This window comes from Kribbella jiaozuonensis (assembly GCF_005233875.1).
Lineage (GTDB): Bacteria > Actinomycetota > Actinomycetes > Propionibacteriales > Kribbellaceae > Kribbella > Kribbella jiaozuonensis.
Genome location: NZ_SZPZ01000002.1, coordinates 565,597 through 792,413 on the forward strand (window position 1 = coordinate 565,597; position 226,817 = coordinate 792,413).

Here is a 226,817-nt window from a genome sequence, read left to right on the forward strand (position 1 = left end):
CAACCTGGACTACGTCCTCCACGACCCGAGCCAGGTCGTCAACGTGGTCGAGACTGCCGGTCTCACCGACGTCGAGTGGTACCTCCGCGGGCCGATCGCCGCTCGTGCTGAAACCACCCGCCGCCTCTACGTCGTTGCGCGCAAACCGTCCTGACGACCCGGTCCGTGACCCGGGCACGGGCCCACGGGTTGGGGTGGAAGTAGGGTGTGGCGCGGCGGTGCTGATGGGGGACTGGCTGGAGGTTTGATGGTGGATCGGCGACGGCGGAGCGTGCGTACGGCGTTGGTGGGCGAGGCCTTGCGCGTTGCGTTGGCAGGCCGCAGCCGGACCGATCCGGGCGGCGGGCTGGACATCGTCGACCTCGGCGGCGGCACTGGCGGGTTCGCGGTTCCGCTGGCGGTCGAGGGGCATCGCGTGACGGTCGTCGACCCGAGCCCGGACGCGTTGGCGTCGCTGGAGCGACGGGCCAGTGACGAAGGCGTGAGCAAGCTGGTCCGTGGCGTCCAGGGCGACGCGGCGGAGCTCCCCGGGCTGGCGGGGGAGTCGAGCGCGGACGCCGTCCTGTGCCATGGCGTCCTCGAGGTCGTCGACGACCCGGTGCAGGCGCTGCAGGCGATGGCGTCGGTGCTGCGGGAGGGCGGCGTACTGAGTCTGCTCGTTGCCCAGCGCAACGCGGTCGTACTGGCTCGAGCGCTCGCGGGTCATCTGGCCGAGGCGCGGATCGCGCTGCAGGACCCGGACGGACGCTGGGGTGCGACCGATCCGATGCCGCGACGGTTCGACGAGGCCGGGATCACGGCGCAGCTCGCCGATGCCGGGTTCATGGTGCACACGGTGCACGGCGTACGGACGTTCGCCGACCTCGTACCGGCCGCGTTCGTCGACTCCGAGCCGGGTGCCGCGGACTCGCTGGCCGAGCTCGAGCGCGCCGCGAGTCAGCACCCGGCGTTCCGCGCGCTGGCTACCCAGCTGCACATTCTCGCGACCCGCTGAGTCCCGTTCGGCGGCCTCCGCCATACCGCCGACTGCGACGGAGGGTGACGGGCGGGCTACCTGAGTCACGGTCACGGGGTGATCGCTGTGAACCGGCTGTGAGCGACACGCCGGAATACACGGGTTTGGGACCTGTTCTGCCGGGGCAGTTGCCGGACCGTGACGCGCTGGACAGCCGGTCAGGGTTTCGTGTCAGCCACGCGCGGCCTAGACTGAAGGCGGCCTATCGAGATCGCGCTCATCATGGAGGGATCGACGGTGCCCCTCTCGGAAGAAGAGCAGCGCCAGTTCGAGCAGCTCGAACGCGCCCTCGCTGCGGAAGACCCGAAGTTCGTTTCCGCCATGCGGGGAACCAATGTGCGCTTGTACTACAAGCGGCGGGCAGTGCTTGCCGGCGTTGGATTTGTGCTGGGCATCGCAGTACTGATGACCGGTGCGATCATCCCCAACACCATCATCGGCGTCATCGGCTTCGTGATGATGGTCGCGTGCCTGTATATCGCCGCGCTGAGCATGAAGCGGATCAGCAACGCGGGGGAGTCCGACGACATCCCACCGCCGCCGCCGACCAAACGCCACCGGACCAAGCACGACTCGTCCGGCAGCTTCATGGAGCGCATGGAAGACCGCTGGCGCCGGCGCCGCGACGAGGACCTCTAACCCACACACTTCCCTCCACACCCGTGCCCTAGGCGGCACGGGTGTGGTGGTTTGTCTGGGGTCGCGTCGGGTGGGGATGCGTTTGCCGGGGGCGGGTGCGTAGGCGCGCGCACAGCTTGTGAAGCGGTACCTGCGGGGCCACGGCGGGCCGGCTGAGGTGCGCTCGCCTTCACCCGCGCCGAGCTGATGCGGCGGCTGGCCCCCGAGCCCGCGCCGAGCCGATGCGGCGGCTGGCCGGCCGAGGCCGCGCCGAGCTGATGTGGCGGCTGGCCGCCGAGCCCGCGCCGAGCAAGCTGAGGCGGCCAGGCCACCTTCGGCCCGGCCCAACCGCCCCCAGCTAGTTGGTGTGGGGGCGTTTGGGGAGGACCAGCGAGCGTAGGCGGGCCAGTAGCAGGTCGAACTCGTCGAGGAGGTCGGAGGCCTCTGTGCTGCCTCGGCTCAGGTACCAGCGCCAGGACGGCGGCAGCATGCGCGCCCGCCAGCGGCGACGGCGTGGGGCTTGGGCCCACAGCGCCTTGCGTACGGCGGACGCCTCCGGGCGCAGGTCCAGCTCGGGATCCGCGTCCCCGGCGTACCGGAGCGCCTCGATCCCACGTGCCAGCTTGCGCGCCGCCGGATGCGTTTCGTCAGGGAGCTTCGTGACCAGCCACTGACCGGTCTGCCTCGGCGTGGAGATGTCGGACCAGTCCAGCCCCAGATCTCGAGCCGTGTCGCGGATCTCCGCCCACAACCCCTCGGCGCCGGCCCGTCCCGGCGGTCGCAGGAAGCGCCGCCGTCGGGTCGCCGCGCGGATCATCCAGGGGATGCACAGCAGCAGACCGACGCCGAGGATCCCGGCGATCACCTGAGCGCCGCCGTTGGTGAACCAGTTGCCGGAGTCAACGATCCCGACCGAGCTCTGGTCCGGCAGGTTCGGGTCGTGCCGCGGCTTGTCGATCCCCGGGGTCTCGCCGGCGCCGGGAGTGCTCGGCAGGCTGGTCGGCGCGGTCGTCGGGCTGGTCGGGTCCCCGGTCGCGGGGACGGTCCAGTTCGGCGTACTCGAGACGCGGGCGGACGGCGTCGGCTCGAACCGGACCCAGCCGATGCCCTGGAAGTACAGCTCCGGCCAGGCGTGCATGTCGTGCATCCGGACGGTGAACTCGCCGTCCTTGCCGGCCTGTCCGGGCAGGAAGCCGATGCCGACCCGGGACGGGATCCCGATGATCCGGGCCATCAGCGCCATCCCGGTCGCGAACTGCTCGCAGTACCCGGTCTTGTTCTTCAGCAGGAAGTCCTCGAGCGCGGCCATCCCGCTGCCCTTGGCGTTCGCGGTGCTGTAGGTGAAGTCGCCGCTGCGGAACCAGTTCTGGATCAGCACCGCGGCCTCGAACTTGTTGTCACCGGCCGGCGCGACGACCTCGAACGTCTTCTGCCTGATGTCGTTCGGCGTCTTCTGCGGCACCGCCGACGTGTACTGGTCCGGGGCACTCGTGGTGATCGAGTCGTGCAGCTGCTGCGGCGTCGGCTGCAGGTCGTACGACGACAGCTTGTACTTCTTGCCGGCGACGATCGACCCGTTCGACGAGACCACGTCCAGCGCTTCCGCGTCGTACTGCCAGTCGCGCTTCAGCGAGATCGAGTGCAACGGGTACGGGACCGGGGCGAACTGCGAGCGGAACGTCCGGGTGACGTCGATCTCCATGTTGGTCTGCGGGAGCTTGGAGAGATCACCGGTGTAGCCGGGCGGCGCGGTCAGGTCACCGCTGATCTTGTGCGGCGAGTCGCGCTGCGAGATCCGCCAGGTGTTGCCGTCGAAGAGATCGAGCGCGGTCAGCCGCAGGTACGTGCCGCCGGACGGACCGCCCTTGTAGGTGAGCGCGACGACGTTGTCGCCACGCTTCAGGTTCTTGCCCATGTCGAGCATCGGGTCGGTCGACGAGATCGACGCCCCGAGCCCGTTGCCGGTGCCGCCGCCGGCCAGACCGTTGCCGATGACACCTTCCGGGAGGGCAGGCAGCAACGCGGGCAGCAGCGCGGCGATCGCGACCACGGTCAGCCCGATCCGGCGACCGGCCTGGCCGAGCGCCGACGCCTCGACGGGCTCGGCCGCGTCGAGATGCGAGACGCCCGAGATCCGGCGGCCCCAGCGGCTGAGCCGGCTGCGGCCTTCCGCGGACAGCAGGACGATGTAGCCGATCGCCGGCGGGATGAACAGCAACGCCGGCAGACCGCCGTGCACGGTCGCGGCCGGCACCGTGTACATGATCAGCAGCAGCAAGCCCGACCACGCGGCCTGCCGCAGCTGTACGGCGATGATGTGGATCAGCAGCCCGGTCGCCGTGATCACCGAAACCGCGAACAAGGTCAGATGCGAGTCCTGCGGCAGCGGCGCACTGAATCGGTTGATCGAGTCCATCGCGTCGACCATCTGCGAGTTGAACTCGAGCGCGGTCGCCTTCCACGGGATCAGCCCGAACTTCATCGTCCCGTGCAGGAAGAACAGCGACAGCAGCTCCACCAGCGCGAACAGCTGAACGATCGGTACGACGATCCGCGGAGTCCGCAGGTTCTGCAACAGAACCCCGATCCCCGTCACCACCGCGCACAGGAACGCGCTGATGAACAGGAACGGCCCGGAGAACACCGGCGTCAGCACGAGCGACCCGAGAACAGTCGCTCCCCAAGCAGCAATCGAAATCCTCGCGTGACCGGTCATGCGATCCTTCCGCTCCGTAGTCCGAGGCCGGACCACACGGTGGGGAGGTGGTCGCCGCGGCGGACTCTGGCTACTCGCCAGCCGTTGCGGCGTAGTTCGTTCTCGGTGGCGTCTGTGGCGGCGGTCAACCGGGTCGCCTTCTCGGTCGCCTCGGCGCCGACCGCCCAGCTCGCGGCGTCCAGCAGCAGGACGACTCCGGTCGCCTGGCTGGTCCGCCAGCGGTTCAGGGCGATGACGTCATCGGTGCTGCAGGCGCCGAGGATCGCGATCACCAGGCTCGGCTCCTGCGCGTGCCGGTCGACGGTCAGCAGCGGACCGATCTCGGCGTACTTGTGCTCCTCGACAGTCGCGCACTCGGTCAGCAGCTGCTGCTGGTTGAGTGGTTGGTGCACCGACGCGGAGGTCCGGTGGGTGATGGCGTTCAGCGTGGTCGGCCCGCCGAGCATCGTGGTGACGTACCCGCGCCTGATCCGGTCGATCCCGGCCGACGCGGCCGCGCTGACCGCCCACTCCAGGCTGGACGACGGGCCGTGCCCGTGGTGAGAGATCGTCCGCGCGTCCAAGAACAATGCGCACCGGCTCTGCCACGGCTGCTCCTCGCGGCGCACCATCAGCTCACCGCGCCGAGCGGTCGACCGCCAGTGCACCCGGCGCAGGTCGTCGCCGTCGCGGTACTCGCGGACCGTCGCATCCTCTTCACCAGCAGAGGCGATCGCCCGCGGCCGGTTCTCGCCCGAGCCGGCCCGGTCCGCACCGAGACGGATCTCGGGCAGCCGATAGACCCGCGGCGTGACCAGCAGATGCTGGCTGCGGGTGAACGTCCGGCTGGTCTCCACCAGCCCGAACGGGTCGGCCACCGTCAGCATCAACGGCCCGACCTGGAACAACCCGCGTACGTCGGACTTCACCGGATACGTGACCGTACGACGCCAGTTCGGGCTGACCCGGTCGACGACGAACCGCGGCCGGTGCCCCAGTACGTAAGGAATACGGTCCTCGAGCAGCAGCAGGCCCGCGGGCATCCGGCCCTGGTTGCTCAGGGTCAGCTCCACGGTCGCCTGCGTCCCCACGGGGACCTGGTCCGGCGCAAGGCTGCGCCGTACCTGCAGCCGCAGCCGCGTCCGGCCGACGACCAGGGCTGCCACGACCGGCAACGCCGCCAGCAGGATGCCGACGCGCAGCAGGTCCTTCTGGCCGAGCAGCAGCGCGCACAGCGATGCGGTGATACCGGCCGCGACGAACGCCCGCCCTCTGGTGGTCAGTCCGCGCAGTGCCTGCCGCATGTCTCAGTCCCGGCGGGTGCGGGGGAGGGCCACGCTGGACACCAACCCGGAGATGATGTCGGCTGCACCGCGCCCACCGAGATGCGCCTCAGCCGCTGGAAGCACCCGGTGCGCGAGGACCGGCACCGCGAGCTCCTGGATGTCGTCCGGCAGTACGAACTCACGTGCGTCGAGCGCTGCCGCCGCACGCGCCGCCCGGATCAGGTGCAGCGTCGACCGCGGGCTGGCGCCGAGCCGGAGCTCCTGCGACCGCCGGGTCGCGCCGACCAGGGCGACGGCGTACTCCTTCACGCCTTCGGACACGTGCACGGACTGCACCGTCTTCACCAGCCGCAGGATCTGCTGGCCGTCGGTGACGGGTTGCAGGCTCAGCAGCGGGTCGTCGGCCGCGTGCCCGTCGAGCATCCGCAGCTCGGCGGCCGGCTCCGGGTAGCCCATCGAGACGCGGGCCATGAACCGGTCGCGCTGCGCCTCGGGGAGCGGGTAGGTGCCTTCCATCTCGATCGGGTTCTGCGTCGCGATGACCATGAACGGCGCGTCCAGGTGGTACGTCGTGGTGTCGACGGTGACCTGGCGCTCCTCCATCGACTCCAGCAGCGCGGCCTGGGTCTTCGGCGAGGCACGGTTGATCTCGTCGCCGACGACGATGTTCGCGAACACCGCGCCGGGCTTGAACTCGAAGTCGCGGATCTCCTGGTTGAAGACGGAGACGCCGGTGATGTCCGACGGCAGCAGGTCCGGCGTGAACTGGATCCGGCGCACGGTGCAGTCGATCGACTTCGCCAGCGCCTTCGCCAGCATCGTCTTGCCGACGCCCGGCACGTCCTCGATCAGTAGATGTCCCTCGGCCAGCAGCACGGTGATGGCGACCTCGACCACGTCGGGTTTGCCCTCGATCACCTGCTCCATGGCCCGGCGGACGCGGCCCGCCACCTCGGACAGCTCGTCGAAGTCCCCGGCTCCTGCCAGCGGCGAGCTGGTCGCGGTGGTGCTCACTCTGTGTCCTCCCCATTCGTTGACTGCCGACACATTCTCACCCGCTGTAGGGGTCGGGCCTAGAGCGGCGGGGGTTTCGTTACCTGGCGTTTCGGTGTTCATCGGCGCACGCCCTCACGGCGGGTCGGTCTGTCTTGTGCAGAGCTGACGTCCCTCCAAGCGTACGGGCGGCAAAAGCAGTGCGTGCGGCGTACGACGTTCCGATCGCCCGGAAGGTTCACGCAGATCGGGTCCGAATGGTTCATCGCGGACCCGGTGGAGCGACGTGTGGAGCGGGGTGGAGGAACCCGGTGGAGCGAAGTGGAGGAAGCAAGTGGAGCGATGGGGAGGGCGAAACGGTTGAGCCGGCAGCGACACGCGGGAATCGAGGCGCGGATTCACGCGGCGCCGGGGCGGAATGGGGCGGAAGTTGGTTGACGGTGGTGGAAAGTGGAGTAAGGTGGAGCGCAGTGGAACTGAAGTGGTGGAAACACTCGCCTGAGTCGGAGAGTCCGCAACGGGGAGGTGGAGCGTGTTCCTCGGAACTCACTTCCCCAAGCTCGACGACAAGGGCCGGCTGTTCCTGCCGGCGAAGTTCCGCGACGAGCTGGCCGACGGTCTGGTGATCACACGTGGGCAGGAGCGATCGCTGTCCGTGTGGCCGGAGCGTGAGTTCGTCCAGCTGACCGAGCAGTTGAAGCAGGCTCCGATCACCAACAAGGGTGCGCGGGACTACCTACGGATGTTGTTCGCCGGCGCTTCGAACGAGATGCCGGACAAGCAGGGCCGGGTCACCATCCCACCGATGCTGCGCGATTACGCGTCACTGGATCGCGACTGCGTCGTCATCGGGGCGATGAACCGGGTGGAGATCTGGAACACGGAGAACTGGAACCGGTACTCCGCGGAGCAGGAGCAGGCGTTCGCCGACCTCTCCGAGGAAGTGCTGCCAGGCATCTTCTAGAGGCACAGCTGAACAGAGTGCGAGGACACACCGACCGTCCGGTGAGATCACGGGTCCGACTTCCGACCTGCAGTGTTGGCGCCACTTCCCCGGCGCCAAGACCAGCAGGTACTTCCCCGGGAGGCGTACCCGCGATCTGACCGGACGGTGCTGTCTACGTACCACACAAGACCTGCGGGGGCAGGGTCGCTCCCACAGTGCACGGGTGTGACGGGAAGGGTCGAGGATGAACGCTGCGGAGCGGCATGTGCCGGTGATGCTGGAGCGCGTGGTCGCGCTGCTGGCGCCGGCACTCGCGCATCCCGGCGCTGTCTTCGTCGACGCCACTCTCGGCCTCGGTGGGCATTCCGAGGCGTTCCTGCGGCAGTTCCCCGACGTACGGCTGATCGGCTTCGACCGGGACCCGGCTGCGTTGGAGCTGGCCGGTGAGCGGCTCGCGCCGTACGAGGACCGGATCACGCTCGTCCACGCCGTGTACGACGAGCTGCCGCGGGCGCTCGCGGATCTCGGCGTGCCGGCGATCGACGGGATCCTGTTCGACCTCGGTGTCTCGTCGATGCAGCTGGACGAGGCCGACCGCGGGTTCGCGTACGCGCAGGACGCGCCGCTGGACATGCGGATGGACTCGACCGGCCCGACCACGGCGGCCGACATCGTCAACACGTACAGCGCGGCCGACCTGGCCCGGATCCTGTTCCAGTACGGCGAGGAGAAGTTCGCCCGCCGGATCGCGGACCGGATCGTGCGGGAGCGGGAGACCGAGCCGTTCACGAACAGCGCCCGGCTGTCCGAGCTGGTGCGGAATGCGATCCCGCAGGCGGCCCGGCGTACAGGGGGACACCCCGCGAAGCGGACGTTCCAGGCGCTGCGGATCGAGGTCAACGGCGAGCTCGACGTACTGCGTCGTGCGTTGCCCGCTGCGCTCCAGGCGCTGGCGTTGCACGGGCGGATCGTGGTGATGAGCTACCACTCGCTCGAGGACCGGATCACCAAGCAGGCGTTCGCGGCCGGCACGAAGACCGACGTACCTGACGACCTGCCGGTGATCCCGGCCGGGCATGAGCCGTATCTGAAACTGCTGACCCGCGGCGCCGAGCGCCCGACCGAGGAAGAGGTCGCGGCGAACCCGCGCGCGGCGTCCGCCCGGGTGCGGGCGGCGACACGAATCCGGGAGAAGGGACTGGTGGCCTGATGAGTACTGTCTTCAGCCCGCAGAAGGCGCGGGTGACGCCGGTCCCTGCGAAGAAGCGGTCCGAGCCGCGGCTGCGAGTGGTGTACGGCGCGCCGTTCCGGCCGCCGCGGATGCCGTTCGTCATCTTCGTGGTGTCGCTGCTGGCTGCCGGACTGGTCGGGCTGTTGCTGCTGAACACGCAGCTGCAGAGCGGGACGTTCGAGGTGACCAAGCTGAGCAGCCAGGCGGATCAGCTGCGCGACCAACAGGAGCTGCTGGAGAAGCAGGTCCGCACGCTGGAGTCGCCGCAGAACCTGTCCGACCGGGCGCTGCGGATGGGCATGGTGCCGAACCCGAACCCGGTGTTCCTGCGGCTGTCCGATGGCCGGGTGCTGGGTGTGCCGGCGGAGGGCAAGGCCGGGACCGGTACGGCGATGTTCGGGCCGGGCACTCCGACCGGCACTGCTACCAAGCCGCCCGTGGTGAAGCCGACCACGAAGACGCCGGTGAAGCCGACCACGCCGGTGAAGCCGCCGACGGGCACCACCAAGCCGCCGACCGGGACCACCAAGCCTCCGACGGGTACGACGAAGCCGCCGACCGGGACGACCAAGCCGCCGGTCACGACGAAGAAGCCTGCTACGACCACACGGGGATGATCGGATGACGGATCGACGGGGAAACGAGCCGCCACGCAAACGCGGCGCAACACCGGGCCGGACCAACAACCCGCCCCGCAAGGCTCAACCCCGTCGTCCCTCCACTACAGACAGTGCCCGAACCAGCCCACCCCGCCCCGAATCCACCCGCGAAAGACTCCTCCGTCAAGCCCAGGAGGAGAGCGGCGCTGTGCGTCGGCCTTCGAGTGAGGGGCGACGCCGCCCAGCTCCCGAGGGCGCGGCCCCGCGCAAGAAGGCGGCCGCCGGTCGCCCGGTGCCGCGCCGTCGACCGGACGGGGCGGAGCGGAAGGCCCCGGCGAAGAAAGCAGCGGCCAAGAAGGCGACCGCTAAGAAGGCGCCAGCCAGGAAGCGGCCTCCGCAGAATCGGCCTCAGCCGAGGCCTAGGAAGCGGAAGGTGCGGAAGGCGCCTCGGATGTTGCGGTTGGGGCGGCCGGCGGTGCGGTTGCGGGTTACGTTCGGGGTGATGGCGTTTGTGTTGTCGCTGTTCGCCGGGCGGCTGGTGCTGCTGCAAGGGGTGGACCCGGACAGCTACGCCCAGGCCGCGACCCGGGAGAACACCAAGCCGTTCATCCTGCACGCGACCCGTGGCGCCATCACCGATCGCAACGGCGTCGAGCTCGCGGTCTCCGAGGACGCAGTAGCGATCACCGCCGACCCGACCCAGACCAAGCCCGTCGCGCAGCAGCTCGCCTCGATCCTCGCCCCGAAGGTCACGGGTACGACGTACGGCAAGCTGGTCGCCGCGATGACCGGCAAGGGCCGGTTCGCGTACCTCGCGCACCAGGTCCCGCCGACGACGTGGAGCGCGATCCAGGCCGAGATCAAGACGGCCAACGCGACCATCGCCCAACAGAACAAGGGCAAACCACAGGACCAGGCTGCCCCGCTCCTCGCCGGCCTGTACACCGAGGACGACCCGATCCGCAGCCACCCGAACGGCAGCATCGCCGCGACCGTGGTCGGCGTGACCGGTGCCGACGGCAAGGGACTGTCCGGGCTCGAGTACGGCCTGAACGACAAGCTCTCCGGCCACGACGGCCGCGCGATGTACGAGGTCGACACCAAGGGCAACAAGATCCCGAACGCGAACCACACGGTCGAGGAGCCGAAGCCCGGCGTCGGCGTACAGCTGACCCTGGACACCGATCTGCAGTTCTTCGCGGAGAAGCGGATCGAGCAGGCGGTCAAGCAGTACAAGGCCAGCTCCGGCACTGTGATCGTGATGGACGTGAAGTCCGGCGAGGTCATGGCGATGGCGAACTATCCGACCTTCGACCCGAACAAGCCGTACAAGCCCAGCGACCTGAACAACCCCGCGCTGGAGCGCACCTACGAGCCCGGCAGCGTGCAGAAGGTGGCGACGATGGCCGCCCTCGCCGACGCCGGCCTGATCGACCTGAACACCAAGCTCCGGGTGCCCGGCAGCATCGAAGTCCAGCGCCGCACGATCAAGGACCACTGGGACCACGGCCCGATGAACCTGACCATCGCCGGCGTGGTCGCGAAGTCGTCGAACGTCGGCACGATCATGGCCGCGCAGCAGATGCGGATCCCGCAGTTCGTGAAGTACCTGCACGACTTCGGGTTCGGCCAGCCGACCGGCCTGGACTTCCCGGGCGAGAGCAACGGCAAGCTGATGGACGGCGACGAGTGGCCGGAGATCACCCGGTCGAACGTCGCGTTCGGCCAGGGCCTGTCGGTGAACGCGGTGCAGATGACGGCCGCGGTGAACACGGTCGCCAACGGCGGCGTCTACGTGCCGCCGAAGCTGGTCCGCAACTACGTCGACGCGAACGGCACCGTGGTCCCGAACCAGACCGCGGCGCCGCACCGGGTGGTGAGCGAGAAGGCCGCCAAGGAGGTCGCCACGATGATGGAGGCGGTGACCGCGAAGAAGGGCACCGCACCGCAGGCGGCGATCGACGGTTACCTGGTCGCAGGCAAGACCGGTACCGCGCAGGAGGTCGACTCGGCCTGTAGTTGCTACCGCAAGTGGGCGACTTCTTTTGCCGGATTTGCTCCGGCCGACAACCCGCGCTTCGTTACTTACGTCGTACTGCACGACCCGAGTGACGGTGTTCGGGGTGGTGGCCTGCAAGGAGGACCGGTGTTCCGAGACGTGATGAGCTACGCGCTGCAGAAGTACGTTGTCCCGCCGACCGGAGCAAAGCAGCCCAACGTCCCGATCACTTGGTGATGGTGACGCAGGGTCAGGTAGGAGTCACAGGGTCCGGAGCGGTAGCCTCAGGGCCCGTGTCCACCCCTACCGCCGCAGGCGGCGCGGTCGCAGCGATCAGGCCACGGCACGTCGTGCCGGTCAGCCTCGCCGACCTCGCGAGCGTCGCCCACACACAGCTTCCGGCAGAGTCGCCGGTAGCCGTTACCGGCGTCACTCTCGACTCGCGCTCCGTCCTCCCCGGCGACCTGTACGCCGCTCTGCCCGGTGCGGTCACGCACGGCGCCGAGTACGTCGCGAAAGCCCAGCAATCCGGCGCCGTCGCGGTACTGACCGACCCCGCCGGCGCCGACCGTGCCGCTGCGACCGCCCTGCCGGTGCTGGTCGTCGACAACCCGCGCAGCGTCCTCGGCGCGGTCGCGTCCCGGGTCTACGGCGATCCGACCAGTGAGCTGCGGTTGCTCGGGGTCACGGGGACCAACGGCAAGACGACAACCAGCTTCCTACTGGACGCAGTACTGCGGGGGCTCGGTCCAGCAGCGTTGATCGGCACGATTCAAACGCGTGTTGGCGATGAGGTCGTGAAGAGCGTCCGGACCACTCCGGAGGCCACCGACCTGCAGGCGTTGTTCGCGGTGATGCGGGAGCGGGCGGTCGCGTGGTGCGCGATGGAGGTGTCCAGCCACGCGCTGGCGCTGGGACGCGTCGACGGCGCTCGATTCGCGGTCGCGGGGTTCACCAACCTCACACAGGACCATCTGGACTTCCACAAGACGTTCGAGGACTACTTCCAGGCGAAGGCCTCGTTGTTCACCCCGGAGCGGTGTGATGTAGCCGTGGTGACCATCGACGACGAGTACGGGCGCAGGCTGGCGGCACAGACCGTCGTACCGCTCGTGACTGTGTCGACCAAGAGCGACGCCGACTGGACCGTGGCCAACCGGCATCAGTCCGAGCACGGGACCACGGTGTTCGACGTTCAAGGGCCGGACGAGACGCTGACGCTGGAGATCGCGCTGCCGGGCGAGTTCAACATCGCCAACGCGCTGCTGGCGACCGTGATGCTGCGACAGGCCGGCGTACCCGCCGACGCGATCGCGGCCGGTCTGCGTACGGCGACCGTGCCCGGGCGGATGGAGCTGTTCACCCGCGAGGACGGCCTGGCCGTGATCGTCGACTACGCGCACACCCCGGACGCGGTCGAGCTGGCGCTGAAGGCGGCGCGTGGCGCGACCAAGGGCCGGTTGTTCGCCGTCGTCGGCTGCGGCGGTGACCGCGACCCGTGGAAGCGCCCGGCGATGGGCGCGGCCGCTGCCCGTACTGCGGACGTGGTGATCGTGACCGACGACAACCCGCGCAGCGAGGACCCGGCGTCGATCCGGGCCGCCGCCGTGCAGGGTGCGCGGGAGGCGGTTCCGGCAGTCGACCTGCACGAGATCGGCGACCGCCGACAGGCCATCGCCGCCGCGATCGAGCTGGCCGGCCCGGGCGACACCGTCGTCGTACTCGGGAAGGGCCATGAGACCGGCCAGGACGTCGGCGGTGTGATCCACCCGTTCGACGACCGTGAAACCGTGCGTGACCTGTTGGAGGCAGACCGGTGATCCCTGTCAGTTGCGGCGAGATCGCCGACGCCGTCCGCGGCGAGCTCGTGGGTGTCGAGCCCACGGCCGTCGTCGACGGCGCGGTGGTGATCGATTCGCGAGCCGCCGAGCCGGGCGGGCTGTTCGTCGCCCTGCCCGGTGAGCGCGTCGACGGGCACGACTACGTCGGTACGGCGACCGCGGCAGGCGTCACGGCCGCGCTGACCACCCGGCCGATCGAGGGGAGCCCGTGCATCGTCGTCGACGACTCGCAGCGGGCGCTCGGCGATCTGGCCCGGCTCGTGGTCGGCAAACTGCCGGACCTGAAGGTCATCGCCCTCACCGGTTCCTCCGGCAAGACCAGCACCAAGGACCTGATCGCCCAGGTCATCCGGCCGTACGGCGAGACCGTGTCGCCGGAGGGCTCGTTCAACAACGAGATCGGGCATCCGCTCACCGCGCTGCAGGCGACCACGACGACGAAGTACCTGATCGCCGAGATGGGCACGCGGCACCAGGGTGATATCGCCTACCTGACCGGGATCACCGCGCCGGACATCGGCCTGGTGCTGAACGTCGGCACCTCGCACATCGGCGAGTTCGGATCGCAGGACAACATCGCGATCGCGAAGGGCGAGCTGATCGAGGCGGTGCCGGCGGACGGCATCGCGATCCTGAACGCCGACGACCACCGGGTCGCCGCGATGCGGAGCCGGACCCAGGCACGCGTGCTGACCTTCGGCGAGGCGGCCGAGGCCGACATCCGCGCGGAGGGCGTGAAGCTCGACGCGGAGGGACGGCCCGCGTTCGCCCTGCACCTCGGGAACTTCAGCGGCGACGTGCAGCTGCAGTTCATCGGTGAGCACTACGTGTCGAACGCGCTGGCTGCTGCGGCGGTCGGTCACGCGATCGGTCTGACGCCGGACCAGATCACCCACGGCCTGAACGCGGCCACCCGGGTGTCCGCGGCGCGGATGGAGCTGACCGAGCGGGCGGACGGCGTGACGATCATCAACGACGCGTTCAACGCCAATCCGGACTCGACCCGCGCGGCGCTGAAGTCGCTGGTGGCCATCGGCCGGTCGCGCGGCGCGCGGACCTGGGCGGTGCTCGGCGAGATGCTCGAGCTCGGCGACACCTCCGCCGACGAGCACGACGCGATCGGTCGGCTCGTCGTCCGCCTGGATGTGAACCGGCTGGTCGTGGTCGGCGAGGGTGCGAAACCGATCCATCTCGGCGCCTCGCTGGAAGGCTCGTGGGGCAACGAGTCCGTGTTCGTCGACACGATCCCGGAAGCGCTCGACCTGCTCAGGTCCGAGCTGCGCGCGGGGGACGTCGTACTGGTGAAGTCTTCTAAGGGCTCGAAACTGCGCAGCCTCGCTGACGCATTGCTGGAGGACCTGCAGTGATCTCGATCCTGTTCGGTGGCGCCGTCGCGATGGTGCTGACGCTGATCGGTACCCGCTGGGCGATCGCCCTGTTGTCCAAGCGCGGTTACGGTCAGGAGATCCGCGACGACGGCCCGACCTCGCACCACACCAAGCGCGGTACGCCGACGATGGGCGGCACCGTCTTCATCCTGGCCACGATCGTCGGGTACTTCGCGGCGAAGGTCTTCACGATGACCGCTCCGACCGCGTCGGCGCTGCTCGTCCTGTTCCTGATGGCCGGGATGGGCGCGGTCGGCTTCCTGGACGACTTCATCAAGATCTTCCGGCAGCGCAGCCTCGGCCTGCGCAGCAAGGCGAAACTCGCCGGCCAGACGATGGTCGCGGTGATCTTCGCGGTGCTCGCGCTGCAGTTCCCCGACGACCGCGGACAGAAGCCGGCCTCGCCGTTCATCTCGTTCATCCGCGACATCGGCTGGCTGGAGCTGCCGGCCATCCTGGTGATCATCTGGATCCTGCTGCTGATCGCCGGTATGTCGAACGGCGTCAACCTCGCCGACGGCCTGGACGGTCTCGCCACCGGCGCGTCGATGATGGTGTTCGGCGCCTACACGCTGATCTGCATCTGGCAGTTCAACCAGAGCTGTGCGACTGCGCAGGGCGTCGGCGCCAAGTGCTACGAGGTTCGAGATCCGCACGACCTGGCTGTGGTCGCAGCCTGTTTGACCGGTGCGCTGTTCGGCTTCCTGTGGTGGAACGCGTCGCCGGCCAAGATCTTCATGGGTGACACGGGTTCGCTGTCACTCGGTGGTGCGCTGGCCGGTCTCGCGGTGATGACCCGGACCGAGCTGCTCGTGCTGCTGCTCGGCGGGCTGTTCGTCATCATCACCGCCTCGGTGATCCTGCAGGTCGGCTACTTCAAGGTGACAAAACGTACGGCGGGAGTCGGGAAACGGCTCTTCCGGATGGCGCCGCTGCAGCATCACTTCGAGATGCTCGGCTGGGAACAGGTCAACGTCGTGATCCGGTTCTGGATCATCCAGGGCCTGTGTGTGGTGATCGGTCTCGGGGTCTTCTACGCGGAATGGGTGACCGGATGAGTCTCGAGACAAGGACCGACGACGGCTGGGCGACGACGCGGTTCGTCGTACTCGGCTTCGGTACGGCGGGCTACGCCTGCGCCGACTCGCTGATCCAGGCCGGCGCCGAGCACCTCGTCGTACTCGATGATCGCGACAACGAGGCGTTGCGCGAGAAGGCCGTGATCCTGGAGACGCTCGGCGCCACGATCACGCTCGGCCCGGGCAGTACGACGGAGCTGCCGAAGGACGTCGACGTCGTCGTCACGTCTCCCGGCGTACCGCCGCACACGCCGTTGCTGGCGCAGGCCGCCGAGCGCGACGTACCGATCTGGAGCGAGATCGAGCTCGCCTGGCGTCTGCGCGACCCGGCCAACGCCGCGCCGTGGCTGTGCATCACCGGCACCAACGGCAAGACCACGACGGTGCAGATGCTGACCGCGATGCTGCAGGCCGCCGGTCTCCGGACCGTTGCCGCGGGCAACGTCGGGCTGCCGCTGCTCGAGGCCGTGATGGACCCCGAGCCGTACGACGTGATCGCGGTCGAGCTGTCCAGCTACCAGTTGCACTACACGCACTCGATGTCGGCGCACTCGGCCGCCGTACTGAACATCGCACCCGATCACGTCGACTGGCACGGCTCGCTCGAGGCGTACGCCAAGGACAAGGGCCGCATCTACGAGAACTGCCAGATCGCGTGCGTCTACAACGTCGCCGACGAGGCGACCGAGCAGCTGGTGATGGACGCGGACGTGATCGAGGGCTGCCGCGCGATCGGCTTCACCCTCGGTACGCCGGGACTGTCGATGCTCGGGATCGTCGACGACCTGCTGGTGGACCGGGCGTTCGTCGAGCAGCGGGCATCTTCCGCGCTCGAGCTGGCGATGATCTCCGACGTCACACCGGCCGCGCCGCACAACATCGCGAACGCGCTGGCCGCAGCCGCGTTGGCACGGGCGTTCGGCGTACCGGCGACCGCGATCCGCGACGGGCTGCGCGGGTTCCGGCCGGACAAGCACCGGATCGCGCACGTCGCGGAGGTTGCCGGGGTCAACTATGTCGACGACTCGAAGGCAACCAACCCGCACGCGGCGCAGGCCTCGTTGCTCGCGTACGAGCACGTGGTGTGGATCGCCGGCGGTCAGGCCAAGGGCGCGACGTTCGACGAGCTGGTGATCGCGGCCCGCGAGCGGTTGCGTGCCGTCGTCCTGATGGGCCAGGACAAGCAGGTGATCGTCGAAGCACTCCAGCGACACGCACCAGATGTCCCGAGGATCGTCGTCGAGGCAACAGACACTGGAGCTATGCAGATCGTGGTGGGGGAGGCGGCGAAGCTCGCACAGGTGGGTGACACCGTGCTGCTCGCGCCTGGCTGCGCATCCTGGGACATGTTCGCCAACTACGGAGCCCGTGGGGACGCCTTCACCGAAGCCGTACGCGCGCTCGACGTCTGACCCGGAGGTGATCGCGTGACCTCGATCGCGGATCAGCCCGAGGGCAGGAAGAACAGCGAGCGGGCCTGGGTCGCGGCGATCCGGGACGTGCTCGACCGGCCGCTGACGTCGTACCACATCGTCCTTGGCGCGACCGGTCTGCTGCTCGTGCTCGGGCTGATGATGGTGCTGTCGGCATCGAGTGTGCTGTCGCTGCGCGTCAACGGGAACAGCTACACGATCTTCGTCCGTCAGCTGATCTGGGTCGTGGTCGGCCTGCCGATGGCGTACGTCGCCTCGCGGATGACGCCACGGCACTTCCGGATGCTCGCGTACGTCGCCCTGCTCGGCTCGATCTTCCTGCTCGTGCTGACCTACATCCCCGGCCTCGGCGTCGGCGTGAACGGCAACACCAACTGGCTGAACCTCGGCGGTCCGCTGCAGATCCAGCCGAGTGAGTTCGCCAAGCTGGCGATGGTGATGTGGTGCGCGGATCTGTATGCCCGCAAGGAGAAACTGCTCACCCAGTGGAAGCATCTGCTGGTCCCGATGGTGCCGGTCTGCGGTCTGGTGATCGCGCTGGTGGTCGGGCAGCACGACCTCGGTACGGCGCTGGTGCTGATGGCCGTCATGATCGGCATGATCTGGATCGTCGGCGCACCGACCCGGTTGTTCGTCGCGACGATCGTCGTGGTCGGTGCGGTGGCGACGTACTTCGTCAACGCGGAGAAGTACCGGATGCAGCGGGTCACGTCGTTCCTGGACCCGTTCTCGGACCCGATGGGTGTCGGCTGGCAGGCGTACCACTCGTTCTACGCACTCTCGACCGGCGGCTGGTGGGGCGTCGGAATCGGCAACAGCCGGCAGAAGTGGAGCAACCTGCCGGAGGCGCACACCGACTTCATCTTCTCGGTGATCGGCGAGGAGCTCGGCCTGGTCGGGTCGCTCACCGTACTTGCTCTGTTCCTCACCCTGGCGTACGCCGGGGTGCGGATCGCGACCCGGAACACCGAGCCGTTCGTCCGCTATGCGGCAGCCGGGATCACCATCTGGATCATGGCCCAGACCCTCGTCAACCTGGGCGCCGTGATCGGACTGCTACCCATCGTGGGTATCCCGCTCCCGCTTTTGTCGTACGGTGGTTCCGCACTGCTGCCGACGCTGATCGCGATCGGCATGCTGCTGTCCTTCGCGAAGGCCGAGCCCGGCGCGCAGGCCGCCCTGAAAGAGACCAGGCGGCCCCGGTTCGGGTGGCTGCCTTCGCGGCGTACGCCGCAACACAAGTGAACCCGCGGGAGCGTTGAAAGCTGTGCCCAGCATCGTTCTGGCCGGCGGCGGTAGCGCCGGCCACACCTCACCCCTGATCGCCACCGCCGACGCGCTGCGCCGGATCGACCCGACCGTCGAGATCCTCGCCCTCGGGACCGAGCGCGGCCTCGAGACCCGGGTCGTGCCGGAGGCCGGCTACCGGCTGGAGCTGATCCCGCCGGTGCCGCTGCCCCGCAGGCCCACGCCGGCGCTGCTCGCCGTACCGGGGAAGATGCTGGCCTCGGTCAGCGCGGCCCGGCGGGCGCTCGACGAGGCCAAGGCCGACGTCCTGGTCGGGTTCGGCGGCTACGTCTCCACCCCGGCGTACGTCGCCGCCTGGCGGCGGAAGACGCCGATCGTCGTGCACGAGGGCAACGCGGTGCCGGGGATCGCCAACAAGTTCGCCGCCCGCTACTGCACGCAGCACGTGAAAACGTCGTTCCCCGGCAGCGAGCTGCCGCACGCCGAGTACGTCGGGCTGCCGATCCGGCGCGCGATCTCGACGCTGGACCGGGCCGCGCTGCGGGCCGAGGCGCGGCAGTTCTTCGGGCTGGACCCGGACGCGCCGACGCTGTTCGTGACCGGCGGTTCGCAGGGTGCGCGACAGATCAACGAGGCCGTCTCCGGCGCCGCCGCCGACCTGCAGGCGGCCGGTATCCAGGTCCTGCACGCGATCGGCCCCAAGAACAGCCTCGAAGTACCGCAGACCGGCCGCTATCCGTACGTCGTCCTGAACTACGTCGACCGGATGGACCTCGCGTACGCCGCGGCCGACCTGGTCGTCTGCCGGTCCGGGGCGAACACCGTGACCGAGGTGTCCGGGGTCGGGCTGCCCGCGATCTACGTTCCGCTGCCGATCGGTAACGGTGAGCAGCGGTTGAACGCCAAGCCCGTGGTGGACGTGGGTGGCGGTGTGCTGATCGACAACGCCGAGATGACCGCGGACTGGGTCCGGGCGAACGTGCCGCAACTTCTGCACGACCGCGAGCGTCTGACAGCCATGTCCACAGCTGCGACCGGTGTGATCCGGACGGATGCCGACGAGCGATTGGCGCGGATCATCCTCGATGTGGTGAGGTCTGCTTCGTGATCGTCACCGCACCTGACACGCTGCTGCCTGCCGAAAAGCTGGGCAGAGTGCACTTCGTAGGGATCGGCGGAGCCGGAATGTCCGGTATCGCCCGGATCATGGCCTCGCGCGGGATCGAGGTGTCCGGGTCCGACGCCAAGGACGGCAAGGTGCTCGCCGCGCTCCGGGCGCTCGGCGCGACATGCTGGGTCGGTCACGCCGCCGAGCACGTCAAGGATGTCGACACCGTGGTGGTGTCGACCGCGATCCGTGAGACCAACCCCGAGGTGGTCGCCGCCCGCGAGGCCGGGATCCCGATCCTGCCCCGGGCCGCCGCGCTCGCCTCGGTGATGGTCGGCCGCCGTACGCTCGCGGTCGCCGGCACGCACGGCAAGACGACCACGACGTCGATGCTCACGGTCGCGCTGCAGCACTGCGGCGCCGACCCGTCGTATGCGATCGGCGGCAACCTGAACGAGTCCGGGTCGAACGCCCACGACGGCACCGGCGACCTGTTCGTCGCCGAGGCTGACGAGTCGGACAAGTCGTTCCTGACCTACTCGCCCGAGGTGTCGATCGTCACGTCGGTCGAGCCGGACCACCTGGACAACTACGGCGACGAGGCCAGCTACCGCAAGGCGTTCGAGGAGTTCTGCGACCGCGTGCTGCCCGAGGGCTTCATGGTGATCTGCCAGGACGACGCCGGCGCGCGACGGCTGGCGGAGTACGCGCGGGACCGCGGCATCGACGTACGGACGTACGGCGAGTCCGAGGACGCGGATCTGCATGTCACCGAGATCACCGCGAACGGCGCGACGCAGTCGTTCGTGCCGGTGTACCGCGGGCGGAAGCTGCCGATGGTCCAGCTGCAGCAGGCAGGTAAGCACAACGCGCTGAACGCCTCGGCCGCGCTGACGGTCGGGCTCGGGCTCGGGTTCTCCGCGGCCGACCTGGCCGAAGGGCTGGCGGCGTTCACCGGCACCGGCCGGCGGTTCGAGTTCAAGGGGCTCGAGGACGGCGTGCGGGTGTTCGACTCGTACGCGCATCACCCGACCGAGCTGGCCGTGGACCTGACCGCGGCGCGCACGGTGGCGGGGGAGGGGCGCGTGATCGCGTGCTTCCAGCCGCACCTGTTCAGCCGGACGCGGATCTTCGCCAAGGAGTTCTCCGAGTCGCTGGCGCTGGCCGACGAGGTCGTCGTGATGGACGTGTTCGCGGCCCGCGAGGACCCGGAGCCGGGGATCACCGGGGCGCTGATCGCCAACCACGTGCCGCTGAAGCCGGACCAGGTCCGGTTCGAGCCGTCGTGGTCCGCCGTACCGCAGCTGGTCGCGGACCTGGCCGAGCCGGGTGACCTGGTGGTGACGCTGGGCGCGGGCGACGTGACGCTGATCGGCCCGGAAGTCGTTGGGCTGCTGGCCGAACGCGCCGCTGTGCGCGAATCGGCCCGCGAGCCTGCGGCCGACGCGCTCACACCTGTGGTGGAGTAATTGGGTGGGGTTTGTTGAATGAGCCAGAGCGTTGATCTGGCTCGGGCACAGCAGCGGTTCGCGCGCCGGCAACGGCTGGTGCGCTGGCGGAGTTGGCTGCCCTGGGCGATCGGCGGCGGACTGCTCGTCGTGGCCGGGCTGATCGTCTGGTTGTTCTACTTCTCTTCGGTGCTTGCGGTCTCGGGCGTCCGGATCAGCGGTGCCGACACGGTGCCGCTGGCAACGATCGAGCAGACCGCGGCGGCGCCGATCGGCACCCCGCTGGCGAAGGTGGATCTGCGGTCGATCGCGGACCGGGTGCGGGAGATCCCGGCGGTCGCGGACGCGCAGGTGACCCGCGCCTGGCCGAACAAGATCGTGATCGTCGTCACCGAACGGGTTCCGGTCGTGGTCGTCACCGACGGCTCGCGGTACGAGCTGGTCGACGCGACCGGTACGTCGTACCGGACCGTGCCGGATCGGCCGGCCGGACTGCCGGAGGCGAAGGTGACCGGGGTACGGCGCGACGTCACCGTGCACTCGGTGGTGACGGTTTCGGCGGCCCTTCCGGAGACCCTGCGGGCACAGGTGGGCACGATCTCGGCGGCGTCGCCGGACTCGATCACGCTCAACCTCAGCTCGGGTGTGAAGGTCGTTTGGGGTAGTTCCGATGACAGTGAGCGCAAGGCCGGGGTACTGAGCGTGCTGATGAAGCGGCAGGCGAAGGTGTACGACGTCTCGGCGCCCGATCTCCCTGTCACCAAAGGGGAAAAGCGGTGACGAGTCACATCCGGCGCATGCGCGGCGAGGCGCGTGGACTTTGCCCGGAGGCGTCCCGTACCGTGCGTCGTAATCTAAAGTTGACATAACTCTAAGCATTCACTTGAGGTTCAGTCTTTTCGCTGGACAACGGGAAACGAACGAGGCGAGAGGCGCGGACGTGGCGGCACCGCAGAACTACCTGGCACTCATCAAGGTCGTTGGTATCGGCGGGGGCGGCGTGAACGCCGTCAACCGGATGATCGAGCACGGTCTGAAGGGCGTTGAGTTCATCGCGATCAACACCGACGCGCAAGCGCTGTTGATGAGCGACGCGGACGTCAAGCTCGACATCGGCCGCGAGGAGACCCGTGGTCTGGGCGCCGGTGCGAACCCGGCGATCGGGCAGAAGGCCGCCGAGGACCACGCCGAGGAGATCGAGGAGGCGCTGAAGGGCGCCGACATGGTCTTCGTCACCGCCGGCGAGGGTGGTGGCACCGGGACCGGCGGCGCGCCGGTCGTGGCCCGGATCGCCCGCTCGCTGGGAGCGTTGACGATAGGTGTCGTCACGCGGCCGTTCTCCTTCGAGGGAAAGCGGCGCGCGACCCAGGCGGAGGACGGCATTGCCACCCTCCGCGAAGAAGTCGACACGCTGATAGTGATTCCGAACGACCGCCTGCTGACGATCTCCGACCGCGCCGTGTCCGTGCTGGACGCGTTCAAGCAGGCCGACCAGGTGCTGCTGCAGGGTGTTTCCGGCATCACCGACCTGATCACCACGCCCGGCCTGATCAACGTGGACTTCGCCGACGTCAAGGCAGTCATGTCGAACGCCGGCTCCGCGCTGATGGGTATCGGCTCGTCCCGCGGCGAGGACCGTGCGGTCGCGGCCGCGGAGGCGGCCATCTCGTCTCCGTTGCTTGAGGCAAGTATCGAGGGTGCGCACGGCGTCCTGCTCTCGATCGCGGGCGGGTCCGACCTGGGCCTGTTCGAGATCAACGAGGCGGCCCAGCTGGTGTCGGAGTCCGCGCACACGGACGCGAACATCATCTTCGGCGCGGTCATCGACGACGCCCTCGGCGACGAGGTGCGCGTCACGGTGATCGCGGCCGGCTTCGACGGCGGCATGCCCAAGCGCCGCGAGCAGGCGATGAACCAGGCCCGCCCGCAGTCCTCGCGACCGGCCTCCCAGAGCTACTCGGCCCCGATGTCAGGCGGCTCGACGTCACAGTCCGGCCAGCAAGGCAACCAGCCGGGCGGTCAGGCTCCCGGCCAGCAGTCGGGCCAGCCCGGGACCGGCGGTCAGTTCACCGGCGGGCAGCAGGGTGCGGGCCAGGCTCCTGGCGCGACAGGGCAATCGGTTCCTGCGCAGCCCACGTCCAACGGTCAGCAGTCTGTGCCCACGCATTCGGTGCCGGGCCAGCAGCCGGCTTCGAACCAGGCAGCGCAGTCGTCCGCCCCGCAGCCGACTCCGACCGACGACACGGTCCCGGTGCCCGCGCCGACCGAGCCGCGCAACGGCGTCGGTACGACGAACTCCGCCCGCCCGCAGCCCGGCGACCCGGTCCGCACGGTCCAGCCAGGTCAGTCCGCGCCGCACACTCCGGCGTCGCCGACCGCACCGTCGACCCAGCACTCCTGGCCGACGCACGGACCGAGCACCTCGGCAGGCAGCCAGTCCAGCCAGCCGACGCAGTCCAGCGCGCCGAAGCCGAAGAAGCCGGAGCCCGAGGAAGACCTCGACATCCCGGACTTCCTGAAGTAGCCGGAGGCCTCAGCCGTCGGTCGGCGGCTGAGCCTGGCGCGGGCGGTAGACCGACACGACGACGCCGTACCGCGCCTCCTCGGGGCCGGCGTTGGTCAGCCCGTCGACCAGCCCGCTCAGGGTTTCGGCGAGTTCTTCCGCCTGAGCTGCGGTCAGCCGGAGGTTCCGGACCGTGAACATCGGGTCGGGATCGGCCGTTTCCAGGTCCGCCGCGATCGCCTGCAGCGCGACGGTGTTGTTCGCCCGCGCGCCTTCACCGGTGAAGCCGAACCGCCGGACGGACCGGCGGTAGTACTGCTCGGTCCCACCACGGACCTGCCGCGTCTCTGCGACGTGGACCATGCCGGCGTCACGAAGTACGCCGAGGTGATGGGCGACGTTGCCCTTCGCCGTACCGAGTGCTGCGGAGAGCTGGCTGATCGTCGCCGCCTCCTGCCCCAGCGCGAACAGCAGACGGTGCCGCAGCGGGTGCCCGAGCGCCTTGAACTGGGCGGCGCTCGACACCTCGAGGTGATCCACGATCTCGGCCATGAATAAAGCGTCGAGAATTCTTGACGCTTTGTCAATCCGGATGCTCTACTCCTGCCATGGACATCGAAGAGATCAGAGCCGTTCTCGGCCGGCTGGGCGCGTTGGTCGGCGAGCACTACGTCTTCCCCGAGGTCGGCGCCGAGGTCAGGGACCGGCTGGCGACGGCGGTCGCCGACGGCCGGTACGACGAACTCCGGACCCCGGAGGAACTGGCCGAACGGGTCACGGCCGACCTGCAGCTCGGCAACCGGGACAAGCACCTGCGGCTGATCTTCCGCCGCGACGGGCTGCCGGACGAGACGGACCCGGCGGCGGAGGAGGCGCACTGGCGCCGGCGGGCCGAGCTCGACGCCGGCGGGATGGCACGCGTCGAACGGCTCGACGGCAACATCGGCCTGCTGGAGATCCGCCCGTTGCTGTATCCGCTCGAACTCGCCGCCTCGGCGGTCACGGCCGCGCTGTCACTGCTCGCATCGACCGACGCATTGCTCCTCGACCTACGCCGTTGCCTGGGCGGGTCACCTGATCAGGTCGCGTTCATCTGCACCTACCTGCTCGACTCAGACGAGCCGGTTCACCTGCAGGACCTGGTGAACCCGGGCGACGGGACCACGCGGCAGTTCTGGACATCGGCGTACGTTCCGGGTCCGAGGTTCGCCAAGGACAAGCCGATCTGGGTGCTGACCAGCCCGGCGACGTTCTCGGGCGGTGAGGAACTGGCGTACAACCTGCAGCAGTTCAAGCGGGCGACGATCGTGGGCGAACAGACGGGCGGCGGCGCGCACCCGCGTCGCGGTTTCAAGCTGCACGAGCAGCTCGAGGCCTCGGTGCCGGTGGCGCGATCGGTCAACCAGGTCTCCGGGACCAACTGGGAGGGCACCGGCGTCACTCCCGATCTCGCAGTCCCTGCCGAGCAGGCGTTCGCAGAGGCGTATCGCCGGGCGGCCGAGCACGTGATCGGGCTGCCGGCAGAGCCGGAGCGCAACAGTGTGACCGACGAGGCGCGGACAGTACTGGGTCCGGTCGCTGTGGCTGGATAACCTTCAGACGTGTTCGGCTACGACGAGGTTCGCATCCCCGCCCGGGTCGTCTTCACGGATCGGTACGGCGGCGCCAGCAAACCGCCGTACGGCGAATTCAATCTCGGCGGGTACGGCGAGGACGCCGAGCGGATCGCCGAGAACTTCCGCCGGGTCGCGACCGCTTTCGACGTGGAGCCGGACGCGGTCGTCCGGGTCAGCCAGGTCCACGGCCGCGACGTCCATGTCGTCGGCCCGGACGACAACCTGCCGCTCGAGCAGAACCCGAAGGCGGACGGGCTCGTCACGACGCGCACCGATGTTGTGCTCGCCGTACGCGCCGCGGATTGCCTTCCGGTGCTGCTGGTCGGCGACGGCGTGATCGGCGCAGCGCATTCCGGACGCAAGGGCATGTACGTCGGCATCGTGCCGGCGACCGTCGACGCGATGCGGGACCTCGGCGCCTCGCGCATCACCGCCGTACTCGGGCCGTATGCGTGCGGGAAGTGCTACGAGGTTCCTGAGGAGATGCGCGCCGAGGTCGCGGAGCGCGTGCCGGCGGCGTACTCCGAGACGAGCTGGGGGACGCCGGCTCTCGACGTCGCGGCCGGGGTGAAGGCGCAACTGGCCGAGCTCGACGTCGAGGTGGTCGACGCGACCGCGTGCACGATCGAGTCCGAGAACCTGTACTCGTACCGTCGCGAAGGTCCGACCAGCGGCCGGATGGCGGGGCTGATCAAACTGGTGACGCCATGACGGATCGCGCCGACGAGCTGCGCAGCAACTTGCTGCAGGTTCAGGAGCGGATCGAGAAGGCCTGTCAGGCGGCCGGGAGATCCCCGGACGAGGTCACCCTTGTCGCGATCACCAAAACCTTCCCAGTCAGCGATGTACGGGCGCTGGCGGCCCTCGGAGTCCGGGACGTCGGCGAGAACCGCGAGCAGGAGCTCAAGGTGAAGGCGCCGGAGTGTCCGGACCTCACGTGGCACTTCGTCGGCCAGTTGCAGTCGAAGAAGGCCAGGTCCGTTGTGCGGAACGCGTCGGTCGTGCACTCCGTCGATCGGTCGTCACTCGTCGAAGCGTTGTCCAAGGCCGCGGTCGCCGAGGAGAAGACGCTGCGCTGCCTGATCCAGGTGAGCCTTGCGGCGTACGGATCGGCCGAGGCGGCGACCGGCGCCGGGCGGGGTGGTGTCGAGCCTTCCGACGTACCCGATCTGGCCGCGGAGATCGCGGCCGCGGACGGGCTGGAGCTCGGCGGGGTGATGGCGGTCGCACCGCTGGGATCGGACCCTGGCGAAGCCTTCGCCGGACTGCGGGAAGTAGCGTCGCGGCTACGCTCCGAACACCCCGGCGCCGACTGGATCTCGGCCGGGATGACCGGCGATCTGGAAGCCGCGATCAAGCACGGTGCGACACACGTCCGGCTCGGGCGCGCCTTACTCGGTACGCGTCCTCCACTCGGTTAGTGTCGACATCGAGCAGGTTTTGCTTCCTGCTCACCGTTGTTGTCGTTTCACCGTCGAACCGGATCGAGGTGCTGGAGGGCCATGAGCGGCGCACTGCGCAAGATGGGTGTGTACCTCGGCTTGGTCGAGGACGGGGAGCGCTACAACGCGCGGTACGACGACTACGAGTACGACGAGTACGACGACGACGCAGTCGACGATGTTGACGGGGACTCCCACGAGACCGAGCCGGTACCTGCCGGCCGGGAGAGCCGCGAATCTCGCGAGGACCGCGAGACCACCAGCGGCGCGACGGTCAGCAAGTTCCCAGACCGGCGCGGGGTCGCGCCGTCCCCGGAGGTTACCGAGTTGGCCCGCATCACCACCGTGCACCCGCGCAGCTACAACGAGGCGCGCGTCATCGGTGAGCATTTCCGCGACGGCACTCCCGTCATCATGAACCTGACCGAGATGGATCACGCCGACGCCAAGCGACTCGTCGACTTCGCCGCCGGGCTGATCTTCTGCTGCCGTGGATCGATCGAGCGGATCACCACCAAGGTCTTCCTGGTCTGCCCGCCGAACGTCACGGTCGCCGCCGAGGAGAAGGAGAAGATCGCCGCGGACGGGTTCTACAACCAGAGCTGACGCTCTGGTTGGTTCCTGGCCTTCCGCCGTCTTCTACACTCATTGACGACATGAATGCTCTAGCGCTCGTCCTCAGTGTCCTCAGCTGGGTGCTGCTCGCCTTCTTCCTGGTACTGGTGGCGAGGTTCGTGCTCAGCCTGATCGTCATGTTCGCGCCCCAGTGGCACCCCAAGGGCCCACTGCTCCTGTTCTTCGAGCTGATCTACTCGATCACCGATCCGCTGCTGCGGCCGCTCCGGCGGATCCTGCCCCCGATCGGGGCCGGCGGGGTGCGGATCGACCTGTCCATGCTGATGCTGTTCGTCATCGTTTCGGTGGCGATGTCCATCAACTCAACGGCTCTACGGTCGTTGTGAGGGTGAGAACGGCGAGGACTGGGTAGGTAGAGTCTCGGGAAAAACGGGGCCGTATCTACGGGGCCGCTCCGCTGGGCAGGACCGTTGTCGACCGCCCGGATTCCGTCATAAGACAACGAAGCGATAACGTGATCTACTGAGTCGCCGGGGTGCAACACTACGGGGACTCCGCCAAGACACAGACAAACGAGGTGAAAGATGCCGCTGACGCCGGATGACGTCCGCTCGAAGCAATTCACGCCCGTCCGACTACGGGAGGGCTACGACGTCACAGAGGTCGACTCCTTCCTCGACGAGGTCGAGGCAGAGCTCGAGCGACTTCTCGCCGAGAACGAGGAGCTGCGGGCCAAGCTCGCGGCGGCGCAGCGCGCGGGTGCGGACCAGCAGCGGCCGGTCGTCGACCAGACCGCCGCCCTGCCGCCTGTCGTGCAGCAGCCGAAGCCCCCGGTCGTGGTCGAGAAGCCGGAGGAGAAGCCCCCGGTGATGCCCGCGGTCGCGGCGGCTGGTGCAGCTGCGGCGGCCGGCTCGGTCGGCGACGCCTCCAGCTCGGCCGTCCGGCTGCTGGAGATGGCCACCAAGCACTCCGACGACCTGGTCCAGGAGGCGAAGGACACCGCCGACAAGATCATCGGCGAGGCCCGCGCCAAGGCGGAGCGCCTGGAGAACGAGGCGCGTGGCAAGGCCGACCGGATGACCGGTGAGGCCCGCGCCCGCGCCGAGAAGCTCGACGGCGAGATCGCGGAGCGTCGTGCGCAGATGCTCGGCACCCTGGAGAAGCAGAAGGGTCAGCTCGAGCGCACGATCGACGACCTGCACGCGTACGAGCGTGAGTACCGCAGCCGCCTGAAGACGTACTTCACCGAGCAGCTGAAGGCGCTCGGCAACGGCGACGACACGCTCAGCCCGCGCAACGGCTTCCGCCCGGAGGCCCGCGCCCAGGCTCACGGTCACGGCGTGTAAATAACACCTCGTTGAGGAGGCGGTGCTTTCCGGCGGCACCGCCTCTTCGTCATGTCTGGACACTTCTGACACACGGTCCCACCGTGGTGACAGGGCGTCAGGGCAGGCGAGAGATGTACGTCTGAGAAGTGCGGGTGATTCCCCGGCCGGTCCATCGGGGAACACACCACGGAACAGCTCGGCGCGAGCCCGGAAGTGCGGGCCCGCGCCGTACGGCTTTTACGCCTTGGTCAGCCAGTAGCTCAGCTGCAGGTCCTCTTCGGTGCCGCTGGCAACGTCTGCCTCCGAGGGGGCGGACTGGTTCAGCTCGACGGCGAGCACCTCGCGGGCGATCTCGTCGGCGTGCTTGCCCAGGGCATCGGACAGCTCGGCGTCGGTCGAGGTCAGCCAGACCTTGATCCGGTCCGAGACCTCGAGGCCGGCGTTCTTCCGGGCCTCCTGCAACGTCCGGACCACCTCGCGGGCCAGGCCGGCCTGCCGCAGCTCCGGCGTCACCTCGAGGTCGAGGGCAACGGTCTCGCCCTGCTCGTTGACCACCGACCAGCCTTCCTTCGGCCGCTCGGACAGCAGTACCTCGGACTCGCTCACCCGGACGTCCGCGCCGTCGACCACGACGCTCGCCGACCCGGTCTCCTTGAGCTCGACCGCGAGCGCACCGGCATCCGCGGCGGCGATCGCGGCCGCGACCACCGGCGTCTGCTTGGCGAACCGCTTGCCCAGCTCGCGGAAGTTGCCCTTGGCAGAGAACTCGACCAGATCCGCACCCGCTGCGGACAATGGCTCGACCGTGCCCACGTTGAGCTCGTCGGCGATCTCCTGCAACAGCTCGGGCGACAGGTCCGCGATCGCGGCCGATCCGACCAGCGCACGGGCCAGCGGCTGGCGTGTCTTCACCTTCGCCTCGGCGCGGGCCGACCGGCCGAGCTCGACGACCCGGCGGGCCATCGACACGTGCTGCGCGAGGACGTCGTCGATCAGCGTCTCGTCGTACGTCGGGAAGCTCGACAGGTGGACCGATTCGGGCAGCTCCGGCGCGACCGGGCGGAACACGTCCTGCCAGACCCGCTCGGTGACGAACGGCGTCAGCGGCGCCATCACCCGGGTCAGCACCTCGAGCGTCTCGTGCAGCGTGGCCAGCGCGCCGGCGTCACCGGCCCAGAACCGGCGGCGCGAACGGCGGACGTACCAGTTCGACAGCACGTCGACGAACGAGTTGATCAGCAGACCGAGCCGCTGCGTGTCGAACGCGGCGTACGCCTCGTCGGTGTCGCGGACCAGCCGGTGCGTCTCGCTCACCAGCCACCGATCCAGCACCGAGCGATCTGATACGGCAGGAGCGGCTGTGCCTTTTTTCTCGGCGGGCGACCAGCCGGCCAGCCGGGCGTACAGCGCGTGGAACGCGACCGTGTTCCAGTAGGTCAGCAGCACCTTGCGGACGATCTCGTTCAGCACGTTCGGCCCGATGCCGCGTGCCTTCCACGGCGAACCGGACGCGGCCATGAACCAGCGCACCGCGTCCGCGCTGTGGTCGTCCATCAGCGGGATCGGCTCGAGGATGTTGCCGAGGTGCTTGGACATCTTCCGGCCGTCCTCGGCCAGGATGTGCCCGAGGCAGACGACATTGCGGTACGACGACTCGTCGAAGACCAGCGTGCCGATCGCCATCAGCGTGTAGAACCAGCCGCGGGTCTGGTCGATCGCCTCGGAGATGAAGTCGGCCGGGTAGCTCTGCGCGAACTTCTCCTTCGATCCTTCCGCCCACGGGTAGCCCCACTGCGCGAACGGCATCGAGCCCGAGTCGTACCAGGCGTCGATCACCTCGGGCACGCGACGTGCCTCCTGACCGCACTGCGGGCAGTCGAAGGTGATGTCGTCGACGTACGGCCGGTGCGGGTCGGTGGCGCTCAGGTCGCGACCGGCGAGCTCGCCGAGCTCGGCCAGCGAGCCGACGCAGACCTGGTGGTCGTCGGCGCAGCGCCAGATCGGCAGCGGCGTACCCCAGAAGCGGGAGCGGGAGACGGCCCAGTCGATGTTGTTGCGCAGCCAGTCGCCGTACCGGCCCCACTTGACCGAGTCCGGGTACCAGTTGGTCTGCTCGTTCTCGCGGAGCAGGGCGTCCTTCACCTGGGTGGTGCGGATGTACCAGGACGGGAGCGCGTAGTACATGACCGGGGTGTGGCAGCGCCAGCAGTGCGGGTACGGGTGCTCGTACGGCACGTGCTTGAACAGCACACCGCGCGCGTCGAGGTCCTTGACCAGGTCCTCGTCGGCCTTCTTGAAGAACTGCCCGCCGACCAGCGGTACGTCGGCGTTGAAGTGACCGCTGGAGTCCACCGGGTTCACGACCGGCAGGTTGTACGCGCGGCCCACCGCGAGGTCGTCCGCACCGAACGCGGGGGACTGGTGCACCAGACCGGTGCCGTCCTCGGTGGTGACGTAGTCCGCGAGTACGACGTAGTGCGCCGGCTCGTCGAACGGGACGAGCTCGAACGGCCGCTGGTAGTTCCACAGCTCCATCTCGCGGCCGACGTACTCGTTGGTCACCGTCCAGCCTTCACCGAGCCGGTCGAGCAGCGGCTTGGCGACGACCAGCGACTCCACGCCGTCCGTGGCCACGACGTACTCGACGTCGGGGTGTACGGCGACGGCCGTGTTCGACACGAGGGTCCACGGCGTCGTCGTCCAGACCAGCAGCGACGCCTTGCCCGCGAGCGGACCGGACGTCAGCGGGAACCGGACGTACACCGACGGGTCGACGACGGTCTCGTACCCCTGGGCGAGCTCGTGGTCGGACAGACCGGTGCCGCACCGCGGGCAGTACGGCGTGATGCGGTAGTCCTCGACCAGCAGGCCCTTGTCGTGGATCTGCTTGAGCGACCACCAGACCGACTGGACGTACTCCGGGTCCATTGTCTTGTACGGGTGCTCGAGATCGACCCAGTAGCCCATCCGGACGGTCAGCTCGTTGAACGCGTCCACATGCCGCAGCACCGACTCGCGGCACTTGGCGTTGAACTCGGCGATGCCGTACGCCTCGATGTCGTTCTTGCCGCTGAAGCCGAGCTCCTTCTCCACCGCGACCTCGACCGGGAGGCCGTGGCAGTCCCAGCCGGCCTTGCGCTCGACCCAGAACCCCTTCATGGTCCGGTAGCGCGGGAACACGTCCTTGAAGACGCGGGCCTCGATGTGGTGCGTGCCGGGCATCCCGTTCGCGGTCGGCGGGCCTTCGTAGAACGTCCACGGCTGACCGCCGGCGGACTGCTCGAGGCTCTTGGCGAAGGTGTCGTGCTCGTCCCAGAGGGTGAGCACCTCGCGCTCGAGCGCGGGGAAGTCGACCTGGGCGGGAACCTGCCGCCAAGGGGTGTGAGGGGTTTCTGCCGCCATCTGTCCGTCGTCCTTCGTCGCCAGTGCTGCTGCTGAGCTGCTGTGGCGAGGGACGAAGCACCCGGACCAGCCGGGAGCCGCGCGGTACCACCCTCCTTGGTATCCCTCCGCGAGATACCCACTTCCTTTTGCTGCCGCTGCCGGTTCTAATAGGTCCCTTACAGACCGTTCTTCCGGCGGCTCCGGGGTGATGGCCCCATCAATGCCTTGCGGATCGCGGTTGTCAGTGTACGGCGTCGTACCAGCTGACTACGAATCGTTAATCGTTCTTGGGGGAGTGGCCGATGAGCCGACTGAAACGTTCGGTGACATAGCGTAGTCGCTGAGACGAGGCTGTGACGCGCGGAACATCGAGCGGACTTGAAGAACCGACTACCGTATGTCCACGGTCTGCGCGTCGGGCTGGCACGTGGTGATCACGTGGCCTACTGTCTTGCGACCAGTCCGCTTCAGTCTCCGACGAAGGCAGGGGGTAGCTGATCAGCATGGCTACATCGGCACAGAAGAAGTCCGCCCCCCAACGTTCTGCCGCGGCCAAGAAGAGCGCCGCGAAGAAGTCCGAGCCGGTCCAGAAAACAACGGCCCGGAAAGCCCCGGCGAAAACTGCGCCGGCCAAGAAGACTCCCGCGAAGAAGTCGGCGTCGACTTCCACCGCGGCCAAGAAGGCTCCGGCCAAGAAGATCCCTGCCAAGGAAGCCCAGACGAAGAGGGTGGCCATGAAGACGAACGAGAACAGGACCCCGGCCACGGCGCCGGCGAAGTCCGCTGCACATACGGCCGAAACCTTCAAGGTGAAGCCGGGCGAGGATCCGTGGACCGCTGCCGAGCTCGCCGAGCTCCGCACGGAACTCGAGGGTGAGGTCGAGCACCTCAAGGAAGAGATTCGCGACGCCGAGCAGGAGATCGCGGGCCTGTTCCGCGACGGCAGCGACGGCGCCGGGAACGACCAGGCCGACGTCGGGTCGACCACCCTGGAGCGGTACCACGAGCTGTCGCTGGCCAACAACGCCCGCGACATGCTGAACCAGATCGAATTCGCGCTGACCCGGATCGACGACGGCACGTACGGCGTCTGCGAGAACTGCGGCAACGCGATCGGCAAGGGTCGGCTGCAGGCGTTCCCGCGTGCGACACTGTGCGTGTCATGCAAAGAACGCCAGGAACGCCGCTGAACGACCCCACCTCGTCTCACCAGGTGGGAGACGCAGAACCAACGGAACCGGCCGACGAATCGTCGGCCGGTTCTCCGCCGTCTCCTCCGTCGACCCGGTCGTGGAAATGGATCGGGTTGTTCGGCGGGGTCGGGCTGTTGATCCTGCTTCTCGACCAGATCACCAAAGCGCTTGCTTTGACTCATCTCACGCCCGGTGAGCCGGTGAACGTGATCGGGAGCTTGCTCAAGTTCAACCTGATCCGGAATCCGGGCGCCGCGTTCAGCCTCGGGACCGGTTACACGCCGTACATCTCGGCGGTGCAGATCACCGTCGCGATCGGCGTGGTCTACCTGTCCCGGCGGCTCGGGTCGGCGGGCTGGGCGGTCGCCTTCGGGCTGCTGTTCGGCGGCGCGGTCGGGAACATCATCGACCGGATCTTCCGCGAGCCGTCGGCGTTCCACGGGCACGTGGTCGACTTCCTGCAGACGCCGCACTGGGCGATCTTCAACGTCGCGGACATGGCGGTGACGTCGGCCGCCATCCTGCTGGTGATCCAGACGCTGCGCGGGGTCAAGCTCGACGGGACCCGGGAGCAGCGGCGGTGACATCTGGAACCTCAGGGACGTCCCGGACCGTGATGGTGCCGGACGGTCTCGCAGGGGAGCGGCTCGACGCGGCGCTGTCCCGGCTGTTCGGCGTGTCCCGGACCAAGGCGGCGGAGCTGATCGAGTCCGGCCTGGTCCAGGTCGACGGCGTCGCCGCGCTCAAGTCCGCCCGCGTGACCGCCGGTGTGATGCTCGACGTCGAACTGCCGGCGCCGCCGTCCGAGGTGACCGTCGTACCGGAGACCGTGGACAACCTGCGGATCGTGTACGACGACGACGAGATCGTCGTCGTCGACAAGCCGGTCGGGGTCGCCGCGCATCCGTCGCCCGGGTGGACCGGCCCGACCGTGATCGGGCACCTGGCCGGCGCGGGGTTCAACATCTCCACGAGCGGCGCGGCCGAGCGCAAGGGCATCGTGCACCGGCTCGACGTCGGCACGTCCGGGCTGATGGTGGTCGCGAAGACGGAGTACGCGTACACCGCCCTCAAGCGCGCCTTCAAGGAGCGGACGGTCAAGAAGATCTACCACGCGCTGGTGCAGGGTCACCCCGACCCGTTCACCGGCACCGTGGACGCGCCGATCGATCGACACCCGCACCACGACTACAAGTTCGGCGTGGTGGCCGGCGGCAAGCCGAGCGTGACCCACTACGAGACCCTCGAGGCGTTCCGGTACGCGACGCTCCTCGAGATCACCCTCGAGACCGGTCGCACGCACCAGATCCGCGTCCACATGTCCGCGATCGGCCACCCGTGCTGCGGCGACCTGACGTACGGCGCCGACCCGGTCCTCGCCGAACGCCTCGGCCTCACCCGCCAATGGCTGCACGCGATGCGCCTCGGCTTCACCCACCCCGGCACCGGCGAGTATGTCGAGTTCACCTCGGAGTACCCGGCCGACCTGGACCAAGCCCTGGACCTGCTCGTCGACACATGAGGGCCCGCCGGGCGCTGACGATCGCCACCATCGTCGCGCAGGGAGTCTTCATCGTCGGCACGCTCGTCGGCGGCGCGATCGAGGGCCACGGCTACAACGCCGCCCGCCACGACATCAGCGACCTGGCGGCGCTCACCGCCCACCACGCGACCCTGGCCCGCCTCAGCCTCGGCATCGCCGGTGTCCTCACGATCGCGTTCGCGCTTCTCGTACTGCGCCCTGCCCTGCGCACCGCCGACGGCCGCGAGTCCGCCGGCGCCTGGCTGGTCGCCTTGTCGCTGGCCGGCTGGGACAACCTCAGCGACGCCTTCTTCCGCCTCGACTGCCGCGACGCGGACGCCGCGTGCGTGTCGACGGCCTCGTTCGACTCCTGGCACGCCAAGGTGCACCTCGCGTCGTACGTCGTTGCCGGCGTCGCGACGGTGATCGCGCCGTTCCTGCTCTCCCGCCGGATGCGCACGCTCGACGGCTGGCGCGACCTGGCCGGCCCGACCCGGATCGCCGGCTTCGTCATCGTCGCCGCGCTGGCCGTGACGGTGTTCACCGGCGGCACCGCGGTCCAGGGTCTGGCCCAGCGGTTCGCGCTCTTCCTGGTGTCGTTGTGCGTCGTGCCGCTCGCCGTACGAGTGCTGAGACTGACCGGATAGCGGGCGGGTTGGGGACTCGTCGGAGAGCCCGTTCGGAAACTGTCTGAGGGGCGAACTAGGCTGCTTCAGTCACGCTCACTTACGCCCTGGGAGGTCCGCGCCGATATGGGGTCCAGCGACAGTTTCGTGCATCTTCATGTGCACACCGAGTACTCGATGCTGGACGGCGCCGCACGGATCGACGAGTTGTTCAAAACCGCCCAGGAGATGGGGCAGCCGGCCATCGCGACGACCGACCACGGCTACGTGTTCGGGGCGTACGAGTTCTGGAAGACCGCGAAGAAGTACGACGTCAAGCCGATCATCGGCGTCGAGGCGTACCTGACGCCGCACACCCACCGCTCCGAGCGGAAGCGGGTCAAGTGGGGCGACGCGAACTCCGGCCGTGACGACGTCTCCGGCTCGGGTGCGTACACGCACATGACGCTGCTGGCGAAGAACACCTCCGGCATGCACAACCTGTTCAAGATGAGCTCGCTGGCCAGCCTCGAGGGCTACTACTTCAAGCCCCGGATGGACCGCGACCTGCTGAACACCTACGGCCAGGGCCTGATCGCGACCACCGGCTGCCCGTCCGGCGAGGTGCAGACCCGGCTCCGCCTGGGCCAGTACAAGGAGGCCGTCGAGGCCGCGTCGGAGTTCCGCGACATCTTCGGCAAGGAGAACTTCTACTGCGAGCTGATGGACCACGGCCTCGGCATCGAGCGGGACATCCAGAAGGACCTGCTCAAGCTGGCCAAGGAGCTCGGCCTGCCACTGGTCGCGACCAACGACCTGCACTACACCAAGCCCGAGGACTCCCAGGCGCATGCCGCGCTGCTGTGCGTGCAGTCCGGCTCGACGATGACGGATCCGAACCGGTTCAAGTTCGACGCGAACGAGTTCTACGTCAAGACCGCCGCCGAGATGCGCGAGGTCTGGAAGGACTTCCCGGAGGCCTGTGACAACACGCTGCTGATCGCCGAGCAGTGCGACGTCAGCTTCACCGAGGGCGAGGGCCGGTTCATGCCGCGCTTCCCCTGCCCGGAGGGTCACAACGAGGAGTCCTGGTTCGTCGCCGAGGTCGAGACCGGCCTGCACCGGCGCTACCCGGCCGGTATCCCGGACCAGGTCCGCAAGCAGGCGGAGTACGAGATCGAGGTCATCACCTCGAAGGGGTACGCCGGGTACTTCCTCGTCGTCGCCGACTTCATCAACTGGGCCAAGGAGCACGGCATCCGGGTCGGTCCGGGCCGTGGTTCCGGCGCCGGCTCGATGTGCGCGTACTCGATGAAGATCACCGACCTGGACCCGCTCCAGCACGGTCTGATCTTCGAGCGCTTCCTGAACCCGGAGCGGATGTCGATGCCCGACTTCGACATCGACTTCGACGACCGTCGCCGCCCCGAGGTGATCCGCTACGTCACCGAGAAGTACGGCGACGACCGGGTCGCGATGATCGTCACCTACGGCACGATCAAGGCCAAGCAGGCGATCAAGGACGCCGGCCGGGTGCTGGACTACCCGTTCGCGATGGGCGACCGGATCACCAAGGCGATGCCGCCGTCGGTGATGGGCAAGGACATCCCGCTGTCCGGCATCTTCGACTCCGGCCACAAGCGGTACTCCGAGGCCACCGAGTTCCGCTCGTTGTACGAGTCCGACCAGGACGTCCGCAAGATCGTCGACACCGCCCGCGGCCTGGAGAACCTGAAGCGCCAGTGGGGTGTGCACGCGGCCGGCGTGATCATGTCCAGCGAGCCGCTGATCGAGCTGATCCCGATCATGCGCCGCGAGCAGGACGGCCAGATCATCACCCAGTTCGACTACCCGAGCTGCGAGACGCTCGGCCTGGTCAAGATGGACTTCCTGGGTCTGCGCAACCTGACGATCATGGACGACGCGGTCAAGAACGTCGAGGCGAGCCGCGGCATCACACTGGACCTGGACCAGCTGGCCAAGTCGCTCGACGACCAACCGACGTACGACCTGCTGGCCCGCGGTGACACGCTCGGCGTGTTCCAGTTCGACGGCGGCCCGATGCGGGCTCTGCTGCGACTGATGCGGCCGGACAACTTCGAGGACATCTCCGCGGTCGGCGCGCTCTACCGGCCCGGTCCGATGGGTGCGAACAGCCACACCAACTACGCACTCCGCAAGAACAAGCAGCAGGAGATCAGCTACCCGCACGACGAGCTCGCCGTCGCGCTCGAGCCGATCCTGGGGACGACGTACGGCCTGATCGTCTACCAGGAGCAGGTCATGGCGATCGCCCAGCAGCTCGCCGGGTACACGCTCGGTAAAGCCGACCTGCTCCGCCGGGCGATGGGTAAGAAGAAGCGCGAGGTCCTGGACGCCGAGTACGTCGGCTTCTCCGAGGGCATGAAGGCGAACGGCTTCTCCGAGCAGTCGATCAAGGCGCTCTGGGACGTGCTGGTCCCGTTCTCCGACTACGCGTTCAACAAGGCGCACTCCGCGGCGTACGGGCTGGTGTCCTACTGGACGGCGTACCTGAAGGCGAACTTCCCGGCGGAGTACATGGCCGCTGTTCTGACGTCCGTGAAGGACGACAAGGACAAGATGGCCATCTACCTGAACGAGTGCCGCCGGATGGGTATCAAGGTGCTGCCGCCGGACGTCAACGAGTCCGACTCGAACTTCACCCCGGTCGGCACCGACATCCGCTTCGGCCTGTCCGCGATCCGCAACGTCGGCGTGAACGTGGTCGCCGAGATCGTCGCGGCCCGCGAGGAGAAGGGCCGGTTCACCGACTTCGTCGACTTCATCGACAAGGTGTCGCTGCCGGTCTGCAACAAGCGCGTGATCGAGTCGCTGGCCAAGGCCGGTTCGTTCGACTCGATGAACCACGCGCGCCGGGCCGTGGTCGCGGTGCACGAGCAGGCCGTGGACGAAGCCATCGACCTCAAGCGGAACGAGGCGCACGGCCAGTTCGACCTGTTCTCGATGGGTGACGACGATGCGGATGAGGGCGAGGGCAACAGCCGCCTGACCGTCACCGTCCCCGAGATCGAGGAGTGGGACAAGGCGACCAAGCTCGCGCACGAGCGCGACATGCTGGGGCTGTACGTGTCCGACCACCCGCTGTTCGGCGTCGAGCACGTGCTCACCAACGGCAGCGACTGCACGATCGGGCAGCTGCTCGCCGACGAGGACCGTCCGGACGGCAGCCGGGTCACGATCGGCGGCCTGGTGACCGCGGTCCAGCGGAAGGTGAACAAGCGCGGCGACATCTACGCGATCGTCACGATCGAGGACCTCGAAGGTTCGATCGAGGTGATGATGTTCTCCTCGGCGTACCAGCTGCATGCGCACCTGCTCACCAACGACGCGATCATCCTGATGAAGGGCCGGGTACGCCGCCGCGAGGACCGGCTCGAGCTGAGCGGCGACGAGGTTGTCGTACCGGACCTGACCGAGGGCCCGAGCGGACCGGTCGTGATCACGATGGCGGCCAACCGGTGTACGCCGCCGGTGGTTACGCAGCTGCGGGACGTGCTGAAGTCGCACCCGGGGATGACCGAGGTGCAGCTCAAGCTGCAGGCGCGGCAGAAGACCGAGATCTGGCGGATCGCGGATCAGTACCGGGTCACGCCGACGGCCTCGCTGATGGCCGACCTGAAGGCGCTCCTCGGTCCGTCCTGCCTGGCCAGCTGATCGGCGCTGGAACCGATGCGGCACACTGTCGACGTGAGTCAAGAGTCGTCTCAGCCTTCGCCGTACGTGGCGCCGGCGTCGAGTAATCCGTTCGGTGCGCCGCCGGTGGTTGAGCGTCCGCTGCCGTGGGCGAAGGCCGTGCTGGTGACGGTCGCGGTGTTCCTCGTGGCCGGCGTGGTGGCCGGGTGGGCGTGGCAGGAGTTCTCCCCGCTCGCGCAGTACACCGTGGACGAGCAGGGCGGTGCGCTCGGCGAGGAGCAGATGACCCGGATCTTCGGGCCGGACGGGACGTTCACCGCGATCGGGTTCCTCGCCGCGCTGGTGCTCGGTGGAGCGCTGTTCTGGTGGCTGCGGAACTACGGTCCGTGGTCGGTGGCGATTGTTGCCCTCGGCGCCTGCTTGGGTGGGGGCGTCTGCTGGGGCGTCGGCATGCTGCTCGGGCACGACGCGATCGAGCCGCGGCTGCGGGCCGCCCGGCCGGGTGACCTGGTGGCGGCGCCGCTCGAGCTGCATACCTGGACACCGGTGGCCGCATGGCTCGTCGGCGCTGCGCTCGCGTGCGCGGTGATCGCGGCCACGACGTGGCGCGCGGATCCTGTTGCTCCGGTTGCAACCACTTCGCAACCTCCTGCGTCAGACCCTGCGCCACCGGTCCACTAGCCTTTGCAGGTCCGGCGGGTGAGGCCACCGGAGCCAGCGAGGGAGCTTATGTCCGACCAGAACCAACCCCCCAACCCGCAGTACCCAGGCGCCGGCGGTCCGCAGTACGGTCCGCCGCCCGGCCAGCACCCGGGCCAGAACCCGTGGCCGCAGCAGGGCCGGCCGCCGGTTCCGCCGCAGCAGGGTCAGCCGCCGCGGGGGCCGCAGGGACAGCCCCAGGGTCAGCCACAGTACGGACAGCAGCCCGGGTATCCGCCGCAGCAGCCGATGCACCCGCAGCAGGGTCAGCCGCAGTACGGCGGGCCGCAGCAGGGGCAGCAGTACGGCCAGCAGTACGGCCAGGGCGGTCCGCAGTACGGTCAGCCGGGGCAGGCGTCGTACGAGCAGATGCACATCGGTGGTCAGCCGCAGTGGCAGCCAGAGCCGAAGAAGAAGCGCGGCAAGGTGATCCCGATCATCGCCGCCCTCGCGATGGTCCTGGTCGTGGCCGGCGGCGGAATCTTTGCCTACGGCAAGCTTGCCGGCGGCAAGCAGCCCGCCGACGTGCTGCCGGGTACGGCGGTTGCGTACGCCAGGGTGGACCTGAACCCGTCCGCCGGCCAGAAGGTCGCCGCGATCCGGTTCATGATGAAGTTCCCGTCGGTGAAGGACAAGCTCAGGCTGACCGGCGACAAGGACGATCTGCGGCAGAAGCTGTTCGAGCAGATCAAGAAGTCCTCCGGCGACGACCTCGCCGACGTCGACTACGACAAGGACATCAAGCCGTGGCTCGGCGACCGCGCCGGCGTCGCCGCGCTCCCGCCGGCCGACGGCAAGCGCGAGCCGGACGTGGTGGTCGCGGTCCAGGTGAAGAACCAGGACGCCGCGAACAAGGGCATGGACAAGCTCCTCGCGAACGAGGACAAGAAGCCCGGCCGCGCGTTCAGCGACGGGTACATGCTGCTGTCCGACGACCAGGCGACGGTCGACTCGGCCGTCGAGACCGCCAAGGACAACCCGCTGACCAAGAACGCGAAGTACAGCGCGGACATGGACAAGCTGGGCGAGCAGGGCTTCCTGTCGGGCTGGGCGGACGTGAAGGGGATCGCCTCGATCACCGGCAAGGTCGACTCCGGTCAGATCGCCGGCCTCGGCGACGCCACGACGGCTGTCGCGCTGCGGTTCGACGCGTCGTACGTCGAGCTCAAGGGCATCGGCCAGGGCGACAAGAGCATCAAGGTGAACTCGGGCGCCGACGCCGCCGACCTGATCACGAAGCTGCCGGACAGCACGGCCGGTGCGATCGCGATCTCCGGTGGCGACAACCTGATCGACACCGCGTGGCAGCAGGTGCAGAAGGCGGGCGGTGAGAACCTCAAGCCGATGCTCGACCGGATCAGCGAGGAGACCGGCCTGACGCTGCCGGACGACCTGAAGAGCCTGGCCGGTAAGAACCTCGCGGTCGCGATGGACAAGGACACCGCGAACGGTCCGAAGATCGCTGCCCGGATGGAGACCGACCCGGCGAAGGCCGAGCCGGTGGTACAGAAGCTGACCTCGCTGTTGCGGCAGCGTTCGTCGGCCAACATCCCGATCGAGACCGCGAAGGACGACGACACGCTGGTGGTCTCGACCAGCAAGGAGTACGCCGACCAGGTGCTGCAGGGCGGCAACCTCGGCGGGACCGACAACTTCAAGCAGGCGCTGCCGGACACCAAGGGCGCGTTGATGATCGGGTACGTCGACTTCGCGTCGATCGGCTCGCTCAGCCAGCGGTTCGCCGACGACAAGGACCTGGCGGCGCTCCGCTCGGCCGGCATCGTCACCCGCTCGACCGGCGACGGCCAGGCCGAGTTCAGCCTGCGGGTCGTCGCGAAGTAGCCACTCGCTGAAAGCCCCGGGCGTCCGCACGTGGACGGCCCGGGGCTTCTTCGTGATCGTCTACAGTGCGGATATGGACGGGGACCTGGTAGCACGGTTGCGGTCGACCTACGAGGATCTGCACGCTCACCCGGAGCTGTCCGGGGATGAATACCGTACGGCGGGGATCGCCGCGAGCTGGTTGCGTGAACAGGGCTTCGACGTACTCGAGGGCGTCGGTGGAGCCGGTGTCGTCGGCGTGCTGAGTCAGGGCGACGGGCCGACGGTGTTGCTGCGTGCCGACATGGACGCCTTGCCGGTCGCCGAAGAGACCGGACTTCCGTACGCGAGCACGGTCGACGGCGTCATGCACGCCTGCGGTCATGACATGCACGTCACCTGCCTCCTCGGCGCTGCGGTCGAGCTGGCCGCCGACCGCGACGGGTGGCGCGGGACGCTGGTGGTCGTGTTCCAGCCTGCCGAGGAGCTCGGCGCCGGCGCTCGGGACATGGTCGACGACGGCCTGTACCAGAAGGTGCCGAAACCCGACATCGTTCTCGGCCAGCACGTGGCCCCGATCCCGGCGGGCACGCTGGGGTTGCGACCCGGACCCTCGTTCGCGTCCGCCGACACCCTGCGCGTCACGCTGTTCGGTGTGGGCGGTCACGGGTCCCGCCCGGAGGCGACGGTCGATCCGGTCCTGCTCGCGGCGACGACCACCGTCCGCCTGCACACCGTGGTCTCCCGGGAGGTCGCCGGCAACGACACCGCCGTACTCACTGTCGGTGCGATCAACGCCGGCACGAAGGCCAACATCATCCCCGACAAGGCCGAGTTGCTGGTGAATGTCCGCAGCTACTCCGAGCAGGTGCGCGGCCGGGTGCTCGGAGCGATCGAGCGCATCGTCGCCGCGGAGGCTCAGGCCGCCGGGGCCCCGCGACCGCCGACCGTCGAGCGACTGGAGGCCGTGCCCGCCCTGATCAACGATGCTGCCGCCACCGAACGGACGCAGCAGGTGCTGGAGTCCGTCGTCGGTGCCGGACGGGTGGTCGACCCGGGCCTGATCACGGGCAGCGAGGACGTCGGCATTCTCGCCGAGTCCGCCGACGCGCCGATCGTCTACTGGCTGCTCGGCGGGGCCGACCCGGCCGAGTTCGCCGGCGCCGAGTCGATGGAGCAGATTGTCCAGGTCGTGGCCGGTCTGCCGTCCAATCACTCGCCGCACTACCACCCGGTCCCGAGCCCGACGATCGAGATCGGTGTCAACGCACTGGTCACCGCGGCCCGCCACTGGCTCGATTCTTTGCCGGGTGATGTCGAAAAGCCGGGACCGGGTTCTACCTCCTGAGTGAAAGCACCTCTTCACGAGAAGGAGAACCACCATGAACCACATCAGCGAGATCCGGACCGTCGGCGTACCGGTGACCGACCAGGACCGTGCGGTCGCGTTCTACACCGAGACGCTGGGCTTCGAGGTGTTGATGGACGCCCCGCTGCCGCAGTTCGGCGGTCGCTGGATCGTCGTCGCGCCGGCCGGATCGTCCGCGAGCATCGCGCTCGTACCAGCGTCGGAAGGCAACCCGGCCGGTGTCGACACCGGCATCCGGATGGGCAGCCAGGACGCGAAGGCCGCCCATCAGCATTTCCTCGACAGCGGCGTGGACACCGACGAGCTGCTCGAGTGGCCTGGAGTCCCGCCGATGTTCAGCCTGCGGGACCAGGACGGAAATCGTCTCTACGTCTCGCAGTTCTGACTACAGCCGTACTCCGGTGAGCGAGGCGCAGGCTTCCAGGAACCCCTCCTGCGCCTCGCGATCCGAAGCCAGTGGATGAGTCCGATGCGGCCGCTCGTGGTAGTAATACCCACCGCTGCCGGTGTCCGTCGCGGTCGCCAGCCACGCCTGCGTCAGGTGTCCCTGACTGAGGTCGCCCGGCGCACCGCGACCGCCCATCTTGGTCGGCACCCAGCCGGGGTCGACCGCGTTCGACTGCACCTCCGGCCACAGCCGGGCGACGGCGAAGGTCAGCAGTACGTCGTGCAGCTTGGAGTCCGAATACGCCTGCGCTCCACGCCACCGCCGCCGTACCCACTGGAGATCGTCCAGCTCCAGGTCGCCGCCGAGGTGCATGCCCGAGCTGAGGTAGATCAGCCGGTCCGGCCTCTCGATGAGGACAGTCAGCAGGTACGGCGCGAGCGCGTTGATCGCGAACACGTGCTCCAACCCGTCGACCGTCTTTCTTCGCGGCTCTTGGTACCCGACCGCCGCGTTGTGTACGACGACATCGAACCGGCCGGACTCGTTCGCCTGCCGCGCCACGTCCCGCGTCTCGTCGAGACTTGAGAGGTCGCCGACGACGGCCGTGGCCGCGCCCGGGACAGCCGCGAGAGCCTCGCGCGCACGTCGCTCGCTGCGAGCGTGGAGCACGACCTCATGCCCCTGTGCGACCAGCTCCCGCGCGAGCATCCGCCCGAGGCCGTCCGCCGAACCAGTGATCAGAGTGCGTGTCACAGCACCCACTCTGCCTCACACCAGCACATGGCCGCCGTCGACCGACACGATCGAGCCGGTCGCGTACCCCTGGTTCATCAGGTAGACGTACGCCGACGCGATGTCCGTAACCTCACCGACCCGGCCGACCGGGATCAGTCGCGACGTCTCGTCGTACAGCGTCTGCTGGTCCTCGACGGACATGTTCGACCACAGCGGCGAGCGGACCACGCCGGGCTTGACCGCGTTGACGCGCAGCGGGGCCAGCTCCACAGCGAGTGCGCGGACCAGTGAGTCGACCGCTCCGCAGATGCTGGCCGCCACCGACCAGCCCGGACCGGGACGGTCGCCGGCGGCGCCGGTCGTGAGTACGACGGAGCCGCCAGGGCGGATCTTGGACGCGGCGGCGCTGACCGCACCGAGGGCGCCGAAGTAGCGAAGCTCGAACGCCTTGCGAGCCCGGGCGAGGTCCATCGACACGACCTCGAGCAGGGCAAGCGACTCACCGGCCGTGTAGACGAGGTGGTCGAACGGGTCGAGGCCCGCGAAGAACTCCGTCACCGCCGCGGAGTCGGTGAGGTCGACTGCCTCACCCGAAGCCGAGTCGGGCAGGGACTCCAGGGCACGCTTCACCGATTCAGGGTTGCTGGAGGCAACGATCACGGTCGCGCCTTGCGCCGCGGCCAGTTGAGCGGTGGCCAGGCCGATTCCCGACGTACCGCCGAGGATGACGACGCGTTGGTTCTGCAAGGACATGGGAAGACCTTTCGTGGTGGGGGATTCCCTTCCACGATGCGGTCGGCGGGCAGCCGCCGTCCAAGACCTGTTCCGGTCGCTGTAATACTCTGAAGGTATTATGGATCTCGATCTCCGCAAGCTCCGGTACTTCGTGGCCGTCGCCGAGGAACTGCATTTCGGCCGGGCGGCGGAGCGGTTGCACATCGCGCAGCCGGTGCTGTCCCGGCAGATCCGGGCGCTCGAGGACGAGCTCAGGGCGCAACTCTTCGTCCGCACCAAGCGCGCCACCGAGCTGACCCCGGCCGGGCGGCAACTCCTCGACGACGCACGCCCGCTTCTCTCCGCGGCGGATGCGACACGTCGACGAGTGGCCCAAGCGGCACGCGGCTCGAAGACGTTCACGATCGGCTTCATGCCGGGTCTCACCGTGACCGAAGCAGTCCGCGCGTTCGGCGCGAGCCACCCCGACATCGACGTCGAGCTGATCCGGACCACCTGGAACGACCAGGTCGACGTACTGCACGACGGCCGGGTCGACGTCAGCATCGTCCGGTTGCCGATCGACCAGGCCGGGCTGACCGTTCGCCCGCTGTTCGAGGAGCCACGCGTCGCGATGCTCCCCTCCGACCACCGCCTCGCAGGCAAGCCCGTCATCGACATCACCGACCTCGCCGACGAGCACCTGCTCCAGGACCCGGACGCCGTACCCGAATGGCGCGACATCGCCCTCGAACTCCGCACCCGCACCGCCAAGCCGATCCCCGCAATGCGCAGCGTCGAAGAAAAACTCGAACACGTCGCCACCGGCCGCGGCATCTCGATCATCCCGCTGTCCGTGGCGACGTTCTACCGTCGCCCCGATGTTGTCGCCGTCCCCGTCACCGACCTTGCCCACAACAGCGTCTGTCTCGCGTGGGTCTCCACCCGGCGTTCGCGGCTGATCCAGGAGTTCGCCGCGCTGGCCGGGACCGTCGACTGGAACGCTGCCCGATAGGGCAGTGCCACCGGATCGAATCGGTGGCACGATCGAAGGATGCGGTGGAGCGCAGCCGCCCTCCTGGTGCTTGCGCTGATGGGATGTTCTGGTGGGGGAGACAGGCCAACAGCTCAGCCGGGCGCGCCCGCGACGCTGCCGGCGCCCGGCACGGCAACCCTCGAACCGGCGAAGGCCAGGTCCTTGCAGGACGTCCTCGCGAAGGTCGTCGCCGTCCCGGACAGCCCGTCCGGCTCGCGAGGTGTGACCGCGGCCGTGGTCACCGACAACTGGGTGTGGTCGGGCGCGGCCGGAGCGGACATCCGCGGTACGCCGTTGCGGCCGAACACCAGCATCCCGGTCGAGAGCATCACGAAGACCTTCGTCGCCGCCGAGATACTGCTACTCGCCCAAGCGAAGAAGCTCGATCTCGAGGCGCCGCTGTCGACCTACGTGCAGCACAAGCTGACCGCGAACAATGCGACCGTTCGTCAGCACCTGTCGATGACGGCAGGTGTGCAGGACTTCCAGTCGGCCGACTACGGCGAGCTGGCCGACGCGGTCGCCGCCGCACCGAGCAGGCACTGGACGATCGACGAGTCGCTGAACTACTTCACGACGGCGGTCAAGTCGCCGGGCGGTTCGCCCAGCTTCAGCAATCCGAGCTACGCGCTGCTCGCGATGCTGATCGAGAAGGTGACCGGCGGTCCGTTCGCTGCTGCGCTGCGGCGCGATCTGGTCGCGCCCGCCGGTCTGCAGCACGCGGCCTTCCAGGACGGGGAGAAGCCGCAGCCACCGGTGGTCGGTGACGACAACGACTCGTGCGGTGAACCCGACGGCTACGTCCCGTGCCGTGCCTTCGCGAGCGCCACCGCGCCGTACGGCGGGCTGGCCGCCGATGCGCCGACCGTCGCTCGTTGGGGTTACCAACTGTACGGCGGACGCGTGCTGCCGCCCGGCCCGACCGGCGAGCTGACCAAGGGCACCGACTACGGCCTCGGCACGATGCTGATGGCGCGACAGTTCGGCCTCGGTACGGCGTACGGGCACGTTGGCGACGGACCTGACCACTCCAGCCTGCTGGTCGTGATCCCGGAGAAGCGGGTGTCGGTCGCGCTGATCCTCGCCGACGGCGGCCGGAACATCGGTGTGCCGATGGCCGAGCTGACGAAGGCGCTCGAGCCGTTGCTCAGCTGATCGTCAGCGACGCACCCGGTAGCGGATGTGGGTTGCCTGCGGGGTGTCGATCACGCGCGCGATCTCCAGCTCGATCCGCTCAGGCAGTACGTCGAAGAGCCGCATCCCGCCGCCGAAGAGCACCGGGACCTGGTCGATCTGCAGCTCGTCGAGTACGCCGGCCGCCAGCGCCTTCTGCGCGGTGACCGCGCCGTGAACCAGCACATCCTTGTCACCGGCTGCTGCCTTCGCCTGCGCGATCGCAGTCTCGACGTCGCTCACGAACGTCACCTTCTCGTACGGCGAAGTCGCGGTCAGGTCGCTGGTGACGACGAAGATCGGTACGCCGTGGTGGTCGCCGCCGTAGAAGTCGACCTGCTCGCCCGTACGGCGGCCGACCACGACCGCGCCGGTCGCCTGCAGTTCGTCCCAGATCACTGCGGCCTCACCCGCGGGCCGGCCGACGTCGCCGTCCTCGTTCAGGTACCACTGGTGCAGCCGCATGAACTCGTCGCCGCCCGGGTTACCGATCCCGTCGTTCGGACCCGCGATGTAGCCGTCGGCGGACATCGACATCAACAACACAGCTGAAGACATGAGCGCTCTCCCTCGGCTCGATGGCGCGGCTGATCCGCACCATCCTCTGCCTTCGCGTCGAAGAACCCCGGCCGGTTTCGACATCAATCCGCGGCCAGTGCCTCCAGTACGCCGTCGCCGTACTTGGCCAGCTTGTTCTCGCCGACGCCGCTGATCCTGCCCAGCTCGGCCAGCGACGTCGGCAGGTCGGTCGCGATCTGCCGCAGCGTCGCGTCGTGAAAGATGACGTACGCCGGAACGCCCTGCTCCTTCGCCACCGCGCCCCGCCACGCGCGCAACCGCTCGAAGACCGGCGCCGCCTCCGGTGGCAGGTCGACCGCCGCCTTCTTCCCGCCCGACGACCTGCTCGAGGACCGGACCCGCTCGGGCTCCCGCCGCATCATCACCTCACGCCGCCGACCGAGCACCTCAGCGCTTTCTTCGGTCAGGACGAGCGTGCCGTAGTCACCTTCGACCGCCAGCAACCGCAGCGCCAGCAACTGCCGGACCACGCCACGCCACTCGGTGTCCTTCAACTCGGTGCCGATCCCGAACACGGTCAGCTCGTGATGCCGGAACTGCTTGACCTTGTCGGTCTCCTTGCCGAGCAGGATGTCGACCAGCTGCCCGGCGCCGAACTTCTGCCCGCGCTCGTGCTGCAGCCGGTACACCGTCGACAACAGCTTCTGCGCCGCGATCGTCCCGTCCCACGACTCGGGCGGCGTCAGGCACGTGTCGCAGTTCCCGCACGAGTCGCCGTGCTGTCCGAAGTACGCAAGCAGTTGCGACCGCCGGCACTGCACGGTCTCGCACAATGCGAGCATCGCGTCGAGGTGCGAACCGAGCCGGCGGCGATGCGCGAGATCACCCTCGGACGTGTCGATCATCTTCCGCTGCTGGACGACGTCCTGCAGACCGTAGGCGAGCCAGGCTGTCGACGGCAGACCGTCCCGCCCGGCGCGACCGGTCTCCTGGTAGTAGCCCTCGACCGACTTCGGCAGATCGAGATGCGCGACGAACCGGACGTCCGGCTTGTCGATCCCCATCCCGAACGCGATCGTCGCGACCACGACCAGCCCGTCCTCCCGGAGGAACCGCGACTGGTTGTCCGCGCGCGTCCGGCTGTCGAGGCCGGCGTGGTACGGCACGGCCTCGATCCCGTTCTGCGTCAGGAAGGCCGCGGTCTTCTCGACGCTGTTGCGGGACAGGCAGTACACGATGCCCGCGTCGCCGGCGTGCTCGGTGCGGAGCAGGTCGAGCAACTGCCGCTGTGGGTTGTCCTTCGGAACGATCCGGTACTGGATGTTCGGCCGGTCGAAGCTCGCGACGAAATGCTTGGCCTCGGACAGGTTCAGCCGGGTCGCGATCTCCTTGTGCGTCGCCTCGGTCGCAGTCGCTGTCAACGCGATCCGAGGTACGTCGGGCCAGCGCTCGTGCAACTCGGACAGCATCAGGTAGTCGGGCCGGAAGTCGTGCCCCCACTGGGACACACAGTGCGCCTCGTCGATCGCGAACAGCGAGATCTTGCCCTGGTCGAGCAGTCGCACGGTCGACTCGACTCGCAACCGCTCGGGCGCGAGATACAGCAGGTCGAGCTCGCCGGCCAGGAACGCCTGCTCGACCTCGCGCCGCTGGTCGAAATCCTGCGTGGAGTTGAGGAATCCGGCCCGGACGCCGAGCGCGGTGAGCGCGTCGACCTGGTCCTGCATCAGCGCGATCAGCGGCGAGATCACCACGCCGACGCCGGACCGGACCAGCGCAGGGATCTGGTAGCACAGCGACTTGCCGCCACCGGTCGGCATCAGCACCAGCGCGTCGCCGCCCGCGACCACGGTGTCGATGATCTCGGCCTGCTGACCGCGAAAGGCGTCGTACCCGAAGACCCGGCGGAGGGTCTGCAGGGCTTCGGAGTCAGGCAGTGCGGTTGTCTCGCTCACCTCGGCGAGTCTAATGAGATCGACCGACAGATGCCGACTCGATCGCCGCAGCCTGTGGATTACTTCGGGATCTCACCCGCATACGTGCCGACGCTCCACAGATTGCCCTCGAAATCGCGCACGGTGAACCCGCGCGATCCGTAATCCGTGTCCTCGAGACCGCGGACGACGACCGCGCCCGCGCCGATCGCACGGCCGATCAGGCTGTCGGGATCGTCGTGCACGAGATAGACCGACTGGCGCTGGTCCGTCAGCGCGGTGAACTCGTCCGGCTCGGCCTTCGCGTCGGCCGAGCCCAGCATGATTCCGCCGCCGGTCGGCCAGGACAGCTCCGCGTGGGCGATCGAACCTTCGACGGCGCCTTGGTACGACGCGACCACGGTGAAGCCGAGGCCTTCGGTGAGGAACTTCAGCGCTGCTTGCCCGTCCCGGTAGTGCAGCCCGGGCCAGACGCCGATCACATTCTTCTCAGTCACAGTGTTCATACCTTCGAGACTCGCGCCCCGGCAGGGGTGAAGTCTTGAAGGTTTGGGAGTTCCTCGGTCATCCATTGCCGTGGCGAGCAACCCGCGATCGCCTGGAACTCACGGGTCAGATGCGCTTGATCGGCATACCCGGCCGCGGCGGACAAGTCAGCCAGTCGCGTCGTCGGGTGCTGACGCAGGTGCCCGGTGACGCGCTCGAAACGCAGTACGCGAGCGGCGACCTTGGGCGCCAGGCCGAGCTCCCGCGTGAAGCGGTCGGTGAGATGGCGTCGGCTCCAGCCGACCTCGGTCGCCAGGTCCTGGATGCCGAGCGATCCGCGGGACGCGCAGAGTCGCTGCCAGGCCCAGCTGACCTCAGGCTGGGCTGTGCCCGCGTTGCTCTGGCCGAGTTGCTGCAGCAGCAAGCTCTCGATCAGGTCGAACCGCTTGTCCCAGCTCGGCTCTTCGCGCAGCTGCTCGGTCAGCTCGCGAGCCGACCGACCGAGCACCTCGTCGAGGCCGACCACGATCGAGGCGAGCTGGCCCGGCGGCAGTCCGAGGAGCTCGCGGGCCGCCGGGGGAGTGAGCGAGATCTGTACGCCGGCCCGGCTGTCGGTCTGGCCGATATGCACCGCGGTGGAATGCAGCCCACCGGCGAGGGCGTCGTACTTGTCGACCGGGTGGCCCGGCCACGCGACGCCGAGCGCCTCGTCCAGCGTGATGACCAGCGTCATGAACCGTGACGGCAGGCCGCGGTGCAGCTCCATCGGATACCCGTACGACGCGTAGCCGACGAGGTCGCCGACATACGGGCGCAGGGCAGCGTGCACCGGCCGCGTGTGGTGCTCCATCCCTGCCATGACCACAGGCTAGATCCAGCCTCGGACAGAATCAGCCCCTCCAGAATCCGGGACCCGCGTACCGCCATCCGGACGGGCGTGGCACCATCGGATAGTCGTCCGGACGTAGAGGAGAACCTGTCGTGCCCGCTTTGAGGTCCCGTACCGTCACCCACGGCCGCAACATGGCGGGCGCCCGCGCGCTCATGCAGGCCTCCGGGGTAGCCCGCGAGGACTTCGGCAAGCCGATCATCGCGGTCGCGAACAGCTTCACCGAGTTCGTCCCCGGCCACACCCACCTCGCCCCGGTCGGCCGGATCGTCTCCGAGGCGATCCACGCGGCCGGCGGCATCGCCCGCGAGTTCAACACGATCGCCGTCGACGACGGGATCGCGATGGGCCACGGCGGCATGCTCTACAGCCTGCCCTCCCGGGACCTGATCGCCGACTCGGTCGAGTACATGGTCGAGGCGCACTGCGCGGACGCGCTGGTCTGCATCTCGAACTGCGACAAGATCACCCCCGGCATGCTGAACGCCGCGCTCCGGCTGAACATCCCGACCGTGTTCGTCTCCGGCGGCCCGATGGAGGCCGGCCGGGCCACGCTGGTCGACGGGACGGTCCGCAAGCTCGACCTGATCGACGCGATGTCCGAGGCCGTCAACGAGAACGTCTCCGACGCCGACATCCTGCGGATCGAGGAGAACGCCTGCCCGACCTGCGGTTCGTGTTCGGGCATGTTCACCGCGAACTCGATGAACTGCCTGACCGAGGCGATCGGCCTCTCGCTGCCGGGCAACGGTTCGGTGCTCGCGACCCACACCGCCCGCCGCGCGCTGTACGAGAAGGCCGGCGAAACCGTCGTACAGATCACCAAGCGGTACTACGACAACGACGACGCGACCGTGCTGCCGCGGAACATCGCGACCAAGGAAGCCTTCGGGAACGCGATGGCGCTGGACATCGCGATGGGCGGGTCGACGAACACGATCCTGCACCTGCTCGCGGCCGCGCAGGAGGCCGAGGTCGGCTTCGACCTGGACGACATCAACGCGGTCTCGCGCCGGGTCCCGTGCCTGGCCAAGGTCGCACCGAACGTGGCGCCTCAAGGCACGTACTACATGGAGGACGTCCATCGCGCCGGCGGCATCCCCGCCATCCTGGGCGAGCTCCACCGGGCCGGCCTGCTGAACGAGAACATCCACACCGTGCACAGCGACTCGATCGACGAGTGGCTGAAGACGTGGGACCTGCGCGGCGGTTCGCCGTCGCCGGAGGCCGTCGAGCTGTGGCACGCGGCGCCGGGCTGCAAGCGTTCGGCGACGGCGTTCTCGCAGTCCGAGCGGTGGGAGACGCTCGACACCGACGCGGCCGGCGGATGCATCCGCGACTTCGAGCACGCGTACTCGAAGGACGGCGGTCTCGCCGTACTGAAGGGCAACCTGGCCGTCGACGGTTGCGTCGTGAAGACGGCCGGTGTGGACGAGTCGATCTGGACGTTCCAGGGACCTGCGGTGGTGTGCGAGTCGCAGGAAGAGGCCGTCGAGAAGATCCTGGCCAAGCAGGTGCAGCCGGGTGACGTCGTCGTGATCCGGTACGAAGGTCCGAAGGGCGGGCCGGGTATGCAGGAGATGCTGTACCCGACGTCGTTCCTCAAGGGCCGCGGTCTGGGCAAGGTCTGCGCACTGGTCACCGACGGCCGCTTCTCCGGCGGTACGTCGGGACTCTCGATCGGGCACGCTTCACCCGAAGCGGCATCCGGCGGCACGATCGCCCTGGTCCAGGACGGCGACCAGATCCGCATCGACATCCCCGGCCGCTCGATCGAACTGCTGGTCGACGAGGCCGAACTGACCGCGCGCCGGGAAGCGCTCGGCGGGGTCTACGCGCCGAAGAACCGCGAGCGCAAGGTCTCCGCCGCGCTCCGGGCGTACGCCGCGATGGCCACCAGCGCGGACAAGGGCGCCGTACGGGACGTCTCCAAGCTCGGCTGATCCCACGCATTGTCACCGTGCCGCGTCCAGGCGTAGCTTGGCGGCAGGGGATGCCTGACCTGGGGAGGGGTCATGGGGGACGAGCGGGAGGAACGATTCCGTGCTGCGCTCGACGAGGGGCGTAAGCCGGCGGTGTTCATGTTCCAGCCGACGAACTTCGAGCAGGTGACGCCGGAGCGACTGTCGGAGTGGGAACGCAGTGTCCAGGAGGGCTTCGGCCTGAACACGTACGGGTTCGAACGCGAAGTGCTGCTGCGCTCCGCGTCGTGGTCGAACTGCGGCAACGGCCAGATCTGCGCCGACGACTCCGACTGGCACGAGTGAGGGCGGCGACCATGGCTGAAGCAGGGAACAGCAAAGCGCCGGTGGTCTTCATGTACCAGCCGACGCGGTTCGACCTGGTGCCGACGGACAAGCTGCAGGAGTGGGAGCAGCGTGTCCGCGACGACGTCGGGCTCCCGGTGGAGTTCGCGCGCAACGGCGGTGGATCGGAGTGCCTGTCCGCGACGCTGCCGAACGACTGTATGGACGACTGCGACTACCTGGCCGAATAGATGCCCCGGCCGTCGATCGCGGTACTGACGTTCACCGATGACCTGCACGCCCTGGTGATCCAGGCACATCTCCGTCGCAACCGCGGCGCGCTGTGCGAGGTCGTCGAGGTGGACACGATGGCGGATCGTCCTGGCGGGCTGAGCTGGTCGACCGACCCCGGCTTCGGTACGTCGGTGCCGACGCGGGACGGCGGCCGGCTCGATCTGGCCGGCTGCGACGCGATCTGGTTCCGGCGCTGGAACCACCCGCAACGGGCCGGCCGCGAGCTGTCCGAGCCCGCGCACCGCGAGGTCGTCGACGCGAGCTGTGCGAGCACGCTGATGGGTGCCCTGCGCAACGAGTTCGACGGGCGATGGGTCAGCCACCCGGACGCGACCCGGCGGGCCGAGAACAAGCTGATCCAGTTGCGCGCGGCAACGGATGCCGGGTTCGTCGTACCGCGGACGTGGTCAGCCAGGATCCGGACGAGATCCGCCGGTTCTGCTCGATGCTCGACGGTCAGGTCATTCTGAAGGCGGTGCGTGGCACGCCGAGCAGTCAGCTCTACACGCTGCCGGTGGCGCCCGAGCATCTGGCCGACGACGATGCGCTGCGGCTCTGCCCGACGATCTTCCAGGAGTTCGTGCCCGGGACCCGGCACCTGCGGGTGTTGTGCTGCGGTACGACGTCGTACGCCGTCGCGATCGATTCGCCGGATCTCGACTGGCGGCGGAATCTCGACGTACCGATCGAACCGGTCGCGCTGGATCCGCTCGTGCAGGGGGCGTTGACGCGCGTGCTGGAGTTGCTGGAGCTGCGGATGGGCGTGGTCGACCTCAAACTCGACCCCGACGGCCGGCCGGTCTGGCTCGAGCTGAATCCCCAGGGCCAGTTCCTCTTCGTCCAAGGTCTGACCGGGCTGGACCTGACGGCCGGCTTCGCGGACTTCCTCTGCGAGGAGGCCGCGGTCAGAGCTCCAGATCGAACGCCAGGTTGATCGCCTCGGCCAGGAGCGGCTCCTGGTCGGGGTGCAGATGGCCGATCAGGCGGCCGAGCTGGGCCTTCGGGATCGTCTGGATGTTGTCGCAGGAGATCGCGCTCGGGTGATCGAGACCGTTGTCCGGGCCGACCAGTACTTCGGTCGACAGGCCGCGGATCGTGCTCGTGATCGGCGCGACCGTCACGTTGGTGAGGCGCGGGCGGATCAGCTCGCGGGTCAGCACCACCACCGGCCGCGGTTTGTCGAGCCGGGCGATGTGGAGGGCACGCATCAGTCGAGGTCGCTGAGGACGGTGCCGGAGGCCGCGGTGGCGAGGCCGTCGAGGTCGTCGTACCCGCCGTGCTCGCTCAGGATGGCAAGGTCGCGGGCTGCCAGCTCGCGGCGGCGCTCACGTTCCATCGCCCGGGCGACCACGGACGCCCGGCTCGTCGCCTTGTCGGTGGCGACGAGCTCGTCCATGAAATCGACCAGATCGTCCGGCAGCCTGACCGTGATCTGTTTGCTCATACCACGACCATACCGCTATGGGATTCATTTCGGTAGCGTCGTCTGCCGCTCCAGCGTCTCCCACAGTCGCGCGGCGGCCGCGGTGTCCTGGGCGGCGGCGGACGGGTCGGTACGGCGTTCGCGGGAGTAGTACAGGCCAGTCTCGTCGGCCACGTCCGGCGAGATGGCTAGCCAGACGAGCGTCTCGGCGCCCTGCTCCGGGGTACGGGCGAACGGTTTGGTCATCGCCATCATCAGCTTCATCAGGCGCCCGTTGTTCAGGTTGAACCCGGTCGCGACCAGCCCGGGCTCGAACGTGTAGGTGCGGATCATCGGCACCCGCTTCGCCAGTTCCGAGCTGAGCAGGATCAGCGCGAGCTTGGTCTCGCCGTACCGCCGCATCGAGCCGCCGGTGAGTTTGGCGGACGACGAGAAGTACCGCTCGCCGTTGAGGTCGTCGAAGTCGATCTGCTTCGCCCGCTCGTGCTCGTCCGAGGCGGTCCCGATCACCCGCGCCCAGGGAGAGAGGTGACCAACGAGCAGAGTGGTGATCAGGTACGGCGCGACCACGTTCAACGCCCACGTCAGCTCGATCCCGTCGGCCGACACCTGGTGGCTGGTGAACATCGCGCCGGCGTTGTTCACCAGTACGTCGATCGCCGGCGCCCGCCCCCGGACGTCCCGCACCATCTCCCGGATCGACGCCTGCGACGTCAGATCCGCCTCGAACACATCCGCCCCGCCGAGTTCCCCCGCAACCCGCTCGGCCTTCCCCCGATCCCTGGCCACCAACCCGACCCGGGCCCCCTGCGCCGCCAGCCCCCGAGCGCCGGCCAACCCGATCCCGTTGGTCCCACCCGTGATCAACACGTACATCGCCCGACTCCTCCCCTAGGCATACCTCGACCGGAGTCTAGGGACGCACGGGGCCCGTCGCCCTCAGTTGGACGACGTTCGAAATGTCAGTTGGGGGAGAGCGTGGACCAGCTGATCAGGTCGAAGGCGGGGAGGGAGGGCAGCGCGGTGATGGCGGCCAGTTCGTTGTCGATGAGGCCGACGAGTTGGGCCAGGCGGGTGGTGACGTCGGTGGCCTCGAGGAGTTTCTGGCGGTCGGGGGTCATGAGTTTCATCGCCGCCGACATCAGATAGGACAGCGTGCTCGGGTCGTCGGGCAGTTCGCCCAGGTGCAGGCCGGGGCGGCTGATCTCGCTGACGGCCTCGGCGTACTTCCGGAAACGCTTGACCGCGACCATCGCCGTACCCAGCGGGTCGTCGCCGAGGTCGTCGTCGAGCCACTCGACGTCCGCGACCAGGTAGTCACCGGTGCCGTCGAGCTCCGAGACCTTGAACCGCCGGTTGCCGGTCAGCGTCACCTCGACCGGGCCGTCGTCGTCCGCGTCGAGCGTGATCTCGGAGATCGTCGCCGCGCAGCCCGTCCCGTACAGCGACCTGAAGACCCGCTCTCCCAGCTCGTAGCCGTCCCGTACGGCGAGTGCCCCGCACACCAGCTCGCCGCCGTTCTCGACCAGGTCGCGGACCACCGCGCGGCCCTGGACGTCGGTCACCGGAATCGGGAGCACCAGCCCGGGAAAGATCACCGTGTCGACAGTGAGCAACGGCAGGCGGGAGTCCATACCAACGAGCCTAGTGGACGAACGCCGCGACCACGCCCGGTGACAGCGCCGGTACGGCGAGGATTCGGATGACGTGAACCTACAGCGATCCGCACGCTCGGGCGTCCTCCAGGTTGACGAAAGTCACGACCTGGGAGGAACGAATGCGCAACCGACGACCATCGATGGTCCGCGTCGGCTGAGGGTAGGTGCCGGTGCTCCTGGCTCGGCCGGGTTGTGGATACCGGTCGGGCGGGGAGGTGGTGCCCAACTAGACTGACGGCATGATTCGCCGCGTCGACCTGCGGGGCCGAGTGGCGGCCGGAGAGGTTACCGACCTCCAAGCCGAAGTGAATGCCCTCGTCCCCCGAGCCGTGTTCGACGTCGAGAAGGCTCTCGACGTCGTCCGACCCATCTGCCTGGACGTCCGCCATCGCGGCCTCGAGGCGATCAGGGAGTTCGGCGAGAAGTTCGACCATGTGCGAGTCGAGGACATCCGGGTCCCGGCCGAGGCGCTGAAGACCGCGCTCGAGGAGCTCGACCCTGAGGTGCGCAGCGCCTTCGAGGAGTCGATCCGGCGCGTCCGTGAGGTCAGCCAGGACGAGCTCACCGCCGACATCGCCTCCGAGCCCGCGCCCGGCGGCCGGGTGACGCAGCGGTTCGTCCCGGTCCAGCGGGTGGGTCTCTACGTGCCGGGCGGCCGAGCGCCGCTGGCGTCTTCAGTGGTCATGAACGTCGTCCCGGCGCAGGTGGCCGGCGTACCGTCGCTTGCCGTTGCATCCCCGCCACAGAAGGAGTTCGGCGGCCTGCCGCACCCGACGGTGCTGGCGGTTTGCGCGTTGCTGGGGATCGACGAGGTGTACGCGATCGGCGGCGCGCAGGCGATCGCCGGGTTCGCGTACGGGTTCGACGGGTGCCGCAAGGTCAACCTGATCACGGGACCGGGCAACATCTACGTCGTTGCCGCCAAGCGGTTCCTGCTCGGTGAGGTCGGCATCGACTCCGAGGCCGGTCCGACCGAGATCGCGATCCTGGCCGACGACACCGCCGATCCCAAGCATGTCGCCGCCGACCTGATCAGCCAGGCCGAGCACGACCCGATGGCCGCCAGCGTCCTGGTGACCCCGTCCGAATCCTTGGCCGCTGCCGTTGAGGCAGAGCTGCCACAGCAGGTGGCGCAGACCAAGCACCACGAGCGCGTGACCGAGGCGCTGACCGGTCAGCAGTCGGCCGTCGTCCTGGTCGACGACCTCGACCAGGGCACCGCGGTCGTCGATGCGTACGCCGCTGAGCACCTCGAGATCCAGACCGTGGACGCTGAGGAGCGGGCCGGGCTGATCTCCAACGCCGGCGCGATCTTCGTCGGCGGCTGGTCGCCGGTGTCGCTCGGCGACTACTGCGCCGGGTCCAACCACGTCCTCCCGACGGCCGGTTGTGCCTGCCATTCGTCAGGCCTGTCCGTGCGTAGCTTCCTGAAGGCGGTCCACGTCGTCAACTACTCCCGCGACGCGTTGCACGAGGTCGCCGGCCACGTGCTCGCGCTTGCCCACGCCGAGGACCTTCCGGCCCACGGCGCCGCCGTTTCCGCCCGATTCCCCGGAGAGCACTGATGGGCCGCTTCGACGGGTTGCCGATCCGCGACGAGCTGAAGAGCTTCGAGCCGTACGGCGCCCCGCAGCTAGACGTACCCGTGCTGCTCAACGTCAACGAGAACCCGTATCCGGCGAGCGAGGAGACGGTCGCGGACATCGCCGCCGCCGTCTCGGTCGCCGCCCGCGGGATGAACCGCTACCCGGACCGCGAGTTCATGGACCTGCGCGCGGACCTCGCGGCGTACCTGGCCCGCGAGTCCGGTGCACAGCTCGAGCCCGAGCAGATCTGGGCGGCGAACGGGTCCAACGAGGTCATGCTGCACATCCTGCAGGCCTTCGGCGGTCCCGGACGTACGGCGCTGTCGTTCGCGCCGACGTACTCGATGTATCCGGAGTACGCCCGGGACACGAACACGGCCTGGGTCGCCGGCCGCCGGGCCGAGGACTTCACCCTCGACCAGAGCAAGGCGCTGGCCGCGATCTCCAGGCACCACCCGTCGGTCGTGCTGCTTGCCTCACCCAACAACCCGACCGGGACGGCGCTGCCGATCGAGGTCGTCGAGGCGATCGCGGCCCGGACCGCGGCGCTGGGCTCGGTGCTCGTGGTCGACGAGGCGTACGCCGAGTTCCGCCGCGCCGGGACGCCGAGCGCGGTGTCGCTGCTGCCGTCGTACCCGAATCTCGCCGTTGCGCGGACGATGTCGAAGGCGTTCGCGATGGCCGGCGGCCGGGTCGGATACCTTGCCGCGAGCAAGCAGTTCGTCGACGCGCTGCGGATCGTCCGCCTGCCGTACCACCTGTCCGCGGTGACGCAGGCCGTCGCGCGGGCCGCGTTGCGGCACTCCGACGAACTGCTCGGCCGGGTCGAGCAGCTTCGGGTCGAGCGTGACGAGACCGTCGACTGGCTGCGCGCGCAGGGCCTGCGCGCGGTCGACTCGGACGCGAACTTCGTGCTGTTCGGGACGTTCGCCGACCGGCACGCGGTGTGGCAGTCGTTGCTCGACGACGGCGTACTGATCCGCGAGACCGGACCGGACGGCTGGCTGCGGGTCTCGATCGGCACCGGCGAGGAGATGGCCGCGTTCCGCGCTTCACTGGAGCGCATCCTCAAGACAGACACTGGAAGGCTGACATGACGCGCACTGCCCGGATCGATCGGGAGACCAGCGAGTCCAAGGTCCTGGTCGAGCTCGACCTGGACGGCACCGGTCGCGCCGATATCTCAACCGGCGTTGGGTTCTACGACCACATGCTCAACGCGCTGGCCAAGCACGCCCTGCTCGATCTGCACGTCAACACGGTCGGCGACCTGGAGATCGACGCGCACCACACGGTCGAGGACACCGCGATCGGCATCGGCCAGGCGCTTCGCGAGGCTCTGGGGGACAAGAGCGGCATCCGGCGCTTCGGCGACGCGACCGTCCCGCTGGACGAGGCGCTCGTGCACTGCACGGTCGACCTGTCCGGCCGGCCGTACTGCGTGCACACCGGCGAGCCCGAGGGCCAGGTCTACGCGATCATCGGCGGCGACTACGCCGGTTCGCTGACCCAGCACGTGTTCGAGACGCTCGCGTTCAACGCGGCGATCTGCATCCACGTCCGGGTGCTGTCCGGTCGCGACCCGCACCACATCGTCGAGGCGCAGTTCAAGGCGTTCGCCCGCGCGCTGCGGGCCGCGGCCGAGCTCGACCCGCGGCAACCGGGGATCCCGTCGACCAAGGGTGCTCTGTGAGCAAGAAGGTCGTCCTGCTCGACTACGGCTCGGGGAACATCCGGTCGGGGGAGCGGGCGCTGCAACGCGTCGGCGCCGACGTGACGGTGACCTCGGACTTCGAGCAGGCCTGCAACGCCGACGGCCTGCTGGTGCCGGGTGTCGGCGCGTTCGAGGCCTGCATGACCGGCCTGAAGGCGGTCCGGGGCGACGTCGTGGTGGACCGCCGGCTGGCCGGCGGCCGGCCGGTGCTCGGCATCTGCGTCGGTATGCAGATCCTGTTCGCCCGCGGCATCGAGCACGGCGTCGAGACCGACGGCTGCGACCAGTGGCCCGGCACGGTCGAGCGCCTCCAGCCCGAGGAGGCCCAGCCGGTCCCGCACATGGGTTGGAACACCGTCGACGTACCGTCCGGCAGCACGCTGTTCGACGGCATCGAGAAGGACCGCTTCTACTTCGTCCACTCGTACGGCGTCCGCCGCTGGGACCTCGTCGACACCCGCGAGTCGGTGTCCCCGCTGGTCACCTGGACGACGTACGGCGGTGACCGTTTCGTCGCCGCCGTGGAGAACGGTCCACTCAGCGCGACCCAGTTCCACCCGGAGAAGTCCGGCGATGCCGGTGCAGCCCTCCTCGAGAACTGGGTCCGTTCGCTCTAGGCGCCCGGGAAGGCGATGGGCGCGCCGCCCCAGGTGAGTTGGCTGGTCGCCGTGCCGAGCAGGCTCTCGATCGCCCACGCCCGCACGGCAGGTTGTTCGGCGGCCTCGACCAGGTCGCCGTACACCGCCGCGATCCGGCGCTCGATCACCAGGACCAGCGCGGTCGCCGTGGCGGCGTTCGTGACCGCCTGGGGGAGGTCGTACGCCGGTTCGGCTGCGACCGGGGTCTCGCCGGCGGCGACCAGCAGCGCGCTCAGGTGATCGCGGTTGTCGCGGTGCCGCGCGAACGTCTCGGTCGCCTCCTGGAACCGCGCGCCGTTGAGCTTGCCGCCGGCCACGCCCACGCCGTACATCGCGGCATGCTCACCCGCGAGAGCTGCCTGCAGGGCCTCGACCTGATTCACGACTTGTCCTTCTTCTTCGGCGGGGTCAGCGTGGAGCTCAGCTGGGTCTGGGCTGCGGCGATCTCGGCGAGCAGGCGGGCGGGCGCGCCGGACAGCTTGGACGCGGCGGCAGCGTTCGTGGCTGCTGCGATCGCCTCCTGCTTCGCGACCGTCGTCAGCGCGGCCACGGACGAGGCAGGCACTGCGACGGCCTTCGCGGCCTTGGCGGCCACGCCGTCGGTCTCCTTGAGCTTCACGAGGTGACTGGCGTGGTACTTCGCCCCGGCGGCGAGCTGGGCCCGCAGCGCGGGGAACTTGCGGCTCACGTTTGCGTAGAGCTGGGACAATTGGGTCACCTGGGTCGCTGCCACACTGAGCGCCGCGACGATCGCCGGGTCCACGGTCGGAGTCTCCCCGCCCGGGCTCTGCGAGGACGACGGTCCACCGTTCACGGCACCCGGCGTACCGGACCCGGCGGCGGCGTCGTCCTTGCAGCCGGTCAGCGCGAGCGCGCCGGGAACAAGGGCGGCGGTCACGACAGCAGCGCGTCGGGTCAGGCGGCGTTCGAGCACGCCGGAACGATACCCGGTGACGCGCCGACACCTGCCTGGGACGAGCCGGTGACCCGGATCGCGGGACCGTCCGGCTAAGGTGGGCTACTGCCCTTGGCGCGACCGCCAGGGGTGGAACGGGTGCACAACTGGAGAGAGAGGCAGGTCAACCTGTGAGCCGAAAGCCAGACCACACGGACACCACGAGCCTCGAGAACTTCCTGCGGCCGATCGTCGAGCAGTTCGGCTGCGACCTGGAGGCCGCCGATGTGACACCGGCCGGCCGCCGCCGGCTGCTGCGCGTCCTCGTCGACCGCGACGGCGGGATCAGCCTTGACGACGTCGCCGACGTCACCCGGGCCATCTCCAAGGCGCTCGACGCCGACGACATCATGGGCGACGGCGCGTACACGCTGGAGGTATCCAGCCCCGGCGTGGACCGGCCGCTGACCCTGCCCCGGCACTGGCGCCGCAACGTCAAGCGCCTGGTCGCCGTCACGCTGAACTCCGGCGGCAAGGTGACCGGCCGGATCAAGTCCGCCTCCGAGGAGGCGGCCGAACTGGACGTGAACGGCAAGGCGCGGACGATCGCGTACGCCGACGTGGCCAAGGCCAAGGTCCAGATCGAATTCAACCGGGCTGCCGGCAACGACACTGAGCCATCTATTTCTGGTGGAGAAACACCTGCCGACGGCACGGTGGAGGAGAACTGACATGGACATCGACATGGCCGTCCTGCGGTCGCTCGAACGGGAGAAGGACATCGCCCTCGAGGTCGTCGTCGAGGCGATCGAGGCGGCGCTGCTGGTCGCGTACCACCGCACCGAGGGCGCCCAGCAGCACGCCCGGGTCGAGCTGGACCGCAAGACCGGGCACGTGACCGTGTACGCACGGGAGCTGGCCGAGGACGGCACACTGGCCCGCGAGTACGACGACACCCCGGCCGACTTCGGCCGGATCGCGGCCACCACGGCCAAGCAGATCATCCTGCAGCGGCTGCGCGACGCCGAGGACGAGGTCCGGTACGGCGAGTTCTCCGGCAAGGAGGGCGACATCGTCTCCGGTGTCGTCCAGCAGGGCCGCGACCCGCGCTCGGTGATGGTCGACCTCGGCAAGATCGAGGCCGTGCTGCCCGCGCCGGAGCAGGTCCCGGGGGAGAAGTACGAGCACGGCTCCCGCCTGCGGGTGTACGTCGTCGGCGTCCGCAAGGGCTTCAAGGGCCCGCAGATCACGGTCAGCCGGACCCACCCGAACCTGGTCAAGAAGCTGTTCGCGCTCGAGGTCCCGGAGATCGCCGACGGAACGGTCGAGATCACCGCGATCGCGCGTGAGGCAGGTCACCGGACCAAGATCGCCGTCCGGACCCTGAACCCGTCGGTGAACGGGAAGGGCGCCTGCATCGGGCCGATGGGTCAGCGGGTGCGCAACATCATGCACGAGCTGCACGGCGAGAAGATCGACATCATCGACCACAGCGACGACCCGGCGACCTTCGTCGGGAATGCGCTGTCCCCGGCGCAGGTTACGTCTGTAGAGGTTGTAGACGCCGCAGCCCGTGCTGCCCGCGTCGTCGTACCCGACTATCAGCTGTCGCTGGCGATCGGCAAGGAGGGGCAGAACGCCCGTCTCGCCGCCCGGCTCACCGGCTGGCGGATCGACATCCGGCCGGATACCGATGTGACGCCTGAGCCGGAGAAGGTAGACTGATCTCTCGGTCGGTCGACTGAGTCGCAACCACACCCTGAGGAAGAAGTGACGGACGCGCGCCCTGGCAGGTCCCGGGAGCGCACCTGTATCGGGTGCCGGAAGCGGTCCAGTCCGGCTGATCTGCTGCGGATGACGGTTTCTGGAGGACTTGTCCTCCCGGATGCCGATCGTCGGGCACCCGGCCGTGGAGCGCACCTGCACCCCACGACGGAGTGCTTCGAGCTGGCTGTCCGGCGCAAGGCGTTCCCACGGGCCTTCAAGGTCCCGGGGCCGCTCGACGTCACCGGGCTGCGCGACTACCTCGCACAGCGTGATAATCAACAAGATGTACACGCGGTCTGACCGGACCGTGTGACCGACATGAAGGCGGGTCATCGACTCATGACCACTCGATGAGTGTCGAACGATGAGTGCAATGCGATGAGCATGTACGTCAACTAACGGTCCGCGCCCCAGGCTCGGACCAGAGGGAGAGTAGTGGCAAAGGTCCGGGTCTACGAGCTCGCGAAAGAGCTCGGAGTTACCAGCAAGGTCGTTCTGACCAGGCTGAACGACATGGGAGAGTTCGTCCGATCGGCGTCCTCGACGATCGAGGCACCCGTCGTACGACGGTTGGCGGAGGAGTTCGAGAAGAACCCGCCGAAGAAGCGCGCGGCCAAGAAGGCCGCCGCAAGCACGTCTGCCGCGCCGCAGGCGACCGCACCGGTCGCACCTGCCGCTCCGGCACAGAAGCCGGCCCAGCCGGCCACCCCGAAGGCTCCGGCCGAGCGCCCCGCGCCCGTCGCCGAGTCGGCTCCTGCTCCTGCCGCCGAAGCTCCGGCGGCTCCGGTGAGCAGGACCGAGTCCGCCCCGGTGGCCGAGTCCGCGCCGGCAGTCGAGTCTGCCCCGGCGAAGTCCGCCCCGGCTCCGGGCGCCCGCCCGGGTCCGCGTCCGGGCCCGAAGCCGGGTCCGCGCCAGTCCGCGCCGGCTGAGACCGCACCGGCTCAAGCGCCGGCGGCCGAGGCCGCTCCGGCTGCCAGGGCCGAGGCTCCGGCAGCTCCGTCGTTCGAGGCACCGGCCGCCGCGCCGGCAGCGGAGGCATCGACCCCGTCGACGGCTCCCGCCGCTCGGCGTTCGGACGGCGACACCGCGGGCCGTCCCGCTCCGCGTCCGGCCACGCCGGGCTCCCCGCGACCGGGTGGCTCCGGCCCGCGTCCGTCCGGCCCGGGTGGCCAGGGCGGCAGCCCGCGTCCGGGTGGTCAGGGTTCGGCTCCACGTCCGGGTGCGCCCCGTCCGGGTGCCCCGCGTCCCGGTGCGCCCCGTCAGGGCGGCCAGGGTGGCGGTCCGCGTCCGGGTGCTCCGCGTCCGGGTAACAACCCGTTCAGCTCGACCCAGGGCATGCAGCGCGGTGGCGCGCGTCCGGGGCAGGGCGGTGGCGGTGGCGACCGGCAAGGGGCTCCGAGCCCGGCCGGTATGGCGCCGCGTCCGCCGCAGGGTCGTGGCGGTAACGACCGCGACCGCGGTGGTAACAACGACCGGCCGCGCCCGAGTGGTGTGCCCGGTGCTCCGCGCCCCAACCCGGCGATGATGCCGAAGTCCTCTGCCGGCACGTTCACCGGCCGCCCGAGCGGTCCTGGTGGCGGCGGCGGTGGCGGTGGCCGCGGTGGAGGCGGCGGCGGTCGTCCCGGCGGCGGTCCCGGTGCAGGTCCGCGCGGTGGCGGCGGTGGCGCCGGCGGTGGCTTCCGTCCGGGTGGCGGCGGCCCCAGCGGCCCGCCAGGTGGCGGCGGTGGCCGTCCGGGTCCGGGCAACCGGGGTCGTGGCGGGACACAGGGCGCCTTCGGTCGTCCGGGTGGTCCGGCGCGTCGTGGCCGCAAGTCGAAGCGCGCGAAGCGCCAGGAATTCGACAACATGCAGGCCCCGGCGGTCGGCGGCGTCCGCGTCAAGCACGGTGACGGCGAGGTCGTGAGGCTTCCCCGTGGCGCGTCGCTGACGGACTTCGCCGAGAAGGTCGGAGTCGACCCGGCGTCGCTCGTCCAGGTGCTGTTCCACCTCGGTGAGATGGTGACCGCGACCCAGTCGGTCAACGAGGAGACGCTGGAACTGCTCGGCACCGAGCTGAACTACGACGTCCAGCTGGTCTCGCCCGAGGACGAGGACCGCGAGCTGCTGCAGTCGTTCGACATCGACTTCGGTTCCGACGAAGGCGATGAGGGCGACCTGGCACCGCGGCCGCCGGTGGTGACCGTGATGGGTCACGTCGACCACGGTAAGACCAAGCTGCTGGACGCGATCCGGATGGCGAACGTCGTTGCCAAGGAAGCCGGCGGTATCACCCAGCACATCGGTGCGTACCAGGTGACGACCGAGGTCGACGGCGAGCAGCGGGCCATCACCTTCGTCGACACCCCGGGTCACGAGGCGTTCACCGCCATGCGTGCCCGTGGTGCGCAGGCCACCGACATCGTCATCCTGGTGGTCGCGGCCGACGACGGCGTGATGCCGCAGACGATCGAGGCACTGAACCACGCCCGGGCGGCGAACGTCCCGATCGTGGTCGCGGTGAACAAGATCGACGTCCCGAGTGCCGACCCGGCCAAGGTGCGCGGTCAGCTGACCGAGTACGGCCTGGTGCCCGAGGAGTACGGCGGCGACACGATGTTCGTCGACGTCTCGGCGAAGTCCCGGATCAACATCGACGGGCTGCTCGAAGGTGTCGTGCTGACCGCGGACGCGGCGCTCGACCTGCGGGCCAACCCGAAGATGCACGCCGAGGGCATCGCGATCGAGGCGAACCTCGACAAGGGCCGTGGTCCGGTGGCGACCGTGCTGGTGCAGCGTGGCACGCTCCGGGTCGGCGACTCGATGGTGGTCGGTCCGGCGTACGGCCGGGTCCGGGCCATGCTCGACGAGCACGGCAACAACGTCGAGGAGGCGACCCCGTCGCGTCCGGTCCTGGTGCTCGGTCTGACCGCGGTACCGGGTGCGGGCGACAAGTTCCTGGTCGTCGACGACGACCGCAGGGCCCGGCAGATCGCCGAGAAGCGGGAAGCCCGTGCTCGTGCGGCCGCCAACGCCAAGCGTCGCGCCCGTCGTACCCTCGAGGACTTCATGGCCTCGATGGAGAAGGGCGAGGCCCAGGAGCTGCTGCTGATCCTCAAGGGCGACGTGTCCGGTTCGGTCGAGGCGCTGGAAGACGCGCTGGTCCGGATCGAGGTCGGCGACGAGGTCAGCCTGCGGATCATCGACCGCGGTGTCGGTGCGATCAACGAGAACGACGTCAACCTGGCCATCGCGTCGAACGCCGTCATCATCGGCTTCAACGTGCGGCCGGCGGGCAAGGCCGGGGACCTGGCCGAGCGCGAGGGCGTGGATGTCCGGTACTACTCGGTCATCTACTCGGCGATCGACGACATCGAGGCCGCCCTGAAGGGCATGCTCAAGCCGATCTACGAGGAGGTCACCCTCGGCCAGGCCGAGATCCGGGAGATCTTCCGCTCCTCGAAGGTGGGCAACATCGCCGGTTGCTGGGTGACCAGCGGCCTGATCCGCCGCAACGCCAAGGTCCGGTTGATCCGGGACGGCGCGGTGGTCGTCGACAACACCGAGTTGTCGTCGCTGAAGAGGTTCAAGGACGACGCGTCCGAGGTCCGCGAGGGCTTCGAGTGCGGTCTGACCATCAACAACTTCAACGACATCAAGATCGGTGACGTCGTCGAGGCGTTCGAGCTCCGCGAGAAGCCGCGCAGCTGAGGTTCGGTGACGGCCCGCGCCGGAAGGTCCGGGTCGTCGGAGTAACGTCCGGGGAGACGGTGTTCTCCCCGGACGTACTCATGAATGAGGGAGTGAGCCCTGATGGGTGAAGCAAGGGCGAAGCAGCTGGCCGACCGGATCCAGGTGCTCGTCGCGGAACTGCTCGAGCGCCGGGTCAAGGACCCCCGGCTGGGCTTCGTCACGGTGACGGACGCCCGGCTGACCGGCGACCTGCGCGAGGCCAGCGTCTTCTACACGGTGTACGGCGACGAGCAGGCCCGCGCGTCCACCGCGGCCGCGCTGGAGTCTGCCCGCGGCCTGATCCGCAGCGAGGTCGGCAAGGCGCTCGGTCTGCGTCATGCTCCGAGCGTCGCGTTCTTCCTGGACGCCGTACCGGAGAACGCCGGTCAGATCGAGGAGCTGCTGGAGAAGGCGCGGATGGCCGACGCCGAGGTGGCCAAGGCCGCCGCCGGCGCCAAGCCGGCCGGCGAGGCGGATCCGTACAAGCGCAAGGACGATGACGACGACGAGGACGACGAGGACTGAGTGGCTGACTTCACCCCGGCATCCGACGGGATCGTCGTCGTCGACAAGCCGGGTGGGATGACCTCGCACACTGTCGTCTCCCGGGTCCGCCGGATCGCCGGGACCAGGAAGGTCGGCCATGCCGGCACCCTGGACCCGATGGCGACCGGCGTACTCGTCGTCGGCCTCAACCGCGCGACCCGGCTGCTCGGCCATCTGCAGTTGGCGGACAAGTCGTACGACGCGACGATGCGGCTCGGCGCGACTACGACGACCGACGACGCCGAGGGCGAGATCGTGTCGACGTACCCGGTCGACGGCGTGACGGCGGAGGCGATCTCCGCGGCTGTGGACGGCTTCAAGGGCGAGATCTCGCAGGTGCCGTCGAAGGTGTCCGCGATCAAGGTCGACGGCAAGCGCGCGTACGAACGCGTCCGGGCCGGCGAGGAGGTCGCGCTCAAGGCGCGTGCTGTCACGGTCTCGCGGTACGACATCCTCGACGTCCGGGTCGGCGCCGACGCGATCGACGTGGACGTGTCGGTCGACTGCTCCAGCGGCACGTACATCCGGGCGCTGGCTCGCGACCTGGGTGCCGAGCTCGGCGTCGGCGGTCATCTGACCGCACTGCGTCGGACCCGGGTGGGTGCGTTCGATCTCAAAGCGGCCCACAGCCTGGAGTCGCTGGCCGAGTCTTTCGACTGGCTCCCGATCGCGGACGTTGCCGCCGGCACCTTCCCGCGGTACGACGCGGACGACGTCCAGGCCGCCGCGATCCGGACCGGCCGCCCTCTGCCCGGCCTCAACCTCGAGCCGGGGCAGACCGCGATGTTCGACCCGACCGGCACGTTCCTGGCGCTCTACGAACCCCACGGCCCGGTCGCCAAACCCACGGCGGTCTTCGTCAGCTGATGCCCGTGGGTACTGGAACCCATGGGCGAGGAGGAGCTGGCAGTCGAGTTCGGGACCGTCGCCGAGTGGACGGCTGATGCCGTCGACGAGCTGGGTCCCGAGTACGCGATCGTCGCCGGCTGCCGGGGGAGCGGCGACCCGGCGTTACTCGATTGGCTGGCCAAGGCGTGTGGCATCGGCCCCGGGACGTCGTTGGTCGACGTAGGCGCGGGTGTTGGCGGAGCGTCCGCCTGGGCGGCGCAGACGTACGGCGTACGCCCGGTGCTGGTCGATCCGATGAACGAGGCCTGTCGGTCGGTGCGGCGGATGTTCGAGCTGTCCGCGGTGTGCGCGGCGGGTGAGCGGCTGCCCTTCGTGGATGACCAGTTCGACGTTGTCTGGTGCGTCGGCGTGCTGTGCACGGTGCACGAGAAGTCGGTGCTGCTTCGGGAGCTGCGGCGAGTGCTGAGACCGGGTGGATCGCTCGGGATGATGGTGCTGGTGGCCGAGCCGTCGCTGCACAGCGACGTACCGCATGGGAACGAGTTCCCGCGTGAGGACGAGCTGGTCGGGCTGATCGACGACGCGGGCTTCGTGCTTCGCGAGTTGGTCGAGGCGCCGATCGACAACGTGCCGACCGAGTGGACGCAGCAGGCCGAGCATGTCGACGAGTTGCTGGAGAAGTTGCACGGGAGCGACGAGCGGTGGCTGGCGGCTCAGGAGCAGGCGAAGAAGATGTCGCACCTGCTGTCGACGCGCCAGGTGACTCGCCGGCTGGTGCACGCGGTGAAATCTGTCGGTGCCGTCTCGTAGCGTTCGACCCATGAAATACGGGTTCGTGATGGCGTACGGCGGCGCGCGGGACGCGGCTGAGCTCGCGCCGATCGCCGAGGAGCACGGGTGGGACGGGTTCTTCGTGTGGGAGTCGATCTGGGGGATCGACGCCTGGGTGATGCTCGGGGCGGCTGCGATGACCACGCAGCGGATCCGGCTGGGGACGATGCTGACACCGCTGCCGCGGCGGAAACCGTGGGATGTCGCGGGTCAGGTCTCGACCGTGGACAACCTGAGCGGCGGACGGGTGATCCTGTCGGTCGGTCTGGGAGTGACCGGCGATGACCGGTTCTGGCTGTTCGAGGACGATCCGGGGCGGAAGACCCGTGCGGAGCTGATGGACGAGTCGTTGGAGATGCTGCAGCACCTGTGGCGCGACGAGCCGTTCGAGTACTCCGGGAAGCATTACCGGTCCAGGAAGATCGCCGAGCTGAACCCGCCGGCGCCACCGCCTCCGGTGCAGCAGCCGCGGGTGCCGACCTGGGTGGTCGGCGGCTGGCCACGGCCGAAGTCGATGCGCCGGGCGGCGCTGCAGGACGGCTGGCTGCCGAACTACGTCGCCCCGGCCGGCGGTGAGCCGGGTGAGCTGACGCCGGAGCTCCTCGCCGACGGCATCGACTGGATCCGCCGGGAGCGTGCCGCCCACGACCTGAGCATGGACGGGTACGACATCGTCGCCGAGGGCAACACCCGCGCCGACGACCCGAACGCCGCCGACACGGTCCGTCCGTGGGCCGAGGCGGGCGCCACCTGGTGGATCGATGCCGACTGGTCCTCGATGGATCGCGACGTCGTCCGCCAAGCCGCGGAACGCCGCCTCAAAGCCGGACCACCCCGTATCGACTGAGCACGTACGCTGGAGTGGTGCGTTCTCGTCCGACCTTGGCATGGGCCCCCGGGCCTGAGGTGCTGGCGTTGGAGCCCGGGTCGACCGACATCGGCCCGGTCGCGCAGACCGTGGCCGCCGGCGGAGTCGTCGTACTGAGCGGCGCCGGCATCTCCACCGAGTCCGGCATCCCCGACTACCGCGGTGAGTCCGGCAGCCTGCGGACGCACACCCCGATGACGTACGGCGACTTCGTGGCCAGCGAAGCGGGCCGCCAGCGGTACTGGGCGCGCAGCCACCTCGGCTGGCGCACGATCGCCCGCGCCGCCCCGAACGACGGTCACCGTGCCGTCGCAGCGCTCCAGGCCCGCGGCTACCTCAGCGGCGTGATCACCCAGAACGTCGACGGCCTCCACCAGGCCGCCGGCGCGCGCGACGTGATCGAATTGCACGGCAACCTCGACCGCGTCATCTGCCTCAGTTGCGGTACGACGTCCGCCCGCGAGGCCCTCGACCGCCGCCTGAAGGCCGCGAACCAGGACTTCGAGGCCGAGGTCACCCGGATCAATCCCGACGGCGACGCCGAACTCCCGGCCGAGGCCGTCGGCACGTTTCGCCTGGTCGACTGCACCAACTGCGGCGGCATCCTCAAACCCGACGTCGTCTTCTTCGGCGAGAACGTGCCGCGGACCCGCGTCGAGCGCTGCTACAAGCTCATCGACGACGCGAACGCCGTACTCGTCCTCGGCTCGTCCCTCACGGTGATGTCCGGCTTCCGCTTCGTCCGGCACGCGGCGAAGTCCGGGACCCCGGTCCTGATCATCAACCAGGGCCTGACCCGCGGCGACCCGTACGCGACCCAGCGGATCAACCTCCCGCTGGGCCAGGCCCTGACGGAACTGCTCGCAGAAACCACCGGGCCGAGCCCTGCGTGAGGTGGCTCGGCCCGGGGTCCGCAGTACGGATTGGAAAGGGTCAGCGTTGCGCGCTGGTCCGTACGCGGTTCAGGGAGGCCTGCACGGCCTGGGGTGATGCAGCAGCCTGCTTCGCGAGCGTCCGCGCCCTGGCAGCCCAGGCGGACTGCTCCGCCGCGGTCACCGTGGCCGGCGCACCGGTCAGCGTCTTGTAGGTGAGGGCGGCCATCCCGGCCTCACCCTCGTAGCGCGGGTGGTAGTTGAAGGCCCGGAGCAGGTTGATGTCCTTGCCCTGGATCCACGCCTGCCCGTCCGGCGCACAGGCGTCGTGCCCGGTCGACGGCCCGAACGTGTCGACGTACGTCGCTCCGCCCGCCGCGGCCGCGTTCGACACGGCCGCGTTCAGCGCCTGCTCGATCGAGTACAGGTAGGTGTAGTCGCCGTCGGCGAACGGCAGCACCGATGGGCAGGTGCCGTGCTCCGGCGCGATCTTCGGGTACCCGATCAGCAGGATCTTCGCCTTCGGTGACCGGGCTTTGATGCCCTGGACAACAACTGCGATCCGGGTCTGGGTCTGCGCGATCTTGGCCCGCAGCGTGTCCACCCCGTCGACCGTGAAGTGGGCCTTGCACGGTGCGCCGGTCGGGTCGGAGGCCCGCAGCCCGGGGCAGGTGTCGATGATGCTGCCGAACACGCCGAAGTCGTTCCCGCCGATCCCCAGCGTCACGAGATCCGTGTCCGGCGTCAGCGCGTTGAACTGCGGCGCCGCCGTACCGAGCACTGTGCTCTGCGGCTGGGTCATGTTGGTCGTATCGGCGCCGCCGCAGCTCACGTCGGTCAGACGCACGTGCAGCGCGGCCGCCAGCAGCTTCGGATAGTTGTTGTACGACCGGACGCAGCCGAGCGACAGTAGATCCGGCAGCGGGACGAACGGCGCCGACGTGTACGAGTCGCCGAGCGCGACGTAATGGAAGAACCGCGGAGCGGCCGAGGCGTTGGCAACCGGAATGCTGCCGAGCAGAACGAGTGCCGTGCAGGCAGCAAGCAGACGACGTAGCTTCACGAGACCTCCCCAGGGCTCACCCAGTGCGCGGCCCACCCTAAGTTGAGTCACGGCACGATTACAAGGGGTGATCGTGGACCTGCTGCACAGAATCTGCGGACGGCATGGAATCCTGCTGTCATGCGTGTCTGGCACGGATTGGACCAGGTGAGCCCGGATTTCGGGCCGACGGTCGTCACGATCGGCAACTTCGACGGTGTGCACCGCGGTCATCAGGAGGTGCTCGCGCACGCCAAGGCGCGGGCGGCCGAGCTGGGCGGGCTGCCGGTGGTCGCGCTCACCTTCGACCCGCACCCGATGCGGGTACTGCGGCCCGACCACGCGCCGCTGATGCTGAGCGAACCCGAACAGCGGGCCGAGCTGCTCGGTCGGCACGGCGCCGACGCGGTGCTGATCCTCCCGTTCACCAAGGAGGTGTCGGGCTGGCCGCCGGAGGAGTTCATCGACCGGGTGCTGGTCACCGCGCTGCACGCGAAGGCTGTCGTGGTCGGCGAGAACTTCCGCTTCGGCCACAAGGCGGCCGGGCACGTCGACACGCTCGTCCAGGCGGGTACGCAGTACGGCTTCCAGGTCGAAGGGCTGAGCCTGGCGGGGGAGCAGCAGCCCTGGTCGTCGACGTACGTTCGTCAACAGCTCGCTGACGGTGACGTCGAGGCGGCCGCGGAGGCGCTCGGCCGGCCGTTCCGGGTCACCGGCGTGGTCGTCGAGGGCGACAAGCGCGGCCGTGAGCTCGGCTACCCGACCGCCAACATCCCCGCCGACCCCGGCGCCGCCGTACCGCAGGACGGTGTGTACGCCGGTTGGCTGACCGTACTGACCCCGGCTCCCGGCGCCCCGGCGTACCCGGACCCGCTGCCCGCGGCGATCAGCGTCGGCAGCAACCCGACCTTCGACGGCGTCGACCGCCGGGTCGAGTCGTACGTGCTGGACCGCGACGATCTCGAGCTGTACGGCGCGAAGGTCGCGATCGACTTCGTGGCCCGGCTGCGCGGTACGCAGATCCGTTTCGACACCATCGACGACCTGCTCGTGCAGATGAAGGCCGACGTCGACGGCGCCCGTGGCCTGCTGGCGGGGGATTAGGGTGACGCGTCCACGGACTGATACGCTGGCTGCTGCCGTCTGAACGGCCGCGGACAGAGAGTGCTCGGGTGAAGAATGCCCCGGTGCGCCGCGCAACGGAAATCGAGAGGAAACCTGTGTCATCGATTGATGCCGCAACGAAGAAGACGATCATGGGTGAGTACGCCCTGACCGAGGGTGACACCGGGTCCCCCGAGGTCCAGGTCGCGCTGCTGACGCACCGCATCGCACACCTCACCGAGCACCTCAAAGAGCACAAGCACGACCACCACAGCCGTCGTGGCCTGCTGCTGCTCGTCGGCCAGCGCCGCCGGCTGCTGAACTACCTGGCGAAGAAGGACATCAACCGCTACCGGTCCTTGATCGAGCGGCTCGGCCTTCGCCGATGACGTCGCGAGGAGCGGCCCCCGAAACCTGGGTGGCCGCTCCTGGCGTATCCGCGCCCGGGTGACCTCCCGGTCGCGGCACAACTGAATACAGACGCAAGACGTACGAGGCGACGCGAAGCGCGTGGCGGGAGGACGACCGGTCCTCGGTAGTGGCTTTCGGAACAACAGTTTCCGCGGGCCTCGATCGAAGACCGGCACCCCGGCAGCTCGCGCCTCGCAGTCGTCACACTGTGAGAGAGGGGTATCCCGTGTCGGGATCCACAAGTGCGCCCATGGAGGGCGCCGAATTCGCTGAGGCCGTCATCGACAACGGCAGCTTCGGCACCCGCACCATCCGCTTCGAGACGGGCCGTCTGGCCCAGCAGGCCGCGGGCTCCGCGGCTGCCTACCTCGACGGCGACACGATGGTGCTGTCGGCCACCACGGCCAGCAAGAAGCCCAAGGACCAGTTCGACTTCTTCCCCTTGACGGTCGACGTCGAGGAGCGGATGTACGCCGCGGGCCGCATCCCGGGCTCGTTCTTCCGCCGCGAGGGTCGCCCGTCCGAAGAGGCGATCCTGACCTGCCGGCTGATCGACCGCCCGCTGCGGCCGTCGTTCGTGTCCGGCCTGCGGAACGAGATCCAGGTCGTCATCACGGTCCTGGCGCTGAACCCGGACAAGCTGTACGACGTGCTCGCGATCAACGCGGCCTCGATGTCGACGCAGCTGGCCGGCCTGCCGTTCTCCGGCCCGATCGGCGGCGTCCGCGTCGCGCTGATCGAGGGCCAGTGGGTGGCGTTCCCGACCCACACCGAGCTGGAGGACGCGGTCTTCGACATGGTGGTCGCGGGCCGGGTCACCGAGACCGGTGACGTCGCGATCATGATGGTCGAGGCCGAGTCGACCCCGGGCACCTTCGAGAAGGTCGCCGCCGGTGTCCAGGCGCCGACCGAGGAGATCGTGGCCGAGGGCCTCGAGGCATCCAAGGCGTTCATCAAGACGCTGGTCGAGGCGCAGGCCGATCTGGCCCGCCGGGCCGCGAAGCCGACCGGTGAGTTCCCGGTCTTCCCGGACTACCAGGACGACGCGTTCGCCGCGGTCGAGGCCTCGGCGAGCGAGGAGCTCGCCCAGGCGCTGACGATCGCCGGCAAGCACGAGCGTGACGACGCCACCGACGCGGTCAAGGCCGCCACCGTGGACAAGCTGGCCGCCGACTTCGAGGGCCGCGAGAAGGAGCTGTCCGCAGCCTTCCGCTCGCTGACCAAGAAGCTGGTCCGGCAGCGGGTGCTCAAGGAGAAGGTCCGCATCGACGGTCGCGGTCTGACCGACATCCGTCCGCTCAAGGCACAGGTGCGGGTGCTGCCGCGGGTTCACGGTTCGGCGCTGTTCGAGCGCGGCGAGACCCAGATCCTGGGTGTCACCACGCTGAACATGCTCCGGATGGAGCAGCAGCTGGACACGCTGTCCCCGGAGACCCGCAAGCGCTACATGCACAACTACAACTTCCCGCCGTACTCGACCGGTGAGACCGGCCGGGTGGGTTCGCCGAAGCGTCGCGAGATCGGTCACGGCGCGCTGGCGGAGCGGGCCCTGGTGCCGGTGCTGCCGTCGCGCGAAGACTTCCCGTACGCGCTGCGTCAGGTGTCCGAGGCGCTCGGCTCGAACGGCTCGACCTCGATGGGTTCGGTCTGCGCCTCGACGCTGTCGCTGCTGTCGGCCGGTGTGCCGCTGAAGGCGCCGGTCGCCGGTATCGCGATGGGCCTGATCTCGGGCGAGATCGACGGCGAGACGCAGTACGTCGCGCTGACCGACATCCTGGGCGCGGAGGACGCGTTCGGCGACATGGACTTCAAGGTCGCCGGTACGAAGGACTTCGTCACCGCCCTGCAGCTGGACACCAAGCTGGACGGCATCCCGGCCAGCGTGCTGGCCGGTGCGCTGACCCAGGCCAAGGACGCCCGCCTGACGATCCTTGACGTGATGGCCAAGGCCATCGACGCGCCGGGTGAGATGAGCGAGTTCGCCCCGCGGGTCATCTCGGTGAAGGTCCCGGTCGACAAGATCGGCGAGGTCATCGGCCCGAAGGGCAAGATGATCAACCAGATCACCGAGGACACCGGCGCCGACATCTCGATCGAGGACGACGGCACCGTGTACATCGGCGCGACCGACGGCCCGTCGGCCGAGGCGGCCCGGGCCGCGATCAACGCGATCGCGAACCCGACCATGCCGGAGAAGGGTGAGCGCTACCTGGGCACGGTCGTGAAGACGACCAACTTCGGTGCGTTCATCAGCCTGCTGCCGGGCAAGGACGGCCTGCTGCACATCAGCAAGCTGCGTCCGCTGGCCGGTGGCAAGCGGGTCGAGGCCGTCGAGGACGTGCTCTCGGTCGGCCAGAAGCTGCAGGTCGAGATCGCCGAGATCGACGACCGGGGCAAGCTGTCGCTGATCCCGGTGATCGAGGGCGAAGAGAAGTCCGAAGAGAAGGCTGAGTCTTCCGCCGAGTGACTCGTGCAATCACCAGCACACTGCTGAGCCCGGAGGCGGGCGGTCCGGTGAAACGGACCGTCCTGCCCTCCGGGCTTCGTGTGCTCTCCCAATCCGTCCCAGGCTTCCGCTCGGTCACGTTCGGACTCTGGGTCGGCGTCGGCTCCCGGGACGAACCGGAGCAGCTGGCCGGCGCCACACACTTCCTCGAACACCTGCTGTTCAAGGGCACCGAGCGTCGCGACGCGCTGGAGATCTCCGCCGCGATCGATGCGGTCGGCGGTGAGATGAACGCGTTCACCGGCAAGGAGTACACCTGCTACTACGCGCGGGTGCTCGACTCCGACCTGCCGCTCGCGGTCGACGTCATCTGCGACATGATCACCTCCGCGACGCTGACCGACGCGGATGTCGAGAGTGAGCGCGACGTCATCGACGAAGAGATCGCGATGCACGCCGACGAGACGTCGGACCACATCCACGACCTGTTCGCCGAGCAGCTGTGGGGCAAGTCCCCGCTCGGCCGTTCGATCACCGGTACGCCGGAATCAGTCGCCGGACTGTCCCGCCAGCAGGTCGTCGGCTGGTACCGGCGGCGCTACAAGCCGTCGAACATCGTCGTCTCGGTGGCCGGCAACGTCGACCACGCCGAGGTCGTTCGCCTGGTACGCAAGGCGTTCGAGCGCCACTGGGTCACCGCCGAGGCCGAGCCGGTCGCGGTACGACGTGACCCGGGCAAGCGTATCCCGACGTACGGCGGGGTGCAGGTGCATCACCGCGACGTCGAGCAGGCGCATCTGGTGCTCGGGATGCCCGGCCTGGTCCGGAGCGACGAACGGCGGTACATCGCCGGCGTACTGCACGGGATCGTCGGCGGCGGGATGTCGTCGCGGCTCTTCCAGGAGGTGCGGGAGAAGCGCGGCCTGGCGTACTCCGTGTTCACGTTCGGTTCGGCGTACGCCGACTCCGGCATGGTCGGCGTGTACGCCGGATGCCTGCCGAAGAAGGCCCCCGAGGTACTCGACGTGATTCGCGGCGAGCTCGAGGCGATTGCCAATGGCAACATCACGCCGGACGAACTGCTGCGTGGCAAGGGCCAGATGCGCGGCTCGGTCGTGATGGGCCTGGAGGACACCGGCGCCAAGATGACCCGCATCGCCAAGGCGGAGCTGGTCTACGGCGAGCTCCCCACGGTCGACGAGATCCTGCACCGGATCGACTCCGTCACCCTGGACGAGGTCACCGCCCTGGCCGCCGACCTCTACGCCGGCACCCCGGCCCTGACCGTCATGGGCCCGTTCGACGAGGACACCACCGCCTTCACCGTGTAGCTCCCGGGTGGCAGACTGAAGTATGGCCTGGGGGAGGCTTGGGGGCAGGTCGTGGGCACACTCGAGGACTTCCGGGGTGAGCTGATTCATCCGGGCGATCCGTCGTACGACGAGTATCGCCAGGTGTGGAACGGGTCGATCGATCGTCGGCCCGGGGTGATCGCACGATGTACCGGCGTCGCCGATGTGCGAAGTGCGCTCGCGTATGCGCGTCGTACCGGCGGGCCGGTCGCGGTGCGGGGTGGCGGGCACAGCTTCCCGGGCCACTCGACGTGTGACGGCGGGATCGTGCTGGACCTGAGTCCGTTGAAGGGGATCCGGGTCGATCCGGTACGGCGTACCGCTCGCGCGCAGGCCGGCGTACTGCTGGGGGAGCTCGACCGCGAGACACAGGAGTTCGGCCTGGCGACACCGGCCGGAATCGTCACGCACACAGGGCTTGCCGGGCTGACGCTCGGTGGCGGGATCGGCTGGCTGATGCGCAAGCACGGGCTGACGATCGACAACCTGCTCTCGGTCGATGTCGTCACGGCCGAGGGCGAGCTGCTGACGGCAGACGAGGAACACAACGCGGAGCTTTTCTGGGGGATCCGCGGCGGTGGCGGGAACTTCGGCGTCGTCACGGAGTTCGAGTTCCAGCTGCATCCGGTCGGCCCGACCGTGTACGCCGGAATCATCGCGTGGCCGATGGAGCAATCTCCTGAGGTGATGCGCTTCTACCGTGACTGGATCAAGGACGTCCCGGATGAGCTGACCACGGCGATCGTCCACCGGTGTCTTCCTTCGCTGCCGACGATCCCGTCCGAGCTGCACGCCCGGCCGGCGGTGGTCGTGGTGGTGAGCTACTCCGGTGCCGTCGAGGACGGCGAGCGAGTGGTCGCGCCGTTGAAGGCCTTCGCGCCACCGATGCTGGACCTCTGCACCGCGCGGCCGTTCCTGAGCCTGCAGTCGATGCTCGACCCGACCTTCCCGCACGGGCGCTGGTACTACACCCGAGCGTGCGACGTCGACGAGCTGACCGACGAGGTGATCGACATCGCCGTCGAACGTGGTCAGGCGATCGATTCACCGTTCTCGCTGTTCCCGATCTTCCAGCTCGGCGGCGCGATCTCACGCGTGGACCCGGACAGCACGGCGTACGGCGGCCGCTCGCACGGGCACGCGTTCAACTTCGTTGGCGCCACCCTCGGTCCGGACGGGTTCGACGCGCAGCGCGAGTGGGTCCGCGAGTCCTCGAAGGCCCTCGAACCCCACCAGGCCGGCGTCTACATCAACTTCCTCACCGACGAGGGCAGCGACCGGATCCGCTCGGCGTACGGCGCGACGACGTACGACCGACTGCAGGCACTCAAGCAGAAGTACGACCCCGGGAACCTCTTCCACCTGAATCAGAACATCCCGCCGAGCTGAGCCGGACGGGCAGTGTCCGGTAGCCACGGAGGACGAGGCGGTCGCGGCGGGTGGCCTGGCCGGCCGGCGTGATCGTCGGGAAGCGGTCGACCAGGCGAGCGAACGCCACCTTCGCCTCCAAGCGAGCCAGGCTGTTGCCCAGGCAGATGTGCGCGCCGGCGCCGAAGCTCAGCGGTTTGTTGTCGGCGCGCGCCGGATCGAAGCGATCGGGCTCCGGAAACCGTGCCGGATCACGGTTCGCGGCGCCGAGCAGCAGGATGAGATCGCTGCCTGCAGGCATCGAGACGCCGGCCGCCGACAGCCCGTCTGTACGAGCGACGCGGGTCGTGACCTGCACGGGGGAGTCGTAGCGCAGGACCTCCTCGACGAAGGCCGCCGGATCTGAGGCGAGGTGTGATTGGCCGAGCAGGATCGCGAGGCCGTTGCCGAGCAGATCCGTCGTGGTCTCGAACCCGGCGACGAGGAGCAGGATCAGGTTCGCGAGCAGCTCCTCGTCGGACAGCCGTCCGTCGCCCGCGTCCCGCGCGGCGACCAGCGCACTGACGAGGCTGCCGGGCGCCGGATCGCGGATCAGTCGGACGAAGTACTCGCCCAGCTCACGCGCCGCCGCGTCCGCGGATTCGTCGGACGTATCGGTGAGTTCGAGCGCTGCGGTCAGATCGGAGGCGAGCGGCCGGAAGCGATCTCGCTCCGATGCTGGTACGCCGAGCAGTTCGCAGATGACCGTGACCGGCAGCTGGAAGGCGAACCGGTCCATGAAATCCACCTCAGCCGGAAGACCGTCGAGCAGGTCGTCGACCGCTTTCTCGATGGCCGGCTGCAGAGCGGCGACGCGGCGTGGCGTGAAGACCTGTGAGATCAGCGACCGCATCCGCCCGTGCTCCGGCGGGTTGGCCCGGAGGATCGATCGCTGCATCAACTCCAGCGCCGGTTGGCTCGACGGATCGGTCCGGATCCGAAGCCCGGATTCCGCAGTACTTCGTTGACCGCCGCGTAGCCGACGATCACGAAGACGGTGTCGGTGATCGGCAGGACCGGCCCGAGACGATGCGCCTCGGCGTACAGCGGGAACGGATCGGTCCGGCCCGCGGGGGAGAGCAGCGACTCGATGAGGTTCATACCCGCCGCCCGAGGAGGAGGTAGCCGACGGCGTACAGGGTCGCGCCGGCGACCTCGAAGATCTGGATCAGGCCGAACTTCGGGCCTGACGTGAAGATGAACAGGCCGCCGATCGTGTAGGCAAGGGCGCCGACACCGAGCAGTACGCCGGTCAGCCGTTGCCGAAGCGTCCATCCCAGCCAGAGATAGCTCAGCGGGAAGACGAGCAACGCCGGGAACACGATCAGAGCGGCGGGTGTGTCGAGGTCCGCGGGTTCGTGCACCATGCTTGGCGCGTACTCAGCCCGCACCGGGTTGTGCGAGCCGTCGAAGATGATCAACGCGAACCAGAGCAAGGTGCCGACCAGCGCGGCGTACCAGGCGGCGAGGTCGCGGCGCCGGGAGACTTGGTTGCCCAGCGCAATCATGCTGGCCAGGCAGACGATCTGGAGTGCCAGGCCGGCTGCCTGGATGTCATGCGTGAGCCCGTAGCGCTCGCCGACGTCCGCGATGCTCCAGCCGTCGCGGGCGGGATGCAGCAGGGTCCCGAGCCAGAACACCGGCCCGCCGATGAACGCGGTCAGTCGTGCGGTGGTGCGCAGTTGCCGGCGCAGGCCGGTCGGCGCGGGCAGGGTCTCGGTCATCGCAGCTCCGATTCACTAGAGTGTCACACTAGCGAATCACTAGTGACTCGCTCTAGTCAACTGGTAGTCTGCCGGTCATGAGCACGCGAGCGGAGAAGGCGCAGGCCAACCGGCAACGGATGCGGACCGCGGCGCAGACCCTGTTCATCAGCCGGGGGTACTCCGCGACGTCGATGCAGGCGATCGCCGACGAGGCCGGGATGGCGGTGCAGACGCTGTACTTCACCTTCCGGACCAAGCGCGCGCTGCTCAGTGAGTTGCTCGACGTCGCGGTCGCTGGGGACGACGAACCGGTGCCGACACTGGAACGGCCGCGGGTGGTGGCCGCTATCGACAATCCGGATCCGGTAGCGCAGCTGCATGAGCTGGCGGGGATCGCCCGGGAGATCTACGAGCGGGTCGCGCCGGTCCTCCAGGTGGTCGCGCATGCAGCGCCGGGTGATCCTGAGATCCACGAGCTGTGGATGACCAACAACGCCCAGCGGGCCGTCGCGATGGAGCGGTTCATCACCGCGCTCGCCGGCAAGACCGCGCTACGCGACGGGCTCGATGTCGCGATGGCGACCGATATCGCACTCGCTCTGCAGAGCCCGGAGATGTACCAGTTCTTCACCACGCGCCGGGGCTGGTCGCCGGCGCGCTGGGAGAAGTGGACCGCGGACGCGCTCGTGACACAGCTCCTTCCACCCCGGTAAAGTCCTGCGTCACAACGTGATCTGCCACTGGATCCCATCTGGACGGGCGGGGCCCGATTCAGGGATGACACGCATTTGACGGCTGAGATGAGCTGCGCTGAAAGGCGCGGCTCCGGCCTGCTCTGCGTGGAAGAGGATCCTTGTGCTGGATGCGTTTCGTACTGCCCGCACGTCGTTGGTCGATGCCGTCCGGGTTGCTCCGGGGTGGCTGGCGGCGTACTCGATGTTGCAACTGGTCCTGGCGTTCCTGCCGGGTGCGCAGGTTGTGCTGATCCGTTCGCTGGTCGACGGCGGTGGGACCTGGGGACCGCTGCTGGGGCTGACCGTCGTGGTCGGCGCGATGTACCCGATCACCCAGGTGTCGAACATCGCCGGTCAGCGGATGATGTTGCGGCTGAGGCTCGACTATCGCGTTGAGCTTGCGCACGTGGCGGCGCGGTTGAGTCCGAGTCGGTTGGCCGAGCCGGACGTGGTCAGGGATCTGGAGGCGAGTCAGTCCGCCACGGATCCCATGAGTGATGTCGCCGGCAAGCCGGTGCAGGTGTTGAGCGCGGCGGTCACGTCGGTGCTGTTGTGCATCGCGATCGCGTCGATCAACCTGTTGTCCGGCCTGTTGGTGCTCGCCGCGCTGGTGCCGACCGTGCTCGCGTTCACGCTGATCTCGCGGATGGAGGCGAAGGGGTGGCCGCGGGTCGGCGAGCACGAGCGCGCGGCGGCGTACGCGACCGAACAACTGATCCAGCAGCGCTCAGGCACCGAGCTCGCCGTTCTCGGATCCGGGTGGAAGGTTGCCGACCTGATCGCCGACAGCCGGACGCAGGCGACTCACGTCCTCGACCGGATGATCAGGACGGCGATGAACTTCGAGCTGGGCGCGGCAGTCGTCACCGTCCTGCTCTTCGGTGGAGCGCTCATTGCTCTCGTGGGCGGTGGCGCCGACGGGGGAGCGGCCGCCGCTGCGGTTGCCGGCACGATCACCGGTCTCAACGCGATCCGTCAATGTGGGTACGCATTCGGCAGCATCGTGACCGCGGCTCCGCAGGCCATGATCTACAGGCGTTTCGTCGACGGCGTGCCGCCCGCCGCGCGCCAGACCGTCGTACCGCAGGTTGAATCAATCGCCCTCGAGCACGTCAGCTTCCGGTACGGCGAAGCACCTGTGCTGCAGGACGTCTGCATCGAGGCGCGCCGCGGCGAACTCGTCGCGCTGGTCGGCGTGAACGGTGCGGGGAAGTCCACCGCGATCAACCTGCTCGTCGGCAGCCTGAGTCCGGACTGCGGACGGGTGCTGATCGACGGCAAGGACGCAGCGGACCTGACCGAGGCCGAGCGTCTCGGGTACTTCGGCCTGCTGGTACAGGAATTCGGCCGCTTCGAGTTCACCCTCCGCGATGCCGTCGCGCTCGGATCGCCGGACCCGGTGAGCGACCACGCCGTGCACGCCGCCCTCGCGGATACCTTCGCGGTCGGCCTGTCCCTGGACACGCAGCTGGGTCAGCAGTGGGGCGGCACCGGCATATCTGGTGGCCAATGGCAACGACTTGCGCTGGCGCGGATCCGGCTGCGGGACGCCGGCGTCTGGATCCTCGACGAACCCACGTCGGCGATCGACGCGGAAGCCGAGCGCGAGATCTTCGCCGACCTCCGCCGTACCAAGCAAGCACGCATCACGATCGTCGTATCGCACCGCGCCTGGACGTTGCGTGAGATGGATCGCATCTACGTCATCGACGGCGGCGCGGTGGTGCAGCAAGGAACCTACCCCGAACTGATGGCGCGGCAAACCGGCCGGTTCGCCCGGCTGTTCGCCGCGCAGCACGAATAACTGCGTGCAAGCGTTCGAATACTCGTTGGAGGGCCAGACTGAGCATTTGTGAGCACATGACCAAATTGCTGTGATCTGGCTTGTCATCTGATGACTCCGACGGACTGATCTGATTAAGTGTGTGCTCGCGCCGTGAGGAACGGCTGGTCATCTGAGGTCTTGGCAAAGTAACGCCTACGTTACGCGCCGCCGCTTTGTGCCTGACAACGTTGACATGCGCAGTTTCGACCAGCAACCATGACGCTTGATCCGCCCGCCTAGCGGCCCTCCCGCCGAGGAAGTTGGTTTGACCGTGCGACGTCTGACTGGGGTAGTGGGGGCGGCACTCGGCTTAGCGCTGGTGCTCGCCTCGTGTGGGGACGGCAAGAGCAGCGACAGCGGCTCCGGTGGTGGCGCGAAGAGCGAAGTCATCGCGATCGCCGCCGACCCGCTGGAGTACATCAACCCGCTGAACGAGAACGGCAGTCCGGGCATCCAGATCGCGATGGCGATGTTCGCGCCGCTGGTGACCACGGACCCGAACACGGGCAAGCTGCAGAACGTGATGGCCGACTCGGTCACGCCGGACAAGACCAGCCAGACCTGGACCATCAAGCTGAAGCCCGGCAACACGTTCCAGAACGGCCAGGCCGTCACCGCGAAGGACTACGTCGACAGCTGGAACATGACCGCCGAGGGCTCGAACGCCTGGAAGAACAACGGGTTCTTCTCCAAGGTCGACGGGTACGAAGCGCTGAACCCGCCGACCGCGGACGGCGCCACGCCGAAGCCCACCGCGGTGAAGACGCTGAGCGGCCTGAAGCAGGTCGACAACCTGACCTTCACCGTGAAGCTGAAGGTGCCGTTCTCGCAGTTCGGCCTGACCCTGCAGTACCTCGGCCTCGCCCCGCTGCCGGAGGAGGTCCGGAAGAACCCGGACGCCTACAAGCGCAAGCCGATCGGCAACGGCCCGTACAAGCTGGCCGCCGACTGGAACGCCGGTGACGACATCAAGCTGGCCAAGTGGGACGGCTACAAGGCTTCGGCCGCGCCCGAGGCCGACTCGATCACGTACCGGTTCATCCCGAACGCGGACACGGCCTACAACGAGTTCCTGGCCGGCAACGTGGACTTCACCGACGTGCCGTCGACCAAGGTCAAGAGCTTCAAGACCGACGCGCCGGACCAGTGGGTGACCAGCGTGAGCTCCGGTGCGAACTACCTCGTGTTCCCGGCCTGGGACGCGCGGTACAAGAACCCGAAGCTGCGGCACGCGTTCTCGGAGGCGATCGACCGCAAGGCCTTCGCCGACCTGGTCGGCCTGTCCGACCCGGCCAAGGGCCTGATCGCGCCGGACATCAACGGCTACCGCGCCGACGCCTGCAAGTACTGCGACTTCGACGCCGGCAAGGCGAAGGCCGATCTGCAGGCGGCCGGCGGCTTCTCCGGCGTCGTCAACATCAGCTACAGCACCACGTCCGCGACCGGGCAGATCTTCGCCGAGGCGATCGGGAACATGCTCCGGCAGAACCTCGGCCTGCAGGTGAAGTACACCGGCAAGCAGGGTTCGGAGATCACCGAGCTCGCCGACAGCCGCAAGCTGGACGGTCTGCGGTTCGGCGGCTGGGGTCACGACTACCCGTCGATCGAGGACTACCTGACGCCGATGTTCAAGTCCAACGGTGACGCGAACTTCGCCGGCTACAGCAACCCGGCGCTGGACGCCGTCCTGGCCAAGGGCGACGCCGAGCCGGACCAGGACAAGGCGATCAAGCTGTACCAGCAGGCCGAGGACATCGCGCTCGAGGACATGCCGCTGATCCCGCTGTACACCAAGTCGAACGCGTACCTGCACTCGGCCAAGATCGAGCCGCGGGTGTCGAAGTACGTCGGTGTCTCGGCGCTCTGGGCCACGTTCAAGTGATTCGATTCGTCGCTCGCCGCGTCCTCGCGGCGATCCCGATCGGACTGGTCGTCACGCTGGGGGTCTACGCGCTCGTCTTCGCGATGCCCGGAGACCCCCTGCGTGAACTGGCCGGTGACAAGCCGATCCCGGCGGCCGTGCTGGCGGCCAAACGGGCCCAGTTCCACCTCGACGACCCCTTCATCGTCCAGTACCTGCTGAGCATGAAGGACATCCTCACCGGCCACTTCGGTACGACGTTCGCCGGCGCGGACATCGCCGACCAGCTGCGGCTGCGGATCCCGGTCACGCTGAAGCTGACGTTGCTGGCGAACGCGTTCCAGTGGACGCTCGGGCTGTTCTTCGGCATCTACGCCGGGTTCAAGCGCAACGGCTGGGTCGACCGGTCGTTGCTGCTGACAACCTTGGTGCTGCTGGCGGTGCCGGGACTGGTGGCGTACTTCGCCGCGCAGTACCTGTTCGGGGTCGAGCTGAAATGGTTCCCGGTGTCGGGTGTGCTCGAAGGGTTCCCGAGGTCGTATCTGCTGCCTGCGTTGGTGATCGGCGTCCTCGGGTTCGCCGGGCTGGCCCGGCTGCTGCGGACGTCGATCGTGGAGACGGTCAACGCGGACTTCGTGAAGACCGCGCGGGCCAAGGGCCTGGGGGAGCAGCGGGTGTTGTGGCGGCACATCCTGCCGAACGCGCTGCTTCCGGTGATCACGTTCATCGGTCTCGACCTGGCCGGCATGTTCGGCGGCGCGATCATCACCGAGAGCATCTTCAACCTGCCCGGGCTCGGCCAGTTCATGTTCCAGGCGATCAAGCTGAAGGAGGGTGGCGTCGTGGTGCTGCTGTCGACGCTGGCCTTCATCTCGTTCATCGTGATCAACCTGCTGGTCGACGTGCTGTACGGCGTCGTGGATCCGAGGGTGCGCAATGTCTGACGTCCAACAGATCACCGCGGCCGTCGGCGCCGAGGCGCAGGAGCTCGGCGACGGCCGCACCCTGTCCAACCGCGAGCTGCTGCGGGCGTTGCTGCGCAAGCCGCAGTTCGTACTGTGCAGCCTGCTGCTGCTGACGTTCTTCACGATGGCAGCGGTGCCGAAGCTGTTCACGTCCGCCGATCCGCGGTTCTGCGAGCTCGCCAAGAGCCGGCAGGGCCGCGGTCCCGGGCATCCGTTCGGCTTCGACATCCAGGGCTGCGACTACTTCGCCAACGTCATCTACGGCGCCCGCCCGTCGGTGCTGGTCAGCATCTGTGCGAGCTTCGGCGTGTTCATCCTGGCCGGCTCGCTCGGCCTGCTGGCGGGGTACTTCCCGGGGTTCGTCGACGGCCTGATCTCGCGGACGGCCGACGTACTGTTCTCGATCCCGGGCATCGTGGTGCTGATCGTGATCCTGAACTCCGTCCAGAACCGGAGCATCTGGATCATCGTCGGCGTCATCTTCCTGATCGGCTGGCCCGGCGGCATGCGGCTGATGCGGGCGACGGTGTTCTCGGTCCGCAACCGCGAGTACGTGCTCGCGGCCCGGTCGATCGGGGCGCCGCCGCTGCGGATCCTGCGCAAACACGTGTTCCCGAACGCGATGGCGCCGCTGCTGGCGATGACCACGCTCGGCATCGGCGGGATGGTCGGGCTGGAGGCCGCGCTGACCTTCCTCGGCGTCGGTCTGCAGCCGCCGTCGATCTCGTGGGGTTCGCAGTTCGGCGTGGCCGCGTCGTACCGCGACACCCCGCACCTGTTCATCTGGCCGGCGTTGTTCATCTCCACGATGACGATCTCGTTCATGATCATCGGCGACTCGATCCGGGACGCCCTCGACCCGAAGTTGCTGCGTTGACGTCCTCCCCGGCTCGAAGTCAGGGATTCCAACTACTACGCGGAGGTAGCGCGTTGAGGTTCACGTTTCGGCGAGACCCGTACTGGCGTCTCTCGGCGTGCGCTGACGGCCCGTCCGGCCGCGATGTTAACGGCTGCGTTCACGTCCGCGTTGGCCCGATGCCCGCAGGCTACGCATCGGAAGACCGCTTGACTCTCACGGTTCTCCGGCGCGCAATGCCTACAGACACTGCAGGTCTGCGATGTGTACGCAGGGTTGACTTTCTCGATGCGGCCGGCGGCCTTGTGTTGCAAACGACGTACCAGAAGCCCCCAGCCGTTGGAGAGGATTCCTCGGTTGAGCCCGGCTTTGGCGCGGCGACCGTTCGGCACGAACGTGCCCGGTCGTTCGGGGTCATGTCTGGGTTGCGGTCGCTTGGTCATCTGGGTAATCCGCAGGTCTTCGACGCGGATGAGATCGAAGCGTCGAGCCAGGTCGGTCGTGGTCTTCTCCACCCAGTCCCTGCGACGGTCGTGAGCCCGAGCATGCAGTCTGGCGATCGAGGCTCTCACCTGCCGACACCGCTGGGATCCGTCGCGGCACCGGGCAAGGCGGCGTTGCAGTTGCTTCAGCCGTTCGAGTTCGCGTTCAGACAGTCCAGGACAGGTCAGGAGCTCACCGCTGGACAGGGCGGCCGAGACGGCAACGCCTCGGTCGACGCCGATCACCTTGCCGGTGCCTGGTGCGGGGACAGGCTGCGGGATGACGGCGAACGCGATGTGCCAGCGACCTCTCCGATCGCATGTGATGCGGTAGGACTTCGCGTCGGGTACGGCCCGAGACAGCCTGAATCGCACCCATCCGACCTTCGGGACGTTGACGGCGGCCCACTTCCCGTTGAGTTTGACAACGCGGGACGCTTGATGGCCGACGATGCGGAATCCTTTGCACAGGCTTGCGTTGCGCCAGGTGGGTCGCCGGTGGGTACCGGAGTAGAAGTTCTTTGTGGCTTGGTCGAAGTCGCGCAGCGCTTGCTGTTGCACGGTCTGCGACCCCGCCCGCAGCCAGCCGAACGCAGCTCGTGCTTCGGTCAGTTGCCGCGCCTGATCGAGGTACCCAGGCGTCGGCGGCTTGTCGCGCGTCCACATCGACCATTGTTCCAAGGCCAGGTTCCACACGTACCGGGCATGCGCGCATTGCTCGAGCAAACCACCGGCCTGCGCCGGGGTCGGGTACATCCGGAACCGGGACACGCCAAGTACCCAATCAGCATGCGCCGACATTTTGCACCGATGCCAGAAGGGAGGGAGCGGCGGTTTCCCCTTGCCCTGAATGGCGCGGTCCCGCTGCGACCAGGCCGATGACTATTGGCGAAGTACTGCTCAAGGTCGACAACCTGACCGTCGAGTTCGACACGCCCCGCGGGCCGGTGCGCGCTGTGGATGGCGTGTCGTGGCAGGTGCGGGCCGGCGAGACATTGGCGATTCTGGGGGAGTCGGGGTCGGGCAAGAGCGTGTCGACCCAGGCGCTGACCGGGATCCTCGAGATGCCGCCCGGCCGGATCCTGACGGGTACGGCGGAGTACCGCGGCGCCGACCTGATCCAGATGACGACCAAGGAACGCCGGCGGATCGTCGGGGACCGGATCACGATGGTGTTCCAGGACTCGCTGTCCGCGCTGAACCCGGTCCAGTCGGTCGGCACGCAGATCGCCGAGTGCTATCGCGTGCACCGTGGCCTGTCCAAGAAGGACGCGATGAAGAAGGCCGCGGAGATGCTCGACCAGGTGCGGATCCCGGCCGCGGCGAAGCGGGTGAACGACTACCCGCACGAGTTCTCCGGCGGGATGCGGCAGCGCGTGATGCTCGCGATGGCGCTCGCGCTGGATCCCGACGTACTGATCGCCGACGAGCCGACCACGGCGCTCGACGTGACCGTGCAGGCGCAGATCCTCGAGCTGATCGCGGAGCTGCAGGCCGAGCGGCAGATGGGCGTCGTGCTGATCACCCACGACCTCGGCGTGGTCTCGGACGTCGCCGACAACGTCGTGGTGATGTACGCCGGGCACGTCGTCGAGCGCGCCGCCACCGCGGAGGCGCTCGAGCATCCCGTTCACCCTTATACCGAAGGGCTTCTGGGCTCGATGCCGTCGGCGGATCTGAAGGGCCAGGAGCTGCCGACGATCCCCGGTACGCCGCCGTCGCTGCGCGCGATCCCGTCCGGCTGCGCGTTCCGGACCCGGTGCCCGATCGCGATCGACGACTGCGCGCGCGACATTCCGCCGTTGCTCACGGTCGCACCCGGACGTGACGCCGCCTGCATCCGCCGTACGACGCTCGCCGAGAAGGAGGCGGTCTGATGGCCGACGAGTTGCTGGTGGCAACGGATGTCGTGAAGCACTACGACATCAGCCCGGCGCTGAACTTCGGTGCCAAGACTCTGGTCCGCGCCGTCGACGGCGTCGACCTCACACTCCGCAAGGGTGAGTCGCTCGGCATCGTCGGCGAGTCCGGCTGCGGGAAGTCCACGCTGGTCCGGCTGCTCGCCGCCCTGGAGAAGCCGACCGCCGGGCAGATCGAGTACAACGGTGTCGACGTCAGCAAGCTGAGGGGCCGCGAGCTGCGGCGCTGGCGGCGCAACGTCCAGGTCGTCTTCCAGGACCCGTACTCGAGCCTGAACCCGCGGATGCGGGTCGGCGAGATCGTCGGCGAGCCGTTCCTGGTCCACCCCGACGTCGGCAGGGGACTCGACATCCGGACCCGGGTCCGCGAGCTGCTCGAGCTGGTCGGCCTGCGGCCCGAGGACGAGACGAAGTTCCCGCACCAGTTCTCCGGCGGCCAGCGGCAGCGGATCGGGATCGCGCGGGCGATCGCGCTCAACCCCGACGTACTGCTGTGTGACGAGCCGGTGTCGGCGCTCGACCTGTCGGTCCAGGCCCAGGTGGTGAACCTGTTGATGAGGCTGCAGCGTGAGCTTGGTCTCAGCATCATCTTCGTCGCCCACGACCTGTCCGTGGTCCGGCACGTCTCCGACCGGGTCGCGGTGATGTACCTCGGCAAGGTCGCCGAGCTCGGCCAGCACCAGCAGGTGTACGACGTACCCGCGCACCCGTACACGCAGGCGCTGCTGTCCGCGGAGCCCGGTCTGGCCCGGAAGGGCCGCGAGCGGATCGTGCTCGCCGGTGACCCGCCGTCGCCGGTGATGCCGCCGTCCGGATGCCGGTTCCACACCCGCTGCCTGCGGGCCGAGGCCAGGTGCAGCACCGACGTACCCGAGCTGCGGCAGATCCGCTCCGGACAGACCGTTTCGTGCCATTTCGCCGAGGATGCGCAGACCGCCTACTCCCCGGCGTGAGTAATAGCTGTTGAGTGATGGCCTAGGGTGGCGGCCGTGGGTGTTTCCTCGGCGAGCAGGCGAATGGTGCTGCTCGTAGGGGTGATCGTGGTCGCCGGCGGGCTGTCGGCGTGGTGGATCCTGACCGCCGGCCGGGCCGCCAACGAGGGCTTCGACATCACCGACGAGGGCTATTACCTGCTGTCTTATCGCTGGTGGGACAGCAATCCGCTGGCGCTGACCGGTGTGCAGTACCTGTACGGGCCGATCTTCGAGTGGTTCGGGTACAACATCGACCGGCTGCGGCTGTTCCGGCTGTTCACGGTGATCGTCGTCCATCTGCTCTTCGGCTACAGCTTCATGCGCTGGTTGCGCGGGCGCCGGCCGGGGATGCCCGCGACGAAGCTGTGGGAAGTGGCCGGGATGGCGATCATCCTGGCCGCGGGCGGGATGTGTTACGCCTGGCTGCCTCAGTCGCCCGGGTACAACGATGTGGTCCTGCTCGGCGCGCTGACGTTGGTGTCCTGCGTGCTGTGGATGGCTACGGCGGTCGATCGCGGCGATCCGGTGCCGTTCTGGGTGCCGGTCGTCGCCGGCCTGGTGATCGGCATGATGGTGCTGGCGAAGTGGACCTCGGTCGTGGTGATCGGGCTGATCGTTGTGGCCGCGGTCGTCGTCCTGGCCGGTCAGGGCTGGCGGGCCGTTGCCCGAGGCATCCTTTTCGCGCTGGGCGGGGTCGCCGTGGTGGCGCTCGTCGTGCAGCTGTTCGTGGTCCGCCTGAGCGTCGCGGTGCCGGGCATCCTGACCGTCAACAAGTTCATCGCGGGTACGTCGTACTCGCCGACCGAACTGCTGCAGTTCTACTGGTCGAGCGGGATCGAACTGCTCGGTCAAACCCTCCGCGCCCACGGCCTCCTGCTGCTCGCGACCGCGCTCACCGTGATCGCCCGCTGGCGCTGGCTCCGCCTCGCCGCCGCTGTCCTGGCGCTCGTCGCGCTGGTGCTGTCCGTACGACGAGTTGTCGTCGACGGCGGCGCAATCGGCGGATCGCAGCACACCGCGACGTACGCCGTGACGCTCCTGGCCGCCGTGCTTGTCGCCGTGGTCGCTGCTGCCGGCGCGGTGATCGCGCACCGGTTCGGCGTGACCGAGTGCTCGCGGCTGAGCCGGGAGAACATGCGGACCTGGGTGATCCTCGGCCTGCTCGTGCTGCTGCCGCTCGTGCAGGCTTTCGGGACGAACACTGCGCTCTACACGATCGGGTTCAACGCGTTCGCCGCCTGGGCCGCGGTGATGATCGCGGTGCTGACCGGGATCTGGGCGACGCCGATCGTGGCGCGGGTGACGCTCGGACTCGTCCTGGTGGGATCGCTGGTCGCGACCGCCTCGATCGCCTACACCGGATTGTTCCGGTATCCGTACCGCTCGGTCGGGCACTCGCAGCTGACGGCGGCGTCGAAGCTGCCCGCGTTGAAAGGGCTGTACCTGTCGCCGGCGGCCGAGGAGAACTACAGCCAGCTGGCCGCCGACCTCCGGCCGTACACGGAGCCGGGCGGTCGCCCGATGCTGGCGTTCGACAAGATGGCCGGCCTGGTGCTGATCCTCGGCGGCAGGCCGCTCGGCGAGGCGTGGATCGCGCCGGCGGAGCGTGCTCGGACGGCGGCCGGTATCGAGGAGGTCTGCCGAAAGGGACGTCCGGAGCGGGCGCCGCTGATCATCCTCAACCGGCAGATCTCGGATTCAGAGATCACCGCACTGCAGTCGTGCGGCCTGAACTTCCAGGCCGACTACGAACAGCTCGCCCCGCCCCGGCAGACGATCGGGCTGCAGGTCTGGGTGCCCAAGGCCGAGCGGGGCGCCCGGTCGCGTGGATGAGATCCTGTTCCACAAATCCGGACAGGAAGGGTGCGCATGATCAAGGTCGGTGTGCTGGGGGCCAAGGGCAAGATGGGCGCTCAGACGTGTCTCGCGGTCGAGGAGGCCGCCGACTGTGAGCTGGTCGCGCGGCTCGACCAGGGCGACGAGCTCGACGAGCTGACCAAGGCCGGCGCCGAGGTCGTCGTCGACTTCACTCGGCCCGAGGTCGTGATGGACAACCTGGCCTGGTGCATCGAGCACGGCATCAACGCCGTGGTCGGCACGACCGGGTTCGACGAGGAGCGGCTGGCCACGCTGCGGTCGCAGCTCGCGAGCAGCCCGTCCACCGGCGTACTGATCGCGCCGAACTTCTCGATCGGCGCCGTCCTGATGATGCAGTTCGCCGCGAAGGCCGCGCCGTACTACGAGTCGGTCGAGATCGTCGAGCTGCACCACCCCGACAAGGTCGACGCCCCGTCCGGGACCGCACGCCGTACGGCGGAGCTGATCGCGGACGCGCGCCGTGAGGCCGGATCCAAGCCGATCCCGGACGCGACCACCACCGCCCTCGACGGCGCCCGCGGCGCGGATGTCGACGGGATCCGGGTGCACGGGGTCCGGCTCCGCGGCCTGATCGCGCACCAGGAGGTCCTGCTCGGCGACGAGGGGGAGACCCTCACGATCCGCCACGACTCGATGGCCCGTACGTCGTTCATGGCCGGCGTCCTCCTCGGCGTACGCCGCATCGGCAGCACCCCCGGCCTCACGGTCGGCCTCGAACACTTCATGGACCTCGCCTAGATGAATGCCAAGCGGACGGCGATCCTGCTCGCGGTCGTCTTCGTCGCGTACGCCGTTCTGCTTGGCTGGCGCGGGGTGTTGCTGATCGGGACCGGTGATCCGGTCGCGATCGTGCTGGGGATCGCCGTTCTCGTCATCCCGGTGCTCGGCGCGTATCTGGTGTGGCGGGAGCTGCAGTTCGGCCGGCAGACCGAAGTACTGGCGCGTGAGCTGGAGGCGTCGGGTGGTCTGCCGGTCGACGATCTGCCGCGGCGGCCGTCCGGGCGGATCGATCGAGCGGCCGCGGACGAGGCGTTCGGGAAGTACCAGGCTGAGGCGGAGGCGGCTCCTGACGACTGGCGCGTATGGTTCCGGTTGTCGACCGCGTACGACGCAGCGGGAGACCGCAGACGCGCCCGCGCGACCATGCGAGCGGCGATTTCCCAGCACGACAAGACCTCGTGAGTTACTTGGGAGTTAGCTGTGAAGGCCCCGAGAACACTGACAACGCGGTGCTGAACGGGATACCTTCAAGAAGGTACGTGGCAGCCGCCACGTAAAGGTCGGAGACTGGGTGGGGCCGTCCTGTGCCATCAGAAGGGTCTCGCCGCGGCTCGGACGACGTGCAGGGGGCCGGATTCGGTGGCCTGTTGCGTCGGCACCGGCGTGAAGCCGGGCTGTCGCAGGAGGCATTGGCCGAGCGGGCCGGTCTGAGCGTCGACGCGATCGCGGCGTTGGAGCGCGGGCGCCGGCGTGCGCCACGGGCGCACACGCTGCGCCTGCTGGCTGACGCGCTGCGACTCGGCGATCCCGACCGCTCCCGGCTGACCGCGGCCGCGCGCAAAGAGGCGGACACCACGCGGACGCCGATGCGCCAACCACCCGCGCACACGAACGAGCTGATCGGCCGCACGACCGAGCTGACCGCGACGAGTCGCCTGCTGGGGCAGCGAATCACGCGTTTGCTTACGTTGACCGGCCCGGGCGGTGTCGGCAAGACGAGACTCACGCTCGCGGTCGCGAACGAGGTGGCGGACAGCTTCCAGGACGGCATCTGCTGGGTGCCGCTCGCGTCGCTGACCGACCCGGCCGCCGTCGTACCTGCGGTCGCGGCGTCTGTCGGCCTGCACCCGCTCGAGAGCACCCGGCTGGTCGAGGAGATCGCCGAGCAGATCGGCCGGAGCACGATGCTGCTGGTCTTCGACAACTGCTCGCACGTGGTGGCGACGGTCGGCCAGATCAGTGCCGCATTGCTCGAGTACTGCCCGAACCTGTCGATCCTCGCGTCGAGCCGTGAGCTCCTCCGACTCCCCGGCGAGAGCGTGTACGTCGTACCGGCTCTCTCGCTGCCGCACGACGCGGACCAGCTGGAGTCGTCCGAAGCGGTCCGGCTCTTCGTCGAGCGCGCGACGGCCCGCGGGTACGACACGACCGGACAGCTCGACCAGGTCGCCCGAGTCGTCCGCCGGCTCGAAGGCATGCCGCTCGCGATCGAGCTCGCTGCCGCACGGACGAACGTGATGACGATCGAGGAGTTGGCCTCCGAGCTCGAGACGTCGTTCGGCATCCTGGCGGGCGGCTCGCGGACCGCGTCACCTCGCCAGCAGTCGATGTACGGCGCGATCGAGTGGAGTCATGCCCTGCTCACGCCGGCCGAGCGGGACGTGTTCGCCCAGCTGTCGGTGTTCGTCGGCGGGTGGACGCTGAACGCGGCCGCGACGGTCATGTCCGGTCAGGCGCATCCCGGTCCGCTGGAGCGGGCCGAAGCGCTCGACCTCACCGGTCGGCTGGTCGACAAGTCCCTGATCCGGGTGACCCGGCGACGCGGCGTCACGCGGTACTACATGCTTGCGGTCATCCGGGAGTTCGCCGCCGACCGGCTGGTAGCCGTCGGCCGGACGGACGAGGCGGCCGAGCGGCACGCGCAGTTCTACATCAGCCTGGCCGAAGAGGCCGAGGGGCATCTGCGCGGTCCGGCGCAGGAGGAATGGCTGGACCGGCTGGAGAACGAGATGTACAACCTGCGGGCCGCGATGGCATGGGCCTTGCGGACCAGCTCGCCTGCGGCTGCACTGCGGTTGTCCGCCGGCCTCTGGCTGTTCTGCTCGATGCACGGTCACTACGCCGAGGGCAGCCAGTGGCTGGAGCGGGCGTTGGCGCTGGGGGACTCACTGCCGGCCGATCTGATGGCCGAGCTGTCTCCGTGGTGTGCGAAGGCCAATCTGGGCGCGGGGACGCTGGCGTTCCTGCAGTGCGAGTACGACGCCGCGACCGACCGCCTGCAGACCGCCCTGCGCCAGTACAAGGAGCTGGGCGACCCCGGTGGTACTGCGCTCGTGCTGCAGCGCCTCGGTGGAGTCGCCCGCGAACGCGGGGACTACGGCGCCGCCGAGGACCTGCACTGCGAGAGCTACGACCTGTACGAGAGCCTCGGCGACCGCGCCGGGATGGCCTGGGCGCACAACCACCTCGGCTTCGTTGCCTGGCTCCGCGGCGACCTGGACATCGGCGCTCGCCGGTGCCAGCGCGCTCGCGACGCCTTCCGGATCGTCGGCGACGGCGAAGGACTCGCCTGGTCGCTGATCAGCCTCGGCACGATCGCGCAGTACCGCGGTGAGCTGGTCGAGGCGGAGGACCTGTTGCAGGAGAGCCTCGCGCTGTCGCAACGGCTCGGGTACCGCGAGGGCGTGGCCTGGTCGCTGAACCAGCTCGGCATCATCGAGCGGCGCCGCGGCTACACCGAGCGCGCCGTACACCTGCTGGACGAGAGCCTCGCCGAGCATCGCGATCTGGGTGACCGGTGGCGGTCGGCCAGCGTGCTCGAGGAACTGGCAGCAGTCGCGCAGCAACGGGATCGGAGCGAGTACGCCGCGTTCCTGCTCGGGGCGGCGGACGGAGTACGAGAGGTCATCCGTGCGCCAGTTCCGGTGATCGAGAAGGCCGACTGCGAGGCCACGCGAGCCGCCGTCGAAGCGGCACTGGAGCGGCGAGCCTTCCGGACCGCCTGGTCGGCCGGCCGAGCCGCGCCGCTGGCCGCGGTGGCCGACGGCTATCCGCCACCCGGTGGGACTGCGGCCGATTCACCGACTCTGAATTAGCCCGGACATGCCTCGCGAGGCACCACGACCTGGGGGATCGACGGTGCCCCGCGAGGGATCTGGAGGCGCGAGCGCGTGTTCGTGACCCGGCCGGCTGTGCCTTTCTGTCTGACCCCCCAGGCAGTCCCCCCACCTCACAGCCGGCCGAAGCCACGTCCGCGATGGTCACCCGTCATCGAGCCCTCCCAGTCGACGACCGGTTCCTCCGCGCTGACTCAAGGTTGCCGTTATCACGCTGTGTCAGACAGGGACGCAACCCTGACATCGCCCTGACAAATATGTCCTGACAACGAAAGCAGCCGCCGGAATTCGCCGAAGGTGATCGGAATCTGCCGGTGTGTAGGCAATTCAGTGCAGATATCCGGAAACAGCTTTTGTGAATCCGGCGATCCGTCGTAAAGGAGTTTCCTTGCCGTAACCGGTACCGGCGCCGTCGAGGCCGGGCATCAGCTTGTCCGGCGCCGGGATGCCTTCGCCGGCGCAGCTGGCGTCCTTGGCCGGCGCCTTCCCGGTGGTGAGGAACGTGTTGACGATCCTGTCCGCGCAACGGTTCACACCGCCGTACACACCGTGGTCGCCTTCATTGGTGACGGTCAGCAGCCGCGAGCCGGCGTACCTGCTGTGGGCCGAGACGGCGAGGCCGTAGTTGGTCGCCGGGTCGTGCACCGACTGCACCATCAGCGTTGTGGGCAAGCCTTTGCCGGTTGGCGTCGGCATGGTCAGGTTCGGGCGGTTCCAGTAGAAGCACGGGTTCTCGGTCATCGTCCAGCCGATCAGCGGGAAGTGCGGACCGAGACGGGCGGCCAGTTGCGCGCCGGTCTCAGGACCTTGCGGCCAGGCCGTGTCGTTGCAGGTGATCGCGTTGAACGTCGCGTCCTCCGAGTCGACCGCGCCGAACGTGCGGAGCCCGACCGGCGCGCGGTTGGCGCGCTGCACGAGCTGCTGCTGGCGAGCCGGCGAGAGGCCGTCGACCTGCCGCTGCGCGGCCTGCGGGCCGCCTTTTGCCTGCGCCGCGGAAAGGTCGCGGATAAATGCCATATCTATCGCGAGTGAATAGAAGTCGAGCTTTGTATACATATCGTTGGAGATCATCATGTCCAACGCGTTCTGGTCGTACGTCACCTGAACTGCCGCGTCCAGGAACTCCTCGACCGCCGGCCGCTCCTTCAGCGCCCGGCGGAGGTGTTCGTACGTCCGGATGACTGCGCCGGGTGACGAACCGAGGCGCAACTGGTCGTCGTACTTCGCGGCCCAGGGCGCGAAGTCCTCGCGGAACCGGCGCTCGAACGCCTGCGGCTGGCTGACGAACGTGTCGAACCACGTCCCGGTGAAGTCCGTGTTCGAGTCGAGCACGAACCGGCCGACGTGATCGGGGAAGTAAGTCTGGTAGTACGCGCCGAGCCAGGTCCCGCCGGAGTACCCGACGTAGTCGATCTTGTCGAAGCCGAGCAGCTGCCGGATCAGGTCCATGTCCTGCACGGTCTGCGCGGTGGTGATGTAGGGGAGCAGGCCGCGGGACTGTCGGTCGCAGTACTGCTTGACCATGGCCGAGGCATCGGTGATCAGGGCCTGGTTCGCGGGGTCGCGGTCGCGGGCGTCCATCGTGTACCCGGGGCTGCCGTCGCAGCTGACATTGGTGCTGCCGCCGGTGCCGCGCGGGTCGAAGCCGATGGTGAGATGGTCCTTGGCGAGCGGAGCCTGGCTCGCGAGGTACGGCGCCATGCCGAGGCCGGCGCCACCGGGCCCGCCCGGGTTGCCGAACACGACCCGGCTGGGTTTGCCCTTGGCCGGTGCGACCTTGCTGACCGCGATCTGGAGGTCGTTCCCGGCGTACTGGTTGGCCCAGTCGCGCGGGACGGTGATCTTCGCGCAGTACGTGCGGAACTCGGGCTCGCCGCACAGGATCCAGTCTGGTCTCTGCTTCAGGTACTTGTTGGCCACCTGATGGGGTTTGTCGACGACGGTCGCCGTCTGCATCGAGGCAGTGGCCCCGGACCCCGGTACGACGAGAACGGCTGCAGCGGAAATGCCCAGGCCGACGGCCAGGGTCAGGTACTTCATGCAGAACTCCAGCGGATGGCGTTACGTGATCGGACCGTGACAATCTGTCATGCCCGCAGCACGCGGTCGAGCACCACCCCCGGCTCGTCGCCGATCGGGGACCTGCTACGCGTCGCCAGGATCTGTATGAAGGCGGATCTGCTTGATCCGGACCGACTCGTCGCCGTAGAGATCGAGCTCGCGGTGCGCACCGTCCGGGGCCCAGCCGGCCTCGGTGTAGAAGGCGCGCAGGACGTCGTCGGTCGAGTTGACCCAGACGGTCAACCGGCTGAAGCCGTCGGCGCGGATCGTGTCGACGACGGCGTTCAGGAGCCGGGAGCCGTGGCCGGCGCGTGTCGCGTCTGGCTCGACCGCGAGCTCGGCGATGACCGCGTCGCGCCGCGGGTCGGTATCCGGGTCGTCGGACGGCGTGATGGCCGCGAAGCCGACCAACGTACGGCCGGCCAGCGCGACCATCACCCGGTTCCGTGCCTCACCCGGCGCGAGCAGCGCGGCCCGCCACTGGGCTGCGAACTGCGCCGGGTTCAGGTCCGCGAGGACATCGGCCGGCAGGAGTCCGGCGTACGCCGACCGCCAGGCCGCGACCTGGATCTCGCCGATCTCGTTCGCCTCCGCCGGCAGCGCGAGTCGCACACTCGACTCGGCCACCGGAGTCTCGCCGGACTGTCCGGAGAGCTCGGAGAGGTTGGCGGGTTCCGGTACGCCGAAGTCACTCATGTCTCTCATCCTCGCAAGTCAGTACACGAGCCGCCGCAGCAGGGTCTCGGCCGGCCCGCGGTAGGAACGCCTGCTCATCGCGTAGGCGCCGACGACGGAGACGATCCAGACCCCGATCGCGACCAGCGCCGCGGTGTACGCCGTACTCCCGAACCGGAGGTCCAGCGTGAACGGCGCCAGCAGGACCATCCACGACACCGACTGGAACAGGTAGCCCGACAGCGACCGCTGACCCAGCGCGGAGATAGCGCGAACCGGCAACGACAGCTTGCTGATCCGGGCGACGAGCAGACCGAACAGAGCGACGTACCCGGGTCCGCCGAACATCCCGCTCACATGCGACAGATAGCTGAGCGAACCGACCGCCGACTCGTCCACATGCAGCCAGCCGGCGCCGACGAACGCGAGCGGCAGACCGCCGAGGACCGTGATGCCGAGACCGACCGAGGCGACCGAGACCAGCAGCTTCGTGTGAGCGGCCGGGTTCTCGAGGATCTGCTTGCGGGCGGCCCAGATGCCCAGCCAGACGATGACGATGAAGCCCAGCACGCTGGCGAAGTGCATCGGGTACTCGTGCAGCCGGTCGACCATGCTCCCGAAGTACGACGTTGCGGCCAGCGACGGGTTCGGCTCGTTGGTCAGCGCGTGCGCCGGACCGGAGCTGTTGACGACGGCGAGCGCGGCCTTGGCCCCGAAGACGAGAACCTCGACCGCCATGAACGCCCAGATGACGAGGACGATCCGGTGGAACTTGTCGCTGCGGTTCAGCAGGAACAGCGTGCAGATGATGCCGACGACGCCGTACGCGCCGAGGAAGTCACCGAAGTACAGCAGCGTCGCGTGCAGCAGGCCGAACGCGACCAGCCAGCCGTTGCGCTTGAGCAGGATCCGCCGTGCTGCGCCGGGAGTCGCGCCCGAGTTTCGCTGCCGGCGGGCCAGCTGGACCAGGCCGTAGCCGAACATCACCGCGAAGACCGGGTAGGCGCGGGCGTCGACGAAGGTGAGTTTGAGGAAGTTCAGGATGCGCTCGAAGCCGTGCGGCGCGCTCTCCACGCCGGGCTGGCCGGCGAAGGCGAAGTTCGCGCTGTTGGCCAGGCCGATCAGCAGCAGCATCGCGCCGCGGATCAGGTCGGGAGCCAGCGCACGTTCCTTGCCGGTGACCGGGCCGCGATGATCGGCGGCCGGGACGGTGGTTGTGGTGGTCACGGGGTCCTCCGGAAAACTGTGTAAGGGCTGAGCTGTTGCCTCAATCCTCGCGATACCGGCCGGCCGGCCCCAGAGCGCTGAACCCACTCCCGCAGTGGGTCCAGCACCACCTTTGTGACACTTGTTGTTGATTCCGAGAAAAACTGTCACATATGGTGGGGGTATGGACTTCCAGGCGACCATCGACGCCGACGGCCGGATCGAGCCGCGGGACGCGATGCCGGACGGGTATCGCAAGACCCTGATCCGGCAGATCGCGCAGCACGCGCACTCCGAGATCATCGGCATGCAGCCCGAGGGCAACTGGATCAGTCGTGCGCCGTCACTGCGCCGCAAGGCGATCCTGATGGCCAAGGTGCAGGACGAGGCCGGCCACGGTCTTTATCTGTACGCCGCCGCTGAAACGCTTGGCGTGGACCGGGCGGACCTGCTCGACCTGCTGCACAGCGGCCGGCAGAAGTACTCGAGCATCTTCAACTACCCGACGCTGACCTGGGCCGACATCGGCGCGATCGGCTGGCTGGTCGACGGCGCCGCGATCGTCAACCAGGTCCCGCTCTGCCGCTGCTCGTACGGTCCGTACGCGCGGGCGATGGTGCGGGTGTGCAAGGAGGAGTCGTTCCACCAGCGGCAGGGGTTCGAGATCCTCTACACGCTGTGCAACGGGACGCCTGAGCAGAAGGCGATGGCGCAGGACGCGCTCGACCGCTGGTGGTGGCCGTCGCTGATGATGTTCGGCCCGCCGGACACCGCGTCCACGCACTCCGAGCAGTCGATGGCGTGGGGGATCAAGCGGCACAGCAACGACGAGCTGCGGCAGCGTTTCGTCGACATGACCGTTCCGCAGGCCGACGTACTGGGGCTTCGGGTTCCTGATGACGGACTGGTGTACGAGGACGGGCACTACCGCTTCACCGAGCCGGACTACACCGAGCTGTACGACGTGGTGAAGGGCAACGGCCCGTGCAACCAGGGGCGGTTGGCGCATCGCGTGAAGGCGCACGAGGACGGCGCCTGGGTGCGCGAGGCCGCAGCTGCCTATGCAGCGAAGAAGGAGGCTCGGGCCGCATGATCGAGCCACTGTGGGAGGTTTTCGTCCGCTCGCGTCGCGGGTTGTCGCACACGCATGTCGGCAGCTTGCACGCGCCGGACGCCACGATGGCGTTGCGGAACGCGCGCGACGTGTACACGCGCAGGCAGGAGGGCGTGTCGATCTGGGTGGTGCGGGCGTCCGACATCACCGCGTCCTCACCGGACGAGAAGGACGAGTTCTTCGACCCGGCCGGCGACAAGGTCTACCGGCACCCGACCTTCTACGAGGTCCCGGAAGGTGTCGAGCACCTGTGAACGACCTGTACGTCTACACGCTCCGGCTCGGTGACGACGCGCTGATCTCGGCGCAGCGCACCGCCGAGTGGATCGCGGCCGCGCCGCAGCTCGAGGAGGACGTTGCCCTCGGCAACATCGGGCTGGACCAGCTGGGGCAGGCGCGATCGCTGCTGCAGTACGCCGGTTCGATGGACGGCCGCACCGAGGACGAGCTGGCGTACGTCCGGGACGAGCGCGAGTTCTTGAACCTCCAGCTGTGTGAGCTGCCCAACGGCGACTTCGCCGTCGCGATGGCGCGGTTGCTGTACTTCGCGACGTACCAGCAGCTGTTGTACGACGAGCTGCGGTCGAGCGCGGACGAGACGCTGGCCGGCGTGGCGGGGAAGGCGGTCAAGGAGGTCGCATACCACGTCGACCACGCGACGCAGTGGGTGCTCCGTCTCGGCGACGGGACCGAGGAGAGCCACCGCCGCATGCAGGCCGGCCTGGACGCCCTCTGGCCCTACACCGCAGAACTCTTCGAGTCGGACGCGTTGGTGCAGCGCTTGCCGGTTGCCGTAGACCCGTCAACGCTCCAGGACGCTTGGCTTGATCGAGTGCTGGCCGTCATCGACGAGTCCACCTGCGAGCGACCTTCGTCCTCGTACCAGCACACCGGCGGCCGCGAGGGACGTCACACCGAGCACATGGGCTATCTGCTGGCCGAGCTGCAGCATGTGGCGCGATCCCACCCAGGTGCGACATGGTGACCGACGCCGCAATCCTCGAGGCCGTCGGCGAGGTCGCGGACCCCGAGGTCCCGGTCCTGACGATCGCCGACCTGGGCGTACTGCGCGGCGTCCGCCACGAAGGCGACGAGGTAGTCGTCACGATCACCCCGACGTACTCCGGCTGCCCCGCCATGGACCTCATCCGCCACGAGGTCGAGCTGACCCTCAACCACTTGGGCGTCGACGGCCGGGTAGAGACCGTCCTGTCGCCGGCGTGGACCACCGACTGGATGTCAGAGTCCGGCAAGACCAAGCTGACGGAATACGGCATCGCGCCACCTTCTTCAACCGGACCGGTGATGCTGCGGTTGAGCGTTCGCTGCCCGCTCTGCGGTTCGCCGGACACATCAGAGCTCAGCCATTTCGGCTCGACGTCCTGCAAATCGCTCTGGCGCTGCAACAGCTGCCGCGAACCCTTCGATCACTTCAAGGCGATCTGAATGACGACTGTCGCCCCCCGCCGCCGCGCCACCTTCCACTCGTTGAAGGTCGCCGCGATCGACGCCATCACCGACGACTCGGTCGCGATCACGTTCGCCGTACCGCCCGAACTGGCGGACGAGTACGAGTTCACCGCCGGGCAGCACCTGACGATCCGCCGTCACGGCGACGAGATCCGCCGGAGCTACTCGATCTGCTCCCCGGCCGATTCCGGCGTACTGCGGATCGGTGTGAAGCGGCTCCCCGGCGGCGAGTTCTCGGCGTACGCCGCACAGGAGCTGAAGGTCGGCGACGAACTCGAGGTGATGACACCCCTCGGCCGCTTCGGCACGACTCTCGATCCCACCCAGACCAAGCATTACGCCTTCGTCGCCGCGGGCAGCGGGATCACCCCGGTACTTTCGCTGGTCGCAACGATCCTCGCGGTCGAGCAGACGAGCCGCGTCACGCTGCTCTACGGCAACCGCACCGCTGGTTCGGTGATGTTCGCCGACGAGCTGGCCGACCTGAAGGACCGGTACGCCGAACGCCTGCACCTCGTGCATGTGTTGTCCCGCGAGACGACCGAGGTCGAGCTCTTCAGCGGGCGCATCGACGCGGACCGGCTGAAGCGGATGTTCGCGACGATCCTGCCGCTGGAGTCCGTCGACGAGTGGTTCCTCTGCGGGCCGTACGCGATGGTCGTCGGCGCCCAGGAACTCTTGCTGGGCGAGGGTGTGGCGCGCGAACACGTCCACGCAGAGCTGTTCCACGTCGGCGATGAAGCTCCGAAGGCGCCGGTCGAGGAAACGACCACGGACGAGGACGCCGCCCAGGTCACGATCATCCTGGACGGTCGCCGTTCGACGTTCTCGCTGGGCGAGCACTCCAAGGCGGTGCTGGACGCGACCCTCGCCGTACGCTCCGACGCCCCCTTCGCCTGCAAGGGCGGCGTCTGCGGCACCTGCCGGGCCAAGGTCCTGGAAGGCTCCGTGAACATGGACACCAACTGGGCACTCGAACCCGACGAGATCCGGGCCGGCTACGTCCTTACCTGCCAGTCCCACCCGACGACGCCGACGGTAACTCTCGACTTCGACGCGTGAGACCAGCCGGCGTCAGTCGGTGCCGGACTCCATGGCGGCGCGGTCGAGGAGTTCGTCCTCCTCGGTGGCTTCGCCGCGGGAGGCGATCGCTTCGGCGCCGCCGGTGGGCAGTTCGCCGATGAGGTCGGTGGAGGAGGCGAGCGCGGGGTTCGAGCTGCCGAACATGCCGAGACCGGCGTACTGCTCCAGCTTCGACCGCGAGTCGGCGATGTCCAGGTTCCGCATCGTCAGCTGACCGATCCGGTCGACCGGGCCGAACGCCGAGTCCTCGATCCGCTCCATCGACAGCTTGTCCGGGTGGTAGCTGAGCGCCGGGCCGGTGGTGTCGAGGATCGAGTAGTCCTCACCCCGCCGGAGCCGGAGCGTGACCTGGCCGGTGACCGCCGTACCGACCCAGCGCTGGAGCGACTCGCGCAGCATCAGCGATTGTGGGTCGAGCCAACGACCTTCGTACATCAGCCGACCGAGCCGGCGGCCCTCGTTGTGGTAGTTCGCGATCGTGTCCTCGTTGTGGATCGCGTTCACCAGCCGCTCGTACGCCGAGTGCAGCAGCGCCATCCCCGGCGCCTCGTAGATGCCCCGGCTCTTCGCCTCGATGACGCGGTTCTCGATCTGGTCGGACATGCCCAGGCCGTGCCGGCCGCCGATCGCGTTCGCCTCCAGCACCAGGTCGACCGCGGAGCCGAACTCCTTGCCGTTGATCGTCACCGGCCGGCCCTGCTCGAACCCGATCGTGACGTCCTCGGCCTCGATCACGACCGACGGGTCCCAGTGCTTGACGCCCATGATCGGGTCGACGGTCTCGAGCCCGGTGTCGAGGTGCTCGAGCGTCTTCGCCTCGTGGGTGGCGCCCCAGATGTTCGCGTCGGTGGAGTACGCCTTCTCGGTGCTGTCCCGGTACGGCAGGCCGTGGGTGACGAGCCACTCGGACATCTCTTTCCGGCCGCCGAGCTCGTGCACGAACTGCGCGTCCAGCCACGGCTTGTAGATCCGCAGCTGCGGGTTCGCCAGCAGGCCGTAGCGGTAGAACCGCTCGATGTCGTTGCCCTTGAACGTCGACCCGTCGCCCCAGATCTGCACGTCGTCGTCGAGCATCGCCCGGACCAGCAGCGTGCCGGTGACGGCCCGGCCGATCGGGGTGGTGTTGAAGTACGTCCGCCCGGCCGACCGGATGTGGAACGCGCCGCAGGCCAGCGCTGCGAGCCCTTCCTCGACCATCGCCGTACGGCAGTCCACCAGTCGGGTGATCTCGGCGCCGTACGCCGTGGCGCGACCCGGCACCGACTCGATGTCAGGCTCGTCGGCCTGCCCGAGATCGGCGGTGTACGTGCACGGGATCGCACCCTTGTCCCGCATCCACGCAACCGCAACCGACGTGTCGAGACCCCCAGAAAAGGCGATCCCGACCCGCTCACCGACCGGCAAAGAAGTAAGCACCTTGGACACAGGAAAAGTATGCACCCTCCTGCATGATTATGCAAAACGGTCTGGACGGTTGTTGTCAGCGTGGCTGCTGGGGCTGGTGAGGTCTTGCAGGGGAGGATTAGGGGGACTGTGAGGGGAGTGAGGCTCCGGATGATGGGGCGGTCGCATGCTTTGTCGGGGTGGTGCGCTGGACTGGCAGTGGCTCCGCTGGTCGGGCTGACGTCTGTGGCGGAGGTGGTGCCGTTCGCGGCGGCCACCGCCGGGTACGCCTTGCTGCCGGATCTGGATCACCCGGGCGCGAGTGCGTCCCGGCTGCTCGGTCCGGTCACCCGCTTGGTCTCAGGAGCGGTACGGGCGTTCTCCGGTGTGCTCTACAACCTGACGAAGGGCCCGCGCGACGAGGAGGGCACCGGCAAGCACCGCCACGCGACCCACACGCTCGCCGCGGCGATCCTGCTCGGCTTCCTCGCCGCAAACCTCGGCGACCGTGGCAAATGGGCCGTGCTCGCCATCGCGGTAACAGGCCTCGTCCTGGCGGCCGACGCGCTGGGGGACTGGATCATCCTCGCCGTCCTCGCCGCGGCCGGCTGGTCCGTCGTCGGTACAGCCGATCCACTCACGCCGCTGCCCGGCACGGCGGCTGCTGACGCAGTACAAGCAGGTCTGACCCAGATCGGTAGTTGGATCGGCGTCGCCGTCGCAGTCGGCATGTTCGTCCACTGCCTGGGCGACAGCCTGACCCGCTCCGGCTGCCCGTGGCTCTGGCCGCTGCCGATCCGCGGCGAGACCTGGTACGAACTGCGTCTGCCGCGCCCGTTCCGCTTCAGCACCGACAGTTGGGTCGAGCGCCTGGTGGTCGCCCCGATCCTCCTCGTCGCAGGCGTGCTCCTTCTCCCCGGCGCCCTGTCCGCCCTCCACAACCTCTTCGCCGCGACCCAGATCTGGATAGCCGGTCAGTCGTGAACGTGCCGACACGCCGGGTGAGGGAAAAGCATTGGAAGTCACAATAGATGGACGGAATGCAGCCGTCCGATCACGTAGAGTATTTGCAGAAGTTTTTCCGGACTTTTTTTGAAGAAGCTGTAACGACTCCTGGGCCGGGCCCGATAGGACGAGTGAGCCTGGTGGCTGCCCGGACCCCCGAGCGGACAGCCACCAGGCCTACCCATTTCTCCGGGGCTTGGGAGCGGTAATCTGAGGGCCATGTCCTCGCCAGAATCCACGCCCTCGTCGGGCCCGTCCGCGGCCGGCTCTGCGGCACTGCCGTTCGGCCGTCTGACGACCGCGATGATCACGCCGTTCCGGCCCGACGGGTCCCTCGATCTCGACGCCGCCCAGAAGGTCGCCAAGCACCTCGTGGACGGCGGCAACGACGCCCTGGTGCTGAACGGGACGACCGGCGAGGCGCCGACCACCTCCGACCAGGAGAAGGTCCAGCTGATCGAGGCCGTTCGCGAGGCCCTCGGCGGCCGCGCGAAGATCGTCGCCGGGGTCGGCACCAACGACACCGCGCACACGATCGAGTGCGCCCAGCAGGCCGAGGCCGCCGGCGCCGACGGTCTGCTCGTCGTCACGCCGTACTACAACAAGCCTCCGCAGGACGGGCTGCGCGCGCACTTCACCGCGGTCGCCGACGCCACCGGCCTGCCGAACATGCTGTACGACATCCCTGCCCGGGCCGGGGTGGAGATCAAGACCGAGACGCTGATCGCGCTCGCCGAGCACCCGCGGATCGTCGCGGTGAAGGACGCCAAGGGCGACCTCGCCGGGACCACCAAGGTGCTGGCGAACACCGATCTGTTCTACTACTGCGGTGCCGACGAGCTGAACCTCGCTTCGCTGGCGATCGGCGCTGTCGGTATCGCGAGCGTGGTCGCCCACGTCGCGAGTCCGGAGTACCGGCAGCTGATCGACGCCGTGGTGGCCGGCGACCTCGCCACCGCCCAAGAGATTGATCGACGGCTGGTGCCCGCCGTCGAGACGATCATGACCAAGACCCAGGGCGCCATCATGGTGAAGGCCGCGCTCAAGCTGGCCGGCGTCATCGAGCACGCGACACTCCGGTTGCCGCTGGTTGAGGCGACCGCCGAGCAAGTGGACTGGCTCACCACCGACCTCAAGACGGCAGGACTGATTGCATGAGCCATCCCCATCCAGATCTCGACGCGCCCGGACCTCTGACTCCGGGCGCTTTGCGGGTGATCCCGCTCGGCGGCCTCGGCGAGGTCGGCCGGAACATGACCGTGTTCGAGTACGACGGCAAGCTGCTGATCGTCGACTGCGGCGTACTCTTCCCGGACGAGAACCAGCCCGGTGTGGACCTGATCCTGCCGGACTTCGAGCCGATCCGGGACCGGCTGAACGACGTCGTCGCGGTCGTCCTGACACACGGCCACGAGGACCACATCGGCGGGTTGCCCTACCTGCTGCGTGAGCGGGGCGACATCCCGGTGGTGGGATCGCAGCTCACGCTCGCGCTGCTCGAGGGCAAGCTGAAGGAGCACCGGCACCGCAACGTGCCGCAGCAGATCGTGGCCGAGGGGGAGACCCTGCAGATCGGCCCGTTCATCTGTGAGTTCGTCGCGGTCAACCACTCGATCCCGGACGCGCTCGCGGTCGCGATCAAAACCCCGGCCGGCGTCGTACTGCACACCGGCGACTTCAAGATGGACCAGTTGCCGCTGGACAACCGGATCACCGACCTGCGGGCGTTCGCGCGGCTCGGCGAGGAGGGTGTCGACCTGTTCATGGTCGACTCCACGAACTCCGAGGTGCCCGGCTTCACCACCCACGAGCGCGACATCGCGCCGGTGCTGGACCGGGTCTTCACCAACGCGAAGAACCAGCGCATCATCGTCGCCTGCTTCGCCTCGCACGTGCACCGCGTGCAGCAGGTCATGGACGCGGCTGTGAAGCACAACCGCAAGGTCGCGTACGTCGGCCGCTCGATGGTCCGCAACATGGGCGTGGCCCGCGATCTGGGCTTCCTGAACGTCCCCGGCGACACGTTGATCGACATGCGCGAGCTGGACGACTACCCGCCGGAGCGGGTCGTGCTGGTGTCCACCGGTTCGCAGGGCGAGCCGATGTCGGCGCTGTCCCGGATCGCGGCCAACGACCACAACGTCGTACAGCTGCAGCCGGGCGACACCGTCGTACTGGCGTCGTCGCTGATCCCCGGCAACGAGAACTCGGTGTACCGGGTGATCAACGGCCTGATCCGGCACGGTGCGAACGTGATCCACAAGGGCAACGCGCTCGTGCACGTGTCCGGTCACGCCAGCGCCGGCGAGCTGCTGTACTGCTACAACATCGTGAAGCCGCGCAACGTGATGCCCGTGCACGGCGAGGTCCGGCACCTGCACGCGAACGCCGACCTCGCGATCCAGACCGGCGTACCGCGGGAGAACGTGGTCGTCGTCGAGGACGGCGTGGTGGTCGACCTGATCGACCGCAAGGCCGTCGTGGCGGGCAAGGTCGACTGCGGGTACGTGTTCGTCGACGGCTCGACCGTCGGCGACATCACCGAGACCTCGCTCAAGGACCGCCGGATCCTCGGTGACGAAGGGTTCATCTCGGTCATCGCGGTGATGGACTCGGTCACCGGCAAGCTGACCGCCGGGCCGGAGATCCAGGCGCGCGGGTTCGCCGAGGACGACACCGTCTTCGACGACCTGAAGCCGAAGATCGAGGCCGAGATCGAGAAGGCGATCGGCAGCGGTGTCGACGACATGTACCAGCTGCAGCAGGTGATCCGCCGGGTGGTCGGCAAGTGGGTCAGCGACACCCACCGCCGCCGTCCGATGATCATCCCGGTCGTGGTGGAGAGCTGATCACTCGGTGTAGCCTCGGCGCGAGCTAAGGAAAGGGTGGGCCGGCGATGAGTGTCAGCGGGGTGAACGGGACGGGTCAGCGCCGGCCCACGATGAAGGAGGTCGCCGCCCGGGCGGGGGTCGCACTGAAGACCGTCTCCCGGGTGGTGAACGAAGAGCCGAACGTCAGCCCCGAGCTGACGGCCAAGGTCCAGGCCGCGATCAAGGACCTGAACTACACGCCGAACGAGTCCGCCCGGATGCTGCGCCGCGGCAAGACCGGGACGATCGCCGTGGTCATTCGCGATATCGGCGACCCGTTCTTCGCCTCGCTCGGCCGCGCGGTCGAGCTGTGGGCGCGTTCGTCCGGCTCGGTCGTGATGATCGGGCTGACCGACGAGGACCCGGAGCGGGAGAAGGACGTCTGCCTCGAGTTCGTCGCCCGCCGGCCGGACGCGCTGATCATGGCGCCGATCGGCGAGACCCAGGAGTACCTCGCGCCGCATGTCGACGCCGGGATGGCGGTCGTCACGATCGACCGTCCCGCGCACGGCATCGAGGCCGACGCCGTACTCGCCGACAACGCGGGCGGGATCGACCAGGCGATCGACCACCTGGTCCGCCAGGGTCACCGCCGGATCGCCTACCTCGGCGACGACGAGCGGATCTTCACCGCCCGGGAGCGCGTGGTCGCGTACCGGGCGGCGATGGCCCGGCACCGCATCGAGGTGGACGAGGACCTGGTCCACCTGTCCGAGCCGACGACCGAGGGCATCGGCATCACGCTCTCCGCCGTACTGGATCGGGCCGAGCCGGCCACTGCGTTGCTGTCGGCAAACAACATGACGACGGCAGAGGTACTGCGTGGTTTGGCCGGCCGTCGCGATCAGGTGGCGCTGGTGTCGTTCGACGACCTCGCGCTGGGGGATCTGCTCAGCCCGGGCCTGACCGCGGTCGCACAGTCGGCCGACGTGATGGCGCGGACCGCTATCCAGCTGATGACCGAGCGCCTTCCGGAGCCGCACCGGCCCGGACGCACGGTCCGGGTCCCGGTGAAGCTGACGATCCGGGGCTCAGGCGAGATTCCCCCGCGTTGATCGGAGCTCGGCCGCCAGCGGGCAGTCGAACGGGTCGCGGGCGCGCAGGCCGACGTTGTTCAGGTAGTCGACGACGATCCGGTACGACGCGAACAGGCCGACCTCGGAGTACGCGATGCCTTGGAGCTCGCAGTACTCGCGGACGATCGGCTGGACCCGCCGCAGCGTCGGGCGCGGCATGCTCGGGAACAGGTGGTGCTCGATCTGGTAGTTCAGCCCGCCCATGGCGAAGTCGGTGAGGATGCCGCCGCGGATGTTCCGCGACATCAGCACCTGCCGGCGGAGGAAGTCGAGCTTGGATCCGGCCGGGACGATCGGCATGCCCTTGTGGTTCGGGGCGAACGCGGCGCCGAGGAGCACTCCGAAGACCGCGAGCTGGATCCCGAGGAACGCGGTGGCCTTCCCGGGCGGCAGCAGCAGGTAGAGCGCGGCGACGTACGTCGTGATCCGTGACGCGATCACGATCGCGTCGATGCGGTCCGCGCGGCTCGCGTCCTTGCGGAGCAGGTGCCGCAGGCTCGAGGCATGCAGGCCGACGCCTTCGAGGGTGAGCAGCGGGAAGAAGAACCAGCCCTGCCGGGCGGCGAGCCATCGGCCGATCGGTCCGCGCTCGACGACCGCCTCGGGGGTGAAGGCGAGGACCTTGAGCTGGACGTCGGGATCACGGTCGGTCTGGTTCGGAGCGGCGTGATGCTTGTTGTGCTTGCTGCGCCACCAACTCGCACTCATGCCGAGGATGCAGCCGGCCAGGATGCGTGCGGTCCAGTCGTTGCGCGCGTTCGAGTGGAAGATCTGCCGATGCGCGCTGTCGTGGCTCAGGAAGGCGACCTGCACCAGGACGAGCGCCAGTGCGCCCGCGAGCCAGAGCTGGTGCCAGGTGTTGCCGAGCAGGATCATGCCGGCCACGACGCCGAGCAGGGCGCCGCCGACGATGCCGATGCGGGTGAAGTAGTAGCCCTGCCGACGGCGGAACAGACCCAGTTCACGCACGGTCCGCAGGAGGTCCGTGTACATGCTGACGTACTGCTGTTGCGCGCTCACGCTGGCCAGGGTGAGGTCGTGGCGTGACGCCGGGCGTGCGGCCAGATGGCCCGGCGAGGTCGGCTTGGCAAAGTGCTACCCCCGGTAGGTCGCTACGAGCGGGCATTCGAACGGGTCGCGGGCCCGGAGGCCGACGTTGTTCAGGTAATCGACGACGATCCGGTACGACGACAGCAGGCTGACCTCGGTGTACTTCACTCCGTGCAGCTCGCAGTACTCGCGCACGATCGGCTGGACCCGCCGGAGCGTCGGGCTGGGCATGTTCGGGAACAGGTGATGCTCGATCTGGTAATTGAGACTACCCATCGCGAAGTCGGTGAACACTCCGCCGCGGATGTTGCGCGACATCAGCACCTGGCGGCGCAGGAAGTCGAGCTTCATCGTGGCCGGGACGAGCGGCATGCCCTTGTGGTTCGGCGCGAACGAACCGCCCAGGCAGATGCCGAAGATCGCGAGCTGCAGGCCGAGGAATGCTCCCGCCTTGCCGATCGGCAGCAGCAGGAACAGCACGGTCAGGTACGCGGCCAGGCGGCTGACCACGATCGCGGCCTCGATCCGCTCGACCTTGGTCGCCGAGCGGCGGAGCAGGTGCTGGACGCTCGCGACGTACAGGCTGAGGCCCTCGAGGGTGAGCAGCGGGAAGAACAGCCAGCCCTGGCGACGGGTCAGCCAGGCCTGGAAGCCGGTACGCCGGCCGGCGTGCTCCGGGGTGAACGCGATGACGCCGATGTCGATGTCCGGGTCCTTCTGCAGCTGGTTCGGCGCCTGGTGGTGCCGGCTGTGCTTCGACCGCCACCAGCTCGCGCTCATGCCGACCAGTCCGCCGGCCAGCAGCCGTGCGGTCCAGTCGTTCCAGTGGGCCGAGTCGAAGATCTGGCGGTGCGCGCTGTCGTGGCTCAGGAACGCGACCTGGGTGAGCACGAGCGCCAGCGCACCTGCCATCAGCAGCTGCAGCCAGGAGTTGCCGAGCAGACCGAAACCGACCCAGACCCCGATGAACGCGGCCACGACGAGGCCGATCCGGATGAAGTAGTAGCCGCGACGTCGTTTGAGCAGACCCAGCTCACGGACCGTGCGGAGCAGGTCGGTGTAGAGGTTCGTATGTCGGTGTTGAGCCCGTAACGGATCGTGGTCTTCGGCAAGCAGCTGTGACATGAGAGACGCCTCGGTTCCTGTAGTGCATCGGTCGATGCGCTACCAGGTCCAGGGCAGCGTCACGAGAAGGGTGCTGAGGTCCCAACGGAACCACGTCGAGTAGCCGCGCACAAGTTGGCGTCAGGCTCCCCGGGCGATTTGAGACCCAGTTCGCCCGGCTTTCACCTGACCGTCATCAGCGGGGCGCACCTTCGGGTCATGAAACTGAGTCGCCGCCAGCTCTTGGCCGCATCCACGGCTGCCGGAGCCACCTTCGCCGTACCAGGTATGGCCTCTGCTGCTCCGAATCTCGTCCGCCGCGACCGGCCCACCCTGCCGTCGGGGATCGCCAGTGCCGACGTGACTCCGTCCTCGGCCGTCGTCTGGTCGAAGACCGACCGGCCGGGCCGTCTGGTCGCACAGTTGACGAGTCACGGCCGGTTCGACCGGGCGATCCACCTGCGCGGCCCGAAGACCTCGGCCGACGACGACTTCACCGCGCGGCTGCCGCTGCGCGGGCTGCGGCCGGGGCAGCGGTACGACTACCGCCTCGGCTTCGAGGACGCGAACGGCCGGATCGGTCAGACGCTCGACGGCTCGTTCACCACGCCGGGCCGCAACCGGCCAGTTTCGTTCGTGTTCACCGGCGACACCGCGGGGCAGGGGTACGGCATCAACCCGGAGCTCGGCGGGATGATCGCGTACAAGGCGATGCACGAGACGCGGCCGGACTTCTTCCTGCACTCCGGCGACAACATCTACGCCGACGGCCCGCTGCAGGCCGAGCTGAAGGTTGCCGACGGCACCGTCTGGAAGAACGTCGTGACCGAGGAGGTCTCGAAGGTCGCCGAGACCTTGGCCGAGTACCGCGGCCGGTACAAGTACAACCTGATGGACGCCAACGTCCGCTCGCTGTACGCCGACGTACCGCTGGTCGCGCAGTGGGACGACCACGAGACGCTGAACAACTGGTACCCGGGCGAGATCCTCACCGACGACCGGTACACCGAGAAGCGCGTCAATGTCCTCGCCGCGCGGGCGAAGAAGGCGTTCCTCGAGTACCTGCCGATGGAGCACGTGTCCGGGCGTGACCGGATCTACCGCAAGGTGAGCTACGGTCCGCTGCTCGACGTGTTCTGCCTGGACATGCGCACGTACCGCGGCGCGAACCCGGTGCCGTCGACCGTCGGGCCGGTCGCGATGCTCGGCGCCGAGCAGGCCGCCTGGCTGGTCCGCGAGGTCGCGGCGTCGCGGGCGACCTGGAAGGTGATCGCCAGCGACATGCCGCTCGGCCTGCTGGTGCCGGACGGCGACCTGATCGAGGCGGTCGCGAACGGTCTGCCGGGTGCTCCCGGCGGCCGCGAGCACGAGATCGCCTGGGTGCTGAGCCAGTTCAAGAAGCGCAAGGTGCGGAACGCGGTCTGGCTGACCGCCGACGTGCACTACGCCGCAGCGCACCACTACGACCCGTCCCGCGCGGCGTTCACGGACTTCGACCCGTTCTGGGAGATCGTGGCCGGCCCGATCAACGCCGGTACGTTCGGGCCGAACGCGCTGGACAGCACGTTCGGGCCGGAGGTCGTGTTCTCGAAGGCGGCCGACTTCCCGAGCCAATCGCCGGCGGGTGGCAACCAGTTCTTCGGGCACACCGAGATCGACCCGCGGACCGGCGTCTTCAAGGTCTCGCTGCGCAACCTGTTCGGCGACGTGCTCTGGACGAAGGACCTCACCCCGGCCCACCACTGAGTGGGCCCCGTCGTACTCACCCGGCTCCGGCGCCTGTGCGGGATGCCGCCCACCGGAGCGGGGTGAGTACGACGCTGCTCGGTTAGGTTGGCGTCATGACCGCTTATCCCGAGAGCCGCCGCGACGATGTGGTCGAGACCCTGCACGGTCGCGAGATCGCCGATCCGTATCGCTGGCTGGAAGATCCTGACTCGCCGGACACCCAGGACTGGGTCCAGAGGCAGAACGAGTTCACCCAGGCCGAGCTTTCCGGTTACCCCGAGCGGGAGTGGTTCCAGACCACGATGTCCGCGATCCTGGCTCGCCCGCGTGCCGGTGTGCCGTCCAAGAAAGCAGGCTGGTACTTCGTCGGCCGCAACGACGGCACCCAGGCCCAGGACGTCATCTACGTCGCCGAGTCGCTCGACGAACTGCTCTCCGGCGGCCGGGTGCTGATCGACCCGAACACGCTGTCCGAGGGCGGCACCGACTCGCTCGGCACGTTCACGGTCAGCCCGGACGGCAAGTACTTCGCGTACGGCATCAACGAGAGCGGCAGCGACTGGACGACGTTCCGGCTGCTCGACATCGCCACCGGTAAGCAGGTGGACGACGTGGTGTCCGAGGCCAAGTTCTGCGAGGCAGTCTGGTTGCCGGACAGCTCGGCGTACCTCTATCTGCACTACCCGTCGAGCGGGCGCAGCGAGGGGACCGAGACGAAGTCACTGACCGGTGGGCGGCTGACGCTGCACAAGGTCGGCACGCCGCAGTCCGAGGACGAGCTGGTGCTGAGCTTCCCCGGTGAGGACCAGATCTTCCTCGCGCCGGAGGTGTCCGAGGACGACCGGTACCTCGTCGTCCACATCACCGAGGGGACCGATCCGGCCACCCGTCTCTGGGTCTACCCGATCACGGCGGACGGGCTGGGCGACCCGGTGAAGGTCGTGGACTCGTTCGCCGACGAGATCGCCTTCGTACGGATGTCCGGCGATCAGCTCGTACTGCGGACCGACCGCGACGCCTCGCGCGGCCGCGTGGTGCTGTCGTCGCTGGACGGTGAGTTCACCGACCTCATCCCCGAGGGCGAGGCGACGCTGCAAGCAGTCCGCGGTACGGCGGACGGCCTGGCCACGCTGACGCTCGTCGACGCACAGCCCGTGCTGACCCTTTACGGTCTCGACGGCTCCGGCCAGCGTGTGGTCGACGTACCTGGTGGTGGCGTGGTCGATCTGCACGCCGGACCGGAGTACGACGAGTTGTTCATCGGCCTGTCGACGACAACGGACCCCACGCTGTCGTACGTCGTCTCGACCGGGTCACGCGCCGTACGCGCGCTGCCGGAGCTGGTCCGCGGATCCGGCGGCTTCACGCCGCCACAGGTCACGGTGACCCGCCGGCTCGCGGCCGGCCGCGACGTGCCGTACTTCCTGATCACACGGTCGGACCTCGACTTCTCCACTCCGCGTCCGACGCTGATGTGGGGGTACGGCGGGTTCCGCATCCCGATCCAGGCCGACTACCGGCCCGGCTGGCCGGCGTGGTTGGCGGCCGGGGGAGTGCTGGTCATCGCGAACCTGCGCGGCGGTGGTGAGTACGGGACCGAGTGGCACGACGCCGGCCGATTGAAGAACAAGCAGAACGTCTTCGACGACTTCATCGCGGTCGCTGAGCACCTGCGCGACACCGGCGTCACCACTCCGGCGCAGCTGGCTGTGCACGGTCGCAGCAACGGCGGACTGCTCGTCGGAGCGGTCATGACACAGCGGCCGGATCTGTTCGCGGTCGCACTACCCGGTGTCGGCGTGCTGGACATGCTGCGCTTCCACAAGTTCACAGTGGGGGCGGCGTGGGCGTCCGACTTCGGTCTGCCCGACGATCCGGAGCAGTTCGAGGACCTGTTGGCTTACTCGCCATTGCATCGCGTCAGCGACGGCACCTCGTACCCGGCGACGCTGGTGGTCACAGGTGACCATGACGACCGGGTGGTTCCGTTGCACAGTCACAAGTTCATGGCGGCGCTGCAGCATGCCCAGACCGGTCCGCAGCCCGTCTTGACTCGGGTGGAGGTCAACACCGGCCATGGCTTCGGCAAGCCTGCCGCGATGGTCGCGGCGGAGTGGGCGGACCTACTGGCGTTCGCTGCTCACCATGTAGGTCTCGTACCTCCTGAGCAGTAGGAGGGCTGCTGCATCACCAGATGCGCGGAGCCTGGAGGTCGCGGGGATCGTCGGACGGCTGACAGCCGTGCGCGGTCTCCGCGTACTCCGCCCGCGGACCACTGGTGGCCAGCGTGCGTACTGCGTTGACGAGGCGGTCGACGTGCTCGCGCGTCGTCCCGAGGCCGAGGCTGGCGCGAACCGCCGTACCGTGCTCGGGGGAGTCGGCGAGGAGGTGGCCGACCAGCGGGTGCGCGCAGAACTTGCCGTCACGTACGCCGACGCCGTATTCCGCGCTGAGTGCCGCAGAGACGAGTGTCGAGGTCAGGCCGGCGATCGTGAAGCAGACGGTGCCGACGCGGTCCGCATCCTCGCCGAAGATCGAGTACGTCGTGACGCCGTCGATCTGGGCGAGCCCGGTACGCAGGCGGGCCAGCAGACTGCGCTCGTGCTGCTCGATCGCGTCGCGGTGCTTGCTGATCGCGGCACAGGCACTCGCCAGGGCAATGGCTCCGATGACGTTCGGGGAGCCGCCCTCGTGCCGTGCCGGGCCGGTCGCCCACACCACGGTGTCTTCGGTGACCGCGTGCGTCGCGCCACCGCCGTACAGGTAGGGGTCGGCGGCGTCGAGCCAGTCGGAGCGGCCGATCAGCGCGCCGGCGCCGTACGGCGCGTAGAGCTTGTGACCGGACAGCGCGACCCAGTCGACATCGAGGGTGGAGATGTCGACCGGACGGTGCGGGGCCAGCTGCGCGGCGTCGAGGCAGACCCGCGCGCCGTGGGCCTTGGCCACCTTGGCGATCTCCGCGATCGGGAAGATCTCGCCGGTGACGTTCGAGGCGCCGGTGATCACGACGAGCCGCGGGCCTTCGGGAGCTTCGCGGAGTGCGTCGGCAACCTTCTTGACGGCTTCTGTGGAGCTGGACGGCGCGGCGAGGCGAACAGTGCGCTCGGCCGGCCAAGGGAGGAGGGCGGCGTGGTGCTCGGACTCGAACACGATCACGGTCGCGTCCGCCGGCACCGCGCGGGCCAGCAGGTTGAGCGCGTCGGTGGTCTGGCGGGTGAAGATCACCTGGTCGTCGGAACGCGCGCCGACGAACGCATGCACCTCTTCACGAGCCCGCTCGTACCACTGCGTGGTGATGCGGGACGCGTACCCGTTGCCACGGTGCACCGACGCGTACGACGGCAGCGCCGCCTCCACGCTGGCCCGGACGGACTCCAGACACGGGGCGCTCGCGCCGTGGTCGAAATTCGCGTAGTCGGTGACCCGGCCGTCGGCCAGCGGGACCAGTAGGTCGGAGCCGACGGTGGCGGGGATGCTGCCGGTGCTTCGGTGCGCCACGGTCAGGCGGGGCGTCGTCGTACTGGCAGGCTCGAGGATGGAGAGAATCGACATGCTGCTGCTCCCAGGAAGTCCGCACTTGCCGAGCGGGGTATCCGCACGGCCTGGTCTTCACCCGGGGCACCCCACCGCGGAGGAGGGTTGCCGGCCAGCGAGCCGGGGCTTGTCGCTGACACTCATGACCTGCCGAGTACGGTAACGAACCGGCCACGGGCACCGCCAGTGGCTATCTCATTTGATGAGATTGACGAACACATCGCGAGACAACGAGGAAAACGATGACCTGGAGAGCACCCGCCGTCGAGCGACCGGACGGATCGCTGACCGCGCCCGAACGCGAGCTGCTGCAGGGTTATCTGGACTTCTACCGCACCACGCTGCTGTTCAAGTGCGCCGGACTGACCGCCTCGCAGCTCGCGGAGCGGCCGTCGCCGCCGTCCAACCTCTCGCTGCTCGGGCTGATCCGGCACCTGACCAAGGTCGAGCGGATCTGGTTCCGGATCCACTTCGCGGAGACGCCGGCCGAGCCGCTGTTCGCGCCCGAGCTCGGCAAGGACGCGGACTTCGAGCTGATCGATGCAGACGACGCGCAGGCGGCGTACGAGGGTCTGATCGCGGAGTGGAAGCTCTCCGACGAGGCGGCCGCCGATCACTCGCTGGACGACCGCTTCACGTTCGGCGGGACCGAGTCGACGCTGCGGATGATCTACATCCACCTGATCGGCGAGTACGGCCGGCACTGCGGTCACGCCGACCTCTTGCGCGAACAGCTCGACGGCACCACGGGCGCGTAAATGCCGTTCACCCTCGCCCACCCCGCGGCGGTCCTCCCGCTGATCCGGCGACCTCTCGTGGCGTCAGCCCTGGTCGCCGGCGCGGTGGCGCCTGACCTGCTGTACGTCGACCCGATCTACCGGTTCGCCACGCAGTACATCAACGGCAACTTCACGCTGACGCTGACACATGAGTTCACGTCGGCGTTGTGGCTCGACCCGCTTCTGGCGCTCCTGCTGCTCGCGGTGTTCAACCTCGTCCTCAAGCGACCCCTCATCGCGCTTGCTCCGGGACCCCTCGCCGCACGCCTGCCTTCGTCGGAAGCCCCGCGCCTGCCCTGGACGGTGGTTTCGGCCATCCTCGGCGCGGTCACTCACGTCGTCTGGGACTCCTTCACCCACGGGGACGGCTACTTCGTCCGCCACTTCCCAGGCGTCTTTCGCGCTGCCGTGACGCCGGCGTGGGACGTCAACCGCATCCTGCAGTACGCCAGCACGCTCGGCGGCTGCCTGGTCCTGGCGATCTGGCTCTACCGCTGGTACCGCCGTACGCCGCCGTCGGTCACTCCCCGTGACCTGGTCGCGCCCTGGGCGAGGTACGTCGTGCTTGTCGCCGGACTGCTGCTCGCGTTCGCCGGCGCGGTCGTCGAAGTCGGCCGGGCAGACGGCGCCCTGAGCGGGGAAACGGCGGTGCGGCTGGCCCTCTCCGGCCTGGTGTCGGGCGCTCTCGCCGCGCTGACCTGCTACGTCGTCGTCTGGCAACTGCTCCGCTTGCGGAGACGCGTGGTCACGCTGTGACGCTACGGATGGGGCAGCGTGATCGGCGTGTGACACATGGGACTCAAGGGGTTATCGGGGTAGCCTGATCAGTATGGCGACCCGCACGTCTTCCCCGGCGCGGGCGCAGAAGTCGGCAGCCAAACGGCCGAGCACGGCTCGTTCGGCTGCTGGTGGACGCTCCCGTCCGTCCGGCGCCCAGAAGCGTGGGCAGAGCACGAAGCGCGGTGGATCATCCGCTGCGCGGACCAGCACGCCCAATAACAGCGGACCGGGCCCGTTCGCGGCCGCCATGCTCGCTCTGTGTCGCGGGGTGGTGAAGGTCTGGATCGGCATCGCCCATCTGCTCGGCAGCATGGTGCGGGGGATCGGCCACAGCGCCCGCGACCTCGAGCCGGAGCATCGCCGTGACGGCGCCGGCCTGTTCCTGATCGGTCTGGCGGTCGTCGTGGCCGCCGCAATCTGGTGGGACCTCCCGGGCGCGGTCGGCAACGGCGTACGCACGGTTGTCGGCGGCAGCATCGGCATGCTCGGCTGGGCGCTGCCCTTGATGCTGCTGCTCATCGCCATCCGCACCCTGCGGCACCCGGACCACAACGGCCCGGCGGGTCGTCAGGTGATCGGCTGGACCGCGGTCTGCCTCGGCGTACTCGGCCTGATCCACATCGCCAACGGTCTGCCCCGGCCGAGCAACCCGGCCGACGGCCCGTTGCGTGACGCCGGCGGCGCGATCGGGTACTTCATCTCGTCGTTCCTGTCGGACCTGCTCACGCAGTACGTCGCTGCGCCGCTCCTGGTCCTGCTCTCGATCTTCGGCGCGCTGGTCATCACCGGTACGCCGGTGTACGCGATCCCGCTGCGGTTCCGCGCGGCCTTCGACGTACTGATGGGACGTACGGCGCTGCCCGAGGACGCTCCGTCCGTGGTGGCCGCGCCGACCGACGACACCGTCCGGCTGACGCGCAAGCAGCGCCGGGCGAAGGCGGCAGAGCTCGAAGAGGATGGCGAGCCGACGGTCAAGCCGTACGACTCGCCGGTGCTCGAGGGCCGCGAGATCTCCAAGCGCGGGCGCAAGTCGAAGGCCCCTGCGACGGAGGAGGACGCGTACGACGTCGACGCTTCTGACGTCAGCGCCGAGCCGGCCTTCGAGGCGGCCGCTGTGCCGAGCAAGCCGTCGGCGCCGCCGCCTGAGCCGCCGCCGCACACGCCGCTGCCGCAGCGCGTCGAGCAGCTGAGCCTGTCCGGCGACATCACGTACACGCTGCCGGACGGGCAGATGCTCAAGCCCGGCTCGGTGCACAAGGCCCGGACCAAGGCGTCCGACCAGGTCGTCGACCGGCTGACCGAGGTGTTCGAGCAGTTCGGCATCGACGCCCAGGTCACCGGCTACACCCGCGGTCCGACAGTCACGCGGTACGAGGTCGAGCTCGGTTCGGCGGTGAAGGTCGAGAAGGTCACCGCGCTGTCGAAGAACATCGCCTACGCGGTGGCATCGGCCGACGTACGCATCCTGTCGCCGATCCCGGGCAAGTCCGCGATCGGTATCGAGATCCCGAACGTCGACAAGGAGATCGTCAGCCTCGGCGACGTGATCCGCTCGGCGACCGCCCGCAACGATCACCACCCGATGGTGGCCGGCCTCGGCAAGGACGTCGAAGGCGGCTTCGTCGTCGCGAACATGGCGAAGATGCCGCACCTCCTGGTCGCGGGTGCGACCGGCTCGGGTAAGTCGTCGTTCGTCAACTCGCTGATCACGTCGGTCTTGATGCGCGCGACGCCCGACGAAGTACGGATGATCCTGGTCGACCCGAAGCGGGTCGAGCTGAACAACTACGAGGGCATCCCGCACCTGATCACGCCGATCATCACCAACGCCAAGAAGGCGGCCGAGGCGCTGCAGTGGGTCGTCCGCGAGATGGACATGCGGTACGACGACCTCGCGGCGTTCGGCTTCCGGCACGTCGACGACTTCAACAAGGCCGTCCGCGGCGGCAAGGTCAAGCCGCCGCCAGGGTCCGAGCGGGTGCTCACGCCGTACCCGTATCTGCTGGTGATCGTCGACGAGCTCGCCGACCTGATGATGGTCGCGCCGCGAGACGTCGAGGACTCGATCGTCCGGATCACCCAGCTGGCGCGCGCGGCCGGTATCCACCTCGTGCTTGCGACGCAGCGGCCGTCGGTGGATGTCGTCACCGGTCTGATCAAGGCGAACGTGCCGTCGCGGCTGGCGTTCGCGACCTCGTCGCTGGCCGACAGCCGCGTCATCCTGGACCAGCCGGGTGCGGAGAAGCTGGTTGGTCAGGGTGACGGTCTGTTCCTGCCGATGGGTGCGAGCAAGCCGATGCGTATCCAGGGCGCGTGGGTCACGGAGTCCGAGATCCGCGGCGTGGTCGAGCACTGCAAGACGCAACTCGAGCCGACGTACCGCGAGGACGTCACGGTCGCGGCCGGTCCGAGCAAGGACCTCGACGACGAGATCGGCGACGATCTCGACCTGGTGGTGCAGGCCGCCGAGCTGATCGTTTCCACCCAGTTCGGCTCGACGTCGATGTTGCAGCGTAAGCTCCGCGTCGGTTTCGCCAAGGCCGGCCGGCTGATGGACATCCTGGAGAGCCGCGGCGTCGTCGGTCCCAGTGAAGGTTCGAAGGCCAGGGACGTCCTGGTCAAGCCTGACGACCTAGAGGACTTCATCACCACCCTCCGAGGAGAGTGACAGCGTGACCGCCGCGAGCGCACTGCCCAGGCAGGATCGATTCGACGTCGACCCCAAGCCCGTGCCGTTCACCGTCCGCGCCTCCCAGAAGGTGCACGGCGGACTGGCCGTCGGCGCCGCACTGGTCGCGCTCGGCTTCGCCGCGTCGGCGTCCACGAGTCCGACCGGGATCCTGCGCTGGATCGCCGCGGCGGGCTTCGCCGTACTTGCTGTGGTGTGCGCCCGCGCGCTGACGGTGGGGGAGATGCTCGTCGCCGACGACGTCGGCATCCGGCTGCGGATCGGCAACGAATGGATCGGCACCCGGTGGGAAGACATTGAAGAGGTGACGGTGCTGCAGCGCCGGCATCCGCTCGACGACGGGCGGATCGCCGTACATCTGCAGGATCCTGGGCCGATCCTCGGTGCGATGCCGAGTTCGTCCCGCAAGACAACTGATGCCAACCGTCGACTGACGGGATCCTCACTCGCGATACCGTTCGGGTTGACGGCACGGCCGTCGAACGGGGCAGTGGTGCAGGCGTTGCACATGCTCGCGGATGCCAGATGTCCGGTCAGGGAACAACTCTGACTCGTGCGTGACCCCGTCGTACCAAGGCCGTTGACTTGATGTCTGCGGTCCGGCGAGTGACGTCGGCGGTCCGCACAGATGGTCGGACGAACGAGAGGATGGTGGGGAAGTGAGCATCGGCAGCGATCTCACGGCGGCCCGCGAGCGGGCCGACATGACGATCGAGCAGCTGAGCGCTGCGACCCGGATCAGAACCGGGCTGCTGATCGCCATGGAGGCCGACGATTTCTCCCGCTGCGGCGGGAACTTCTACGCCCGTGGGCACATCCGATCCATTGCTCGCGTGGTCAAGGCCGATCCCGCTCCGCTGATCGCTGCGTTCGACGCCGAGCACGCGGTCGAGGATGAGAAGGCCCGTCGCGAGGAACGCGCCGCGGCCAAGGGCCCGACGCTCCGCCCGGCCCGCCCGCGCTGGGCGATCGTGGTCGGCGCGATCCTGGTCATCCTGATGGGCTGGGGGATGGTCCGGCTGTTCACGTTGCCCAGCGACATCGAGGCGAACGCGTCGAAGACCGCGGTCACTACGGCGACCGTCACGACGCCGACCCCCAAGGCGCCGGTGACGCCGACCGTCCGGCCCACCCAGAAGCCGACGACCGCCAAGCCGCCGGTGCTGATGACCGCGCTGACGCTGACGGCGAAGAACGACGGCACGTACCTGACGGTCCGCGACAAGAAGAACCGCCGCCTGTTCCAGGGGCGTCTCAGTCCCGGTATCGCGCAGTCGGTGACCAGTTCCGGCGACATCCGCGTGACCGTCGGCAATCCCGGCAACCTCATCGTCACGCTGAACGGCAAGCGGGTCCCGACGAAGCTCTACAAGTTCACCGCCCACCCGAACGGGACTCTCAGCAAGACCGCCGGCAGCTCCTGATCGTGCTGTGAGATGCGCTGCTGAGTTAGGCCGGGGAGTGCACGGCGAGTCATACTCATGGTGATGAATACGCAACCCACCACCGTCGCCCTGGTCACGCTGGGCTGTGCCCGCAACGATGTCGACTCCGAGGAACTGGCCGGCCGGCTCGAGGCCGGCGGCTTCCGATTGGTCGACGACGCCGCTGAGGCGGACACGGTGGTGGTCAACACCTGCGGATTCGTCGAGGCCGCGAAGAAGGACTCCGTCGACACCCTGCTGGCCGCCGCCGACTACAAGGACTCCGGCCGCACGCAGGCCGTCGTAGCAGTCGGCTGCCTCGCCGAACGGTACGGCGACCAGCTCGCCGAGGCTCTCCCGGAGACCGACGCGGTGCTGAGCTTCGACGACTACACCGACATCTCGGACCGGCTCCGCTCCATCCTCGCCGGCAACAAACACCAGCCCCACGTGCCGCGCGACCGCCGCAAACTCCTCCCACTCGCCCCCGCCGACCGCCACTCCACCCCAGGAGTAGCCGTCCCGGGCCACGGCGACCAGCCGAGCACCGCGCACGAGCCCACGACCGCCGACCAGCCGACTGCTGATGGGCGCGCGGCTGTCGTCGGTTCACACATCCCCGAGCAGCTTCGGCCCAAGGACGCCTCCGCGCTTGCGGGTTCCGGTGAGCCCGGCGACGGTCTCAAGGGACGGTTCGTCACCGGTGCGCCGGAAGAGCTGAAGATCGACGCCCCCGACCTCGCGGCCGCACCGGCCAGCGGTCCCCGCGTGATGCGTCGACGCCTCGACGGCGGCCCGATGGCGCCGTTGAAGCTCGCCTCCGGCTGCGACCGCCGTTGTGCGTTCTGCGCGATCCCGATGTTCCGCGGCGCCTTCATGTCCCGCCGCCCCGCCGAGGTACTCCGCGAGGCCGAATGGCTGGCGGAGAACGGCGTACGCGAGCTCTTCCTCGTCTCCGAGAACTCCACCTCGTACGGCAAGGACCTCGGCGACCTCCGCCTGCTCGAGACCCTCGTCGGCGAGATCGCCCAGGTCCCCGGCATCATCCGCGTCCGTGTGTCGTACCTGCAGCCCGCCGAGATGCGCCCGACGCTGATCAGCGCGATGACCTCCACCCCGGGCGTCGTCCCGTACTTCGACCTCTCCTTCCAGCACGCCTCCGGCCCGCTCCTGCGCCGGATGCGCCGCTTCGGCGACTCCGAGCGCTTCCTCGAACTGATCGCCCAGGTCCGCGCCACCGCCCCGACCGCCGGCATCCGCAGCAACGTCATCGTCGGCTTCCCGGGCGAGACCGAGCAAGACGTCGACATCCTCTGCGACTTCCTGTCCCGCGCCGGCCTCGACGCGATCGGCGTCTTCGGCTACTCCGACGAGGACGGCACCGAAGCCGAAACCTACGACGGCAAACTCGACGAAGACACCATCGCCACCCGCCTCGACCGAGTAACCCGCCTGGCCGAAGACCTAACCTCCGCCCGAGCCGAATCCCGCATCGGCGAACTCCTCGAAGTCCTCCTCGAATCCACAGACGACCTGGACGCCGATGAGCTGGACGCCGATGAGCTGGACGCCGACGTGGACGGGGTGCAAGTGGACGACGGCGTCGCGTTGGACGGGGCTGGGCTGGACGCTCCTGTACCGGCTGCCGCCGGGCGGACCGGTGAGGGGCGGGCTGCGCATCAGGGGCCTGAGGTGGATGGGTCGACGACGGTGACCGGGCTGCCGGACGGGGTGCGGGTCGGCGATCTGGTGTCTGCGAAGGTGGTGGCGAGCGACGGTGTCGACCTGATCGCCGAGTTTGCCGCGCTCGTGAGCACCCCGGACAGCCGTCCGGCAGCTAATCTGACCGCGTGACCAACCCGCCAACGAACCCGGCGCCGCGCGCCGCGGGCGGCCATCTCCACGCGCCCAGCGCCTGGAACGTGCCGAACGCGCTCACGGTCCTGCGGCTGGTCCTGGTACCGCTGTTCGTCTGGCTCCTGCTCCGCGAAGGCGGTCACACCGACAGTAACCGCCTGCTCGCGACCGCCGCGTTCGTGGTCGCGATCGTCACCGACCGCTTCGACGGCGACATCGCCCGCCGCTGGAACCTGGTCACGAACTTCGGCAAGATCGCCGACCCCATCGCCGACAAAGCCCTCACCGGAGCCGCCTTTCTCGGCCTCTCCTACCTGGGCGAACTCCCGTGGTGGGTCACGATCGTCGTGATGGTCCGCGAATGGGGCGTCACCGCCCTCCGCTTCTGGGTAATCCGCCACGGCGTCATGCCCGCCAGCCGAGGCGGCAAACTCAAAACCGTCCTCCAGGCGATCGCCCTGGGCCTCTACCTGCTCCCGTGGCAGGACCTCAAAATCCTCCACTGGACCGCCATCACCATCATGGCCGCCGCCGTAATAGTCACCATCATCACCGGCCTCGACTACGTAGGCCGAGCCCTCCGCCTCCGCGCCGCCGCCAAACGCCCCCTCCCATAACCCCCACGCACCACCCGCGCAGCCCACCCCCAACCACCAACCGGCCACCACCTCACCGATCGCTCCGTACGCCGCATCCCGCTCCCGACGGTTCCGTACGCCGCGTCACGCGCCGGATGGTTCCGTACGCCGCGTGACGTGCCGGATGGTTCCGTACGCCGCGTGACGTGCCGGATGGTTCCGTACGCCGCGTGACGTGCCGGATGGTTCCGCACGCTGCACCGCGTGCCCGACGGTTCCGTACATCGGGTCGCGTGGCCGGTCGGATGACTAGACTCCCTGAGGTGCCGAGGTCGACAGCTCGAATTGCGGGGTCCACGGGCAACCACAGCAAGCTCGCGCAGACCTACCGCCGCTTCGCGGAAGTCGACGCCCCCAAGATCTCGCCCTTCTACGAGCGCCTGGCCCGAGCCCTGAGCGAGTCCAACGCCGCCCTCCGCGCAATCGAGTCCGCCCCCACCCGCAAACGAAACCCCGCCCTAATCGTCGCCGCCCTCCACCACCTAGCCCTAACCGGCCAATCCCCAACCCTCACCACCGCCTACAACGCAGCCGTCTCGCCGGCACATGCGGCCCCCGCATCCGCCGACCCGGCATCTGTCAAGCCAGCACCCGCCGGCCTCGTACGCACGGAGGCTGGGTTGCGGTCAGCTGTAGGCCTTGAGGCGAGCGCGGCCGAGGGGATGGACGTCGAGGCTGGCTTCGACAGCGACTCTGCTGTCGAAGCTGCGGTTCGGACGTTGGTGGAGATGACCGAGGCTGTGGTGGGTGTTGTCTCGGGGCGGAAGGTGCGGGGGAATGTCGGTGGCAATCACGCCGTGTTGTATCCGGCGATTGCCGAGGTGGCGCGCAGGGTTGGCGCGGGCGCGGTTGGGCTGATCGACGTGGGTTGCTCGGCTGGCTTCAACCTGAACGTCGATCGCGTCGGCATCACCTACGGCAACGGGCAAACGCTGGGAGACCCGTCATCTCCTGTGCAGGCATCGGCGTCAATCGTGAAGGAACAGGCTGTTCCGACGCACGCGATGCCTGAGGTTGTTGCCCGAATCGGCATCGACCCCGAGCCGATTGATACGAGCGACGTGGATGAGGCTCGGTGGTTGCGCGCTTGCCTGCCACCGGACCAACCGGAGCAGACCGCCAGGCTCGAAGGAGAGCTCGAGTTGGCGGCGTCGGCGCCTCCGTTCTTGATGCAGGGCGACGCTGTCGATCTGCTGCCGGATGCAATTGCTCGCGTGCCAGCAGATGCCCTGCCCGTGGTCACCACGACATGGGCGCTCTCGGACTTGCCGCTGGAGAGCCGTCTGCGCTTCCTGCAACGTCTCGATGCAGCGGCGACCAACCGGCCAGTCGCGTGGGTTTCGGTGGAGGGAGTTGGAGTCGCGCCGGCGATCCCCACCTTCGGTGACCGTCCTGCGTCCGGGCACAGCATCATCGGTCTAGCTGTCTTCAGCCATTCGACCCTGCAGGCCGAATCGGTAGGCCGCTGCTGGTTGCGTGGTCAGATGCTGGCGTGGCTGGCAGATTCGTAGTCCTCAGCACACCCTGAGCAGTCACCCGCGTCAGATGCGGCGCCAGCTGGTTCTTGTTCAACAATGCGATGTGTACAGATCGAGTGCGCGGGAGGTTTCGGGTGGCTGAGGACGGGCTTGAGGCGGCGGTCGAGCGGTTGGTGGGGCTATTGATGGAGCGTCGCGTGACGGTTGCCACCGCTGAGTCGTTGACAGGTGGGATGGTCGGGGCGGTTCTGACGGATGTGCCGGGGGTGTCGGCTGTGTATCGGGGTGGCGTGGTCGTCTACGCGACTGATCTGAAGGCCAAGCTCGCCGGCGTGCCTGAGGACCTGCTGGCTGCTGTAGGCCCGGTCCATGCGGACACGGCTGCCGCCTTGGCCAGCGGCGTACGGGAGCGTCTGGAGGCGGACTACGGGCTCGCCACGACCGGTGTGGCCGGTCCGGACCCGCAGGCGGCCATCGAGGCCGGCACGGTGTACGTCGCGGCGGCTGGACCGGGGTCCGTGCAGGTGCGCAAACTGCAGTTGTCCGGTGACCGGTCAGCCGTACGACGGGGGAGTGTGCAGGCCGTCCTCGAACTCGGAGCCGCTGTTGTGGCGGAAGAACTCGACTGAACGAGGTGTTGGGACCAGCATGGTGACAGGTAAGGCGGAGTGGCGCGGCGCACCGAAGGTGGACGTTGCGAGGGGTAGTGACCCAGCAACAGGTACCGTTGGTTCCTACGGTCGAGCTACCGTGCGAGTAGAAGCGGCCGGACAGGCGGAAGGGAGAAACCTCATGGTGCTGGTTCGTGGCCTGCTGGGCGACGTGCTGCGGCGTAAGCGGCTGCGCCAGGGGCGCACTCTCCGCGAGGTGTCCGCTGACGCACGCGTCAGCCTCGGTTACCTGTCCGAGGTCGAGCGCGGGCAGAAGGAAGCCTCCAGTGAGCTGCTGGCAGCGATCTGTACGGCGCTCGATGTGCCGCTGTCGACGGTCTTCGCCGAGGTGAGCGAGGATCTGGCCCGCGAAGAGGCTCTGGTGCTGGCGCACCCGACCATCGAGCCGGAGGTTGTGGCCTCCGCGGCCTGAGCCCCTGGTCATCGCCCACTCCCATCAGGAGTCGGGCTGCTGTCGGACGGCCGGATCAATGCCACGCGCGACGGCCAGAGCAACTGCAGCGCGGGCAGCGGTGGATCGCCCGGCTGCCGGAACATCTGGTTCGCCGTGTACATGTGGTGGATCGAGTCCGGAAACCGGAGCAGCTGAGCTGTCTCCGGAGGCGGAAAGAAGCCGGCCAGGTCGTCACCCTCGTCGAATACGGCCCCGCCCATCACCGCCCACGCCAGCGGTTTGAGCCCGAGAAAGGCCCAGCACGGCTCCGGATCGAAGACGATGATCTCCGGATGCCGGTAGAGGCTGAGCCCCAGCGTGTACCCGAAGGCTGGATTGCGGCCGCCGTCGCCCTCGACGTACTGCATCGTCCAGCCAAAGGTCCGGATGTTGTCCTCGATCTGCCGCGAGATCTGCTCGTTGCTCACTCCGCCGCACCGGTCGCACATCGCCCTCTCCTCTCCGATCGAACATTTGTTCGATGCGTCAGAGAAGATATCCGTGTTGTTGTCTGCCGGCGGCGTTGTCCACAGGCCAGTTCTGGCCGGTCAGCTCTCGGGTTGGCAAGCAGGGCACCAGTACGTGACCCGTTCGCGGGTCGGTTCGCCAAGCGTCGCGGTCAGGATCGTCGTGCCGCAGCGGTGGCAGGGCTTGCCGGCGCGTTCGAACACCCAGGAGCGTTGTCCTGGCCGGTCGACGCCGGTGCTGACCTGGGTGCCGTTGCGGACATTCGCCTTCATGAGCTTTCGGCTGAGGTCGACCGCTGCTGGGACGTCGACGGCCGAGATCGGGCGCCACGGGTGCAGACCGAGCAGAAAGCAGACCTCGGTCCGATAGAAGTTGCCGATCCCGGCCAGGTTCCGCTGGTCGAGCAGTGCTTCACTGACCGTCTGACCGGGGTCGGACTCGAGATTCGCGATCGCGAGTGCGCGGTCGAATGACGGGGACAGCAGATCAGGTCCGAGGTGACCGACCACGCTGTCCTCATCGTCGGTCGCGACGAGGTCCAGGACCGGGAGCCGATAACCGACAGCCGTCCACGGTGCGGTTTCGAGGACTGCACGGATCTGATGATCGGGCCCGCCGTGCCATCGCTCACCCGGCCGGTACAGATGCCAACTGCCGTCCATCCGGAAATGACTGTGCAGCGTCAACCCACCGGAGAGTCGCATCAGGATGTGCTTGCCGCGAGCAACTACTTCGAGCATCGTCCGACCGCTCAGGTCGGTCGTCGCGAGCGAAGGCACACGGAAATCCGTACGCACGAGCTCTTGACCGGCGAGAGCCTGGTTGAGCCGTTTACACGCTCGCCAGACAGTGTCTCCTTCGGGCATGACCGATCGCTCCCGACGTCAAGCCCGCAGGCGCAGACCACGCGGTGTCGCATGGAAACCGGCCTTTGCCAGCGCATCGCCGAACGCCGTGTGCCGAACCTGCTCACCATCGGCCGTCTCGACGCTCAGCTTGCCGAGCTGGCCATCCCGGATCGACAACGCCAGCGCATCAACCGCCGGCTGAAGCAGGTCGGGATCCTCGGTGAAGCTCAGCACGGTCCGCCCGCCGCGTTCGACGTACACGATCAGTTGCCCGTCGACCATCACGACCAACGCACCAGCCTTCCGGCCTGGACGGTGCCCACCTGCGCTCTCTCGCTCGGGCCAAGGCAGCGCAGCTCCGTACGGATTCGCGGGATCGGAAGCCGCGAGTACGACGGCCCGCGCAGTCAGCTCCTCGTCCTTCCTGCCACGGCCACCACCGCCAGGCCGGGAGCCACCCGGCCCGAATCGTCCGGCAGGACCAAACGGACCGTCAGACCCTGGCGAGGCCGGGGTCGAAAGCTCCGCGAGCGCGCGCAACCGATCCACAGCTCCAGGCAGAGCGAACTGAGCAGCCCCGAGCCCTGCGACGAAGTACCCCCTCCGGCACCGCCCGGACTCCTCGAATGCGCTGAGCACCTTGTAAACGGCGGCGAATCCACCGGGCGTCCGCTCCGTGATGACCGACCCACGCGTGACGATCCCGTAGCGATCCAGCAGCGTCTCCGCTGCCGCATGCGCCCGTCGGGTCGCATCCGAACTGCGGGCCGGAAGCAACGACCATCGCCCACCCGCAGTCGGCGGACCACTCCGCGCGGGCATCGCAGGCCGCCCGGGACGCATCGGACGACCCGGCCGTGCGCGAGGCGTCGTACGACGGGTTCGATGACTGCCTCGCCCGCCGCCGACGAGCGATCGGACCGGGGTGAGAGTGTCATTGGTGAGGTACCCGGCCCAGACGAGATCCCAGAGGACGCCGACCAACGTCTCGTCCTCTACGACGCCGTTTGCGGATCCGACCGCATCGCTGAGTTGGCGGAAGAAGAACGCGCCACCGCCCGACAATGCATCGAGCACAGCCTGATGCGTCTCACCCAGCTCGAGATCCGGATCCGGATCGGGCAACGTCAGGTCGCAGTTGTCTGCCAGATGGAGCGACACCCACCCATCCGTGCCCGGCAGCGAACCCGATCCTGCCCACACCACTTCGCCCGTCGCCGTCAGCTCGTCCAGCATCGACGGCTGATACCCAGGCACTCGTGACGGCAGCACGATCGACTCCAGCGCCGACGCCGGCACCGCGCATCCTGCTAGCTGCTCGACGGCGCCGAGCAGTACGTCGTACCCGCGACCGCGGCTGCTCGTGATCCCTTGCCATGCAGGCAGGAACCGGGCCAGCGCGGACGGATCAACCGGCTCGACCTCCTTGCGCAAGGCAGCGAGGGATCGCCGCCGCAGCAGTCGGAGGACCTCGCTGTCACACCACTCAAGCGCGATCCCACCCGGCAGGAACTCGCCTTCCACAACTCGTCCGGCTGCACCAAGTCGCCGCAACGCTTCGCTGACAACGGCAACCCCGATCCCGAGATTGGTCGCGAGATCGATCGCCCGGAACGGCCCATGCGTTCGCGCGTACCGAGACACGAGATCGCCGAGTGGATCGGCGACCGGCTCCGCATGCGCCTCCGCGACCCCAGGCGGCAGCGGCACGCCGAGGGCGTCCCGCAGCCGGGCCACGTCCTCGACAACTGCCCAGCGATGCTCACCCGCGATCCGAACCCGCACCACTCGACGGGCGGCCGCCAACGAGGTGAGCCACGATTCAGCATCCGAACCGTCGACGCACCGTTGCGTTGCCTCCGACAACGACAGCGGACCGATCATCCGCAGTACGTCGAACAGCCCCTCGGCGTCGCGCGCTCTGCGATCCTCGGCCAAGCGCTGCAGCTCGGCCTCGGTGCGCAGCACGACCTCCGCGTCGAGCAGCTCCCGCAGCTCGGTCCGCCCGAGGAGCTCAGCCAGCAAACTCTGATCGAGCGACAGCGCGGCCGCACGCTTCTCGGCAAGCGGACTGTCGCCTTCGTACATGAAAGCGCCGACATAGCCGAAGAGCAGGGACTTCGCGAACGGCGATGCTTCCGACGTCTCGACTTCGACGACCGAGATCCGGCGCTCGCTGATCCCTGTGAGCAGATCCTTCAACGCCGGCAGATCGTAGACGTCCTGCAGCACCTCGCGGAGCGTCTCGAGCACGATCGGGAACGACCCGAACTTGCTTGCCACGCTCAACAGCTGCGACGCCCGCTGCCGCTGCTGCCACAGCGGTGATCGCCGCCCCGGATTACGCCGCGGCAGCAACAACGCCCGCGCAGCACACTCCCGGAACCGCGCCGCGAACAACGCCGACCCGCCGACCTCAGTGGTCACCAGATCCTCAATGTCAGCCGGGTCGAAGAGCACCAGATCCGCACCAGGGGGTGCTTCATCGGTCTCCGGCAGCCGCAGCACAATCCCGTCGTCACCCGAGACTGACTGCGCGTCCATCCCGTACCGATCCCGGAGCCGGGCCGCGATCGCAAGCGCCCACGGGCCGTGCACCTGACCGCCGTACGGCGAATGCACGCAAACCCGCCAGTCGCCCAGCTCGTCGCGGAATCGCTCCACCACGATCGTCACGTCATCCGGCACCCGGCTCGTCGCGTCCCGCTGCTCGGCGAGGTACGACACGAGGTTGTTGGCGGCGTACTCGTCCAGTCCCGCCGTCCGCGCACGATCGATTGCCTTGCTGGCCGGCAATGACGCCATCTTGCGGACGAATGCACCGGTCGCCGCACCAAGCTCCGCCGGCCGCCCGACCGCATCGCCCTTCCAGAACGGCAGCCTGCCGGGCTGACCTGGGGCGGGGGAGACGAGCACCCGGTCGTGGGTGATGTCTTCGATGCGCCAGCTCGATGCTCCGAGTGTGAACACGTCGCCGACGCGTGACTCGTACACCATCTCCTCGTCGAGCTCGCCGACGCGATGATTCGTCGACTCGCCGACCAGGAACACACCGAACAGCCCACGATCCGGAATCGTCCCGCCGCTCGTCACCGCGAGCCGTTGCGCGCTGGGTCGACCGGAGATCTCGCCACTCACCCGGTCGAACACGATCCGCGGCCGCAGCTCCGCGAACTCGTCCGACGGGTACCGACCGGACAGCATGTCGAGCACACCGTCGTACGCCGATCTCGGCAGTGTGGCGAACGGTGCGCAGCGCCGCACCAGAGCAAACAGTTCGTCGACGTCCACCGAGTCGAGGGCAACGATCGACACGATCTGCTGAGCCAGCACATCGAGCGGGTTCGCCGGGATGTGCAAGCTCTCGATCATGCCGTCGCGCATCCGCTGAACGACGACGGCTGTGTCGATCAGATCGCCACGGAACTTCGGAAACAGCACGCCGCGCGACACCGCGCCGACCTGGTGACCGGCACGACCCACTCGCTGCAACCCACTCGCGACGGACGGGGGCGCCTCGACCTGGATGACGAGATCGACTGCGCCCATGTCGATGCCGAGCTCGAGGCTGCTCGTCGCGACGACGCAAGGCAGCCGCCCTGACTTCAGATCCGCCTCGATCAGCGCTCGCTGCTCTTTACTGACCGAGCCGTGGTGGGCTCGCGCGATCAACGGAGGCGCGGCCAGGGATCCACCCGACTGAGCCATCACCTGTGCAGGCGAGCCCAACTCCGGCAGCTCCAGCTCGGCCCGCTCTGCAGCGATCTCGTTGAGCCGGGCGGTCAGTCGCTCGGCCAATCGTCGCGAGTTGGAGAAGACGATCGTCGACTTGTGCTGGGCGATCAGATCGAAGACGTGCTCCTCGACGTGTGGCCAGATCGAGGCGTGCTGCTGTGGACCGGCCGCGGATCCAGAGGTCTCGACCTCGGTCGCGGCCAGCTCTGCCATGTCCTCGACCGGAACGACAACGCTCAGGTCCCACTGCTTGGTGAACTTTGGCTGCACCACAGTCACCGGCCGCTCGCCACCAAGGAACCGAGCAACTTCCTCCACCGGTCGCACAGTCGCGGACAGACCGATCCGCTGCGCAGGCTTCGGCAGCAACGTGTCCAGGCGCTCGAGTGTGAGCGCCAGATGGGCGCCCCGCTTGGTCCCGGCGACCGCGTGCACCTCGTCGACGATGACGGTCTCAACCCCTCGCAGCGACTCCCGCCCCTGCGAGGTCAGCAACAGGAACAGCGACTCCGGGGTGGTGATCAGTACGTCGGAAGGCCGCGTGGCGAACCGTCGGCGTTCGCTGGCCGGAGTATCGCCCGAACGCACCGCGACCTCGACGTCGATCGGCGCCTCACCGAGTCGGCGCGCAGTCTCGCGGATGCCGATCAGCGGCGCACGAAGGTTGCGCTCGACGTCGACCGCGAGCGCCTTGAGCGGTGATACGTACAGCACCCGGCAGCGCAGCTTCGGATCGTCCGGCGGGGGCGTCGTGGCCAGCCGGTCGAGCGCCCAGAGGAAGGCTGCCAGCGTCTTGCCTGATCCCGTCGGGGCGACCACCAGCGCGTCCCGGCCCGCGGTGATGGCGTCCCACGCCTCGAGCTGGGCCGGGGTGGCCGCCTCGAAGACGTCGCCGAACCACGCCCGGGTCGCGGGCGAGAACCGGCTCAACGCGCTGGTTTTCTTCACGCTGACCATCTTGCCGGGTCCCGCCGACAGTTTTCACGAGCGGTTGGTGGCAGACGGTGAGGAGACGCTTTCCGTCCGGTGCAGAGGTTGTCCCCGTCGTCTGGAATGATCGGCGACATGATCAACCGCGTACGCGCAGCGCTCGTCGTCGTTGCCTGCCTGGTCGCTCTGACCGGGTGTGTGAAGCTCGACGCCGATCTGAAGGTCGGGTCGAACGAGACGGTCTCGGGCTCGATGAAGATCGGGGTCGACAAGCAGCTGCTGCAGTCCAGTGGCCAGTCCCTCGACAAGGTCCGCCAACAGATCGAGAGCGGCATCAAGCAGACGACCACCGAAGGGGTCAGCTGCAACTCGTTCGAGGACGACAAGTACGTCGGTTCGAACTGCACCTTCGAGAGCGTCCCGTTCGACAAGATGGGCAGCTCCAGCGGCGACGGCGTCAGCTTCCGCAAGGACGGCGACAAGGTCATGGTCACGGTGAAGGCCGGCAATCTGGGCAGCGTCCCGTCCGGCACTCAGCCCGAGGTCAACTTCAAGATCACCATGCCGGGCAAGATCCTCGAGCACGACGACGGTGCGAAGATCAGCGGCCGCACAGCGACGTACGACAGCCTCGACAAGCTCGGCAAGATCTCGCTGACGTCCGAGGCCGGCAGCGGATTCCCGACATGGGCGCTGATCGTGATCATCGTGCTGGTGCTGCTGGCGATCGCCGCGGTCGTGTTCTTCATCCTGCGCAGCCGCAGGCGCAGGGGGCAGCAGGGCTACGGACAGCCGTTCCCGGGTCAGTACCCCGGCCAGCCTGGTCAGTACGGCCCGGGGCAGTATCCGGGGCAGCCGGGGTACGGGCAGCAGCCTGGTCCTGGTCAGTACCCCGGGCAGCCTGGGCAGTACGGCGGTCCGCCGGGACAGCCTGGTCAGTACGGTCCGCCTGGGCAGTATCCGGGTCAGCCGCCGCAGGGTCAGCCGCCGTACGGCGGTCAGCCTGGTCAGCCGCAGTACCCTGGGCAGCCTCAGCCGGGGCAGTGGGGTCCGCAACCGGGGCAGCAGCCGCCTCAGCAGGGACAGCCGCAGCAGGGCCCTGGTGGCTGGGGACAGCAGCCCGGCCAGGGGCAGCCTGGTCAGTACGGTCAGCGGCCGCCGCAGCAGGGTGGTCCTTCGGGACCCCAGCCGGGGCAGCAGGGCGGTTGGGGACCGCCGCCGAGGAACGATGACGGGCAGGAATGAGACTGACGGAGTTCTGGGCTCGGATGGATCACCATCTCGGTCCGGCGTACGCGCGGACCTGGGCCGAGACCCAGGTGGTACAGGAACTCGGCGGCCGCACGGTCGTCGAGGCCCTGGCCGAAGGGGAGGCCGCGAAGGTCGTCTGGCGTGCCGTGTGGGCGCACCTGAACCTTCCGGCCAGCGAACGTTGATGCCTTAGGCAACAAATGGTCTAGGCGGTCCACCCGGTGCGGGTAGCCCATTCCTCGGCAGGCAGGTAGATGAGGTCGCAGACCGGGTCCTTGAGATCGGAGTAGTCGCCGATCTCGAGCCGGAGGGCGGCAGCGTGCTGCTTGAAGGCGGCGTACGCACGTGCTGTCTCCGGATGGCTGCGCAGATAGTCGCGGAACAGCAGCGCGTACCGCTGGTTGGCGCGTCCGGCCACGCGGATGTGCAGATTCACCCGGCGCCGGTACATCGGCTCGACCAGCATGCGTTTCACCCACTGCGTGTCATCGGTAGGCAGGCCCGGCACCGGGTGGTCACGACGCGGCGGCCGCAATTCCCAGTCCGCAGCGGCCATCCGCTCCGCCACGTCGTCCAGCTCTGGCTCCGTGCCGACCGTCACCTGGATGTCCAGGATGTCCTTGGCCGGCAGGCGGGGCACCGCGGTGGAGCCGACGTGATCGATCCGCTGAGCCAGTTCGCCGAGCAGTCCGCCGATCACATGCGCGGTCTTCTCGTACTGCGAGGGCCAGCTGTCGTCCGGTCGTACGATGACGATCCCAGTCATGCGGAGATCATCCCAGTACTCCGGCGGCCGGTCACAGTCCTTCAGACAGGTTTGACCCGGAACGCGCCGTTCGTGAGGAGGTCGGCCGCTTCGTACGCCGCCTTGCGAATGGCCCTGCGCTCGTCGAAGTACCCGCCGATCATTCCGATACCCGGCAGCTTCCCGACGAACCGGGCGCCGAGGCCGCCCCGCGGACGCTCCTCGAACACCTCACCGAGCCCGCCGAAGAGTTTGCTGATCCGCCAGAGCAGACGGATGCCCTGACGCAGTCCGGCCTCCTCGGAGTCGTCGCCGAGACCTAGCTGCTTCGCCACGTCCTGTCCGGCCGCGGTCGGGTCGTCGTACTTGAGTACTTCGTCCGGAGTGATCGGGCGGTCGGTCAGCACGCGTGCGATGACCGCAGTGCGGTCGGCGTGCGCTTCCACGCCGTACTCGCGGCAGATGGCGCCGATCACCATGGCCTGCACGGCGGCGCCGAGGGTGTCTTTGATCGGGAGCCGGTCGGCGGCCGCACCGCTGATCCGGGGGAAGGCCGCGACCACCGCCGCGAATCCGCCCAGCCGCTCCACCCACCAGTCGCAGCGCTTGGCGAGCGGCAGCTTCGGCCACTCCGAGTGCCCGGGCACCTGCATCTTCAGCAGCTGGTCGATCGCGAGGATCAGTGCTCTTTCGGCCAGGTTGGGCTTCTCCTGGGCGGAGTACTCCGTCAGGATGCTGCGGACGCCGAACGGGTCGGGGGTACGGAGCGCGTCGAGGACGGTGTCGATGCCGAACTCGACCCTGCTGAGTGCCAGGATCACGGCGGAATCGGGCACGTCGGGACGGTCGGTCACGCCCGCAAGGGTAGGGATCCGGCGGGTCAGATCGGTTGCCGTGCAAGCTTCGGCGTGTCAGTTGTGATTCGAACACGTGTTCGGGATACTTTGGTGCGCGGAAGGTGTGGCGGGCGGCCGAGTTGTCCACAGATTCGGAAGTGGCGACGAAAACTGTCCGACGTGATGGATACCTTCTCTGGCGACACGAGAAGTCCTCCGGGCGGCTGGGAAGCGGCCCCGATTATGAGATGGGTCAGGTGGCATTCAGATGGCGGGTGCAGCGAGTGCGGAGCGCGCGGTGGCCGATCGCGAGAAGGCGCTTGCGACCGCGCTGACGCAGATCGAGCGGCAGTGTGGCAAGGGTTCGGTGATGCGTTTGGGGGAGCAGAACAGGCCGCCGATCGAGGTCATCCCGACCGGGTCGATCTCGCTCGACATCGCGCTCGGGATCGGTGGTCTGCCACGCGGTCGCGTGGTGGAGATCTACGGCCCGGAATCTTCCGGTAAGACGACGGTCGCCCTGCACGCGGTCGCGAATGCGCAGCGGGCCGGCGGGATCGCGGCCTTTATCGACGCCGAGCATGCGCTCGACCCGGAGTACGCGAAGAAGCTCGGCGTCGACACCGACGCGCTGCTGGTCTCGCAGCCCGACTCCGGTGAGCAGGCGCTGGAGATCGCCGACATGCTGGTCCGCTCCGGCGCGATCGACATCGTCGTGATCGACTCGGTGGCCGCGCTGGTGCCGCGCGCCGAGATCGAGGGCGAGATGGGCGACAGCCACGTCGGTCTGCAGGCCCGGCTGATGAGCCAGGCGCTGCGGAAGATGACCGGTGCGGTCAGCGGGACGAACACGACCGCGATCTTCATCAACCAGCTGCGCGAGAAGATCGGCGTGATGTTCGGCTCTCCGGAGACGACGACCGGTGGTAAGGCGCTGAAGTTCTACGCGTCGGTGCGGCTGGACGTGCGCCGGATCGAGTCGCTGAAGGACGGTACCGACGTGGTCGGCAACCGGACCCGGGTCAAGGTCGTGAAGAACAAGGTGGCCCCGCCGTTCAAGCAGGCCGAGTTCGACATCATCTACGGCCAGGGCATCAGCCGCGAGGGCAGCCTGCTCGACCTCGGTGTGGATCAGGGCTTCGTCCGCAAGGCCGGCGCCTGGTTCACCTACGAGAGCGACCAGCTCGGCCAGGGCCGGGAGAACGCGCGGAACTTCCTGCGCGACAACCCCGATCTGGCCAACGAGCTGGAGAAGAAGATCAAGGAGAAGATGGGCATCGGCCCGACGCTTGACCAGCCGGCCGCCGAGGCCGCTGCGGCCGAGGTCGATGTCGACTTCTGATCGCCCCACCGCGGGCGGCAGCGTCCCCCGGCAGCCCACCGCTGCCGACGACGCTGCCCCCGCGGCGCTGTCTCTACCCCACGACGAACGCCTGGCGCTGGCACGCAAACTCCTAGCTGCGGGCACGGACGCTTCCACGCTGTCCAGCAGTTCGAGTCAAGAGGCTGGTTCCGGCGCCGATCGCAGTACTGATCGTGCTGGTGGTGCTGAGCGGGGTCGCGCTGATGAAGGCGGCTCCGACGCAGTTCGTGGTTCTGATGCGGGCTTGGGGCGTGGGCGTCGTGCTGGTCGTACGTCGGGTGCGCGGCGGGGTGAGCCGTTGGCCGATGCGGACGAGTTCGTGGGTGAGGACGAGTCGGGGTGGGACGGTTCTCGCCGACGTACGGGCTCCATCAGGCGAACGGTCGGCACGGTCGACCCGTGGGACGAACCGCAGGACGAGCAGAAGAAGGCTCGGCCGGCGAAGCGTCGGGGTGGTTCGGGGCCGGATTCGGGCGCAGGTTCGCTTGATCCTTGGGGTGAGCAGGAGGAGCGCTCCGGTCGTACGTTCGAGGCGCGGGCGGCGGATCGGTTGGCTGAGGCGCGTGCCTTTGCGGATGACGCGCCTGCACGGGCTGCAGATCTGGGTACGCCTTCAGGACAGTTCGATCCGTGGGCAGACGCGGATCCAGCAACCGCGGTTAGGCCCGCCGCTGGCATCTCGTCGAGTCCTCAAACGCCGGCGAGCCGTACGCCGACTGCCGAGCGCACACCCGGCGCGGACCAGCGCACGCCGGCTGACGAGTCTTCACAGTCGGAGAGCACGACCCCAGCGCAAGCGCCGCCCGAGGGTGAGAACACGTCCGCCAACGAGCACACGTCCGCGGACGAGAGCTGGCCGGCAGGCGAGAACGGGCCGGCGGGCGAGAGCGAGCTGGCGGACGAGAGCGCGCCGGCAGGCGAGAGCAGGCTGATAGCCCGGAGCGGGTCGGAGGGCGACGCTCCGTCGGTGGGGGCGGCGGGCGATGGGGCATCGGGTGGCGAGTCGGGTGCGTCGGGTCGGTCGGTAGCTGGTGGGCGGGCTGCTGCGCAGGCTGACGGGCAGGCTGCTGGGGATGGGCCCGCAGTAGGCGGGCAGGCTGCTGGACACGCTGACGGGCAGGCTGGTGGGGACGGGCCTGCAGTAGGCGGGCGGGCTGCTGGGCGGGCTGAGGGGCAGGTTGGTGGGGACGCGCAGGCTGGTGGGGACGCGCAGGCTGGTAGGGACGCGCAGGCTGGTGGGGACGGGCCTGCAGCAGGGCGGGCTGGTGGGGACGGGCCTGCGGTGGGTGGGTGGGCTGCGGAGAGTGGGCGGGCTGGTGGGCGGGGGAGTCGGGGGCGGCGGACTGTTGGTGGGGGGTTTGGGCGGGGGCGGAAGCGGCGGGGGAGTGAGGAGCCGGAAGGGGTTGGGGATGCGGCGATGGAGCAGGAGGCGGATCCGGCTTCGGTGGCTCGGACGATCTTGCTCGATAAGTTGACGGGGCAGCCGCGGACGAGGGCCGAGTTGGCTGATGTGTTGGCGGAGCGGGACATTCCGGACGAGGTGGCCGATGAGGTGCTGGATCGGTTCACGGATGTCGGGCTGATCGACGATGCCGCGTTCGCGAATGCGTGGGTCGAGTCGCGGCATCGGGGGCGTGGGTTGGGGAAGCGTGCGCTCGCGCAAGAGCTTCGGCGGCGAGGCGTCGACGAAGAGCTGGCCAGGGACGCGCTCGAGGAGTTGGAGCCGGAGCAGGAAGAAGAGACGGCGAGGCAGCTGGTACGGCGGAAGTTGCGGTCGATGCGTTCGCTGGAGCGGCAGGTGGCGATGCGCCGACTGCTCGGGATGCTTGCGCGGAAGGGGTACTCGGGCGGGATGGCGATGAGCATCGTGAAGCAGGAGCTGGACGCCTCGCACGACGAGTTTCCGCTCATTGATTCGTCCGGCCTAGGACCTGAATGACGACCGAGCCGCCGATCATCCGTGAAGCGACACCGGCGGATCGAGCAGGCATCCAGCGGCTGTTGCGCGAACTGCACGGCGACAGTGCAGACTCCACGACCCTGCCCGAGATCCACCAGCAGGCACGGACCTTCGTTGCCGGTGACGACGAGATCCGAGGGCTCCTCGTAGCGACCTTTGTCGACTACGGACACGAGCCGTACGGCGTCCTGGAAGAGCTCGTAGTAGATCCGGCAAGCCGTGACTCCGGGACAGGTAGGGCCCTGCTCGCGCAGTGCAGATCCTGGCTAGGAGGGCTGGGCGCCGAGGTGGTCTTCGTCTCGGCGATCGACGAAGAGGCAGCGGACTTCTACCTGCACGCCGGATTCACCCGATGCACCGGCCCATGGCTCTGGGCGGCGGCGAATCAACCGGGTCAGGCCTAAGGGTGTTTACCTTTGCTAAAGGTCGTGCTCGGTAACTGGTCCGGCAGTGTTGGGGAGTGAGCCGGGCGCTGGCCACTTTGTGGGCGGAAGGTTCTTGACGGAATCACCGCCTACTTTCGAGAGGTTCCGCCCAATGTCTGACTTCACCCGCCGCCGTTTTCTCGGCGGCGCTGCTGCGACCGCGAGCCTGGGTGCCGCGGCCGCGTTGATGCCCGCGAGCGTTCAGAAGGCCCTCGCGTCCCCGCCGCCGCGCCCGGCGCGGCTCGGCGACATCAAGCACGTTGTGATGCTCATGCAGGAGAACCGCAGCTTCGACCACTACTTCGGCACGCTGTCGGGAGTGGCCGGGTTCGACGACCCGCACGCGATCAAGCTGTCCACCGGGCGCAACGTCTTCTACCAGCCCGACACGGAGAACCCGGACGGCTACCTGCTGCCGTTCCACCTCGACACCCACTCCACCAACTCGCAGGCGATCCCGTCGACGAGCCACGCGTACTCGGTCCAGCACCAGGCCTGGAACGGCGGCAAGATGGACGCCTGGCTGCCCGCGCACCGCGCCGCGGACAAGGCCAACGGGCCGTACGTGATGGGGTACTACACCCGCGACGACATCCCGTTCCAGTACGCGCTCGCCGACGCGTTCACGATCTGCGACCAGTACCACTGCTCGGTCCAGGGCCCGACCTGGCCGAACCGTCTGTACTGGCAGACCGGCACGATCGACCCGGGCGGCACGCTCGGCGGCCCGATCACGTCGAACTCGCTGCCCAACGGTGCGTACCGGTGGACGACGTACGCCGAACGCCTCGAGGCCGCCGGGGTCAGCTGGAACGTGTACCAGGACCAGGTCGGTCTGAGCAGCTACAACATGCTCCCGCACTTCAAGCAGTTCCAGGACGCCACGCCCGGTACGCCGCTGTACGACAAGGGCATGAAGGTGTCGTCGCTCGGCCAGTTCGAGTACGACGCTCTGCACGACAAGCTCCCGACCGTTTCCTGGCTGATGACCGCCGGCGGCGTCTCGGAGCACCCCAAGGAGATGCCGGCCGCCGGGGCCGACTTCGTCGCGTCGAAGATCGCCGCGATCGCCGCCAACCCGGACGTCTGGAAGAAGACCGTCTTCATCCTCAACTACGACGAGAACGACGGCTTGTTCGACCACGTCGTACCGCCGACCGCTCCCGTCGGGACGCCGGACGAGTACGCGCTCAACCTGCCGATCGGTGGTGGATTCCGGGTGCCGTGCATCGTGGTCTCGCCGTGGACGGCCGGAGGCTGGGTCAGCAGCCAGAAGTTCGACCACACGTCGGTCGTGCAGTTCCTCGAGAAGCTCACGGGCGTACAGGAGCCGAACATCAGCCCGTGGCGTCGCAAGACGTTCGGTGACCTGACCTCGGTGTTCCGCCACGACCACGTCAGCAAGCCGCCGGCGCTTCCCGAGACGGGCGCGCGGCTGAACCTGGCCACGTACGAGGCCGCGCAGTTGCCGGCTCCGACGTTCCCGACTTCGTCGCAGGTCGTGCCGCACCAGGAACGTGGCAGCCGCCACCGCCTCTGACGTAGGACGACGGCCGGGCAATCGCATCTGATTGCCCGGCCGCGTCACGCCCCGACAAGCGGTAGCGTCAGCGCCATGGCGACCTTCGAAGACGTGGAGCGGTTGGTTGGCCAACTGCCCGAAACCGAGGAGACGACTCGGCACGGCCGGCGGACCTGGGCGGTCGGCGGCAAGGGGTACGCGTGGGAGCGGCCGTTCAGCAAGGCAGACCTCAAGCGGTACGGCGACGAGACGCCGCCCGACGGGCCGATCCTGGCGATCACGGTCGAGGACCTGGCCGAGAAGGAAGCCGTGTTGGCCGCGCGCGCAGACGACGGGTTCTTCACGATTCCGCACTTCAACGGGTACGCCGCCGTGCTCGTGGAGCTCGACAAGGTGCCGGAAGAGGCGCTGCGAGAGGCCTTGCTCGACGGGTGGCTGGTGCACGCTCCGGCCGAGGTGGCGAAGGCGCACCTGGACGGCCGGTAACGGAGAGTGAAGTGGTTTCAGGTCCGGTGAGCGGCGAGGGGCGTTGACGGGTGCGGTGCGACGGTGTGTTATCCGAGGTAGGACTGGTATTTGGATCGGTCCGTAGGCTGGGATTTTCCGTCGATCCGCCCCAGACACCGCGGAGGGTGCAATGAACGATTTCCAGGAACAGGCGAAGAACTGGCTCCGGAATGTCGTCAAGCAGAACCCGGACAAGATCAAAGCCGGCGTCGAGAAGGCCGGCGACCTGATCGACAAGCAGACCGGCGGGAAGTACGCGGAGAAGGTCGACTCGGTCCAGCAGAAGGTCGGCACGTTCGTCGACAAGCAGACCACCGAAGAGCCGGGCCAGGCAGCCCAGGCAGATCAGACACCCGCGGACACGACCTCGGAGTCCACCACCGCGGGTACGGCGGAGCCGGACCGGCCCGCCGACCGTTCGACCAGCTCGCCCGTGGACGGCCCCGCGAACTGATCAGCTCCGCATCTGCAGCCCCGCGGCCGGTTCGGCGCCGCGGGTGCTGGAGGTCCGGCCGGCTCGGGGTGTAGACCTCTGCCCGTTGTGGAGTAGTCCAGTGCCCGAAGTGGTCTCATCCCGCGGGTGACGGGGGAGTGTCCGTCTTGACCGCGTGATGGGCCGCGCTTAGCCTCGGGATCAAGAAGGGATGAATCCACCGCAACGGTGGCGGATATAACGATCGGCGAGTCGGGTGAAACAGCCGACTGACCGGCAAAAAGACGCAACCACGCTCGACTGAGCTGAAGGAAGGACGACGGCGCCATGCGCCGTCGATAGACGGCACCGCACGCAAAACCCGGACGGTAACCATCCGGTCAGGGCGCGAGCGGCGTCACCGCGATCTCCGCGTTGTCGGCGGCGACTCACGGTGAGCAAGAGGCAAGCAACGCTGGAAAGCCGCACCGCGCGGCATCCACGGAGTCGTCGCAACGGCAGACACCGGTACCGCCATACCCAGGTGGCACCGGCACTGCCGTACCCCGATAGCCGCCGGAACCCCGGTGGCGCCTTCAGTCGTACCAGTGGCGAGTCCCTTCGACAGACGGCCACAGTCCCGCGTGGACTCGAAGGAGAGGGGAGAAGCCGATGACCGCTACGTCCATTGGCCTGACCCTGATCGGTTTGCTGATCGCCGGATTGCTGGCCTGGATCGGCCTGACCCTCTCCCGCCGGAAAGCCGCCGACAACTCGACCGCCCAACTCGAGGCCGCGCAGCTGGCCGCCGGCGCGAAGTCCGCCGCCGAGCTGGTACGCCGGCAGGCCGAGGAAGAGGCCGCCGTCCTGCGGACGCGGGCCGAGGCGGCCGAGCAGCGCAGCGAGGAGATCCGCCGCAGCGCCGAGGACCGTGCCTCCGAAGTACGGCGGGATGCCGAGCAGCGGGCGTCCGACGTACGGCGGGAAGCCGAGGCGGAGGCGCAGTCGATCCGGGACGACCTGCGCGAGCAGCGACTCGAGATGGAGCGCCGCGACCACCGGCTGACCGAACGCGAGGAGCGGGCCGACGAGCAGCACCGCGCGATGGAGCAACGCCAACTCGAGCTGACCGCGCAGCTGGCCGAGCTCGATCAGCGCAAGCAAGAGATCAAGGACCTCGAGGACGAGCGCCGCCGGATCCTCGAAGGCGTCGCGAACCTGACCACCGAGCAGGCCAAGGCCGAGCTGGTCGCGTCGATCGAGGAAGAGGCCAAGCGGCACGCGCACACGATCGTCCGCGACATCGAGCGGCAGGCCCAGGACGAGGGCGAGATCAAGGCCCGCAAGATCATCACCGGCGCGGTGCAGCGGTTGGCGTCCGAGCAGACCAGCGAGTCGGTCGTGTCCGTCGTACACCTGCCGAGTGACGACATGAAGGGCCGGATCATCGGGCGCGAGGGCCGCAACATCCGGTCGTTCGAGCAGACCACCGGCGTGAACCTGATCATCGACGACACCCCTGAAGCGGTGCTGTTGTCCTGCTTCGATCCGGTACGGAGGGAGACCGCGCGGCTGACCCTGGACTCGCTCGTGCTCGACGGCCGGATCCACCCCAGCCGGATCGAGGAGATCTACGAGCGCAGCAAGGGCGAGGTTGCCGAGCTGTGCGAGCGGGCGGCCGAGGACGCGATGGCCGATGTCGGGATCACGGACCTCCACCCGGAGCTCGTTCGCACGATGGGGCTGCTCCGCTACCGGACGTCGTACGGGCAGAACGTGCTCAAGCACCTGATCGAGTCGGCGCATATCGCGGGGATGATGGCGGCCGAGCTCGGGCTGGATCCCAAGCTGTGCAAGCGCGGCGCGTTCCTGCACGACATCGGCAAGGCGCTCACGCACGAGTCCGAGGGCAGTCACGCAATCGTCGGGGCCGAGCTGGCCCGCAAGTACGGCGAGAACGACGACGTCGTGCACTGCATCGAGGCGCACCACAACGAGGTCGAGGTACGGACCGTCGAGGCTGTGCTGACGCAGGCCGCGGATGCGGTGAGTGGCGGGCGGCCCGGTGCGCGGCGCGAATCGTTGGAGGCGTACGTCCAGCGGCTCGAACGCCTCGAAGAGATCGCGATGCACCACGAGGGCGTCGAGAAGGTGTTCGCGATGCAGGCCGGCCGGGAGATCCGGGTGATGGTGCTACCGGACGCGGTCGACGACATCGCGGCGCAGGTGATGGCGCGCGATATCGCGAAGCAGGTCGAGGAGGAGCTGACGTACCCGGGCCAGATCCGCGTGACCGTCGTACGCGAGTCCAGGGCTACTGAGGTGGCGAAGTAACGTACTTCGCCCGCCACTCGGGCGGGTCGAACGGAGCCCCATAGATCCGGGTCTCGTGCGCGATCCGGCCGTCGCGGAACTCGACGACGTTCGCCACGTAGTACACGTCGCCGCCGTAGTCCGACCGGTCCTCGGTGCGCAACTCGTGCTCGGCCTCCGCCGAGAGCGCGAGCTCGCCGTCGGACGTCCACAGGCGTTCGAGCAGTTCACGGTTGCGGTCCATGAACTCATGGTGTACCCGGCTCGCGCCGACGATCGTGGCTACATCTGCGAGCGGTTCTGCTTCCCGCGGAGATGTGTCGGGGTCACGTCGATCGGCTCGTCGGCGACGCGCTCCGGCGGGGCCGTGCGGTACTGAGCCTCGACCTCCGGGTCGATGACCGGACGGTCGGTGCTCCGCCGCTGGTTCGCGAGGCGGTACGACAGCCAGATGCCCGCGGCTCCGCCGAGCATGATGATGATCCCGAGAGCGGTCAGGTTGAACGTGTCGGACGTGTCCCGTACGGCGAACGCGATGACAGCGCCGATCACGACGAGTGCGATCCCGGCCCCGATCCGCATACCTGCTCCTTCCATCAACAGGGAGTAACTGCTCTCACTCCCTGTGCCCAGAAGAGGCCGGGTGTATGCGGTCTAACGGAACGCGGACTGCCCGGTCAGCGCCTGGCCGATGACGAGCTGGTGCACCTCGGAGGTGCCTTCGTAGGTGAGGACCGACTCGAGATTGTTGGCGTGCCGCATGATCGGGTACTCGCCGCTGATGCCGTTCGCCGCCAGGATCGTGCGGCACTCGCGGGCGATCGCGATCGCCTCGCGGACGTTGTTCAGTTTGCCGACCGACACCTGCTCGGGGCGGAGCGTGCCCTTCTCCTTCAGCCGGCCGAGGTGTACGGCGAGCAGGACGCCCTTGTTCAGCTCGACCGCCATGTCGGCGAGCTTGGCCTGGGTCAGCTGGTACGCCGTGAGCGGCTTGTCGAAGACGATCCGCTCACCGGCGTACGCGATCGCGGTCTCGAGGCAGTCGCGGGCCGCGCCCATCGCGCCGAAGATGATGCCGAACCGGGCCTCGTTCAGGCAGCCGAGCGGGCCGGACAAACCGCGTGCCTCGGGCAACATTGCGCTGGCCGGGAGGCGTACGTCCTCGAGCACCAGCTCGGAGGTGACCGATGCCCGCAGCGACATCTTCTGCTTGATCTCCGGCGCCGAGAAGCCGGGCGTCGAGGTCGGTACGACGAAGCCGCGGACGCCGTCGTCGGTCCGGGCCCAGACCACCGCGACGTCGGCGACCGAACCGTTGGTGATCCACATCTTCGAGCCGTTCAGCACCCAGTCGTCCGTGTCACTGGAACCGTCGCGGCGGGCGTTGGTGCGCATGCCGGCCGGGTTCGAGCCGAAGTCGGGCTCGGTCAGCCCGAAGCACCCGATCGCCTCACCGGCGGACATCCGGGGCAGCCACTCCTCCTTCTGCTCGTCGCTGCCGTACTTCCAGATCGCGTACATCGCCAGCGATCCCTGCACAGACACCAATGACCGCATCCCCGAGTCCGCTGCCTCGATCTCCAGGCAGGCGAGGCCATAAGCCACCGGGCCCAGCCCAGCACACCCGTACCCGGTCAGGTGCATCCCGAGAAACCCGAGCGCCCCCAGTTCCTTCGCCAACTCCCGCGCCGGAATCGAAGCCGCCTCGAACCACTCCGGCAACGCCGGCCGCAACCGCTCATCCGCAAACCGCCGAGCAGCCGCCCGAACATCAACCTCCTCCTCACTCAGAAGAGAGTCGACATCCACGAGATCCAGAGAAGCGGTCATACCCGAACGCTAATCGATCACTTGCGGTACCAGGGCCACCACCAGTGGCGTTTGCGGGGGTGGCGGACTATGACGCTGGCGTGGTGGGCTCGGCCGGTGACGTGGAGGCGGACTCCGCCGGGGCGGGGGGCTACGGCCTTGTTCTTTGCGCTGCTGTGGTTTGCCTCGACCTGGTCGATGTCGACGCTCCAGCCTTCGGGGATGACCATGACCACCGAGCTGTGGATGGCCTGTGCATCGACGTGGATGTCGGCCCAGTGGACCACCGCGTCGGTGAAGTCGAGTTTGACCGAGGAGTGTTCCGCAATCGCGGTCAGCCGCTCGGGCACGACCCACGCGCCCTCACGCTTCTGTGCGCTGTGCCTCGCGCGGAGGGTGAGCTCCTGGGTGCTGCCGTGGGCGACCGGCATCAGGTCGGCGGTCGCGTTGCGCAGTTCGAGCTGGGTCTTCGCCGTGTAGATCTGGGTCAGCCGCTCGTCCAGTTCCTCGAAGTCCAGCCGTCCGTCTGTATGTGCTTCCTGGACCACGGCTGCGGCACGCTCACGGTCGTTGTCGGATGCCCGGTGACCGGGCGGCGGCTGCTCCAGACTCATGCGACCAAAGGTAGCGCCGCTACCGGTCCGAGCAGAACGACAAGAACGTCCCGACAACCGCCGACCACGTCTTGTCCAGCTCCTCCGCGTACCGCTCGGCATCCATGAGCACGGCAGCCGGGTCGAACCCCATCGACCGCAGCTTGTCCGGGCTCCACCGCCGTACCCGGTCTGCTGCGACCTCCGGGTGGAACTGCACGCCCCAGCTCCGGTCGCCGACGCGCAGCATCTGGTTCGGGCACCGCTCGCTGGACATCAGCAGTACGGCGTCCTCCGGCAGCCGGGTGATCTGGTCCTGGTGACTCTCGACCGCCCGCACCGTCGACGGCAGATCGGTGAGCAGCGGATCGTCTGCGGCAGCAGGCAGGACTGTCAGCGACGTCACACCCTTCTCCGGCAGCCCGTACTTCCCCTGCACCTCGCCGCCGAACGTGTGCGCCAGCAACTGCCCGCCCAAGCAGATCCCGAGCACCGGCACCTTGCCGTGCGCATCACGCAGCAGCTCACGCTCCGCCGGCAACCACGGCGCACGGTCGTCCTCGTCGGGCAGCAGCCCGCCGCCGAGCATGATCAGCCCCGCATGACCGTCCACGCTCGTGGGAACCGGCTCACCGTCCCAGGCCCGGACGACGACGGGAGTGATTCCACGGTCATCGAGCCAGCCGAGCAACTTGCCCGGGCCGCTGTCCTGGTCGTTCTCGATCATCAGCAGGGTCGTCACCGGGCCACGGTACGCGGCACACCGGACACCGCCGTACCGGAGTCGTGATTCCTGGATACTGATGCACTGGGGGTGCAGATGGAGCCGATCAGTGGATTCGTGCGCGCCGTGGTGGGGGACGTTGCCTTCATCTTCGGCAAGGGCATGGTGAACGCGTACCTGCTGGCCCGCCGCAACGGAGTGTCGAGGCCGCAGCTCGACCTCCTCGTGCGGTCACACGGTCAGTACGTGCCGCTCGCCATCCCCACCGGCACCGTGCCCGCTGTCGACCGCCTGGTCGGACTCGACGAGGTCCGTCCGGCGCCGCTGGTGACCGTCGAGTTCACCCCGGGCGACACCGGAGCCGAGGCGCACCTCACTGCCAACAATCCGGTCCTCATCACGATCACCGACGTCAGCCACCGCGAGTACGACGCTGTAGTACTGACGACTTCGCTCGGCTCAGCGGCGTACGCACAACTGCCACCGGGGTACTACCACGTCTCCGCTGTCGTCATCGACGAGTACGGCGAGCTCCTGCATGGGTACGGCGCTCAGCACAACCTGCACGTCGACAAGGGCGACGACCTGATCGTCTCGCTGTCGATCCGCACCGCCGGGGTCGGCGAGATCGCGACTGCCCTCGAGACCGGACCGCAGCCGGTGCTCGTGGGGCAGGAGGGTGACGTCGTACCACTGCTCGACCTGGTCCGGATCGGACGCGCACCGGACTGCGATGTGATCATCGACCGGCAGGAGATCAGCCGGCACCATGCGGAGCTGCTGCGGATCGACGCGAACAGTTACGAGCTGCGGGACCTCGGCTCCACCAACGGGACCTCGGTGAACGGCGTACGGATCGAGACCTCGATGGTCGGCGACGGAGACGAGATCCGGCTCGGCGCGCTGCCGTTCCGCTTGTACCTCGGCTGAGTGCACCTGGAAGAATGGCGTCGTGAACTCACGCAGCGTCGTCATCCTCGGCTCGACCGGCTCGATCGGTACTACGGCGCTCGAGCTCATCAGCCGGAACCGGGAGCGCTTCCGCGTGCTCGCGCTGTCCGGCGGCGGCCACAACGTCGGGTTGCTCGCGCAGCAGGCGCTCGAGTTCGACGTCGAGGTCGTGGCGGTCGCGAAGGCCACGGTCGCGCAGGACCTGCAGCTGGCGTTCTACGCCGAGGCGCAGCGGAAAGGGTATGCGCAGGGCGAGTTCCGGATCCCGAAGATCATCACCGGGCCGGATGCCTCCAGCGAGCTGGCCGCGATGCCGTGTGACGTGGTTCTCAACGGCATCAACGGATCGGTCGGCCTGCACGCGACGCTGGCCGCGCTGGACGCCGGGAACACGCTGGCCCTGGCCAATAAGGAGTCCCTGGTGATCGGCGGGCCGATCGTCACCCGGCGGGCCAAGCCGGGCCAGATCGTCGCGGTCGACTCCGAACACAGCGCGATCGCCCAGTGCCTGCGCGGCGGTACGCCGAACGAGGTCCGCAAGCTCATCCTGACCGCCAGCGGCGGCCCGTTCCTCGGCCGTCCCCGCAGCGAGCTCGCGGACGTCACGGTCGAGCAGGCCCTCAACCACCCGAACTTCGCGATGGGCCCGGTCGTCACGATCAACTCGGCCACGCTGGTCAACAAGGGTCTGGAGCTGATCGAGGCGCATCTGCTCTTCGGCATCCCGATGGACCGGATCGACGTCGTGATCCACCGGCAGCAGGCGATCCACTCGATGGTCGAGTTCTTCGACGGCGCCACGATCGCGCAGGTCGGCGTACCGACGATGACCGTGCCGATCGGGCTCGCGCTCGGCTGGCCTGACCGGATAGCGGACGCATCGCCGCCGTGGAACTTCGCCGAGGCGAGCATCTGGACGTTCCAGCCGGTCGACGACGCCGAGTTCCCGTCGGTCGGCCTGGCCCGCGAGGCGGGCACCCGGGGCGGTACGGCGCCGGCCGTGTTCAACGCTGCGAACGAGGTGTGCGTGGAGGCGTTCCGGGCCGGTCGGCTGCCGTTCACCGGGATCGTCGACACAGTCGCCCGGGTGGTGACCGAACACGACGTACCCTCGTATGTGGAACTGTCCGTCGACGACGTGCTCGCCGCGGACGCGTGGGCCCGAAAGCGGGCTCGTGAGATCACCGGCGGCGTACAGGAGAACCAGAAGGCATGACTGTGCTTCTCACCACTCTCGGCATCGTGCTGTTCGTTGTCGGGGTGCTGATCTCGGTGGCGCTGCATGAGATGGGCCACATGCTCCCGGCGAAGGCCTTCGGGATGAAGGTCACGCAGTTCTTCGTCGGCTTCGGCCGTACCGTCTGGTCGACCAAACGCGGCGAGACGGAGTACGGCATCAAGGCGATCCCGGCCGGCGGGTTCGTCCGGATCATCGGGATGCTGCCGCCGGGCAAGGGGCAGGACCCGACCAAGATCCGCAAGGCCAACACCGGCCCGATCCAGTCGATGGTCGAGAACGCGCGCTCCGCGGAGTACGAGACGATCTCGCCCGAGGACGACGGCCGGCTCTTCTACCAGAAGGTGTGGTGGAAGAAGCTGATCGTGATGGCGTCCGGGCCGCTGGTGAACGTGGTGATCGCGTTCGTGCTGTTCGGCGGGCTGTACATGCTCTACGGGACGCCGGTCGCGCAGACGACGGTCTCCACCGTCACGGACTGCGTGATCCCGGCCTCGCAGGCGACTGCGGACCGGAAGTGCACCGACACCGACAAGGTATCGCCGGCCAAGGACGCCGGCTTCCAGGTCGGCGACAAGATCGTGTCGTTCAACGGCACGCAGATCACGACCTGGGACCAGCTCACCCCGCTGATCCGCGCGAACACCGACAAGCCGGCCGTGATCGTTGTCGAGCGCAACGGTGCGCAGAAGACCCTGCAGACCAACACGATCCTGAACCAGGTCCAGGAGAGCGCCACCTCCGACAAGCTCGTCTCGGTCGGCTTCCTCGGGATCTCGCCGACCGAGCAGGTGGAGCGGCAGAGCTTCGGCTTCGTCGTCGACCAGATGGGCAAGCTGACCGTCAGCACCGTGCAGGCGCTCGGCAAGTTCCCGGAGAAGCTGGTCGGGGTCGCCAAGTCGATCGTCGGCGGTCAGCGCGACCAGGACAGCCCGATGAGTGTCGTCGGCGCCAGCCGGGTCGCGGGTGAGGTCGCCTCCAGCGATCTCGGCGTCGGCCAGAAGATCGCCACCGGGATCCTGCTGCTCGCCTCGCTGAACCTGTTCCTTGCCCTGTTCAACTTCATCCCGCTGCTGCCGCTGGACGGCGGCCACATGATCGGCGCGATCTGGGAAGGTATCCGGCGCGGCTTCGCCAAGCTGTTCCGCCGGCCCGACCCCGGGTACGTCGACGTGGCCAAGCTGCTCCCGATCGCGTACGTCGCGGCCAGTGCGATCGTGGTGATGGGCGTGCTGCTCGTCATCGCCGACATCGTGAACCCGATCAAGCTCTTCAACGGCTGACCCTCACCCCAATGGTTAAGGACTCATGAGCATCAACCTGGGCATGCCCGCGCTGCCGCCACCGACCCTCGCGCCGCGCCGCAAGACCCGTCAGATCAAGGTCGGCAGCGTGCTGGTCGGCGGCGACGCGCCGATCTCCGTGCAGTCGATGACCACCACGCCGACCAACGACGTCAACAAGACGCTGCAGCAGATCGCCGAGCTGACCGCGGCGGGCTGCGACATCGTCCGGGTCGCCTGCCCGCGGCAGGAGGACGCCGACGCGCTCGCGGAGATCGCGAAGCACTCGCAGATCCCGGTGATCGCCGACATCCACTTCCAGCCGAGCTACGTGTTCGCCGCGATCGAGGCCGGGTGCGCCGCGGTCCGGGTGAACCCGGGGAACATCCGCAGGTTCGACGACCAGGTCAAGGAGATCGCCCAGGCGGCGAAGGACCACGGTACGTCGCTGCGCATCGGCGTGAACGCGGGTTCGCTGGACAAGCGGCTGCTGGAGAAGTACGGCAAGGCGACGCCCGAGGCGCTGGTCGAGTCGGCCGTCTGGGAGGCGTCGCTGTTCGAGGAGCACGACTTCCACGACTTCAAGATCTCGGTCAAGCACAACGACCCGGTCGTGATGGTGCAGGCCTACGAGCAGTTGGCCGAGCGGGGCGACTGGCCCCTGCACCTCGGCGTGACCGAGGCCGGCCCGGCGTTCCAGGGCACGATCAAGTCGTCGGTCGCCTTCGGCGCGCTGCTGTCGAAGGGCATCGGTGACACGATCCGGGTGTCGCTGTCCGCGCCGCCGGTCGAGGAGGTCAAGGTCGGCCTGCAGATCCTGCAGTCGCTGAACCTGCGTGAGCGCAAGCTCGAGATCGTCTCCTGCCCGTCCTGCGGCCGCGCCCAGGTGGACGTCTACACCCTCGCCGAGCAGGTCACTGCCGGCCTCGAGGGTATGGAGGTCCCGCTCCGCGTCGCGGTCATGGGCTGCGTCGTCAACGGCCCCGGCGAAGCCCGCGAAGCCGACCTCGGTGTCGCCTCCGGCAACGGCAAGGGCCAGATCTTCGTCAAGGGCGAGGTCATCAAGACCGTCCCGGAATCCGCCATCGTAGAAACCCTGATCGAAGAAGCCATGCGCATCGCCGAAACCATGGAGACCACCGGCGACGCCGGCGAACCCACCGTCACCGTCAGCTGAGCCCGCGATGACCGACTACCTGGTGGTGAGTGCTGTCGCCGGGGAGGCTCGGTATGTTCCCGACGGGATTCCGGTGGTGATTACCGGGGTTGGGAAGACTGCTGCCGCGGTGGCGGTCAGCCGGGCCTTGGCGGGGCGGGGGACCGCAGAACTTGTCGTGCTCAACGTGGGGACGACGGGGGCCTTGCGGGACGGGTTGTCGGGGTTGTTTCTGCCGAGCACGGTGATCAATCACGATGTGAATGCGGATGCGATTCGGGCTATTGGGTTGGATCCGCAGGATGAGTTGGCGGTTGAGGGTGGGGACGGGACGGTGCTCGCGTCAGGGGATGTGTTTGTGACGGATCCCGTCGTGCGGCAGCGGCTGGCTGAGCGGGCGCATCTGGTGGACATGGAGGCGTACGGCGTCGTCTACGCCTGCCGCGAGTACGGCGTACCTGTGCGGGTCGTGAAGCATGTGTCGGACTCGGCGGACGAAGCCGCGTTGGACTGGCCGGCTCTGGTGGATGCGAGTGCGAAGGTGTTGGGGGAGTGGGTCAGCGAGTACGTGCGCTGAGCCACTCCAGTACGGCGGTCTCGCGCACCAGCCAGCGCATCACACCGACGCCGCTCTCCATCACGCGACGGTTGGCCGCCAGGGCCGCGTCGACAGTCACCCACTGCGGCGTGAGCTCCAGCTCGGCCTCGTAGCCCTCCAACTGCTGCTCGCCGACCGGCGTCCCGCCTGAGCAGTCGAAGTAGTACGACGTCATCCCGAAGACGTCGTACTCCGCATCGATCGCAGGCACCTCCTCGCGGGTCGTCACCAGCTCGGCTCCGACGACCACCGCGTCGTACCCGCACTCCTCGCGGAACTCTCGCTGGAGGGCAACAGCGAAGGATTCACCCGGCTCGACACCGCCGCCGGGGAACTTGTAATCACCGTGCCGGGACGCAAGCAGTAGCAACTCCGGGCCGCGGAACAGGACCCCGCGGACGGCGATGCGCTCGACCAACCGTCCACCAGGCGCGAGTTCCGGTGAGCGAAAGGTCGCGAGCAGCATGCGGTCTATGCTGACCTGGCCTCGGGTCACCCGCGTCACTTCGTGGAGGTTCGTATGTCGCTTCTGCCGGCACTCGTCGCAGCACTTGCCGATGGGTCGATCGAGGTGGTGGACCTGACGTCGCCGCTCTCCGCGTCGACGCCGGTGATCCAGCTGCCGCCGGAGTTCGGCCAGACGGCGCAGTTCGCACTCGAAGAGATCAGCAGGTACGACGATCGCGGCCCCGCCTGGTACTGGAACAACTTCACCAGCGGCGAGCACACCGGCACGCACTTCGACGCGCCGAACCACTGGATCACGGGCAAGGACCTCGCCGACATCGCCTCGGTCCCGGCGAACCGGCTGATCGCGCCGGCCGTCGTACTCGACTTCACCGCAGAGGTCGAGAAGAACCCCGACTTCCTGGTCGAGGTCGACCACCTCAAGGCCTGGGAGGCGGAGAACGTTCCGCTGCCCGCCGGCGGCTGGCTGTTCGTACGCACGGGGTGGGACGCTCGATCGCACTCGCAGGAGGCGTTCCTCAACGCCGATGAGAACGGACCGCACACGCCGGGCCTGTCGCCGGAGTGCGCGCGGTGGGTCGCGCAGGAGTCGCCTGTGCTCGGCATGGGCGTCGAGACGGTCGGCACCGACGCGGGCAAGGCGCACTCGTTCGATCCGCCGTTCCCGTGCCACTCCTACTTGATGGGCAGTGACAAGTACGGGCTGACGCAACTGCAGAACCTCGCCCAGCTCCCGCCGACCGGCGCCGTCATCATCGCCGGACCGCTGCCGATCGTCGGCGGCTCCGGCGCTCCCGCCCGGGTGCTCGCGCTGGTCGAACGCGGATGAACGTCGCGGATGCCGTCGGCCGCGCGTTGGCGGCCGCAGGTGTCCGCCAGGTGTTCGGAGTGGTCGGGTCGGGCAACTTCCACCTGACGAATTCGATGGTGGCCGGGGGCGCGCGGTTCGTCGCCGCGCGGCACGAGGGCGGCGCCGCCACGATGGCCGACGCGTACTCGCGGATGAGCGGGACGGTCGCCGCGCTCACGGTCCATCAGGGCTGCGGCCTCACGAACGCCATGACCGGGATCGCCGAGGCAGCGAAGAGCCGTACGCCGATGGTCGTGGTCGCAGCCGAGGTCCTCGAGCCGCGGTCGAACTTCTACGTCGACCAGGAGGCGCTGGCCCGCGCGGTCGGCGCGGTGCCGGCGCGGATCACCTCGGCAGAGACCGCGGTGGAGGAGGCACAGGCCGCGGTGGCGACCGCCGCAGGAGAACGACGAACGGTGCTGCTGAATGTCCCGCTTCCGGTACAGCCGTTGGAGCTTCCACCGCCCGCCGCGGCAGGCACCGCGGAGCGGCTGTTGCGGGATGCGGTTGTGCCGGATGACGCTGATGCCGGCGCGTTGGTCGAGCTGTTGCGGCGTGCGGAGCGGCCCGTCTTTGTCGCCGGCCGCGGGTCACGTGGACAGCGGCAGGTGCTTGAGGCGTTGGCGGAAAGATGCGGCGCGCTCCTGTCGACCTCCGCCGTTGCGCACGGTCTGTTCCACGGCAACCCGTGGTCGCTCGGGATATCCGGCGGCTTCGCCTCACCCCGTACCGCAGAGCTGATCCGCGCCGCCGACCTCATCGTCGGCTGGGGCTGCGCGCTGAACATGTGGACGATGCGCCACGGTCAGCTGATCGGACCCGACGCCACCGTGGTGCAGGTCGACGACGATGCATCCGCGCTCGGCGCCCATCGCGAGATCCACCTCGGAATCACCGGCGACGTCGGGCTCACCGCCGCGCTCGCGCTCGACGCCTTCGGCGAACAGCGCACGGGCTATCGCACCGCCGAGCTCGGAAGCGTGCGCTGGCGAGACGTCGAGTACGACGACACGAGTACGGCGGAACGGATCGACCCGCGGACATTGAGCATCGCGCTCGACGACCTCCTGCCGGCCGAACGTGTGCTCGCCGTCGACTCCGGCAACTTCATGGGCTACCCGAGCGCATACCTCGACGTACCGGACGAGAACGGCATGTGCTTCACCCAGGCGTTCCAGTCCATCGGGCTCGGCCTCGCCACCGCGATCGGCGCCGCGCTGGCCCAGCCGGACCGGCTGCCCGTCGCCGCGCTGGGCGATGGCGGAGCCCTGATGAGCGCCGCGGAACTGGACACGGTCAGACGGCTCGGCCTGCCGATGCTGGTGGTCGTCTACAACGACGACGCGTACGGCGCCGAGGTGCACCACTTCGCTCCCGGCGGGCATGCGCTGGACACGGTGACGTTCCCGCCGACGGATATCGGCGCGATCGCGCGCGGCTACGGCTTCGAGGCAGCGACCGTACGCACCGTCGGCGACCTCGCCGCGGTGAAGGACTGGCTCAACGGAGCGCGCTCGGCCCCGATGCTCGTGGACGCCAAAGTCGCGGACCAGCCGTCCTGGTGGCTCGAGGAAGCCTTCCGGGGTCACTAGGGTTGACCTTGACCCCAGGGGCAAGGTTTAGCGTCGGGGTGAAGGAGGCGGAATGCGGATCAGCGATCTGGCGGCCGAGGCCGGTGTGACGGTCAAGGCAGTGCGGTACTACGAGGCGCAGGGGCTGCTCAAACCCCGGCGCGAGGCGAACGGGTACCGCACGTACGACGCCGACGATGTGGTCGTGGTGCGTGAGGTGAAGGCGCTGCTCAGCCTCGGGCTGACGGCCGAGCAGACGTACCCGTTCATCGAGTGCCTGCGCGCCGGCAACGAACGCGCGGACGTCTGCCCGGCGTCGCTGACGGCGTACCGGACCCGGATCGCGGACGTGGACCGGCGGATCGCGGAACTCACCGATCTGCGGGCCCGGCTGACCGACCTCCTGACCGATGCCGAGAGCTGGAGGACGAAACAACTATGAGCGAACTGCGTACCGTCGACGAGGCCACCTTCGACGAGGTCGTACTGCGGTCGGAAAAGCCGGTACTCGTGGACTTCTGGGCCGAGTGGTGCCCGCCCTGCCACCAGATCGCCCCGGTCCTCGCCCAGATCGCCGCCGACCGCGCCGACCAGATGACCGTGGTCAAGCTGAACTCCGACGAGAACCCGTCCATCTCCGCCCGCTACCGCGTGATGGCACTACCGACCCTGATCCTCTTCCACCACGGCGAGATGATCTGGTCCGTCGTCGGCGCTCGCCCGAAGGCCCGCCTCCAGAAGGAACTGGACGACGCTCTCCTGACCGCGGTCTAGCTGGTGAACTTGTAGAGCTCGACCAGTACTCCGTGGGGTCCCGCGACGTACGCCGACGTCGTGCCCCAGTCGGTGTCGGTCGGCTCGAGGACGACGTTGCCGCCTCGGCGGCGGATCTCTTCGATGTCGGCGCGAACGTCGTCGCTGCTGAATTGAAGGAGGGTGCCGCCGAGGGGGCCGAAGTCGTCGATCATCGCGCCGGTGTGCAGGGCGATGGTCATCGCGCCGGCCTTCACCTCGGCGTACCCCTCACTGGCGGTGCCGGAGATCTCCAGGCCGAGGATGCCGGCGAAGAAGTCGGCCAGCTCCTGGTTCTTCTCGCGGGTGTCGGTGAGCAGACCGAGGTGGTCGAAGCGGAGGTTCATCGTCGGAGCTCCCTGCCGATTGACGCTTAGCTGTCTAGGATGCTAGCAATATAGCCATGGCGGATGACGGTGGCAAGAAGGTGCAGTTCAACGTGTATCTGCCGCCCGGGTTGGTGCGGCGGGTGAAGCACAAGGCGATCGACGAGGGCGCGAGTCTGTCGTCGCTGGTCGAGCAGGCGCTGGCGGAGTACCTGGACAAGCATGGGGAGGCGCGGGGATGAGCAACGTGACGATCAGGCCGTTGCGGTTCACGGCCGACGTGGAAGGGATGCGGGCGTTCCTGGAGACGCTCGGGCTGCGGTCGCGGATCGAGTCCGAGCACGGCGGCTGGGTCGACATGCTGACCGGTCGCGGCATGGTCGCGCTGCACGACGCGGCGAGCAGTAGCACCGGCGGGCAGCCGGGGCAGACGAACCTGTCGTTCGAGGCGGACAAGATCGACGAGTTGCGGGACCGGCTGGAGCAGGCGGGGTTCGTCGACGCGACCGTCTTCGACGAGGCGTACGGACGCGTGCTGTCGGTCACCGGCCCGGATGGGGTCGTCATCTGGGTCGACGAGCGGGCCGAGGATATGTACGGCTACAAGGTGCACGATGCGCGTCCGGACGAGCGCTGGTCGGTCACGCCGTACCTGAGCGGTGCGGAAGAGCAGGCCTGGCGCCGCTTCTTCGAAGGCGTCGGCATGGACACCCCTGTGCGGGTCGGGCCTTCCGGCAGCGGCTTCGCTGTGAGGCTGGATCTCAGCACCACCGAGGACCTGGACGAGGTCAACGGCCGGCTGGACGACTACGAGGTCAAGCGAACCGCGAGCGGGCTCGAGATCGTGGACCCCGACGGGCAGCTCGTGGTGGTGCACGGATGATCGCCGTACGCCGGGCCGAGCTCAGCGATGTCGACGCGATCCGGCAGATCGGCCTGACGACCTGGCCGGTGGCGTACGCCGGACTGGTCCCGGAAGCGTTCATCACCGACGGACTGGCTCAGTGGTGGTCCGTGGAGGCCGTCGAACGAGGTATCAGCAAGGGCATCACGCTCGTAGCGGCAGACGGCGACGCGCTCGTCGGCATGGTCGGGCTCGGCCGCGAAGAAGACTCCTGGGTGATGTGGAAGCTGTACGTGCTCCCGGACCAGCAGAGCAAGGGCGTCGGCAAAGCGCTGCTCGACGCCGCGATCGCAGCCCTCCCGGACGGTACGCCGGAACTCCTGCTCGACGTGCTGGTCGCGAACGAGCAGGCGATCGGCTTCTACCGCAGTCAAGGATTCACCGAGGCGCAGCGGACCCCGAGTCGCGATCTCGGTGACGAATTGATGTGGATGGTCATTGACCTCGACCGCACCTGAGCTTGCAGGATTCCGTCATGACGACAGTGATGCCCGGGCGGCTGCGCGACGACCCGGACTTCCGGCGGTACTGGACGGCCCGTGCGCTGTCGATCACCGGCTCGATGGTCACAGCGATCGCGCTGCCGGTGCTTGTCTACCGGCTGAGCGGTTCGACCGTCCTGACCGCTGTGGTGACAGCCCTCGAGTCGGCGCCGTACCTGCTGGCCGGACTATTCGCGGGTGCGCTCGCGGATCGCTGGAACAGGCGCCGAACCATGGTGACGGCCGACTGCGTCAACGCTGTACTGGTCGGGTCTGTGCCGGTCGCACACCTGCTCGGTGTGCTGACCGTCGCCCACGTGCTAGTGGTCGCGTTCACCGTCCAGGCGGTCTACACGTTCTTCGACGGTGCGAACTTCGGCGCACTGCCGGTCCTGGTCGGCCGGGCGCGGGTGGCGCAGGCCAACTCAGCAGTCTGGACGGCCTCGAGCCTGATCGAGTTGTTCGTCCCGCCACTGACCGGTCTGACGCTCGCCGTACTCGATCCGGCCAGTCTGCTCACGCTGGACGCGCTCAGCTTCGCAGCGTCGGCGTTCGCCGTCCGCGGGATCGTGCGGGCGATGTCCGAGTCCCGCGAAGGGCAGCCGCGGCTCCGCCCGCGCGTAGTACTGACCGACATCGGTGACGGCCTGCGGTACCTGATCCAGCACGCCGGCGTACGGACGATGACGATCGTCGGCAGCATCCAGTCGTTCGCCGGCGGCGGATTCATGGCGCTGATCGTGGTCTGGTGCGACCGCGTCCTCGACATCGGTACGTCGGGACTCAGGTTCGGACTGGTCTGGGGGACGTGGGGGATCGGCGGACTGATCGCCGCACTCAGTCTGCCGCGGTTGCTGAAGCGGATGCCGCCTGCAGCGATCACTCTGTACGCACTGCCGGTCTCGGCGCTTCTGGGCGTGCTCACACCACTGTCACCCCAGTGGGTCGTTGCTGCGCTCGCAACGCTCGTCTGGGGTTCCGCGTACGTGCTGGTGATCGTCAACGCGATCTCGTACCGCCAGCAGGTGACTCCGGAGAAGCTGCTCGGCCGGGTCAACACGGCCGGCCGGATGCTGTCCTGGGGTGTTGGGTGGACGCTGGGCTCGGTACTCGGCGGAGTGCTCGGCAACGCCTTCGGACCGCGGACCGGAATGGTGCTGATGGGACTGTTCGGGTGCATCGGTGTCGTGTTCGCCTGGACCTCGCCGCTGAGCCGGATCGCGGCCGGTCACGACAACGAGGCGGTCTGACCGAGGCCCTGTTTTATACGTGCGGGGCGATCATCCGCTAAGTTCTGCGCGTGGGCGTACGGGTTCTCGGTCCTCGTGACCTCGCGGCGGCGCGCGCGGTCATCGCCCGCGATCCAGTCGTGAATGTGTTCGTCGACAGCCTGGTCCAGGCGTCCGGCCTCGACCCGCGCCGCGGCGCCGAGGTCTGGGGGTACGTCGACAAGGGCGCGCTCGAGGCCCTCTGCCATGCCGGCGGGAACATGGTCCCGGTCGGCGCGGACGATGCGGCGCTGCGGGCATTCGCGGCGTACGCGATGCGCCGGGGGCGGAACTGCTTCCAGATCCTCGGGCAGGCCCGCGCGGTCGACCAGCTGTGGAGCATCCTCGAGCCGCACTGGGGTCCGGCCCGCGAGGTCCGCGACGACCAGCCGTTCATGGTGATCGAGGGGTCGCCGTTGATCGCGCCGGATCCGCTGGTCCGCGCGGTGGAGCCGGTCGAGCTGCCGGTCCTGTATCCGGCCTGCGTTGCGATGTACACCGAAGAGGTCGGCGTGCCGCCGCAGACCGGTCCGGACGGGACGTTCTACCGGTCGCGGGTGGCGGAGCTGATCCGGGCCGGGCGTGCGTTCGCTCGGATCGAGGACGGGCGGGTCGTGTTCAAGGCCGAGGTCGGATCGGTCGGGTCCGGGGTTTGTCAGATCCAGGGCGTGTGGGTCGATCCGGAGTACCGCGGTCGCGGCCTTGCTGCACCTGGGATGGCGGCGGTGGTCGAGCTTGCCCGGCAGATCGCGCCGGTCGTCACTCTCTACGTGAACGCGTTCAACCTGCCGGCGCGAGCGGCGTACGAGCGGGTCGGCTTCCGGACGATCGAGACGTTCGCGACGATTCTGTTCTGATTCCGCGTACTCTCCGTGATCCGCCGATGATTGGCTGGTCGGCGTGCGAAGGCTCGCGGCTCTTCTCTGCACTCTTGCCGTCACGTTCACATCCTCGACGGCCTACTCATCGCCCGGTGTTACGTACTACGGCGGGTACCACACCGTCGCCGGCCACGAGCAACACAACGCGGCCGTCGCCGCCGCGCACCCGGATCTGGTGAAGCTGTACGACATCGGTGACTCGTGGCTGAAGGCGAAAGGGCAGGGCGGGCACGACATCCAGGCTTTGTGCATCACGAAGCTTGCGCCTGGCGATTGCGCGCTGAACAGCACCGGGAAGAAGCCCAAGTTCGTCCTGCACGCGCAGATCCACGCGCGGGAGATCGCGACCGGCGAGATCGCGTACCAGTGGATCGACCTGCTCGTCGCGTCGTACGGCGTAGATCCCGAGCTCACCGAGCTGCTCGACACCCGCGAGCTGTGGGTGGTGCCGATCGCGAACCCGGACGGAGTGGACGTGGTCGCGTCGAATCCGGCGCAGCCGCTGCTGCAACGGAAGAACGTCGACGACAGCGCCGGTGACTGCACCGCGGGCTACCCCGGAGTCGACCTGAACCGGAACTCGTCGTTCCACTGGGACGGCGATCAGGGCGGTCCTTGCGACGAGATGTACCCCGGTGCGAAGGCGGCGTCCGAGCCGGAGACCGTAGCGATCCAGGGCTTGCTGTCTGCGATCTTCGCCGGCAGGACAGGCGTCTTCATCACCCTCCACAGCTACGGCAACGACATCCTCGCGCCCTGGGGCTATACGAGGACGGCCGCGCCCGACCAGGCCGCATTGGTGGCCTTGGGCAACAAGATGAGCGCGTTCACGGGCTATCCGGTCTTCACCGGCGACGGCGGGATCGGGTACCTGACGCCGGGGTCGACCAGCGACTGGTTGTACGGGACGCGCGGCGTGCCGTCGTACACCTTCGAGATCGGGCCGAGGACCGGATGGTGTGCCGGTTTCGTGCCGCCGTACTCCTGTATTGCCTCGACGTTCTGGCCGTTGCTGAAACCAGCGTTGGTTTACGCCGCGAAGTCGGCCGCGACGCCGTACGGGCCATTGCCGTGATTACTGTCGGGTAAGCTCCGGCGCATGTCGCGGAGCAAGAGCACCACCGGCCTGGCCGTTCTGTTCGGCGTGCTCGGATCCTTGCATTTCCTGAAGCCGGAACCGTTCGAACAGATCGTTCCGCATGCTTTGCCGCGCAAGAAGGAACTTGTTTACGCCTCAGGTGCGGCCGAACTCGCCTGCGCGGCGGGTCTGCTGCACCCGCGCACGCGGAGATTGGCCGGATTGATGAGCGCCGGCCTGCTGGTCGCGGTATTCCCGGCGAATGTCCAGATGGCCGTCGACCTGCGCTCCAAGGGATCGCGGAAGGCGCAGGCAGTGGCCTACGCACGGTTGCCGCTGCAGCTCCCGTTGATCAGATGGGCGCTCAAGGCAGCCCGCGAGTGACCTGTGGATAACGTGGTGGGAGCATTACCACCAGACCGATATCCTCTGTGACGTCCCGTTCTCGACTTTGCACGCTTGGAGACTCCCGTGATTTTGCGTATGTCGTCGCTGTTCCTCCGCACCCTTCGCGAGGATCCGGCGGACGCGGAGGTCCCGAGCCACAAGCTGCTCGTCCGCGCCGGGTACATCCGGCGCGCCGCGCCCGGTATCTACACCTGGCTGCCGCTGGGCCTGCGGGTGCTGCGCAACGTCGAGCGGATCGTCCGCGAGGAGATGGACGCGATCGGCGCGCAGGAGCTGGTGTTCCCGGCGCTGCTGCCCCGCGAGCCCTACGAGGCCACCGGCCGCTGGACGGAGTACGGGCCGAACATCTTCCGGCTGAAGGACCGCAAGGGCGCCGACATGCTGCTCGGTCCGACCCACGAGGAGATGTTCACGCTCGTCGTGAAGGACCTGTACTCGTCGTACAAGGACCTGCCGCTGTCGATCTACCAGATCCAGAACAAGTATCGCGACGAGGCGCGGCCGCGGGCCGGCGTGCTGCGCGGGCGTGAGTTCGTGATGAAGGACTCGTACTCCTTCGACATCGACGACGACGGCCTCGCCGCGTCGTACGAGAAGCATCGCGACGCGTACATCAAGATCTTCGACCGGCTCGGGTTCGACTACGTGATCGTCCAGGCGATGTCCGGCGCGATGGGCGGCTCGCGGTCCGAGGAGTTCCTCGCGATCGCGGAGAACGGCGAGGACACCTTCGTCCGCTCCCCGGGTGGGTACGCCGCCAACGTCGAGGCGGTCGTCGTGCCGCAGTCGCCGGCTGTCGACGCCTCGGCCGTGCCCGCGTCCGAGGTCGTGGACACGCCGGACACGCCGACGATCGACACCCTCGTGGACGCGCTGAACGCGAAGCACGCGCGCAGCGACGGTCGCGAGTGGACCGCCGCGGACACCTTGAAGAACGTGCTCGTGATGCTCGTGCACCCGGACGGGTCGCGCGAGCCGCTGGCGATCGGCGTCCCGGGAGACCGGGCGATCGACGAGAAGCGGCTCGGCGCGCAGGTCGAGCCGGCCGAGGTCGTTGCCTTCGAGGAGGCGGACTTCGAGAAGTACCCGTCGCTGGCGAAGGGCTACATCGGTCCCGGCGTGCTCGGCAAGGAGAACACGTCGGGCATCCGCTACCTGCTCGATCCGCGGGTGGCCGAGGGCTCCGCGTGGGTGACGGGTGCGGACAAGTCCGGTTTCCACGTCATCAACCTGGTGCACGGTCGCGACTTCACCGCGGACGGGACAATCCAGGCCGCCGAGGTGCGTGACGGTGACGAGGCGCCGGACGGTTCGGGTGCGCTGGAGTCGGCGCGCGGGATCGAGATGGGCCACATCTTCCAGCTCGGCCGCAAGTACGCCGATGCCCTCGACCTGAAGGTCCTCGACCAGAACGGCAAGCTTGTCACGGTCACGATGGGTTCGTACGGCGTCGGCGTCACCCGCGCGGTGGCGGCGATCGCCGAGGGCAACCACGACGAGCTCGGTCTGGTCTGGCCGCGTGAGATCGCGCCGGCCGACGTCCACCTTGTTGCCACTGGCAAGGATTCCGAGGTCTTCTCGAAGGCGGCCGAGCTTGCCGCCGAGCTGGAGTCCCGTGGTCTGTCGGTGATCTACGACGACCGCGAGAAGGTCTCACCTGGCGTGAAGTTCAAGGACGCAGAGCTCATCGGCGTTCCCACGATCGCCGTCGTCGGCAAGGGCCTCGCCGACGGCACGATCGAGGTGAAGGACCGCCGCTCGGGCGACCGCACCGACGTACCGGTCGCCGACGTCGTCGACCACCTGGTCGCGGCCGTCCGCAGCTGAACCAACCGTAAACCGGCCCCACTCCGAAGCGGAGCGGGGCCGGTTCTGCATTTTCTTCGGTCGAGCGTGTCGAGGAACGCCGGTCGGCTCCGATCCCGGGGTGAGACGCCAGAGGGGGCGTCTCGGAATCCAGGGAGTTGGCGATGACGGAATCTGTGGTGGTTGGGCGGGCGATCGACGAGCTTCGCGGGGTTGTCCGCGGGGAGGTCCTCGTCGACGGGGACGCGGAGTACGCCGAGGCCGGGCGCGTGATGATGGCCGAGGGACGGCCGAGCGTGGTGGTTCGCTGTGCCGGTGCGGCTGACGTGGTGGCTGCGCTGAGGTACGCCGAGGCGCAGGACCTGCCCGTCGCCGTACGCAGCGGTGGGCACAACGCGGCCGGGTTCGGTACGAACGACGGTGGCGTGGTGATCGACGTACGGCCGATGGACGAGGTCAAGGTGCTGCCGGACGAGGTCGTTCGGGTCGGCGTCGGCGCGACCTGGGGCAACGTAGCCGCGGGGCTCGCGAAGCTCGGGTTGGCGATCTCGTCGGGGGACACGGCGAGCGTCGGCGTCGGCGGGTTGATGGCCGGCGGCGGCATCGGCTGGATGGTCCGCAAGCACGGGCTCGCGATCGACAACGTGGTGTCGGCCGAGGTGGTCACGGCCGACGGTTCGGTACGCCGGGTCGACGCCGCGAACGAGCCGGAGTTGTTCTGGGGACTGCGCGGCGCCGCCGGCAGCCTCGGCGTCGTCACGTCGTACGACATCACCGCCGTACGTCAGCCGACCGTGCACTTCGGCACGCTGCTGTATCCGTGGACCCAAACTGCAGAGGTGCTCAAGGGCTGGGCGGAGTACGCCGCGCACGCGCCCGCGGAGGTCACGTCGTCGCTGCAACTCGCGCCGACGATGATGGCCGATCGTCAGGTGCCGGTCGCCATCATGGTCTGCGTTGCCGGCGACCCTGCGCTCCTCGAACCGCTGCGCAACCTCGGCACGCTGCTCACCGACAAGGTCGCCGAGGTGCCGTACGCCGAGGTGTTCTCGGACATGTCGATGCCGGCGGAGTGGCGTCCGCGGATCCGCAACGGCTTCTTCGACTCGTGGTCAGTTGAACTCGCCGACCGCCTGCTCGAAGCCCGTCAGCAGATCCCGGCGATGGCGATGGAGATCCGGTCACTCGGCGGTGCGTTCGGCGAGATGCCCGCGGACGCGACCGCGTTCGCCCACCGCGATGCGCAGTTCATGGTCAACTCGGTGGTGATGGGAACGCCCGACGCACAGGCCGCGCAGGACTTCGACGCGTTCTGGCAGACGCTGCGGCCGAACGGCGCGTACGTGAACTTCCTGTCCAACCCGACCGACGCCGACCTCGACAACTGCTACCCGGAATCCCACCGCGCCCGGTTGGCCGCGCTCAAGCAGGCGGTCGATCCGGGACATGTGTTCCGCAGCGCGTTGAGTGTCGCGCCGCGCCCGGAGTGGACCGGCGGCCGCCGTCACTTGATGAGGTGGGCGATGCGGTCGCGGAGGTAGTTCTGTTCGGCCGTGTTGCGGGTGCGCTCCAGCGCGGCGAGGTAATTCGACCGGGCCAGGTCCGGGCGACCGGCGAGCTCGTGCAGGTGGGCGAGGACCGACAGCCGGCGATGGTGCTCACCGAGGTATTTGTCGTCGGCCAGCCCTTCGACGATCGCGATGCCCGCGTCCGGACCCTCGGTCATCGCGATCGCGACGGCGGCGCCCAGCGTCACCATCGGACTCGGGTCGACCTTCTCGAGGAGCCGGTACAGGCCGACGATCTGTTCCCAGTCGGTGGTCTCGACCGAGTCGGCCTCGCTGTGCACCGCCGCGATCGCCGCCTCCAGTTGGTACGGGCCGACGGCGCCGGTGCGCAGGGTCTCCTCGACGATGCGAGTGCCCTGGGCGATCTCGTCGGCGTACCAGCGCGACCGGTCCTGCCGATCGGCCGGAATCAGATTGCCGCCGGGTCCGGTCCGCGCGTCGCGGCGGGCGTGGGTGAGGGTCATCAGCGCCAGCAGGCCGGCCACCTCGCCCGCCTCGCCCGTGGCCTGACACAGCAGGCGGGTGATCCGGAGTGCCTCCTCGGCGAGATCCACGCGTTGCAACGAATCGCCCGCGCTCGCGGTGTGACCCTCGTTGAAGATCAGATACAGGACCTGCAGTACGGCGGCCAGGCGCTCGTCGTACTCCTCGGCCGTCGGGAGCTCGAACGGGGCGTCCTTGATCAACCGCTTCGCCCGGCTGATGCGCTGCGCGACGGTGCTCTCGCTGACGAGCAGGGCGGCGGCTACCTCGGCGGTGGTGAGGCCGCCGACCGAGCGCAACGTCAGCGCGATCTGCGACGCCGGAGTCAGCGCCGGATGACAACACAGCACCAGCAGCCGGATCGTGTCGTCGGCGTCCTCGTGGTAGTCGTCGGGGTCGTACTGGTCGGCCGGCGCCCGCAGGAAGTCGTTCAGCTCGCGCTGCCGTCGCGCGTTGTCACGCCGCCAGCCGTCCATCATCCGGCGGGACGCGACGCTGATCAGCCAGCCGATCGGCTGCTCCGGTACGCCGTTCGCGCCCCACTGCACGAACGCGTCGACGAGCGCCTCCTGTACGGCGTCCTCGCACTGGTCGAACGCGTCGTACCTCCGGACCAGCACCGCCAACGCCCGCGGCGCCGCCGCCCGAATCGCTGCTTCGAGCTCGGATGCCGCGGGACCGGTCACGCTTCGCCGGCTCCCTCGATGAAGGCCAGCTGGGCAACGAACTCGTCGTGGTCCTGATTGATCTCGCGGAGCTCGACCCGACGGAACTCTGCCAGCGGGATCAACGCCGCGATCTCCAGCGCCCGCTCCACCGACGCGCAGTTCAGGATCATCGCTCCGGCCAGGAACTCCTTCGTCTCCAGCAGCGGACGGTCCGAGATCACCGGCGTACCGGCGACGAGCTGGACGTCCTTCTCCTCGCCCGGGTCGTTGAGCCTGAGAACCGACACCAGCTCTCCGCTCGTCAGCAGCTCCCGCGCGGTGGCCGCGATTCCGGCCGGTCCGCCGGACATCTCGAACAGCTGTTGCTCGGTGAACTGCTTGATGGCCTCGGCGTTGTTGTGGATCAGCAGTAGGAACTTCACCCCGCCATTCTCCCGGATCGAGTGTCATAACTCTCAATGCGTGCTGTAAGGGTTGAGTCGTACAACGCCCTTACCTGATCATCGGGCTCTGTGCCTGATGTTTCGTTGTGGACGTTGCTGTTCCTGGTGATCGCCGCCTTCGCGGCCGGCTGGATCGATGCCGTGGTCGGCGGTGGTGGGCTGCTGCAGTTGCCCGCGATGCTGCTCGGCCTGCCGAACGCGTCGCCGGCGCAGATCCTGTCGACGAACAAGATCTCGTCGCTGTGCGGTACGACGACCAGCGCGGTCACATTCGGCGTGAAGGTCCGGCCGGACAAGAAGACCGTCCTGCCGCTGGCGATCCTGGCCGGGCTCGGCGCGGCGACCGGTGCGTTGGTCGCGACGAAGATCCCGATGTCGTGGTTCAAGCCGATCGTGCTGGTGCTGCTGATCGTGGTCGCGATCTACACCGCGATGAAGCCGTCCCTCGGCGCGCGGACCGCGTTGCGCTTCGACGGCCGCGACCATTACCTCGCGGCGAGCGGCGTCGGCGTACTCATCGGCTTCTACGACGGCGCGGTCGGGCCGGGGACGGGCTCGTTCCTGATCTTCGCCCTGGTCGGGCTGCTCGGGTACAACTTCCTGCAGGCCAGCGCCAAGGCGAAGATCGCCAACGTCGCCACCAACCTCGGCGCGATCCTCGTCTTCGCCCTCCACGGCGCACCCCTGTGGGGACTCGGCCTGATCATGGGCGCGGCCAACATGCTCGGCGGTCTCCTCGGCGCCCGTACTGCGGTCGCTCGCGGCAGCCGGTTCGTCCGGGTCGTCTTCCTGGTTGTCGTCTCTGCTCTGATCATGCGCCTGGCCTGGGACGTGTTCTAGGGTCTGGGGATGGTGGACTACAACGGTCGGATGGGGAGTGTGTACGTCGCTGGCCGGGGGATCCCGCCGGCCGAGGTACGGCGGTGGAGCGCGGCGTTCGCGACGTACCTGCCGGAGCGGCGGCCGCTGGACGTGCTCGACCTCGGGAGCGGGACCGGTCGGCTCACCCCGGGGCTGGCTGAGGAGTTCCAGGGGCAGGTGTACGGCGTGGAGCCGTCGGACCGGATGCGTGCGGCGGCCGAACCGCATCCGCGCGTGACCTATCTGAAGGGCAGCGCCGAGGAGATTCCGTTGCCTGAGGCATCGGTTGACGCGGTGCTGATGTTCCTGACGTTCCACCACTGGACCGATCCCTTGCAGGGGCTCCGGGAAGTCCGCCGGGTGTTGCGGCCCGGGGGAGTGGGTCTGCTGCGGACTCAGTTCTCGGACGTGATGCCGGACCTGTTCTGGTACCGGTACTTTCCGTCTGCGCGCGAGGTCGACGCGACGATGTACGTCTCGGTCGCTGAGGCGCAGGCGCTCGCGGTGGAGGCGGGGCTGACGCCGGGCGAGGACCTCGTACGGATCACCGCCGAGGAGCCGCGGACGTTGCGGGAGACCTACGAGCGGCTCAAGCTGCGGGCGTTGTCGACGTTCGAGTACCTGCCGGAGGAGGAGGTCGAGCCGGGGTTCGAACGGTTCGCGGCGGACGCGGAGCTGGATCCGGACCGGGCTATGCCGGTGTACGACGCGACGATGCTGGTGCTTACGCGTCCCAGCTGACGCGCAGCGCGGACGGCTTGCGGAAGACGAGGCCGCGCGGTGGAGGCGAGTCGTCGGCCAGGCGGAGGCCGGGGAGTCGGAGGGCTGCTTCCAGGGCGGTGAGCGTCTCGAGGCGGGTCAGGTGCATACCGAGGCAGATGTGCGGGCCGCTGGCGAAGGCGAGGTGGCGGCGGGCGTTGGGTCGGCGTACGTCGTACGTGTCGGGCGACTCGAACACCTCGGGGTCGCGGCCGGCGCCGGCGAGGGAGACGGTGACCATGTCGCCGCGGCGGATCTGCGTGCCGGCGAGCTCGATGTCGCGGGTGGCGTAGCGGTCGACGACGGCGGCGGCCGGTTCGAGGCGGAGCGACTCCTCCATGGCGTTCGGGAGGAGGGACGGGTCGGCGAGGACCAGGTCGAGTTGGTCGGGGTTGGTCAGGAGGTGCCAGAGGGCGTTGGTGATCATGCCCTCGGTGGTCTCGATACCGCCGAACATCAGCACGGCGGCGTTCGCGACCACCTCGTCCACACCGAGCCCGGCATGCGCGGCCGCGGCGATCAGCGAATCCGAAGAGTCGATGCCCGCGGCAACATGCTTGTGCAGCTCGCCGAAGGCCGCGGCGCCCTCGGCGGTCACCGGGTGGCCGGCCGAGACACCGGACACGGACGCGGAGATCGCCGTGTACCAGTCGAGCACGGTGGCGGCGGACGCCGGCGGAAGCCCGAGCGAGTAGGCAACCACGGCAACCGACAACGGCCCCGCGAGTGTCGTCCGAAGGTCCGCGGACGGGCGCGCGGCGCCGGCCGCGCCCGGGGTCTGGCCGGCGTTGCGTCGAGCGGCAGCCATCAGTTCGTTCACGGTCTGTTCGACCGGGGTGGTGAAGCGGCGGCGGGTTTCGGCGAGGGTGAAGGGGGATTCGAAGGGGTCTCGGTGTGACTTGTGGTTTGCGCCGTCGAGGGAGAGCATCGACGGGCCGACGACCTGGGCGGTCGAGAAGCGGGGATCGTCGACGGTGAACGTGTCTGGGTCCCGCAGGACTGTGAGCGCGAGCGCGCGCGAGGTGACCATCCAGGTGTTCAGCGGCTCGATCCAGCCGATCGGGCGGATCGCAGCTAGCGTCGGATGCGGGTCGGTTTCGAGGTCTTCAACGGTCACCACGGGACCAGCGTACGGATAGAACCACTTACTACACTGGTATTGCTGAGACAGATCGGATATGAACGACTCAGCGGGCCTCCGGGTTACGAATCCTTCAGCATCGCCCTCTAGGGTGTGGGCCATGTCAGACAACCTGGTGCTCCTACCTGCCGTCGATGTGGCGGACGGGCAGGCGGTTCGGCTGGTGCAGGGTGAGGCCGGGAGCGAGACGTCGTACGGCGATCCGCTGGCTGCCGCGATGGCCTGGCAGGACGCCGGCGCGGAGTGGATCCACCTGGTCGACCTCGACGCCGCGTTCGGCCGTGGCAGCAACCGGGAACTGCTGGCCGAGGTGACCGGCAAGCTGGACGTCCAGGTCGAGCTGTCCGGTGGCATCCGCGACGACGACTCCCTGGAAGCCGCGCTGGCGACCGGCGCGCGGCGCGTCAACATCGGCACCGCCGCGCTCGAGGACCCGGAGTGGTGCGACCGGATCATCCAGCAGTACGGCGACCGGATCGCGATCGGCCTCGACGTCCGCGGCCGGACGCTGGCCGCCCGCGGCTGGACCAAGGAAGGCGGCGACCTGTACGAGGTGCTCGACCGGCTGGAAGCGGCCGGCTGCGAGCGCTACGTGGTCACCGACGTCACCAAGGACGGCATGCTCCAGGGCCCGAACCTGGACCTGTACCGCGACCTGTGTGCGCGCACCGACAAGCCGATCATCGCGTCCGGCGGCGTCTCGAGCCTCGACGATCTCAGGGCTCTGAGCACGCTGGTCCCGGACGGCGTGGAAGGCGTGATCGTCGGCAAGGCCCTGTACGCCGGCGCGTTCACCCTGACCGAGGCACTCGAGCTCACGCGTGGAGGCGACAAGTGAGTCTGGCCGACAAGCTCAAGGACAAGAAGGTCCTTGTCACCGGCGTCACCGGCTTCGTCGGTGAGGCGCTGCTGCACCGGATCATCGGCGACCTGCCCGGCACCACCGTGGCCGCGATCATCCGGCCGAAGGGTTCGCTGACCGGCGCCGACCGGATGGCGCAGCTGCTCCGCAAGGACATCTTCAAGCCGTTCTACGGCGAGGGCACCGAGTACGCCGACGCCGAGGCACTGTCCGCGGCCCGGATCCACGTGATCGACGGCGACCTGTCCGACGTACCGGAGCTGCCGAAGGATCTCGACATCGTCGTGCACTGCGCCGGCGACGTCAGCTTCGACCCGCCGATCCACGAGGCCTTCACGACCAACGTGCTCGGCACCAAGAGCCTGCTCGAGCGGATCGACGAGAGCCGGCAGGGGACGGACCGCCGGATCCACTACGTCCACATCTCCACCGCCTACACCGCGGGCCGCCGACGCGGCGCGATCCCCGAGGCGTCGGTCGAGCATCTGGTCGACTGGCGGACCGAGGCCGAGGCCGGTATGGCGATGAAGGCCCGGATCGAGGAGCAGTCCCGGTCCGCGCCGATGCTGGCGAAGTTCCGCAAGGAGGCGGAGAAGCTGCACCGCCGCGCCGGCCACCTGACCGCCGCGGCCGACACCGAGCGGCGCCGGATCGAGTGGGTCGCGAAGAAGCTGGTCGAGACCGGCACCGAGCGCGCCCGCAGCCTCGGCTGGACCGACTGCTACACGTTCACCAAGGCACTCGGTGAGCGCGTGGTCGAGGAGTTCGCCGGCAAGCTGCCGACGTCGATCGTCCGCCCGGCCATCATCGAGTCCGCGCTGCAGTCCCCGCACCCGGGCTGGATCGAAGGCTTCAAGATGGCCGAGCCGCTGATCCTGGCGTACGGCCGCGGCGAGCTGCCGGAGTTCCCGGCCAGCCCCGACTCCGTCATCGAGATCATCCCGGTCGACCACGTCGTCGGCGCGATCTGCGCGGTGATGGCGACAGAGCCCGAGCTGAACAAGCCGGAGTACTACCACATCGGCTCCGGCGCCCGGAACCCGTTGACCTTCGAGCAGCTGTACGCCGGCGTCCGCGCGTACTTCTCCAAGCACCCGTTCGACCTCGGCGAGCGCGGCGCGGTCCGGCTGCCGGTGTGGAAGTTCCCTGGCGGCGACTCGGTCGAGACGATGCTGCGGTACGGCGAGAAGGCGCACAAGATCGCGGACCGGATCATCACGACCGTGCCGCGGAGCGAGCGGGTCCGCAAGTACGCGCGCGAGCTCGACGTACAGAAGCGTCGGCTCGACTTCCTGCGCCGCTACATGGATCTGTACTCCGAGTACGCGCAGGCCGAGCTGCAGTTCATCGACGACAACGTGCTCGCGTTGCACAACGCGCTCGAGGGTGACGACAAGGAGAAGTTCGCCTGCGACACCGCCGTCGTCGACTGGCAGTACTACCTGCAGGAGCTGCACTGCCCGAGCGTCACGGAGTCGATGCGCCGGCTGGACGTCGTACGCAAGAAGCGGAACAAGGCGCTCGCCGAGTCCGCCGGCGTACTGAAGAAGGTCGAGCCGTCCTCGGAGTCGAAGGTGATCGCGGCGTTCGACATGGATGGCACGCTGCTGTCCTCGAACGTGATCGAGACCTATCTGTGGATGCGGCTGCCCGAGCTGGACGGCCCGCAGCGGGTCGGCGAGATCGGCGCGATGCTGCGCAAGCTGCCGAAGCTGATCGCGGCCGAGCGCAAGGACCGCGGCACGTTCCTCCGCACGATCTACCGCCGGTATGCCGGTGCCGATCTCGAGGAGCTGAACCAGATCGTCGACGAGATCCTCGCCGAGCACGTGCTCGAGCGGCTGAGCGGCGCCGCCGTACGACGGATCCGCGAGCACCGCGCCGCCGGGCACAAGACGATCCTGATCACCGGCGCAGTCCGTCCGCTGACCCGGCCGCTCGAGCCGCTGTTCGACGAGATCGTCGCGGCGGAACTGGCTGTCGACGACCGCGGTCGCTGCACCGGCTTCCTGTCCGGTCCGCCGCTGGTCGGTGAGTCGCGGGCCGCGTGGATCAAGCACCACGCCCGGCAGACCAACATCGACCTGTCCAAGTCGTACGCCTACGCCGACAGCCACTCGGACCTGCCGATGCTGGAGACCGTCGGCAATCCGGTCGCGGTCTCGCCGGACGTGTCGCTCTTCCGGGCCGCCCGGGCCGCGCGCTGGCAGATCGTCGACTGGAAGACCCCGTCCACCTCGTCCCGTCTGGAGCTCCCTGGGGTGAACGCCCGATGATGCTTGCCCTCGAGATGTACCGGTCGCCGGCCAAGTTCCTGGCGGCCAAGGCGGTCGGCGGCCGGATCCCCGGCATCCTGACCGGACCGGCCGCGCCGCTGCGCCTCGTCACGATCAACGAGCCGAAGGCCGAGCGGCCCGGCTGGGCGCGGATCCGGCCGATCCTGTCCGGTATCTGCGGCTCGGACCTCGGCATGGTCACCGGCTCGACCAAGCTGTACTTCTCCGCGGTCGTCTCGATGCCGTTCGTCCCCGGTCACGAGATCGTCGGCGAGCTGCTCGACGACTGCGAGGACCTGCCGAAGGGCACCCGGGTCGTGATGGACTCCGTGCTGACCTGCGAAGCGCGCGGCGTCGAGCTGTGCGAGAACTGCGTGACCGGGAACACCAACCGGTGCGACCGGATCACGGTCGGCCATGTCGCGCCGGGTCTGCAGACCGGGTTCTGCCAGGACACCGGCGGCGGCTGGGGCAACCTGCTCGTCGCCCACCGCAGCCAGCTGTACGCCGTACCGGACGGACTGTCCGACGAGCGGGCCGTCCTGGTCGAGCCGCTGTCCGGTGCGGTGCATGCCGCGCTCCGGGCCAAGGTCCAGCCGGGTCAGTCGGTACTCGTCAGCGGCGCCGGTGCGGTCGGGCTGTTCGCCACGCTCGCGCTGCGCGAGCTGACGCAGGCCGGCCGGATCACCGTGGTCGCCAAGCACCCGAAGCAGCGTGAGCTGGCGCGGGCGTTCGGTGCCAGCGATGTGGTCGCCCCCGACGAGGTGTTCCGCGGCGTACGGCGATCGACCGGCGCGTTCCGGCTCAAGCCGGACTTCGGCGCGGGCGAGTTCCTGCTCGGCGGCGTGGACGTCGCGGTCGACGCGGTCGGCAGCAAGGACTCGATCGACACCGTCCTGCGTGTGACCAAGGCAGGCGGCCGCGTTGTGCTGTCCGGGATGCCGGCCAGCGGCGCCGACCTGTCGCCGGTGTGGTTCCGCGAGCTCGAGGTCACCGGCACCTACGCGTCCGCGCGGGAGGAGCCGAACGGCCGCCCGGCGTTCGAGACCGCGCTGGAGCTGGCCGGACGGGCACCGCTGGACGGGATCGTCGGTGCGCGGTACCCGCTGTACCGGTGGCGCGAGGCACTGGACCACGCGCATTCGGCCGGCCGACTCGGCACGGTCAAGGTTGCTTTCGATGTGAGGGCCTCATGAGGGCGCTGAACGTACGACGAGAGAGGTTCTGAACATGTCTCGGCCAGGTTTTGTGCTTGAGGTGGACGACCGGACCCCGCCGCTGCTCGTGCACAACGGTGAGGGCTTCCTGCTGGAGCGGTTCCCGCTCGGCACCCGGGTGGTGTACCCGCCGGAGGCGCTGCCGCCGGTGCGGGACGTCGACGAAGCGATCCAGAACGCGCTGCTGAACCCGATCGAGTCCGAGCCGCTGCCCGAGCTGCTGCGCGCCGGGATGCGGCTGACGATCGCGTTCGACGACATCTCGATCCCGCTGCCGCCGATGAAGAAGCCGGACATCCGGCAGCGCATCATCGAGGCCGTGCTGGAGCTGGCCGCGCAGGCCGGTGTCGACGACGTCGAGCTGATCTCGGCGAACGCGCTGCACCGCCGGCTCACCCCGAACGAGCTGCGCGACATCGTCGGCGAGCGGGTGTTCCGCTCGTTCTTCCCCGACGGCAAGCTCTACAACTTCGACGCCGAGGACAGCGCGAACCTGACCCACCTGGGCCAGACCCGGCACGGCGAGGACGTCGAGATCTCCAAGCGGGCGGCCGAGTCCGACCTGCTCGTCTACGTGAACGTGAACCTGGTGGCGATGGACGGCGGCCACAAGTCGACGTCGATCGGCCTGGCGTCGTACAAGTCGCTGAAGCACCACCACAACAGCCACACGATGATCCACTCGCGGTCCTTCATGGACCACAAGCGGTCGAAGATGCACGAGTCGGCCTGGCGGATGGGCGAGATCCTCACCCAGCACGTCAAGGTCTTCCAGATCGAGACCACGCTGAACAACGACATCTTCGGCGGGCCGCTGGAGTTCCTGCAGAAGCGTGAGTGGGAGTGGTCGCTCAAGGACCAGGCCTCGATGCTCGGCACCAAGCGTGCGCTGGCGGCGGCGCCGAGCAAGCTCCGGCACAAGATCTTCACCGACGTCCGCTCGAACTACGGCCTGACCGGTGTGCACGCCGGCAAGATCGAGCCGGTGCACGACAAGACGCTGGAGAACGTCCACCGCCAGCACATGGTCGAGGTACAGGGTCAGTCCGATGTCGCGATCATGGGTGTGCCGTTCATCGGCCCGTACAACGTGAACTCGGTGATGAACCCGATCCTGGCCGCCTGCATGGGCCTGGGCTACTACTTCAACTCGTACCGGGGCAACCCGGTCGTCCGCAAGGACGGCGCGGTGATCCTGTACCACCCGGTCGACTACGAATTCAGCCAGCTGCACCACCCGTCGTACGTCGACTTCTTCGAGGAAGTGCTTGCCGAGAGCACCGATCCGGCGACGATCGAGGCGAAGTTCGAGAAGCAGTACGCCGAGGACCCGTGGTACATCCACCTGTACCGGACCTCGTACGCGTACCACGGCGTGCACCCGTTCTACATGTGGTACTGGATCTCGCACGCGCTGGACCACTGCGGCGACATCGTCTGGGTCGGGGCGAACCGCAAGACCGTCGAGCGGATGGGCTTCCGGTCCGCGTCGACGCTGTCCGACGCGCTCGAGATGGTCAGCCACTCGGTCGGCCGGTCGCCGTCGATCACGTACCTGCACAACCCGCCGCACCTGCTCGCGGACGTGCGCTGATGGGTACCAGCCTGGTGAAGTTCAGCCGGGACACCGCGCGTGACGTGAAGCAGGTCGCGCGCGGCTGGCGGTGGGGCCGGCGGCCGCAGGTACCGCGGTCGGCCGAGCCGTACGTGATCCCGAAGGAGTCCACGGTCTTCCCGACCAAGTGGGCCCGGACGCCGGCCGCGATCGCGGTCCGCGACCTGATCCAGAAGGGCCCGCTGAACGCGGTCCTGAACTTCGAGGTCAGCCCGCAGGTGAGCGGACTGGACTCGCTGCTCAAGCTCGACGGGCCGGCGATCATCGTCGCGAACCACTCGTCGCACCTCGACACCCCGTTGTTGCTGCTGTCGCTGCCGGACGCGATGCGCCGCAAGACGGCGTTCGCGGCCGCGGCCGACTACTTCTTCGACACCTGGTGGCGGGCGGCCGGGTCGGCGATCGTGTTCAACACGTTCCCGATCGAGCGCCGCGGCGGCAACCTGAGCTCGACGCCGGGCGACCTGCTCGCCGACGGCTGGAACGTGGTCGTGTTCCCGGAGGGGACGCGGTCGCCGGACGGCTGGATCCAGCGGTTCCGGATGGGCGCGGCGTACCTCGCCGTCGAGCACGACGTGCCGGTGATCCCGGTCGGTATCAAGGGCTCGTTCGCCGCGATGCCCCGCGGCCGCGGCTGGCCGGTCCCGGGCCGCCCGGCAGTACACGTCCGGTACGGCGACCCGCTGCGTGCCGCCGAGGGGGAGAGCCCGCGCGACTTCGCGCCCCGGATCGCCGCCGCGGTCTCGGCGTTGCTCGACGAGGAATCGACCACCTGGTACGAATCCCGTCGCCGCGCCGCCATCGGCGCCTCCCCGTCCCAGACCGGACCCGAGGCTGCCCGCTGGCGCCGCGTCTGGGAGACCACGCGGCCCATGAAGTCCACCGACGGGCGCCGCCGCGCCTGGAAGTAGCTGTCCCTGGAAGGGGCCGCAGGCAACTACTGCCTGCGGCCCCTTTCTAGTGGCCGAGCGCCTTGGCGGCTGCGGCGGCCATTGCCGCGTACCCGGCGTCGTTCGGGTGCAGATGATCGCCGGAGTCGAGCGCCGGATCGATCCGTTGCTCGTCCGCCGGATCTCCGACAGCCAGGGCGAAGTCGGCGACGCCGTCGTACTGACCTGAGGTCCGGATCCACTGGTTTGCCTGGGTGCGGATCGCTTCGGCCCGCTCGAAGTCGGCCGGCTGCATGTAGTCGGCCTTGAACGGGGTGATGGTGCCGCCGATGATCCGTACTCCGCGGGCGTGTGCGGCGGCGATCATGTTGCGGTAGCCGGCGATCAGCTGGTCCGCCGTGATCCTGGGCGTCTCGCCGCAGCCGAAGTTGAACTCGCTGTCCCAGATGTCGTTCTCGCCCTCCTCGACGATCACCGTGCGGACTCCGGGCTGCCCGAGTGCGTCGCGCCGGAACCTCGTCACGCCGACATCGCCGAAGCAGGGGAGCTGGTGCAGCAGCAGGTTTCCGCTGATGCCGGCATTGGCTACACCGAGCCTCGTCTTCCCGAGTCGTTGCGCCAGGTCGTCGGAGTACCGGTGATCGGCGCCGACGGTGGAGTTGTGCCCGTTGGTGATCGAGTCGCCGTAGGCCACGATCGTGCCCGCGGCTCCGGTCACGTCGACACCGGTGAGGTAGTAGAAGGCGTGGCTGGTGGCCGTGCCGGGTGCGTTGTCGTGCAGGTGGTTGCCTGCGGTCGCGGACGTCGTGGTGAGCCCGTCCTCGTGGAAGGTCGCCGGTCCGGTCGCGCCGTCGACGTACAGCGAGACGACGAGTTGCTCGTCGGAAACGCTCGGGACTGCGACCGCGTCGGAGGTCGCGGTCCGGCCGGGGGCGATCGTCGTACGGCGTGAGCCGTGGAAGGTGACGTCGGTGCGGGCGACTGTGACGCCCGTGAGCTGGAGCGGCTTGGTCCCGTACAGGTTGGACAGCCGGATCCGCAGGCTCCGGCCGCCGGTGCTGAGGCGGACTGTCTGCCGGATGGTCTGGTGGTCGAACCCGGCCTGACTCCAGTTGCCGTCGGCGGCGGTGGGGCTTTGCATCGCGCTCGCCCAGGCGGCCGACCAGGTCGTGTGCAGGGGCTGAGCTGCCGCCGGCGTGGTGAACATCGCCGCAGCGATCACACCGGCAGCCAGGAACTTCGTGGTGCGCATGTCGATCCTCTCGTTGGGAGAATCGATAGTTGCAGTGACACTAGTGGCAATGCAACTAGTTAACCGGTGACGGCGTACCAGCCGACGAGGAGGTGGACCGGGACGCCGTTCGGATCGTCGTCCTCGAGGGCGTCGAACTCGGCCTGCAGAGCGAGCAGTCGGCGGCGGAACTCGGCGGCGCGGTCGCGGCTGACGTTGGCGACCATGCCGCGGCCGACCAGTAGGCCTAGTGGCGTTTCCGCCTCGGCGCCGATCGGGACGCGGCCGGCGGTCAGGTTGGTGACCAGTTCGGTGCGGAACTCGCCGAACAGCGCGGACAGCGTGTCGGCGAACTCCGCGGACGCCGCTTCGTTGGTGACCAGGTCGCGGCTGATGGTGAAGTCGAGCTGAGCGGTCTGGTAGCGCTGTTCCTGGATGCCCGAAACCAGCCGGGTCTCCGCCACCCGGATCAGCTCAGCCGCCTCGAGTTGCTTGAGGTGGCGGTAGAGCTTCGTCTGCGGTTCGCCGAGAGCGGCCGCGAGCTCCTTGGCCGACATCACCGGCGGCGCCGAGCGGTCGCCGCTCATCAGCAGGCGAAGGATCGCGACCCGGATCGGATCAGACAATGCCCGCATGGTCTCGACATCCGTGATCGCCCGGACCGGCCTCGGTTCCTGCATGGCGACTCCCTCTCGTTTACGTCTTGCGCAACATTCTCACATCTGACAATGTTCACGCCAACGTGAATAGGAGTCGAAGATGAACAACGAACAGCTGGAGCGCTTCGCCGACCTGGTCGTCCGCGTCGGCGTGAACGTACAGCCGGGCCAGGGCGTCGTGCTCAACGCCGATTTAGCCCAGGCCGAGATCGCCAGGGCAGTGGTCGAGCGCGCGTACGTCGCCGGGGCACGCTGGGTTGAGGTGCTGTGGACCGACGGCCTCGTACGCCGGTCCGACCTGATCCACTCCGACCTGGAGACCCTGTCGGCCGACCGGCCCTGGGCGATGGAGCGCATCCGCAGCTGGGAAGCGGAGGGCATCGCAACGATCGCCCTGACCGGTACGCCGGACTCCGGCCTGTACGCCGGGATCGACCCCGCCCGCGTCGCCGCCGTCCGGAAGCAGGAGATGGCCGCGAGGCAGCAGGCGGTGATGAGCGGACGGTGGCGCTGGACCGTGATCGCCGCGCCGAACCCCGGCTGGGCTACCCAGGTGTACGGCGAACCCGACGTCGACCGGCTCTCGGATGCCGTCGCTCGGGCGATGCGGCTCGACGAGGCGGATCCGGTCGCCGCCTGGCGGGAGCGTTCCGCCGTACTGGCCGAGCGGTGTGCGGCGCTCGACAAGCTGCAGATCACCGAGCTCCACTACACCGGCGAAGGCACCGACCTGACCGTCGGTCTGCTGCCTGACTGTCGCTGGACGGGCGGGTCCGTGACCGACCCGGCGGGTGTCCCGTACCTGCCGAACATCCCGACCGAGGAGGTCTTCACCAGCCCCGACCGTCGGCGTGCGGACGGCGTCGCGCGGGTGAGCAAGCCGGTCGTCATCGCGGGCCAACTCGTGGAAGGGCTGCAACTCACCTTCAAGGCCGGCCGGATCACCGACGTGGATGCGACGACCGGCGCCGACCTGGTCCGGGCCCAGCTCGACGTCGACCCCGGCGCCCGCAGCCTCGGCGAGGTCGCCCTGGTCGACAAGGACTCGCGGGTGGCGCAGGCGGGTGTCGTCTTCCACAACACCCTGTTCGACGAGAACGCCGGCAGCCACATCGCCTGGGGACAGAGCTTCCCGTTCGCCGTTGCCGACGGCATGCAGTTGTCGCCCGACGAGCGGGCCGAGCTGGGGCTGAACAACGCGACCGTTCACACCGACGTCGTCCTCGGCGGCGACGGGCTGACGATCACCGCCATGACACCCGACGGGCCGGTCGTGTTGCTGCGTGATGACGTCTGGGTCCTGGGAGGCTGACGGTACCCTTTCCGCGTGAGCCTTGCCGTACGAGTTATCCCGTGCCTGGACGTCGACGCCGGCCGTGTTGTGAAGGGCGTGAACTTCGCCGACCTGCGAGACGCCGGCGACCCGGTCGAGATGGCGCAGGTGTACGACGCGGAGGGCGCCGACGAGCTCACGTTCCTCGACATCACCGCGTCGTCGGGTTCCCGCGAGACGACGTACGACGTGGTCGGCCGGACCGCCGAGCAGGTGTTCATCCCGCTCACGGTCGGCGGCGGCGTCCGCGAGGTCGGCGATGTCGATCGGCTGCTCCGGGCCGGGGCGGACAAGGTCGGCATCAACACCGGCGCGATCGCCCGGCCCGACGTCATCCGCGAGATCGCGCACCGGTTCGGCAACCAGGTGCTGGTGCTGTCCCTCGACGTACGGCGGTCGGCGGATCAGCCGAGCGGTTTCGAGGTGACGACCCACGGCGGGCGGAAGTCGGCCGGGCTGGACGCGATCGAGTGGGCGCAGCGTGGGTGCGAGCTGGGCGCCGGGGAGATTCTGCTGAACTCGATGGACGCCGACGGGACCAAGCAGGGGTTCGACCTGGAGCTGATCAGGGCCGTGCGCGCGGTGGTCGACGTACCGCTGATCGCCAGCGGGGGAGCGGGGGCCCCGGAGCATTTCCCGCCCGCGGTGCAGGCCGGGGCGGACGCAGTACTCGCGGCCAGCGTGTTCCACTTCGGCGACTTCCGGATCGCCGATGTGAAGAAGGCCCTCCGCGACGCGGGGATCGTGGTCCGATGAGCACGCCGGCGCACGTCGAACGCTCGGAGGAGATGGTCGCCGCCATCGAGCAGGAGCTGTCCGCGCTGTTCCGCCGTTCGCGCTCCGCGTCGCTCCGGCTGGCGCGGCGCGTCCACCCCGAGATGGACGCCGCCGGGTACGCGCTGATCTCCCAGATCGAGATGGGCACCGGCAACGGCGCCGGCGTCCGGGCCTCGGATATCGCCGAGGTCCTCGGCCTCGACAAGTCCACCGTCAGCCGCGGCATCACCCAGCTCGAGACCCTCGGCCTGATCGAACGAGTCGGCGACCCGGACGACGGCCGCGCCCGTCTCCTCCGCCTCACCACCACCGGCGCCGAGCGCTACGAAGCCATGCGCACCCAACGCCAGACCGAGTTCCGCGCGATCCTCGACCGCTGGAACCCGACGGACCTCTCCGACCTGGGCCGCCTACTGGCCCGCCTGAACACCGACCTCGGCTGAGGTCTCACCCCGTGTAACCAGTTATCCACAGCCTGGGCATATGGTTGTGGAAACCAACTATTCGGGTATATAGTTGGGTTATGCAACTAGCTCAGCAACCCCTTGTCCCGGGGGTAGAGCGGGACGTACCTGCGCAGGAGGTCCTCGAAGGGGTCAGTTCGCTGATCCGCGCGGTGCGATGTATCGAACACCGGCACCTGATGCCCGACAGCGGGCTGCGACGGTCCGACGCGAGTGTGCTCAAGATCCTGCACAAGGGCGGCGAGCAGCGCGGCGGCGAGATCGCCGCCAAGCTCGGCGTCGACGCGTCGGTGGTGAGCCGGCAGGTCGCCGCGCTGGAGGCCGACGGACTGGTGAGCCGTCGACCCGACCCGGCCGATGCCCGGGTCGGGCTGGTCAGCCTGGCACCCGCCGGAAGGGCCCAGCTGGAGGCCCTCTATTCGTCCTACACCCAGCACCTTCGTGCGGCCCTGGCCGACCTCGACGACGACGCGCTGCTGACCGCTGCGGAGACCATGCAGCGGATCGCGCACGCCATCACCGAGGTCAACCAGGTCGTGAGGCGCACCCAATCGACTGGAGACTGATGACTGTCACCGAGACCCGGCAGCAGATGCCCGCTGCGCCGGAACTCACCCACCGCGAGATCCTCGAGATCCTGATCGGCCTGCTCGCCGCGCTGTTCACGGCGATGCTGAGCTCGACGATCGTCAGCAATGCCCTGCCGACGATCATCGCCGACCTCGAGGGTTCCCAGACGCAGTACACGTGGGTCCTCACCGCGAGCCTGCTGGCCACCACGGTGTCCACGCCGATCTGGGGCAAGCTCGCTGACCTGGTGAGCAAGAAACTGCTGGTCCAGGTCGCGATCTCGGTCTTCGTGATCGGGTCCGCGCTGGCCGGCCTGTCCCACAGCGTGCCGTTCCTGATCGGCGCCCGCGTCCTGCAGGGCCTCGCGATGGGCGGTCTGATGGCGCTGGCCCAGGCCATCATCGGCGCCGCGATCCCACCCCGGTCGCGAGGCCGGTACTCCGGCTACATGGGTGCCGTGATGGCGGTCGCGACCGTCAGCGGCCCACTCATCGGCGGTGTCATCGTGGACACCTCGTGGCTCGGCTGGCGCTGGTGTTTCTACGTCTGCGTCCCGCTGGCCGTGGTCAGCCTGGTGATCCTGCAGAAGTACCTGCACCTGCCGCTGATCAAGCGTGAGGTCCGGATCGACTACGTCGGCGCCGTCCTGATCAGCATCGCGGCCAGCCTGCCGTTGCTGTGGGTCACCTTCGCCGGCACGGACTTCGCCTGGATGTCGTGGCAGTCGGCGCTCTTCGTCGGCGGCACGCTGCTCGTCGGGTTCCTCGCCGTCATGGTCGAGAACCGGGTCAAGGAGCCGCTGGTCCCGCTGAAGGTCGTCCGCGAGCGGACCACCGCGCTGGCGATCGTCGCCAGCCTCGCGGTCGGCGTCGCGATGTTCGGCAGCGCTCTGTTCCTCGGGCAGTACTTCCAGATCGCCCGCGGCTACAGCCCGACCGAGGCCGGCCTGCTGACGATCCCGATGATGCTCGGGTCGTTCGTCGGCTCAGCGGGCTCCGGCCAGCTGATCACCCGCTACGGCAAGTGGAAGCGGTACCTGGTGTCGGGCGGCGTACTGCTGCTCGTCGGTCTGCTGATCCTCGGCACGATCGACCACTCCTCGCCGTACTGGTACGTCGGACTCGGCATGCTGGCAATGGGTCTCGGTATGGGTATGACCATGCAGAACCTGGTTCTCGCCGTACAGAACACCGTGGATGTCCGGGAGATCGGCGCGTCGAGTGCGACCGTGGCGTTTTTCCGCAGCCTGGGTGGTGCGGTCGGCGTGTCCGCGCTGGGCGCCGTGCTGGCAGCTCACGTGAAGAGCCTGATCGTGGCCGGCGTGCTCGCCGGTCCCGGCGGGGCCGAGGCGGCACGCAAGCTGCAGGAGGGTGGATCCGGCAGCACGAGCCTGCTCGACGTCGGTCACCTGCCACCGCAGCTGGCCGAGCTGGTGCGGCAGTCGTACGGCGACGCGACCGGCCGGATCTTCCTGATCGCGGCGGCGTGTGCGGCGGTCGCCCTGATCGCGGTGATCTTCATCAAGGAGGTCCCGCTGCGCAAGACCGTCAGCAAGGTCGACGACGTCGAGGATCTGGCGGATCGCGCAGTACACGACTAGAGCTCAGGTGGCTCCAAGCCGCTCAGCTCGCGGGTGCGAATGATCGGTGAGCCGATCAGCCACAGCACCGAGAACAGGCCGCCGGCTGCGGAGACGAGGAGGGTTTCGCGGACACCGATCCAGGTGCCCAGGAACCCTCCGACGACCGCGCCGAGCGGCCTGACGCCGTAGTTGATACTGCTGAACGCGCCCGCGACCCGGCTCCGCATGTGGTCGTGGATCACCGCCGCCTGCAACGAGTTCAGCGGTACGTCGAAACACATCACCGCGAACGTCGCGATGAACATGCCGCCGGCCAGGACCGTCGCGCGGACCCACTCCGGCCCCTGGGCCAGGACCGCCAGCGCCATCGAGCCGGGGAAGATCAGGGCCCCGGCTGCGATCACCCGGCCGGCCCCGAAGATCTTGCTCAACGGGGCTGCGGCGACCGCGCCGAGCAATCCGCCCGACGAGCCGATACCGAACGCCAGACCGATCGTGCCCGGCGAGAGCCCGAGATCGCGGCTCGCGAACAGCACCAGTAGTGCCATGCCGATCATGTTGAAGAAGTTGACCGTGGTCGCGCAGCCCAGGCTGCGGCGCAGGTACGGATGCTTGAGCAGGTAGCGCATACCGGCTCGAGCCCGGGACAGCAACGGCTCCGGCGTCTCGTCGGCCTCGCCCGGGGTCACGTCCAGCCGGCTGATCCGGATCGCGGAGAACACGAACGACAACGCGTCCACGAGGATCGCGACCGGCGCGGTCAGCCACTGCACGAGCGCGCCGCCGACCGCCGGACCGCCCATGAATGAGATGGACCGGGTCGCCGACAGTTTGCCGTTGGCCTCGAGGTACTGGTCCCGTCCGACCAGCCGGACGAAGAACGACGCGTAGGCGGTGCCGAACACGACACCCGCCGTACCGGCCAGGATCGCGATCGCGTAGAGCTGGCCGAGGGTGAGCAGATCGAGCCAGTACGCCACCGGGATCGTCACCAGCAGGATCGTCCGGGCCACATCGGCGGCGATCATCAGCGGCCGCTTGTCCCGGCGCTGGTCGACCCAGGACCCGATGAACAGGCTGGCCAGACTCGGCAGCCAGACCGCCGCGGTCAGGAATCCGACCTGGCTGGGGGAGGCATTCAGCAGCGTGACTGCGATCAGCGGCAGCGCGAGCTCGGTGACCCGGTCGCCGAACTCGGAGACGGCCTGTGCGGACCAGAACGTGCGGAACCGGCGGTCACGCCACAGGCTGGTGGCGGAGAGCGTGCTCATTGCGATTCCGTTGCTTCGGGCAAGGAAATGCGGAGGTAGCGGACCGGATGGGCGTCAGCGGGGGACTCGTTGGCGTCGCGGCGCTGAACGTACGGCGCGAACAGCTGCTCGATCGCGGACCCGATCTCCTCGGCCTCTTCGGGGGTGATCACCAGCAGCGTGTTTGCCGAGCCCGCCAGCCGGCTCCACTCGGGGGACAGGTGCGGTTCGGTCTCCACGAGCCAGTGCTGGGCCGCTTCGAGTGCCTGGTTCAGCAGCTCGGCTCGCAGCAGACGCCCGGCCTCGGCGCCTTCCGGGGTGTCCGGCATCGCGTACCGGAATCCGTGGGCGACCGCGTTCCACCAGCGCTGCCGCCGGTCCGAGCCGCTCGGCGGCGGGCCGTCGACGACCAGGCCGAAGCTCGCCAGATGCCGCAGGTGCCAGCTCGTCACCGACGGGGAGGCGCCGACGTGCTCGGACAGCTGGGTGGCCGTGGCCGGGCCGTTCTTCTGCAGATAGCTGAGCGCAGCGAGCCGGACCGGATGCGCCAACGCGCGCATCGCCTGCGGGTCGGTGATCTCGAAATCGCCGTACGGATTTCTGAGAGACATGTTTCGAGAGTAATCTCTCAGATCTCCCGGAGGCAAGCCTCTGTCGCCGGTCCGGGTACGGCGGGACACTGGCAGGGTGGATGACCCGAGGGCGGACCTCGCCGCTCTGTATCGCCAGAGCTGGCCGCGGCTGATCGGCGTACTGGTGTCGATCGGAGCGTCGCGCGTGGACGCCGAGCTGGTGGCGCAGGACGCGTACGCGAGGCTGCTCGGGCGATGGGATGCGATCTGCCGGTACGAGGATCCGGAGGCTTGGGTGCGCGGGGTCGCTGTGCGGACGATCGTGGGGCGGTTGCGGCGTCGGGAGGTGGCGGCGCGGGCGCTGGCCAGGCTCGGTGGTGGTGCTCCGAGGCGCGGGCCGGCTGGTGAGGTGGCGGCCGCGCTCGCTGGGATGACGCCTGAGCAGCGGGCGGTCGTCGTACTGCACGAGGTGATGGAGCTGCCGGTCGAGCAGATCGCCCAGGAGTTGGAGCTGCCGGTGGGTGGGGTGAACGCGCGGCTGGCGCGGGCGCGGCGGGCCTTGAAGGTGGCCGAGCATGCGTGAGTTGATCGAGTACGTCGACGAGCGGACGCCGGAGGAGGCGCCGCCGTTCGAGGAGCTCGAGCGGGCCGCGCGGGAGCTGCGGCGGCGACGGTATGTCGTGTCGGCCGCGGTCGTCATGATCGTGATCGTTGCCGGGATCGCCGGCGTACTGGGTTATCCGCGAGCTGAGACCGAGCCGACTCTCGGGCTCGAGATGCCGAAGTACGCGGTCGACGGGCCGGCGCCGCTGCAGTACAAGCTCGGTACGACGGTCATCCTTCTCCGCGGCGAGATCGCGGTGACGTCGGCGCGGCTGGATCCGGATCATCTGTCGCTGCTGACCGTCGGAGTTGAACCGGACGAGGTCGCGATCGAGCCGTGCCTGCCGAACACGGTGGTGCGGATCCTGTCCCAGGACGGCGGCTCGGTCCGGATCGCGGCGTACCGCTATGGCATCGCGCCGGACCAGAACGAGGGCCATCAGTGCAACAATCCGGGACCGGCTCCGACGACGCTGCAGCTCGATCTGAAGACTCCGCTCGGGAATCGGACTGTGTACGCCGGGACGATGGGCGAGCGGGTCGTACTGAAGGGACGCGGGTGCTTCAGGCCGGCTGCATCGTTCTCTGCCAGATGTCGCTGATCAGGTCCGGGCGCATGCCGACGCCGGTGTAGAGGGCGACGGCCGGGGTGGGGTTGCCGGTGTCGACGTGCAGGATCGTGCCGTCGCGTCCGGCCGCAGAGTCGGTGGCGAAAGCGGTCCGCAGGAGGAACTTGGCGAGGCCGCGTCCACGTGCGGAAGGTATGACGGCGAGGCGGCCGACGTACCCGCAGTTATCGGTGCTGACGAAGTTGTCGTTGCACTCGGTCACACCGACCGCCTGCCCGTCGATCTCCACGATCGTCACCTGCGACCAGTCGAACGTCGACCGACTCTCCCGCGAAGCCGCCCATTCGTCATACGGCCGAGGCAACGCATCCGGCTGCTCCGCAAACGCCTCCATCAGTACGCCGTGAACCGCCCGCCGCGTCACCTCATCCGGCGCACCCTGCCGCACAACAACCCCCGCAGGCACAACAGGCGCTGCTACGGGCCCGTCGAAGCTGATCCGCATCCGCTGGATCGAGGTTGCAACTGCAAACCCCCGCGCAGCCAGCACCTGAGGTAGCAACCGATCCTGGCGGATGACGCCGACCCTCAGCACAACCTCACGCCGCCCGCCGGCTGCGCCGGCGGGCGGCGTGGAGAGGAGGGCGGAGCCTCCCGAGCGAGCGGGACGGGCTGGGCCGTCTGAGTCGGCGAGGGGCTCCGCTCCGGCTGTGCTGGCCGGGCCTGCCGGAGCTGCCGGAGCGGCGGGAGCTGCCGGACCTGCCGGACCTGCCGGACCTGCCGGAGCGGCGGGAGCTGCCGGCGCGGCCGGAGCTGCCGGAGCGGCCGGCACGGCGGAGGCCAGGTCGTGGGCTCGGTGTTCGGCTTGGTGTAGGAGCCAGTTGAGGATGGGTGGGGAGTCGCTCAGGATGTCGATGTTTAGTTGGGTGTTGCCGAGGGGCATGGCGGTGGCTGAGCCGGCGTAGGTGTCGTTGGGGGTGAGGACTACCCAGCCGTCGGTTGACAGGTTGATGCTGGGGTCGCGGAGGTAGTTGGCTACGTCTTCGGGGCTGTGTTTGGGGAAGCCCAGGAGGGCCGAGGTGTAGGTCGCGGACTGGTTGGCGATCAGTTCCGCGTCTTCCTGCATCATCGGGCGGGATGTGTAACCGACGGGCAGAGTCATGCGGTGACCTCGCGTCGTAGGACCTCCATGACCAGCGTGGGTTCCATTCCGACCGACAGGTAGACGCCGAGCGCCGGCGTCGGGTTGTTGGTGTCGACGTGCAGGATCGTGCCGGCCCGCCCGGCCGCCGCATCCACGGCGAACTGGTCGCGGAGCAGGAACTTCGCCAAGCCTTTGCCGCGCGCCTTCTCCAGCACCCCCAGCCGCCCGATGTACCCGCAGTTCTCGTCCTCGACGAACTGGTTCGTGCACGACCGCATCGCGACGACCTCGCCGTCCAGCTCGAGCAACGTCAGCTGCGACCAGTCGAACGCCGAGAAGTTCTCCTGCGCCGCCCGCCACTCCTCGAACGACCGCGGCGTGAACCCGAACTGCCCCTCGAAACTCTCATTCAGTACGGCGTGCCCCGCGCGCTGACTCGCCTCGTCCTGCGCACCCCGCCGTACCGTCACCCCATCCGGCACCACAGGCGCCGCGACCGGTCCGTCGTGATCGATCCGCATCCGGTGGAACGTCGTACCAGGCTGGAAACCGTAACCAGCAAAGCGATCCCGGCGCGCGGCATCCACCTGGTAGTTGACCGCGTCCAGCTGGACCGACGAATGCCCGTACTCCCGCGCAAACTCCGCCGAACGCCGGAGGATCTTCTCGAGCAGATATGTCTCCACGCCGAGATCCATGGTGACGATGTCGAGGTCCAGCTGACTGTGGTCGCCTTTGCCGAAGACCGCGCCGTAGCCGACCATCGTCTCGCCGTCGAAGACCAGCCAGCCGTCCCGCGCAGGATCGAACCCGGGCTCCGTGAGCTGGTCCTCGGCGTCCTCCAGCGTGTAGTCGGCAAAGCCGACCACCGAGGTGTTGTAGTCCGACACCAGCTCGAGGAGCGCCTGGGCGTCCTCGTTCGACGGTGGGCGGACGGTGTACGCGGATGGCAGTACGGCGGTCATGCACTCATGGTGGTGAACGACCGCCGTACTGTCGAACCGATTAGCAGGCCTTGTCCCACTCCAGGTCGCAGGTTGGCTGAGCGGTCTTCAACGAAGGAACCGCCGCCGCCGGGGGAGTGCCCTGGTCGGACCACGACGCGAGCGTGACGCCGACCGCGTCCTCGATCGAGCGTGGGCTGTCCAGGTAGTTGTTGCTGATCATCGAGAACACCAGCTTGCGGCCGTCCTTGTTCGAGACGTAGCCGGACAGCGCCGTCACGCCGGTCAGCGATCCGGTCTTGCCGTGCAGGTTGTTCGCGGCCGGCGTGTTCTGCATCCGGCTGCGAAGCGTGCCGCCGACGAACCGTTCCGGGTTGCCCGCGATCGGCAGCGCGTCGTACCACTGCTGGAACCAAGGCTCCTTGCGCGCGGCGATCAGGATGTCGGTGACCGCGTCACCGGTCACGTTCACCTTGCGGGACAGGCCGGAGCCGTCGGAGAGCCGGATCCGGCTGGTGTCGACGCCGACGCTCTGCGCGTAGTTCGTCACCACGTCCAGCCCGGCGGGCCAGCTGCCGTCGGCCTCGACGACCGCGCCCATCGTCTTCACCAGCGTCTCGGCGTGCATGTTGTTCGACAGCTTGAGGAACGGCGTGAGCAGCTCGCCGACCGTCATCGACTCGTCCCGCGCCAGGCGCGAAGCACCCGCCGGCGTGGCCGCGTTCTTGATGTGGCCGCTGACTGAGATGCCCTGCGCGGTCAGCGCCCGCCGGAACACGTCAGTGGCGTACAGCTCGGGCTCCCAGACCGTCACCCACTCCTGGTCGACCGAGGCGCCGAGCGGCATCGAGCCACTCACCCGGACGACATTCGTTCCGTGGTCGCGCTCGACGTTGAGCGTGTTCGACGTACCCGCGGCGCCGGTCGTCGCGGTGTTGATCACTTTCAGTACGCCGTTCGCCGGGACCATGTTCAGCTTCAGCGGCGCCCCGGCCTTGGCGCCGGGCAGGCTCTCGACGATCGCCGTACCGGAGTCGTAGTCGGTGTTCGGGGCGAGCGTCAGCGCGGAGATCTGGGCGTTGTAGTAGAACGGCTCGTCGTCCCAGGCCCAGCTGTCACCGAGCCGGACATGGTCGAAGTACGAGTCGTCCGCGATCAGGTCGCCGTCGACCCGCCGGACGCCGGCCGCCTTGAGCTGCTTGGCCAGGCCGACGTAGTCGGACTCCAGCGCGGTCGGGTCGCCGTACCCCTTCAGGTAGAGGTCACCGCGCAACTTCCCACCGCGGACGGTTGCGGTGGCGAGTACGTCGGTGTGGAAGCGGTACGACGGGCCGAGCACGTGCATCGCGGCCGTCGAGGTGAACAGCTTGGTGTTCGAGGCGGGCAGCATCCGCTGGTCGCCGTTGCGGTTGTACAGCGTCTCGCCGGTGGTCGCGTCGCGGACCACGAGCTCGACCTGCGAACCGTCGTACCGGCTGTCGTTCAGCAGGCTGTCGAGCCGCTGCTGTAAAGCCGTCTCTTGTACTGCGGTCGGCGCCGCGGCCGACTGTCCCACCACACCACCGGCCACGGCGGCGACGGCAGCCACCGCGGCGACCAACCCGCGCCCCGACACTCTCGGTAAATGACTCACGAGACACTCCCTCAAACCAGGCGGAAAACAACTAGCCGGAGTCAACACCCCGCCTCCCCCAAGGTCCAGGGATTGGGGTCTCGCGTTTCAGGTGAATCGATGGAAAAGTTCCTCACACAGGTATCCGCCCCCACCTGAGGAGTCACCCATGCGACGACTTCCGGCGGCCTTGGTGGCCGCGCTCACCCTCTCCGCGTTGCTGTCCGTGCCCGCCCACGCGGTCGCCGTCTTCCCGAGCCAGATCATCGGCGAGGACTTCCCCGATCCGGATGTGTTCCAGCAGAACGGCACCTGGTACGCGTACTCGACCAACAACGGCCGCGGCACCGTCCCGGTCGCCACCGCCCCGAGCGCGAACGGCCCGTGGACGATCCGCGGCGACGCGATGCCCGGCGGTCCGTCCGCAGCCTGGGCCCAGCCGGGCCGCACCTGGGCGCCGGACGTCTACCCGAACCCGGACGGCACCTACACCCTCACCTACACCGCCTGGCACAAGGCCTCCGGTCACCAGTGCATCGGTGTCGCCACCGCGACGTCGCCGCTCGGCCCGTTCCAGCCGGTCGGTACGACGCCGTTGATCTGCCCGCTCGACCTGGGCGGCGCGATCGACCCGAACACGTTCGTCGCCAATGACGGCACCCGCTACCTGGTCTGGAAGAACGACGGCAACGCGATCGGCCAGCCGTCGACCCTCTGGCTCACCCGTACGACGGACAACGGCCGGACCCTGGTGGGCGGCAACACCGCGATGCTCACGTCAAGCGGCGTCATCGAGGCGCCGGACCTGGTCCAGCGCGGCAGCCAGTACGTGCTGTTCTTCTCCGGCGGCGGCTACACCGACTGCAACTACCTCACGTCCTACGCGACCTCGACGAGCCTCAGCGGTCCGTGGACAACGGCGTACCGGCCGCTGATGACGACGGCGTCGTTCGACAACGCGGTGTGTGGGCCGGGCGGTGCGGACTTCGTCGACAACAAGGTGTTCCTGCACGGGTGGGTCGGCAACCAGCGGCATCTGTACGTCGCTGACCTCGGCTGGGCCAATGACTACCCGGTAGTCCGCGGGAGCCGCGTCCGGTACGAAGCTGAGCGCGGCACGCTCAACCACTGCAGCGTCCGTGCCAACGCCGCAGGTGCGTCGGACGGCAAAGTGGTCGCGTATATCGACTACGCCGACTCCTGGGTCGAGAACACGGTCTTCGCGCCGGTCGCCGGCAGTTACACGCTGCACGTTGGCTATGCCAACGGATCGGCCTCCACCGCGAGCCACGGTCTCGTTGTCAACGGCAACAACGCGGGCTCGGTCAGCTACCCGGTCACCGGCTGGGACAACTGGCACGAGAGTTCTGTGTCCGTCACGCTCAACGCGGGCTGGAACACGATCCGGTTGACGAAGGGCGATCAGTACACGGAGGTCGACTACCTCGAGGTGCAGTAAACCCGTCGGCCTGACCCCGTAGTCTCGTACTGGCAGATTGCACTACGGGGAAGCGGGCGATGGCGAAACCACCAGAACAGGTGTACGACGACCGGCGGCGGCGACCGGTATGGCTGGATCTCCGCCGTACCGGTCGCGGCCTGCAGGCGATGTTGTACGGCGGTCTCGCGTCGCTGATCTCGCTGGTGATCACGTTCTGGACGCTGCCGCAGATCAGCAGCGACGGCCGGCTGCCGATCTTCCGGCTGGTCGTCCTGCTCGCGGTGTTCTCGGTGCTGATGCGCTGGATCCTGGCCGGCATCGCGGTCCTGATCGGCTCGCTCGGCGTACTGATCGGCGGGCTGCTGTCACAGTTCGGAGTCGTCTACCTGGCGATCACCGTCGACCCCGGGGTGAACCTGCACGGCGGGGTCGAGGCGCCGGTGCTGGTGGCGATCTGGATGTCCTCGATCAGCGCCTTCGTCGGCTGGGTCGCGTACGCCGGCAGTGACGACGCGTACGTCGCCGAGGTGATGCGGGTCGTGCACCGCCGGGCCCGGCGGATCGAGCCCGCGCCGAAGACCGGGCTGCTGATCATCCAGATCGACGGGCTGTCGGCGCCGCTGCTGAACTGGATGGTCCTGGCCGGCAACCTGCCGAACCTCGGCGGCTGGATCCGGGACGGCCACCACTCGATGCTCGCCTGGCACACCGGCGTACCGGCGACGACGCCCGCGAGCCAGGCCGGGATCCTGCACGGCGGCTCGAAGTACATCCCGGCGTTCCGGTGGTACGAGAAGGAGACCGGCCGGGTGATGGTCACGAACCGTGGCCGGGACGCGGCCGAGCTCGAGGAACGGATGTCGACGGGGCGGGGGCTGCTCGCGGACGGCGGCGTCAGCATCAGCAACAACTGGTCCGGCGACGCGGACAAGTGCGAGCTGGTGTTCAGCCGGGCCGCCCTGCCGAACAGCCGCAGCCGCGGGTACGTCCGGTTCTTCTCCAGTCCGCAGGGCGCCGCCCGCGGGCTGATCCTGTGCGTCGCGGAGATGATCAAGGAGCTGCACCAGGCCCGGCGCCAGCGGGTCCGGCACCTGGTGCCGCGGGTGAAACGCGGCGGCGGGTACATCTTCCTGCGCGCGATCACCAATGTCCTGCTCCGCGACCTGAATGTCTCGCTGATCACCGACGAGCTGGTGAAAGGTACGCCGGTGATCTACTGCGACTTCGTCGACTACGACGAGGTCGCGCACCACGCCGGACCGACCCGGGCCGAGTCGCTGCAGACCCTCGAAGGCCTGGACCGGGTGCTCGGCGCGCTGAAGCGGATCATCGACATCCTGCCGCATTCGTACGAGATCGTCGTGCTGTCCGACCACGGTCAGAGCCAGGGCTCGACGTTCCACCAGCGGTACGGCCGGACGCTGACCGAGGTGGTCGACGATCTCGTCGACACCACGAAGGAGCCGGTCTCGGCGGTCGGCAAGTCCGAGGGCTGGGGGCCGGTGAACGCGTTCCTCACCGAGCTGTCGATGCGCCGCAGTGTGGCCGGCTCGGTGACCCGGAAGGCGCTGCACGTGAAGAGTGGCGAGGTCGAGCTCGGTCCGAAGGACTGCGAGCCGCCGGTCGCCGCCGACGAGCAGATGGTCGTCACAGCGTCGGGCAACCTCGCGCTGATCTACCTCGCCACGACGCCCGGCCGGGTGCCGTTGGAGGAGATCGAGCTGCTGCACCCGAAGCTGATCCCGGGCCTCGCGACACATCCCGGTATCGGGTTCGTCGTGGTCGACTCGCTCGCCGAAGGACCGGTCGCGATCGGCCGGGCCGGCGTCCACGTACTGCGATCCGGCCGGGTCGAGGGGGAGGACCCGCTGACGCCGTACGGCGAGCTGGCGGCGGCGTCGGTGCTGCGGCACGCTGAGATGGCGCACAACGGGGACCTCGTCGTAGTCAGCCGGCTGGACGACTACACCCACGAGGTAGCGGCGTTCGAGGAACTGGTCGGATGCCATGGCGGGATCGGCGGATGGCAGACCGATGCGGTCCTGGTGCACCCGTCGCGGTGGGAGCTGCACGATGCTCCCGTAGGCTCCGACGCGGTCCACGAGGTGCTGATCGGCTGGCTGGAGCAGCTGGGGCATCGCAAGGACCTCAAGGATCCGGTCGAGTCGAAGGTCGAGGCTTAGAGCGTGCGAATCACATGCGAGTGACATGGTGGGGGCACGCCACCACCACCATCGAGGCGAACGGTACGCGGCTGCTGACCGACCCGGTGCTGACGTCGAGGATCGCGCACCTGCGCCGCCGGCGCGGTCCGAACCCGTCGCCCGAGGCGGGGCGCTGCGATGCGGTCCTGGTCTCGCACCTGCACGCCGACCACCTGCACCTCACCTCGCTGCCGATGGTCGCGCCGGACGCCGCGCTGGTGGTGCCGCGCGGCGCGGCGAAGCTGATCCACGCCGACAGCGGACCGGCGTACTCCGACCGTTGCATCGAAGTTGCCCCGGGCAATCAAATCAAGATCGGGTCGCTCGAGATCACCGCTGTCACCGCTCATCACGACGGGCGGCGGCTGCCGTGGTCGTCGTACTCCGCGCAGGCGGTGGGCTACCGGATCGACAGTTCGCCGAGCGTCTGGTTCGCGGGCGACACGGATCTGTACGACGGGCTGGCCGCGGAGGCCGGCCAGGTGGACCTCGCGCTGGTGCCGGTCGGCGGATGGGGGCCGTCGCTCGGGCCGGGGCATCTGGATCCGGTCCGTGCGGCCGAGGCGGTGCGGCGCGTCGGTGCTTCGACGGCGGTGCCGGTACATTTCGGGACGTTCTGGCCGATCGGCTTCGATTGGGTCAAGCCGGAGTTGTTCCTGCCACCGGGGGACAGGTTCCGGGCCGCGATGGCCGAGGTGGACCCCGCGGTGAAGGTGAAACTCTTGGTACCGGGTGAATCGCTCGAGGTGTCTGGATGAGTGGGGACACCAAGTTCGACGTCTGGTACTTGTTCGCGTTGGCAGGTGCCGTGCTGATCGGGGCGGTGCTTCCCGTGCTGCCGACGGGCGCTGCGGTGTCGGCGGGCGCCGTACTCGCGTCACACAGCAATCCGATCGGGCTGGTCGGAGTGCTGATCGCGGGCGCGGCCGGGGCGTACGTCGGCGACCTGATCGTGTACGCCGGATGCCGGTTCGGCGGCGAGCGGTTGGCGAAGCGGGTCGGATGGTTGCGCGACAACGCTTCGCTCGACGCGCTCCGGGTGCGGCTGAAGGAGCATGAGATCGGCGTACTGCTGACCTCGCGACTCATTCCGGGCGGACGCGTGCCTGTGCTGCTCGCGGCCGGGCTGGCCGGGTACCCGTGGGAGCGGTTCGCGCTGGTCGACCTGACCGCTTCGTCGCTGTGGGCCGCGGTCTACATGGCGATCGGACTGCTCGGTTACGCGCTCTTCGACGAGCCGTGGCAGGGCGTGCTGGCGGCGATCGTGCTGGTCATCCTCACCACCGTTGTCAGCGGCCTGATCCAGCGCGCCCGGCGGAAATCACACCCCGAATGACGCGTTGCGGAGCTGCTCCATCGCCTCCGCCTCGCCATCGAGCTCGACGTCGGCAACCTGCTGCCGCCCGAAGCAGAACAGCACGAGCTCACTCGGCTGACCCGTCACGGTGACCGAGCCGAGCTCGGTGGGCCGTTTCGCGACCGACGTCGTGCCGTCGGGCAGCTTGAGCACCAGGCCGCTCGGCGACTTCCGGTTCATCGTCTTCGACGACAGCCGGACGGTCTTCCAGAGCCCGTTCTGCTGGTCGGCCGGCAGCGTGCGGACGTCCCAGGTCGGTTGGGCGCGGCGGACGTCCTCGTGGTGGACGAAGTACTCGGCCGTGTTGAACTGGGCGCCGAGCTTGGGCAGTGCGTAGATCGACACCGGCGGTGGGCCGTTGCGGACCTTGTCGACCACCTCGGCGAAGCTGTAGCGCTCCTTGGCGCGCGTCATTCTGCGCGCGGTGGTGTCCGACAGCGCCGGGATCATGATCCCCGGACCGGCCATCGGATCGGCTTCCCGGACGTACAGATGGACCGCGAGGTCGTAGGTGTCCCACCCCTCACACAGCGTGGGCTGATCGGGCCCCAACTGGTCGAGAAGGTCACTGAGCGCAAGTCGTTCTACCCGGCTGTAGTCGGTCACAACTCGATCGTAGTTGTCGGGTGGGAGTGGCAGAATGTCAATCGTTGTCATGCCTGTGTCCCGCGTTTGCACCTGATTGCCCTGGAGTGTGTCTTGCCTGTGCCGAAAGTCCCAGACAAGGGCAGCGTCACCCGCCGGGGGTTCGGGGTGCTGCGGGTCGCGATCTGGGAGGAGCCGGGCATCTTCGCGCTGTCCGTGCTCGCCAGCATGCTGTACGGCGGGATGACGGTGGCCGGCGGCTGGGCGCTCGGCTGGTCCACCGATCACGTGATTCGGCCGGCGTTCGAGAGCGGGGAGACCACCGGCGGGGCGCTCGCCACGCTGATCTCGCTGTTCATCGGGATCGCGATCCTGAACGCGATCGGCGTGGTCGGGCGGCGCCTCGGGGCCGGCGTGATGCAGTTCCGGCTGCAGGCGACGTACCGCCGGCGGGTCACCCGGCAGTACCTGAAGCTTCCGCTCGAGTGGCACCACCAGCACTCGACCGGCATGTTGCTGTCGAACGCGAACGCCGACGTGGAGTCGACCTGGTTCGTGATCGCGCCGCTGCCGATGGCGATCGGCGTGATCGCGATGCTGGTGTTCGCGACCATCGCGATGTTCGCGGCCGACGTGTGGCTGGCCCTGGTCGGGTGCCTGGTGTTCCCGCTGGTCTTCGTCGCGAACGTGATCTTCCAGCGCTACCTGCAGCCGCTCGCGACCCGCGCACAGCAGCTCCGCGCCGACGTCTCCGAGGTCGCGCACGAGTCGTTCGACGGCGCGCTCGTGGTGAAGACGCTGGGCCGTGAGGCGGCCGAGACCGAGCGCTTCCGCGGCCCGACGAACGAGCTGCGCGACGCGAACATCGCGGTGAACAAGGCCCGCGGCATGTTCGACCCGGTGATCGACGGCCTGCCTCGGCTCGGCGTTCTCGCCGTACTACTGGTCGGCGTCGGACGGGTGCGATCTGGTGGTGCGGATGCTGGTGACGTGGTGCAGGTGGCGTTTCTGTTCACGCTGATCGGGTTCCCGATCCGGGCGCTCGGCTGGGTGCTCGGCGAGCTTCCGCGATCTGTCGTCGGTTGGGATCGGGTGCAGCGCGTGCTCACCGCCGAGGGCGGGATGGAGTACGGCGAGGCGCGGCTCAGGTCGACGAAGGCGGCCCGGTTGCAGGTGGCCGGCGTCCGGTTCGGATACCTGCCCGAGCGCGACGTACTCGCCGGGATGGACTTCACCATCGAGCCCGGGCGGACGGTCGCGGTCGTCGGGCCGACGGGAGCCGGCAAGTCGACGCTGACCACGCTGCTGACCCGATTGGTCGACCCGGAGCAGGGTGCCGTCAAGGTCGACGGGGTCGATCTGCGCGACCTGGCGCGGGACGAACTGGCCGGCTCGGTCGCGTTGGTGGCGCAGACCGCGTTCCTGTTCGACGACACGATCCGTGGCAACATCACGCTCGGCGGCGAGTACAGCGACGACGACGTCTGGGACGCCTTGCGGATCGCGCAGGGCGACGGCTTCGTGAAGTCGCTGCCGGACGGACTCGACACCAAGGTCGGCGAGCGCGGTACGACGCTGTCCGGCGGGCAGCGGCAGCGGATCGCGCTGGCACGGGCCCTGGTACGACGGCCGCGGCTGCTGATCCTGGACGACGCGACGAGCGCGGTCGACCCGCAGGTCGAGGCACGGATCCTGGCCGGGCTGCGGACCGCCGTACAGGACGACGCCGGGGCGGCGACGACCGTGCTCGTGATCGCATACCGGAAGGCGACGATCTCGCTCGCCGACGAGGTGCTGTTCATGGACGACGGGCGCATCCAGGCCCACGGCACGCACACCGAGCTGCAGGCGTCGACTCCCGCTTATCGGGACCTGGTCGATGCCTATGAGAAGGACGCCGAGCGTCGCGAGGAAGAACTGGAGGCGTCGGCGTGAGCGCCGCTGAAGCGAGTCGGTTGGACCACGGCGACAACGCAGGTGGTCTGCAGACCCTCAAGGAAGGTCTGAAGGTTTCGCCCGAGCTCGCCCGTGGGTGGTGGGTGACCGGGATCCTCGCGTTGACGATGACGGCCGGGCGGATCGTCGTACCGATCGCGGTGCAGCAGACGATCGACAAGGGGCTGTCCGGCGCCGGCGGTCCGGACATGTCGTACGTCGCGTGGATGTGCCTCGTGTGCGCGCTGGGCGTGATCCTGACCGCGGGAGCGTCGTACCTGACGACTGTGCGGCTCGCGGTCAACTCGGAGTCCGGACTGGCGACGATGCGGATCAAGGCGTTCCGGCACGTGCACGACCTGCCGGTGCTGACGCAGAGCACCGAGCGGCGCGGCGCGCTGGTCAGCCGGGTCACGTCGGACGTGGACACGGTGTCGCAGTTCCTGCAGTTCGGCGGGTTCATCTTCATCGTCAGCCTCGGGCAGATGGCGCTGGCGACCGTGGTGATGTTCTTCTACTCGTGGCAGCTGGCGCTGGTCGTGCTGCTCTGCTTCATCCCGCTGTTCGCCAGCCTGAAGTACCTGCAGCGCGCAATGTCGGCGGCGTACGGCGTGGTCCGGGCGAAGGTCGGCGAGATGCTGTCGGCGATCTCGGAGCCGGTCGTCGGCGCGCAGGTGGTCCGCTCGTACGCGATCGAGAAGCGGACGCAGGACCGGATCGACGCGTCGATCGAGGACTACCGCAAGACTGCGACCAAGGCGCAGGCGATCACCGGTCTGACGTTCTCGATCGGTGGTCTCGCGGCTGGTCTCGCGAACGCGGGCGTGCTCACGGTCGGCGTGCTGCTCGGGGTCGACGGCAAGGCGACGCTCGGCGAGCTGCTCGCGTTCATGTTCCTGGTGTCGCTGTTCTCGGACCCGGTGCAGATCGCGACGCAAGTGCTGACCGACGCGCAGAGCGCCTTCGCCGGCTGGCGCCGGGTGCTCGGCGTGATCGCGACGCCGGCCGACGTCGTAGATCCCGGTGCGGACGGCGTGACGCAGGCGCGCGGGCCGATCACGGTCGAGTTCGACGACGTCGATTTCGCTTATCCAGAAGGCGAACTGGTACTGCGTGACGTCGACGTACGGATCGAGCCGCATCGGCGGGTCGCGGTCGTGGGCGAGACCGGATCCGGGAAAACGACGTTCGCGAAGCTGCTGACCCGGCTGATGGATCCGACCTCGGGCGCGGTCCGGCTCGACGGGGTGGACGCGAAGGACATCTCGTTCGAGTCGCTGCGCGAGCGGGTGGTGATGGTGCCGCAGGACGGGTACCTGTTCGACGCCTCACTGGCCGAGAACGTGCGGTTCGGCCGGCCCGAGGTGACCGACGCGGAGCTGGTCACGGCGTTCGAGTCGCTCGGGCTGACGGACTGGCTGGAGTCGCTGCCGGACGGGCTGCAATCGCCGGTGGGGCAGCGCGGTGAGTCGTTGTCGGCGGGGGAGCGGCAGCTGGTCGCGCTGGTCCGCGCGAACATCGCGGACCCGGATCTGCTCGTGCTCGACGAGGCGACCTCCGCGGTCGACCCGGGCACCGAGGTGCGGGTCAACGCGGCGCTCGAGCGGCTGATGGCCGGGCGTACGTCGGTGACGATCGCGCACCGGCTGTCGACGGCCGAAGCCGCCGACGAGGTGTTGGTGTTCGACGACGGCGAGATCGTCGAACGCGGACCGCACGCCGAGCTGGTCGGCGCCGGTGGCGTGTACACGCATCTCCACGACAGCTGGATCGCCCAGCGGAGCGCGGTCTGACCCCTGCTGGTAGAGCCCTGAACGCCGGCCGGGATCTAAGGGGGGTCGATCCCGGCCGGCGTGCTCAGGTCGGATCAGGGGGTCGGTGCAGTTCCGGCGCCCGGCTGCGGCACCAGCAGGAACTCGACACCGCCCTTGTCGTCGACCGCCGCGTCCAGGATCTTGTCGTCGAGTGCGTTCGCGGCGTTGTGCTCGAGGAATACCCGTGCACCCGCCTCCTCGACGACCTGGTCACCCGGTTGCGGAGCCTCTGTGGTGGTCACCGCGAGTGCCGGATCCGCCGGGTTCTCCTGCGAGATCCGCACCCCGGCCCCTTCCGGCGCGCCTTCGACCCCAGTGATGCTCTTGATCACCAGCGTCGCGTTCTCAGTCAGGGTCAGCACAGCCACTCCATCCGTCGGTTAACACTTGAGTCCGTCCCGTGCCCGCACCGCAGAATCACAAACCTGTGTGCGAACTGTCCGGACCATGGTGTGAGATCGGGGTATGGCGATTGCTTTGAGTACGGCGGGGATCGGTGAGCTGGGCGAGGTTGTGGAGGTGCTGCGGGACTGGAGCCGCAACGGGCTGCCGTTGCAGTTGCATCCGGGGGATCTGGGGTGGTTCTGGCGGTTCGGGGCGGACGCGACGGCGGCTGCTACCCGGATCTGGCGGCGGGACGGGGAGGTCGTTGCGGTGGGGATGCTCGACGAGCCCGACTGGCTGCGGATGTCGATCGCGCCGGAGTTGCAGCGGGACGACGAGTTGGCGCGGCGGATCGTCGAGGATGTGTCGACGCCGGCGAACGGCGTACTGATCGAAGGCCAGGTCGCGGTCGAGACGCCGATGGGGGCGCTCGTGCAGGACCTGTTGTTCAAGGACGGGTGGGATGCGGACAAGCCGTGGGTCCCGCTGCTGCGGAGTCTGAGCGGACCGGTGCCGGATCCGGGGATGCGGGTCGACGTCGTCGGCGCGGAGGACGCGCACGAGCGGACCGCCGTACAGCGGGCGTCGTTCGACGGGTCGACGTTCACCGACGATCGCTGGTTCGCGATGGCCGACGGCGTGCCGTACGCCGATGCGCGGTGCCTGATCGCGCGTAACAAGACCGGTGAGTCCGTTGCTGCCGCGACCGTGTGGTCAGCCGGGGAAGGACGTCCCGGCTACATCGAGCCGATGGGCGTGCACCGGCTGCATCGCGGGCGCGGATACGGCACGGCGATGGTGCTCGCGTGTGCTCGTGCTCTGCAGGAGCTGGGCGCGTCGAGCATCTACACCTGTACGCCGGCGTCCAACGACGGCGCGGTCGCGACGTACCAGGCCGCCGGTCTCGAACCGCTGCCCGAGATCCGGGCGCAGAACCGCAACGCCCAGGACGCCTAGGACGCTGCCACGTCGTCCGCGGCCCGGAGCACGCGCAGGATGTTGCCTCCGGCAAGCTTCCGGAGGTCCTCGTCGCTCCAGCCGCGGTCGGCCAGCGCGTCGAACAGCACCGGGTACGACGACACGTCGGGCAGCTCCACCGGGAACTCCGGGCAGCCGTCGTAGTCGCCGCCGACGCCCATGTGGTCGATCCCCGCCACCTCGCGGATGTGTTCGACGTGCTTGACCACGTCGGCGAGCGTGATGTCGGGTCGCGGTACGCCGTACAGCTTCTCGACCTCCTCGCGGTGCTCCTTGCCCTCCAGCCCGCGTTCCTTGGCCAGCGCGCGCATGCCGTCGAGCCAGTCGACGTACGCCTGCGAGACGAAGTACGGGACGAAGGTGACCATGCAGACGCCGTCGTTGGCGGCCAGCGTCTCGAGCACGTCGTCGGGCACGTTCCGCGGTACGTTGCAGACCGCGCGGGACGAGGAGTGGCTGAAGATCACCGGCGCGCTGGTGACGCGGATTGCGTGCCGCATGGTGTCCGCGGAGACGTGCGAGAGGTCGACCAGCATGCCGATCCGGTTCATCTCGCGGACGACCTGCTCGCCGAAGTCGTTCAGTCCGCCGAGCACCGGCTCGTCGGTGGCCGAGTCCGCCCAGGACACGTTGTTGTTGTGCGTGAGCGTCATGTACCGCACGCCGAGCTCGCGCATCACCCGCAGTACGCCGAGGGACTCGCCGATCGAGTGGCCGCCCTCCATCCCCATCAGCGAGGCGATCCGGCCGGCCTTGATCGCCGCGTCCACGTCATCGGCCGACGACGCGAGCTGCAGGTCCTGCGGGAAGCGCTCGACGAAGCGCAGGACGAAGTCGAGCTGCTCGAAAGTACGCCGTACCGCGTGCTCGTCCTGCGGCACCCACAACGACCAGAACTGGGCGCCGACGCGGCCGGCCCGCAGCCGCGGCAGGTCCGTGTTCAGCTCCGGGACCGATCCGGCCAGGTCGTGCGCGTCGAGGTCGTAGTTGCACAACTCGTAGAACGCGATGGGCAGATCGTTGTGGCCGTCGATCACCACGTACTCACTCGTCATCCCGCCATCTTGTCAGCCCGTGGTCAGCCCGTGGTCAGTGCTGCCGATCAGATCGGGGACAATGGGTCGGTGAACATCGACGAGTTGACCTTCGACGCGGCGGGGTTGATACCCGCGGTGGTGCAGCAGTACGACACGCGCGAGGTCCTGATGGTGGGCTGGATGAACGCCGAGGCGGTACGCCGTACCGCGGAGACCAGGCGGAGCACGTTCTGGTCCCGCAGCCGGCAGGAGTACTGGGTCAAGGGCGAGACCAGCGGCCACCGTCAGCACGTGAAGCAGATTCTCGTCGACTGCGACGCCGACACCCTGCTCGTCCTCGTCGACCAGGAAGGTCCCGCCTGCCACACCGGTACCCGCAGCTGCTTCGAGCACGGCGAGATCGAGGTGGCGGCGTGACGGTTCCGGAGCTGGAGACGTTCCGTGAGTACGCGAAGGACCGTCGGGTCATTCCGGTCACGCGGCGCCTGCTCGCCGACGCCGAGACGCCGATCGGTGTCTACGGCAAGCTTGCGGCCGAGCGGGAAGGCACGTTCCTGCTCGAGTCGGCGGAGAACGGCGGGGTGTGGTCACGGTATTCGTTCATCGGCGTCCGCTCCGCCGCGACGCTGACCGAGCGCGACGGCGAGGCCGTCTGGACCGGCAACCCGCCCGTCGGCCTGCCGCAGACCGGTGACCCGCTGAAGGCGCTCCGCGAGACGCTCGAGATCCTGCACACGCCGCGACTGCCCGACCTGCCGCCGCTGACCGGCGGCATGGTCGGCTTCCTCGGGTACGACGCCGTCCGCCGCCTGGAGCGGTTGCCCGACACAACGACCGACGACCTCGGGCTGCCCGAGCTGACCTTCCTGTTCGCCACCGACCTGGCCGCCCTCGACCACGAGACCGGCGAGATCTGGCTGATCGCGAACGCGGTCAACTGGGACGACTCCGACGAGCGCGTCGACGAGGCGTACGCCGACGCCGTCCGACGGCTCGACGCGATGGAGCGCGACCTCGCGCAGCCCACCCCGTCGTACGTCGTCCGCGCCGACCGGCAGGCGCAGCCCGACCCGCACCGGCAGCGCTCGAGCGCGGAGTACCGGGAGGCGGTCGAGCACGCCAAGGAGGAGATCCGGGCCGGCGAGGCGTTCCAGATCGTGGTCTCGCAGCGGTTCGAGCTGCAGACGACCGCGAGCGCGCTGGACATCTACCGGGTGCTGCGAAGGTCCAACCCGAGCCCGTACATGTACCTGGTCCGCCTCGACGGCTTCGACATCGTCGGCTCGAGCCCGGAGGCGCTGGTCAAGGTCACCGAGAACAAGGTGATCCTGCACCCGATCGCCGGCACCCGCCGCCGCGGCACCACGCCCGAGGAGGACCACGCGCTCGAGGAGGAGCTGCGCGCCGACGCCAAGGAGCGCGCCGAGCACCTGATGCTGGTCGACCTCGGCCGCAACGACGTCGGGCGGGTCTGCGCGCCGGGCACCGTCGAGGTGGTCGACTTCATGACCGTCCGGCGGTACAGCCACGTCATGCACCTGGAGTCGACGGTTACCGGGCAGTTGGCGGCCGGCAAGACCGCGTTCGACGCACTGACCGCGGCGTTCCCGGCCGGAACGTTGTCCGGGGCACCGAAACCGCGGGCGATGGAGATCATCGACAAGCTCGAGGTCACCCGGCGCGGCGTGTACGGCGGCGTGGTCGGCTACCTGGACTTCGCCGGCGACGCCGACACCGCGATCGCGATCCGGACCGCGGTACTGCGCGGCGGGACGGCGTACGTGCAGGCCGGCGCCGGGATCGTCGCGGACTCCGACCCGGCCTCGGAGGACGCGGAGTGCCGGACCAAGGCGGCCGCCGTACTGAACGCGATCGCGGTCGCGGGAACCTTCAGCGACGTATGAAACCTCAACGGATAGTCGACCTGCTGGCCCTGGTGGCGCTGGTGCTGCTCGGCCTGTCCGGCTACCTGACATGGGTCTCGGCCAACCCGGGCAACGGCCGCGCCGACGTGGTGTTCAACGGCTACACGATCACCAAGGCGCCGGTCACCCTGGCCCTTGCGTCGGTCGTCGCCGTGGTCGTCACCAAGCTCGCAGGTACGGCGTTGCGCCGGGTGCTGGGCGCACTTGTGGCGTTGTTGGGCGCGATCGCGGTCGTCGTCGGGCTGTTCGTGCGACCCGATGGTCCCGAGTTGAGCAGGCTGCGGCCCGAGCTGAGCGACGTATTCGCCGACCAGGTCACGCAGACTCTCGGCGTAGCGCCCTGGTTCGCGCTGGCCGGTGGGATCGCACTGGTCGCGGCGGGGCTGATCACCGTGCTGACGGCGCATCGGTGGCGGCGACCTACGGCACGATACGAGCGTGATCCGGCTGCCTCACCGGCCGATCAGTGGAAGGCGATCGACGCCGGGGAGGACCCGACTCTCTGATCGCGGCGGGCTACCGCCACAATAGGACGTGACGACGAGGAGGAGTGGCGCCAACTATGGACAATACGGTGGCGGATCAAGGAGCTAGTCGGATCGACGAGGAGGCCCCCCACGATCTGCACGGCAACAGCCCCGCGGCGTGGACCGCGGTGGTGATCGTGCTGGTCGCGTTCACGCTCGGCGCCATCGCGATGGTGCTCGGGCCGAACTGGGTGCTGTTCTGGATCTCCGTCGCGATCGCGGTGCTCGGTGCGCTGGCCGGCAAGGTGCTGCAGTTGCTGGGCTTCGGGGTCCCGACTGACGGCGACCACTGAGGGGCGGACGGACATGACTGTGCTTGACGACATTCTCGCTGGGGTCCGCGAGGACCTTGCGGAGCGCCAGGCGCGGGTCAGCCTGGACGATCTGAAGCAGGAGGCCCAGCGCAAGCCCGACGCCAAGGACCCGATGCCCGTGTTCCGTGGTGACGGGATCGCGGTGATCGCCGAGGTGAAGCGGTCCAGCCCGTCGAAGGGCGAGCTGGCCGAGATCACCGACCCGGCCGCGCTGGCCGGGGAGTACGAGTTGGGTGGCGCCGCCGCGATTTCGGTCCTCACCGAAGAGCGCCGGTTCAACGGGAGCCTCGACGACCTGCGCGCCGTCCGCGGCCGGGTCGACGTGCCGGTCCTGCGCAAGGACTTCGTCGTCTCGTCGTACCAGCTCTGGGAGGCCCGGGCAGCCGGCGCCGACATGGTGCTGCTGATCGCGGCCGCGCTGGAGCAGGAGGCTCTGGTCTCGCTGATCGAGCGGGCGCACTCGATCGGCCTGTGCCCGCTGGTCGAGGTGCACGACGAGGAGGAGACCCGGCGTGCGGTGGACGCCGGCGCTCAGCTCATCGGCGTGAACAACCGCAACCTGAAGACTCTCGAGGTCGACCGGGACACGTTCGCGCGGGTCGCGCCGACGATCCCGACCGAACTGGTCCGGGTGGCCGAGTCCGGCGTCCGCGGGCCGCATGATGTAATCGAGTTCGCGCGCGCCGGGGCCGATGTCGTCCTCGTCGGTGAAACCCTGGTGACCGGCCGCGATCCTCGCGCCTCGGTCGCCGACCTCGTCGCCGCCGGATCGCACCCCGCAATCCAGCAGCGGCACTGACCTCTCCTCCCGGTCCAAACGGGTAGGGGTAGTAACTCTCCCGAGCCGTCTGGGCCGGGTTGGAAGGTTTTGTCGGATGTCTACTGTGCTGCCCGACCAGTTCGGGCACTTCGGCCGTTTCGGCGGCAGGTTCATGCCGGAGGCGCTGATCGCGCCGCTCGACGAGCTCACGACCGCGTGGCGCGAGGCGATGGCCGACCCGGAGTTCACCGGTGAGTTCGAGCGGATGCTGCGCGACTACATCGGCGCCCCGAGCCTGCTGTACGACGCGACCCGGCTGTCCGACGCGGCCGGCGCGCGGATCCTGCTCAAGCGCGAGGACCTGAACCACACCGGTGCGCACAAGATCCGCAACGCGATCGGCCAGGCGCTGCTGACCAAGCGGATGGGCAAGCCGCGGGTGATCGCCGAGACCGGCGCCGGCCAGCACGGCGTCGCCACGGCGACCGCGTGCGCGTACCTCGGCCTGGAGTGCGTCGTCTACATGGGCGAGGTCGACACCGAGCGCCAGGCGCTGAACGTGGCCCGGATGCGGCTGCTCGGCGCCGAGGTGATCTCGGTCAAGACCGGCAGCCGGACGCTGAAGGACGCGATCAACGAGGCGCTCCGCGACTGGGTCGCCAGCGTGGACAAGACGCACTACATCCTCGGTACGGCGGCCGGCTCGCACCCGTTCCCCGCGATGGTCCGCGATTTCGTCCGTGGGATCGGAGACGAGGCGCGGGAGCAGTCGCTCGAACTGCTCGGCAAGCTGCCGGACGCCGCGGTCGCCTCGGTCGGTGGCGGGTCGAACGCGATCGGCCTGTTCACGGCGTTCATCCCGGACGAGAGCGTGAAGCTGTACGGCATCGAGCCGGGTGGCGACGGGTTCGAGACCGGTCGGCATGCGGCGACGATCACGGCCGGGCAGGTCGGCGTACTGCATGGTGCGCGGTCGTTCCTGCTGCAGGACGAGGACGGCCAGACGATCGAGTCGCACTCGATCTCCGCGGGACTGGACTACCCGGGTGTCGGTCCGGAGCACGCGTGGCTGGCCGAGACCGGGCGTGCGTCGTACCGGCCGATCACCGACGCCGAGGCGATGGAAGCGTTCCAGCTGCTGTCGCGCACCGAGGGCATCATCCCGGCCATCGAGTCCGCGCACGCGGTCGCCGGCGCGCTCGACATCGCCAAGGAACTGGGGCCTGAGGCAACTATCCTGGTGAACCTCTCCGGTCGCGGGGACAAGGACATGGACACGGCCGCCAAGTGGTTCGGCCTCGGCGGGGATGAGGCCTCCGGTGAGTGATGTGGTTGCTCTGGGCAAGGGTGGGGTCGCGATCCGGAAGGCGAACGACGCCGGCCGCGGCGCGCTGATCGGGTACCTGCCGGCCGGCTTCCCGACGTACGACGGCGCCGTGGACGGGGTCAAGGCGATGATCGACGGCGGTGCCGACGTGATCGAGCTCGGCCTGCCGTACAGCGACCCGGTGATGGACGGCGTCACGATCCAGCGGGCCACCGAGGTCGCGCGGGCCGGCGGGCTGCGGACCCGGGACGTGCTGAGCACGGTCGAGAAGCTCGCGGCGTACTCCGACGTACCGGTGCTCGTGATGACGTACTGGAACCCGATCGAGCGGTACGGCGTGGACCGGTTCGCGGCCGATTTCGCCGGCGTCGGGGGAGCGGGGCTGATCACGCCCGACCTGATCCCGGACGAGGGTGCGGAGTGGATCGCGGCCGCGGACAAACACGACCTGGACAAGGTGTTCCTGGTCTCGCCGTCGTCGACCGACGAGCGGATCCGGATGACCACTGCCGCCTGCCGCGGGTTCGTGTACGCGACCGCTGTGATGGGTGTCACCGGTGCGCGGGACAAGCCGTCGGAGCTCGCGGCGCCGCTGGTCGGCCGGACGAAGGCGGTGACCGGGCTGCCGGTCGGCGTCGGCCTCGGCATCTCCAACGGGGATCAGGCGGCCGGCGTGGTGGCGTTCGCGGACGCGGCGATCGTCGGCGCGGCCCTGGTCAAGGCGCTCCAGGACGGCGGCCCGGCCGGCGTCCGTGCGTTGACCGAAGACCTCGCTGAGGGCGTCCGCCGGGAACCCCGCACGCCTGCCGAACGTTAGTACCGCCGTGAGTCGAACCAGGAACGCGGTCGTTCTGCTGGCCGCGGTGGCTCTGCTCGCCCTCGCGGGCTGCAGTGGCAAGGAGCAGAAGGCCGACAATCCGGGCGGGGCGATCATCCGCAGCAGCCAGGACCCGAACGGGCTGCGCGGCGCCACGCTGGACCAGCCGTACTCGATGCCCGCGACCACCCTGACCGACACCGGCGGGAACCCGTTCAACCTGGTCACGTCGACGAAGAAGCCGGTCACGCTGGTGTTCTTCGGCTACACGAACTGCCCGGACGTGTGTCCGACCGTGATGGCTGACGTGGCGTCCGCGCTGACCAAGCTGGACCAGCCGGTGCGCGACCAGATCCAGATGCTGTTCATCACCACCGACCCGTCGCGGGACACCGGTCCGGTGATCCGCAAGTACCTGGACCGGTTCGACCCGTCGTTCACCGGGCTGACCGGGTCGCTGGCGTCGATCAAGGACGTCGCGAAGGCGGTCGGCGTACCGGTGGAAGGGATGCAGAAGCTTCCTTCCGGAGGGTACGAGGTCGGTCACGGAGCGCAGGTGATCGGCTTCGGCAAGAACGACAAGGCGAACGTGCTCTGGCTGTCCGACGCGGCCATCGGCGACCTGTCGCACGACTTCGGGAAGCTCGTGGCGGACAACCAGTGAAAGCTTGGTTCCCGTGGGTGTCGCTCGTCGCCCGGCTCGTGCTCGGTGGCGTGATGCTGGTCGCCGGCGCGTTGAAGGTCACCGATCCTGAGACGGCTGCTCAGGCGGTCCGCGCGTACGAGCTGCTGCCGTCGTCGCTCGTGCAGCCGGTCGGCTGGGGGCTGCCGTTCCTGGAGATCGCGATCGGGTTGCTGTTGATCGTCGGCTTCGGTGTCCGCGCCTCGGCCGCGGCCGCGGGTGTTTTCATGATCGTGTTCATCGTCGCGGTGTCGTCCGCCTGGGCCCGCGGCCTGTCGATCGACTGCGGCTGCTTCGGCGGCGGCGGTCAGGTCGCGGCGGGCCAGACGAAGTACCTGCAGGAGATCCTCCGGGACATCGGCCTGCTGGCGCTGGCCGTGTGGCTGTGGTGGCAGCCCGTCAGTAAGTTCGCTGTCGTATCCGAACCGCAAGGAGTCATCGCGTCGTGAGCAACGCCAATCCGCTGCTGCAGCAGTCGAAGCGCCGGATCTCGCCAGGGATCATCGTGGTGGTCATCCTGGTACTCGCGCTCGCGGGCGGTGTCGGGGTCCAGTACTACCGCGGTCACTCCAAGGTCGAGGTCACCTCGAACGGCCGGCCCGAGCCCACGGTCATCACCGGCCCGGGCACGTCAGGCAAGGGCGTCACGGTCGGTAAGGCCGGCGCGAAGGTCAACATCGACCTGTACCTCGACTTCCGCTGCCCGCACTGCGCGGAGTTCGAGGAGGCGAGCGGCGCGACCATCGACAAGCTCGTCCAGGACGGTACGGCGACGCTGACCTACTGGCCGCTGCAGTTCGTCAACCCGGACGCCTCGCCGCGGCTGGCCAACGCGTTCGCCGCCGCGGCCGCGAACGGCAAGGCGCTGAGCTTCGCCGACGAGATGTACGGCGATTTCTCGAAGTCGTGGACCACGGACCAGCTGATCGAGCTCGGCAAGCAGCTCGGCGTCGGTGACGAGAAGTTCCAGCAGGCGCTGCAGGGCAACACGTACGCGGGCTGGCTGGAGTCGGTGGGCAAGGCGGCCGACGACCGCGGTGTGACCGGGACGCCGACGGTCTACGTCAACGGCAAGCAGTTGCCGACGGACCAGCTGAGCTCCGAGGGGCTGCAGAACGCCGTCGACGCGGTCGCAAGCTGAGGCCCCATCGTGACCGTGCGTTTCTGGCAGTGGTCTGGTGGGTCGAGTAGCGTTCCCCCTTGCCATGTCTAGTCTGATTCCCGCCGTGATGGTTCCGGCGTTCATCCCCAGCCCGAGCCAGGGTGTCTGGCACATCTTCGGCCTTCCGATCCGCGCGTACGCGCTGTGCATCCTGGCCGGCATCTTCGTCGGCTACTGGCTCGGCCGCCGCCGCTGGGTGGCGCGCGGCGGGTCCGCGCCGGTGCTCGCCGACATCATGTTCTGGGCGATCCCGTTCGGGCTGGTCGGTGCGCGGATCTACCACGTGATCACCGACGCCGAGCTGTACTTCGGCGAGGGCCGGCATCCGATCGACGCGCTGAAGATCTGGCACGGCGGGCTCGGCATCTGGGGTGCGGTCGGATTCGGCGCGCTGGGTGCGTGGATCGCCTGCCGGCGGGCGAAGGTGCCGTTCCTCGCGGTCGCGGACGCGATGGCGCCGGGGATCGCGCTGGCGCAGGTGTTCGGCCGCTTCGGCAACTACTTCAACCAGGAACTCTTCGGCCGCCCGACCACGAAGCCGTGGGGCCTGGAGATCTCACCGGAACACCGTCCGGCCGGGTACGCCGACTTCGCCACCTTCCACCCGACGTTCCTCTACGAGGCGGTCTGGAACCTGGGCGTCGTAGCCCTCGTCATCCTGGTCGACCGCCGCTACAAACTCGGCCACGGCCGCGCCTTCTTCCTGTACGTCGCCGGCTACACCGCCGGCCGCGCCTGGATCGAAAACATGCGCATCGACACCGTGAACCACTTCCTAGGCCTCCGCCTGAACGTCTGGACCGCCCTCATCCTGTTCGTCCTCGCAGTAGCCGCCTTCATCATCAGCGCCAAGCGCCACCCCGGCCAGGAAGACATCACCACCGGCCCCGCCGCCGGCAAGCCGACCCCCGCCGAGAAGCCAGCCGACGCCGAGGACGCTGCTGACGAGGCTCCTGAGACGGAAACGGACGAGGAAACGCCGGAGGCGAGCGAACCAGAAAGCTCGACAGAAGCGCCGAAGGTTGAAGTTAAGAACGGTTCCGAGTCTGATGGGGCTCGTGACTGAGACGCCTGATGTGTCGGCTGAGCATCACGGGGACCACACGCACCGTGATGTAAACGGCGGCTGGCTGCGGCCCGCGGTGTTCGGGGCGATGGACGGCCTGGTGTCGAACTTCGCCCTGATCGCCGGTATGGACGGCGGCACCAGCTCCGGCTCGAAGTTCATCATCCTGGCGGGCCTCGCCGGTCTGGCAGCGGGTGCGTTCTCGATGGCGGCGGGGGAGTACACCTCCGTCGCCTCCCAGCGCGAGCTTGCCCACGCCGAGATCGAGATCGAGCGCAAGGAGATCAAGAAGCACCCGATCGACGAGGAGATCGAGCTCGCCGAGACGTACCGCGCGAAGGGCCTCGACCCGGACCTCGCGAGCAAGGTCGCCAAGCAGTTCCACGCGAACCCGGACCAGGCCCTCGAGGAACACGTCCGCGAAGAACTCGGCATCGACCCCGACGACCTCCCGAACCCGGTCATCGCAGCCGCTTCGTCATTCATCTGCTTCGCAGTCGGCGCCTTTATCCCGCTCGCGCCGTACCTGTTCGGCGCAGGCAACGTCCTACCGTCCCTCATCCTGTCCCTGACGGCCCTGTTCGTCTGCGGCGCCGTCGTCTCCCGCGTCACCAGCCGCTCCTGGTGGTACTCCGGTCTCCGCCAGCTCCTGCTCGGCGCCGCCGCAGCCGCCCTGACGTACTTCGTCGGCACCCTCGTCGGCCCCGGAATCGGCTGACGCAAGAGGTATCGCCGGCGCTACCCCAAGAGTCGATCCAGCGTGATGGTTCGCACCGGACACGCCCGCCTAGCGTGACCCCATGACGTCGACCACCTTCCTCCGGCCATGGCAGGCGCTCACCTCCGCCGCGACCGCCACCGCGGCACTCCTCGTCGCCTTCGTACTGGCCCCCGCCGCGTTGGCGAGCACCCGAGCGACCACCGCCCTCGGCAGCGAATCGAACCTCATCGCCACCTTCCGCACCGCCTTCGTAAGCTACTGGCACACCGGCAACGCCGACTTCGGCGCCGAACTCCGACCCGTCGTCGACTACTGGTTCCGCTACCACGTAGCCAAAGCCCTCCTCGCCGCTGCATTGCTGGCGGTCCTCATCGCCCTCGGCGTACTCAGCTGGCAAGCCTTCCTCCGCACCAGCGGCCTCCGAGCAGCGGCCCTCGCCGCGAGCGGCGTCCTGTCTACCGCCCTGGCCGTGGTCTCGCTCGCCGCCGTCATGGCCAACATCCACGGCATGGCAGCGCCGTTCGGCTCCCTCCTCCCGATGCTGTTCGGCAAGCCCAACGCCTCAGCCGGCCCGCTGCCCGACACCCTCGCCCAGATCAGGCAGCACCTCGCCGACGGTCAGAACTCACCCGCCCTCGACGTGATCCGCAGCGACTACGTCAAGTTCCACGCGGTCATGGCCATCGAGGGCACGCTCGTGGTCCTCGTGCTCGTGCTTCTCTCCGTCCTGCTCTGGCGAGGGTTCACCAGGACGGACCGGTCCGAGCGACGCCCCCGGCGGCTGCTGGCGGCGTACGGCGTCTTCACCCCGCTGCTGGCGCTCACACTGGCCGTCATCGTGTTCGCGAACGCGACCACCGCCGCACACCCGCTACCCGGCCTCGAATCCTTCTTCGCCGGCGGCTGGTAGCCGCTAGTCGATCGGCTGCGACAGCGTGAACAGCCCGCTGTAAGCGTTGAGAGCAGGCTGCCCGCCGAGGTGCGCGTAGAGCACGGTCGAGTCCTTCGGGATGTCACCGTTGCGGATCAGGTCGATCAGGCCCGCCATCGACTTCCCCTCGTAGACCGGGTCGATGATCATGCCCTCGAGCTGACCGGTCAGCCGGATCGCATCCAGCGTCGACTGCACCGGGATCCCGTACTCGTCCCCGGCCCAGCCCTCCAGCACCGTGATCTCGTCGTCGCGTAGGTCGCGCCCCAACCCGATCAACGAGGCCGTCGCGCGGGCGATCCGCTCGACCTGGTCGCGCGTCTCCTGTAGCTTCGCGCTCGCGTCGATCCCGATCACCCGCCGCGGCCGGTCCTGCCCGGCGAACCCGGCGATCATCCCGGCATGCGTCGAGCCGGTCACCGAGCAGACCACGATCGTGTCGAAGAAGACGCCGAGCTCCCGCTCCTGCTGCTCCACCTCGTACGCCCATTGCGCGAACCCGAGCCCGCCGAGCCGATGATCCGATGCGCCGGCCGGGATCGCGTACGGCGTACCGCCGCGTGCCTGCACGTCCTCGAGGGCCTGCTTCCAGCTGTCCTTGAACCCGATCCCGAACCCGGCCGGATCGAGCCGCACCTCGGCGCCCATGATTCGGCTGAGCAGAATGTTGCCGACCCGGTCGTTGAGCGCATCCGGCCAGTCCACCCAGTTCTCCTGGACCAGCACCGCCTTCAACCCCACCTTCGCGGCGACCGCGGCCACCTGCCGGGTGTGGTTCGACTGGTACCCGCCGATCGACACCAACGTGTCCGCGCCTTGAGCGAGCGCGTCCGGGATCAGGTACTCCAGCTTCCGCGTCTTGTTCCCGCCGTACGCAAGCCCCGAGTTGCAGTCCTCCCGCTTCGCCCACACCTTCGCCCCACCCAGGTACGCCGACAACCGCTCGAGCGGATGCACCGGGCTCGGCCCGAACAAAAGCGGATACCTGGGAAAGTCGGCGAGAGTCATGCCGCCCAGACTAATCAGCCGGTACGGCGAATTGCTCCAGTTGGCCGCGCAGTACGGCGACGCTCGTCTCGGGGTCGTCGCTGGTCTCGACGCCGACCGTCTCCAGAATCGTCAGCGCGCGCTGCCAGTGCTGTCGGGCCTCCTCGCACCGGCCGAGTGCTGCGAGCGCGTACGCGAGCCCGTCGTAGGCCCGCGCCTGGTCCACGGGCTGGTAGAGCTGCGTCGCCAGCTCCAGCGCGCGGCGGTGGGAGTCGAGAGCTTCGTTGGGCCGTCCAACGGTCAGGTGCAGCCGGCCGAATCCTTGGTGCGCCTCGAACTCCCAGTTGGGTGAGCCCAGGTCGCGGGCAAGGTCCATCGCCTGCTCACGGCAGTCGAACGCATCGGAGTACGCACCAAGGTGCCGGTGTGATTCGGCCAGCCCGTCCAGCGAGCGGAGCTGGTTGTGCAGGTTGCCGTTGTCCCGTGCGTGCTCCAGGCCCTGCTGGTAGAACTCGATCGCTCGCAGCGGGTCCGCCTGGAGGAGGTGGGCGTGGGCGATGCTGGTCAGCAGTTTCCCGACGCTGCGGTGGTCGATGGCGCGGGCGATGATCAGTGCGCGGCCGGTGAACTCCAGACTGGCGGCGTGATCGCCGAGCTTGCCGCACATCCAGCCGAGACCGTTCAGCGCGGCCAGGCGACCGGACTGGTTGTCCATGGACTCCGCGACGGCGAGCGACTCGTGCAGTTCGCGGAGCGCGAGGCTGTTGCGGTCCTGGGTCCCGTGGACGAGGCCTAGACCGTGCAGCGCGCGCATCTCACCTGACCGGTAGGCGCTGGTGCGGGCGAGCTTCAGCGCTTCGCCGTACTCCTCGAGTGCCTGCGCGTGGATCCCTTGTACGCGGTGGCATTCGCCGAGGCGGAGTAGCAGGTCTGTCTCGCCGGTGGTGTTGTTCGTGGCGCGTGCGACGTCGAGCGCGCGGTGGTGCAGGTCTTCCAGGGTGGTGAGTCGGCCGACGGTGCGGAGGTACGGGTACAAGCTGGCCGAGAAGTGCAGGGTGCAGTTGCCGGCCTGTTCGGTGATCAGGAGGAGGTTCGGGAGTTCCGTCTGGAGCCAGTCGTCCGGCGTACTGGTGATCGGGTGGGCGTCGGGGTGGTGATGGAGGCCGGTGTGGTTCGGGTAGCGGCTGGCGGTCGCCTCGGTGGCGGCCTGGCAGTAGTAGTCGACCAGGCGGGTGAGTGCGGCGGGGGACTCGTCGGCGGCGACGGTACGGGCGTGGTCGCGGACGAGATCGTGGAATTGGTAGCGGCCGAACGCGGGCTCTTGCAGGAGATGGACGTTCAGCAGCTGCTCCAGAGCGCGGCTGGTCGCGGCGTTGTCGAGATCGAGCAGGGCCGCGGCCGCACTGGTGTCGAAGTCGGCGCCCGGGTGCAGTCCGAGTCGGCGGTACGCGCGGCGGAGGTCGGGGCCGAGCTCGCGGTACGACAGGTCGATCGCGGCCGCGACGCTGCGCGGTCCGGCGGTGAGCTCGGTCAAGCGGTGCTCGTGGCTGCGGAGTCGCTCCAGGAGTTGCTCGGCGGTCCAGGACGGATGGGATCTCAGCCGCGCGGCCGAGATGCGGATCGCGAGGGGGAGGAGCCCGCACTGCTCGACGAGCTCGGTCAGTACGGCGGGCGGCGTACCGCTCCTGCCTGCGACGGTCGTGAAGAGGTGGACGGCGTCGTCGGGTGGCAGTGTCTGCAGGGAGACGGCCGCGGTGGTGTCGAGGTCGGCGAGGCGGTGCCGGCTGGTGATCAGCACGCCCGAACCTGGCGTGCCGGGGAGGAGCGGGCGGACCTGTGCCTCGTCGACGGCGTTGTCGAGGACCAGCAGGACGCGGCGGTCGGCGAGGAGCGTGCGCAGCAGTCCGGCGCGGTCGTCGAGTTCGCGAGGCACGCGGTCCGCCGGTACGCCGAAGACCTCCAGCAGCCGCGCCACCACATCTCCGGCGTCTGCCGGCCTGACTCCGTCGGTGTGCCCGTGCAGATCGACGAACACCTGCCCGTCCGGGTACGACGGAGCCAGCTGATGCGCCGCCCGGACCACCAACGCCGTCTTCCCGACCCCCGCCATCCCGTCCACCGCCGCCACCATCACACCGCCCGGCAACGCGGTCAGAACGGCCAGCTCAGCGGCGCGGCCGGTGAAGGTAGGCAGATCGGCGGGGAGCGATTTCGGGACGTCCAGCTCGATCGGGTGAGGGAGCCGCAGGTCGGCCCGGTCATCGCGCTGGTCGCACTGGTCGCACCGGTCGCACCGGTCGCCGTGGTCGCACCGGTCGCGGTGGTCGCGGTGGTCGCCGTGGGCGGCGTGGGCGGCGTGGTGCGGGTGCAGGTCGGCGTCCAAGGCGCGGTGGCGGTCTGCATCCCGGGCGCGGTGCCGGTCGGCGTCCGGGGCGGGGTGCAGGTCGGTGTCCGGGGCGCGGTGGCGGTGTAGTTCAGCGTCCGCCGCGAGGAGGTCGGCGTGGAGTTGTTGTAGGTCGGCGCCGGGGCCTACGCCGAGTTCGTCGGCGAGCCGCGCGCGGATCACGTCGTACCGTCCCAGCGCCTCGGCGGAGCGGCCGGCGGCGGCCAGCATTCGGAGCAGCCGGATCCAGAGTGACTCGCGCAGTGGGTACGCCGCGGTCAGCTCCTGCAGCTGTGCGAGCAGCTCGTCGGACGGCTCGAGATCGGCGAGGCGTTCGACGGCCGACAGCCGCAGTTCGACCAGCTGTGGCAGGACGGTCGTCGCGAGCCAGTCCGACTTCGTGCCGCAGAACGGCTCGCCCGTCCACTCCTGGAGCGCCGCAGCCGGACCGTCAGCCTGCTTGAACCGCAGTACGTCGACCTGGTCGGCCGAGACCGCGAACACGTACCCACCGTGACGAGTCTGTACGGCGTCAGCTCCCAGCGCCTGGCGGAGTCGTGCGATCAGCGTGTGCAGACTGCTCTTGACCCGATCCGGGAGCTCTTCACCCCAGACCCGATCGGCCAGCGTGTCCACCGCGACGCACTCACCCGCCGACATCGCGAGTACGGCGAGCAGCGTCCGCAGCCGGTCGCCCTTCAGCTCCACCGGCTCGCAGCCGACCGTGACCGCGAGCGGCCCGAACAGTCGGATCCCCACCTCAGCCACACCCCCGGCCATGCCCGGCACAGTACCCACAGACCGGGCCAATTCGATCGCGCCCGCAGCTAGGCCTGCACTAGCGTGCCTGGGTGTTTCCAGACGAGATCGACGTCCAACCGCCCGCCTATCTCGAACAACTCGGCACCGTCTTCACCCGCTTCGGCACCCAGGACTCCGGCAACATCTCGTACGGCGTCCAGACCGCCGGCACCCGGTACTTCGTCAAGACCGCCGGCGACCCCACCGACACCCAGTCGTACCTCGACTTCGACGGCCGCGTAGCCCTCCTCCGCAACGCCGTCGAACTCGCGCACTCCGTCGCCCACCCCGCCCTGCCGACCCTGCACGCGGTCGTCGAATCCCCGGCCGGGCCGGTGCTCGTCTACGACTGGCGCGACGGCGACCTCCTAGGCCCCGCCCTCGAACGCTTCAAGGCGCTCCCCACCGAGGAGATCCTCACCGCGCTCAACACGCTCTACGACCTCCACGCCGACCTGGACGCCGCCGGCTGGGTCGAGGGCGACTTCTACCACTCCTCGATGCTCTACGACTTCCCGGCGAAGCGCCTGACGGTCATAGACCTCGACAGCTACCACCGCGGCCCGTTCGTCAACACGATGGGCCGCATGTTCGGCTCCAGCCGCTACATGGCTCCCGAGGAACACGCCCTCGGAGCCCCCATCGACACCCGAACCACCGCCTACGTGATGGCCCGCACCGCCCAACTCCTCCTCACCGACCCACCCGCCCCACTCCACGCCGTACTCACCGAAGCCACCACCACCCGCTACCCCACCTACAAGTCCTTCCACACCGCCTGGCTGACCGCCTCATCCACAACCCCCGCCAACCTCCCCAGCCGCCCGACCTGACCCCCGGCGCCCGGCCGCGCAAGCGCCCAAGCCGCCCGCGACACCCCGGTATACGCCGCCACCAGCACCGCCCCAGGCCGTACGTCGCCACCGTGCGCAGCAACCAACGCATCCAGCGGGGTGTCCACGGCGAGCGCCAAATACCCCAGGTCGAATCCAGCCGGCCCCAGCCCGAACTGCTCCCAGTCGATGGCGACGACGTCCTCGCCGTCCCGGCCGAGCAGGTTCACCGGAGGGCATCGCCATGCGTCGGCACCCGCGGCAGCCGGTCCAGCACCGCCAGCGCGGCCTCCCGCCGTACCCACAGCTCCTTGATCGCCGGTGAACTCAGGCCGGCCCGAGTCAGCGCATCCCATCCACCCCGCAGCTCCACGGTCCTCAGACGGTCTCGCAGCACGTCCCGAGCACCCCAGGCAGGCTCGACCACCGAACTCCCCACGAACCGCCCCAGAGCCCCAGCCAGCCCCTCTCCAGCCCACTCCACCGCGAGTGGTCTCAGCAGGTGAATTTCGGGTGGTTTGGGTGGTTGTGGGGGCGGTGGGCTGGGAAGATGGGAGGCTAGTAGTGAGCGCTTGCTTACTGTGGGTCATCAAGGCGTTTCACGGTGGACGGGAAGTCCAGCTGGTGGGCGTCATGAGGTAGTCTCGGGACACCCGGCTTGGGCCAATGTTGTCCCGCGGCCAGTTGTTTGACCGTAGGACGACGGGAGCCCCTGAATGTATGGTCGCCCCCCATTCCCGAGCGAGGGTCTTTACGACGGGCAGCACGAGCACGACGCTTGTGGTGTTGCCTTCGTCGCGACCCTGACCGGTGAACCGAGCCACGACATCGTGGCCAAGGCCTTGACCGCCCTGCGCAATCTCGAGCACCGCGGCGCGTCCGGCGCCGAACCGGATTCCGGCGACGGCGCCGGCATCCTGCTGCAGGTCCCGGACGCCTTCTACCGCAAGGTGTGCGAGTTCGAGCTGCCGGCAACGCACAGCTACGCGACCGGTATCGCGTTCCTGCCCGCGGATCCCGACGACGCCGCCAAGGCGATCAACCGGATCGAGGAGCTGGCCGCCGAAGAGCAGCTCAGCGTCGTCGGCTGGCGGGACATCCCGACCACGCCAGACCTGCTCGGCGCGACCGCACGCTCGGTGATGCCGACCTTCAAGCAGCTGTTCGTCACCGCGAAGACCGGCCGCGTGCTCGGCCTGGCGCTCGAGCGGATGGCGTTCCGGCTGCGGAAGCGGGCCGAGAAGGAGACGGAGACCTACTTCCCGTCGCTGTCCGGCCGGACCATCACCTACAAGGGGATGCTCACCACCGGCCAGCTGGACAAGTTCTTCCCCGAGCTCACCGATCCGGACCTCGCCTCGGCGATCGGCATCGTCCACAGCAGGTTCTCGACGAACACGTTCCCGTCCTGGCCGCTGGCCCACCCGTACCGGTACATCGCCCACAACGGTGAGATCAACACCGTCCAGGGCAACCGCAACTGGATGCGCGCCCGCGAGGCCCTGCTCGCCAGCGACCTCATCCCCGGCGACCTCGAGCAGCTCTACCCGATCTGTACGCCGGGAGCCTCGGACTCGGCCTCCTTCGACGAGGTCCTCGAGCTCCTGCACCTCGGCGGCCGCTCGCTGCCGCACGCGATGCTGATGATGATCCCGGAGGCGTGGGAGAACGCCACCACGATGGATCCGAAGCGGCGCGCGTTCTACGAGTTCCACTCGACGCTGATGGAGCCGTGGGACGGCCCGGCGTCGGTGGTCTTCTCCGACGGCACCAAGGTCGGCGCGGTCCTCGACCGCAACGGCCTGCGCCCCTCGCGCTACTGGGTGACCGAGGACGGCCTCGTCGTCCTCGCGTCCGAGGCCGGCGTCCTCGACATCGACCCGGCGACCGTGACCGAGAAGGGCCGGCTCGAGCCGGGCCGGATCTTCCTGGTCGACGTCGACGCGCACCGGATCATCACCGACGCCGAGGTGAAGAACGCGCTCGCCACCGAGCACCCATACGACGAATGGCTGCACGGCGGCCTGATCCGGTTCGAGGACCTGCACGAGCGGGAGCACGTCGTACACAGCCACGCGTCGGTGACCCGGCGCCAGCAGGTCTTCGGGTACACCGAGGAGGAGCTGCGCGTCATCCTCACCCCGATGGCGAAGTCCGGCGCCGAGCCGATCGGCTCGATGGGCACCGACACGCCGATCGCGGTGCTGAGCGACCGGCCGCGGCTGCTGTTCGACTACTTCGCGCAGCTGTTCGCCCAGGTCACGAACCCGCCGCTGGACGCGATCCGCGAGGAGCTCGTCACCTCGTTGTCGTCGTCCCTCGGCCCGGAGGCGAACCTGCTCAGCCCGAGCCCGGCGTCCTGCCGGCAGGTGGTGATCCCGTTCCCGGTGATCACGAACGACGAGCTGGCCAAGCTCCGGCACATCAACCTCGACGGCGACATGCCAGGCTTGGCCACCACGGTCCTGCGCGGCGTGTACGACGTCGAGGAGGGCGGCGCGGCGCTCAAGGCCCGGCTCGACGAGGTGTGCGCGGAGGCGAGTGCCGCGATCAGGGACGGCGCCCGCATCCTGGTGCTGTCCGACCGGCACTCGAACGCCGACAGCGCGCCGATCCCGTCGTTGCTGCTCACCGCCGCGGTCCATCACCACCTGGTGCGGGAGAAGACCCGTACGCAGGTCGGTCTCGTCGTCGAGGCCGGTGACGTTCGCGAGGTCCACCACGTCGCGCTCCTGATGGGGTACGGCGCGGCCGCGATCAACCCGTACCTGGCGCTGGAGTCCGTCGAGGACCTGTGCCGGCGCGGCACCTACCTGCCGGGGATCGAGCCCGAGCAGGCCGTGCGGAACGTGGTGAAGTCGCTCGGCAAGGGCGTGCTCAAGGTCATGTCGAAGATGGGTGTCTCGACGGTCGCGTCGTACACCGGCGCCCAGATCTTCGAGGCGAACGGGCTGTCCCCGTTCCTCGTCGACATCTACTTCACCGGTACGTCGTCGAGGATCGGCGGCGTCGGCCTGGACACGATCGCCGAGGAGGTACGCCGCCGGCACCTGCGCGCCTACCCGGCGGACGGGATCCTGCCCGCGCACCGCAAGCTGGAGATCGGCGGCGAGTACCAGTGGCGGCGTGAAGGTGAGCCGCACCTGTTCGACCCGGACACGGTCTTCCGGCTGCAGCACAGCACCCGGACCGGTCGCTACGACATCTTCAAGCAGTACACGTCCCGGGTGAACGAGCAGTCCGAGCGGCTGATGACGCTGCGCGGCCTGTTCGGGTTCGGCAGCGACCGCGAACCGATCTCGATCGACGAGGTCGAGCCGGTCAGCGAGATCGTCAAGCGGTTCTCCACCGGCGCGATGAGCTACGGCTCGATCAGCGCCGAGGCGCACCAGACACTGGCGATCGCGATGAACCGGCTCGGCGGCAAGTCGAACACCGGTGAGGGCGGCGAGGACGCCGACCGGCTGTACGACCCGACCCGGCGGAGCTCGATCAAGCAGGTCGCCTCGGGACGGTTCGGCGTCACCGCGGAGTACCTGACGAACTCCGACGACATCCAGATCAAGATGGCGCAGGGCGCGAAGCCCGGCGAGGGCGGGCAGCTGCCCGGCCCGAAGGTGTACCCCTGGGTGGCGAGCACCCGGCACTCGACGCCGGGTGTCGGCCTGATCTCGCCGCCGCCGCACCACGACATCTACTCGATCGAGGATCTGGCCCAGCTGATCCACGACCTGAAGAACGCGAACCCGGCGGCACGGATCCACGTGAAGCTGGTGTCCGAGGTCGGAGTCGGCACGATCGCCGCGGGTGTCTCCAAGGCGCACGCGGACGTCGTACTGATCTCCGGTCACGACGGCGGTACGGGCGCGGCGCCGCTGACGTCGCTGAAGCACGCCGGTGGTCCGTGGGAGCTGGGTCTCGCCGAGACGCAGCAAACCCTGCTGCTGAACGGTTTGCGCGACCGCATCGTCGTACAGACCGACGGCCAGCTGAAGACCGGACGGGACGTCATCATCGCGGCGCTGCTGGGTGCGGAGGAGTTCGGTTTCGCGACCGCTCCGCTGGTGGTGTCGGGCTGCATCATGATGCGGGTCTGCCACCTCGACACCTGCCCGGTCGGCGTCGCCACGCAGAACCCTGTACTGCGGGAGCGGTTCTCCGGCAAGCCCGAGTTCGTCGTGAACTTCTTCGAGTTCATCGCCGAGGAGGTCCGGGAATACCTTGCAGAGCTGGGATTCCGGACCCTCGACGAGGCGATCGGTCACGCCGAGGTGCTGGACGTCCAGCGCGCGGTCGACCACTGGAAGGCCGACGGCCTCGACCTGGCGCCGATCCTGCACGTGCCGTCGCTGCCGGAAGGCGCGTCGCGGCACCAGGTCGTCGGGCAGAACCACGGCCTGGACAAGGCGCTCGACAACGAGCTGATCGAGATCTGCCGGCCGGCGCTGGAGAACGGCGAACCGGTGCGCGCGCAGCTCGCGATCCGCAACGTCAACCGCACCGTCGGCACGATGCTCGGCCACGAGATCACCAAGCGGTACCGCGCGGCCGGCCTGGCCGACGGGACGATCGACCTGACCTTCACCGGGTCGGCCGGCAACTCGTTCGCCGCCTTCGTACCGAGCGGGGTCACCCTGCGACTCGAGGGTGACGCCAACGACTACGTCGGCAAGGGCCTGTCCGGCGGTCGCGTGGTCATCCGCCCGGACCGCCGCGCGCGGTTCGACGCGGCCGACCAGATCATCGCCGGCAACGTGATCGCGTACGGCGCGACGTCGGGCGAGCTGTTCATCAGCGGCGGCGTCGGCCAGCGGTTCTGCGTCCGGAACTCCGGCGCGACCGCGATCGTCGAGTCGGTCGGCGACCACGCCTGCGAGTACATGACCGGCGGCCGCGTCGTCGTACTGGGTGCGGTCGGTCGGAACTTCGCGGCCGGCATGTCGGGCGGCGTGGCCCACGTGATCGACCTGGACCACGCGTTGGTGAACCCGGAGCTGGTGGATCTGCACCCGGTCACCACCGACGAGTCCGAACTGCTGCACGACCTGGTCCGCAGGCACTTCGAGGAGACCGGATCGGAACGGGCGGCCAAGCTGCTCGCCGACTGGCCCGCGGCGGCTGCCAGGTTCACCACGGTGATGCCCCGCGACTATGCCCGGGTGCTGGCGGCCAAGGCGGCCGCCGAGCGTGACGGGCTGGACGAGGATGCCACCACACGAGCGATGATGGAGGCCATCTGATGGCTGATCCCAAGGGATTCCTGACCACCCCGCGCGAGGTCGCCGACCGGCGGCCGGTGGAGGAACGCAAGCAGGATTGGAAAGAGGTCTACCCCGGTGGACCGGGCAAGGCGCTGCTGCCGATCATCACCAAGCAGGCCGGCCGCTGTATGGACTGCGGTATCCCGTTCTGCCACAACGGCTGCCCGCTGGGCAACCTGATCCCGGAGTGGAACGACCTGGTCTGGCGGGACGACTGGTCTTCGGCGATCGAGCGGTTGCATGCCACCAACAACTTCCCGGAGTTCACCGGGCGGCTGTGCCCGGCGCCGTGCGAAACGTCGTGCGTGCTCGGTATCAACCAGGACCCGGTGACGATCAAGAACGTCGAGGTCGCGATCATCGACAAGGCCTGGGAGACCGGCGACGTCCGGCCCCAGCCGCCGGAGTGGCTGACCGGCAAGACGATCGCGGTCGTCGGGTCCGGTCCGTCCGGCCTGGCCGCCGCGCAGCAGCTGACCCGCGCGGGGCACACGGTCGCGGTCTACGAGCGCGCCGACACCCCGGGCGGCCTGCTGCGGTACGGCATTCCCGAGTTCAAGATGGAGAAGCTGCAGGTCGACCGCCGGATCCAGCAGATGAAAGAGGAGGGCACGGTCTTCCGCTCCGGCGTGAACGTCGGCGTGGACGTGACCGGCACCCAGCTCAAGCAGCGGTACGACGCTGTCGTGATCGCCACCGGGGCCACGGCGGGCCGCGACCTGCCCGTGCCGGGCCGCGAGTACGGCGGCATCCACCAGGCGATGGAGTACCTGCCGCAGGCCAACCGGGTCGCGCTCGGGCAGACCGTCGACGACCAGATCGTTGCGACCGGCAAGGACGTGGTGATCATCGGCGGCGGTGACACCGGTGCCGACTGCCTCGGTACGGCGCACCGGCAGGGCGCCCGGACAGTGACCCAGCTGGAGATCATGCCGCGGCCGGGCGACGACCGTCCGGGGCACCAGCCGTGGCCGACGTACCCGATGATCTACCGGGTCGCCTCCGCGCACGAGGAGGGCGGCGACCGGGTGTACGCCGTCTCGACGGTGAACTTCGAGGCCGATGCCGACGGCAACGTCTCCGGACTGAACCTGGTCGAGGTGAAGTTTGCCGACGGCAAGTTCAACCCGGTCGAGGGCAGCGAGCGGACCATCCCGGCGCAGCTCGTGCTGCTGGCGATGGGCTTCGTCGGCCCGGAGCGTGAGGGTTTCCTCGAGCAGCTCGGTGTCGAGCTCGACGAGCGCGGCAACGTCAAGCGGGACAAGGACTACCAGACCTCGGTCGAGGGCGTCTTCGCCTGCGGCGACGCGGGTCGTGGTCAGTCGCTGATCGTCTGGGCGATCGCCGAGGGGCGGTCCTGCGCCAACGGCGTGGACACCCACCTCACCGGCTCGTCCACGCTTCCCACCCCGATCCCGCCGACCGCCCGGCCGCTGGCGGTCTGATCGCATTTCGGGCACCCGCCAACACGAAACGCGAGGTGGGTGCCCGAACTGGATCGGCTCGATAGGTTGGAAGCGTGGCTACCCGGCTGGTGACGAAGGCCCGGCTCCGTGCGATCGCGCCGTGGGCCGGGCTCAGTCTGCTCTTCGTGCTGACCACGGCCGTGGTCGGCCTGCTCGGATTCGTGAACGACTCCGAGCGGGTGACGATCGGCGCACACGCGGCGACGGTGTCGCCCACCTTCGACGGGTACGCGACGCTCGACCTCGGCGCCGTACTCCCGCGGTTGCGGATCCCGGCCGATACCCCGGGCAGCATCGGCGTCAACATCGACGTACAGGAGACCGACGCCGACAACCTGACCGAGCTGCTCACCCGCGACACCCTGATCGCGTCCCAGCCCGACGGTGAAATCGGGCAGATCAAGCAGGTCATCCAGCAGATGGCCGTCGACAACGCGGTCGCCGGAGCCGGTACGGGCCTGCTCGTGGTCGTCGTGGTCGCGACGCTGTGGACGGCCCTCGGCGTACGTCGCCGGCGCGAACTGTGGCACCTGGTCCACCGGCACGAACGCCGGTTCGAGCACCGCGCCATCGTCGTACTGGTCGCGATGCTGATCACGATCGCCTCGATCTACGGGCCCGGGCGGATGCGGCCGGCCGAAGTACCGCCGACGCAGTGGCAGCCGTTGTTCAAGCTGCTGCCGGAGATGTCGTTCGACGACCGGCTGAAGAAGGTCGAGGTCGCGTCCGGGTTCTCCACCACGGGCGGTGTCGGGGTGATCCGGACGCTGGTCGAGACGTACCGGAAGTCGACCGAGCTGTACGGGCAGCTCAAGGACCGGGTTGCCGACGTTGCGCCGGAGATCCACCAGCCGAACAAGGAGGAGAAGGTCGCGCTGCTGGTGTCGGACCGGCACGACAACATCGGTATCGACGGGTTCGCGTCCGAGGTGGCGAAGGCCGGCGGCGCCAAGCTGCTGATCGACGCCGGCGACGACACCTCGTCGGGGCAGAGCTGGGAAGCGTTCAGCATCAACTCGCTCCGGCAGCACTTCAAGGACTTCAAGGTGGTTGCGGTGGCCGGCAACCACGACGCCGGCGGGCACGTCGAGGAATTCATGCGCAAGAGCGGGTTCACCGTACTCGACAGCAAGCCGGTCGAGGTCGAGGGGATCCGGTTCCTCGGCGACAGCGACCCGACCAAGACCGGCCTGGGCAGCGCGGACATGCCGGGGGACGAGACGATCGATCACCAGTCGAAGCGGCTCGCGGACGTCGCCTGCGACCAGCCGGAGGACAAGCGGATCTCGACGATGGTGGTGCACGACCCGTCGTCGTACGCCGACACCGCCGAGCGCGGGTGCGCGACGCTGCTGCTGTCCGGGCATCTGCACCGCCAGGTCGGGCCGACGACGCGGGTGATCGACGGGCGCGCGGTCACGACGTACACGAACGGGACGACCGGGGGAGCGGCGTACGCGTTCGCGCTGGGCTACACGCTGCGGAAGCCGGGTGAGGTCACCCTCATCACGTACCAGAAGGGGCAGCCGGTCGGCCTGCAGACGGTCACCGCGCAACCCAGTGGCGATGTGACCGTCGGGTCCTACACCCCCTTGAGTTCTTGACGATTCAGGCGATGCGGCTGATTGCCATCAGCTGTTAACTGTCCAGTAATGGGGGTGGACCAGCGGGGGCAGTGGTTTGCAGGAGTAGGGTTTTGTGACGTGCGTCGCGCAAAGATCGTTTGTACGCTCGGCCCGGCTACGGCCGCCCCGGAGCGCATCCTGGAACTCGTCCAAGCAGGTATGGACGTCGCAAGGCTCAACCTGAGCCACGGCGCCCATGCCGAGCATGAGCGCATCTACCAGCGGATCCGCACCGCAGCCGCGGAGACCGGTAGCAACGTCGGCATCCTGGTCGACCTGCAGGGTCCTAAGATCCGGCTGGCCGAGTTCGCCGAGGGGAAGGCAACGCTGACCTACGGCGAGCGCTTCACGATCACCACCCGGGAGGTGCCGGGCGATCAGACCATCTGCGGGACGACGTACGAAGGCCTGCCGGGTGACGTGAGACCCGGCGACCAGCTGCTGATCGACGACGGCCGGATCGCGCTGGTGGCCGAGGAGGTCACCGAGACCGACGTGGTCTGCCGGGTCACCGTCGGCGGGCCGGTGTCGAACCACAAGGGCATCAACCTGCCGGGTGTCGCGGTCAGCGTGCCGGCGATGTCCGAGAAGGACGTCGAGGACCTGCGCTGGGCCCTGCACCTGCCGGCCGACATGATCGCGCTGTCGTTCGTGCGGGACGCGGCCGACATCCAGCTGGTGCACAAGATCATGGACGAGGAGGGGCTGCGGCTCCCCGTCGTCGCCAAGATCGAGAAGCCGCAGGCGGTCGCCAACCTGGATGAGATCATCGAGGCCTTCGACGGGTTCATGGTCGCGCGTGGTGACCTCGGTGTTGAGCTCCCGCTCGAGGAGGTCCCGCTGGTCCAGAAGCTGATCATCGACCAGGCCCGGCTGAACGCGAAGCCGGTCATCGTCGCCACCCAGATGCTCGAGTCGATGATCTCCGCACCGCGGCCGACGCGTGCGGAGGCATCCGACGTCGCGAACGCCGTACTCGACGGTGCGGACGCGGTCATGCTGTCCGGCGAGACCAGCGTCGGCCGGTTCCCGATCGAGACCGTCAAGACGATGGCGCGGATCGTGGAGTCCACCGAGGAACACGGCCTCAGCCGCGTCCAGGCGATCGAGTGGGAGCCGAAGACGAAGGGCGGCGTGATCGCCCGGGCCGCCGCGGATGTTGCTGAGCGGCTGGACGCGAAGTACCTGATCGCGTTCACGCAGTCAGGTGACACGGCGCTGCGGCTGGCGCGATATCGCACCGAAGTACCGCTGCTTGCGTTCACCCCGGTCCCGTCGGTCAGCTCGTGGCTGAGCGTGGTGTGGGGCATCGAGACGTACATCGTCCCCACCGTCGAACACACCGACGAAATGGTCCGCCAGGTAGACCAGCGCCTCCTCGAACTGGGCAAACTCCAAAAGGGCGACCTGGTAGTAATCGTCGCCGGCTCCCCACCCAGCATCCCCGGCTCCACCAACGCCCTCCGAGTCCACCGCATGGGCGACGCCATCGAAGGCATAGCCCCCGCCTACCGCAGCCAAAACCCGTAACCGAACAAGCATTCAAAGAAGCAGCTGAGGCGGCCA

The 226,817-nt window shown here is 68.6% G+C and carries 211 protein-coding genes, 1 pseudogene and 1 riboswitch (1 of these 213 running past the window's edge); of the genes and pseudogenes, 154 read left to right on the plus strand and 58 right to left on the minus strand.

All coding sequences use genetic code 11. From position 1 onward, the window contains the following. The 3 genes from FDA38_RS14280 to FDA38_RS14290 form a co-directional block, all read left to right on the plus strand. Positions 1 to 154 carry the 3' end of a DUF480 domain-containing protein gene (locus FDA38_RS14280; protein ID WP_202877683.1) on the plus strand. The gene continues 1,058 nt to the left of window position 1, outside the view, so 154 of the gene's 1,212 nt are visible here — the last part of the coding sequence; its start codon lies off the left edge, out of view; the stop codon is at positions 152 to 154. A 93-nt stretch (positions 155 to 247) separates the two neighbouring features. Next, positions 248 to 994 (plus strand): methyltransferase domain-containing protein, encoded by a 747-nt coding sequence (locus FDA38_RS14285; RefSeq protein ID WP_137254523.1) that lies wholly within the window; start codon positions 248 to 250, stop codon positions 992 to 994. Between the two features lie 243 nt (positions 995 to 1,237). Then, complete coding sequence (locus tag FDA38_RS14290; RefSeq protein ID WP_233714712.1) at positions 1,238 to 1,654, plus strand: DUF3040 domain-containing protein; 417 nt, start codon at positions 1,238 to 1,240, stop codon at positions 1,652 to 1,654. 337 nt (positions 1,655 to 1,991) lie between these two features. On the opposite strand, the gene FDA38_RS14295 is transcribed toward FDA38_RS14290, so the two are convergent. From FDA38_RS14295 to FDA38_RS14305, 3 genes are read right to left on the minus strand one after another with little or no spacing between them, the layout of a single operon-like run. Then, positions 1,992 to 4,349: a transglutaminase family protein gene (locus FDA38_RS14295; protein ID WP_137254524.1), complete on the minus strand. Its 2,358-nt coding sequence runs from the start codon at positions 4,347 to 4,349 to the stop codon at positions 1,992 to 1,994. Next, positions 4,346 to 5,632 (minus strand): DUF58 domain-containing protein, encoded by a 1,287-nt coding sequence (locus FDA38_RS14300; protein WP_137254525.1) that lies wholly within the window; start codon positions 5,630 to 5,632, stop codon positions 4,346 to 4,348. The genes FDA38_RS14295 and FDA38_RS14300 overlap by 4 nt, the downstream gene beginning before the upstream one ends. Positions 5,633 to 5,635: 3 nt before the next feature. Next, positions 5,636 to 6,541: an AAA family ATPase gene (locus FDA38_RS14305; protein ID WP_233714799.1), complete on the minus strand. Its 906-nt coding sequence runs from the start codon at positions 6,539 to 6,541 to the stop codon at positions 5,636 to 5,638. Positions 6,542 to 7,139: 598 nt separating this feature from the next. Between FDA38_RS14305 and mraZ the strand changes: the two genes are divergently transcribed. The 13 genes and pseudogenes from mraZ to ftsZ all read left to right on the plus strand — a co-directional run. Beyond that, positions 7,140 to 7,571 carry a division/cell wall cluster transcriptional repressor MraZ gene (gene mraZ / locus FDA38_RS14310; RefSeq protein ID WP_130446673.1) on the plus strand — a complete coding sequence of 144 codons (432 nt, stop codon included), beginning with the start codon at positions 7,140 to 7,142 and terminating at the stop codon, positions 7,569 to 7,571. Between the two features lie 226 nt (positions 7,572 to 7,797). Then, the gene (rsmH, locus tag FDA38_RS14315) at positions 7,798 to 8,763 is read left to right on the plus strand and encodes a 16S rRNA (cytosine(1402)-N(4))-methyltransferase RsmH (RefSeq protein WP_137254526.1); all 966 of its coding nucleotides are present in this window, start codon (positions 7,798 to 7,800) and stop codon (positions 8,761 to 8,763) included. Further along, complete coding sequence (locus tag FDA38_RS14320) at positions 8,763 to 9,401, plus strand: hypothetical protein (RefSeq protein ID WP_233714713.1); 639 nt, start codon at positions 8,763 to 8,765, stop codon at positions 9,399 to 9,401. Before rsmH ends, FDA38_RS14320 begins: the two co-directional genes overlap by 1 nt. Positions 9,402 to 9,885: 484 nt before the next feature. After that, the gene (locus tag FDA38_RS14325; protein WP_233714714.1) at positions 9,886 to 11,619 is read left to right on the plus strand and encodes a peptidoglycan D,D-transpeptidase FtsI family protein; all 1,734 of its coding nucleotides are present in this window, start codon (positions 9,886 to 9,888) and stop codon (positions 11,617 to 11,619) included. Beyond that, positions 11,619 to 13,202 (plus strand): UDP-N-acetylmuramoyl-L-alanyl-D-glutamate--2,6-diaminopimelate ligase, encoded by a 1,584-nt coding sequence (locus tag FDA38_RS14330; RefSeq protein WP_170989738.1) that lies wholly within the window; start codon positions 11,619 to 11,621, stop codon positions 13,200 to 13,202. Before FDA38_RS14325 ends, FDA38_RS14330 begins: the two co-directional genes overlap by 1 nt. Beyond that, a complete protein-coding gene (locus tag FDA38_RS14335; RefSeq protein WP_137254529.1) occupies positions 13,199 to 14,590 on the plus strand; it encodes a UDP-N-acetylmuramoyl-tripeptide--D-alanyl-D-alanine ligase in 1,392 nt (463 codons plus the stop codon). The genes FDA38_RS14330 and FDA38_RS14335 overlap by 4 nt, the downstream gene beginning before the upstream one ends. Next, complete coding sequence (mraY, locus tag FDA38_RS14340; RefSeq protein ID WP_137254530.1) at positions 14,587 to 15,669, plus strand: phospho-N-acetylmuramoyl-pentapeptide-transferase; 1,083 nt, start codon at positions 14,587 to 14,589, stop codon at positions 15,667 to 15,669. Before FDA38_RS14335 ends, mraY begins: the two co-directional genes overlap by 4 nt. Continuing rightward, positions 15,666 to 17,102: a UDP-N-acetylmuramoyl-L-alanine--D-glutamate ligase gene (gene murD, locus FDA38_RS14345; protein ID WP_137254531.1), complete on the plus strand. Its 1,437-nt coding sequence runs from the start codon at positions 15,666 to 15,668 to the stop codon at positions 17,100 to 17,102. The genes mraY and murD overlap by 4 nt, the downstream gene beginning before the upstream one ends. A gap of 15 nt (positions 17,103 to 17,117) precedes the next feature. Beyond that, on the plus strand, positions 17,118 to 18,368 hold the full coding sequence (gene ftsW, locus FDA38_RS14350; protein WP_137254532.1) for a putative lipid II flippase FtsW: 1,251 nt from the start codon (positions 17,118 to 17,120) through the stop codon (positions 18,366 to 18,368). A gap of 22 nt (positions 18,369 to 18,390) precedes the next feature. After that, positions 18,391 to 19,479 carry an undecaprenyldiphospho-muramoylpentapeptide beta-N-acetylglucosaminyltransferase gene (gene murG, locus FDA38_RS14355; RefSeq protein ID WP_137254533.1) on the plus strand — a complete coding sequence of 363 codons (1,089 nt, stop codon included), beginning with the start codon at positions 18,391 to 18,393 and terminating at the stop codon, positions 19,477 to 19,479. Then, the gene (gene murC, locus FDA38_RS14360) at positions 19,476 to 20,948 is read left to right on the plus strand and encodes a UDP-N-acetylmuramate--L-alanine ligase (protein ID WP_137254534.1); all 1,473 of its coding nucleotides are present in this window, start codon (positions 19,476 to 19,478) and stop codon (positions 20,946 to 20,948) included. Before murG ends, murC begins: the two co-directional genes overlap by 4 nt. A gap of 18 nt (positions 20,949 to 20,966) precedes the next feature. Then, complete coding sequence (locus tag FDA38_RS14365) at positions 20,967 to 21,707, plus strand: cell division protein FtsQ/DivIB (protein ID WP_137254535.1); 741 nt, start codon at positions 20,967 to 20,969, stop codon at positions 21,705 to 21,707. A gap of 160 nt (positions 21,708 to 21,867) precedes the next feature. Then, positions 21,868 to 22,813, plus strand: a pseudogene (gene ftsZ / locus FDA38_RS43070) (cell division protein FtsZ); the annotation flags it as partial. Positions 22,814 to 23,460: 647 nt separating this feature from the next. On the opposite strand, the gene FDA38_RS14375 reads toward ftsZ, so the two are convergent. After that, positions 23,461 to 23,982 (minus strand): ArsR/SmtB family transcription factor, encoded by a 522-nt coding sequence (locus FDA38_RS14375; protein WP_137254537.1) that lies wholly within the window; start codon positions 23,980 to 23,982, stop codon positions 23,461 to 23,463. 56 nt (positions 23,983 to 24,038) lie between these two features. Here FDA38_RS14375 and FDA38_RS14380 point away from each other — a divergent pair, with 56 nt between their 5' ends. The 6 genes from FDA38_RS14380 to FDA38_RS14405 all read left to right on the plus strand — a co-directional run bounded on the left by FDA38_RS14380 (position 24,039) and on the right by FDA38_RS14405 (position 28,410). Further along, complete coding sequence (locus tag FDA38_RS14380; RefSeq protein ID WP_137254538.1) at positions 24,039 to 25,022, plus strand: S41 family peptidase; 984 nt, start codon at positions 24,039 to 24,041, stop codon at positions 25,020 to 25,022. A 9-nt stretch (positions 25,023 to 25,031) separates the two neighbouring features. Beyond that, positions 25,032 to 25,757 (plus strand): peptidoglycan editing factor PgeF, encoded by a 726-nt coding sequence (gene pgeF, locus FDA38_RS14385; RefSeq protein ID WP_137254539.1) that lies wholly within the window; start codon positions 25,032 to 25,034, stop codon positions 25,755 to 25,757. Next, on the plus strand, positions 25,754 to 26,467 hold the full coding sequence (locus tag FDA38_RS14390) for a YggS family pyridoxal phosphate-dependent enzyme (protein WP_137254540.1): 714 nt from the start codon (positions 25,754 to 25,756) through the stop codon (positions 26,465 to 26,467). The genes pgeF and FDA38_RS14390 overlap by 4 nt, the downstream gene beginning before the upstream one ends. Before the next feature lie 81 nt (positions 26,468 to 26,548). After that, positions 26,549 to 27,094, plus strand: a complete 546-nt coding sequence (locus FDA38_RS14395) for a cell division protein SepF (RefSeq protein WP_137254541.1) — start codon at positions 26,549 to 26,551, stop codon at positions 27,092 to 27,094. A gap of 50 nt (positions 27,095 to 27,144) precedes the next feature. Beyond that, a complete protein-coding gene (locus tag FDA38_RS14400; RefSeq protein WP_137254542.1) occupies positions 27,145 to 27,450 on the plus strand; it encodes a YggT family protein in 306 nt (101 codons plus the stop codon). Positions 27,451 to 27,648: 198 nt separating this feature from the next. After that, positions 27,649 to 28,410 carry a DivIVA domain-containing protein gene (locus tag FDA38_RS14405; RefSeq protein ID WP_134098310.1) on the plus strand — a complete coding sequence of 254 codons (762 nt, stop codon included), beginning with the start codon at positions 27,649 to 27,651 and terminating at the stop codon, positions 28,408 to 28,410. A gap of 219 nt (positions 28,411 to 28,629) precedes the next feature. On the opposite strand, the gene ileS is transcribed toward FDA38_RS14405, so the two are convergent. Further along, positions 28,630 to 31,794, minus strand: a complete 3,165-nt coding sequence (ileS, locus tag FDA38_RS14410) for an isoleucine--tRNA ligase (RefSeq protein WP_137254543.1) — start codon at positions 31,792 to 31,794, stop codon at positions 28,630 to 28,632. A gap of 485 nt (positions 31,795 to 32,279) precedes the next feature. Between ileS and FDA38_RS14415 the strand changes: the two genes are divergently transcribed. The 9 genes from FDA38_RS14415 (at position 32,280) to FDA38_RS14455 (ending at position 43,045) form a co-directional block, all read left to right on the plus strand. Continuing rightward, positions 32,280 to 32,966: a TraR/DksA family transcriptional regulator gene (locus FDA38_RS14415; protein ID WP_137254544.1), complete on the plus strand. Its 687-nt coding sequence runs from the start codon at positions 32,280 to 32,282 to the stop codon at positions 32,964 to 32,966. 137 nt (positions 32,967 to 33,103) lie between these two features. Then, a complete protein-coding gene (lspA, locus tag FDA38_RS14420) occupies positions 33,104 to 33,553 on the plus strand; it encodes a signal peptidase II (RefSeq protein ID WP_233714715.1) in 450 nt (149 codons plus the stop codon). 32 nt (positions 33,554 to 33,585) lie between these two features. After that, entirely contained in the window at positions 33,586 to 34,491 is a 906-nt protein-coding gene (locus FDA38_RS14425; RefSeq protein ID WP_137255466.1) for an RluA family pseudouridine synthase, read from the plus strand. Next, the gene (locus FDA38_RS14430; protein ID WP_170989739.1) at positions 34,488 to 35,138 is read left to right on the plus strand and encodes a DUF998 domain-containing protein; all 651 of its coding nucleotides are present in this window, start codon (positions 34,488 to 34,490) and stop codon (positions 35,136 to 35,138) included. Before FDA38_RS14425 ends, FDA38_RS14430 begins: the two co-directional genes overlap by 4 nt. Positions 35,139 to 35,243: 105 nt before the next feature. After that, entirely contained in the window at positions 35,244 to 38,792 is a 3,549-nt protein-coding gene (gene dnaE, locus FDA38_RS14435; protein WP_137254547.1) for a DNA polymerase III subunit alpha, read from the plus strand. A gap of 33 nt (positions 38,793 to 38,825) precedes the next feature. Next, on the plus strand, positions 38,826 to 39,452 hold the full coding sequence (locus tag FDA38_RS14440) for a hypothetical protein (protein ID WP_233714716.1): 627 nt from the start codon (positions 38,826 to 38,828) through the stop codon (positions 39,450 to 39,452). Positions 39,453 to 39,500: 48 nt separating this feature from the next. Beyond that, the gene (locus tag FDA38_RS14445) at positions 39,501 to 41,312 is read left to right on the plus strand and encodes a DUF3352 domain-containing protein (RefSeq protein WP_137254548.1); all 1,812 of its coding nucleotides are present in this window, start codon (positions 39,501 to 39,503) and stop codon (positions 41,310 to 41,312) included. Between the two features lie 73 nt (positions 41,313 to 41,385). Next, positions 41,386 to 42,639, plus strand: coding sequence for an amidohydrolase (locus FDA38_RS14450; RefSeq protein ID WP_137254549.1), 1,254 nt, complete (start codon positions 41,386 to 41,388; stop codon positions 42,637 to 42,639). A gap of 34 nt (positions 42,640 to 42,673) precedes the next feature. Further along, positions 42,674 to 43,045, plus strand: coding sequence for a VOC family protein (locus FDA38_RS14455; RefSeq protein WP_137254550.1), 372 nt, complete (start codon positions 42,674 to 42,676; stop codon positions 43,043 to 43,045). On the opposite strand, the gene FDA38_RS14460 is transcribed toward FDA38_RS14455, so the two are convergent. Both FDA38_RS14460 and FDA38_RS14465 read right to left on the minus strand, forming a co-directional pair. Continuing rightward, positions 43,046 to 43,801, minus strand: coding sequence for an SDR family NAD(P)-dependent oxidoreductase (locus FDA38_RS14460; RefSeq protein ID WP_137254551.1), 756 nt, complete (start codon positions 43,799 to 43,801; stop codon positions 43,046 to 43,048). Positions 43,802 to 43,816: 15 nt separating this feature from the next. Next, positions 43,817 to 44,536 (minus strand): SDR family oxidoreductase, encoded by a 720-nt coding sequence (locus FDA38_RS14465; RefSeq protein WP_137254552.1) that lies wholly within the window; start codon positions 44,534 to 44,536, stop codon positions 43,817 to 43,819. Between the two features lie 100 nt (positions 44,537 to 44,636). Here FDA38_RS14465 and FDA38_RS14470 point away from each other — a divergent pair, with 100 nt between their 5' ends. Next, positions 44,637 to 45,512 carry a LysR family transcriptional regulator gene (locus tag FDA38_RS14470; RefSeq protein ID WP_137254553.1) on the plus strand — a complete coding sequence of 292 codons (876 nt, stop codon included), beginning with the start codon at positions 44,637 to 44,639 and terminating at the stop codon, positions 45,510 to 45,512. A 39-nt stretch (positions 45,513 to 45,551) separates the two neighbouring features. Continuing rightward, positions 45,552 to 46,688 carry a serine hydrolase domain-containing protein gene (locus FDA38_RS14475; RefSeq protein WP_137254554.1) on the plus strand — a complete coding sequence of 379 codons (1,137 nt, stop codon included), beginning with the start codon at positions 45,552 to 45,554 and terminating at the stop codon, positions 46,686 to 46,688. A 3-nt stretch (positions 46,689 to 46,691) separates the two neighbouring features. Here the strand turns inward: FDA38_RS14475 and FDA38_RS14480 are convergent, their stop codons facing one another. The 4 genes from FDA38_RS14480 to FDA38_RS14495 form a co-directional block, all read right to left on the minus strand. Further along, entirely contained in the window at positions 46,692 to 47,264 is a 573-nt protein-coding gene (locus FDA38_RS14480; protein ID WP_137254555.1) for a dihydrofolate reductase family protein, read from the minus strand. An 83-nt stretch (positions 47,265 to 47,347) separates the two neighbouring features. After that, positions 47,348 to 49,180, minus strand: coding sequence for a DNA helicase RecQ (gene recQ, locus FDA38_RS14485; RefSeq protein WP_137254556.1), 1,833 nt, complete (start codon positions 49,178 to 49,180; stop codon positions 47,348 to 47,350). Positions 49,181 to 49,239: 59 nt separating this feature from the next. Further along, on the minus strand, positions 49,240 to 49,665 hold the full coding sequence (locus FDA38_RS14490; protein WP_137254557.1) for a VOC family protein: 426 nt from the start codon (positions 49,663 to 49,665) through the stop codon (positions 49,240 to 49,242). Then, entirely contained in the window at positions 49,662 to 50,504 is an 843-nt protein-coding gene (locus tag FDA38_RS14495; RefSeq protein WP_137254558.1) for an AraC family transcriptional regulator, read from the minus strand. Before FDA38_RS14495 ends, FDA38_RS14490 begins: the two co-directional genes overlap by 4 nt. A 122-nt stretch (positions 50,505 to 50,626) precedes the next feature. On the opposite strand from FDA38_RS14495, the gene ilvD reads away from it, so the two are divergent. From ilvD to FDA38_RS14520, 5 genes are all read left to right on the plus strand, one after another. Next, positions 50,627 to 52,477, plus strand: coding sequence for a dihydroxy-acid dehydratase (ilvD, locus tag FDA38_RS14500; protein WP_137254559.1), 1,851 nt, complete (start codon positions 50,627 to 50,629; stop codon positions 52,475 to 52,477). Positions 52,478 to 52,549: 72 nt separating this feature from the next. Continuing rightward, positions 52,550 to 52,801: a hypothetical protein gene (locus tag FDA38_RS14505; RefSeq protein ID WP_137254560.1), complete on the plus strand. Its 252-nt coding sequence runs from the start codon at positions 52,550 to 52,552 to the stop codon at positions 52,799 to 52,801. An 11-nt stretch (positions 52,802 to 52,812) separates the two neighbouring features. Continuing rightward, positions 52,813 to 53,031, plus strand: coding sequence for a hypothetical protein (locus tag FDA38_RS14510; protein ID WP_137254561.1), 219 nt, complete (start codon positions 52,813 to 52,815; stop codon positions 53,029 to 53,031). Beyond that, entirely contained in the window at positions 53,032 to 53,544 is a 513-nt protein-coding gene (locus FDA38_RS14515; RefSeq protein ID WP_137254562.1) for an ATP-grasp domain-containing protein, read from the plus strand. Next, positions 53,478 to 54,008, plus strand: a complete 531-nt coding sequence (locus tag FDA38_RS14520; RefSeq protein ID WP_137254563.1) for an ATP-grasp domain-containing protein — start codon at positions 53,478 to 53,480, stop codon at positions 54,006 to 54,008. Before FDA38_RS14515 ends, FDA38_RS14520 begins: the two co-directional genes overlap by 67 nt. Here FDA38_RS14520 and FDA38_RS14525 read toward each other — a convergent pair. From FDA38_RS14525 to FDA38_RS14540, 4 genes are all read right to left on the minus strand, one after another. Beyond that, on the minus strand, positions 53,980 to 54,282 hold the full coding sequence (locus FDA38_RS14525) for a type II toxin-antitoxin system PemK/MazF family toxin (protein ID WP_130446637.1): 303 nt from the start codon (positions 54,280 to 54,282) through the stop codon (positions 53,980 to 53,982). The two genes, FDA38_RS14520 and FDA38_RS14525, sit on opposite strands and share 29 nt — an antisense overlap. After that, positions 54,282 to 54,518 (minus strand): ribbon-helix-helix domain-containing protein, encoded by a 237-nt coding sequence (locus FDA38_RS14530; RefSeq protein WP_130446636.1) that lies wholly within the window; start codon positions 54,516 to 54,518, stop codon positions 54,282 to 54,284. Before FDA38_RS14530 ends, FDA38_RS14525 begins: the two co-directional genes overlap by 1 nt. Before the next feature lie 24 nt (positions 54,519 to 54,542). After that, positions 54,543 to 55,373 carry an SDR family NAD(P)-dependent oxidoreductase gene (locus FDA38_RS14535; protein WP_137254564.1) on the minus strand — a complete coding sequence of 277 codons (831 nt, stop codon included), beginning with the start codon at positions 55,371 to 55,373 and terminating at the stop codon, positions 54,543 to 54,545. An 86-nt stretch (positions 55,374 to 55,459) separates the two neighbouring features. Beyond that, the gene (locus FDA38_RS14540; RefSeq protein WP_134098356.1) at positions 55,460 to 56,131 is read right to left on the minus strand and encodes an LON peptidase substrate-binding domain-containing protein; all 672 of its coding nucleotides are present in this window, start codon (positions 56,129 to 56,131) and stop codon (positions 55,460 to 55,462) included. Between the two features lie 263 nt (positions 56,132 to 56,394). Between FDA38_RS14540 and hisD the strand changes: the two genes are divergently transcribed. Genes hisD through hisH form a run of 4 tightly spaced genes read left to right on the plus strand, consistent with a single transcriptional unit; the run spans position 56,395 to position 60,072 of the window. Continuing rightward, a complete protein-coding gene (gene hisD, locus FDA38_RS14545; RefSeq protein WP_137254565.1) occupies positions 56,395 to 57,720 on the plus strand; it encodes a histidinol dehydrogenase in 1,326 nt (441 codons plus the stop codon). Continuing rightward, on the plus strand, positions 57,720 to 58,838 hold the full coding sequence (locus FDA38_RS14550; protein ID WP_137254566.1) for a histidinol-phosphate transaminase: 1,119 nt from the start codon (positions 57,720 to 57,722) through the stop codon (positions 58,836 to 58,838). The genes hisD and FDA38_RS14550 overlap by 1 nt, the downstream gene beginning before the upstream one ends. Further along, entirely contained in the window at positions 58,835 to 59,434 is a 600-nt protein-coding gene (hisB, locus tag FDA38_RS14555; RefSeq protein WP_137254567.1) for an imidazoleglycerol-phosphate dehydratase HisB, read from the plus strand. The genes FDA38_RS14550 and hisB overlap by 4 nt, the downstream gene beginning before the upstream one ends. After that, a complete protein-coding gene (gene hisH / locus FDA38_RS14560) occupies positions 59,431 to 60,072 on the plus strand; it encodes an imidazole glycerol phosphate synthase subunit HisH (protein ID WP_137254568.1) in 642 nt (213 codons plus the stop codon). Before hisB ends, hisH begins: the two co-directional genes overlap by 4 nt. Here the strand turns inward: hisH and FDA38_RS14565 are convergent. Further along, positions 60,069 to 60,476 carry a ferritin-like domain-containing protein gene (locus FDA38_RS14565; protein WP_137254569.1) on the minus strand — a complete coding sequence of 136 codons (408 nt, stop codon included), beginning with the start codon at positions 60,474 to 60,476 and terminating at the stop codon, positions 60,069 to 60,071. The genes hisH and FDA38_RS14565 overlap by 4 nt on opposite strands. Beyond that, a complete protein-coding gene (locus FDA38_RS14570; RefSeq protein ID WP_137254570.1) occupies positions 60,473 to 61,027 on the minus strand; it encodes a cell division protein FtsK in 555 nt (184 codons plus the stop codon). The genes FDA38_RS14565 and FDA38_RS14570 overlap by 4 nt, the downstream gene beginning before the upstream one ends. A gap of 152 nt (positions 61,028 to 61,179) precedes the next feature. Between FDA38_RS14570 and rimP the strand changes: the two genes are divergently transcribed. The 9 genes from rimP (at position 61,180) to FDA38_RS14615 (ending at position 70,450) form a co-directional block, all read left to right on the plus strand. Beyond that, a complete protein-coding gene (gene rimP, locus FDA38_RS14575; RefSeq protein WP_137254571.1) occupies positions 61,180 to 61,719 on the plus strand; it encodes a ribosome maturation factor RimP in 540 nt (179 codons plus the stop codon). A gap of 1 nt (position 61,720) precedes the next feature. Further along, positions 61,721 to 62,713, plus strand: coding sequence for a transcription termination factor NusA (gene nusA, locus FDA38_RS14580; RefSeq protein WP_137254572.1), 993 nt, complete (start codon positions 61,721 to 61,723; stop codon positions 62,711 to 62,713). 45 nt (positions 62,714 to 62,758) lie between these two features. Then, positions 62,759 to 63,055: a YlxR family protein gene (locus FDA38_RS14585; protein ID WP_137254573.1), complete on the plus strand. Its 297-nt coding sequence runs from the start codon at positions 62,759 to 62,761 to the stop codon at positions 63,053 to 63,055. A gap of 135 nt (positions 63,056 to 63,190) precedes the next feature. After that, a complete protein-coding gene (gene infB / locus FDA38_RS14590; protein WP_137254574.1) occupies positions 63,191 to 66,442 on the plus strand; it encodes a translation initiation factor IF-2 in 3,252 nt (1,083 codons plus the stop codon). 102 nt (positions 66,443 to 66,544) lie between these two features. Continuing rightward, on the plus strand, positions 66,545 to 66,988 hold the full coding sequence (gene rbfA / locus FDA38_RS14595) for a 30S ribosome-binding factor RbfA (protein WP_202877685.1): 444 nt from the start codon (positions 66,545 to 66,547) through the stop codon (positions 66,986 to 66,988). Beyond that, the gene (gene truB / locus FDA38_RS14600; protein WP_267901748.1) at positions 66,989 to 67,876 is read left to right on the plus strand and encodes a tRNA pseudouridine(55) synthase TruB; all 888 of its coding nucleotides are present in this window, start codon (positions 66,989 to 66,991) and stop codon (positions 67,874 to 67,876) included. It abuts the gene before it with no gap. Positions 67,877 to 67,897: 21 nt separating this feature from the next. Further along, entirely contained in the window at positions 67,898 to 68,668 is a 771-nt protein-coding gene (locus tag FDA38_RS14605; RefSeq protein WP_137254576.1) for a class I SAM-dependent methyltransferase, read from the plus strand. Between the two features lie 10 nt (positions 68,669 to 68,678). Further along, complete coding sequence (locus FDA38_RS14610) at positions 68,679 to 69,536, plus strand: LLM class flavin-dependent oxidoreductase (RefSeq protein WP_137254577.1); 858 nt, start codon at positions 68,679 to 68,681, stop codon at positions 69,534 to 69,536. A gap of 17 nt (positions 69,537 to 69,553) precedes the next feature. Further along, entirely contained in the window at positions 69,554 to 70,450 is an 897-nt protein-coding gene (locus tag FDA38_RS14615) for an NAD-dependent protein deacetylase (RefSeq protein ID WP_137254578.1), read from the plus strand. A 40-nt stretch (positions 70,451 to 70,490) separates the two neighbouring features. Here FDA38_RS14615 and FDA38_RS14620 read toward each other — a convergent pair whose 3' ends face one another. After that, a complete protein-coding gene (locus FDA38_RS14620) occupies positions 70,491 to 71,492 on the minus strand; it encodes an SGNH/GDSL hydrolase family protein (RefSeq protein ID WP_170989740.1) in 1,002 nt (333 codons plus the stop codon). Between the two features lie 120 nt (positions 71,493 to 71,612). Here FDA38_RS14620 and FDA38_RS14625 point away from each other — a divergent pair, with 120 nt between their 5' ends. The 5 genes from FDA38_RS14625 to FDA38_RS14645 all read left to right on the plus strand — a co-directional run bounded on the left by FDA38_RS14625 (position 71,613) and on the right by FDA38_RS14645 (position 78,173). Beyond that, positions 71,613 to 72,575 (plus strand): bifunctional riboflavin kinase/FAD synthetase, encoded by a 963-nt coding sequence (locus tag FDA38_RS14625; RefSeq protein ID WP_137254580.1) that lies wholly within the window; start codon positions 71,613 to 71,615, stop codon positions 72,573 to 72,575. A 125-nt stretch (positions 72,576 to 72,700) separates the two neighbouring features. Continuing rightward, a complete protein-coding gene (rpsO, locus tag FDA38_RS14630) occupies positions 72,701 to 72,964 on the plus strand; it encodes a 30S ribosomal protein S15 (protein WP_267901756.1) in 264 nt (87 codons plus the stop codon). A 272-nt stretch (positions 72,965 to 73,236) separates the two neighbouring features. Then, positions 73,237 to 75,453: a polyribonucleotide nucleotidyltransferase gene (locus tag FDA38_RS14635; RefSeq protein ID WP_137254582.1), complete on the plus strand. Its 2,217-nt coding sequence runs from the start codon at positions 73,237 to 73,239 to the stop codon at positions 75,451 to 75,453. Next, complete coding sequence (locus tag FDA38_RS14640; protein WP_137254583.1) at positions 75,450 to 76,763, plus strand: M16 family metallopeptidase; 1,314 nt, start codon at positions 75,450 to 75,452, stop codon at positions 76,761 to 76,763. Before FDA38_RS14635 ends, FDA38_RS14640 begins: the two co-directional genes overlap by 4 nt. A 51-nt stretch (positions 76,764 to 76,814) precedes the next feature. Continuing rightward, positions 76,815 to 78,173, plus strand: coding sequence for an FAD-binding oxidoreductase (locus tag FDA38_RS14645; RefSeq protein ID WP_202877686.1), 1,359 nt, complete (start codon positions 76,815 to 76,817; stop codon positions 78,171 to 78,173). On the opposite strand, the gene FDA38_RS14650 is transcribed toward FDA38_RS14645, so the two are convergent. The 3 genes from FDA38_RS14650 to FDA38_RS14655 are packed head-to-tail and all read right to left on the minus strand — an operon-like array spanning position 78,112 to position 79,915. Continuing rightward, positions 78,112 to 79,089, minus strand: a complete 978-nt coding sequence (locus FDA38_RS14650) for a cytochrome P450 (protein WP_202877687.1) — start codon at positions 79,087 to 79,089, stop codon at positions 78,112 to 78,114. The genes FDA38_RS14645 and FDA38_RS14650 overlap by 62 nt on opposite strands. Beyond that, entirely contained in the window at positions 79,089 to 79,292 is a 204-nt protein-coding gene (locus FDA38_RS42645; RefSeq protein ID WP_202877688.1) for a hypothetical protein, read from the minus strand. Before FDA38_RS42645 ends, FDA38_RS14650 begins: the two co-directional genes overlap by 1 nt. Beyond that, a complete protein-coding gene (locus FDA38_RS14655) occupies positions 79,289 to 79,915 on the minus strand; it encodes a hypothetical protein (RefSeq protein WP_137254585.1) in 627 nt (208 codons plus the stop codon). The genes FDA38_RS42645 and FDA38_RS14655 overlap by 4 nt, the downstream gene beginning before the upstream one ends. Before the next feature lie 77 nt (positions 79,916 to 79,992). Here FDA38_RS14655 and FDA38_RS14660 point away from each other — a divergent pair, with 77 nt between their 5' ends. The 5 genes from FDA38_RS14660 (at position 79,993) to FDA38_RS14680 (ending at position 86,159) form a co-directional block, all read left to right on the plus strand. Beyond that, positions 79,993 to 80,610 (plus strand): TetR/AcrR family transcriptional regulator, encoded by a 618-nt coding sequence (locus FDA38_RS14660; RefSeq protein WP_202877689.1) that lies wholly within the window; start codon positions 79,993 to 79,995, stop codon positions 80,608 to 80,610. A gap of 142 nt (positions 80,611 to 80,752) precedes the next feature. After that, entirely contained in the window at positions 80,753 to 82,435 is a 1,683-nt protein-coding gene (locus tag FDA38_RS14665) for an ATP-binding cassette domain-containing protein (RefSeq protein ID WP_233714718.1), read from the plus strand. Positions 82,436 to 82,727: 292 nt separating this feature from the next. Continuing rightward, the gene (locus FDA38_RS14670) at positions 82,728 to 84,338 is read left to right on the plus strand and encodes a peptide ABC transporter substrate-binding protein (protein ID WP_137254586.1); all 1,611 of its coding nucleotides are present in this window, start codon (positions 82,728 to 82,730) and stop codon (positions 84,336 to 84,338) included. Further along, the gene (locus tag FDA38_RS14675; protein WP_137254587.1) at positions 84,335 to 85,261 is read left to right on the plus strand and encodes an ABC transporter permease; all 927 of its coding nucleotides are present in this window, start codon (positions 84,335 to 84,337) and stop codon (positions 85,259 to 85,261) included. The genes FDA38_RS14670 and FDA38_RS14675 overlap by 4 nt, the downstream gene beginning before the upstream one ends. Further along, positions 85,254 to 86,159, plus strand: coding sequence for an ABC transporter permease (locus tag FDA38_RS14680; protein WP_137254588.1), 906 nt, complete (start codon positions 85,254 to 85,256; stop codon positions 86,157 to 86,159). The genes FDA38_RS14675 and FDA38_RS14680 overlap by 8 nt, the downstream gene beginning before the upstream one ends. A gap of 35 nt (positions 86,160 to 86,194) precedes the next feature. Here FDA38_RS14680 and FDA38_RS14685 read toward each other — a convergent pair whose 3' ends face one another. Beyond that, positions 86,195 to 87,391, minus strand: coding sequence for an RNA-guided endonuclease InsQ/TnpB family protein (locus FDA38_RS14685; RefSeq protein WP_137254589.1), 1,197 nt, complete (start codon positions 87,389 to 87,391; stop codon positions 86,195 to 86,197). Positions 87,392 to 87,498: 107 nt separating this feature from the next. Between FDA38_RS14685 and FDA38_RS14690 the strand changes: the two genes are divergently transcribed. The 6 genes from FDA38_RS14690 (at position 87,499) to FDA38_RS14715 (ending at position 95,206) form a co-directional block, all read left to right on the plus strand. Further along, complete coding sequence (locus FDA38_RS14690) at positions 87,499 to 88,497, plus strand: ABC transporter ATP-binding protein (protein ID WP_137254590.1); 999 nt, start codon at positions 87,499 to 87,501, stop codon at positions 88,495 to 88,497. Beyond that, positions 88,497 to 89,492 (plus strand): ABC transporter ATP-binding protein, encoded by a 996-nt coding sequence (locus FDA38_RS14695; protein ID WP_137254591.1) that lies wholly within the window; start codon positions 88,497 to 88,499, stop codon positions 89,490 to 89,492. The genes FDA38_RS14690 and FDA38_RS14695 overlap by 1 nt, the downstream gene beginning before the upstream one ends. Before the next feature lie 63 nt (positions 89,493 to 89,555). Then, on the plus strand, positions 89,556 to 91,346 hold the full coding sequence (locus tag FDA38_RS14700) for a hypothetical protein (protein WP_137254592.1): 1,791 nt from the start codon (positions 89,556 to 89,558) through the stop codon (positions 91,344 to 91,346). 36 nt (positions 91,347 to 91,382) lie between these two features. Further along, positions 91,383 to 92,129, plus strand: coding sequence for a 4-hydroxy-tetrahydrodipicolinate reductase (dapB, locus tag FDA38_RS14705; protein WP_170989741.1), 747 nt, complete (start codon positions 91,383 to 91,385; stop codon positions 92,127 to 92,129). Continuing rightward, a complete protein-coding gene (locus FDA38_RS14710; RefSeq protein WP_137254594.1) occupies positions 92,130 to 92,573 on the plus strand; it encodes a hypothetical protein in 444 nt (147 codons plus the stop codon). It abuts the gene before it with no gap. 122 nt (positions 92,574 to 92,695) lie between these two features. Beyond that, a complete protein-coding gene (locus tag FDA38_RS14715) occupies positions 92,696 to 95,206 on the plus strand; it encodes an ATP-binding protein (protein WP_137254595.1) in 2,511 nt (836 codons plus the stop codon). A gap of 348 nt (positions 95,207 to 95,554) precedes the next feature. Here FDA38_RS14715 and FDA38_RS14720 read toward each other — a convergent pair whose 3' ends face one another. From FDA38_RS14720 to FDA38_RS14730, 3 genes are all read right to left on the minus strand, one after another. Then, on the minus strand, positions 95,555 to 97,267 hold the full coding sequence (locus FDA38_RS14720) for an alpha/beta hydrolase (protein WP_137254596.1): 1,713 nt from the start codon (positions 97,265 to 97,267) through the stop codon (positions 95,555 to 95,557). 105 nt (positions 97,268 to 97,372) lie between these two features. Next, positions 97,373 to 97,984: a GNAT family N-acetyltransferase gene (locus tag FDA38_RS14725; RefSeq protein WP_137254597.1), complete on the minus strand. Its 612-nt coding sequence runs from the start codon at positions 97,982 to 97,984 to the stop codon at positions 97,373 to 97,375. Positions 97,985 to 98,002: 18 nt separating this feature from the next. Then, positions 98,003 to 99,190: a DUF418 domain-containing protein gene (locus tag FDA38_RS14730; protein ID WP_233714719.1), complete on the minus strand. Its 1,188-nt coding sequence runs from the start codon at positions 99,188 to 99,190 to the stop codon at positions 98,003 to 98,005. A gap of 163 nt (positions 99,191 to 99,353) precedes the next feature. Between FDA38_RS14730 and paaA the strand changes: the two genes are divergently transcribed. From paaA to paaE, 5 genes are read left to right on the plus strand one after another with little or no spacing between them, the layout of a single operon-like run. Continuing rightward, on the plus strand, positions 99,354 to 100,262 hold the full coding sequence (gene paaA, locus FDA38_RS14735) for a 1,2-phenylacetyl-CoA epoxidase subunit PaaA (RefSeq protein ID WP_137254598.1): 909 nt from the start codon (positions 99,354 to 99,356) through the stop codon (positions 100,260 to 100,262). Then, complete coding sequence (paaB, locus tag FDA38_RS14740) at positions 100,259 to 100,537, plus strand: 1,2-phenylacetyl-CoA epoxidase subunit PaaB (protein ID WP_130379720.1); 279 nt, start codon at positions 100,259 to 100,261, stop codon at positions 100,535 to 100,537. The genes paaA and paaB overlap by 4 nt, the downstream gene beginning before the upstream one ends. After that, positions 100,534 to 101,268, plus strand: coding sequence for a 1,2-phenylacetyl-CoA epoxidase subunit PaaC (gene paaC, locus FDA38_RS14745; RefSeq protein WP_137254599.1), 735 nt, complete (start codon positions 100,534 to 100,536; stop codon positions 101,266 to 101,268). Before paaB ends, paaC begins: the two co-directional genes overlap by 4 nt. Continuing rightward, positions 101,262 to 101,729, plus strand: coding sequence for a 1,2-phenylacetyl-CoA epoxidase subunit PaaD (paaD, locus tag FDA38_RS14750; protein WP_137254600.1), 468 nt, complete (start codon positions 101,262 to 101,264; stop codon positions 101,727 to 101,729). Before paaC ends, paaD begins: the two co-directional genes overlap by 7 nt. Continuing rightward, positions 101,730 to 102,815 (plus strand): 1,2-phenylacetyl-CoA epoxidase subunit PaaE, encoded by a 1,086-nt coding sequence (gene paaE, locus FDA38_RS14755; RefSeq protein ID WP_137254601.1) that lies wholly within the window; start codon positions 101,730 to 101,732, stop codon positions 102,813 to 102,815. A 12-nt stretch (positions 102,816 to 102,827) separates the two neighbouring features. Here the strand turns inward: paaE and argG are convergent, their stop codons facing one another. After that, on the minus strand, positions 102,828 to 104,261 hold the full coding sequence (gene argG, locus FDA38_RS14760) for an argininosuccinate synthase (RefSeq protein WP_137254602.1): 1,434 nt from the start codon (positions 104,259 to 104,261) through the stop codon (positions 102,828 to 102,830). 132 nt (positions 104,262 to 104,393) lie between these two features. Here argG and FDA38_RS14765 point away from each other — a divergent pair, with 132 nt between their 5' ends. From FDA38_RS14765 to FDA38_RS14780, 4 genes are all read left to right on the plus strand, one after another. Continuing rightward, positions 104,394 to 105,203 (plus strand): metal-dependent hydrolase, encoded by an 810-nt coding sequence (locus FDA38_RS14765; RefSeq protein ID WP_137254603.1) that lies wholly within the window; start codon positions 104,394 to 104,396, stop codon positions 105,201 to 105,203. Between the two features lie 240 nt (positions 105,204 to 105,443). Next, entirely contained in the window at positions 105,444 to 106,382 is a 939-nt protein-coding gene (dapA, locus tag FDA38_RS14770; RefSeq protein ID WP_137254604.1) for a 4-hydroxy-tetrahydrodipicolinate synthase, read from the plus strand. Next, positions 106,379 to 108,073, plus strand: a complete 1,695-nt coding sequence (locus FDA38_RS14775; RefSeq protein WP_137254605.1) for a ribonuclease J — start codon at positions 106,379 to 106,381, stop codon at positions 108,071 to 108,073. Before dapA ends, FDA38_RS14775 begins: the two co-directional genes overlap by 4 nt. Positions 108,074 to 108,120: 47 nt before the next feature. Beyond that, entirely contained in the window at positions 108,121 to 109,149 is a 1,029-nt protein-coding gene (locus FDA38_RS14780) for a LacI family DNA-binding transcriptional regulator (RefSeq protein WP_137254606.1), read from the plus strand. On the opposite strand, the gene FDA38_RS14785 is transcribed toward FDA38_RS14780, so the two are convergent. Further along, entirely contained in the window at positions 109,126 to 110,190 is a 1,065-nt protein-coding gene (locus tag FDA38_RS14785) for a fatty acid desaturase family protein (RefSeq protein ID WP_233714721.1), read from the minus strand. The genes FDA38_RS14780 and FDA38_RS14785 overlap by 24 nt on opposite strands. A 75-nt stretch (positions 110,191 to 110,265) precedes the next feature. Then, entirely contained in the window at positions 110,266 to 111,345 is a 1,080-nt protein-coding gene (locus FDA38_RS14790; RefSeq protein ID WP_137254607.1) for a fatty acid desaturase family protein, read from the minus strand. Positions 111,346 to 111,543: 198 nt separating this feature from the next. Between FDA38_RS14790 and FDA38_RS14795 the strand changes: the two genes are divergently transcribed. Together FDA38_RS14795 and FDA38_RS14800 are read left to right on the plus strand one after the other, a co-directional pair. Further along, on the plus strand, positions 111,544 to 113,070 hold the full coding sequence (locus FDA38_RS14795; protein ID WP_137254608.1) for an alkaline phosphatase D family protein: 1,527 nt from the start codon (positions 111,544 to 111,546) through the stop codon (positions 113,068 to 113,070). 95 nt (positions 113,071 to 113,165) lie between these two features. Beyond that, positions 113,166 to 115,226 carry a prolyl oligopeptidase family serine peptidase gene (locus tag FDA38_RS14800; RefSeq protein WP_137254609.1) on the plus strand — a complete coding sequence of 687 codons (2,061 nt, stop codon included), beginning with the start codon at positions 113,166 to 113,168 and terminating at the stop codon, positions 115,224 to 115,226. A gap of 13 nt (positions 115,227 to 115,239) precedes the next feature. Here the strand turns inward: FDA38_RS14800 and FDA38_RS14805 are convergent, their stop codons facing one another. Further along, complete coding sequence (locus FDA38_RS14805; RefSeq protein ID WP_137254610.1) at positions 115,240 to 116,604, minus strand: aminotransferase class V-fold PLP-dependent enzyme; 1,365 nt, start codon at positions 116,602 to 116,604, stop codon at positions 115,240 to 115,242. 16 nt (positions 116,605 to 116,620) lie between these two features. Then, a riboswitch (SAM riboswitch) is annotated at positions 116,621 to 116,734 on the minus strand. Positions 116,735 to 116,828: 94 nt separating this feature from the next. On the opposite strand from FDA38_RS14805, the gene FDA38_RS14810 reads away from it, so the two are divergent. The 10 genes from FDA38_RS14810 (at position 116,829) to FDA38_RS14860 (ending at position 127,314) form a co-directional block, all read left to right on the plus strand. After that, positions 116,829 to 117,344, plus strand: coding sequence for a DinB family protein (locus FDA38_RS14810; RefSeq protein ID WP_137254611.1), 516 nt, complete (start codon positions 116,829 to 116,831; stop codon positions 117,342 to 117,344). After that, a complete protein-coding gene (locus FDA38_RS14815) occupies positions 117,345 to 118,121 on the plus strand; it encodes a DUF4184 family protein (RefSeq protein WP_137254612.1) in 777 nt (258 codons plus the stop codon). A gap of 73 nt (positions 118,122 to 118,194) precedes the next feature. After that, on the plus strand, positions 118,195 to 120,813 hold the full coding sequence (locus FDA38_RS14820) for an FtsK/SpoIIIE family DNA translocase (RefSeq protein ID WP_202877690.1): 2,619 nt from the start codon (positions 118,195 to 118,197) through the stop codon (positions 120,811 to 120,813). Between the two features lie 4 nt (positions 120,814 to 120,817). Then, a complete protein-coding gene (locus FDA38_RS14825; RefSeq protein WP_137254613.1) occupies positions 120,818 to 121,384 on the plus strand; it encodes a hypothetical protein in 567 nt (188 codons plus the stop codon). Between the two features lie 109 nt (positions 121,385 to 121,493). Next, on the plus strand, positions 121,494 to 122,258 hold the full coding sequence (locus FDA38_RS14830; protein ID WP_233714722.1) for a helix-turn-helix domain-containing protein: 765 nt from the start codon (positions 121,494 to 121,496) through the stop codon (positions 122,256 to 122,258). Positions 122,259 to 122,315: 57 nt separating this feature from the next. Beyond that, on the plus strand, positions 122,316 to 124,112 hold the full coding sequence (locus FDA38_RS14835) for a MiaB/RimO family radical SAM methylthiotransferase (RefSeq protein ID WP_137254614.1): 1,797 nt from the start codon (positions 122,316 to 122,318) through the stop codon (positions 124,110 to 124,112). Continuing rightward, positions 124,109 to 124,732, plus strand: coding sequence for a CDP-diacylglycerol--glycerol-3-phosphate 3-phosphatidyltransferase (pgsA, locus tag FDA38_RS14840; protein ID WP_137254615.1), 624 nt, complete (start codon positions 124,109 to 124,111; stop codon positions 124,730 to 124,732). Before FDA38_RS14835 ends, pgsA begins: the two co-directional genes overlap by 4 nt. 284 nt (positions 124,733 to 125,016) lie before the next feature. Then, positions 125,017 to 126,264 carry a DUF2332 domain-containing protein gene (locus FDA38_RS14850; RefSeq protein WP_202877691.1) on the plus strand — a complete coding sequence of 416 codons (1,248 nt, stop codon included), beginning with the start codon at positions 125,017 to 125,019 and terminating at the stop codon, positions 126,262 to 126,264. A gap of 101 nt (positions 126,265 to 126,365) precedes the next feature. Further along, positions 126,366 to 126,860 carry a CinA family protein gene (locus FDA38_RS14855; RefSeq protein WP_267901749.1) on the plus strand — a complete coding sequence of 165 codons (495 nt, stop codon included), beginning with the start codon at positions 126,366 to 126,368 and terminating at the stop codon, positions 126,858 to 126,860. A 163-nt stretch (positions 126,861 to 127,023) separates the two neighbouring features. Beyond that, on the plus strand, positions 127,024 to 127,314 hold the full coding sequence (locus FDA38_RS14860; protein ID WP_137254617.1) for a helix-turn-helix domain-containing protein: 291 nt from the start codon (positions 127,024 to 127,026) through the stop codon (positions 127,312 to 127,314). 8 nt (positions 127,315 to 127,322) lie between these two features. Here the strand turns inward: FDA38_RS14860 and FDA38_RS14865 are convergent, their stop codons facing one another. The 3 genes from FDA38_RS14865 to FDA38_RS14875 all read right to left on the minus strand — a co-directional run bounded on the left by FDA38_RS14865 (position 127,323) and on the right by FDA38_RS14875 (position 133,343). After that, a complete protein-coding gene (locus FDA38_RS14865) occupies positions 127,323 to 127,763 on the minus strand; it encodes a DUF4262 domain-containing protein (protein ID WP_170989742.1) in 441 nt (146 codons plus the stop codon). Positions 127,764 to 127,883: 120 nt separating this feature from the next. Continuing rightward, positions 127,884 to 128,669 carry an Fpg/Nei family DNA glycosylase gene (locus FDA38_RS14870; protein WP_137254619.1) on the minus strand — a complete coding sequence of 262 codons (786 nt, stop codon included), beginning with the start codon at positions 128,667 to 128,669 and terminating at the stop codon, positions 127,884 to 127,886. 18 nt (positions 128,670 to 128,687) lie between these two features. After that, complete coding sequence (locus FDA38_RS14875) at positions 128,688 to 133,343, minus strand: ATP-dependent helicase (protein ID WP_137254620.1); 4,656 nt, start codon at positions 133,341 to 133,343, stop codon at positions 128,688 to 128,690. Positions 133,344 to 133,451: 108 nt separating this feature from the next. Here FDA38_RS14875 and FDA38_RS14880 point away from each other — a divergent pair, with 108 nt between their 5' ends. Together FDA38_RS14880 and FDA38_RS14885 are read left to right on the plus strand one after the other, a co-directional pair. Next, a complete protein-coding gene (locus tag FDA38_RS14880) occupies positions 133,452 to 134,561 on the plus strand; it encodes an LppM family (lipo)protein (RefSeq protein WP_137254621.1) in 1,110 nt (369 codons plus the stop codon). Beyond that, entirely contained in the window at positions 134,558 to 134,752 is a 195-nt protein-coding gene (locus tag FDA38_RS14885) for a DUF3046 domain-containing protein (protein ID WP_134098478.1), read from the plus strand. The genes FDA38_RS14880 and FDA38_RS14885 overlap by 4 nt, the downstream gene beginning before the upstream one ends. Before the next feature lie 20 nt (positions 134,753 to 134,772). Here the strand turns inward: FDA38_RS14885 and FDA38_RS14890 are convergent, their stop codons facing one another. Together FDA38_RS14890 and FDA38_RS14895 are read right to left on the minus strand one after the other, a co-directional pair. Next, the gene (locus FDA38_RS14890; RefSeq protein WP_137254622.1) at positions 134,773 to 135,333 is read right to left on the minus strand and encodes a GrpB family protein; all 561 of its coding nucleotides are present in this window, start codon (positions 135,331 to 135,333) and stop codon (positions 134,773 to 134,775) included. A gap of 41 nt (positions 135,334 to 135,374) precedes the next feature. Beyond that, positions 135,375 to 136,166, minus strand: a complete 792-nt coding sequence (locus FDA38_RS14895) for a hypothetical protein (protein ID WP_137254623.1) — start codon at positions 136,164 to 136,166, stop codon at positions 135,375 to 135,377. 250 nt (positions 136,167 to 136,416) lie between these two features. Here FDA38_RS14895 and recA point away from each other — a divergent pair, with 250 nt between their 5' ends. The 7 genes from recA to rny all read left to right on the plus strand — a co-directional run bounded on the left by recA (position 136,417) and on the right by rny (position 144,671). Continuing rightward, complete coding sequence (gene recA / locus FDA38_RS14900) at positions 136,417 to 137,490, plus strand: recombinase RecA (RefSeq protein WP_137254624.1); 1,074 nt, start codon at positions 136,417 to 136,419, stop codon at positions 137,488 to 137,490. Further along, positions 137,477 to 139,450, plus strand: coding sequence for a RecX family transcriptional regulator (locus tag FDA38_RS43075; protein WP_233714723.1), 1,974 nt, complete (start codon positions 137,477 to 137,479; stop codon positions 139,448 to 139,450). Before recA ends, FDA38_RS43075 begins: the two co-directional genes overlap by 14 nt. Continuing rightward, on the plus strand, positions 139,447 to 139,875 hold the full coding sequence (locus FDA38_RS14910) for a GNAT family N-acetyltransferase (RefSeq protein WP_137254625.1): 429 nt from the start codon (positions 139,447 to 139,449) through the stop codon (positions 139,873 to 139,875). Before FDA38_RS43075 ends, FDA38_RS14910 begins: the two co-directional genes overlap by 4 nt. A 133-nt stretch (positions 139,876 to 140,008) precedes the next feature. Beyond that, a complete protein-coding gene (locus FDA38_RS14915) occupies positions 140,009 to 141,436 on the plus strand; it encodes an alkaline phosphatase family protein (protein ID WP_137254626.1) in 1,428 nt (475 codons plus the stop codon). A 75-nt stretch (positions 141,437 to 141,511) separates the two neighbouring features. Further along, on the plus strand, positions 141,512 to 141,904 hold the full coding sequence (locus tag FDA38_RS14920) for an MmcQ/YjbR family DNA-binding protein (protein WP_137254627.1): 393 nt from the start codon (positions 141,512 to 141,514) through the stop codon (positions 141,902 to 141,904). 151 nt (positions 141,905 to 142,055) lie between these two features. Further along, entirely contained in the window at positions 142,056 to 142,379 is a 324-nt protein-coding gene (locus FDA38_RS14925) for an antitoxin (protein WP_137254628.1), read from the plus strand. 630 nt (positions 142,380 to 143,009) lie between these two features. Further along, entirely contained in the window at positions 143,010 to 144,671 is a 1,662-nt protein-coding gene (rny, locus tag FDA38_RS14930) for a ribonuclease Y (protein ID WP_137254629.1), read from the plus strand. On the opposite strand, the gene FDA38_RS14935 is transcribed toward rny, so the two are convergent. The 5 genes from FDA38_RS14935 to FDA38_RS14955 all read right to left on the minus strand — a co-directional run bounded on the left by FDA38_RS14935 (position 144,652) and on the right by FDA38_RS14955 (position 147,794). After that, positions 144,652 to 144,894, minus strand: a complete 243-nt coding sequence (locus tag FDA38_RS14935) for a hypothetical protein (protein WP_137254630.1) — start codon at positions 144,892 to 144,894, stop codon at positions 144,652 to 144,654. The two genes, rny and FDA38_RS14935, sit on opposite strands and share 20 nt — an antisense overlap. A 38-nt stretch (positions 144,895 to 144,932) precedes the next feature. Next, positions 144,933 to 145,232, minus strand: a complete 300-nt coding sequence (locus tag FDA38_RS14940; protein ID WP_202877692.1) for a DUF6458 family protein — start codon at positions 145,230 to 145,232, stop codon at positions 144,933 to 144,935. Between the two features lie 72 nt (positions 145,233 to 145,304). Next, positions 145,305 to 146,480, minus strand: coding sequence for an acyl-CoA dehydrogenase family protein (locus FDA38_RS14945; protein WP_137254631.1), 1,176 nt, complete (start codon positions 146,478 to 146,480; stop codon positions 145,305 to 145,307). 17 nt (positions 146,481 to 146,497) lie between these two features. Beyond that, positions 146,498 to 147,073: a DUF1707 SHOCT-like domain-containing protein gene (locus tag FDA38_RS14950; RefSeq protein ID WP_137254632.1), complete on the minus strand. Its 576-nt coding sequence runs from the start codon at positions 147,071 to 147,073 to the stop codon at positions 146,498 to 146,500. Positions 147,074 to 147,092: 19 nt separating this feature from the next. Then, positions 147,093 to 147,794 carry a type 1 glutamine amidotransferase gene (locus FDA38_RS14955; protein ID WP_137254633.1) on the minus strand — a complete coding sequence of 234 codons (702 nt, stop codon included), beginning with the start codon at positions 147,792 to 147,794 and terminating at the stop codon, positions 147,093 to 147,095. Positions 147,795 to 147,872: 78 nt separating this feature from the next. On the opposite strand from FDA38_RS14955, the gene FDA38_RS14960 reads away from it, so the two are divergent. The 5 genes from FDA38_RS14960 to FDA38_RS14980 are packed head-to-tail and all read left to right on the plus strand — an operon-like array spanning position 147,873 to position 152,980. Further along, positions 147,873 to 148,706, plus strand: a complete 834-nt coding sequence (locus FDA38_RS14960) for an FHA domain-containing protein (protein ID WP_137254634.1) — start codon at positions 147,873 to 147,875, stop codon at positions 148,704 to 148,706. 22 nt (positions 148,707 to 148,728) lie between these two features. Further along, on the plus strand, positions 148,729 to 149,943 hold the full coding sequence (gene dxr, locus FDA38_RS14965; protein ID WP_137254635.1) for a 1-deoxy-D-xylulose-5-phosphate reductoisomerase: 1,215 nt from the start codon (positions 148,729 to 148,731) through the stop codon (positions 149,941 to 149,943). Next, entirely contained in the window at positions 149,940 to 151,247 is a 1,308-nt protein-coding gene (locus FDA38_RS14970; protein ID WP_137254636.1) for a M50 family metallopeptidase, read from the plus strand. The genes dxr and FDA38_RS14970 overlap by 4 nt, the downstream gene beginning before the upstream one ends. Positions 151,248 to 151,272: 25 nt before the next feature. Then, positions 151,273 to 152,424: a flavodoxin-dependent (E)-4-hydroxy-3-methylbut-2-enyl-diphosphate synthase gene (gene ispG, locus FDA38_RS14975; RefSeq protein ID WP_137254637.1), complete on the plus strand. Its 1,152-nt coding sequence runs from the start codon at positions 151,273 to 151,275 to the stop codon at positions 152,422 to 152,424. A 7-nt stretch (positions 152,425 to 152,431) separates the two neighbouring features. Further along, positions 152,432 to 152,980, plus strand: a complete 549-nt coding sequence (locus FDA38_RS14980; RefSeq protein WP_137254638.1) for a nucleosidase — start codon at positions 152,432 to 152,434, stop codon at positions 152,978 to 152,980. On the opposite strand, the gene FDA38_RS14985 is transcribed toward FDA38_RS14980, so the two are convergent. Further along, positions 152,961 to 153,467, minus strand: a complete 507-nt coding sequence (locus FDA38_RS14985) for an NUDIX domain-containing protein (RefSeq protein ID WP_137254639.1) — start codon at positions 153,465 to 153,467, stop codon at positions 152,961 to 152,963. The two genes, FDA38_RS14980 and FDA38_RS14985, sit on opposite strands and share 20 nt — an antisense overlap. Before the next feature lie 54 nt (positions 153,468 to 153,521). On the opposite strand from FDA38_RS14985, the gene FDA38_RS14990 reads away from it, so the two are divergent. From FDA38_RS14990 to trxA, 4 genes are read left to right on the plus strand one after another with little or no spacing between them, the layout of a single operon-like run. Further along, positions 153,522 to 154,298, plus strand: a complete 777-nt coding sequence (locus FDA38_RS14990) for a cyclase family protein (RefSeq protein ID WP_137254640.1) — start codon at positions 153,522 to 153,524, stop codon at positions 154,296 to 154,298. Beyond that, the gene (locus tag FDA38_RS14995; RefSeq protein ID WP_137254641.1) at positions 154,295 to 155,911 is read left to right on the plus strand and encodes a thiamine pyrophosphate-binding protein; all 1,617 of its coding nucleotides are present in this window, start codon (positions 154,295 to 154,297) and stop codon (positions 155,909 to 155,911) included. Before FDA38_RS14990 ends, FDA38_RS14995 begins: the two co-directional genes overlap by 4 nt. 52 nt (positions 155,912 to 155,963) lie before the next feature. Then, the gene (locus tag FDA38_RS15000; RefSeq protein ID WP_137254642.1) at positions 155,964 to 156,332 is read left to right on the plus strand and encodes a MerR family transcriptional regulator; all 369 of its coding nucleotides are present in this window, start codon (positions 155,964 to 155,966) and stop codon (positions 156,330 to 156,332) included. Beyond that, positions 156,329 to 156,664: a thioredoxin gene (trxA, locus tag FDA38_RS15005; protein ID WP_137254643.1), complete on the plus strand. Its 336-nt coding sequence runs from the start codon at positions 156,329 to 156,331 to the stop codon at positions 156,662 to 156,664. Before FDA38_RS15000 ends, trxA begins: the two co-directional genes overlap by 4 nt. Here the strand turns inward: trxA and FDA38_RS15010 are convergent. Continuing rightward, positions 156,661 to 157,029: a VOC family protein gene (locus FDA38_RS15010; protein ID WP_137254644.1), complete on the minus strand. Its 369-nt coding sequence runs from the start codon at positions 157,027 to 157,029 to the stop codon at positions 156,661 to 156,663. The genes trxA and FDA38_RS15010 overlap by 4 nt on opposite strands. Before the next feature lie 56 nt (positions 157,030 to 157,085). Here FDA38_RS15010 and FDA38_RS15015 point away from each other — a divergent pair, with 56 nt between their 5' ends. From FDA38_RS15015 to FDA38_RS15055, 9 genes are all read left to right on the plus strand, one after another. Next, positions 157,086 to 157,250 (plus strand): ribbon-helix-helix domain-containing protein, encoded by a 165-nt coding sequence (locus FDA38_RS15015; protein ID WP_130450832.1) that lies wholly within the window; start codon positions 157,086 to 157,088, stop codon positions 157,248 to 157,250. Continuing rightward, positions 157,247 to 157,891, plus strand: coding sequence for a VOC family protein (locus FDA38_RS15020; RefSeq protein WP_137254645.1), 645 nt, complete (start codon positions 157,247 to 157,249; stop codon positions 157,889 to 157,891). The genes FDA38_RS15015 and FDA38_RS15020 overlap by 4 nt, the downstream gene beginning before the upstream one ends. After that, a complete protein-coding gene (locus FDA38_RS15025; protein WP_137254646.1) occupies positions 157,888 to 158,370 on the plus strand; it encodes a GNAT family N-acetyltransferase in 483 nt (160 codons plus the stop codon). Before FDA38_RS15020 ends, FDA38_RS15025 begins: the two co-directional genes overlap by 4 nt. 17 nt (positions 158,371 to 158,387) lie before the next feature. Further along, positions 158,388 to 159,644: an MFS transporter gene (locus tag FDA38_RS15030; RefSeq protein WP_137254647.1), complete on the plus strand. Its 1,257-nt coding sequence runs from the start codon at positions 158,388 to 158,390 to the stop codon at positions 159,642 to 159,644. 50 nt (positions 159,645 to 159,694) lie between these two features. Beyond that, a complete protein-coding gene (locus FDA38_RS15035) occupies positions 159,695 to 160,519 on the plus strand; it encodes a GNAT family N-acetyltransferase (protein WP_137254648.1) in 825 nt (274 codons plus the stop codon). Between the two features lie 43 nt (positions 160,520 to 160,562). After that, positions 160,563 to 161,618 carry a M14 family zinc carboxypeptidase gene (locus tag FDA38_RS15040; RefSeq protein WP_233714724.1) on the plus strand — a complete coding sequence of 352 codons (1,056 nt, stop codon included), beginning with the start codon at positions 160,563 to 160,565 and terminating at the stop codon, positions 161,616 to 161,618. Between the two features lie 24 nt (positions 161,619 to 161,642). Continuing rightward, entirely contained in the window at positions 161,643 to 162,005 is a 363-nt protein-coding gene (locus tag FDA38_RS15045; RefSeq protein WP_137254650.1) for a DoxX family protein, read from the plus strand. Between the two features lie 87 nt (positions 162,006 to 162,092). Beyond that, the gene (locus FDA38_RS15050; protein ID WP_137254651.1) at positions 162,093 to 163,856 is read left to right on the plus strand and encodes a proline--tRNA ligase; all 1,764 of its coding nucleotides are present in this window, start codon (positions 162,093 to 162,095) and stop codon (positions 163,854 to 163,856) included. Between the two features lie 143 nt (positions 163,857 to 163,999). Further along, positions 164,000 to 165,376, plus strand: a complete 1,377-nt coding sequence (locus FDA38_RS15055; protein WP_137254652.1) for an FAD-binding oxidoreductase — start codon at positions 164,000 to 164,002, stop codon at positions 165,374 to 165,376. Here FDA38_RS15055 and FDA38_RS15060 read toward each other — a convergent pair. Together FDA38_RS15060 and FDA38_RS15065 are read right to left on the minus strand one after the other, a co-directional pair. Continuing rightward, entirely contained in the window at positions 165,340 to 166,572 is a 1,233-nt protein-coding gene (locus FDA38_RS15060; protein ID WP_137254653.1) for an RNA polymerase sigma factor, read from the minus strand. The two genes, FDA38_RS15055 and FDA38_RS15060, sit on opposite strands and share 37 nt — an antisense overlap. Beyond that, complete coding sequence (locus tag FDA38_RS15065) at positions 166,569 to 166,976, minus strand: YciI family protein (RefSeq protein WP_137254654.1); 408 nt, start codon at positions 166,974 to 166,976, stop codon at positions 166,569 to 166,571. The genes FDA38_RS15060 and FDA38_RS15065 overlap by 4 nt, the downstream gene beginning before the upstream one ends. A 90-nt stretch (positions 166,977 to 167,066) precedes the next feature. Here FDA38_RS15065 and FDA38_RS15070 point away from each other — a divergent pair, with 90 nt between their 5' ends. Then, on the plus strand, positions 167,067 to 167,837 hold the full coding sequence (locus FDA38_RS15070) for a sulfite exporter TauE/SafE family protein (protein ID WP_137254655.1): 771 nt from the start codon (positions 167,067 to 167,069) through the stop codon (positions 167,835 to 167,837). A gap of 9 nt (positions 167,838 to 167,846) precedes the next feature. Further along, positions 167,847 to 168,599 (plus strand): class I SAM-dependent methyltransferase, encoded by a 753-nt coding sequence (locus tag FDA38_RS15075; RefSeq protein ID WP_137254656.1) that lies wholly within the window; start codon positions 167,847 to 167,849, stop codon positions 168,597 to 168,599. Here FDA38_RS15075 and FDA38_RS15080 read toward each other — a convergent pair. After that, positions 168,583 to 169,737: a cytochrome P450 gene (locus FDA38_RS15080; RefSeq protein ID WP_202877693.1), complete on the minus strand. Its 1,155-nt coding sequence runs from the start codon at positions 169,735 to 169,737 to the stop codon at positions 168,583 to 168,585. The two genes, FDA38_RS15075 and FDA38_RS15080, sit on opposite strands and share 17 nt — an antisense overlap. A gap of 121 nt (positions 169,738 to 169,858) precedes the next feature. Between FDA38_RS15080 and priA the strand changes: the two genes are divergently transcribed. Genes priA through FDA38_RS15105 form a run of 5 tightly spaced genes read left to right on the plus strand, consistent with a single transcriptional unit; the run spans position 169,859 to position 176,639 of the window. After that, a complete protein-coding gene (gene priA / locus FDA38_RS15085; protein ID WP_137254658.1) occupies positions 169,859 to 170,596 on the plus strand; it encodes a bifunctional 1-(5-phosphoribosyl)-5-((5-phosphoribosylamino)methylideneamino)imidazole-4-carboxamide isomerase/phosphoribosylanthranilate isomerase PriA in 738 nt (245 codons plus the stop codon). Then, the gene (locus tag FDA38_RS15090; protein WP_137254659.1) at positions 170,593 to 172,896 is read left to right on the plus strand and encodes an HAD-IB family hydrolase; all 2,304 of its coding nucleotides are present in this window, start codon (positions 170,593 to 170,595) and stop codon (positions 172,894 to 172,896) included. Before priA ends, FDA38_RS15090 begins: the two co-directional genes overlap by 4 nt. Further along, on the plus strand, positions 172,893 to 174,092 hold the full coding sequence (locus FDA38_RS15095; protein WP_137254660.1) for a zinc-dependent alcohol dehydrogenase: 1,200 nt from the start codon (positions 172,893 to 172,895) through the stop codon (positions 174,090 to 174,092). Before FDA38_RS15090 ends, FDA38_RS15095 begins: the two co-directional genes overlap by 4 nt. Before the next feature lie 34 nt (positions 174,093 to 174,126). Next, complete coding sequence (locus FDA38_RS15100; protein ID WP_137254661.1) at positions 174,127 to 175,707, plus strand: lactate racemase domain-containing protein; 1,581 nt, start codon at positions 174,127 to 174,129, stop codon at positions 175,705 to 175,707. After that, positions 175,707 to 176,639, plus strand: coding sequence for a lysophospholipid acyltransferase family protein (locus tag FDA38_RS15105; RefSeq protein WP_137254662.1), 933 nt, complete (start codon positions 175,707 to 175,709; stop codon positions 176,637 to 176,639). The genes FDA38_RS15100 and FDA38_RS15105 overlap by 1 nt, the downstream gene beginning before the upstream one ends. A gap of 46 nt (positions 176,640 to 176,685) precedes the next feature. On the opposite strand, the gene FDA38_RS15110 is transcribed toward FDA38_RS15105, so the two are convergent. Continuing rightward, complete coding sequence (locus FDA38_RS15110; RefSeq protein ID WP_137254663.1) at positions 176,686 to 177,870, minus strand: SGNH/GDSL hydrolase family protein; 1,185 nt, start codon at positions 177,868 to 177,870, stop codon at positions 176,686 to 176,688. Positions 177,871 to 177,929: 59 nt separating this feature from the next. Next, positions 177,930 to 178,529, minus strand: a complete 600-nt coding sequence (locus FDA38_RS15115; protein ID WP_137254664.1) for an ArsR/SmtB family transcription factor — start codon at positions 178,527 to 178,529, stop codon at positions 177,930 to 177,932. A 79-nt stretch (positions 178,530 to 178,608) separates the two neighbouring features. On the opposite strand from FDA38_RS15115, the gene FDA38_RS15120 reads away from it, so the two are divergent. The 5 genes from FDA38_RS15120 (at position 178,609) to FDA38_RS15140 (ending at position 183,252) form a co-directional block, all read left to right on the plus strand. Continuing rightward, complete coding sequence (locus FDA38_RS15120) at positions 178,609 to 179,820, plus strand: aminopeptidase (RefSeq protein WP_137254665.1); 1,212 nt, start codon at positions 178,609 to 178,611, stop codon at positions 179,818 to 179,820. A gap of 15 nt (positions 179,821 to 179,835) precedes the next feature. After that, positions 179,836 to 180,597, plus strand: coding sequence for an imidazole glycerol phosphate synthase subunit HisF (gene hisF, locus FDA38_RS15125; RefSeq protein WP_137254666.1), 762 nt, complete (start codon positions 179,836 to 179,838; stop codon positions 180,595 to 180,597). Continuing rightward, positions 180,594 to 181,061: a MarR family winged helix-turn-helix transcriptional regulator gene (locus FDA38_RS15130; RefSeq protein WP_137254667.1), complete on the plus strand. Its 468-nt coding sequence runs from the start codon at positions 180,594 to 180,596 to the stop codon at positions 181,059 to 181,061. Before hisF ends, FDA38_RS15130 begins: the two co-directional genes overlap by 4 nt. A gap of 80 nt (positions 181,062 to 181,141) precedes the next feature. Continuing rightward, positions 181,142 to 181,648 (plus strand): MarR family winged helix-turn-helix transcriptional regulator, encoded by a 507-nt coding sequence (locus tag FDA38_RS15135; RefSeq protein ID WP_137254668.1) that lies wholly within the window; start codon positions 181,142 to 181,144, stop codon positions 181,646 to 181,648. Beyond that, complete coding sequence (locus FDA38_RS15140; protein ID WP_137254669.1) at positions 181,648 to 183,252, plus strand: MDR family MFS transporter; 1,605 nt, start codon at positions 181,648 to 181,650, stop codon at positions 183,250 to 183,252. The genes FDA38_RS15135 and FDA38_RS15140 overlap by 1 nt, the downstream gene beginning before the upstream one ends. Here the strand turns inward: FDA38_RS15140 and FDA38_RS15145 are convergent. Both FDA38_RS15145 and FDA38_RS15150 read right to left on the minus strand, forming a co-directional pair. After that, positions 183,249 to 184,505 (minus strand): MFS transporter, encoded by a 1,257-nt coding sequence (locus FDA38_RS15145; RefSeq protein WP_137254670.1) that lies wholly within the window; start codon positions 184,503 to 184,505, stop codon positions 183,249 to 183,251. The two genes, FDA38_RS15140 and FDA38_RS15145, sit on opposite strands and share 4 nt — an antisense overlap. Further along, positions 184,502 to 185,095, minus strand: coding sequence for a helix-turn-helix domain-containing protein (locus tag FDA38_RS15150; RefSeq protein WP_137254671.1), 594 nt, complete (start codon positions 185,093 to 185,095; stop codon positions 184,502 to 184,504). The genes FDA38_RS15145 and FDA38_RS15150 overlap by 4 nt, the downstream gene beginning before the upstream one ends. Before the next feature lie 76 nt (positions 185,096 to 185,171). Between FDA38_RS15150 and FDA38_RS15155 the strand changes: the two genes are divergently transcribed. Together FDA38_RS15155 and FDA38_RS15160 are read left to right on the plus strand one after the other, a co-directional pair. Then, entirely contained in the window at positions 185,172 to 185,639 is a 468-nt protein-coding gene (locus FDA38_RS15155) for a sigma factor-like helix-turn-helix DNA-binding protein (protein WP_137254672.1), read from the plus strand. Then, positions 185,632 to 186,261, plus strand: coding sequence for a hypothetical protein (locus tag FDA38_RS15160; protein ID WP_137254673.1), 630 nt, complete (start codon positions 185,632 to 185,634; stop codon positions 186,259 to 186,261). Before FDA38_RS15155 ends, FDA38_RS15160 begins: the two co-directional genes overlap by 8 nt. Here FDA38_RS15160 and FDA38_RS42650 read toward each other — a convergent pair. From FDA38_RS42650 to dacB, 3 genes are read right to left on the minus strand one after another with little or no spacing between them, the layout of a single operon-like run. Next, positions 186,224 to 187,390 carry a GNAT family N-acetyltransferase gene (locus FDA38_RS42650; protein WP_233714725.1) on the minus strand — a complete coding sequence of 389 codons (1,167 nt, stop codon included), beginning with the start codon at positions 187,388 to 187,390 and terminating at the stop codon, positions 186,224 to 186,226. The genes FDA38_RS15160 and FDA38_RS42650 overlap by 38 nt on opposite strands. Next, positions 187,387 to 188,337 carry a GNAT family N-acetyltransferase gene (locus FDA38_RS15175; RefSeq protein ID WP_137254676.1) on the minus strand — a complete coding sequence of 317 codons (951 nt, stop codon included), beginning with the start codon at positions 188,335 to 188,337 and terminating at the stop codon, positions 187,387 to 187,389. Before FDA38_RS15175 ends, FDA38_RS42650 begins: the two co-directional genes overlap by 4 nt. Positions 188,338 to 188,377: 40 nt before the next feature. Continuing rightward, positions 188,378 to 189,949: a D-alanyl-D-alanine carboxypeptidase/D-alanyl-D-alanine endopeptidase gene (dacB, locus tag FDA38_RS15180; protein ID WP_137254677.1), complete on the minus strand. Its 1,572-nt coding sequence runs from the start codon at positions 189,947 to 189,949 to the stop codon at positions 188,378 to 188,380. A gap of 148 nt (positions 189,950 to 190,097) precedes the next feature. On the opposite strand from dacB, the gene FDA38_RS15185 reads away from it, so the two are divergent. Genes FDA38_RS15185 through FDA38_RS15200 form a run of 4 tightly spaced genes read left to right on the plus strand, consistent with a single transcriptional unit; the run spans position 190,098 to position 194,909 of the window. Then, positions 190,098 to 191,387 carry a family 43 glycosylhydrolase gene (locus tag FDA38_RS15185; RefSeq protein WP_137254678.1) on the plus strand — a complete coding sequence of 430 codons (1,290 nt, stop codon included), beginning with the start codon at positions 190,098 to 190,100 and terminating at the stop codon, positions 191,385 to 191,387. A gap of 59 nt (positions 191,388 to 191,446) precedes the next feature. Then, positions 191,447 to 193,552 carry an alkaline phosphatase family protein gene (locus tag FDA38_RS15190; protein WP_137254679.1) on the plus strand — a complete coding sequence of 702 codons (2,106 nt, stop codon included), beginning with the start codon at positions 191,447 to 191,449 and terminating at the stop codon, positions 193,550 to 193,552. Positions 193,553 to 193,566: 14 nt separating this feature from the next. Further along, positions 193,567 to 194,331, plus strand: coding sequence for an MBL fold metallo-hydrolase (locus FDA38_RS15195; protein WP_137254680.1), 765 nt, complete (start codon positions 193,567 to 193,569; stop codon positions 194,329 to 194,331). After that, a complete protein-coding gene (locus FDA38_RS15200) occupies positions 194,328 to 194,909 on the plus strand; it encodes a DedA family protein (protein ID WP_137254681.1) in 582 nt (193 codons plus the stop codon). The genes FDA38_RS15195 and FDA38_RS15200 overlap by 4 nt, the downstream gene beginning before the upstream one ends. Here the strand turns inward: FDA38_RS15200 and FDA38_RS15205 are convergent. Further along, positions 194,895 to 195,536: a TIGR03085 family metal-binding protein gene (locus tag FDA38_RS15205; RefSeq protein WP_137254682.1), complete on the minus strand. Its 642-nt coding sequence runs from the start codon at positions 195,534 to 195,536 to the stop codon at positions 194,895 to 194,897. The genes FDA38_RS15200 and FDA38_RS15205 overlap by 15 nt on opposite strands. Positions 195,537 to 195,635: 99 nt before the next feature. Here FDA38_RS15205 and FDA38_RS15210 point away from each other — a divergent pair, with 99 nt between their 5' ends. After that, positions 195,636 to 197,450, plus strand: coding sequence for an ABC transporter ATP-binding protein (locus tag FDA38_RS15210; RefSeq protein ID WP_325053081.1), 1,815 nt, complete (start codon positions 195,636 to 195,638; stop codon positions 197,448 to 197,450). After that, entirely contained in the window at positions 197,447 to 199,243 is a 1,797-nt protein-coding gene (locus FDA38_RS15215) for an ABC transporter ATP-binding protein (protein WP_137254684.1), read from the plus strand. The genes FDA38_RS15210 and FDA38_RS15215 overlap by 4 nt, the downstream gene beginning before the upstream one ends. 74 nt (positions 199,244 to 199,317) lie before the next feature. On the opposite strand, the gene FDA38_RS15220 is transcribed toward FDA38_RS15215, so the two are convergent. Continuing rightward, complete coding sequence (locus tag FDA38_RS15220; protein ID WP_137254685.1) at positions 199,318 to 199,626, minus strand: Fe-S cluster assembly protein HesB; 309 nt, start codon at positions 199,624 to 199,626, stop codon at positions 199,318 to 199,320. 103 nt (positions 199,627 to 199,729) lie between these two features. Between FDA38_RS15220 and FDA38_RS15225 the strand changes: the two genes are divergently transcribed. After that, positions 199,730 to 200,605 carry a GNAT family N-acetyltransferase gene (locus FDA38_RS15225; protein WP_137254686.1) on the plus strand — a complete coding sequence of 292 codons (876 nt, stop codon included), beginning with the start codon at positions 199,730 to 199,732 and terminating at the stop codon, positions 200,603 to 200,605. On the opposite strand, the gene FDA38_RS15230 is transcribed toward FDA38_RS15225, so the two are convergent. Further along, a complete protein-coding gene (locus FDA38_RS15230; RefSeq protein WP_137254687.1) occupies positions 200,602 to 201,681 on the minus strand; it encodes a dipeptidase in 1,080 nt (359 codons plus the stop codon). The genes FDA38_RS15225 and FDA38_RS15230 overlap by 4 nt on opposite strands. A 69-nt stretch (positions 201,682 to 201,750) precedes the next feature. On the opposite strand from FDA38_RS15230, the gene hisI reads away from it, so the two are divergent. The 13 genes from hisI to FDA38_RS15295 all read left to right on the plus strand — a co-directional run bounded on the left by hisI (position 201,751) and on the right by FDA38_RS15295 (position 211,874). After that, a complete protein-coding gene (hisI, locus tag FDA38_RS15235) occupies positions 201,751 to 202,080 on the plus strand; it encodes a phosphoribosyl-AMP cyclohydrolase (RefSeq protein ID WP_170989743.1) in 330 nt (109 codons plus the stop codon). Then, on the plus strand, positions 202,077 to 203,567 hold the full coding sequence (locus tag FDA38_RS15240) for an anthranilate synthase component I (RefSeq protein ID WP_137254689.1): 1,491 nt from the start codon (positions 202,077 to 202,079) through the stop codon (positions 203,565 to 203,567). The genes hisI and FDA38_RS15240 overlap by 4 nt, the downstream gene beginning before the upstream one ends. After that, the gene (locus tag FDA38_RS15245; RefSeq protein WP_137254690.1) at positions 203,564 to 204,094 is read left to right on the plus strand and encodes a Trp biosynthesis-associated membrane protein; all 531 of its coding nucleotides are present in this window, start codon (positions 203,564 to 203,566) and stop codon (positions 204,092 to 204,094) included. The genes FDA38_RS15240 and FDA38_RS15245 overlap by 4 nt, the downstream gene beginning before the upstream one ends. Positions 204,095 to 204,150: 56 nt before the next feature. Further along, complete coding sequence (locus FDA38_RS15250; RefSeq protein ID WP_137254691.1) at positions 204,151 to 204,408, plus strand: HGxxPAAW family protein; 258 nt, start codon at positions 204,151 to 204,153, stop codon at positions 204,406 to 204,408. A gap of 13 nt (positions 204,409 to 204,421) precedes the next feature. After that, positions 204,422 to 205,228 (plus strand): indole-3-glycerol phosphate synthase TrpC, encoded by an 807-nt coding sequence (trpC, locus tag FDA38_RS15255; protein WP_137254692.1) that lies wholly within the window; start codon positions 204,422 to 204,424, stop codon positions 205,226 to 205,228. Positions 205,229 to 205,304: 76 nt separating this feature from the next. Further along, positions 205,305 to 206,516 carry a tryptophan synthase subunit beta gene (gene trpB, locus FDA38_RS15260; RefSeq protein ID WP_137254693.1) on the plus strand — a complete coding sequence of 404 codons (1,212 nt, stop codon included), beginning with the start codon at positions 205,305 to 205,307 and terminating at the stop codon, positions 206,514 to 206,516. Beyond that, entirely contained in the window at positions 206,509 to 207,333 is an 825-nt protein-coding gene (gene trpA / locus FDA38_RS15265) for a tryptophan synthase subunit alpha (protein ID WP_137254694.1), read from the plus strand. The genes trpB and trpA overlap by 8 nt, the downstream gene beginning before the upstream one ends. Before the next feature lie 7 nt (positions 207,334 to 207,340). Next, positions 207,341 to 207,997, plus strand: a complete 657-nt coding sequence (locus tag FDA38_RS15270; RefSeq protein WP_233714726.1) for an SCO family protein — start codon at positions 207,341 to 207,343, stop codon at positions 207,995 to 207,997. Continuing rightward, on the plus strand, positions 207,994 to 208,464 hold the full coding sequence (locus FDA38_RS15275; protein ID WP_137254695.1) for a DoxX family protein: 471 nt from the start codon (positions 207,994 to 207,996) through the stop codon (positions 208,462 to 208,464). Before FDA38_RS15270 ends, FDA38_RS15275 begins: the two co-directional genes overlap by 4 nt. Further along, on the plus strand, positions 208,461 to 209,156 hold the full coding sequence (locus FDA38_RS15280) for a DsbA family protein (RefSeq protein ID WP_137254696.1): 696 nt from the start codon (positions 208,461 to 208,463) through the stop codon (positions 209,154 to 209,156). The genes FDA38_RS15275 and FDA38_RS15280 overlap by 4 nt, the downstream gene beginning before the upstream one ends. A 64-nt stretch (positions 209,157 to 209,220) precedes the next feature. Then, a complete protein-coding gene (lgt, locus tag FDA38_RS15285; RefSeq protein WP_202877694.1) occupies positions 209,221 to 210,243 on the plus strand; it encodes a prolipoprotein diacylglyceryl transferase in 1,023 nt (340 codons plus the stop codon). After that, the gene (locus FDA38_RS15290; RefSeq protein ID WP_137254697.1) at positions 210,227 to 210,961 is read left to right on the plus strand and encodes a VIT1/CCC1 transporter family protein; all 735 of its coding nucleotides are present in this window, start codon (positions 210,227 to 210,229) and stop codon (positions 210,959 to 210,961) included. Before lgt ends, FDA38_RS15290 begins: the two co-directional genes overlap by 17 nt. An 82-nt stretch (positions 210,962 to 211,043) precedes the next feature. After that, on the plus strand, positions 211,044 to 211,874 hold the full coding sequence (locus FDA38_RS15295; RefSeq protein ID WP_137254698.1) for a hypothetical protein: 831 nt from the start codon (positions 211,044 to 211,046) through the stop codon (positions 211,872 to 211,874). A gap of 3 nt (positions 211,875 to 211,877) precedes the next feature. On the opposite strand, the gene FDA38_RS15300 is transcribed toward FDA38_RS15295, so the two are convergent. Both FDA38_RS15300 and FDA38_RS15305 read right to left on the minus strand, forming a co-directional pair. Next, a complete protein-coding gene (locus tag FDA38_RS15300) occupies positions 211,878 to 212,903 on the minus strand; it encodes a 1-aminocyclopropane-1-carboxylate deaminase (RefSeq protein WP_137254699.1) in 1,026 nt (341 codons plus the stop codon). A gap of 10 nt (positions 212,904 to 212,913) precedes the next feature. Beyond that, positions 212,914 to 216,045: an AfsR/SARP family transcriptional regulator gene (locus tag FDA38_RS15305; protein WP_137254700.1), complete on the minus strand. Its 3,132-nt coding sequence runs from the start codon at positions 216,043 to 216,045 to the stop codon at positions 212,914 to 212,916. 71 nt (positions 216,046 to 216,116) lie between these two features. Between FDA38_RS15305 and FDA38_RS15310 the strand changes: the two genes are divergently transcribed. Continuing rightward, positions 216,117 to 216,899, plus strand: coding sequence for a serine/threonine-protein kinase (locus FDA38_RS15310; protein WP_137254701.1), 783 nt, complete (start codon positions 216,117 to 216,119; stop codon positions 216,897 to 216,899). Here the strand turns inward: FDA38_RS15310 and FDA38_RS15315 are convergent. Both FDA38_RS15315 and FDA38_RS42235 read right to left on the minus strand, forming a co-directional pair. Beyond that, the gene (locus FDA38_RS15315) at positions 216,824 to 217,129 is read right to left on the minus strand and encodes a hypothetical protein (RefSeq protein WP_137254702.1); all 306 of its coding nucleotides are present in this window, start codon (positions 217,127 to 217,129) and stop codon (positions 216,824 to 216,826) included. The two genes, FDA38_RS15310 and FDA38_RS15315, sit on opposite strands and share 76 nt — an antisense overlap. Next, complete coding sequence (locus FDA38_RS42235; protein ID WP_170989745.1) at positions 217,126 to 217,296, minus strand: hypothetical protein; 171 nt, start codon at positions 217,294 to 217,296, stop codon at positions 217,126 to 217,128. The genes FDA38_RS15315 and FDA38_RS42235 overlap by 4 nt, the downstream gene beginning before the upstream one ends. A 319-nt stretch (positions 217,297 to 217,615) precedes the next feature. Here FDA38_RS42235 and gltB point away from each other — a divergent pair, with 319 nt between their 5' ends. The 4 genes from gltB to pyk all read left to right on the plus strand — a co-directional run bounded on the left by gltB (position 217,616) and on the right by pyk (position 226,781). Beyond that, on the plus strand, positions 217,616 to 222,139 hold the full coding sequence (gltB, locus tag FDA38_RS15320; protein WP_137254703.1) for a glutamate synthase large subunit: 4,524 nt from the start codon (positions 217,616 to 217,618) through the stop codon (positions 222,137 to 222,139). Continuing rightward, positions 222,139 to 223,605, plus strand: coding sequence for a glutamate synthase subunit beta (locus FDA38_RS15325; protein ID WP_137254704.1), 1,467 nt, complete (start codon positions 222,139 to 222,141; stop codon positions 223,603 to 223,605). Before gltB ends, FDA38_RS15325 begins: the two co-directional genes overlap by 1 nt. Before the next feature lie 74 nt (positions 223,606 to 223,679). Next, positions 223,680 to 225,230 (plus strand): metallophosphoesterase family protein, encoded by a 1,551-nt coding sequence (locus FDA38_RS15330; RefSeq protein WP_137254705.1) that lies wholly within the window; start codon positions 223,680 to 223,682, stop codon positions 225,228 to 225,230. 99 nt (positions 225,231 to 225,329) lie between these two features. Next, the gene (pyk, locus tag FDA38_RS15335; protein WP_137254706.1) at positions 225,330 to 226,781 is read left to right on the plus strand and encodes a pyruvate kinase; all 1,452 of its coding nucleotides are present in this window, start codon (positions 225,330 to 225,332) and stop codon (positions 226,779 to 226,781) included. Positions 226,782 to 226,817: the final 36 nt, after the last annotated feature.

What these genes read in the sequence shown, in the direction of transcription:
- FDA38_RS14285 (WP_137254523.1), top strand. Translation starts at nt 248, where the DNA reads ATGGTGGATCGGCGACGGCGGAGCGTGCGTACGGCGTTGGTGGGCGAG.
- FDA38_RS14290 (WP_233714712.1), top strand. Translation starts at nt 1,238, where the DNA reads ATGGAGGGATCGACGGTGCCCCTCTCGGAAGAAGAGCAGCGCCAGTTC.
- FDA38_RS14295 (WP_137254524.1), bottom strand. Translation starts at nt 4,349, where the DNA reads ATGACCGGTCACGCGAGGATTTCGATTGCTGCTTGGGGAGCGACTGTT.
- FDA38_RS14300 (WP_137254525.1), bottom strand. Translation starts at nt 5,632, where the DNA reads ATGCGGCAGGCACTGCGCGGACTGACCACCAGAGGGCGGGCGTTCGTC.
- FDA38_RS14305 (WP_233714799.1), bottom strand. Translation starts at nt 6,541, where the DNA reads ATGGAGCAGGTGATCGAGGGCAAACCCGACGTGGTCGAGGTCGCCATC.
- rsmH (WP_137254526.1), top strand. Translation starts at nt 7,798, where the DNA reads ATGAACGCTGCGGAGCGGCATGTGCCGGTGATGCTGGAGCGCGTGGTC.
- FDA38_RS14320 (WP_233714713.1), top strand. Translation starts at nt 8,763, where the DNA reads ATGAGTACTGTCTTCAGCCCGCAGAAGGCGCGGGTGACGCCGGTCCCT.
- FDA38_RS14325 (WP_233714714.1), top strand. Translation starts at nt 9,886, where the DNA reads ATGGCGTTTGTGTTGTCGCTGTTCGCCGGGCGGCTGGTGCTGCTGCAA.
- FDA38_RS14330 (WP_170989738.1), top strand. Translation starts at nt 11,619, where the DNA reads ATGGTGACGCAGGGTCAGGTAGGAGTCACAGGGTCCGGAGCGGTAGCC.
- murD (WP_137254531.1), top strand. Translation starts at nt 15,666, where the DNA reads ATGAGTCTCGAGACAAGGACCGACGACGGCTGGGCGACGACGCGGTTC.
- FDA38_RS14365 (WP_137254535.1), top strand. Translation starts at nt 20,967, where the DNA reads ATGAGCCAGAGCGTTGATCTGGCTCGGGCACAGCAGCGGTTCGCGCGC.
- FDA38_RS14375 (WP_137254537.1), bottom strand. Translation starts at nt 23,982, where the DNA reads ATGGCCGAGATCGTGGATCACCTCGAGGTGTCGAGCGCCGCCCAGTTC.
- FDA38_RS14380 (WP_137254538.1), top strand. Translation starts at nt 24,039, where the DNA reads ATGGACATCGAAGAGATCAGAGCCGTTCTCGGCCGGCTGGGCGCGTTG.
- FDA38_RS14390 (WP_137254540.1), top strand. Translation starts at nt 25,754, where the DNA reads ATGACGGATCGCGCCGACGAGCTGCGCAGCAACTTGCTGCAGGTTCAG.
- FDA38_RS14395 (WP_137254541.1), top strand. Translation starts at nt 26,549, where the DNA reads ATGAGCGGCGCACTGCGCAAGATGGGTGTGTACCTCGGCTTGGTCGAG.
- FDA38_RS14400 (WP_137254542.1), top strand. Translation starts at nt 27,145, where the DNA reads ATGAATGCTCTAGCGCTCGTCCTCAGTGTCCTCAGCTGGGTGCTGCTC.
- FDA38_RS14405 (WP_134098310.1), top strand. Translation starts at nt 27,649, where the DNA reads ATGCCGCTGACGCCGGATGACGTCCGCTCGAAGCAATTCACGCCCGTC.
- ileS (WP_137254543.1), bottom strand. Translation starts at nt 31,794, where the DNA reads ATGGCGGCAGAAACCCCTCACACCCCTTGGCGGCAGGTTCCCGCCCAG.
- FDA38_RS14415 (WP_137254544.1), top strand. Translation starts at nt 32,280, where the DNA reads ATGGCTACATCGGCACAGAAGAAGTCCGCCCCCCAACGTTCTGCCGCG.
- FDA38_RS14425 (WP_137255466.1), top strand. Translation starts at nt 33,586, where the DNA reads ATGGTGCCGGACGGTCTCGCAGGGGAGCGGCTCGACGCGGCGCTGTCC.
- FDA38_RS14430 (WP_170989739.1), top strand. Translation starts at nt 34,488, where the DNA reads ATGAGGGCCCGCCGGGCGCTGACGATCGCCACCATCGTCGCGCAGGGA.
- dnaE (WP_137254547.1), top strand. Translation starts at nt 35,244, where the DNA reads ATGGGGTCCAGCGACAGTTTCGTGCATCTTCATGTGCACACCGAGTAC.
- FDA38_RS14445 (WP_137254548.1), top strand. Translation starts at nt 39,501, where the DNA reads ATGTCCGACCAGAACCAACCCCCCAACCCGCAGTACCCAGGCGCCGGC.
- FDA38_RS14450 (WP_137254549.1), top strand. Translation starts at nt 41,386, where the DNA reads ATGGACGGGGACCTGGTAGCACGGTTGCGGTCGACCTACGAGGATCTG.
- FDA38_RS14455 (WP_137254550.1), top strand. Translation starts at nt 42,674, where the DNA reads ATGAACCACATCAGCGAGATCCGGACCGTCGGCGTACCGGTGACCGAC.
- FDA38_RS14465 (WP_137254552.1), bottom strand. Translation starts at nt 44,536, where the DNA reads ATGTCCTTGCAGAACCAACGCGTCGTCATCCTCGGCGGTACGTCGGGA.
- FDA38_RS14470 (WP_137254553.1), top strand. Translation starts at nt 44,637, where the DNA reads ATGGATCTCGATCTCCGCAAGCTCCGGTACTTCGTGGCCGTCGCCGAG.
- FDA38_RS14475 (WP_137254554.1), top strand. Translation starts at nt 45,552, where the DNA reads ATGCGGTGGAGCGCAGCCGCCCTCCTGGTGCTTGCGCTGATGGGATGT.
- FDA38_RS14480 (WP_137254555.1), bottom strand. Translation starts at nt 47,264, where the DNA reads ATGTCTTCAGCTGTGTTGTTGATGTCGATGTCCGCCGACGGCTACATC.
- FDA38_RS14490 (WP_137254557.1), bottom strand. Translation starts at nt 49,665, where the DNA reads ATGAACACTGTGACTGAGAAGAATGTGATCGGCGTCTGGCCCGGGCTG.
- FDA38_RS14495 (WP_137254558.1), bottom strand. Translation starts at nt 50,504, where the DNA reads ATGGCAGGGATGGAGCACCACACGCGGCCGGTGCACGCTGCCCTGCGC.
- FDA38_RS14505 (WP_137254560.1), top strand. Translation starts at nt 52,550, where the DNA reads ATGGGGGACGAGCGGGAGGAACGATTCCGTGCTGCGCTCGACGAGGGG.
- FDA38_RS14510 (WP_137254561.1), top strand. Translation starts at nt 52,813, where the DNA reads ATGGCTGAAGCAGGGAACAGCAAAGCGCCGGTGGTCTTCATGTACCAG.
- FDA38_RS14515 (WP_137254562.1), top strand. Translation starts at nt 53,032, where the DNA reads ATGCCCCGGCCGTCGATCGCGGTACTGACGTTCACCGATGACCTGCAC.
- FDA38_RS14525 (WP_130446637.1), bottom strand. Translation starts at nt 54,282, where the DNA reads ATGCGTGCCCTCCACATCGCCCGGCTCGACAAACCGCGGCCGGTGGTG.
- FDA38_RS14530 (WP_130446636.1), bottom strand. Translation starts at nt 54,518, where the DNA reads ATGAGCAAACAGATCACGGTCAGGCTGCCGGACGATCTGGTCGATTTC.
- FDA38_RS14535 (WP_137254564.1), bottom strand. Translation starts at nt 55,373, where the DNA reads ATGTACGTGTTGATCACGGGTGGGACCAACGGGATCGGGTTGGCCGGC.
- FDA38_RS14540 (WP_134098356.1), bottom strand. Translation starts at nt 56,131, where the DNA reads ATGGACTCCCGCCTGCCGTTGCTCACTGTCGACACGGTGATCTTTCCC.
- hisD (WP_137254565.1), top strand. Translation starts at nt 56,395, where the DNA reads ATGATTCGCCGCGTCGACCTGCGGGGCCGAGTGGCGGCCGGAGAGGTT.
- FDA38_RS14550 (WP_137254566.1), top strand. Translation starts at nt 57,720, where the DNA reads ATGGGCCGCTTCGACGGGTTGCCGATCCGCGACGAGCTGAAGAGCTTC.
- hisB (WP_137254567.1), top strand. Translation starts at nt 58,835, where the DNA reads ATGACGCGCACTGCCCGGATCGATCGGGAGACCAGCGAGTCCAAGGTC.
- nusA (WP_137254572.1), top strand. Translation starts at nt 61,721, where the DNA reads ATGGACATCGACATGGCCGTCCTGCGGTCGCTCGAACGGGAGAAGGAC.
- rbfA (WP_202877685.1), top strand. Translation starts at nt 66,545, where the DNA reads ATGGGTGAAGCAAGGGCGAAGCAGCTGGCCGACCGGATCCAGGTGCTC.
- FDA38_RS14605 (WP_137254576.1), top strand. Translation starts at nt 67,898, where the DNA reads ATGGGCGAGGAGGAGCTGGCAGTCGAGTTCGGGACCGTCGCCGAGTGG.
- FDA38_RS14610 (WP_137254577.1), top strand. Translation starts at nt 68,679, where the DNA reads ATGAAATACGGGTTCGTGATGGCGTACGGCGGCGCGCGGGACGCGGCT.
- FDA38_RS14625 (WP_137254580.1), top strand. Translation starts at nt 71,613, where the DNA reads ATGCGTGTCTGGCACGGATTGGACCAGGTGAGCCCGGATTTCGGGCCG.
- FDA38_RS14635 (WP_137254582.1), top strand. Translation starts at nt 73,237, where the DNA reads ATGGAGGGCGCCGAATTCGCTGAGGCCGTCATCGACAACGGCAGCTTC.
- FDA38_RS14650 (WP_202877687.1), bottom strand. Translation starts at nt 79,089, where the DNA reads ATGCAGCGATCGATCCTCCGGGCCAACCCGCCGGAGCACGGGCGGATG.
- FDA38_RS42645 (WP_202877688.1), bottom strand. Translation starts at nt 79,292, where the DNA reads ATGAACCTCATCGAGTCGCTGCTCTCCCCCGCGGGCCGGACCGATCCG.
- FDA38_RS14655 (WP_137254585.1), bottom strand. Translation starts at nt 79,915, where the DNA reads ATGACCGAGACCCTGCCCGCGCCGACCGGCCTGCGCCGGCAACTGCGC.
- FDA38_RS14660 (WP_202877689.1), top strand. Translation starts at nt 79,993, where the DNA reads ATGAGCACGCGAGCGGAGAAGGCGCAGGCCAACCGGCAACGGATGCGG.
- FDA38_RS14680 (WP_137254588.1), top strand. Translation starts at nt 85,254, where the DNA reads ATGTCTGACGTCCAACAGATCACCGCGGCCGTCGGCGCCGAGGCGCAG.
- FDA38_RS14690 (WP_137254590.1), top strand. Translation starts at nt 87,499, where the DNA reads ATGACTATTGGCGAAGTACTGCTCAAGGTCGACAACCTGACCGTCGAG.
- FDA38_RS14695 (WP_137254591.1), top strand. Translation starts at nt 88,497, where the DNA reads ATGGCCGACGAGTTGCTGGTGGCAACGGATGTCGTGAAGCACTACGAC.
- FDA38_RS14700 (WP_137254592.1), top strand. Translation starts at nt 89,556, where the DNA reads ATGGTGCTGCTCGTAGGGGTGATCGTGGTCGCCGGCGGGCTGTCGGCG.
- dapB (WP_170989741.1), top strand. Translation starts at nt 91,383, where the DNA reads ATGATCAAGGTCGGTGTGCTGGGGGCCAAGGGCAAGATGGGCGCTCAG.
- FDA38_RS14710 (WP_137254594.1), top strand. Translation starts at nt 92,130, where the DNA reads ATGAATGCCAAGCGGACGGCGATCCTGCTCGCGGTCGTCTTCGTCGCG.
- FDA38_RS14720 (WP_137254596.1), bottom strand. Translation starts at nt 97,267, where the DNA reads ATGAAGTACCTGACCCTGGCCGTCGGCCTGGGCATTTCCGCTGCAGCC.
- FDA38_RS14725 (WP_137254597.1), bottom strand. Translation starts at nt 97,984, where the DNA reads ATGAGTGACTTCGGCGTACCGGAACCCGCCAACCTCTCCGAGCTCTCC.
- paaA (WP_137254598.1), top strand. Translation starts at nt 99,354, where the DNA reads ATGGACTTCCAGGCGACCATCGACGCCGACGGCCGGATCGAGCCGCGG.
- paaB (WP_130379720.1), top strand. Translation starts at nt 100,259, where the DNA reads ATGATCGAGCCACTGTGGGAGGTTTTCGTCCGCTCGCGTCGCGGGTTG.
- paaD (WP_137254600.1), top strand. Translation starts at nt 101,262, where the DNA reads ATGGTGACCGACGCCGCAATCCTCGAGGCCGTCGGCGAGGTCGCGGAC.
- paaE (WP_137254601.1), top strand. Translation starts at nt 101,730, where the DNA reads ATGACGACTGTCGCCCCCCGCCGCCGCGCCACCTTCCACTCGTTGAAG.
- FDA38_RS14765 (WP_137254603.1), top strand. Translation starts at nt 104,394, where the DNA reads ATGGGGCGGTCGCATGCTTTGTCGGGGTGGTGCGCTGGACTGGCAGTG.
- dapA (WP_137254604.1), top strand. Translation starts at nt 105,444, where the DNA reads ATGTCCTCGCCAGAATCCACGCCCTCGTCGGGCCCGTCCGCGGCCGGC.
- FDA38_RS14775 (WP_137254605.1), top strand. Translation starts at nt 106,379, where the DNA reads ATGAGCCATCCCCATCCAGATCTCGACGCGCCCGGACCTCTGACTCCG.
- FDA38_RS14780 (WP_137254606.1), top strand. Translation starts at nt 108,121, where the DNA reads ATGAGTGTCAGCGGGGTGAACGGGACGGGTCAGCGCCGGCCCACGATG.
- FDA38_RS14790 (WP_137254607.1), bottom strand. Translation starts at nt 111,345, where the DNA reads ATGTCACAGCTGCTTGCCGAAGACCACGATCCGTTACGGGCTCAACAC.
- FDA38_RS14795 (WP_137254608.1), top strand. Translation starts at nt 111,544, where the DNA reads ATGAAACTGAGTCGCCGCCAGCTCTTGGCCGCATCCACGGCTGCCGGA.
- FDA38_RS14800 (WP_137254609.1), top strand. Translation starts at nt 113,166, where the DNA reads ATGACCGCTTATCCCGAGAGCCGCCGCGACGATGTGGTCGAGACCCTG.
- FDA38_RS14805 (WP_137254610.1), bottom strand. Translation starts at nt 116,604, where the DNA reads ATGTCGATTCTCTCCATCCTCGAGCCTGCCAGTACGACGACGCCCCGC.
- FDA38_RS14810 (WP_137254611.1), top strand. Translation starts at nt 116,829, where the DNA reads ATGACCTGGAGAGCACCCGCCGTCGAGCGACCGGACGGATCGCTGACC.
- FDA38_RS14815 (WP_137254612.1), top strand. Translation starts at nt 117,345, where the DNA reads ATGCCGTTCACCCTCGCCCACCCCGCGGCGGTCCTCCCGCTGATCCGG.
- FDA38_RS14820 (WP_202877690.1), top strand. Translation starts at nt 118,195, where the DNA reads ATGGCGACCCGCACGTCTTCCCCGGCGCGGGCGCAGAAGTCGGCAGCC.
- FDA38_RS14835 (WP_137254614.1), top strand. Translation starts at nt 122,316, where the DNA reads ATGGTGATGAATACGCAACCCACCACCGTCGCCCTGGTCACGCTGGGC.
- FDA38_RS14860 (WP_137254617.1), top strand. Translation starts at nt 127,024, where the DNA reads ATGGTGCTGGTTCGTGGCCTGCTGGGCGACGTGCTGCGGCGTAAGCGG.
- FDA38_RS14870 (WP_137254619.1), bottom strand. Translation starts at nt 128,669, where the DNA reads ATGCCCGAAGGAGACACTGTCTGGCGAGCGTGTAAACGGCTCAACCAG.
- FDA38_RS14875 (WP_137254620.1), bottom strand. Translation starts at nt 133,343, where the DNA reads ATGGTCAGCGTGAAGAAAACCAGCGCGTTGAGCCGGTTCTCGCCCGCG.
- FDA38_RS14880 (WP_137254621.1), top strand. Translation starts at nt 133,452, where the DNA reads ATGATCAACCGCGTACGCGCAGCGCTCGTCGTCGTTGCCTGCCTGGTC.
- FDA38_RS14885 (WP_134098478.1), top strand. Translation starts at nt 134,558, where the DNA reads ATGAGACTGACGGAGTTCTGGGCTCGGATGGATCACCATCTCGGTCCG.
- FDA38_RS14890 (WP_137254622.1), bottom strand. Translation starts at nt 135,333, where the DNA reads ATGACTGGGATCGTCATCGTACGACCGGACGACAGCTGGCCCTCGCAG.
- recA (WP_137254624.1), top strand. Translation starts at nt 136,417, where the DNA reads ATGGCGGGTGCAGCGAGTGCGGAGCGCGCGGTGGCCGATCGCGAGAAG.
- FDA38_RS43075 (WP_233714723.1), top strand. Translation starts at nt 137,477, where the DNA reads ATGTCGACTTCTGATCGCCCCACCGCGGGCGGCAGCGTCCCCCGGCAG.
- FDA38_RS14910 (WP_137254625.1), top strand. Translation starts at nt 139,447, where the DNA reads ATGACGACCGAGCCGCCGATCATCCGTGAAGCGACACCGGCGGATCGA.
- FDA38_RS14915 (WP_137254626.1), top strand. Translation starts at nt 140,009, where the DNA reads ATGTCTGACTTCACCCGCCGCCGTTTTCTCGGCGGCGCTGCTGCGACC.
- FDA38_RS14920 (WP_137254627.1), top strand. Translation starts at nt 141,512, where the DNA reads ATGGCGACCTTCGAAGACGTGGAGCGGTTGGTTGGCCAACTGCCCGAA.
- FDA38_RS14925 (WP_137254628.1), top strand. Translation starts at nt 142,056, where the DNA reads ATGAACGATTTCCAGGAACAGGCGAAGAACTGGCTCCGGAATGTCGTC.
- rny (WP_137254629.1), top strand. Translation starts at nt 143,010, where the DNA reads ATGACCGCTACGTCCATTGGCCTGACCCTGATCGGTTTGCTGATCGCC.
- FDA38_RS14935 (WP_137254630.1), bottom strand. Translation starts at nt 144,894, where the DNA reads ATGGACCGCAACCGTGAACTGCTCGAACGCCTGTGGACGTCCGACGGC.
- FDA38_RS14940 (WP_202877692.1), bottom strand. Translation starts at nt 145,232, where the DNA reads ATGCGGATCGGGGCCGGGATCGCACTCGTCGTGATCGGCGCTGTCATC.
- FDA38_RS14945 (WP_137254631.1), bottom strand. Translation starts at nt 146,480, where the DNA reads ATGACCGCTTCTCTGGATCTCGTGGATGTCGACTCTCTTCTGAGTGAG.
- FDA38_RS14950 (WP_137254632.1), bottom strand. Translation starts at nt 147,073, where the DNA reads ATGAGTCTGGAGCAGCCGCCGCCCGGTCACCGGGCATCCGACAACGAC.
- FDA38_RS14960 (WP_137254634.1), top strand. Translation starts at nt 147,873, where the DNA reads ATGGAGCCGATCAGTGGATTCGTGCGCGCCGTGGTGGGGGACGTTGCC.
- FDA38_RS14970 (WP_137254636.1), top strand. Translation starts at nt 149,940, where the DNA reads ATGACTGTGCTTCTCACCACTCTCGGCATCGTGCTGTTCGTTGTCGGG.
- ispG (WP_137254637.1), top strand. Translation starts at nt 151,273, where the DNA reads ATGAGCATCAACCTGGGCATGCCCGCGCTGCCGCCACCGACCCTCGCG.
- FDA38_RS14980 (WP_137254638.1), top strand. Translation starts at nt 152,432, where the DNA reads ATGACCGACTACCTGGTGGTGAGTGCTGTCGCCGGGGAGGCTCGGTAT.
- FDA38_RS14985 (WP_137254639.1), bottom strand. Translation starts at nt 153,467, where the DNA reads ATGCTGCTCGCGACCTTTCGCTCACCGGAACTCGCGCCTGGTGGACGG.
- FDA38_RS14990 (WP_137254640.1), top strand. Translation starts at nt 153,522, where the DNA reads ATGTCGCTTCTGCCGGCACTCGTCGCAGCACTTGCCGATGGGTCGATC.
- FDA38_RS14995 (WP_137254641.1), top strand. Translation starts at nt 154,295, where the DNA reads ATGAACGTCGCGGATGCCGTCGGCCGCGCGTTGGCGGCCGCAGGTGTC.
- FDA38_RS15000 (WP_137254642.1), top strand. Translation starts at nt 155,964, where the DNA reads ATGCGGATCAGCGATCTGGCGGCCGAGGCCGGTGTGACGGTCAAGGCA.
- trxA (WP_137254643.1), top strand. Translation starts at nt 156,329, where the DNA reads ATGAGCGAACTGCGTACCGTCGACGAGGCCACCTTCGACGAGGTCGTA.
- FDA38_RS15010 (WP_137254644.1), bottom strand. Translation starts at nt 157,029, where the DNA reads ATGAACCTCCGCTTCGACCACCTCGGTCTGCTCACCGACACCCGCGAG.
- FDA38_RS15015 (WP_130450832.1), top strand. Translation starts at nt 157,086, where the DNA reads ATGGCGGATGACGGTGGCAAGAAGGTGCAGTTCAACGTGTATCTGCCG.
- FDA38_RS15020 (WP_137254645.1), top strand. Translation starts at nt 157,247, where the DNA reads ATGAGCAACGTGACGATCAGGCCGTTGCGGTTCACGGCCGACGTGGAA.
- FDA38_RS15025 (WP_137254646.1), top strand. Translation starts at nt 157,888, where the DNA reads ATGATCGCCGTACGCCGGGCCGAGCTCAGCGATGTCGACGCGATCCGG.
- FDA38_RS15030 (WP_137254647.1), top strand. Translation starts at nt 158,388, where the DNA reads ATGACGACAGTGATGCCCGGGCGGCTGCGCGACGACCCGGACTTCCGG.
- FDA38_RS15045 (WP_137254650.1), top strand. Translation starts at nt 161,643, where the DNA reads ATGTCGCGGAGCAAGAGCACCACCGGCCTGGCCGTTCTGTTCGGCGTG.
- FDA38_RS15055 (WP_137254652.1), top strand. Translation starts at nt 164,000, where the DNA reads ATGACGGAATCTGTGGTGGTTGGGCGGGCGATCGACGAGCTTCGCGGG.
- FDA38_RS15075 (WP_137254656.1), top strand. Translation starts at nt 167,847, where the DNA reads ATGGTGGACTACAACGGTCGGATGGGGAGTGTGTACGTCGCTGGCCGG.
- priA (WP_137254658.1), top strand. Translation starts at nt 169,859, where the DNA reads ATGTCAGACAACCTGGTGCTCCTACCTGCCGTCGATGTGGCGGACGGG.
- FDA38_RS15095 (WP_137254660.1), top strand. Translation starts at nt 172,893, where the DNA reads ATGATGCTTGCCCTCGAGATGTACCGGTCGCCGGCCAAGTTCCTGGCG.
- FDA38_RS15100 (WP_137254661.1), top strand. Translation starts at nt 174,127, where the DNA reads ATGTCTCGGCCAGGTTTTGTGCTTGAGGTGGACGACCGGACCCCGCCG.
- FDA38_RS15105 (WP_137254662.1), top strand. Translation starts at nt 175,707, where the DNA reads ATGGGTACCAGCCTGGTGAAGTTCAGCCGGGACACCGCGCGTGACGTG.
- FDA38_RS15110 (WP_137254663.1), bottom strand. Translation starts at nt 177,870, where the DNA reads ATGCGCACCACGAAGTTCCTGGCTGCCGGTGTGATCGCTGCGGCGATG.
- FDA38_RS15115 (WP_137254664.1), bottom strand. Translation starts at nt 178,529, where the DNA reads ATGCAGGAACCGAGGCCGGTCCGGGCGATCACGGATGTCGAGACCATG.
- FDA38_RS15120 (WP_137254665.1), top strand. Translation starts at nt 178,609, where the DNA reads ATGAACAACGAACAGCTGGAGCGCTTCGCCGACCTGGTCGTCCGCGTC.
- FDA38_RS15130 (WP_137254667.1), top strand. Translation starts at nt 180,594, where the DNA reads ATGAGCACGCCGGCGCACGTCGAACGCTCGGAGGAGATGGTCGCCGCC.
- FDA38_RS15135 (WP_137254668.1), top strand. Translation starts at nt 181,142, where the DNA reads ATGCAACTAGCTCAGCAACCCCTTGTCCCGGGGGTAGAGCGGGACGTA.
- FDA38_RS15140 (WP_137254669.1), top strand. Translation starts at nt 181,648, where the DNA reads ATGACTGTCACCGAGACCCGGCAGCAGATGCCCGCTGCGCCGGAACTC.
- FDA38_RS15145 (WP_137254670.1), bottom strand. Translation starts at nt 184,505, where the DNA reads ATGAGCACGCTCTCCGCCACCAGCCTGTGGCGTGACCGCCGGTTCCGC.
- FDA38_RS15150 (WP_137254671.1), bottom strand. Translation starts at nt 185,095, where the DNA reads ATGTCTCTCAGAAATCCGTACGGCGATTTCGAGATCACCGACCCGCAG.
- FDA38_RS15160 (WP_137254673.1), top strand. Translation starts at nt 185,632, where the DNA reads ATGCGTGAGTTGATCGAGTACGTCGACGAGCGGACGCCGGAGGAGGCG.
- FDA38_RS42650 (WP_233714725.1), bottom strand. Translation starts at nt 187,390, where the DNA reads ATGACTCTGCCCGTCGGTTACACATCCCGCCCGATGATGCAGGAAGAC.
- FDA38_RS15175 (WP_137254676.1), bottom strand. Translation starts at nt 188,337, where the DNA reads ATGACCGCCGTACTGCCATCCGCGTACACCGTCCGCCCACCGTCGAAC.
- FDA38_RS15185 (WP_137254678.1), top strand. Translation starts at nt 190,098, where the DNA reads ATGCGACGACTTCCGGCGGCCTTGGTGGCCGCGCTCACCCTCTCCGCG.
- FDA38_RS15190 (WP_137254679.1), top strand. Translation starts at nt 191,447, where the DNA reads ATGGCGAAACCACCAGAACAGGTGTACGACGACCGGCGGCGGCGACCG.
- FDA38_RS15195 (WP_137254680.1), top strand. Translation starts at nt 193,567, where the DNA reads ATGCGAGTGACATGGTGGGGGCACGCCACCACCACCATCGAGGCGAAC.
- FDA38_RS15200 (WP_137254681.1), top strand. Translation starts at nt 194,328, where the DNA reads ATGAGTGGGGACACCAAGTTCGACGTCTGGTACTTGTTCGCGTTGGCA.
- FDA38_RS15225 (WP_137254686.1), top strand. Translation starts at nt 199,730, where the DNA reads ATGGCGATTGCTTTGAGTACGGCGGGGATCGGTGAGCTGGGCGAGGTT.
- FDA38_RS15230 (WP_137254687.1), bottom strand. Translation starts at nt 201,681, where the DNA reads ATGACGAGTGAGTACGTGGTGATCGACGGCCACAACGATCTGCCCATC.
- FDA38_RS15245 (WP_137254690.1), top strand. Translation starts at nt 203,564, where the DNA reads ATGAAACCTCAACGGATAGTCGACCTGCTGGCCCTGGTGGCGCTGGTG.
- FDA38_RS15250 (WP_137254691.1), top strand. Translation starts at nt 204,151, where the DNA reads ATGGACAATACGGTGGCGGATCAAGGAGCTAGTCGGATCGACGAGGAG.
- trpC (WP_137254692.1), top strand. Translation starts at nt 204,422, where the DNA reads ATGACTGTGCTTGACGACATTCTCGCTGGGGTCCGCGAGGACCTTGCG.
- trpB (WP_137254693.1), top strand. Translation starts at nt 205,305, where the DNA reads ATGTCTACTGTGCTGCCCGACCAGTTCGGGCACTTCGGCCGTTTCGGC.
- lgt (WP_202877694.1), top strand. Translation starts at nt 209,221, where the DNA reads ATGTCTAGTCTGATTCCCGCCGTGATGGTTCCGGCGTTCATCCCCAGC.
- FDA38_RS15290 (WP_137254697.1), top strand. Translation starts at nt 210,227, where the DNA reads ATGGGGCTCGTGACTGAGACGCCTGATGTGTCGGCTGAGCATCACGGG.
- FDA38_RS15295 (WP_137254698.1), top strand. Translation starts at nt 211,044, where the DNA reads ATGACGTCGACCACCTTCCTCCGGCCATGGCAGGCGCTCACCTCCGCC.
- FDA38_RS15300 (WP_137254699.1), bottom strand. Translation starts at nt 212,903, where the DNA reads ATGACTCTCGCCGACTTTCCCAGGTATCCGCTTTTGTTCGGGCCGAGC.
- FDA38_RS15305 (WP_137254700.1), bottom strand. Translation starts at nt 216,045, where the DNA reads ATGGCCGGGGGTGTGGCTGAGGTGGGGATCCGACTGTTCGGGCCGCTC.
- gltB (WP_137254703.1), top strand. Translation starts at nt 217,616, where the DNA reads ATGTATGGTCGCCCCCCATTCCCGAGCGAGGGTCTTTACGACGGGCAG.
- FDA38_RS15325 (WP_137254704.1), top strand. Translation starts at nt 222,139, where the DNA reads ATGGCTGATCCCAAGGGATTCCTGACCACCCCGCGCGAGGTCGCCGAC.